Annotated in this window: 169 protein-coding genes, 2 tRNA genes, 1 other RNA gene and 2 riboswitches (1 of these 174 only partly in view); of the genes, 79 read left to right on the top strand and 93 right to left on the bottom strand. The window is 70.3% G+C overall.

All coding sequences use genetic code 11. The features are described from left to right. The 3 genes from ABD716_RS04660 to ABD716_RS04650 all read right to left on the bottom strand — a co-directional run. A partial coding sequence (locus tag ABD716_RS04660) for an ABC transporter permease (RefSeq protein ID WP_344774292.1) occupies nt 1-619 on the bottom strand: 619 nt, incomplete at its 3' end. Next, nucleotides 616-1,326 carry an ABC transporter ATP-binding protein gene (locus tag ABD716_RS04655; RefSeq protein WP_344774290.1) on the bottom strand — a complete coding sequence of 237 codons (711 nt, stop codon included), beginning with the start codon at nt 1,324-1,326 and terminating at the stop codon, nt 616-618. The genes ABD716_RS04660 and ABD716_RS04655, both read right to left, overlap by 4 nt. Before the next feature lies 1 nt (nt 1,327). Next, the gene (locus ABD716_RS04650) at nt 1,328-2,665 is read right to left on the bottom strand and encodes an efflux RND transporter periplasmic adaptor subunit (protein WP_344774288.1); all 1,338 of its coding nucleotides are present in this window, start codon (nt 2,663-2,665) and stop codon (nt 1,328-1,330) included. A 191-nt stretch (nt 2,666-2,856) separates the two neighbouring features. Here ABD716_RS04650 and ABD716_RS04645 point away from each other — a divergent pair, with 191 nt between their 5' ends. The 7 genes from ABD716_RS04645 to ABD716_RS04615 all read left to right on the top strand — a co-directional run bounded on the left by ABD716_RS04645 (nt 2,857) and on the right by ABD716_RS04615 (nt 8,507). Further along, nucleotides 2,857-3,528 (top strand): response regulator transcription factor, encoded by a 672-nt coding sequence (locus ABD716_RS04645; RefSeq protein WP_344774286.1) that lies wholly within the window; start codon nt 2,857-2,859, stop codon nt 3,526-3,528. Beyond that, complete coding sequence (locus ABD716_RS04640) at nt 3,525-4,832, top strand: sensor histidine kinase (protein ID WP_344774284.1); 1,308 nt, start codon at nt 3,525-3,527, stop codon at nt 4,830-4,832. Before ABD716_RS04645 ends, ABD716_RS04640 begins: the two co-directional genes overlap by 4 nt. 292 nt (nt 4,833-5,124) lie before the next feature. Beyond that, nucleotides 5,125-5,415, top strand: a complete 291-nt coding sequence (locus ABD716_RS04635; protein ID WP_344774282.1) for a hypothetical protein — start codon at nt 5,125-5,127, stop codon at nt 5,413-5,415. Next, entirely contained in the window at nt 5,412-6,362 is a 951-nt protein-coding gene (locus ABD716_RS04630) for an FAD:protein FMN transferase (RefSeq protein ID WP_344774281.1), read from the top strand. The genes ABD716_RS04635 and ABD716_RS04630 overlap by 4 nt, the downstream gene beginning before the upstream one ends. Then, nucleotides 6,352-6,957, top strand: a complete 606-nt coding sequence (locus tag ABD716_RS04625; RefSeq protein WP_344774279.1) for a ferric reductase-like transmembrane domain-containing protein — start codon at nt 6,352-6,354, stop codon at nt 6,955-6,957. The genes ABD716_RS04630 and ABD716_RS04625 overlap by 11 nt, the downstream gene beginning before the upstream one ends. Next, on the top strand, nt 6,954-8,207 hold the full coding sequence (locus ABD716_RS04620) for an NADH-ubiquinone oxidoreductase-F iron-sulfur binding region domain-containing protein (RefSeq protein ID WP_344774277.1): 1,254 nt from the start codon (nt 6,954-6,956) through the stop codon (nt 8,205-8,207). Before ABD716_RS04625 ends, ABD716_RS04620 begins: the two co-directional genes overlap by 4 nt. A 24-nt stretch (nt 8,208-8,231) precedes the next feature. Further along, nucleotides 8,232-8,507: a ferredoxin gene (locus ABD716_RS04615; protein ID WP_344774275.1), complete on the top strand. Its 276-nt coding sequence runs from the start codon at nt 8,232-8,234 to the stop codon at nt 8,505-8,507. A gap of 127 nt (nt 8,508-8,634) precedes the next feature. Here the strand turns inward: ABD716_RS04615 and ABD716_RS04610 are convergent, their stop codons facing one another. The 8 genes from ABD716_RS04610 to ABD716_RS04575 all read right to left on the bottom strand — a co-directional run bounded on the left by ABD716_RS04610 (nt 8,635) and on the right by ABD716_RS04575 (nt 18,828). Further along, nucleotides 8,635-9,744: an FUSC family protein gene (locus ABD716_RS04610; RefSeq protein ID WP_344774273.1), complete on the bottom strand. Its 1,110-nt coding sequence runs from the start codon at nt 9,742-9,744 to the stop codon at nt 8,635-8,637. 425 nt (nt 9,745-10,169) lie between these two features. Further along, the gene (locus ABD716_RS04605; RefSeq protein ID WP_344774271.1) at nt 10,170-10,739 is read right to left on the bottom strand and encodes a cysteine hydrolase family protein; all 570 of its coding nucleotides are present in this window, start codon (nt 10,737-10,739) and stop codon (nt 10,170-10,172) included. 24 nt (nt 10,740-10,763) lie between these two features. Then, nucleotides 10,764-11,189, bottom strand: a complete 426-nt coding sequence (locus ABD716_RS04600; protein WP_344774269.1) for a MarR family winged helix-turn-helix transcriptional regulator — start codon at nt 11,187-11,189, stop codon at nt 10,764-10,766. A 121-nt stretch (nt 11,190-11,310) separates the two neighbouring features. Further along, on the bottom strand, nt 11,311-12,588 hold the full coding sequence (locus ABD716_RS04595) for a Glu/Leu/Phe/Val family dehydrogenase (RefSeq protein ID WP_344774267.1): 1,278 nt from the start codon (nt 12,586-12,588) through the stop codon (nt 11,311-11,313). A 37-nt stretch (nt 12,589-12,625) separates the two neighbouring features. Beyond that, nucleotides 12,626-13,981 carry an MFS transporter gene (locus tag ABD716_RS04590; protein WP_344774265.1) on the bottom strand — a complete coding sequence of 452 codons (1,356 nt, stop codon included), beginning with the start codon at nt 13,979-13,981 and terminating at the stop codon, nt 12,626-12,628. A gap of 52 nt (nt 13,982-14,033) precedes the next feature. Further along, a complete protein-coding gene (locus ABD716_RS04585; protein WP_344774263.1) occupies nt 14,034-15,179 on the bottom strand; it encodes an aminotransferase class V-fold PLP-dependent enzyme in 1,146 nt (381 codons plus the stop codon). Next, nucleotides 15,176-16,798, bottom strand: coding sequence for a hydantoinase B/oxoprolinase family protein (locus ABD716_RS04580; RefSeq protein WP_344774261.1), 1,623 nt, complete (start codon nt 16,796-16,798; stop codon nt 15,176-15,178). The genes ABD716_RS04585 and ABD716_RS04580 overlap by 4 nt, the downstream gene beginning before the upstream one ends. Further along, nucleotides 16,795-18,828: a hydantoinase/oxoprolinase family protein gene (locus tag ABD716_RS04575; protein WP_344774259.1), complete on the bottom strand. Its 2,034-nt coding sequence runs from the start codon at nt 18,826-18,828 to the stop codon at nt 16,795-16,797. The genes ABD716_RS04580 and ABD716_RS04575 overlap by 4 nt, the downstream gene beginning before the upstream one ends. A 165-nt stretch (nt 18,829-18,993) precedes the next feature. On the opposite strand from ABD716_RS04575, the gene ABD716_RS04570 reads away from it, so the two are divergent. Continuing rightward, nucleotides 18,994-19,851, top strand: coding sequence for a MurR/RpiR family transcriptional regulator (locus ABD716_RS04570; RefSeq protein ID WP_344774257.1), 858 nt, complete (start codon nt 18,994-18,996; stop codon nt 19,849-19,851). 295 nt (nt 19,852-20,146) lie between these two features. On the opposite strand, the gene ABD716_RS04565 is transcribed toward ABD716_RS04570, so the two are convergent. The 4 genes from ABD716_RS04565 to ssrA all read right to left on the bottom strand — a co-directional run bounded on the left by ABD716_RS04565 (nt 20,147) and on the right by ssrA (nt 26,401). Then, nucleotides 20,147-22,435 (bottom strand): ArnT family glycosyltransferase, encoded by a 2,289-nt coding sequence (locus tag ABD716_RS04565; protein WP_344774255.1) that lies wholly within the window; start codon nt 22,433-22,435, stop codon nt 20,147-20,149. Nucleotides 22,436-22,461: 26 nt separating this feature from the next. Continuing rightward, nucleotides 22,462-24,480 (bottom strand): ArnT family glycosyltransferase, encoded by a 2,019-nt coding sequence (locus ABD716_RS04560; RefSeq protein WP_344774253.1) that lies wholly within the window; start codon nt 24,478-24,480, stop codon nt 22,462-22,464. Further along, nucleotides 24,477-25,802 (bottom strand): bifunctional glycosyltransferase family 2/GtrA family protein, encoded by a 1,326-nt coding sequence (locus ABD716_RS04555; RefSeq protein WP_344774251.1) that lies wholly within the window; start codon nt 25,800-25,802, stop codon nt 24,477-24,479. Before ABD716_RS04555 ends, ABD716_RS04560 begins: the two co-directional genes overlap by 4 nt. Nucleotides 25,803-25,999: 197 nt before the next feature. Continuing rightward, nucleotides 26,000-26,401: a transfer-messenger RNA gene (ssrA, locus tag ABD716_RS04550) on the bottom strand. A gap of 124 nt (nt 26,402-26,525) precedes the next feature. Here ssrA and clpS point away from each other — a divergent pair. Further along, nucleotides 26,526-26,831, top strand: coding sequence for an ATP-dependent Clp protease adapter ClpS (gene clpS / locus ABD716_RS04545; RefSeq protein WP_344774249.1), 306 nt, complete (start codon nt 26,526-26,528; stop codon nt 26,829-26,831). 14 nt (nt 26,832-26,845) lie between these two features. Further along, complete coding sequence (locus ABD716_RS04540; protein ID WP_344774247.1) at nt 26,846-27,340, top strand: DUF2017 family protein; 495 nt, start codon at nt 26,846-26,848, stop codon at nt 27,338-27,340. 13 nt (nt 27,341-27,353) lie between these two features. Here the strand turns inward: ABD716_RS04540 and smpB are convergent, their stop codons facing one another. The 11 genes from smpB to ABD716_RS04485 are packed head-to-tail and all read right to left on the bottom strand — an operon-like array spanning nt 27,354 to nt 35,488. Further along, nucleotides 27,354-27,830: an SsrA-binding protein SmpB gene (gene smpB, locus ABD716_RS04535; RefSeq protein ID WP_344774245.1), complete on the bottom strand. Its 477-nt coding sequence runs from the start codon at nt 27,828-27,830 to the stop codon at nt 27,354-27,356. A 31-nt stretch (nt 27,831-27,861) separates the two neighbouring features. Further along, nucleotides 27,862-28,776: a permease-like cell division protein FtsX gene (ftsX, locus tag ABD716_RS04530; protein ID WP_344774243.1), complete on the bottom strand. Its 915-nt coding sequence runs from the start codon at nt 28,774-28,776 to the stop codon at nt 27,862-27,864. Next, on the bottom strand, nt 28,776-29,753 hold the full coding sequence (gene ftsE / locus ABD716_RS04525) for a cell division ATP-binding protein FtsE (RefSeq protein ID WP_344774241.1): 978 nt from the start codon (nt 29,751-29,753) through the stop codon (nt 28,776-28,778). The genes ftsX and ftsE overlap by 1 nt, the downstream gene beginning before the upstream one ends. Before the next feature lie 51 nt (nt 29,754-29,804). Further along, entirely contained in the window at nt 29,805-30,914 is a 1,110-nt protein-coding gene (gene prfB / locus ABD716_RS04520; RefSeq protein WP_344774239.1) for a peptide chain release factor 2, read from the bottom strand. Between the two features lie 25 nt (nt 30,915-30,939). Further along, nucleotides 30,940-31,392, bottom strand: coding sequence for a pilus assembly protein TadG-related protein (locus tag ABD716_RS04515; protein WP_344774237.1), 453 nt, complete (start codon nt 31,390-31,392; stop codon nt 30,940-30,942). Beyond that, nucleotides 31,389-31,853: a TadE family protein gene (locus ABD716_RS04510; RefSeq protein ID WP_344774235.1), complete on the bottom strand. Its 465-nt coding sequence runs from the start codon at nt 31,851-31,853 to the stop codon at nt 31,389-31,391. The genes ABD716_RS04515 and ABD716_RS04510 overlap by 4 nt, the downstream gene beginning before the upstream one ends. Next, entirely contained in the window at nt 31,831-32,214 is a 384-nt protein-coding gene (locus tag ABD716_RS04505) for a TadE/TadG family type IV pilus assembly protein (protein ID WP_344774233.1), read from the bottom strand. Before ABD716_RS04505 ends, ABD716_RS04510 begins: the two co-directional genes overlap by 23 nt. After that, on the bottom strand, nt 32,211-32,381 hold the full coding sequence (locus tag ABD716_RS04500) for a hypothetical protein (RefSeq protein WP_344774231.1): 171 nt from the start codon (nt 32,379-32,381) through the stop codon (nt 32,211-32,213). The genes ABD716_RS04505 and ABD716_RS04500 overlap by 4 nt, the downstream gene beginning before the upstream one ends. Nucleotides 32,382-32,434: 53 nt before the next feature. Next, a complete protein-coding gene (locus ABD716_RS04495) occupies nt 32,435-33,370 on the bottom strand; it encodes a type II secretion system F family protein (protein ID WP_344774229.1) in 936 nt (311 codons plus the stop codon). Beyond that, a complete protein-coding gene (locus tag ABD716_RS04490) occupies nt 33,367-34,254 on the bottom strand; it encodes a type II secretion system F family protein (RefSeq protein ID WP_344774227.1) in 888 nt (295 codons plus the stop codon). The genes ABD716_RS04495 and ABD716_RS04490 overlap by 4 nt, the downstream gene beginning before the upstream one ends. A 7-nt stretch (nt 34,255-34,261) precedes the next feature. Then, on the bottom strand, nt 34,262-35,488 hold the full coding sequence (locus ABD716_RS04485) for a TadA family conjugal transfer-associated ATPase (protein ID WP_344774225.1): 1,227 nt from the start codon (nt 35,486-35,488) through the stop codon (nt 34,262-34,264). Between the two features lie 138 nt (nt 35,489-35,626). On the opposite strand from ABD716_RS04485, the gene ABD716_RS04480 reads away from it, so the two are divergent. Then, nucleotides 35,627-35,708, top strand: a tRNA-Leu gene (locus ABD716_RS04480). Between the two features lie 30 nt (nt 35,709-35,738). Next, nucleotides 35,739-36,410 carry a DedA family protein gene (locus ABD716_RS04475; protein ID WP_344774223.1) on the top strand — a complete coding sequence of 224 codons (672 nt, stop codon included), beginning with the start codon at nt 35,739-35,741 and terminating at the stop codon, nt 36,408-36,410. On the opposite strand, the gene rdgB is transcribed toward ABD716_RS04475, so the two are convergent. From rdgB to murI, 3 genes are read right to left on the bottom strand one after another with little or no spacing between them, the layout of a single operon-like run. Continuing rightward, on the bottom strand, nt 36,407-37,009 hold the full coding sequence (gene rdgB, locus ABD716_RS04470; RefSeq protein WP_344774221.1) for an RdgB/HAM1 family non-canonical purine NTP pyrophosphatase: 603 nt from the start codon (nt 37,007-37,009) through the stop codon (nt 36,407-36,409). The genes ABD716_RS04475 and rdgB overlap by 4 nt on opposite strands. Nucleotides 37,010-37,011: 2 nt before the next feature. Continuing rightward, on the bottom strand, nt 37,012-37,761 hold the full coding sequence (rph, locus tag ABD716_RS04465; RefSeq protein ID WP_344774219.1) for a ribonuclease PH: 750 nt from the start codon (nt 37,759-37,761) through the stop codon (nt 37,012-37,014). Between the two features lie 25 nt (nt 37,762-37,786). Continuing rightward, the gene (murI, locus tag ABD716_RS04460) at nt 37,787-38,614 is read right to left on the bottom strand and encodes a glutamate racemase (RefSeq protein ID WP_344774217.1); all 828 of its coding nucleotides are present in this window, start codon (nt 38,612-38,614) and stop codon (nt 37,787-37,789) included. Nucleotides 38,615-38,642: 28 nt separating this feature from the next. On the opposite strand from murI, the gene ABD716_RS04455 reads away from it, so the two are divergent. Continuing rightward, nucleotides 38,643-39,941 carry a nicotinate phosphoribosyltransferase gene (locus ABD716_RS04455; RefSeq protein ID WP_344774215.1) on the top strand — a complete coding sequence of 433 codons (1,299 nt, stop codon included), beginning with the start codon at nt 38,643-38,645 and terminating at the stop codon, nt 39,939-39,941. Between the two features lie 23 nt (nt 39,942-39,964). On the opposite strand, the gene ABD716_RS04450 is transcribed toward ABD716_RS04455, so the two are convergent. Genes ABD716_RS04450 through ABD716_RS04440 form a run of 3 tightly spaced genes read right to left on the bottom strand, consistent with a single transcriptional unit; the run spans nt 39,965 to nt 42,999 of the window. Then, nucleotides 39,965-40,237, bottom strand: a complete 273-nt coding sequence (locus tag ABD716_RS04450) for a DUF3039 domain-containing protein (protein ID WP_344774213.1) — start codon at nt 40,235-40,237, stop codon at nt 39,965-39,967. A 21-nt stretch (nt 40,238-40,258) separates the two neighbouring features. After that, on the bottom strand, nt 40,259-41,926 hold the full coding sequence (locus ABD716_RS04445) for a hypothetical protein (RefSeq protein WP_344774211.1): 1,668 nt from the start codon (nt 41,924-41,926) through the stop codon (nt 40,259-40,261). Beyond that, on the bottom strand, nt 41,923-42,999 hold the full coding sequence (locus ABD716_RS04440; protein ID WP_344774209.1) for an ABC transporter ATP-binding protein: 1,077 nt from the start codon (nt 42,997-42,999) through the stop codon (nt 41,923-41,925). The genes ABD716_RS04445 and ABD716_RS04440 overlap by 4 nt, the downstream gene beginning before the upstream one ends. A 140-nt stretch (nt 43,000-43,139) precedes the next feature. Between ABD716_RS04440 and ABD716_RS04435 the strand changes: the two genes are divergently transcribed. Next, nucleotides 43,140-43,844: a phosphocholine cytidylyltransferase family protein gene (locus ABD716_RS04435; protein WP_344774207.1), complete on the top strand. Its 705-nt coding sequence runs from the start codon at nt 43,140-43,142 to the stop codon at nt 43,842-43,844. Nucleotides 43,845-43,848: 4 nt separating this feature from the next. Here ABD716_RS04435 and ABD716_RS04430 read toward each other — a convergent pair whose 3' ends face one another. Genes ABD716_RS04430 through ABD716_RS04410 form a run of 5 tightly spaced genes read right to left on the bottom strand, consistent with a single transcriptional unit; the run spans nt 43,849 to nt 49,089 of the window. Next, nucleotides 43,849-44,943, bottom strand: coding sequence for an ABC transporter ATP-binding protein (locus ABD716_RS04430; RefSeq protein ID WP_344774205.1), 1,095 nt, complete (start codon nt 44,941-44,943; stop codon nt 43,849-43,851). Then, on the bottom strand, nt 44,943-45,779 hold the full coding sequence (locus ABD716_RS04425; RefSeq protein WP_344774203.1) for an ABC transporter permease: 837 nt from the start codon (nt 45,777-45,779) through the stop codon (nt 44,943-44,945). The genes ABD716_RS04430 and ABD716_RS04425 overlap by 1 nt, the downstream gene beginning before the upstream one ends. After that, nucleotides 45,776-46,702, bottom strand: coding sequence for an ABC transporter permease (locus tag ABD716_RS04420; RefSeq protein ID WP_344774201.1), 927 nt, complete (start codon nt 46,700-46,702; stop codon nt 45,776-45,778). The genes ABD716_RS04425 and ABD716_RS04420 overlap by 4 nt, the downstream gene beginning before the upstream one ends. Nucleotides 46,703-46,731: 29 nt before the next feature. Next, nucleotides 46,732-47,904: an ABC transporter substrate-binding protein gene (locus ABD716_RS04415; protein WP_344774199.1), complete on the bottom strand. Its 1,173-nt coding sequence runs from the start codon at nt 47,902-47,904 to the stop codon at nt 46,732-46,734. Nucleotides 47,905-47,934: 30 nt separating this feature from the next. After that, nucleotides 47,935-49,089 (bottom strand): TIGR03364 family FAD-dependent oxidoreductase, encoded by a 1,155-nt coding sequence (locus ABD716_RS04410; protein ID WP_344774197.1) that lies wholly within the window; start codon nt 49,087-49,089, stop codon nt 47,935-47,937. A 154-nt stretch (nt 49,090-49,243) separates the two neighbouring features. Here ABD716_RS04410 and ABD716_RS04405 point away from each other — a divergent pair, with 154 nt between their 5' ends. From ABD716_RS04405 to ABD716_RS04395, 3 genes are all read left to right on the top strand, one after another. Continuing rightward, the gene (locus ABD716_RS04405; RefSeq protein WP_344774195.1) at nt 49,244-50,011 is read left to right on the top strand and encodes a GntR family transcriptional regulator; all 768 of its coding nucleotides are present in this window, start codon (nt 49,244-49,246) and stop codon (nt 50,009-50,011) included. Continuing rightward, complete coding sequence (locus tag ABD716_RS04400) at nt 50,008-50,715, top strand: phosphonatase-like hydrolase (protein WP_344774193.1); 708 nt, start codon at nt 50,008-50,010, stop codon at nt 50,713-50,715. Before ABD716_RS04405 ends, ABD716_RS04400 begins: the two co-directional genes overlap by 4 nt. A 310-nt stretch (nt 50,716-51,025) precedes the next feature. Beyond that, nucleotides 51,026-52,015: a type IV toxin-antitoxin system AbiEi family antitoxin domain-containing protein gene (locus ABD716_RS04395; protein ID WP_344774191.1), complete on the top strand. Its 990-nt coding sequence runs from the start codon at nt 51,026-51,028 to the stop codon at nt 52,013-52,015. 3 nt (nt 52,016-52,018) lie between these two features. Here ABD716_RS04395 and ABD716_RS04390 read toward each other — a convergent pair whose 3' ends face one another. Then, on the bottom strand, nt 52,019-52,810 hold the full coding sequence (locus ABD716_RS04390; protein WP_344774189.1) for an LLM class F420-dependent oxidoreductase: 792 nt from the start codon (nt 52,808-52,810) through the stop codon (nt 52,019-52,021). Nucleotides 52,811-52,851: 41 nt separating this feature from the next. Here ABD716_RS04390 and ABD716_RS04385 point away from each other — a divergent pair, with 41 nt between their 5' ends. From ABD716_RS04385 to ABD716_RS04375, 3 genes are all read left to right on the top strand, one after another. After that, the gene (locus ABD716_RS04385; protein ID WP_344774187.1) at nt 52,852-53,673 is read left to right on the top strand and encodes an ABC transporter permease; all 822 of its coding nucleotides are present in this window, start codon (nt 52,852-52,854) and stop codon (nt 53,671-53,673) included. Next, on the top strand, nt 53,673-54,476 hold the full coding sequence (locus ABD716_RS04380) for an ABC transporter ATP-binding protein (RefSeq protein ID WP_344774185.1): 804 nt from the start codon (nt 53,673-53,675) through the stop codon (nt 54,474-54,476). The genes ABD716_RS04385 and ABD716_RS04380 overlap by 1 nt, the downstream gene beginning before the upstream one ends. A gap of 89 nt (nt 54,477-54,565) precedes the next feature. Further along, the gene (locus ABD716_RS04375; RefSeq protein WP_344774183.1) at nt 54,566-54,844 is read left to right on the top strand and encodes a hypothetical protein; all 279 of its coding nucleotides are present in this window, start codon (nt 54,566-54,568) and stop codon (nt 54,842-54,844) included. Here ABD716_RS04375 and ABD716_RS04370 read toward each other — a convergent pair. Further along, nucleotides 54,841-55,086, bottom strand: coding sequence for a helix-turn-helix domain-containing protein (locus ABD716_RS04370; protein ID WP_344774312.1), 246 nt, complete (start codon nt 55,084-55,086; stop codon nt 54,841-54,843). The two genes, ABD716_RS04375 and ABD716_RS04370, sit on opposite strands and share 4 nt — an antisense overlap. Nucleotides 55,087-55,239: 153 nt before the next feature. Here ABD716_RS04370 and ABD716_RS04365 point away from each other — a divergent pair, with 153 nt between their 5' ends. Continuing rightward, entirely contained in the window at nt 55,240-60,066 is a 4,827-nt protein-coding gene (locus ABD716_RS04365) for a DEAD/DEAH box helicase (protein ID WP_344774181.1), read from the top strand. A gap of 46 nt (nt 60,067-60,112) precedes the next feature. Further along, a complete protein-coding gene (locus ABD716_RS04360; RefSeq protein ID WP_344774179.1) occupies nt 60,113-60,841 on the top strand; it encodes a DUF1361 domain-containing protein in 729 nt (242 codons plus the stop codon). An 18-nt stretch (nt 60,842-60,859) separates the two neighbouring features. Here ABD716_RS04360 and ABD716_RS04355 read toward each other — a convergent pair whose 3' ends face one another. Then, nucleotides 60,860-61,441, bottom strand: a complete 582-nt coding sequence (locus ABD716_RS04355) for a hypothetical protein (RefSeq protein ID WP_344774177.1) — start codon at nt 61,439-61,441, stop codon at nt 60,860-60,862. Between the two features lie 30 nt (nt 61,442-61,471). On the opposite strand from ABD716_RS04355, the gene ABD716_RS04350 reads away from it, so the two are divergent. Further along, the gene (locus ABD716_RS04350; protein ID WP_344774175.1) at nt 61,472-62,251 is read left to right on the top strand and encodes a hypothetical protein; all 780 of its coding nucleotides are present in this window, start codon (nt 61,472-61,474) and stop codon (nt 62,249-62,251) included. Here ABD716_RS04350 and ABD716_RS04345 read toward each other — a convergent pair. Beyond that, on the bottom strand, nt 62,248-63,468 hold the full coding sequence (locus ABD716_RS04345) for a CDP-glycerol glycerophosphotransferase family protein (protein WP_344774173.1): 1,221 nt from the start codon (nt 63,466-63,468) through the stop codon (nt 62,248-62,250). The genes ABD716_RS04350 and ABD716_RS04345 overlap by 4 nt on opposite strands. Nucleotides 63,469-63,518: 50 nt before the next feature. On the opposite strand from ABD716_RS04345, the gene ABD716_RS04340 reads away from it, so the two are divergent. Continuing rightward, entirely contained in the window at nt 63,519-66,314 is a 2,796-nt protein-coding gene (locus ABD716_RS04340) for a CDP-glycerol glycerophosphotransferase family protein (protein ID WP_344774171.1), read from the top strand. 19 nt (nt 66,315-66,333) lie between these two features. On the opposite strand, the gene ABD716_RS04335 is transcribed toward ABD716_RS04340, so the two are convergent. The 4 genes from ABD716_RS04335 to ABD716_RS04320 form a co-directional block, all read right to left on the bottom strand. Further along, complete coding sequence (locus ABD716_RS04335) at nt 66,334-67,362, bottom strand: glycosyltransferase family 2 protein (RefSeq protein WP_344774169.1); 1,029 nt, start codon at nt 67,360-67,362, stop codon at nt 66,334-66,336. An 89-nt stretch (nt 67,363-67,451) separates the two neighbouring features. Continuing rightward, on the bottom strand, nt 67,452-69,155 hold the full coding sequence (locus ABD716_RS04330; RefSeq protein ID WP_344774167.1) for a S1C family serine protease: 1,704 nt from the start codon (nt 69,153-69,155) through the stop codon (nt 67,452-67,454). 118 nt (nt 69,156-69,273) lie between these two features. Beyond that, nucleotides 69,274-69,738, bottom strand: a complete 465-nt coding sequence (locus ABD716_RS04325) for a PKD domain-containing protein (RefSeq protein WP_344774165.1) — start codon at nt 69,736-69,738, stop codon at nt 69,274-69,276. A gap of 347 nt (nt 69,739-70,085) precedes the next feature. Continuing rightward, a complete protein-coding gene (locus tag ABD716_RS04320) occupies nt 70,086-70,655 on the bottom strand; it encodes a hypothetical protein (RefSeq protein ID WP_344774163.1) in 570 nt (189 codons plus the stop codon). A gap of 300 nt (nt 70,656-70,955) precedes the next feature. On the opposite strand from ABD716_RS04320, the gene ABD716_RS04315 reads away from it, so the two are divergent. Beyond that, nucleotides 70,956-72,152, top strand: a complete 1,197-nt coding sequence (locus tag ABD716_RS04315) for a pyridoxal phosphate-dependent aminotransferase (RefSeq protein WP_344774161.1) — start codon at nt 70,956-70,958, stop codon at nt 72,150-72,152. On the opposite strand, the gene ABD716_RS04310 is transcribed toward ABD716_RS04315, so the two are convergent. Next, a complete protein-coding gene (locus ABD716_RS04310) occupies nt 72,128-72,937 on the bottom strand; it encodes a carbon-nitrogen hydrolase family protein (protein ID WP_344774159.1) in 810 nt (269 codons plus the stop codon). The two genes, ABD716_RS04315 and ABD716_RS04310, sit on opposite strands and share 25 nt — an antisense overlap. A 13-nt stretch (nt 72,938-72,950) precedes the next feature. Beyond that, on the bottom strand, nt 72,951-74,006 hold the full coding sequence (locus ABD716_RS04305; RefSeq protein ID WP_344774157.1) for a glycoside hydrolase family 26 protein: 1,056 nt from the start codon (nt 74,004-74,006) through the stop codon (nt 72,951-72,953). 71 nt (nt 74,007-74,077) lie between these two features. On the opposite strand from ABD716_RS04305, the gene ABD716_RS04300 reads away from it, so the two are divergent. Then, nucleotides 74,078-74,154: transfer RNA gene (locus ABD716_RS04300), tRNA-Met, on the top strand. Between the two features lie 39 nt (nt 74,155-74,193). On the opposite strand, the gene ABD716_RS04295 is transcribed toward ABD716_RS04300, so the two are convergent. From ABD716_RS04295 to ABD716_RS04285, 3 genes are all read right to left on the bottom strand, one after another. Beyond that, the gene (locus ABD716_RS04295) at nt 74,194-75,318 is read right to left on the bottom strand and encodes an FAD-dependent oxidoreductase (protein ID WP_344774155.1); all 1,125 of its coding nucleotides are present in this window, start codon (nt 75,316-75,318) and stop codon (nt 74,194-74,196) included. Nucleotides 75,319-75,397: 79 nt separating this feature from the next. After that, entirely contained in the window at nt 75,398-76,564 is a 1,167-nt protein-coding gene (locus ABD716_RS04290; RefSeq protein WP_344774153.1) for an endo-1,4-beta-xylanase, read from the bottom strand. Between the two features lie 115 nt (nt 76,565-76,679). Beyond that, nucleotides 76,680-77,630 carry a BPSS1187 family protein gene (locus tag ABD716_RS04285; RefSeq protein WP_344774151.1) on the bottom strand — a complete coding sequence of 317 codons (951 nt, stop codon included), beginning with the start codon at nt 77,628-77,630 and terminating at the stop codon, nt 76,680-76,682. A 157-nt stretch (nt 77,631-77,787) separates the two neighbouring features. Here ABD716_RS04285 and ABD716_RS04280 point away from each other — a divergent pair, with 157 nt between their 5' ends. Then, the gene (locus ABD716_RS04280) at nt 77,788-78,759 is read left to right on the top strand and encodes a phosphodiesterase (protein ID WP_344774149.1); all 972 of its coding nucleotides are present in this window, start codon (nt 77,788-77,790) and stop codon (nt 78,757-78,759) included. Here the strand turns inward: ABD716_RS04280 and ABD716_RS04275 are convergent. Beyond that, a complete protein-coding gene (locus ABD716_RS04275; protein WP_344774147.1) occupies nt 78,704-80,332 on the bottom strand; it encodes a stealth family protein in 1,629 nt (542 codons plus the stop codon). The two genes, ABD716_RS04280 and ABD716_RS04275, sit on opposite strands and share 56 nt — an antisense overlap. A gap of 40 nt (nt 80,333-80,372) precedes the next feature. Here ABD716_RS04275 and ABD716_RS04270 point away from each other — a divergent pair, with 40 nt between their 5' ends. Then, entirely contained in the window at nt 80,373-80,693 is a 321-nt protein-coding gene (locus tag ABD716_RS04270) for a hypothetical protein (RefSeq protein ID WP_344774145.1), read from the top strand. A gap of 16 nt (nt 80,694-80,709) precedes the next feature. On the opposite strand, the gene ABD716_RS04265 is transcribed toward ABD716_RS04270, so the two are convergent. Next, complete coding sequence (locus ABD716_RS04265) at nt 80,710-82,020, bottom strand: HNH endonuclease signature motif containing protein (RefSeq protein ID WP_344774143.1); 1,311 nt, start codon at nt 82,018-82,020, stop codon at nt 80,710-80,712. 138 nt (nt 82,021-82,158) lie between these two features. On the opposite strand from ABD716_RS04265, the gene ABD716_RS04260 reads away from it, so the two are divergent. Both ABD716_RS04260 and ABD716_RS04255 read left to right on the top strand, forming a co-directional pair. Further along, entirely contained in the window at nt 82,159-83,094 is a 936-nt protein-coding gene (locus ABD716_RS04260; protein ID WP_344774141.1) for a nitrilase-related carbon-nitrogen hydrolase, read from the top strand. Further along, entirely contained in the window at nt 83,091-84,134 is a 1,044-nt protein-coding gene (locus tag ABD716_RS04255) for an agmatine deiminase family protein (protein WP_344774139.1), read from the top strand. Before ABD716_RS04260 ends, ABD716_RS04255 begins: the two co-directional genes overlap by 4 nt. Here the strand turns inward: ABD716_RS04255 and ABD716_RS04250 are convergent. The 3 genes from ABD716_RS04250 to ABD716_RS04240 form a co-directional block, all read right to left on the bottom strand. After that, on the bottom strand, nt 84,123-85,703 hold the full coding sequence (locus ABD716_RS04250) for a Mur ligase family protein (protein WP_344774137.1): 1,581 nt from the start codon (nt 85,701-85,703) through the stop codon (nt 84,123-84,125). The genes ABD716_RS04255 and ABD716_RS04250 overlap by 12 nt on opposite strands. A gap of 21 nt (nt 85,704-85,724) precedes the next feature. Beyond that, entirely contained in the window at nt 85,725-88,625 is a 2,901-nt protein-coding gene (locus tag ABD716_RS04245) for a UPF0182 family membrane protein (protein WP_344774135.1), read from the bottom strand. 84 nt (nt 88,626-88,709) lie between these two features. Beyond that, on the bottom strand, nt 88,710-89,840 hold the full coding sequence (locus ABD716_RS04240; protein ID WP_344774133.1) for a YlbL family protein: 1,131 nt from the start codon (nt 89,838-89,840) through the stop codon (nt 88,710-88,712). Between the two features lie 88 nt (nt 89,841-89,928). On the opposite strand from ABD716_RS04240, the gene ABD716_RS04235 reads away from it, so the two are divergent. Further along, on the top strand, nt 89,929-91,275 hold the full coding sequence (locus ABD716_RS04235) for a zinc-dependent metalloprotease (RefSeq protein WP_344774131.1): 1,347 nt from the start codon (nt 89,929-89,931) through the stop codon (nt 91,273-91,275). Nucleotides 91,276-92,092: 817 nt separating this feature from the next. Here ABD716_RS04235 and ABD716_RS04230 read toward each other — a convergent pair. Further along, entirely contained in the window at nt 92,093-93,790 is a 1,698-nt protein-coding gene (locus tag ABD716_RS04230) for an ATP-dependent helicase (protein ID WP_344774128.1), read from the bottom strand. Then, nucleotides 93,787-94,737: an NAD(+) diphosphatase gene (gene nudC, locus ABD716_RS04225; RefSeq protein WP_344774126.1), complete on the bottom strand. Its 951-nt coding sequence runs from the start codon at nt 94,735-94,737 to the stop codon at nt 93,787-93,789. Before nudC ends, ABD716_RS04230 begins: the two co-directional genes overlap by 4 nt. 38 nt (nt 94,738-94,775) lie before the next feature. Here nudC and ABD716_RS04220 point away from each other — a divergent pair, with 38 nt between their 5' ends. Continuing rightward, complete coding sequence (locus ABD716_RS04220) at nt 94,776-95,846, top strand: phosphotransferase (protein WP_344774124.1); 1,071 nt, start codon at nt 94,776-94,778, stop codon at nt 95,844-95,846. Here ABD716_RS04220 and ABD716_RS04215 read toward each other — a convergent pair. Both ABD716_RS04215 and ABD716_RS04210 read right to left on the bottom strand, forming a co-directional pair. After that, nucleotides 95,759-99,040 carry a UvrD/REP family DEAD/DEAH box helicase gene (locus tag ABD716_RS04215; protein ID WP_344774122.1) on the bottom strand — a complete coding sequence of 1,094 codons (3,282 nt, stop codon included), beginning with the start codon at nt 99,038-99,040 and terminating at the stop codon, nt 95,759-95,761. The two genes, ABD716_RS04220 and ABD716_RS04215, sit on opposite strands and share 88 nt — an antisense overlap. After that, nucleotides 99,037-102,087, bottom strand: coding sequence for an ATP-dependent helicase (locus ABD716_RS04210; RefSeq protein ID WP_344774120.1), 3,051 nt, complete (start codon nt 102,085-102,087; stop codon nt 99,037-99,039). The genes ABD716_RS04215 and ABD716_RS04210 overlap by 4 nt, the downstream gene beginning before the upstream one ends. A gap of 130 nt (nt 102,088-102,217) precedes the next feature. Here ABD716_RS04210 and ABD716_RS04205 point away from each other — a divergent pair, with 130 nt between their 5' ends. Then, nucleotides 102,218-102,442 (top strand): DUF3107 domain-containing protein, encoded by a 225-nt coding sequence (locus ABD716_RS04205; protein ID WP_344774118.1) that lies wholly within the window; start codon nt 102,218-102,220, stop codon nt 102,440-102,442. Nucleotides 102,443-102,451: 9 nt separating this feature from the next. Then, entirely contained in the window at nt 102,452-102,760 is a 309-nt protein-coding gene (locus tag ABD716_RS04200; RefSeq protein ID WP_344774116.1) for a hypothetical protein, read from the top strand. Here the strand turns inward: ABD716_RS04200 and ABD716_RS04195 are convergent. Next, on the bottom strand, nt 102,757-103,479 hold the full coding sequence (locus tag ABD716_RS04195; protein WP_344774114.1) for a ferritin-like fold-containing protein: 723 nt from the start codon (nt 103,477-103,479) through the stop codon (nt 102,757-102,759). The genes ABD716_RS04200 and ABD716_RS04195 overlap by 4 nt on opposite strands. 91 nt (nt 103,480-103,570) lie before the next feature. On the opposite strand from ABD716_RS04195, the gene ABD716_RS04190 reads away from it, so the two are divergent. Continuing rightward, a complete protein-coding gene (locus ABD716_RS04190; RefSeq protein ID WP_344774112.1) occupies nt 103,571-105,007 on the top strand; it encodes a DEAD/DEAH box helicase in 1,437 nt (478 codons plus the stop codon). Here the strand turns inward: ABD716_RS04190 and pflA are convergent. From pflA to ABD716_RS04175, 3 genes are all read right to left on the bottom strand, one after another. Next, nucleotides 105,001-105,840, bottom strand: coding sequence for a pyruvate formate-lyase-activating protein (gene pflA, locus ABD716_RS04185; protein WP_344774110.1), 840 nt, complete (start codon nt 105,838-105,840; stop codon nt 105,001-105,003). The genes ABD716_RS04190 and pflA overlap by 7 nt on opposite strands. Nucleotides 105,841-105,845: 5 nt before the next feature. Then, on the bottom strand, nt 105,846-108,119 hold the full coding sequence (gene pflB / locus ABD716_RS04180) for a formate C-acetyltransferase (protein ID WP_344774108.1): 2,274 nt from the start codon (nt 108,117-108,119) through the stop codon (nt 105,846-105,848). A 69-nt stretch (nt 108,120-108,188) separates the two neighbouring features. After that, nucleotides 108,189-109,037, bottom strand: a complete 849-nt coding sequence (locus ABD716_RS04175) for a PHP domain-containing protein (protein WP_344774106.1) — start codon at nt 109,035-109,037, stop codon at nt 108,189-108,191. A 24-nt stretch (nt 109,038-109,061) separates the two neighbouring features. On the opposite strand from ABD716_RS04175, the gene ABD716_RS04170 reads away from it, so the two are divergent. Then, complete coding sequence (locus tag ABD716_RS04170) at nt 109,062-110,531, top strand: aminopeptidase P family protein (protein WP_344774104.1); 1,470 nt, start codon at nt 109,062-109,064, stop codon at nt 110,529-110,531. Nucleotides 110,532-110,558: 27 nt separating this feature from the next. Here ABD716_RS04170 and ABD716_RS04165 read toward each other — a convergent pair whose 3' ends face one another. Then, complete coding sequence (locus tag ABD716_RS04165) at nt 110,559-110,876, bottom strand: TIGR02611 family protein (protein ID WP_344774102.1); 318 nt, start codon at nt 110,874-110,876, stop codon at nt 110,559-110,561. Between the two features lie 46 nt (nt 110,877-110,922). After that, nucleotides 110,923-111,435 (bottom strand): YflT domain-containing protein, encoded by a 513-nt coding sequence (locus ABD716_RS04160; RefSeq protein WP_344774100.1) that lies wholly within the window; start codon nt 111,433-111,435, stop codon nt 110,923-110,925. Nucleotides 111,436-111,488: 53 nt separating this feature from the next. Between ABD716_RS04160 and ABD716_RS04155 the strand changes: the two genes are divergently transcribed. The 3 genes from ABD716_RS04155 to ABD716_RS04145 are packed head-to-tail and all read left to right on the top strand — an operon-like array spanning nt 111,489 to nt 114,418. After that, on the top strand, nt 111,489-112,793 hold the full coding sequence (locus tag ABD716_RS04155; protein WP_344774098.1) for a magnesium transporter MgtE N-terminal domain-containing protein: 1,305 nt from the start codon (nt 111,489-111,491) through the stop codon (nt 112,791-112,793). Between the two features lie 3 nt (nt 112,794-112,796). Next, the gene (locus ABD716_RS04150; RefSeq protein ID WP_344774096.1) at nt 112,797-113,321 is read left to right on the top strand and encodes a DUF1003 domain-containing protein; all 525 of its coding nucleotides are present in this window, start codon (nt 112,797-112,799) and stop codon (nt 113,319-113,321) included. After that, entirely contained in the window at nt 113,318-114,418 is a 1,101-nt protein-coding gene (locus ABD716_RS04145) for an Mrp/NBP35 family ATP-binding protein (protein WP_344774094.1), read from the top strand. Before ABD716_RS04150 ends, ABD716_RS04145 begins: the two co-directional genes overlap by 4 nt. 31 nt (nt 114,419-114,449) lie before the next feature. On the opposite strand, the gene ABD716_RS04140 is transcribed toward ABD716_RS04145, so the two are convergent. Then, nucleotides 114,450-114,815, bottom strand: a complete 366-nt coding sequence (locus tag ABD716_RS04140) for a twin-arginine translocase TatA/TatE family subunit (RefSeq protein ID WP_344774092.1) — start codon at nt 114,813-114,815, stop codon at nt 114,450-114,452. Between the two features lie 87 nt (nt 114,816-114,902). Between ABD716_RS04140 and ABD716_RS04135 the strand changes: the two genes are divergently transcribed. After that, a complete protein-coding gene (locus ABD716_RS04135; protein WP_344774090.1) occupies nt 114,903-115,535 on the top strand; it encodes an O-methyltransferase in 633 nt (210 codons plus the stop codon). 69 nt (nt 115,536-115,604) lie between these two features. On the opposite strand, the gene ABD716_RS04130 is transcribed toward ABD716_RS04135, so the two are convergent. The 3 genes from ABD716_RS04130 to dapE form a co-directional block, all read right to left on the bottom strand. After that, nucleotides 115,605-115,778, bottom strand: a complete 174-nt coding sequence (locus tag ABD716_RS04130; protein WP_344774088.1) for a DUF3117 domain-containing protein — start codon at nt 115,776-115,778, stop codon at nt 115,605-115,607. A 71-nt stretch (nt 115,779-115,849) separates the two neighbouring features. Next, nucleotides 115,850-117,043: a hypothetical protein gene (locus ABD716_RS04125; protein ID WP_344774086.1), complete on the bottom strand. Its 1,194-nt coding sequence runs from the start codon at nt 117,041-117,043 to the stop codon at nt 115,850-115,852. A gap of 11 nt (nt 117,044-117,054) precedes the next feature. Then, nucleotides 117,055-118,125: a succinyl-diaminopimelate desuccinylase gene (gene dapE, locus ABD716_RS04120; RefSeq protein ID WP_344774084.1), complete on the bottom strand. Its 1,071-nt coding sequence runs from the start codon at nt 118,123-118,125 to the stop codon at nt 117,055-117,057. Nucleotides 118,126-118,143: 18 nt separating this feature from the next. On the opposite strand from dapE, the gene dapD reads away from it, so the two are divergent. After that, the gene (dapD, locus tag ABD716_RS04115; protein WP_344774082.1) at nt 118,144-119,091 is read left to right on the top strand and encodes a 2,3,4,5-tetrahydropyridine-2,6-dicarboxylate N-succinyltransferase; all 948 of its coding nucleotides are present in this window, start codon (nt 118,144-118,146) and stop codon (nt 119,089-119,091) included. A gap of 82 nt (nt 119,092-119,173) precedes the next feature. Here dapD and adhP read toward each other — a convergent pair whose 3' ends face one another. Further along, entirely contained in the window at nt 119,174-120,241 is a 1,068-nt protein-coding gene (gene adhP / locus ABD716_RS04110; protein ID WP_344774310.1) for an alcohol dehydrogenase AdhP, read from the bottom strand. 400 nt (nt 120,242-120,641) lie between these two features. Here adhP and ABD716_RS04105 point away from each other — a divergent pair, with 400 nt between their 5' ends. The 28 genes from ABD716_RS04105 (at nt 120,642) to csrA (ending at nt 142,854) form a co-directional block, all read left to right on the top strand. After that, nucleotides 120,642-121,418: a sigma-70 family RNA polymerase sigma factor gene (locus ABD716_RS04105; RefSeq protein ID WP_344774080.1), complete on the top strand. Its 777-nt coding sequence runs from the start codon at nt 120,642-120,644 to the stop codon at nt 121,416-121,418. Nucleotides 121,419-121,517: 99 nt separating this feature from the next. Continuing rightward, complete coding sequence (locus tag ABD716_RS04100; protein WP_344774078.1) at nt 121,518-122,366, top strand: flagellin N-terminal helical domain-containing protein; 849 nt, start codon at nt 121,518-121,520, stop codon at nt 122,364-122,366. Nucleotides 122,367-122,437: 71 nt separating this feature from the next. Further along, nucleotides 122,438-123,811, top strand: a complete 1,374-nt coding sequence (gene fliD, locus ABD716_RS04095; protein ID WP_344774076.1) for a flagellar filament capping protein FliD — start codon at nt 122,438-122,440, stop codon at nt 123,809-123,811. A 13-nt stretch (nt 123,812-123,824) separates the two neighbouring features. Further along, nucleotides 123,825-124,256, top strand: a complete 432-nt coding sequence (fliS, locus tag ABD716_RS04090; RefSeq protein ID WP_344774074.1) for a flagellar export chaperone FliS — start codon at nt 123,825-123,827, stop codon at nt 124,254-124,256. Further along, nucleotides 124,246-124,533, top strand: a complete 288-nt coding sequence (locus ABD716_RS04085) for a hypothetical protein (protein ID WP_344774072.1) — start codon at nt 124,246-124,248, stop codon at nt 124,531-124,533. The genes fliS and ABD716_RS04085 overlap by 11 nt, the downstream gene beginning before the upstream one ends. Nucleotides 124,534-124,699: 166 nt before the next feature. Then, nucleotides 124,700-125,041, top strand: a complete 342-nt coding sequence (gene flgB, locus ABD716_RS04080; protein ID WP_344774070.1) for a flagellar basal body rod protein FlgB — start codon at nt 124,700-124,702, stop codon at nt 125,039-125,041. A gap of 19 nt (nt 125,042-125,060) precedes the next feature. Continuing rightward, on the top strand, nt 125,061-125,450 hold the full coding sequence (locus tag ABD716_RS04075) for a flagellar basal body rod protein FlgC (protein ID WP_344774068.1): 390 nt from the start codon (nt 125,061-125,063) through the stop codon (nt 125,448-125,450). Continuing rightward, nucleotides 125,450-125,791: a flagellar hook-basal body complex protein FliE gene (gene fliE, locus ABD716_RS04070; RefSeq protein WP_344774066.1), complete on the top strand. Its 342-nt coding sequence runs from the start codon at nt 125,450-125,452 to the stop codon at nt 125,789-125,791. The genes ABD716_RS04075 and fliE overlap by 1 nt, the downstream gene beginning before the upstream one ends. Before the next feature lie 4 nt (nt 125,792-125,795). Continuing rightward, nucleotides 125,796-127,430: a flagellar basal-body MS-ring/collar protein FliF gene (fliF, locus tag ABD716_RS04065; RefSeq protein ID WP_344774064.1), complete on the top strand. Its 1,635-nt coding sequence runs from the start codon at nt 125,796-125,798 to the stop codon at nt 127,428-127,430. After that, on the top strand, nt 127,430-128,443 hold the full coding sequence (gene fliG, locus ABD716_RS04060; protein ID WP_344774062.1) for a flagellar motor switch protein FliG: 1,014 nt from the start codon (nt 127,430-127,432) through the stop codon (nt 128,441-128,443). The genes fliF and fliG overlap by 1 nt, the downstream gene beginning before the upstream one ends. Then, on the top strand, nt 128,433-129,083 hold the full coding sequence (locus ABD716_RS04055; protein ID WP_344774060.1) for a FliH/SctL family protein: 651 nt from the start codon (nt 128,433-128,435) through the stop codon (nt 129,081-129,083). The genes fliG and ABD716_RS04055 overlap by 11 nt, the downstream gene beginning before the upstream one ends. Before the next feature lie 2 nt (nt 129,084-129,085). Then, complete coding sequence (locus tag ABD716_RS04050) at nt 129,086-130,420, top strand: FliI/YscN family ATPase (protein WP_344774058.1); 1,335 nt, start codon at nt 129,086-129,088, stop codon at nt 130,418-130,420. Continuing rightward, complete coding sequence (locus ABD716_RS04045) at nt 130,417-130,836, top strand: flagellar FliJ family protein (RefSeq protein WP_344774056.1); 420 nt, start codon at nt 130,417-130,419, stop codon at nt 130,834-130,836. The genes ABD716_RS04050 and ABD716_RS04045 overlap by 4 nt, the downstream gene beginning before the upstream one ends. Continuing rightward, complete coding sequence (locus tag ABD716_RS04040) at nt 130,833-132,089, top strand: NlpC/P60 family protein (protein WP_344774054.1); 1,257 nt, start codon at nt 130,833-130,835, stop codon at nt 132,087-132,089. Before ABD716_RS04045 ends, ABD716_RS04040 begins: the two co-directional genes overlap by 4 nt. 25 nt (nt 132,090-132,114) lie before the next feature. Then, nucleotides 132,115-132,555: a flagellar hook capping FlgD N-terminal domain-containing protein gene (locus tag ABD716_RS04035; protein WP_344774052.1), complete on the top strand. Its 441-nt coding sequence runs from the start codon at nt 132,115-132,117 to the stop codon at nt 132,553-132,555. 19 nt (nt 132,556-132,574) lie between these two features. Beyond that, nucleotides 132,575-133,747, top strand: a complete 1,173-nt coding sequence (locus tag ABD716_RS04030) for a flagellar hook protein FlgE (RefSeq protein WP_344774050.1) — start codon at nt 132,575-132,577, stop codon at nt 133,745-133,747. A 7-nt stretch (nt 133,748-133,754) separates the two neighbouring features. Further along, on the top strand, nt 133,755-133,964 hold the full coding sequence (locus ABD716_RS04025) for a flagellar FlbD family protein (protein ID WP_344774048.1): 210 nt from the start codon (nt 133,755-133,757) through the stop codon (nt 133,962-133,964). A gap of 10 nt (nt 133,965-133,974) precedes the next feature. Further along, on the top strand, nt 133,975-134,796 hold the full coding sequence (locus ABD716_RS04020) for a motility protein A (RefSeq protein WP_344774046.1): 822 nt from the start codon (nt 133,975-133,977) through the stop codon (nt 134,794-134,796). A gap of 1 nt (nt 134,797) precedes the next feature. Next, on the top strand, nt 134,798-135,631 hold the full coding sequence (locus ABD716_RS04015) for an OmpA/MotB family protein (RefSeq protein WP_344774044.1): 834 nt from the start codon (nt 134,798-134,800) through the stop codon (nt 135,629-135,631). Next, a complete protein-coding gene (locus ABD716_RS04010) occupies nt 135,631-136,530 on the top strand; it encodes a flagellar motor switch protein FliM (protein WP_344774042.1) in 900 nt (299 codons plus the stop codon). Before ABD716_RS04015 ends, ABD716_RS04010 begins: the two co-directional genes overlap by 1 nt. Next, a complete protein-coding gene (fliN, locus tag ABD716_RS04005) occupies nt 136,527-137,243 on the top strand; it encodes a flagellar motor switch protein FliN (protein ID WP_344774040.1) in 717 nt (238 codons plus the stop codon). Before ABD716_RS04010 ends, fliN begins: the two co-directional genes overlap by 4 nt. Then, nucleotides 137,243-137,686 carry a FliO/MopB family protein gene (locus ABD716_RS04000; protein WP_344774308.1) on the top strand — a complete coding sequence of 148 codons (444 nt, stop codon included), beginning with the start codon at nt 137,243-137,245 and terminating at the stop codon, nt 137,684-137,686. The genes fliN and ABD716_RS04000 overlap by 1 nt, the downstream gene beginning before the upstream one ends. Further along, complete coding sequence (gene fliP / locus ABD716_RS03995; protein ID WP_344774038.1) at nt 137,605-138,360, top strand: flagellar type III secretion system pore protein FliP; 756 nt, start codon at nt 137,605-137,607, stop codon at nt 138,358-138,360. Before ABD716_RS04000 ends, fliP begins: the two co-directional genes overlap by 82 nt. Before the next feature lie 14 nt (nt 138,361-138,374). After that, the gene (fliQ, locus tag ABD716_RS03990) at nt 138,375-138,647 is read left to right on the top strand and encodes a flagellar biosynthesis protein FliQ (RefSeq protein ID WP_344774306.1); all 273 of its coding nucleotides are present in this window, start codon (nt 138,375-138,377) and stop codon (nt 138,645-138,647) included. Between the two features lies 1 nt (nt 138,648). Then, nucleotides 138,649-139,419, top strand: a complete 771-nt coding sequence (locus tag ABD716_RS03985; protein ID WP_344774036.1) for a flagellar biosynthetic protein FliR — start codon at nt 138,649-138,651, stop codon at nt 139,417-139,419. Between the two features lie 3 nt (nt 139,420-139,422). Further along, entirely contained in the window at nt 139,423-140,544 is a 1,122-nt protein-coding gene (locus ABD716_RS03980) for an EscU/YscU/HrcU family type III secretion system export apparatus switch protein (protein ID WP_344774034.1), read from the top strand. A 50-nt stretch (nt 140,545-140,594) separates the two neighbouring features. Continuing rightward, nucleotides 140,595-142,598, top strand: coding sequence for a flagellar biosynthesis protein FlhA (locus ABD716_RS03975; protein ID WP_344774304.1), 2,004 nt, complete (start codon nt 140,595-140,597; stop codon nt 142,596-142,598). 4 nt (nt 142,599-142,602) lie between these two features. Further along, the gene (csrA, locus tag ABD716_RS03970) at nt 142,603-142,854 is read left to right on the top strand and encodes a carbon storage regulator CsrA (protein ID WP_344774032.1); all 252 of its coding nucleotides are present in this window, start codon (nt 142,603-142,605) and stop codon (nt 142,852-142,854) included. Nucleotides 142,855-143,326: 472 nt separating this feature from the next. Here csrA and ABD716_RS03965 read toward each other — a convergent pair whose 3' ends face one another. The 8 genes from ABD716_RS03965 to ABD716_RS03930 form a co-directional block, all read right to left on the bottom strand. Further along, nucleotides 143,327-143,698, bottom strand: a complete 372-nt coding sequence (locus ABD716_RS03965; RefSeq protein ID WP_344774030.1) for a flagellar assembly protein FliW — start codon at nt 143,696-143,698, stop codon at nt 143,327-143,329. Continuing rightward, nucleotides 143,695-144,576: a flagellar hook-associated protein FlgL gene (gene flgL / locus ABD716_RS03960; RefSeq protein ID WP_344774028.1), complete on the bottom strand. Its 882-nt coding sequence runs from the start codon at nt 144,574-144,576 to the stop codon at nt 143,695-143,697. Before flgL ends, ABD716_RS03965 begins: the two co-directional genes overlap by 4 nt. A gap of 13 nt (nt 144,577-144,589) precedes the next feature. Then, complete coding sequence (flgK, locus tag ABD716_RS03955) at nt 144,590-146,020, bottom strand: flagellar hook-associated protein FlgK (protein WP_344774026.1); 1,431 nt, start codon at nt 146,018-146,020, stop codon at nt 144,590-144,592. After that, nucleotides 146,020-146,511 (bottom strand): flagellar export chaperone FlgN, encoded by a 492-nt coding sequence (gene flgN, locus ABD716_RS03950; RefSeq protein WP_344774024.1) that lies wholly within the window; start codon nt 146,509-146,511, stop codon nt 146,020-146,022. Before flgN ends, flgK begins: the two co-directional genes overlap by 1 nt. 63 nt (nt 146,512-146,574) lie before the next feature. After that, nucleotides 146,575-147,858 (bottom strand): citrate synthase, encoded by a 1,284-nt coding sequence (locus ABD716_RS03945; RefSeq protein ID WP_344774021.1) that lies wholly within the window; start codon nt 147,856-147,858, stop codon nt 146,575-146,577. Nucleotides 147,859-147,931: 73 nt separating this feature from the next. Further along, nucleotides 147,932-149,035 carry a succinyldiaminopimelate transaminase gene (gene dapC / locus ABD716_RS03940; RefSeq protein WP_344774019.1) on the bottom strand — a complete coding sequence of 368 codons (1,104 nt, stop codon included), beginning with the start codon at nt 149,033-149,035 and terminating at the stop codon, nt 147,932-147,934. A 10-nt stretch (nt 149,036-149,045) separates the two neighbouring features. Beyond that, on the bottom strand, nt 149,046-149,366 hold the full coding sequence (gene fdxA, locus ABD716_RS03935) for a ferredoxin (RefSeq protein ID WP_344774016.1): 321 nt from the start codon (nt 149,364-149,366) through the stop codon (nt 149,046-149,048). 9 nt (nt 149,367-149,375) lie between these two features. Then, a complete protein-coding gene (locus ABD716_RS03930) occupies nt 149,376-149,780 on the bottom strand; it encodes a hypothetical protein (protein ID WP_344774014.1) in 405 nt (134 codons plus the stop codon). Between the two features lie 149 nt (nt 149,781-149,929). Here ABD716_RS03930 and efeU point away from each other — a divergent pair, with 149 nt between their 5' ends. From efeU to ABD716_RS03910, 4 genes are read left to right on the top strand one after another with little or no spacing between them, the layout of a single operon-like run. Beyond that, nucleotides 149,930-151,537 carry an iron uptake transporter permease EfeU gene (efeU, locus tag ABD716_RS03925; protein WP_344774012.1) on the top strand — a complete coding sequence of 536 codons (1,608 nt, stop codon included), beginning with the start codon at nt 149,930-149,932 and terminating at the stop codon, nt 151,535-151,537. Continuing rightward, nucleotides 151,524-152,777 (top strand): iron uptake system protein EfeO, encoded by a 1,254-nt coding sequence (efeO, locus tag ABD716_RS03920; protein WP_344774009.1) that lies wholly within the window; start codon nt 151,524-151,526, stop codon nt 152,775-152,777. The genes efeU and efeO overlap by 14 nt, the downstream gene beginning before the upstream one ends. Beyond that, nucleotides 152,774-154,054 (top strand): iron uptake transporter deferrochelatase/peroxidase subunit, encoded by a 1,281-nt coding sequence (efeB, locus tag ABD716_RS03915; RefSeq protein ID WP_344774006.1) that lies wholly within the window; start codon nt 152,774-152,776, stop codon nt 154,052-154,054. Before efeO ends, efeB begins: the two co-directional genes overlap by 4 nt. 48 nt (nt 154,055-154,102) lie before the next feature. Beyond that, nucleotides 154,103-154,747 (top strand): hypothetical protein, encoded by a 645-nt coding sequence (locus ABD716_RS03910; RefSeq protein WP_344774004.1) that lies wholly within the window; start codon nt 154,103-154,105, stop codon nt 154,745-154,747. A gap of 359 nt (nt 154,748-155,106) precedes the next feature. Here ABD716_RS03910 and typA read toward each other — a convergent pair whose 3' ends face one another. The 10 genes from typA to ABD716_RS03860 all read right to left on the bottom strand — a co-directional run bounded on the left by typA (nt 155,107) and on the right by ABD716_RS03860 (nt 169,289). Beyond that, the gene (gene typA, locus ABD716_RS03905) at nt 155,107-157,026 is read right to left on the bottom strand and encodes a translational GTPase TypA (RefSeq protein WP_344774002.1); all 1,920 of its coding nucleotides are present in this window, start codon (nt 157,024-157,026) and stop codon (nt 155,107-155,109) included. 134 nt (nt 157,027-157,160) lie between these two features. Beyond that, nucleotides 157,161-158,864, bottom strand: a complete 1,704-nt coding sequence (locus ABD716_RS03900; RefSeq protein ID WP_344774000.1) for an ABC transporter family substrate-binding protein — start codon at nt 158,862-158,864, stop codon at nt 157,161-157,163. A 66-nt stretch (nt 158,865-158,930) separates the two neighbouring features. Next, nucleotides 158,931-161,015 carry an ABC transporter ATP-binding protein gene (locus ABD716_RS03895; protein WP_344773998.1) on the bottom strand — a complete coding sequence of 695 codons (2,085 nt, stop codon included), beginning with the start codon at nt 161,013-161,015 and terminating at the stop codon, nt 158,931-158,933. Beyond that, nucleotides 161,008-161,949, bottom strand: a complete 942-nt coding sequence (locus tag ABD716_RS03890; protein WP_344773996.1) for an ABC transporter permease — start codon at nt 161,947-161,949, stop codon at nt 161,008-161,010. The genes ABD716_RS03895 and ABD716_RS03890 overlap by 8 nt, the downstream gene beginning before the upstream one ends. A gap of 3 nt (nt 161,950-161,952) precedes the next feature. Then, nucleotides 161,953-162,933, bottom strand: a complete 981-nt coding sequence (locus ABD716_RS03885; RefSeq protein WP_344773994.1) for an ABC transporter permease — start codon at nt 162,931-162,933, stop codon at nt 161,953-161,955. A gap of 296 nt (nt 162,934-163,229) precedes the next feature. After that, nucleotides 163,230-163,835: a PH domain-containing protein gene (locus ABD716_RS03880; RefSeq protein WP_344773992.1), complete on the bottom strand. Its 606-nt coding sequence runs from the start codon at nt 163,833-163,835 to the stop codon at nt 163,230-163,232. Nucleotides 163,836-163,841: 6 nt separating this feature from the next. Continuing rightward, nucleotides 163,842-165,626: a dipeptide ABC transporter ATP-binding protein gene (locus tag ABD716_RS03875; protein WP_344773990.1), complete on the bottom strand. Its 1,785-nt coding sequence runs from the start codon at nt 165,624-165,626 to the stop codon at nt 163,842-163,844. Next, on the bottom strand, nt 165,623-166,570 hold the full coding sequence (locus ABD716_RS03870; protein WP_344773988.1) for an ABC transporter permease: 948 nt from the start codon (nt 166,568-166,570) through the stop codon (nt 165,623-165,625). The genes ABD716_RS03875 and ABD716_RS03870 overlap by 4 nt, the downstream gene beginning before the upstream one ends. Next, entirely contained in the window at nt 166,560-167,489 is a 930-nt protein-coding gene (locus tag ABD716_RS03865) for an ABC transporter permease (protein WP_344773986.1), read from the bottom strand. Before ABD716_RS03865 ends, ABD716_RS03870 begins: the two co-directional genes overlap by 11 nt. Before the next feature lie 171 nt (nt 167,490-167,660). Then, entirely contained in the window at nt 167,661-169,289 is a 1,629-nt protein-coding gene (locus ABD716_RS03860) for a peptide ABC transporter substrate-binding protein (protein ID WP_344773984.1), read from the bottom strand. Between the two features lie 198 nt (nt 169,290-169,487). Between ABD716_RS03860 and ABD716_RS03855 the strand changes: the two genes are divergently transcribed. Together ABD716_RS03855 and ABD716_RS03850 are read left to right on the top strand one after the other, a co-directional pair. Beyond that, nucleotides 169,488-170,210 carry a CPBP family intramembrane glutamic endopeptidase gene (locus ABD716_RS03855; protein ID WP_425553376.1) on the top strand — a complete coding sequence of 241 codons (723 nt, stop codon included), beginning with the start codon at nt 169,488-169,490 and terminating at the stop codon, nt 170,208-170,210. Between the two features lie 222 nt (nt 170,211-170,432). Then, a complete protein-coding gene (locus tag ABD716_RS03850; protein ID WP_344773980.1) occupies nt 170,433-171,425 on the top strand; it encodes a hypothetical protein in 993 nt (330 codons plus the stop codon). Between the two features lie 78 nt (nt 171,426-171,503). On the opposite strand, the gene gcvP is transcribed toward ABD716_RS03850, so the two are convergent. The 3 genes from gcvP to gcvT all read right to left on the bottom strand — a co-directional run bounded on the left by gcvP (nt 171,504) and on the right by gcvT (nt 175,914). Next, nucleotides 171,504-174,320: an aminomethyl-transferring glycine dehydrogenase gene (gene gcvP / locus ABD716_RS03845; protein WP_425553383.1), complete on the bottom strand. Its 2,817-nt coding sequence runs from the start codon at nt 174,318-174,320 to the stop codon at nt 171,504-171,506. A 74-nt stretch (nt 174,321-174,394) separates the two neighbouring features. Next, entirely contained in the window at nt 174,395-174,766 is a 372-nt protein-coding gene (gcvH, locus tag ABD716_RS03840; protein WP_344773976.1) for a glycine cleavage system protein GcvH, read from the bottom strand. 2 nt (nt 174,767-174,768) lie between these two features. Further along, the gene (gene gcvT, locus ABD716_RS03835; protein ID WP_344773974.1) at nt 174,769-175,914 is read right to left on the bottom strand and encodes a glycine cleavage system aminomethyltransferase GcvT; all 1,146 of its coding nucleotides are present in this window, start codon (nt 175,912-175,914) and stop codon (nt 174,769-174,771) included. A 22-nt stretch (nt 175,915-175,936) separates the two neighbouring features. Further along, a riboswitch (glycine riboswitch) is annotated at nt 175,937-176,031 on the bottom strand. A 47-nt stretch (nt 176,032-176,078) separates the two neighbouring features. Beyond that, a riboswitch (glycine riboswitch) is annotated at nt 176,079-176,166 on the bottom strand. 106 nt (nt 176,167-176,272) lie between these two features. Between gcvT and ABD716_RS03830 the strand changes: the two genes are divergently transcribed. Next, on the top strand, nt 176,273-177,724 hold the full coding sequence (locus ABD716_RS03830) for a DHA2 family efflux MFS transporter permease subunit (RefSeq protein ID WP_344773972.1): 1,452 nt from the start codon (nt 176,273-176,275) through the stop codon (nt 177,722-177,724). Here ABD716_RS03830 and ABD716_RS03825 read toward each other — a convergent pair. After that, nucleotides 177,721-178,311 carry a DinB family protein gene (locus ABD716_RS03825; protein ID WP_344773970.1) on the bottom strand — a complete coding sequence of 197 codons (591 nt, stop codon included), beginning with the start codon at nt 178,309-178,311 and terminating at the stop codon, nt 177,721-177,723. The two genes, ABD716_RS03830 and ABD716_RS03825, sit on opposite strands and share 4 nt — an antisense overlap. 9 nt (nt 178,312-178,320) lie before the next feature. After that, entirely contained in the window at nt 178,321-179,061 is a 741-nt protein-coding gene (locus tag ABD716_RS03820; protein WP_344773968.1) for a TetR/AcrR family transcriptional regulator, read from the bottom strand. Between the two features lie 89 nt (nt 179,062-179,150). Here ABD716_RS03820 and ABD716_RS03815 point away from each other — a divergent pair, with 89 nt between their 5' ends. From ABD716_RS03815 to mmsA, 3 genes are all read left to right on the top strand, one after another. Next, on the top strand, nt 179,151-180,086 hold the full coding sequence (locus ABD716_RS03815) for an SDR family oxidoreductase (protein ID WP_344773966.1): 936 nt from the start codon (nt 179,151-179,153) through the stop codon (nt 180,084-180,086). Nucleotides 180,087-180,139: 53 nt separating this feature from the next. Further along, nucleotides 180,140-181,168 carry a LacI family DNA-binding transcriptional regulator gene (locus ABD716_RS03810; protein ID WP_344773964.1) on the top strand — a complete coding sequence of 343 codons (1,029 nt, stop codon included), beginning with the start codon at nt 180,140-180,142 and terminating at the stop codon, nt 181,166-181,168. A gap of 174 nt (nt 181,169-181,342) precedes the next feature. Continuing rightward, on the top strand, nt 181,343-182,400 hold the 5' portion of the coding sequence (gene mmsA, locus ABD716_RS03805) for a multiple monosaccharide ABC transporter ATP-binding protein (protein WP_344773962.1). Its footprint extends 460 nt past the window's final position; the window shows 1,058 of its 1,518 coding nt (coding positions 1-1,058); it begins with the start codon at nt 181,343-181,345; its stop codon lies beyond the right edge, outside the window.

Below are 182,400 nucleotides of genomic sequence, written 5' to 3'. Positions count from 1 at the left end.
CGGTGTCGTCGAGGTTGCTGGTCGAGTTCGAACCGGACGAGGCGAGCACGCCGACGACCTCGAAGCTCTGCGAGTCGATGGTCACCGACTGACCGACGACACTGGTCGAGCCGAACAGCTCGTCGGCGGTCTCGCTGCCGAGCACGACGACGGCCGCGTTCGCATTCACCTGCGCCTGCGTGATGAACGAGCCGGATTCCAGGGTGCGGCTGCGCACCGACTTATACGACGGTGTGACGCCGTCTACCGTGGTCGTCCAGTTGGTCGATCCGGCGGTGAGCTCCTCGGAGCTCGACTTCTCGGCATCGACCGCCCTGATGTCGGGCGCGTTCGACTTCTCGGCCAGCGCGTTCGCGTCGGCGAGGGTGAGCGTCGAGCCGGTGCCGAAGCCGCCGCGCACACCGGTCGACGAGGTCGTCGACCCGGGCGAGACGATCAGCAGATTCGAGCCGAGCGAGGAGATCTGGCTGGACACGTCCTTCTGAGTGCCGAGGCCGAGCCCGACCGTCAGGATCACGGCGGCAATGCCGATCAGGATGCCGACGACGGTCAGGATGGAGCGCATTCGATGCGCGTTGATGGCGAACCAGCTGGTTCGCAGGGTCTCCTGCCAGTTCATGCCGCCGTCAGCTCCTCAGCCGTGATCAGGCCGTCGCGCACGTGCACGACCCGGCGGGCGCGCTGGGCGACCTCGTTCTCGTGGGTGATGAGGACGATGGTGCGGCCCGCCGCGTGCAGCTGGTCGAACAGCGCCAGCACGTCCGCAGTCGAGACCGAGTCGAGGTTTCCCGTCGGCTCGTCGGCGAGAATCATGGTCGGCTCTGTGACGAGGGCGCGCGCCACAGCGACGCGCTGCTGTTGCCCGCCGGAGAGCTGGCCCGGCTTGTTGTTGACGCGGTCGCCGAGGCCGACCCGCCCGAGGGCGGCGACGGCGCGCTGCCGGCGCTCCTCTCGCGGGACACCCGCGTAGATGAGCGGCAGCTCCACGTTGCGCCAGGCCGACAGGCTCGGCAGCAGGTGGAACTGCTGGAACACGAACCCGATGCGCTTGTTGCGGATGTCGGCGAGTTCCTCCTCGTCGAGTTGCTCGACGTCATCGCCGGCGAGCCGGTAGCTGCCACGGGTGAGGGTGTCGAGGCATCCGAGAACGTTCATGACAGTGGACTTGCCGGAGCCGCTCGGGCCCACGACGGCGACGTACTCGCCCTCGCGGATCGCGAGGTCGATGCCGCGCAGAGCCTCGAACTCGATCGTGCCGGTCTTGTAGGTCTTGCCGGCGCCCAGCAGCTCGATGACGGGGCCGCGGGAAGGAGTCGGGACGCCCATGTCAGTTGCCTCCCTGCTGGCCGGGGCCGCCCGCGGGGAATCCGCCCGTGCCGCCGCCCGTGCCGCTCGGGCCCGTGCCCTCAAGACCGCCGAGGCCGCCGCCGGAACCACTGCCGCCCGAGCTGCCCGAGCCGCTCCGGGAGCCGCCCGTACCCGGCGTCGCGATGCTCAGCTGGATGGTGTCGCCGGACGACAGGCCCTTCGTGATCTGCGTGTAGTTGTCCTCCGAGAGGCCCGTGGTCACGGTGGTCGTGACGGTCTTGCCGTCGACGACCTTCTGCACCGTGGACTTCCCGCCCTTCGTGGTGATCGCGAGCGACGGCACCGCGACGGCATCCGTGATCTGCTTGTAGATCACCTCGGCGGTGACGCTCACGCCGTCGTAGAGGTTGTCGGGGGTGCCGGTGACCTTGACCGAGACCGGGTAGGTCGCGGCGCCCGAGGTGGTCGACGGCAGCAGCCCGATCGCCGAGACGGTGCCGAAGAAGCTGGAGTTCTCGGTGGTGGAGAGCTGCACCTGGTCGCCGACCTTGATGTTCTTCACCGCGGTCGCGCTCACGGCGATCGACGTCGTCCAGGAATCCGTGCCCGTGATCTCGAACGCGGAGCTCGACGAACCGGACGATCCGGACGTTGACGACGACGAGGACGACGAGGACGAGGAAGACGCCGAGCCGGTCGACGTCGAGGCGCTCTGGCCTGACCCGCTGGACGAAGACGAGGGCGAGCTCGAGCCCGACGAGCCTCCGCTCGACGAGCTGCCGCTCACCTCGTCGCCAACCGCGACGCCGACGGCCGCGACCACTCCGGCGACCGGCGCCGTGAGCGTGGTTCCGTCGACTTCCGCCTGAGCGGAGGTGACGGATGCCTGCGCCACGGTCACCGCCGCCTCGTCGGAGGCGATGGTGGCGACATCCTCATCGGAGCCGGTCGACGCGCTCTGCGCCGCGGCGAGCTGGGCCTGCGCGGTCGCGAGCGCGGCTTTGGCGGAGGCGAGGTCGGCGTCGGCCTGCGTCGTCGTGATGGTCGCGAGCACCTGGCCCTTCGTGACCGTCTGGCCCTCCTTGACCTTCACGGCGGTGACCGTGCCGGATGCCGCGAAGCTGACCTCTTCGTCGACCGTCGGCGTGAGGGTGCCGGTGCCGCTGACGGTCTGCTGCAGGGTGCGGGTCGAGACCGTGAGGTTCTGAGTCGTGGCGGTCGCCGAGTCGGCATGGGCTTTCGAGGCGAATCCGAACCACCACACGCCCGATGCGGCCAGCACCACCGCGATGGCGGCGGCGCTGATCACGATCTTGCGGCTGGTGACGATCCGGCCGACCTGGTCGGGCAGTTTCATCGCGGTCCTTTCGAGGGGGAAGTCGAGCACTGTCCACCATCGACCGCGGTTCTTCCGGGATTCTTACTCCGGCTGGACGAACCGCCTCGACTTCCTATGCGTTCGATAGGGGTCTCACGTGCGAGGAAGAAGAGGTCTGCGAATGACTGCGGAACCCCGGAAGGCGTCACGCCGGTTCCTATACTTCGAGCGTGACTGATGAACCGGCACGGATCCTCGTCGCCGAGGACGATCGGCGACTCGCGGGCATGCTCGAGCAGTTGCTGGCCTCGGACGGCTACGAGGTCGTCGTCGCCCACGATGGGCAGCGCGCGCTGCACGAGGCGATGACCGGCCGCTTCGATGTTCTGCTGTTCGACCGCGGCCTGCCCGCGCGCGAGGGTCTCGACGTGATCGAAGGCCTGCGCGCGCAGGGCAACACGGTGCCCGCGCTGATCCTCTCCGCGCTGGGGAACCCGGCCGATCGCGTCGAGGGGCTGACCCGCGGTGCTGAGGACTACCTGCCGAAGCCCTTCGACGTCGACGAGCTGCTGGCCCGGCTGCGCGTGCTGCGGCGCAAGAGCGCGATGGCGACCACGGGTCTCGCCATCCCCGGCGGCATCCTGCATCCCCAACGCCACGAGGCCGTGCTCACCGCAGGGCAGGTCGTCGTGCTCTCCGAGCGCGAGAACGACCTACTTGCGACGCTCGCGCGCCGCCCGCGCCAGGTCTTCACGCGTGACGAGCTGCTCGAGTCTGTCTTCGCGGACGCCGACGACACCGGCGTCGTCGACGCCTACGTGCACCACCTGCGCAAGAAGCTGGGCCGCGGCTGCGTGCTCACCGTGCGCGGCGTCGGCTATGCGCTCGGGGCGCTGTCATGAAGACCGACCCCAGCGGCCTGCGGACGGTCTCGCTACGCCTCGCCCTCCGCTTCGCCGGGCTGATGGTCGCCCTCCTCCTCATCGTGGCGGGCGTCGTCATCACGCTGGTCGCCACCAGCGAGCACGAGGCGGTGAAGCAGTCACTGGCCAGCGCCGCGCGACTCGACTCGCCACGGGATGCCCCGGCGGGTGTGTATGTCGCGATTCTCGGCGGCCCCGGCCAGCCAGCGCCCCCGGCCGATCAGCAGCCGCAGGATCAAGACGAGCAGGGCGCGGATCAGGACCAGGTCGCCGTGTCGCCGAACGCGCCGACGGGGTTTCCGGACCTGACGGTCCTTGAGCGGGTCGCCCGCACGCACACGACCGTGCAGAAGAACCAGACCATCGACGGTGTCAGCTACGTGGTGCGCACCACCGCCTCCGCCGGGCGCACCGTTCAGGTCGCGGTGGACCTGAGCGAGAGCCAGGCCGAGGTGCGCCGGGTCATCATCGCCCTGGCGCTGGCCGGGGTCCCCGCGATCGCCGGCGCCGTGCTGGCCGCGTGGTGGATGTCGCGCCGGGCGATGCGGCCCCTCGCGGAGGCGCTCGCACTGCAGCGCCGCTTCGTCGCGGACGCCGGCCACGAGCTGCGGACCCCCCTGACGCTGCTCAGCACCCGCGCGCAGATCCTGCAGCGTTCCCTCGGCGCCGCGCCGCATGGCGAGCAGCCGGCGGGTTCGTCGGTGCGTGCGCCCGACACCGTGCGAGAAGGGCTCGACGAGATCGTCTCCGACGCGAAGTCGCTCACCGGCATCCTCGAGGACCTCCTGATCTCCGCCGATCCGCGCCAGGACGCCGAGCGCATCACGCTCGACCTCGCCCTCGTGGCGGACGAGGTGGCCGCGGGCGCCCGCGCCGAGGCCGGTGAGCGGGGCATCGTCATCGAGCGCACGGGGGATGTCGGGGTAACGGTCTCGGGCGTGCGGGTGTCGCTGGCGCGACTTACCCTGGCGCTCGTGAGCAACGCGCTCGACCACGCTCGCAGCAGCATCAAGATCGCCGTGTCGAACCACGGCAAGGAGGCCTGGCTGGAAGTCCGCGACGACGGGCCCGGCTTCCCCGCCGGGGCGGCAGAGCGCGTCTTCGAGCGCTTCGCGAGCGCGCGGCCGGCCGAGGCCGGCGGCAGCGGCGAGCGCCACTACGGGCTGGGGCTGGCGCTCGTCGCCGAAGTCGCACACCGCCACGACGGCAGCGTCGCCGTCGTCGACACCGCTGGAGACGGTGGGCTCGTCCGCGTCCGCCTGCCGCTCGCGTCTGAGTCGTAGCCTCCACGCCGAAGGCGACAGTCGATGCCATGTTGCCCTCTGACAGCGGCGCGAGGCGACAGTAGGCGACGTTATTCCTGCGGTATTCCGCCCTCAGTTGTCGCCGCGCACCATGCCGCTCCGGTCATATCGGCATCTCCTGTCGCCTGATGAAGAGCGATTGGCTCGCCATGCGCCGTCCGCAGAGACCTATGCGAGTCATAGGAATCGCGGGGTCCGCCCACAGTCGGAATAAGAAAGCCGGAAGAAGCCGCGCCGATTCTGGAGTCCTCACGAAGAAAGAGGGACTCCGATGGACATCCGTACACGAGGAAGGCGCGCGGCCGCAGCGATCGTCAGCGGAGTCGGCCTCGTCGCCTTCGGCACAACCGCCGCACTCGGCCTTGTCTTCTTCCACCTGGAGACGGGCACGTCCTCCACCTCGAGCGACACCAGCAGTACGAGCAGTACGAGCAGTACGAGCGGTACGAGCGACACGAGCACAGACACCTCGGACGGCCCCGCGACCTCCACCACGCAGGACTCCTCGGGCGTCAGCTCAGGCGCCGGCAGCACCTCGCACGGAAGCACGTCGGGCTCATGAGCACGCCGAGCGCACAGCGCATGGACTGGACCGTCTGGGGCACGGATGCCGTGCTGACGGTGACGGATTCCGCACAGCTCACCGCCGCCCGCGGCATCCTCGACTCCTCTCTTCTCGAGGTCGAGCGGGCGGCGAGCCGCTTCCGCCCCGACTCCGAGCTCAGCCTGCTGACCGGGCGGGCGAGCGGGGGTGTCGCCGTCTCGCCGCTGCTCGCGCGACTCGTCGACGCCGCGCTGCGGGTGGCGGAGCGCACCAGGGGAAGCGTCGACCCGACGCTCGGCAACCGGCTGGCGCAGCTCGGCTACGACCGCGACCTGGCCGAGGTCAGGGCGCGCGCGGACTTCTCCGTCTCCGCCCACCCGCTTCCGCCGCACGGCGAGCAGTGGCGACGCGTTCGCCTCGACGGCACGACGCTGACCGTGCCCGACGATCTTGCCCTCGACCTCGGCGCGACCGCGAAGGCGGTGGCGGCGGATCACGCCGCGGCGCTGATCAGCCGCGAGCTCGGCTGCGGCGTGCTGGTCGGGCTCGGCGGCGACATCGCCACCGCAGGACCGGGCCCCGACGGCCCCTGGCAGATCGACGTGTGCGACGTGCCGGGCGACCCCGCGCAGCAGGTCTCGCTCAGCCCCGGCTGGGCGATCGCCACCTCGAGCACGCAGCGGCGGCGCTGGACGGCGGCCGGACGGCCGATGCACCACATCCTCGATCCGCGCAGCGGGCTGCCCGCGCCGGAAACCTGGCGCAGCGTGACCGTGGTCGCCGACAGCTGCCTGAATGCGAACGCGGTCTCGACGGCCGCCATCGTGCGCGGGCCCCGCGCCATCGAGTGGATCAACAGCCTCGGCTATGCCGCGCGCCTCGTCAGCAGGGCCGGGCGCGTCCACGCCATCGGCGGGTGGCCGCGGGCCGCACGCACCGTTGAGGAGGCCGGTCATGTTCGATGACGTCATGTGGGCCTTCGGGCGCGGCAGCGGCATCGCCGACCTGGTGCTGCTGACCGTCTCGCTCGTCGCGGGGATCCTCACCCGCTCGGGGCGCGCCCTGCCCGGCATCCCCCGCTTCGCGCTCTCCCTCATCCACCGCAACGCCTCGCTGCTCGCCGTGGCCTTCCTGGCGCTGCACATCGGCACCCTGCTGCTCGATCCGTTCGCGAAGCTGACGCCGACGGATGTCGTCGTGCCGTTCCTCGGCACGGACAACCCGTTCTGGCTCGGCATGGGCACGCTCGCACTCGACCTGCTGATCGCGATCGTCGTGACCGCCCTGGCACGCCGGGTGATCGGGGTGCGGGCCTTCAAGGCCGTGCACTGGCTGGCTTATGCGATGTGGCCGGTAGCGATGCTGCACGGCGTCTTCGAGGGCACGAACGGGGCGGATGCCTGGTTCCTCGCCGGCGCGGCAGCCGCCACGCTCCTCGTCATCTGCGCGGTGCTGTGGCGCCTCTCCTCGCGCTTCCAGGAGGCGCCGCGGCGCTCTGCCCCTGCGGCTGCGATGCGACCGACCGCACTCGCCGAACCGCAGATCTGGAGGGCATCATGACCATCGAGACCACGGCCGCCCGCGAGCCGGAAACCCGCGTCATCGTCTCCCGGCTGCTCGCGGCGGGCCCCGACGCCGACTTCGCACGGCACCTCGCCCGTTTCGGGGCGTTCGATCCGGCGGCTGCCGCGCCACGACTGCTCGCCGAGCTGGAGGCCTCCGGGCTCACCGGCCGCGGTGGCGCTGGATTCGCCGCATGGCGCAAGTGCGCGGCAACGGCGGATGCGCGGGATTCCTCGCCGCGGGCACGCCGTGTCGTGATCGGCAATGGCGCGGAAGGCGAGCCCTTCAGCCGCAAGGACGAGACGCTGCTCAGGAACGCGCCCCACCTCGTCATCGACGGCCTGCTCGCCGCAGCCGCAGCGGTGGGGGCGAGCGAGCTCTATCTGTACGCGGGCGAGCCGGGGCTCTCGGCGATTCACGGCGCAGTGGCCGAGCGCGCGGATGGCGCGGGCATCCGTGTCACCGCCGCCGCCGACACCTTCCTCTCCGGTCAGGCGAGCGCCGTCGTGAACGCGATCGCGACGGGGCGGCCGCTGCCGCGCGACCCAGTCGGACGTCTCAGCGAGTCCGGGCTGCGCGGGCGTCCCACGCTGCTGCACAACGTCGAGACGCTCGCCCATATCGGGCTCATCGCCCGCTACGGAGCCGACTGGTTCCGCGCGGCGGGCACGGCGGCAGACCCAGGCACGCGCCTCGTCACCGTCGCCGGTGATGTGCCGCGCGCGCAGGTGCTCGAGGTGCACGGTGGCGCCCGCATCGACGCCGTTCTCGAGGCGGCGGGCGCAGACCCCAGCCGGATCTCGGCCGTGCTGGTCGGCGGGTACCACGGCGCATGGCTCACCGCTGATCAGCTGGGCACCGCGCTCTCGCCCGAGGCTCTCACCCCGTACGGCGCGCACCCCGGTGCCGGCATCCTGCTGGCGCTCGACCGGACCCGCTGTGCCGTGCAGACGACGGCCGAGATCATCGACTATCTCGCCGGGCAGTCCGCACGCCAGTGCGGACCGTGCCTCTTCGGCCTGCCCGCGCTCGCGGCGAGCTGGCGTGACCTCGCGGCGGGCGCCGTGCCGGGCGCGGCTCCGGGCGAGGCGCCCCACCGCGCCTGGACGCTGGCCGACGCCGTCGACGGGCGGGGAGCCTGCGCGCATCCCGACGGGACAGCGCGGCTCAGCCGCAGCGCCCTGCGCGTCTTCGCCGCCGACATCGAGCAGCACAGGAACGGCCGCTGTCTGCGCGCCGCGCACTGAATTGACTCAGAAGGACGCATTCCGATGAACCAGACGATTTCGAACGGCCGGCCGCCGCGGCCGGACCCGGCGCCGGCCGTCGCCCTGCACATCGATTGGACGCGCTGCGACGGCCGCGGCCTGTGCTCGGAACTCCTGCCGGAACTGCTCGGGCGCGACGAGTGGGGTTACCCCCTCGCCTCCGAGCGGCACCGCGGCCGCGACATCCCCGTCCCCGCCGAGTCGGAGGCGGCCGCGCGCGACGCCGCGGCCCTCTGCCCCGTGCTCGCGCTGAGACTCACCGACCCCCGTGCGCGCTGACAAGTGCGCCCCGACCGCGACGAGAGGAGTCGACGACAGGACCTTTTCCAGCCCATAACTGAATATCGAGTAAGCCATCATGAAGGACCCCCGCCAGGAGGCGGGGGTCCTTCGCCGTCTCGTCGAGCTAGACGCTACGGGGCGTCGCACGAGGGCCCTCGGCGTCTCCGGTGATGTCGATGAGGACGGCGCTGGTCTCAGCCAGGGAGCGCTCGATCTCGTTCTGCGGTCCGGAGACGGTCTTCGGCTCACCGGACTCGAGGTGGTCGGCGTGAGCGCTCAGGCGGTGCGCGATGACCCTCCTTCGTTTTTCATCGGCAGGGTCGCCGAGCGGTTCGAGTGCGCGTTCGCGCAGTTGGTCCGACATGTGGTGGATCCGGAGAAGCTCTCGGACGATGGCAGACCTGCCGGGGCGGTCCCCGAGGTGGCCGGCCAGGCTCTCGACGTGCCGTTGCGATGCCAGCGCCCGTTCGAGCGCGCCGCCGGTCGCTGCCGAAGGCGTACCGGGGCCGGCAGATGCGGCGAAGAGAGTCGCGTGGGCTCGGAGCACCTCGGTGAGCGCCCCGGTGATGCGGCTGTCTGCGCGGCTGGGCCAGATGAGGAAGATCGCGGCCAGCGCGAGTGCTGCGCCGAGGGCGTTGTTGACGACGCGGAGCGCGACGTCCGCGGGCCCCAGCGCCGTCCCCTGCTCGATCATGAGGAGGAGGACGGGTGAGGCGAAGATCGGCCAGTAGCCGTAGTTGAAGCCGCGCATGGGGCGGGCGAGCGCCCCGCAGACGACGATGATGGCGAAGACGACCGCTTCCGGGGCGCCCCGGGTTGCCAGCAGCAGTGCCCCAGCGAGGACGCAGCCGACGGCCATGCCAACGAGCCGCTTGACGATCCGGCTGACGGTGTCGCCCCATGCCGGCCGTAAGGTCGTGAGGATTCCGACGAGTGCCCAGGATGCGTGCGGAACGTTCAGCAGGTCCATCGCCGTGTAGGCGATCAGGAAGCAGACGCACAGGCGGACCGCGAAGCGCACTTTCGGCGTCGGGGGACGCAGCCAGGCGAGCGTCGGGCGGAAGCCGCGATCGCCGGCCTGAGCGGTGGTGGCCGCCTGGTAACGGCCGCCGAACACCGGCATGAGCATGACCAGGGCCGCCCAGACGCAGCCGATGGCGAACACCGTGAGGTGTTCGCCTGCCGATCCGGTGGCCGGCCCCGCGCTTCCCGCTCCGGGAACGGCGATGATCAAGCAGATCAGGGGCGTGGCGGCGAAGTTCCGGACAGGGATGCACAGAGCGAGCACGGCGGAGCTGAGAAGCACAGCCCAGAGATGCCCTCCGGTCGCGATTCCGATGGCGGTGCACCCCTCCAGAAGGACGACTCGGATGAGGTACTGCCGGAAGCGGGCTCCGAGGGCGGGCTGCGGGACCGCGATCGCCGTCAGCCATCCGGCCAGTGCGGCGTTCAGACCGTCGGCGGTCCTGCCCGTGAGAAGCCCGGCCGTCAGCGGTGCGGCCAGGACGAGGACGGTCGCCGCGGCGATGTTCCACTGGAACCTCGCATCGGGGTCCCGGCCGAGGTAGACCGATGTGCCACGCCGCACCCATCGGCGCAGCGTCCGGGATGGGGCGGCCGGCCTCGAAGGTCCAGCGGCGATCGCCAAGCGGACCGTCATCAGCTGCGAGCGTCGAGCGCGGCCAGGAGCTCGTCCGTCGCAGCGCTCTCGCTGAGCTTGGGAAAGATCCGCCGGAGACTGTTCTCATGCGCTTCGGCGTCCACGTCGGTGACGGCGTCGGTGGCGATGACCACGTGATAGCCGTGCTCGTGCGCCGAGCGCGCCGTCGACTCGACGCCCATGCTGGTCGCCAGCCCCGTGAGGACCACCTGGGTGACACCGCGGGCTTGAAGCTGCTCGTCCAGAGAGGTGTCGTGGAAGGCGCCCCACCTGCTCTTCGTGATGAGCAGGTCGTCCGGCTGCGCGTCGAGGTCCTCCACCAGATCCGCCCAGTCAGCCGGACGTGGTGCCGGCGCCGGGGCGTTGCGGCCGGCATCCGTACGGCCTGGCGCCGCCCCGGCCACGTTCACAAGGACAACCGGATGCCCATGGGCGCGGAAGGCACGCGCGAGCTGCCGCGAGCGTTCGATCACCTCAGAGACCGGGTGGATCGTCGGGTACGCGGTGGTGCCGTTCTGAAGATCGATCACGACGAGCGCGGGGCTCTGGTCGAGTGTCGTCAATGCCATGTCTGTCCAATCCGTGACGCGAAGTCACTGGTGGGTGGTGATGCGGTCCAGCAGTTCGCCCGCCTGCCGCAGGAGAGCCTGTTCGTCGTCGGTGAGCACCGCGTCGATGGTCCGGCGCAGCCATGCCTCGCCGCCGCGGCGATGCTGTCTCACCAACTCCTCGCCCGCCTCGGTGATCGAGACGAGAACACGTCGACCGTCATCCGGGTGCCGGTTCCGCTCCAGCAGTTGCTTGCTCTCCAGCAGCCGTAAGGAGGCGGCCACATTCGAGCTGCTCATGGCCAGGGCACCCGCGAGCTCGACGGGCGTGCTGACGCCGCCCGCGCGACTGATCGCCGCCAAAACCAGCGTGTCCGTCACGGACACGGGCCCGGTGCTCATCTCCGAGCGAATACGGCGCTGGAACGCAGCGACCTGACGGCGCAGCGCCGTCACCTCCGACTCATTCATATTGCTATTAATCATAGCAATATTAGCGGCGGTGCGTGCGTTGGTGAGGGGCTTTCTCACGGAAGCCGGACGCAACCCGCGAGCAGATGCCCCGTGATCTCCCTGCTCCCGAGCGCTGGGTCTAGGGATAAAGCCCGCGCAACCGGTGAGCGCGCGCGACGCGTTCGACCGCGACGGCGGTGGCGGTGCGTCGTAGTGAGCGGTGGTCGCGGCTGCTGCGTTGGCTGAGGTAATTCCATGCCGCAAGCATCTGGCTGCGCAGTCGCTGGGCGACGTCCTCTTCAGTCCACCAGTAGGCCTGGTTGCCCTGCACCCATTCGAAGTAGGAGACGAGGACGCCGCCGGCGTTTGCGAGGATGTCGGGCACGACGGTGGTACCGCGGGCTTCGAGGATCGCGTCGGCTTCTGGAGTGGTGGGGCCGTTGGCGCCTTCTACGATTAGCGGTGCGCGGACCCGGGGTGCGTTTTCGGCCGTGAGCACGCCTTCGACTGCGGCGGGAATAATCACGGTTACCTCGAGTTCGAGGAGCTGTTCGGCAGGAAGCGGGTCTGCTGCGGGAAATCCGGTGACACTGCCGGTGGCGTCGACGTGGGCGGCGAGGGCGGCGACGTCGATGCCGGCGTTGTTGTGGATGGCGCCGTACTGATCGCTGACCGCGACGATGTTCAGCCCGGCGTCGGCGAGGAAGAGGGCGGCGTCGCGGCCGACCTTCCCGAAGCCCTGAATCGCGGCGGTCGCGGTGGCGGTATCGAGCCGGAGGCTGCCGAGGGCGGCGAGGGTGATGTGGCCAAGGCCGTGGCTGGTCGCGGAGGCGCGACCGCGGGAGCCGCCGAGCTCGAGGGGCTTGCCGGTGACGACGCCGAGGACGGTGTGCCCGGCGGCGACCGAGAACGTGTCCAGCATCCAGGCCATGGTCTGTTCGTCCGTGCCGATGTCGGGAGCAGGGATGTCGCGGTCGGGGCCGATGAAGTGGGAGATCTCGCTGGTGTATCGCCGGGTGACGCGTTCGAGCTCGGCGGTGCTGTAGGCGCGAGGGTCGATGGTGACTCCACCCTTCGCGCCGCCATAGGGCACGTTGAGGAGGGCGCATTTCCAGGTCATCCACATGGCCAGGGCGCGGACTTCGTCGATGTTGACCATCGGGCTGTAGCGGATGCCGCCCTTGGCGGGTCCGCGGGAGAGGTTGTGTTGGACGCGGTAGCCGGTGAAGTTTTCCAGGCTTCCGTCGTCGCGGCGTAGCGGGATGGTCACGGTCAGCTCGCGCCGGGGCGTCGCGAGGGCGCGGGCCTCGGGCTCGGAAAGCCCCAGGTGCTCGGCAGCCTCCCGGAGCTGGTGACGGGCGGCGTCCAGGGGGCTGGTGGCGGCATGGTGTGTCTCACCGGCTGTGATCAAGCTCATGATGTCTCGGCTCTTTCAGCGGAGCGGGCGGTTGCGGTCAGTTGGGGGCGGCGGCCTCGGAGCCGGCGAGTTCGAGCGCGGTGGTCTCAGGCCCTTGCAGGCTGCGTCGGAAGGTCTCCGGCAGAGCCAGCAAGCATCCGAAGCTGAGCGCGGCGGCGACCAGGAGGTAGATCGTGACCCCGCCGGTTCCCAGCGAGGAGGCGACAAGGGCGGTGGCGATGAACGGGGCGAGGGCCCCGCCGAAGATGCCGGCGAGTTGGAAGCTGAAGGAGGCGCCGGTGTAGCGCTCCTGGGTGCGGAACAGCTCGGGATAGAGGGATCCCATGATCCCCCAGGTGCTGGCGTGTCCGAGTCCCAGCGCCACGGCGAAGGCGAGAATCACGAGCCCCTGGTTGCCGGTGTTCACGAGGGGGAAGAAGCAGAAGGACCAGACGGCGAAGACGACGAGCCCGGCGAGGAAGACTTTCTTGCGTCCGATGCGGTCGGACAGGGCACCCATGACGGGGATGATGACGACCTCGCAGGCGGCGCCGACGGCGAGGCCGATGAGCCCGACGTTGGTTTCCAAGTGCAGGTTCGCCGTGAGGTAGCTGAGGCTGTAGGTCGCGAAGGTGTAGTAGGCGACGTCGACGCCGATGCGGGAGCCTGTGGCCAGGAGCAGGTTCTTGGTGTCACGGCGGACGAGGGAGACGATCGGGAAGCGCGAGGTGTGGCCCTGCTCCTTGATCTTCGTGAAGGCGGCGCTGTCGGCGACGGTCAGCCGCATGATGAGGCCGACAATGAGCAGGATCACCCCGGCCAGGAACGGGATGCGCCATCCCCACTGAGTGAAGGCGTTGCCGCTGACTGCTGCGGCCAGGGCCATCATGCCGCTGGCGGCGAGGTTGGCGGCGGGGCTGCCGATCTGCGGCAGTGCGCCCCACAGCCCGCGTCGGCCGGAGCCGGCGTGCTCGGTAGTCATGAGGACTGCGCCGCCCCATTCGCCGCCGAGGGCGATGCCCTGGATGAGGCGGAAGAACACGAGCAGCAGCGGGGCTGCGTTCCCGATGGTGTTCGCGGAAGGGATCAGGCCGATGCAGACGGTAGCGATGCCCATCATGAGGATGGTCACGATGAGCGACGTCTTGCGCCCGTAGCGGTCACCGAAGTGGCCGAAGATCAGCGCCCCGACGGGGCGGAGGAGGAAAGAGGCGGCGAAGGTAGCGAAGGACTGCATGGCGCCGACGAACGGTGTGGAGTGGGGGAAGAACACCGCGGGGAAGGCGACGGCGGCACTCGTGGCGTAGATGTTGTAGTCGTACCACTCGATGACGGAGCCGATCGTGCTGGAAGCCAGGATTCGGGCGGCGCCGCGCCGCGGCGTTGCAGCGGAGGGTGCGGTGATGCTGGTCATGGTGCGATTTCCTTTCTGGATCACGCCATCGGAAGCACGTGGGCGGGTGGGTTCAGAGCAGGTCGATCAGCCGTTGGATGTCGGACTGGTCGTTGTAGAGGTGAAGGCTTGCCCGGACTCTGCCGCGGCGCAGCGAGACGCGGACGCCGTGGGAGTCGAGGCGTGCGATCATGGCCCCGGGGTCAGGGGCGGGGAAGGCGACGATGCCGGATTGGGCAGTGTCGACTGCGGGGTTCAGGCCGGCCTCGGTGAGGCCGATGATGAGCCGGTCGGCGAGGTCGAGGACGTGGCGTTCGATGCGGGCGATGCCGGCCTCCTCCAAGAGGGAAAGGGCGGCGTCGAGGGCGAAGAGCCCCGCGAAGTTGTGGTTACCGACTTCGAAGCGGGCCGCGGAGCCCAGTACGGAGGCGTTCTGGAAGTCGCCGAGGTCGGACTCGTGGAGACCCTCACGCTGGACGCCGGCAACCGACAGGAACGGTGGACGCAACCGATCGAACCAGTCGGCACGGCAGTAGAGGACGCCAAGCCCGTACATGCCCAGCAGTCCCTTCTGGGTCGCGGCGGCCAGCGCGTCGACGTCGTCTCGATGCACGTCGATGTCGACGACGCCGGCGGCCTGGGCCGCGTCGACGAGGAAGAACGCTCCGTGGGCATGGGCGACCTGGGCGATGGCGGCGAGATTGGGCCGTGCGCCGGTCCAGGCGGAGACCGCCGAGAGGGTGACGAGCCGGGTGCTGGCGTCGATGGCCGCCTCGATGTCCTGGGCGCGCACGACTCCGCCGGGGCCGACCGGGGCGGTGCGGATGTTCACGCCGCGGTCCCTCAAGTGAACCCATGGGTAGACGTTGTTGGCGTGCTCGAACTCGGGGCTGACCAGCACGCTGTCGCCGGGCTGCAGCTGAAGGGCCGCCCCGATGGTGTTCAGCCCGTCAGAGGTGTTCTTCATGAACGCGATCTCGTGGGCGTCGGCGCCGAGGAAGGCGGCGGTGCGGGCGCGGATACGCTCGACGCGGGCGAGCCACTCGTCCTTGTCGGCACCGCGGGCGCGGCACACCGTAAGGTATTCGAGCATCTCCCGGTGCACCCGATCGGCCATCGGGGCGCGGCCGGCGACATCCAGGTACGTCAAGTCGTCCAGCACCCGGAACTCCTGCCGGGCGACCTGGAACGCGGCGGTGTCGGTCGTGGTCGTGCTCATCGGCCTGCCTCTCCGTAACCGGCGCCACCGGGGGTCTCCACGCGCAGCACGTCCCCGGCACGCAGCAGCAGGTCGCGGGCTATGCGCGGCAGCTCGGTCTCGTCCTCGGTGCCGGGGTTGAGCAGGAAGCGGCCGGGGGCGCCGTCGCCGCCGCCGGCCACGCCGAGCGCCGGTTCGACGTGGCGTTCGCCGGTCAGGCTGATCTGCGCGCTCTCGGACAGGATGCGGTAGTCGCGCCGGATGCCGCGGCCCCCGCTGTGCGCGCCGACGCCGCCGGAGCCGTCGCGCAGCTCGTAGCGCTCGATACGCAGCGGGAATGCCCGCTCGAGGGCCTCCACGGGCAAGTTGGCGGCGCCGGAGGCGTAGATGCGGACAGCGTCCAACCCGTCGTAGGCGGCGGTGGCGCCTAGTGCCCCGGCGATGGTCTCGTAATTGACGAAGTAGCTGCCGCTGCGGTCGTCCAGCCCTGCGAGGACGACGAGCTGGTGCGGTCCGGAGCCGGCGACGATGCGGTCCGGGGCGGCCAGTGAGAGCACTCCGGCGATGGCGTCGGCGAGCACGCCGCAGCTCAGCGCGCGGGCGCCTACCGGCGCGGGCTCCACAGGATTCACGATCGTGCTTTCCGGGGCGTGGATCTCCACGCTCCGGTAGAAGCCGTCGTTGGTGGCGATCCCCGGGTCCAGCAATGTCTTCACCACGCAGAACGCGGTCGCGGCCGTGGCGGCAAGCGGCACATTGCGGGCATAGGGCATCTGGGGGCTGGAACCGGCGAAGTCGAAGATCAACCGTCCGTCTCGGACTTCGAGGCGGACGTGGATGCGCAGGGGGGTGCCGTCCGGCAGCGGATCCATGTACTCGTCGTGTTCGTACACGCCGGGAGCGATCTCGGCGTAGCGGGCACGGATGCGCTTCTCGGTGGCCTCCAGCAGCGCCTCAAGGTAGCCGCGGAGGTTCTCGCTGCCGTAGCGGTCGTCGAGTTCAATGAGCCGCTGCTCGGCGACCCGGTTGGCGGCGATCTGGGCGCGCAAGTCGCCGCCCCGATCTCCGGGCACCCGGGAGTTGAGGGCGACGATCGCGATGACGTCCTCGTTGACCCGCCCGGCCTCCACGAGTCTGACCGGCGGTAGCCGCAGGCCTTCCTGGAAGATCTCGCGGCAGTCGGCGGACTCGCTGCCGGCGGCGATTCCGCCCACGTCGGAGTGATGGGCGGTGCTGGCGGCGTAGCCGATGAGCCGGTCGTGGCTGAAGATCGGGGCGACCACGTTCACGTCGGGAAGGTGGGAGCCGCCCCCGTGGTAGGGGTCGTTGGCCACGAACATGTCCCCGGGGCGCAGCGTGTCGGCGGGGTGGGCGCGATGCACGGCCTGGACCGAGCCGAGCAGGGATCCCATGTGCAGCGGCAGGCGCTGCGACTGGGCCAGGACGCGGCCTTCCGCGTCGAAGAGGCCGGTGGAGCAGTCGCCCCTCTCGCGGATGTTGGGCGAGTAGGCGGTGCGCATGAGCGCCCCGCTCATCTCCTCGGTGATCGCGAACAGGGCGCTTCCGATCACCTCGGTCGTGATCGGGTCCAGGCGGCCCGGCGTGGCCATGGTCTCGATGGTGGTGGTGGCGGGGGTCACTGTGCCTCCTCGATGATCAGGTTGAAGAACTCGTCGATGCGGGCGGCCTGCCCCGGGAGGATGATCGTCGTCGCGTCCAGCTGCCCGACGACCGCGGGTCCCTGGCAGCTCCACCCCGACGGCAGCGCTTCGCGCCGGTAGATCTCGGCCTGCTGCCAGGAGCCGTCGACGAAGATGTCACGGATGGTGGGCGCGGGGTCGCCTTCCGGGATTCGCTCAGAGGACCAGGAGCGCTCGGCCGGGGCGGTCGCAGTCAGGCGCACCGCGACCACGCGTACCGGCTCTTCCGGCAGGGCATAGCCGTAGCGCTGCTCGTACAGTTTGTGGAAGTCGGCGACGGCCCGGCGCAGGGCATCCGAGTCGGGGTGCCCGTCCAGCGGTACTTGGAGCGCGTGGCTCTGGTTCGCGTAGTGCAGTTCGATGTGCCGCTCGAGCACGACAGCGTCGGTGACCGCCTCCACTTCCGCCCAGTGCGCGGCCCGCTCGTCCAGACGCTGGTAGGCGTGCGTGATGGCGGCGGCCCCGGCCTCGGTGGCCTCCGCGACGCAGGTGGCGCCGAAGTCGCCGCGCACATCGGCGCTGAGCGCTCCGTATGCGCACAGAATGCCGGGGGCCGGCGGGACGAGCACGCGACGGATGTCGAGTTCCCGCGCAAGCGCGGAGGCGTGCAGAGGGCCGGCGCCGCCATAAGGCACGAGAGTGAAGTCGCGGGGGTCGGTTCCGCGGGCGACAGAGACGGCCCGGACGGCGCCTACGAGGTCCGCTTGCAGTACCTTCAAGATTCCGTCTGCGGACTGCGTCGCGTCCAGGCCGAGCCCGTCACCGATCTGGGTCTCCAGCGCCCGTTCTGCCGCGGGAGTGTCCACGCGCAGTGTGCCGGCCAGCGGCGCATCTGAATGCAGGTACCCCAGAGCGCAGTCCGCGTCGGTCACGGTCGGGAAGATCCCGCCACGGCCGTACGCGACCGGGCCGGGCATGGCGCCGGCGCTCTTCGGGCCGACCTTCAGTAGCCCGCCGTCGTCAACCCAGGCGATGGAGCCGCCGCCGGAGCCGACGGAGACGACGTCCACCATCGCCCCCATGATCGGGCGCCCGTCCATCTCCCGCTCATGCACGATCGGGATCCGTCCGTCCCGGATGAGGCATACGTCGGTGCTGGTTCCGCCCATATCGAAGGTGATGATGTCGCGAATGCCCGCCTCGGAGGCCAACTGGACCGCACCGAGCACCCCGGCGCTCGGGCCGGAGAACAGGGTGGACACCGGTAGCTCGCCGGTAGTCGTTATGGAGGCCAGGCCGCCGTTGGATTGCACCACTCGCACCGGTGGGGTGATGCCGGCCGCGGCGACTCCGTCGGAGAGGTGGTCCAGATAGCGGCGCATCACCGGAACCAGCGACGCGTTCACCGCGGTCGTGCTGAACCGCTCGTACTCCCGATACTCGGGGTGCACCTCACTCGACACCGACACAGAAGCGCCGGGCAGCGCCTCGTGGAGACGCTGACGGATCTTGTTCTCCTGGGCGCTGTCCGCGTAGGAATGCAGCAGACATACCCCCACTGCCTCCACGGCGGCGGCCCGCAGTCGGTCTATCGCGGCTTGGAGCTCCTCCTCGTCGACCGGCTGCACCTCGCTGCCGTCGGCGGCCAGACGCCCGCCGACCTCGATCCGCAACTCACGAGGCACAACCGGCTCCGGCTTGCGCACAGCCATGTCATACAGATGCGGGCGCCGCTGGCGTCCGAGCTCTAGCACGTCCCGGAACCCCGAGGTCGTCAGCAGGCCGGCGCGGGCCGCGTTCCCTTCCAGCACCGCGTTGACCGCGACCGTCGTGCCGTGATTGAACCGGCTGATCTCCGCATGGGGCACATTGTGGTCGGCGAGCAGCCCAAGGACGCCGGAGAGGATGGCCTGGGACGGGTCCTCCTTGCTGGACGGAACCTTCCGAACAGCGATCAAGCCCCGTTCCTCATCGACCAGTGCGATGTCCGTGAACGTCCCCCCGGTGTCGACCCCGACTCTCCACGCCATGCGTGTTCCTCCTCCGTGACATTGAGTGACTCGGAGACTAGCCAGCAAACCGTCAGCTGTGCAAGCGATTTCGCGCAGGTAAACAGGTCTGCAATTTCCCTTGCAAACCTTGCAGTTCTGAAGCATTGTCGTAATGCGCGCATCGACCAGAACGAGAGGGAGAACATGGCAGAGCTGGACGATATTAGGGGGCGCCTGCTCGGGCTCGCACCCACACTCGGCAAGGCGCAGCGGCAGGCCGCGCGCGCGATGCTCGAAGACATCGAGGCCGTCGCCTATCTCACCGCGGCGGAGCTTGCCGAGCACGCTGGGGTGCACACCGCCACGGTCGTGAGACTCGCGCAGCATCTTGGATTCGACGGCTACCCCCACCTCCAGCGCTCGCTGCGTGCCACCCTGTCGCAGTACTCACGATTCCTGCAGGCGATGGAGGACGAAGTCGAGTCCGGGACCGCGGCCGCAACGGTATCGGCGGTCCTTGCACAAGCGCGACGGAACCTTGAGCACCTCTCCCGGCGCATCTCGCCGGATCTGCTGGCCAACGTCGCGGAGACCCTGTCCTCCGCGCAGACGGCCCTGGTCCTCGGCCTCGGCGCAGCCGCCCCTGTCGCAGCGCATCTAGCGTCGTCGCTGCGCCTTCTCGGGATCTCGGCTGATCAGCCGATAGACACGGTCTCCGCGGCTCAGTATCTGGGCCTGCTCGGTGAGACCGATGCGGTCGTGGCCATCGATTTTCATCGGTACTACCGCGTCACCGCAGACCTCGCCAGCGCCGCCGCGCGCTCAAACATCGCGGTGATCGCACTAACCGACAGCGAGATGTCACCCCTCGCGCCGATAGCCCGGCACACGATCGTCGTGCCGTCCGACAGCCCTACCCCGCGCACCTCTCTCGCGCCGGCGTTCGCCATCGTGGAAGCGATCATCGCTCTTACCGCCCGTGCCGACCGGTCGCGCGCTGAGGAGTCGATGCGGCGTATCGACGCTTCGCACTCCAATCTCAAAGTCTTCGTCGGGGACTAGTCCTACGTGCAGGGAATACCTGTGGCCGCCGAGAAGATGGACGCCGAGTCGGCGGGGAGTCGCATTGCTGGCCCTCTGGCCTCGCTCGCAGTCTTGAACACGGCTGCAGGTTCCTGATGCGAAGCAATCACGACACGGTGTCCACGGCACATTTTCATCGAAGCCGGTCGCCATGCAGGATTTGTGAATCTTCTGTCGGCGCTCGATCACCTCGGCGAGGGCCACCTGGACCAATCGCAAACGGCGTGTGGCCCCGCAGGAATCCTGCGGGGCCACGCGGACGGACGTCGTCGCCTCAGCTCTTCGCGCTGCTCAGGTCGTAGATGGTCTGGCCGCCGACGGTCTTCGCAGTGAAGTTCTTTGCGACCCACTGCTCGATCTGCGTCGCGTACGAGCTGCTGCCGCCCGGCATCCCGCCGCCCATGCCGCCCGAGGAGATGTAGTAGCCGATCTTGCCCTCGGCGACGTACTTCTTGAACTCGGCGAGGGTAGGGGCCGGGTCGCTGGACCAGCCGCCGATGGCCATGACGGCCGTGTCGGTGTCGAGCTCGAGCTGCGCGGCGGACTGCGAGCCGTTCACCGCGGCCGCCCACGTGGCATCCGCGGAGGTGAGCAGCTTCGTGAGCGCGCTCGAGGTGGTGCCGCCGCCCATGCCGCCGGCGCCCGCGCCGCCGCCTGAGGGCGCTCCGCCTTGGCCGCCATCGACCTGGCTCTGCGGGCCGCTTGTTCCGCCGCCGGGGAATCCCTGGCTGTCGGCATCCGGGTTGTCCGAATCCGTGCCAGAGCTCTGCGAGGACGAGCCGCCCTGCTGCGGCCCTTGGCCCGAGCTCGTACCCGGCGCGCCACCCGGAGCACCGCCCTGCCCGTCGCCCTGGCCGCCTCCCGGCATCCCGCCGCCTCCGAAGCCGCCCGACGACGAGCCGGCCGGCCCGACGCTCGGGATGGACCCGGTGTGTCCGACCGCGACGGTCGCGAGCGAGTAGGCGGTGGTCCCGGCGAGTCCGCTCACGATGCCGGCGAGCACGCCGACTGCGACCAGCTTGCGCATCGCGGGGACGCTGCCGACGAGGACCGCGGCGGCCGAGAGGATGCCGACCGCGAGGATCGTCCAGCGCAGCCAGGGCTGCCATGACGGGTTCTCGTTCAGCAGGCACCACGCCCAGCCCGCGCTCGCCGCGATCATCGCGGCGAGTCCGACCCGGCCGATCCACCGGCTGCGTGCCTTCCACAGCAGCGCGCCGCCGGTGCCGACGAGGCCGCCGATCGCGGGCACGAGCGCGACGGTGTAATAGGGGTGGATCGTGCCGGACATGTAGCTGAAGACGAGCCCGGTGACCACGAGCCAGCCGCCCCAGAGCAAGAGGCCGGCGCGTGCCGGGTCGGCGAGGCGGCGGCGACCGACGACGGCGAGACCGAGCACGAGCGCGATGAGCGCAGCCGGGATGAGCCAGGATGCCTCGAGCCCCATCTCGGAGGAGAAGAGGCGGCCCAGTCCGGTCGAGCCACCGAAGGACGAGCCGGCAGCCCCGCCCATGCCGCCCCCGCCGGGAGCGCCCCCGCCGTCGCCACCGCTGAAGTCCGGCATCCCGCTCTGCCCGCTCGTGCTGCCGCCCGGAGCGCCCCCGCCTCCGCCATTGCCGTCGCCGCCGAAGATGCGGCCGAGACCGTTGTAGCCGAAGACGAGCTCGAGCACCGTGTTGTTGGTGGAGCCGCCGATGTACGGCCGGGCGGACGCCGGCCACAGCGCCACGGCGAGCACCCACCAGCCCGCGCTCACGACGAGCGACCCCGCCGCGATGAGAAGCCCGACAATGCGGCGCCCCCAGCCGGTGCGCGCGGCGAGCAGGTAGACCACCGCGAACGCAGGCAGTACGAGCAGACCCTGCAGCATCTTCGTGAGGAAGGCGAAGCCGAGAGCGACGCCCGCGAGGGCGAGCCAGCGCCAACTGCCCCTCGGCAGCGCGCGGACGACGCAGTACGCCCCAGCCGTCATGAGCAGCACGAGCAGCGCGTCGGGGTTGTCGAAGCGGAACATCATCGCCGCGGCCGGCGTGAACGCCACGACGAAGCCGGCGACGAGCGCGCCCACATTCGCCGTCGTCGCACCGAGGCGCGTCAGCGTGCGGCGCACCGTGCCCCAGGTCAGGGCGACCGAGCCGACGGCCATGAGCGCCTGCGGGAAGAGCAGACTGAAGCTCGAGAAGCCGAACAGCCGCGCCGAGAGGCCCATCACCCACAGCGACGCCGGCGGCTTGTCGACCGTGATGAAGTTCGCCGAGTCCAGCGAGCCGAAGAACCACGCCTTCCAGCTCTTCGTTCCGGCCTGCACGGCGGCCGCGTAGAAGCTGTTGGCGTAGCCCGAGACCGTGAGGTCGGTGAGATAGACCACGGCCGTGACGGCGAGCAGCAGCCAGAACGCGGGCCGCAGCCAGCGCGGGTCCCCCGGTGAGCCGAGAAAGAGACGACGCAGTGCGTCGCCGCGGCGACGAGGGGCGGATGCCGCGCCGGGGTGTTCGGCGACGGCATCCGTGTTCTCGGTGAGCGGGTGGTCGGTGGTCGTGAGTTGCACGAGGGAGGTCTCCATGTCGGTGGATGTCTGATCAGTTGGCGTCAGCTAGCAGTGGCGGACGACGAGGCCTGGGTGCTCAGGTCGTAGACCGTGACCCCGCCGACCGTCCTCGCGGTGTAGGTGGCCTCGACCCAGCTGGCGATCTTGCTCGCCACGTCGCTGCCGCCGTTGGACTGGCCCACGGAACCGGCGATGTAGTAGTGGATCTTGCCCTCCGCGACGTACTTCTTGAACTGGGCGAGGGTCGGCGACGGATCGCTGCCGTTGAAGCCGCCGATCGGCATCACCGAGTCGCCCGTCGCGAGCTGGTAGCTCGCGGCCTCGTTCGAGCCGGTGGTCGCGGCGACCCAGGTGTAATCGGATGCGTCCTTCTCGAGCAGCGCGGTGAGCGCGCCGCTGACGGAGGTCCCGCCAAGCAGCCCGCCGCCGGCGCCGCCCGGACCGGGCAGTCCACCCTGGGGCGCTCCTCCACCACCGGACGCGCCCTGACCGCCGCCCTGGCGCGGACCGGGTCCGCCTTGCCTGCCGCCCATGCCGCCTGGGGCTCCCCCGCCCATCGAGCCAGCAACGGCCGGCCCCGCCGTGACGATCGACCCGGTGTGGGCCGTTGCGACGGTCTCGAGCGTGTAGGCGAGCGGCGAGACGAGCCCGACGACGATGAGCAGCACGAGCACGGCGGGCGCCACCCGCTTGCTGAGCCACGGCAGCGCGACGACGGCAGCCGCGGCGGCAATGCCGAGCACAAGCACCACGACTTTGAGCCAGGGCAGCCACTCGCTCGCCCGGGCGAGCAGCACCCACGCCCACAGCGCCGTGCCGATCGAGGTCGCAGCGAGCAGGATGCGGACCCAGAGCCGATCGCGTGCGGCCCAGACCACCGTGCCGGATGCCGCGAGCAGGCCCGCGAGCGGAGCGGCGAGCGCCACCGTGTAGTAGGCGTGGAAGATGCCTCCCATGAAGCTGAACGCGAGCAGGGTGACGAGCAGCCAGCCGCCGAAGGTGGCGATCATGACGCGCTTTGTGTCCGTGCGCGGGGCGCGCCCGATCAGCACGAGCGCGGCGACCATCAGGGCCAGCGCGGCCGGGATGAGCCACGAGATCTGACCCCCGATCTCGTTCTCGAACAGGCGGAACAGGCCCGTCGAGCCCCATGACCCTGCACCGCCCCCGGCCGCAGTCCCCATACCACCGGTCACGCTGCCGGTCTCGTTGCCGGTCAGCCGGCCGAAGCCGTTGTAGCCGAAGGTCAGCTCGAGGAAGCTGTTGCTCTGCGAGCCGCCGATATATGGCCGGTCGGCTGCGGGAACGAGCTCGACGACCGCAACCCACCACCCCGCGGAGACGATGACGGCGCCGAGCGCGGCGAGCAGGTGCACGACGCGCCTCAGGACGCCGGTGCGCGCGAACGCGAGGTATGCCCCCGCCAGCACAGGCAGGATGAGGAACGCCTGCAGCTGCTTCGTCAGGAATCCGAAGCCGACCGCGATCCCGGCGAGCGCCAGCCAGCGCAGCCGTTCGCGTTCGATCGCGCGGAGCGTGAAGACCACGGCGGTCGTCAGCAGGAGCAGCAGCAGGGCGTCCGGGTTGTTGAAGCGGAACATCAGTGCCGCGACCGGCGTGAGGGCGAGGGTACCGCCCGCGATGAGTCCCGCGACAGCCCCGAAGCGATGCCTTACGGCGAGATAGACGATCGCGACCGTCGCCACGCCCATGAGCGCCTCGGGAAGCAGGATGCTCCACGAGCTCAGTCCGAAGACGCGGGCGGAGAGCTCCATCAGCCAGAGGCTGGCGGGCGGCTTGTCGACGGTGATCGAGTTGCCGGCGTCGCTCGAGCCGTAGAAGAAGGCGACCCAGCTCTTCGTGCCGGCCTGCACTGCTGCCGAGTAAAACGTGTTCGCCCATCCGCTCGCGGCCAGGTTCCACACGTAGAGGACGCCGGTGACGAGAAGAAGGCCGGCGAAGGCGATCCATTCCCTGCGGAGCCCGACGCCGCGCGTGGATGCCGCGGCGCGGGGCCGGTCTTCTTCCCGGGCGACCTTGATCGCGGTGACGAGGCTCATCGCTTGCCTGCTTTCTGCTCGACGAAGTCGGATGAGGGGGAAACGACACCGATGGGCACAGTCAGCGGCTTGACGGCGGCCCGCGGCGGGGCTCCGGCAGCGCCGTCGCGCCTGCGGCGGAACACCCACCACCGCAGGAGCACGAAGCGCACCAGGGTCGCGACCACGTTCGCCGCGGTCAGCACGACGACTTCGACTCCATGGCCCGCGCCGGAGTACCAGGCGTGAAGTCCGAGCAGCGAGCCGCTCGTGATCAGCCAGGCGAGTCCGAAGACGACGAGTCCCTGGGCGTGGTGGGTCGCCGCGTGCGATCTGCCCCGCACGCCGAACGTGAAGCGGCGATTCGCCGCGGTGTTCGCGACCGCGGTGACGAGCAGTGCCACGAAGTTGGCGGCTTGAGCGGGGATCGCGTGCGCGAGCACGAGATAGAGCACCGCATAGGCGACCGTCGACAGCCCGCCGATCATCCCGAAGCTGAGCAGTTGCATCAGGAGACCGTTGCGATGCCCTGCCGGCGCGCTGAGCGGCTGGCGGCCGAAGCGAGCGTAGAGCTCGCCCACCGGAAGGCGCCCCTTCGCAAGGTCGCGTGAGACGCGCCACATGCCTTTGATGTCGGCGGCCGCGGTGGCGACGATGTCCACCGAGCTGTCGGGGTCGTCGACCCAGTCGACCGGCACTTCGTGGATGCGCAGCCCGGACCGCTCGGCGAGCACGAGCAGCTCCGTATCGAAGAACCAGCCCGTGTCCTGCACGTACGGAAGCAGTTCGCGCGCCACGTCGGAGCGAATCGCCTTGAAGCCGCACTGAGCGTCCGAGAACTTGGCGTCCATCATGGTGCGCAGCATGAGGTTGTAGCTGCGCGAGATGAACTCGCGCTTGCCGCCCCGGATGACCCGTGAGCTGCGCGCCAGGCGCGTGCCGATCGCGAGGTCGGAGTGGCCCGAGAGCAGCGGCGCCACGAGCGGCCGCAGGGCGCGCAGATCGGTGGAGAGGTCTTCGTCGAGATAGACCAGAACCGCGGCAGGGGAATCCGACCACACCGCCTTGAGCGCGCGGCCGCGGCCCTTCTGAGGCAGATGCACGGCGCGAACGCCCTCGAGTTCCTCGGCCAGCCGGTCCGCAATCGCCGGCGTGGCATCCGTGGAGGCGTTGTCTGCGATTGTGATGCGCCAGCTCTCGGGCACTGCAGCCGACAGGAAGTCCTGCAGCTTCGTGACGCTGCGCTCGAGGGTCGCCTGTTCGTTGTAGACCGGCATGACGATGTCGATGTCCAAGCCGGGCGGATCCGTTGGTTCGCCGTGGGGACGTGCTGTCTCGCTCATGCCTTCAAGGCTGGTTCGGCGTTCTTCCTGGTTTCTTATTCGCGCCGTGCGGAGGACGAGAGGAAGCTATGCATTTCCTAGCCCTTCCTCATCGAAGCGGGCCCGAGGCCGCCCGCCTGAACGCACGAAAGGCGACCCGATCGGGTCGCCTTTCGTGCTCAACACCGTGTGACAGCGCCTCGCGCCGACCAGCCGAATGGTGGAGATGGGGGGAATTGAACCCCCGTCCATCGCTGTGGTCGTCCGCATTCTCCGGGCGCAGCCGCGCTTATCGCTTTACTCGGTCCCGAGGCTAGGTGGCGGCCACCACCTCGACGGACCCAGCCCTAGTGCGAGTCCCCGACCGCCCTAAGGCGTAACGGTCGAGCAAGCCTTCTAGATGACGCCAGACCCGGGTGGAAGGCTAGTAACCGGGCTGACGGCCGATGTAAGTGTCCGCTTAGAGGAACTTAGGCCGCGAGAGCGACCTGAGCCTTGGCGGAGACGGCAGTGCTGTTGGAATTGGCACTTATGTTTTGCGAGGGGCGTTTACGAGATAACCCCGCATCCTCGGCCCGCTTCTCAGACTCGCTCAGGCGATGTCGAAACCGATCATCCCCATGAGGGGCGGTCGGGCGGGCGCTGTCACACGCTGTCGAGTTGTTGCAGTTGCACGCGCTCACAGAAGAGCGGCTCACCAATATACAACGGATACCTTGCGCCAGGATTCCCTAGCATGGAGTCATGGCGCAGATCAGCTCGCCCGATGTCGATCAGGAGCTGGAGCAGCTTCTGCAAGACCAGACGAGGCGCGGCACGCCGTGGCGCACCATCGTCTGGAACGACCCCGTCAACCTCATGTCATACGTGGTCTACGTCTTTCGCAGCTACTTCGGCTTCGAAGAAGACAAGGCCACGAGGCTCATGCTCGCGGTGCACCGGGAGGGCAAGGCGATCGTGGCGCAGGGCACCCGCGAAGAGATGGAGCGGCACGTGCAGGCGATGCACGAATACGGCCTGTGGGCCACGCTCGATCGGGCAGAGCTGTAAGGAGCACCCGCCGAGTGGCGCACATCAAGACGACATACGACGGCCGCGTGAGCGCCGAATTCGACCCCATCGAGCGCGACATGCTCGCGCAGCTCACGAATGAGCTCATCGATTTGCTGACGCAGGCGGATGCCGGCCCCGATGCGGCCGCCGACCCGAGCCTTCCCCGCGACCCCGCCCTCGAGCGGCTCCTCCCCGACGCCTACCGCGACGACGCCGAGTCCGCTGCCGAGTTCCGGCGCTTCACCGAGGACGACCTCGTCGCGCTGAAGACGGGGAACGCTCTCGCGCTGGCTCGTGCGGCGGCGGCATCCGGCCCCGTGATCCTCGACGAGCGCGAGGTGCTGCCCTGGCTGCGGGCCATCACCGATCTGCGTCTCGCGCTCGCGACGCGCCTCGGAATCGAGACCGACGAGGACGAGGGCTCGAACGACCCGGAACTCGCGCCCGCGAAGGCCGCCTACTGGTGGCTCGGCGAGCTGCAGGAGCGGCTGATCAGGGTGCTGTAGCAGCTTCCCGCAGCTACTCCCCCAGGTGGTTGCGCTGCCGCATCGCGCGTTCGGCCTCGCGCTTGTCCTGCCGCTCGCGCAGCGCCTGGCGCTTGTCGTAATCGCGCTTGCCCTTGGCGACCGCGATCTCGACCTTCGCGCGCCCGTCGCTGAAGTAGAGCTGCAGCGGGATGATCGTGTACCCGCCCTCTTTCACCTTGTTGGCGAGCTTGACGATCTGCTGCTTGTGCAGCAGCAGCTTCCGCTTGCGGCGCGGCGCGTGGTTGTTCCAGGTGCCGTCGAGGTACTCGGGGATGTACACCGCATCGAGCCACGCCTCGCCGGCGTCGACGAAGGCGTAGCCGTCGACGAGGGACGCGCGCCCCTCGCGCAGGCTCTTGACCTCGGTGCCGGTCAGCACGAGGCCCGCCTCATAGGTGTCTTCGATCAGGTAGTCGTGCCGGGCCTTGCGGTTGGTGGCGACGACCTTCTGACCACGTTCGCGTGGCATCCGCTCAGTTTATCGTGCGCGTCTGCGCGACTCAGACGCGCAGGTACCTGCTGATCGCGATGTTGCTCGCGATCGCGGCGACCACGATCGCGGCGATCACCAGGATCGGCGCAACCGTCAGCGCATTGCCCGTGCCGACGAAGTTCGTGAACGGGATCGACGCCTGCAGATACCCCTGCACGAAGAACTTGACGATGCCCCATGTCGCGATGCCCGCGAGCACCGAGCCGATGACGGCGGCGAAGACGCCCTCGAGGATGAACGGCGTCTGGATGAAGCGGTTGGATGCCCCGACGAGTCGCATGATCGCGAGCTCGCGCCTTCGTGAGAACGCCGAGAGCCGGATCGTCGTCGCGATCAGCAGCGCAGCCGCCACCAGCATGACGACCGCGATCGCGATCGCTGTGAAGCTCGCGACGTTGAGCATCGAGAAGATCTGGTCGAGGTACTGCCGCTGATCTGTGACCGACTGCACGCCCGGCAGGTTCGAGACGCTCTCGACGATCACCGCCGACTGGTTCGGGTCTTTCAGGTTGATCCAGAACGTCTGGTTCAGCAGGTCGGGGGTGACATAGTCGGCGACCGGGTTGTTCTTGAACTGCTTCTTGAACTCGGCGAAGACCTGGTCGTGGTTCTCGAACGTCGACTTCTTAATGAACTTCGCGAGGGCGGGTGACGCCAGCTCCTTCTTCACGGCGTCGATCTGCTGCTGGGTGGCGTCCCGGCCGGTGCAGGTGTCGGAGGAATCCGTCGCCGTGCACATGTAGACGGCGACCTGGGCCCGGTCGTACCAGTAGCCCTTCATCTGGCCGATCTGCATCTGCATGAGGATGGCGGCGCCGACGAAGGTCAGCGAGATGAATGTGACGAGGATAACCGAGACGACCATCGAGAGGTTGCGGCGCAGGCCGCTCGCGGCCTCCGTCCAGACGAGTGCGAATCGCATTACTTCACCGGCCCCACGTTCTGGTCGTACTCCTGCCCGTCCGTGCCGTTCGCGCGCAGCCCGAGGCGCTCGGCGAGCGAGATCTCGGCCTCTGCCGGGCGCTGCACGGGCGTCGCGCTCGTGATCGGGCGCACGTTGTTGCTCTGCTCGGCGGGCTCGTCGGCGGATGCGGCGGGCGCGGGCTCGCCCGCGGGCTTCGCCACGGGCGCGACGGGCACGACGACGCCCGTGGCGAGCTGCACGGTCTGCGGCTCGGCCGGGGCGGGTGCGGGCTTGGTCAGCGGAATGGCGGCCGTCACGCCGTAGCCGCCGTGGCGCTCGTCGCGCACGATCTGGCCCTGCGAGAGCTCGATGACGCGCTTCTTCATCTGGTCGACGAAGTGCGCCTCGTGGGTCGCCATGATGATGGTGGTGCCGCCCGCGTTGATGCGCTCGAGAACGCTCATGATGCCGGCGCTGGTGGCGGGGTCGAGGTTTCCGGTCGGCTCGTCGGCCAGCAGGATCTGCGGCTTGTTGACCACGGCACGGGCGATGGCGACGCGCTGCTGCTCGCCGCCGGAGAGCTCGTGGGGCATCCGCTGCGCCTTGCCGTCCAACCCGACCATCTTGAGAACGTCGGGCACGGCCTCCTGGATGAAGCCGCGCGACTTGCCGATCACCTGCAGCGTGAACGCGACGTTCTGGTACACCGTCTTGTTGGGCAGCAGGCGGAAGTCCTGGAACACGACGCCGAGGTTGCGGCGGAAGTACGGGACCTTGCGGCTCGAGATGGTGCCGAGATCCTGGCCGAGCACGTGGATCTTGCCCTTGGTCGGCTTCTCCTCTTTGAGGATCAGGCGCAGGCAACTGGACTTGCCGGAGCCCGACGCGCCGACGAGGAACACGAACTCGCCGCGTTGCGCTTCGAAGGACACGTCGCCCAGCGCGGGGCGATTCGTGCCGCGGTACTGCTTTGAGATGTGATCAAACCGGATCATGACCGGGCCAGGTTAGGCAGACCGGCGCGGGATTCCGGCTAGCGACTCGCCCTAATCGTCGCTCGGCTGCTTGCGCCAGCGGATGCCTGCGGCGATGAGCCCGTCGAGATTGCCGTCGAAGACCGTCTGCGGGTTGCCGACCTCGTAGCCGGTGCGCAGGTCCTTGACGAGCTGCTGGCCGTAGAGGAAGTAGGAGCGGATCTGATCGCCCCAGCTCGCGGTGATGTTCCCCGCGAGCTCCTTCTTCTTGGCGGCCTCCTCTTCGCGCTTGAGCAGCAACAGGCGGTTCTTGAGCAGCGCCATGGCGGCGGCGCGGTTCTGGATCTGCGACTTCTCGTCCTGCATGGAGATGACGATGCCGGTCGGGAAGTGGGTGATGCGCACGGCCGAGTCGGTCGTGTTGACGCTCTGGCCGCCGGGGCCCGACGAGCGGAACACGTCGACGCGGATGTCGGTCTCGGGGATCTCGATCTCGCCGGTCTCCTCGAGCAGCGGGATGACCTCGACGGCCGCGAAGCTCGTCTGGCGCTTGTCGGCGCCGCCGAACGGGCTGATGCGGGCGAGGCGGTGCGTGCCGGCCTCGACGCTCAGGATGCCAAAGGCGTAGGGCGCGTCGACCTGGAAGGTCACCGACTTGATGCCGGCCTCTTCCGCGTAGGAGGTGTCGAGCACCTTCGTCGGCCAGCCCTGGCGCTCGCAGTACCGCAGATACATGCGCAGCAGCATCTCGGCGAAGTCTGCGGCATCGACGCCGCCCGCACCCGAGCGGATCGTGACGACCGCGGGCAGTGCGTCATATTCGCCGTCGAGCAGCGTCTGCACCTCGAGGTCGGCGACGGTCTTCGTGAGCTCCTCGAGCTCGTTCCTCGCCTCTTCCGCGACCTCGTCGTCGCCCTCGTCGTTGGCGAGCTCGACGAGCACCTCGAGGTCGTCGAGCCGCTGCTCGATGCCCGTGACCTTGCTCAGCTCGGCCTGCGCGCGGCTCAGCGCGCTGGTCACCTTCTGCGCCTTCTCGGGGTCGTCCCACAAGTCGGGAGCGCCCGCCTGCTCGCTGAGCTCGGCGATCGTCGCCTTCAGCCTGTCGACGTCGACGACGGCACGGATGTCTGAGAAGGTCGAGCGCACCTCGGCGATCTGGGCGCTCAAATCGAGTTCGATCATTTGCAGCCCAGCCTACCGGCGCGGTTCACCAGAACACCGGCCGCGCGCTTCCCTCGACCTCGATGCGCACCCCGTGCGGCACGAACGCCGAGAGCAGCGGCGGCCGCCACTGCTCGGCGAGGCGCACACGGGCGCTCCGCCCGTCGGGCGAGCCCGCGCTGACCAGGGCGACCGGGGTGCGGCGCCCCTGCGTCGCCGCGCTCAGATAGTCGGATGCCGCATGCCGCACCCGAGCGCCATCGAGCCGCGGGCGCACCTCGCCGCCCGCACCGAGCACGGTGGTCTCGACCGTGAAGGAATCCGCGCCGGCGAGCGCTGCGCCGTCGGCCAGCGTGTAGAGGCGCGAGCGCTCGAGGTAGAGCGAGGTCGCGGCGGTCACCACGAGGACCAGCGCGAGGGCGATCGCGAAGAAGCCGAAGACGAGAGGCAGGATGCTGCCGTCGTCGCTTCTCAGCCCCGGCGCCCGCACGCCGGTCACGGCGCGCCCCCGAGGCGGAACACGGGCGCGGTGGCCGTCGCGGCGACCGGCACCCTGGCGACCTTCTGCAGACCGAACACCGGTGGCACGAAGGGCAGCTCGACCTCGGTGCGGATCGTGGCGGTGACCCGCGTGCCGGCGGCGAGGCAGTCGGCGGCAGCCGCGCCTTCGCAACTCAGAATGAGGTCGCCGTCTCGGCGGGCGAGTCGCCGGTCGGCGAGGGCCACCGTCACCGCCCGGTCGGCGGAGGCACGGCCTCCGGCATCCGTCGCCGCCGCGACATACACGCGCGCGGCCTCGCGCGCCGCGCCCTCGACGGCGAGCGAGCCGCCCTGGATCGACGCCAGCGCGATGCCGAGGTACACGAGCGGCACCAGCAGGATGACGCCCGTGACGAGGAACTCGATCGGGGCGTTGCCGTCGTCGCCCGCGAGCCGCCTAACCCGCATCGACAGCCGCATGGCCACTCACCTCCAGCGCCCGACGGAAGCCGATGAGACCGATCACCGGAAGCGTCGTCTCGACGCGCACCTCGACGACCCGGATGCCGTCGTCGAGCTCGTACGCGGCCGTCACGTCGCCCGCATAGCGGCCGCCGAGCGACGCGGTGACGAGCTGCCGCGTTCGCGCCTCGCCGTCGCCCAGCGTGCCGTCGGCGAAGGCGGCGACGCGGGCACCCTGCGCCGCGGCGTCCTGCACGGTGTTGCGCACGAGCAGCACGAGCGTGAACTGCACGACGGCGAGCAGCAGCACGACAAGCAGGCCGCCCACCATCGCGAATTCGGCCGGGGCCGAGCCGCGCTCGTCGCGCAGCCGCCTCACGGGCCCGTCATGACGGAATTCACCGCGTTGGTGAAGACCTGAGTGAGGGTGTTTCCGGCCAGCGCCCAGATCGCGATCACGAGCCCGGCGGTCATGGCGGTGATGAGGACCCAGCCGGGGACATCCCCCCGGTCCTCGTCGCGCACGCGGCTCAGCAGCCACTTCATCTCTTCTCCTCCGTATCGGACGTACGAACGTCGTGGGTCGACAACGCGCCGCTTCACATGCCGGCACGCAGAATGAACACCCCGGGGAACACCGCGATCAGCACGGTGAGCGGCAGGACCCCGAAGATCAGCGGCACGAGCATCAGCACCTCTTTGCGACCCGCCACCTCGAGCAGCTCGCGCTTGCGCTCGCTGCGCGCGTCGGCGGCCTGTGCGCGCAGCACCTCGGCCAGCGGCGCCCCGCGCTCGAGCGCGCCGATGACCGCGTCGGCGAAGAGGGACAGCCGTGGAATCCGCAACGCCCTCGCCATCGCCTGCAGCGCGTCGGCGAGAGGAACGCCGAGGCCGACCTCGGCGACGACGCGGCGCAGCTCGAGCCCGAGCTCGCCGCTGCTCGCGCGCGCGACCCGCCTGATCGCATCGTGACTCCCCTCTCCCGCGGACAGGCTGAGCGCCAGCAGCTCGGCCACCGTCGGGAACTCCTCGGTCAGGCGTGCGAGCCGCCGCCGGGCCGCGCGGCTCAGCAGCAGGTCGCACGCCGAGAACGCGGCGAGGGCGCCGACGACGGCGAGTGCCGCCCAGGCGAGCGGCGCGACGGGCCGCGCGACGGCGAGGGCGCCCGAGACGGCCAGACCGACCGCGGCGCCCAGCCCCGTGGCCGCGAGCTGCAGCGCACGGAACGCGTCGACGCTGCGCGCCGAACCCGCTAGCCGCAGCCGGAGCGCCACGGATTCCTCGCCGCCGATCCACCGCAGCAGCGACGACCGCGCAGAGGCCGCGGCCGGCCCGAAGAGCGCGGCGAGGGCCGAGCCGCCCGAGCGGGCGGACCGCTCGACCTCGTCACGCGCCGCCGCCGACACATCGAGCAGATACGGCGCGAGGCGCGCCTCGAGCCGCGGCCGCCGCAGGGCAGGAACGGCGACGAGCATGGACCAAAGCCCGAGCCCCAGCACGACCCCGTCGATGACCGCCCAGGCGAGAAGGCTCATCGGAACCACCGCCGTTCCTCGGGCAGGCGGCCGATGGCGATCATGACCCGGTAGGCGACGACGCTCACGACCGCGGCGACGACGATGACGGTGGTGCCGGCGGCCGTGCCGTAGGCCTCGCGACCCTCGGGCCGGGTCGCGAGCAGCGCGAGCACGAGCCACGGCGCGGCCACGCCGAGGCGCGCCGCGTTGACGACCCAGGTCTGACGGGCGTGCAGCTCGTTGCGGGTGGCGGCGTCTTCGCGCAGGGACGCGGCGAGAGCGCGCAGCACCGAGACGAGCTCGGTGCCGCCGACCTCGCGCGCCATCTTCAGCGTCTCGATGATGCGATCGGCGACGGGGTCTGCGAGCTCTTCTTTGAGCGCGTCCGCGCAGCGCGCAAACGCGCCGGTCGCGCGGAAGTCGCGACCGAAGCGTGAGAACTGCTCGCGCGTCGCCTCGGGCCCGAGCGTCGCGAGCGCGGCGACCGCCTCGGGCAGCGCGACGCCGCTGCGCACCGCGGCGACCAGGTGATCGACCACATCGGGCCACGCACCCCGGGTCGCACTGCGCCGCGCGGCGAGCCGCCAGTTCACGAGCGCCCATGGCAGCGCTGCCCCGGCGCACCCCGCCGCGAGCGCGAACCCCGGCACGGAGAGCAGCGCTTCCGCGAGCGCCGCCGCGATGACCGCGGCGAGCACGGACAGCACCACGAACCCGGCGGGAGACAGGCCGGGGATGCCCGCCCGCAGCAGCCGGAGCCGCAACCGCTCCCCGGCGCGCTGCCGTGACGACGCGCGCCGCTCCGCCACCCGCCCCGACCGGCGGGTGGCGGAGGCGATGAGAAGCACTCCGGCGGCGAGAACGCCGCCGAGAAGCGCCCCGAGCCAGGCATCCGTCACCATGCGAACATCACCATGTCTCTGCCCGCCCGAGCACGATCGCCGGGTCGAAGCCGGCCGCCCGGTACTTGGCGAGCTTGGCGGGATGCCCGCCCGTGGGCCGGAGCTCGCCGCCTGCGCGCTGGAAGACCGCGCTCGCCTCGATCACGCCCGCGTTCACCGCGCCGGAGAGCGCGAGGATCTCGCTCACGAACCGTGTGCCGCTGCGATCGAGCTCGCAGAAGACGACGAGGTCGATGCAGTTCGCGACCGTGGGCACGATGAACCCGGCGTCGATGTTGCGGCCGGCGAGCAGCGGCAGCGTGCAGAGCTTGGCGAGCGCATCTCGCGCGGAATTGGCGTGGATCGAGCACGCTCCGGGGACGCCGGCGTTGAGGGCGAGCAGCAGGTCGAGCGCCTCGGCCTCGCGCACCTCGCCCACGACGATGCGGTCGGGCCGCATGCGCAGCGCCTCTTTGATGAGGCGCCGCAGGGTGATCTCGCCCGACCCTTCGAGCGACGGCTGGCGGCATTGCATGGCGACCACGTCGCGCACGGCGAGATCGAGCTCGAAGGTCTCCTCGACGGTGACGACGCGGTCGGTTCGGCGCGCGGCCGACATGAGCGCCCCGAGCATGGTGGTCTTCCCGCTCTGCGTCGCGCCCGCGACGAGGATGTTGCACCCGGCCAGCACCGACATGCGCAGGAACTCGGCTGCCTGACGACTGAGCGAGCCGAGGGCGACGAGCTGCTGCAGCTCGCGGATGCGCGAGGAGAACTTGCGGATGTTGACCGACCATGCACGGCTCACGTCGGGGATGACGACGTGCAGGCGCGAACCGTCGGCGAGCGAGGCATCGACGAACGGCTGGCTGACGTCGACGCGGCGACCGGAGTCTGACAGCATCCGCTCGACGAGATCGCGAACCTCTCCCTCGGTCAGGACCACGGGGGTCAGCTCGGACTTCCCGCCGCGCGCGACGAAGACCCGGTGCGGCTGGTTGATCCAGATCTCTTCGACCTCGGGGTCGTCGAGGTACTGCTGCAGAGGGCCGAGCCCGCTCACGGCCGCGACGACCTCGGCCTCAGCCGCCCGCTCATCGGCGAGCAGCGGCACCGTGCCGCCGAGCGCGAGCTCGGAATAGCGGCGCACCTCGTCGCGGGCGAGCTCTGCGGCCACGGCCCGACCGGCGTCGCCGCCCTGCAGGCGTACGCGTTCGCGCACCCGGTCGGTAATCTGCCGCACGGCATCCGTCATGGAAGGCAGGATGCCGAACAACCGTCATCGCCCGCGCAAGTTATCCACAGTCGGTGCGCCCCCGATCCCTTGGTCGTTTCTCAGGGTTCACCCGGAAGACTCGCCACGAGCCCCTCGATAGACTTCAGGAACGCACCGGCGGGAATGGTGAAACTGGCAGACACGCAGGATTTAGGTTCCTGTGCCGCAAGGCGTGAGGGTTCAAGTCCCTTTTCCCGCACGCAGCCCCTTTCGACACAGCAGGAGAACCGTGGTCCACGCCTCTCTCGTCCCCTGGTTGGACCCGCAGACGATCATTCACAGCGCCGGCCCCTGGGCCCTGCTGGTCGTGTGCGCGATCATCTTCGCCGAGACCGGTCTTCTGATCGGTTTCGTCCTTCCCGGCGACACCCTGCTGCTCATCAGCGGCGTCGTCTCGGCCCCCGGTGTCATGCTCTTCCACTGGCACGTCTACTGGGTCGCGCTTTTCATCGCCATCGCGGCGTTCCTCGGCGGTGAGCTCGGCTACTACATCGGCCGCAAGGCGGGCCCGCCCATCTTCGAGCGGCGCGAGTCCGGCCTGTTCTCCAAAGAGAACGTCGATCGCACCAACGAGTTCTTCACCCGCTTCGGCCCCGCCGCCGTGATCGTCGCGCGCTTCGTCCCCGTCGTGCGCACCTTCGCGCCGATCGCGGCCGGCGTCGGCAAGATGCCGTACCGCCGCTATAGCCTCTACAACGCGATCGGGGCCGTGCTGTGGGCCGGCGGCATCGTGTATCTCGGCTACCTGCTGCACTTCATCCCCCCGGTGCAGCACTTCGTCACGGACTACATCGACGTCATCCTCATCGCCGCGGTCGTGGTCGCGGTCGTCCCGACCGGCCTCCACCTGCTGAACACGCAGCGCAAGGCGAAGCGCGCCGAGGCCGAGCGCCGCTCCTAAGAGCGGGGCAGGGCCGCGAGCAGGGGCGTGATGGCCTCGAAGGCACGCGCCCGATGGCTGACCGCGCTCTTGCGCTCGGGCGCGAGCTCCGCAGCGGATGCCCCGCCCTCGCCGTCCGGAAGGAAGATCGGGTCGTAGCCGAACCCGTTCGCGCCCCGCGCCTCGCGGGCGAGGCGCCCCGGCCACAGCCCTTCGACGGTCGCTTCGCGCGCATCGGTGCCGCTGCCCGACACCAGGGCGATCGTGCACGAGAAGTGTGCGCCGCGGTTCGCGTCGGGAACATCGGCGAGCTGGTCGAGCAGCAGCTGCAGGTTGGCGCGATCATCGCCGTGCCGGCCCGACCAGCGCGCTGAGAAGATACCGGGGGCGCCACCCATGATGTCGACGCAGATGCCCGAGTCATCCGCCAGCGCCGGCAGGCCCGTATGCGCGGCGGCGGCGCGCGCCTTTATCAGCGCGTTCTCGGCGAAGGTCGCGCCGTCTTCGACCGGTTCGGGGCCGTCGTAGGTCACGATCTCGAGCTCGCTCACTCCGAGCGCGAGGATGGTCTGGAACTCGCGCGCCTTGTGCGCGTTGTGGGTGGCGAGCACGACGCGCATGGCTACTCCCCCGCGAGATCCTGCGCGAGAGCCGCCTGCTGGAGGTTCGCCAGCTCGGCGTTCCCGATCAGCGCGAGATCGAGCAGCGTGTTGAGCTCGTCGCGATCGAACGGCGCGCCCTCGGCGGTGCCCTGCACCTCGATGAACTTGCCACCGCCCGTGACCACGACGTTCATGTCGGTTCCGGCGCGGGAATCCTCGACATATGCCAGATCGAGCATCGGCTCGCCGGCGACGATGCCGACGGAGATCGCCGACACCGAGTCGGTCAGCGGCTGTGCCTTCTTCCCGATGAATCCACGCTCCTTGCCCCAGGCCAGCGCGTCGGCCAGCGCGACGTACGCACCGGTGATCGACGCGGTGCGGGTGCCGCCGTCGGCCTGCAGCACGTCGCAGTCGAGCACGATCGTGTTCTCGCCGAGCGCCTTGAAGTCCACCACCGCGCGCAGCGATCGGCCGATCAGGCGGCTGATCTCGTGCGTGCGGCCGCCCACGCGGCCCTTCACGGCCTCGCGGTCGCTGCGCGAGTTCGTCGCACGCGGCAGCATCGAGTACTCGGCGGTGACCCAGCCCTTGCCCTGGCCCGTCATCCAGCGCGGCACACCGTTGGTGAACGACGCCGTGCACAGCACCTTGGTGTCGCCGAAGCTGATCAGGGCGCTGCCCTCGGCCTGCTTGCTCCAGCCGCGCTCGATGGTGACGGGGCGCAGCTGCCCGGGCGTGCGCCCGTCGGCGCGAAGGGTGTCGGTCACGTCGGTGCCTTTCGGTCGTTCGAGCTCAGCGCTCGATCAGGGGGAGGTCGATGACGCCGGTCTGCACGAGGTCGACGCGCGAGACGTCGAGCCCCAGCATGCGGTTCGCCAGTCGCTGGAAGGCGAGGGTGTCGGCGCCCGTCGCCTCGTAGTGGATCAGGGGCTCGGTCGACGCGCGGCGCTCGAGGCCGCCGCCGACGAGGATGCGGTACACGTCGTTCGCCGTCTCGACGTCGCTCGACACGAGGCTCACGCTCTCGCCCATGACATACGAGATGGCGCCCTTGAGGAACGGATAGTGCGTGCAGCCCAGCACGAGCGTGTCGACGCCCGCGTCTTTGAGGGGCCGAAGATAGTCGGATGCCTGAGCGAGCAGCTCGGGGCCGCTGGTGACCCCGGCCTCGACGAACTCGACGAAGCGGGGGCAGGCCGCGGTGAACAGCTCGAGGTCGGGCGCCGCGGCGAAGGCATCCTCATAGGCCCTCGAATTGACCGTGCCGAGCGTGCCGATCACGCCCACGCGCCGGTTGCGGGTCGTGGCGACCGCGCGGCGCACGGCGGGCTGGATGACCTCGACCACGGGAACGTCGTAGCGCTCGCGCGCATCGCGCAGCATCGCCGAGCTCGCCGTGTTGCAGGCGATGACGAGCATCTTGACACCCTGCTCGACCATCAAGTCGAGCACCTCGAGCGCATAGCGGCGCACGTCGGCGATGGGCTTCGGGCCGTAGGGCGAATGGGCGGTGTCGCCGATGTAGAGGATGCTCTCGTTCGGCAGCTGATCGCGCACCGCACGCGCGACCGTGAGCCCGCCGACGCCCGAATCGAAGATCCCGATCGGCGCATCGCTCATGCGAGTAAGTCTAAGTAGTGTGGCCGATATGACCGGTTCAACGGCTCTGCTGACCGACCGCTATGAGCTCACGATGCTGGACGCCGCACTGGCCGACGGCACCTATTCGCGCGAGTCGGTGTTCGAGGTCTTCGCCCGGCGGCTGCACGGCCGGCGCTACGGCGTGGTGGCGGGCACCGGCCGCCTCCTCGAGCTGATCTCGCGGTTCCGCTTCGGCGAGGCCGAGCTCGAGTGGCTGCGGGCGGAGCACGTGGTCTCGGACCGCACCCTCGACTGGCTCGCCGACTACCGCTTCACCGGCACGATCACGGGCTACCGCGAGGGCGAGGTGTACTTCCCGGGCTCGCCCCTGCTCACCGTCGAGGCACCGTTCGCCGACGGGGTCATCCTCGAGACCCTCGTGCTCTCGGTGCTCAACTACGACTCGGCGATCGCGACGGCTGCGAGCCGAATGGTGCACGCCGCCGCCGGCCGCCCCATCGCCGAGATGGGCTCGCGCCGCGCCAACGAGGACGCCGCGGTCGCCGCCACCCGCGCCGCCTACATCGCCGGCTTCGCGGCCTCGTCGAACCTCGAGGCCGGGCGGGTGTGGGGCCTGCCGACCATGGGCACCGCCGCCCACGCCTTCACGCTGCTGCACGATTCGGAAGAGGACGCATTCCGCTCGCAGGTCGCCGCGATGGGCGTCGGCACGACGCTGCTCGTCGACACCTACGACGTCGAGCAGGGCGTCGAGACGGCCGTTCGCGTCGCGGGGCCGGAGCTCGGTGGCATCCGCCTGGACTCCGGCGACCTGCCCAAGCTGGTCGGCAAAGTGCGTGCGCAGCTCGACGCGCTCGGAGCCACGAAGACCAAGATCACAGTGACCAACGACCTCGACGAGTACGCGATCGCCGCTCTCTCGGCGAGCCCCGTCGACAACTACGGCGTAGGAACCTCAGTGGTCACCGGGTCCGGCTCGCCGGCGGCCGGCATGGTCTACAAGCTGGTCGCGCACAAGACGGATGCAGGCGAGTGGATTCCCGTCGCGAAGAAGTCCGACGGGAAGGCATCCGTCGGCGGCCGCAAGATCCCGATCCGGCACCTCGACTCGTCGGGCACGGCGACCGCCGAGGTCGTGCACGTGCTCACCACGCGGCCCCCGCGCGCAGAGGGGCGCGAGCTGCTCGCGACGCTGATGAGCGATGGTGAGCCGGATGCCGCGTTCCTCGGCCCCGCCGGAGTGAGTGCCGCCCGGGCGCACAACGCCAAGGCGATCGACGAGCTGCCCGAGGAGGCCTTCCGGCTCGGCGCGGGCGACCCCGTGCTCAAGACGCTGTTCGTGTAGCGAGCGCGCTTCCCTGAGCGGAGTCAGTCGGTCAGCGCGTCGTAGATCTCTTTGCACTCGGGGCAGATCGGGAACTTCTCGGGATCGCGCCCGGGAACCCATACCTTGCCGCACAGTGCCTTCACCGGCTTGCCCGTCACGGCCGACTCGAGAATGGCTTCCTTCTTCACGTAATGCGAGAAGCGGTCATGGTCGCCTTCTTCGACGGATTCCTGCTCAAGCAGCTCTTCGAGCTCGCGATCGAGCGTCGCCGTGCTGCCGCCCTCCAGGGGTCCGCCGGGTTCCGAGATGCTCATGGTCTCAAGTGTATGAGCGGGTCACGCCGCTTTGACCGCGGCGTCGAGCATCTGCGGCCCACGCCGGTTGAAGATCGCGGCACCGCCCACGACTCCGCCGACCAGCGCCAGCGCCCCCACCACGAGCCCCGCCCACAGCGACGACACGAACCAGGCGGGGTCGACGAAGACGCCGAGCACGCCGAACACGATGGCGGGCGCAGACAGCACGATGATGACCACCAGGCTGAAACCCTGCACGACCGCAGCCGCAGCGCCCACGCTCTGCGGCTGCGCGAATGGGCTGTCGCCGGGCTTCGGCACCGGGTACGGCGTGAGCGTCGACGTCACGCTCGAGAGCCCGAGGCCGACGAACAGCTCGCACACGGTCACGCCGACGAGCGCCAGCGCGACGTGCGCGTCGCCGTAGAAGTACACAGACACGGCCGTGCCCACCACGATGAGCGGGATGCCGATGAACAGCAGCGGCACCAGGCGGCCGATGCGGTCGGCGAGCCCCGTGGTGCCCGCCACGACGTGCAGCCAGATGGCGGTTCCGTCGTAGGCGACGTCGTTGTGCGCCGCCCAGCCGAGGAACAGCACCATGATCGGCAGCGGCAGCAGCGCGGGGTACGTCCCCGGAATCGCGTGCACGACGGCGAACGCCGTGAGGATGATGATCGGGATGACCGGGATCATCACGAGGGAGACCCAGTAGCGGGCATCCCGCCCCCAATAGCTGAGGCTGCGCGCCGCGACCGCTCCCCACGGGGTCGCCGGCATCACGCTGAACCACCCGAGCCCCGCATACGTCTTCACCTCGCCCGAGCGCGAGGGCGTGACGAGCATGTGCGCGACGAGCGCACGCCACGCCAGCCAGAGCGCTGCGAGCATGGCGATCGCGATCAGCAGCTCGAGCGCCGCGGCGCCCCCGCGGCCGACGGCCGTGTCGGCGGGAACGGCCCAGGCCGCGCCCATCGGCGACCAGCGCAGGATGTCGGCGAGCACGGTCATGATCGAGAAGCCGCGCGCACCCCAGTCGACGTTCGACAGCGACAGCACGAGCGGCGAGATCAGGACGACCAGCAGCACGCCGACCACGCCGGTCAGCTCGCGCGCGCGACGTGTGTCGAGCAGGAATCCGGCGGCCGCCGTCGCGACCCGCGCGGCGAGCACGCTCGTCGCCGTCGCAAGCACCGCGCTGATCAGCGCCAGCACGGCGAGCCAGAAGCCATGCGACCAGGTCACGACCGTGGCGAGCGCGCACACCGCGAGCACGATCGCCGGCACCGAGAGGATCGACCCGGCCGCGAGGCCCACCGCGAGCCGATCGGTGGGGATGCCGAAGAGGGCGAACTTGCGCGGGTCGAGCGTGTCGTCGACGCCGAAGACGAGCGGCAGCAGCAGGAAGCCGGTCGTCACCGCCGCCCCGACCACGATCACGATGGAGCGAACGGATGTCACATCGGGCACGAACCGCGCCGCGACGAGCCCCCCGACCAGCAGCGCCATCATGCCGATGCCGTAGAGCGACGCGATGACGAGACCGACCACCTGCCACGGGCTGCGGCGGAAGGCCCCGCCGAGCAGGGCGAGCTTGAGGCGCAGGAAGCGGGGGACGTCGGCGAAGGCCTCCCTCATCGTCTTCGCGGCGGTCAGGCCGAGCGTGCGAGCGGAGGCGGCCGCCTGCCGGCCGTCGGGCGCCTTCACTCGGAGAAGCTGTGCAGCCACTCGAGGCCCTCCGCCGCCTTGCGCCCCCCAGCCAGCTCGACGAAGCGCTCTTCGAGCGTCTTCTGCCCGCGCACCTCGTCGGCGGTGCCCGAGTCGAGCACGACGCCCGCGACGATGATCGCGACGCGATCGCAGATGCGCTGGATGAGATCCATGCTGTGGCTGGACAGCACGACCGTGCCGCCTGCTGCCACGTACTTCTGGAGGATCTCGGTGATGTTCGCCGCAGAGACCGGGTCGACCGACTCGAACGGCTCGTCGAGCACGAGCACGCGCGGCGAGTGGATCAGCGCGGCGGCCAGGGCGATCTTCTTCGTCATTCCGGCGGAGTAGTCGGCGACGAGGCGCCCGACGGCCGCCTCGAGGCCGAACGCCGCGACGAGGTCGTTCACCCGCGCCTTCACGGTGCCCGCGTCGAGGCCGCGCAGCGTGCCGCAGTAAAAGAGGAACTGCGCCCCGGTGAGGCGGTCGAAGAGCCGCAGGCGGTCGGGCAGCACCCCGATCAGCCGCTTCGCGTGCTCGGGCTGCTTCCAGACGTCGACGTCGTGCACGACGACCTCGCCCGAGTCGGGGCGCAGCAGCCCACTCACGATCGACAGCATCGTCGTCTTGCCGGCGCCGTTGGGGCCGACTATTCCGTAGAAGGACCCCTCTGGCACGTCGATGCTCACGCCGTCGAGCGCGATCGTGCCGCCGAAGCGCTTGTAGAGCTGGCGGATGCCGAGGGCCGTCGGCTTGGGCTCGGGAACCGGCTCGGGCGGCGGCGTCGGCTTGGCCTTGGGGGCCGCTTTGGCGCGCGGCGCGCGCGGGGCCCGCGTGGTGCGCGGCTTGGCCGCCGTGGCGCCGCTGGAACTGCTGCGCGAGGAGGTGCCGCCGCTCTTCGATGCGGCGGTCGAACGGGGTGCTCGAGCCGTCGTCTGGCGCGGCTTCTGGGCACGTGGAGCAGCCGGCTTTTTCGCCGCTGACGCGGGCTTTTCCTCTGCCGGCTCGACCGGTGAGACGGGGTTCGCCTGGGGGCCGTCTTCTGGTGGCGTCTCCGGAAGCGAACTCATGTGGCCACCGTAGCAACAGCCTCCGGCATCCGTCGCCCCTTGCGTCGAACCGGTTACGAAAATCCCCCCAAGGAGGGGAAACGCGGGGCGACCGGGTAAACTCCCGGTGAACGCCTATTGTCTACCGTGGGGAGCAAGACGTGACCACCCAGATCGTGATTCTGGCCGCCGGCATGGGAACCCGCCTCGGCCGCTCACTGCCCAAGTGCCTCACCGAGCTGGTCGACGGCCGCACGATCATGGGCCAGCAGCTGGGCAACATCGACGCTGCATTCGGCACGGATGCCGAGGTCACCATCGTCGTCGGCTACCGCGCGGAAGAGATCGTGGAGCGCTACGGCGACCGCGCGAAGTTCGTCTACAACGAGCAGTACGACCAGACCAACACCAGCAAGAGCCTGCTGCGCGCGCTGCGCGCGTCGAACAAGGGCGGCGTGCTGTGGATGAACGGTGACGTCGTCTTCGACCCGGCCGCGCTCGTGCGCGCCAAGGAGCTCATCGACCGCGACCAGAGCTTCGTCACCGTGAACACCTCGAAGGTCTCCGACGAAGAGGTCAAGTACACGGTCGACGCCGAGGGCTTCATCGACAAGCTCTCGAAGAAGGTCGACCTGGGCAAGGCGCTCGGCGAGGCCGTCGGCATCAACTTCATCTCCGGGCGCGACAAGGCCGGTTTCATCCGCGCGCTCGACAAGGTCGACGCGCAGGACTACTTCGAGGGCGGCCTCGAGCTGTCCATCGCCCGCGACGGCATCCGGGTCGAGCCGATGGACATCTCCGACCTGTACGCGGTCGAGGTCGACTTCGCCGAGGACCTCGAGCGGGCGAACCACCTGTTCGCCTAAGCGCCTACGGGTTCGCCGCCACCGCGACGGGGCGGCCCATGAAGCGCAGCGCGACGCTGTCGCCCGGCTCTGGCCGCTCACGGACGTCGTGTTGCACGGCGACGACCGTCTCGTCGGGCAGGCGCACGAAGGTGCGCCGCAGCGAGCCGAGGAAGCTCGTCGAGACGACGGTGCCGCGCAGCGCGGCATCCCCGGCGGCTGCATCGACCAGCGCGATGTCCTCGGGGCGCACGAAGGCGGTCACCCTGCCCGTGGCGGGCACCTCGCCCATCACGTCGAGGCGCTGCCCGAACACCGTGACCGCTCCCCCGGCGAGCTCGCCGGGCAGCCTGTTCGAGAGCCCGACGAAGTCGGCGACGAACGAGGTGCGCGGGCTCAGGTACAGCTCTTCAGGGGTGCCGATCTGCTCGATGCCGCCCGCGTTCATCACAGCGACGCGGTCGGCGACGGCGAGCGCCTCCTCCTGGTCGTGAGTGACGAACAGCGTCGTGATGCCGAGATCCTTCTGAATGCGGCGGATCTCGTCGCGCAGGCTGACCCGCACCTTCGCATCCAGCGCAGACAGCGGCTCGTCGAGCAGCAGCACGCGCGGGCGCGTGACGAGTGCACGCGCCAGCGCGACGCGCTGCTGCTGGCCGCCCGAGAGCTGGTGCGCGTAGCGATCGGCGAGGTGAGCAAGGCCGACCAGCTCGAGGGCCTCGCCCGAGCGAGCGCGGCGCGAGGCGGCATCCACTTTGCGCATGCGCAGCCCGAACTCGACGTTCTGCAGCGCGGTCAGGTGCGGGAACAACGAGTACGACTGGAACACCATGCCGATGTCGCGCCTGTTCACCGCGACCTGGGCGACGTCTTTGCCGTCGATCAGGATGCGGCCGCCGTCGATCTGCTCGAGACCCGACAGAGCACGCAGGGCGGTCGTCTTGCCGCAGCCCGAGGGGCCGAGCAGCGCGATGAACTCCCCCGGCTCGATGCTGAGGTTCACGCCCGCGAGCGCCTGGTGGCCGGCGTACGTCTTGACGACGTCGACGAGTTCGACGGCGGTCCCGGCGACTTCGAGGGCGGCGGCGGCAGCGGGAACGGTGGTTTCGACGGCGGACATCAGGCGGCCTTTCGCTTGCGGGCACCGCTGACCGAGCCGACGGCTCCGATCAGCACGAGGATCAGGAAGATGAGCAGCAGCGCCGCGAGTGCGAACGTCGCCGCGACATACGGGTCGGCGTGCTGCAGCAGGGCGAGCGCGGTCTGGAAGGTGTTCTGGGTGAGGAACGACGCGATCGTGTACTCGCCGAGCACCACAGAGACCGTGATGAGGGCCGATGACAGGATGCCGCGCCGCAGGTTCGGCAGGATCACGGACCAGACCGTCGCGAACCACCCGGCGCCGAGCGAGCGCGACGCCTCCGAGAGGGTGACCATGTCGAGTCCGGACATGTTCGACTGAATCGGGCGGTAGGCGTAGGGCAGCACGATGATGCCGATCGCGAAGGCGAGCACCCAGGCGACCGATCCCGTGAGGTGCCAGATCTGCTGGTAGACCGGCACGAAGCCGACGGCGAGCACCACGGTCGGGATCGAGATCGGAAGCAGGCAGACGAATTCGATCACCTGCCGCACGCGCCGGTAGCGCAGCTCGGCCAGGATCATGGCCGGAAGCAGGAACACGATCATCAGCACGACGGTGACGACCGCGATGACGAGGGAGTTCTGGATGCCCTCGAACAGCTGCGCGTACATGTATGCCTGCCCAGGGTCGGCAAGGCGCTCGAGGTGCTGCAGCGTGAAGCCGTGAGTCTGCGCCGTCGGCCAGAAGGCGAAGCGGAACAGCGCGTACAGCGGGTAGAGGAATCCGAGCGCGGCCAGCACCAGGATCACCGTCGCCGTCGTGCGGCTGGGTGTCGCGCCGACACGGGGCGCCCGGGGCGTGCGCGCGCTCATCGCTGCCACCGCGAGGCCCGGCGCTGCAGCAGCGAGTAGAGCCACATGACGATGGCCATCACGACGATCATGCCGATCGCGAGCACCCCGGGAACGTGCGCGATTCCGGGCAGCGTCTCGCTGCTCAGGTCCTGCTGCATGATGATCGGGATGATGACGCCGGTGTTCGTCAGGGCGGACGCGGTCGCGTAGGACGAGAAGGCGCCCGCGAACACGAGGATCATCGAGCCGAAGAACGACGGGGCGAGCACGGGGAAGCCCACATGCAGCCAGTAGCTGAGCCGGCCGCCGCCGAGCGTCGCGACGGCCTCGCCCCACTGCGGCCGCAGGCCGACGAGCGCGGGCATGAACGCGATGACCATGAGCGGCACCGAGAAGTAGACGTAGACGAAGAACATTCCCGAGACCTGGTTGATCAGCGGGCCGGCAGTCTTGTCGAGGGCGAGCGCGTTGATGTCGAAGCCGAACGCCTGCTTGAGGAAGAGCGTCAGCAGACCGGTCGTGCCGATCGTCGCCACGAAGGCGAAGGCGAGCATGACGCCGCCGAACTGGGCGAAGACGGATGCCGCGGCATCCGCCACGACCCGGGTGAAGCCCACCGGATTCACCGCGAGCAGCGCCACGCAGATGACGGCGCCGATCACGGCGCTCGCGACGGCGGTGGCGAGCGACAGGAGAATCGAGTTCCCGAACGCCCGCAGGATGACGGGGTTCGCATACGCCCCGAAGTTGGCGAGCGTGAAGGCGCCCTTCTCGTCGGTGAGGCCGCTCCACACCGCGAGAACGGTCGGCACCGCGAGGAAGACGAGCGTGTAGACGGCGAACGGCGTGAAGCCGAGCCAGCCCGCCGCGCGGCGCCGGGGCCGTACAGCCCCGGCGCCTGCGGACCGGTCGACCGCCGCATCGGATGCGACCACGGTCATGGTGTTCCTCTGCTCTCGTCGAAGACGGCTCAGCCCATCGCTGCGGGCCAGAGCGACGCGATCTGCGTGCCCGCCTTGGTGGCTTGGTCGGCGGTCAGCAGCGTGACGTCGGAGGGCGCGTCGCCGACCTTCTGCAGCACGTCCTTGTCGACCGAGCCGTCCTTCTTCATGGCGTCGAGCATGGCCGGGTACGCGCCGGCGGCGAGGTAGAGGTTCTGCACCTCGGGCGTGTAGATGTACTCCTCCCACAGGCGGGCCGCTGCCGGGTCGGCTGCGCCCGAGGCCACGGCCTGGTTGTAGTAGGAGCCGACCGCGGCGCCCGGAAGGACGACCGACTTAAAGTTCGGGTTGCCGCCCTGCGAGGCGTCACCCCAGGCGACGTTGTTGAACGACCACTGCAGCACGACCGGCGTCTGGCCGTTGTTGACCGTGGCCTGCGAGGCCGTGGTCGGAACGAAGTTGCCCGCCGCCTTGAGCTTCTTGAAGAAGTCGACGCCCGTGCTGAGGTCGTCGGCCGAGCCGCCGTTCTGCACCGAGGCGAGCACGACATCCATCAGCGACTCGTTCGCCTTGACGGGCGAGTCCTTGATGGCGACCTTGTTCTTGTAGTCGGCCCCGAGCAGGTCGTCGAGCGAGGTCGGGGCCTTCGTGATCTTCGACGAGTCGTAGCCGACCGAGATGAGACCCGTGTAGTCGTAGTACCAGTTGCCGTCGGGGTCCTTGAAGTCGGCCGGGATCTTGTCCCAGTTCTGCACCTTGTAGGGCGTCACGACATCGGGGTTCGCGTTGAGCACGGTCGTTCCCATGTCGAACACGTCGGGCGCCGTCGACTGGCCCTTGTTGGCCTTCGCGGCGTCGACCTCGTCCTGGGATGAGCCGTCGGGGTTCTCTGAGTTGATCTTGATCTGCGGGTACTTCTTCTGGAAGCCGGCGATGATCTTGCCGTAGTTCGCCCACGACGGCGGAAGGGTGATCACGTTGAGGTGACCCTCCTTCTCTGCAGCGGCGACCAGGCAGTCGAAGCCGCCGAAGTCGGCCGCACTGGTGGCCTTGGCGGCCTGCGCGGTCGAGAGCGTCTTGCAGTCCTTGGCGTCGGCCGCGGCGCTCGATGCGCCGCTGTTGCTCGCGCAGCCGGTCAGCACGACGGCTGCGGCGGCGACCAGCGCGAGGCCGGAGGCCGCGCGGCGGAGCTTGCTGTTCATTGTTCTCCTCGTGGTTGCAGGGGATTCGGGTCAATCGAGAACGGATGCCGCGAGCCCGAGCGCCGTCGTCATGCCGATGCCGCTCGTGACAGAGACGGCGGTGACGCCGGGCGCGGGGCTCGCGACCAGGTAGGGCCCGTTGGGGCTCGAGGCGTAGACGCCGCGCCAGCGGCGGCGCACGACCAGCTCGCGCACGCCGAGCAGCTCGCGGAACCGGGCGAGCAGCAGCTCGTCGCTCGCCTCGTCGTCGAAGGGGGACTCGGTGAGGCCGTAGTGGTGCGTGTCGCCGAGCACGAGCCGGCCCGCCGCGTCGCTGTGGGGAAGCCGCTGCGTGAACATCAGGTTCACGCCGTGCTCGCCGAGCTCAGGCGCCTCTCGGTCGAGCGCGTCGCGCAGCGCCGCGGCCGCCGCTGTCCGGCTGAACGCGTCGTAGCGCAGCAGCGAGGTGCCGGTGAAGACACCGGGGTCGACGGTGACGCCGGCCGGGGCATCCGCCTCGATCATGCGCAGCCGGCAGCGCACGACGCCGTGCTCGTCGGCGATGCCCGGGAACAGGCGGTCGACGTCGTGGCCGACGGCGACGATCACGCGATCGGCCGTCACCTCGGCGCGCGCCGTGACGACACGGCCGGACTCCACGCCGAGCACGTTCGCCCGGTAGCGGAACTCGACGCCCAGGCGAGCGAGATGTGCGGCGAAGGCCGGCACGGCGCTCGGCGCGTCGACGCGCAGATCGAGGCGCAGCCAGGCACCGCCGAGCGCATCGACGGGAGCGAAGCCGAGCTTGTCGGCGAGCTGGGCGGCCGTCAGCAGCACGTTGTCGTCGCTGCGCTCGCCCACGAACTCCTCGAGCACGGCGAGCTCCTCGAGGCGACGCGCGACGGCGACCGTTCCGGCGGTCGAGACCGGAATGCCGGCATCCGCCCCCAGCGCCAGCCACTCGCCGCGCGCCCGCAGCGCGTAGTCATAGGCGGGCCCGGACTGCGCGCTCGTGCAGATGTGGCCGAAGTTCCGGATGCTGGCGCCTGCGGCGTATTCGTCGCGCTCGAGCACCACGACCTTCAGCCCGGCGCGCACAGCGCGCCAGGCATGCGCGAGCCCGACGATGCCGGCGCCCACGATGGCCACGTCGTAGCGGGCGGGGACGGCGCCGGAGGGCACGGCGGCGCCGGAAGCGGGGGTCACGAGTGCCACTGTGACGGGCGGAAGAGGGCGGATGCCAGCCGACCGCGGCACTTGTCATGAGAAGTTCAATCAGCCGCACCGCCGCGCAAACGGTCGGTGAACAGACCGCCGTCTACCGACCCCGGCACCCACTCGGGGCACTTGTATTGAGAGCGTGCGAGTGCCCCTACACGTCGTCGTCGCCGACGCGATCCGCGAGCGCATCCGCTCGGGGGATCTGCCGGTCGGCGCACCGCTTCCGTCCGAGTCCGAGCTGAGCGCGCAGTTCGGCGCGAGCCGCGGGCCCGTGCGCCAGGCGCTCGGCCAGCTGCGGAACGAGGGCCTGATCGAGACCAGCCAGGGCCGGGTGCCCACGGTGCTCGGGCGGCCGCTGGCGCACTCGATCGACGATTTCTTCTCGTTCAGCGCCTGGGTGCAGGCGACCGGGCGGCTGCCGGGTCAGCACACCCTCGAGCTCGCCTGGCGCGTGCCGCCGGCAGAGGTGGCGGCGAAGCTGCACCTCGCGGCATCCGATCGCGCCGTCGTCGTCGTGCGCCGCCGCTCGATCGACGGCCGGCCCACGATGCTCGAGCGCAGCTGGTACGTCTCGGAGGTGGGCCGGCGGCTCTTCGACTTCGACCCAGACGAGGGGTCGATCTTCGGCGCCCTGATCGAGCGCGGCGTGTCGCTCGAGAGCGGCACCCACACCATCGACGCGGTGGCGGCGAACGTGCTCGACGCCGAGCAGCTCGAGGTGCCCCTCGCCTCGCCGCTGCTGCGGGTCGAGCGCCTCACCTCGTCCGCCTCCGGCAGGGTCGTCGAGTACGCCGACGACCGCTACCGCACCGACCGCGCCAAGCTCGCGATCCGCAACTCCCGCTCGACGTCGGCCGTGTCGCGGCCGAGCATCGCGCGGCTAGCCCCGGAAGGACTTCCCGCATGACCATTCGCCTCGTCTCGCTCGACATGGCGGGCACCACGATCGCGGAAGCGGGCACGGTCTATGCCGTGCTGCGCTCGACCGTCGAGGAAGCGACCGGCACGACCATCAGCGACGAGCTGCTCTCCACCTGGGGCGGCACGAGCAAGCACGCGGCGATCGGCGGGCTGCTCGAGGCGCTCGGCGAGGACGCCTCGCGGCAGGACGCCCTGTTCGACGAGTTCCGCTCGACGCTGCGGGCGCAGTATCTGGCCGACAGGCCCGCCGTCATCCCGGGCGTGCGCGAGGCGGTCGCCGCCCTGCGCGCGGCCGGCGTCAAGGTGGCGCTGCAGACCGGCTACTCGCGCGACGTGGCCGAGCTGCTGCTCGAGATCGTCGGGTGGCAGCTCGGGTCCGGCGACGGCGAGACCGGGGATGTCGACGCTCTCGTCACCTCGGACGAGGTGACCGCCTCGCGCCCGGCCCCCTTCCTGATCTACCGCGGAATGGAGCTCACCGGGGTCGCTTCGGCCGCCGAGGTGCTCGTCGCCGGGGACACGGCGAACGACCTCGGCGCGGGTGTCGCGGCGGGCGCACGCTACGTCGTCGGGGTGCTCACCGGCGCCTACACCGCCGAGCAGCTCGGCCGTCACCGGCACACCCATCTGCTGCCGTCGGTCGCCGACATCCCCGGCCTGCTCGCCCGCGACGGCGAACTGCCTGCCTGACGGCTGCGGCCCCGGTCGCTCGCCGAATCCCGCGGCCTGACGCCGCCCCCGGTTCCGAAACGGTCATCTGCGGCTGCGGCCCCGGGCGCGAGTGTCTGTATCGGGCCACGGCCCCGGCCGCCCGTTCCGCCGCAGACAGTTCCGGCCGCGGGCGCGGGCGCGCGTGACCGTTTCGGGCCGGAGAGGTCGCGCGCGCGTCGACCGAACGGGTCGATCGACTTGCCATCCACAGCCGCATCTCGCGCCCCGTTGTCCACCGATAGGCGGATGCGGCGAACGGAGGTCACGCCCGATGCGCGTCAATAGCAGGGTGCTCACTCCCTCAGCGCCCCCGCTCGACCGCATCATCGACGGCCGCTCCAGCCTGAACGGCACCGCCGAGTCGCGTGCCCTCAGCCGCCGCGTGGCCAGAGGCGAGACCGAGCGGCTGCGCCATGGTCTGTTTCGCGACGCGCTTCCACCGGTGACCCAGCTGCCCTGGGAACACCGCCCGGCAGAACTCCGCCGACGCTATCTCGAGAAGGCGGCCGCCGTCGCCCTGACGAGGCGTTCGACCGTGGTCTTCTCACACCGCACGGCGCTGGCGATCCTGGGCCTTCCGTTTCTGCCGCCCTGGCCCGACGAGGTCGACATCCTCGAGGAGCGCGACTCTCCACGGCGCAGCAAGCGAGGCATCCGCGTGCACTTCGGCGATCTCGATGCGGACGACCTCATGCCGTGGGGCGAGTTCTGGGTGACGCGGCCCGAGCGGACGCTCGCAGACATCGCTCGATCGCTGATGCCCGTGTTCGCCGTTCCTGCGCTCGATGCCGGCCTGGTCGAGCTCTCCCGCGACGGCATTCGGGCGATCCTGGAACGCGAGCCGAATGTCAAGAACACGCAGCGCGCCCTCGCAGCTCTCGACTTCGCCGACCCGAGATCCGAGTCACCGGGCGAATCGGGCAGTCGTGTGCTGATGCACCTGTTCGGCGCTCCGCCGCCCGAGCTCCAGACCAGGCATCCGTCGCCTATCCGAGGGCGGCGCTACTTCCGCACCGACTTCGAATGGCCCGAGCTCAAGAAGATCGGTGAGTTCGACGGGCGAGAGAAGTTCCTCAAAGACGAACTTCTCGGCGGCAAGTCGCCGGGGCAGGCCGTCTACGAAGAGAAGCTTCGCGAGGACGCGCGCAGGCGCGAAGGGAACGACGTCGGCCGCTGGGGCATGCACGCAGTGCGCAGGCCGGCGGATCTGCGAACCGCCCTCGGTGCCCTCGGCATCCCGATGACACGAGGCAATCGAGCGCTCTCGGTGCTGTGGTGAGCCCTACAGCGAGTCGCGCCAGGCGAGGGCCGCCTTGATCTTGCCGAGGTCCTGCGTGTAGTCGGGGCCCGAGATGCCGATCGTGAAGAGGCGCACCCCCGCCTCGACGAGCGCGTCGCCGACCTCGGTCGGCGCCGCGTTGCCGAACGCCGACGACAGCGTGATCTCGGACACGTCCCGGCCGACGGCCTCGCAGTGCTCGGCCAGGATCCTCTTCTTGCGGTTCAGCGTCTCGAGGTCGCTGAAGCTGTGCCAGATGTCGGCGTGCTGGGCGACGATGCGCAGCGTCTTCTTCTCGCCGCCACCGCCGATGAGCACGGGGATGTCGCGGGTCGGCGCGGGGTTCAGCTTCGACCAGCGCGCCTCGATGCGCGGCATCGCCTCGGCGAGCGCGTCCAGACGGGTGCCCGGCGTGCCGAACTCGTAGCCGTACTCGTCGTAGTCGCGCTCGAACCAGCCCGAGCCGATGCCGAAGATCAGCCGGCCGGTGCCGTCATCGTGAGCCGAGATGTGGTCGACGGTGCGTGCCATGTCGGCCAGCAGGTCGGCGTTCCGGTACGAATTGCAGGTGACGAGGCATCCGAATTCGACGCGCGTGGTCTGCTCGGCCCACGCCGCGAGCATCGTCCAGCCCTCGAAATGCAGCCCGTCGGGCTCGCCCGACAGCGGGTAGAAGTGGTCCCAGTTGAAGAGGACATCGACGCCGAGCTGCTCGAGCTCGACGACCGTGTCGCGGATCTGCTGGTAAGAGGCATGCTGCGGGGCGATCTGAACGCCGATTCGTACCTGGGTCACGCTCCCTAACGTACCCAGCGATCACCCCTAGCATTGAGGCCGTGACCAGCTCGACCGTCGTGCGCCCCGCACAGCGCACACCCTTCGCCAGATACCGCCACTCGCTGTGGCTGCTGACGAAGCGCGATCTGTCGGTGCGCTACACGACGAACGCGCTGGGCTACGTGTGGTCGATCCTCGACCCGCTGCTCATGTCGCTCATCTACTTCTTCGTGTTCGTGGTGGTCATGAACCGCGGCGGCACGGCCGGCGAGCAGCCGTACATCGTCTATCTGATGGCGGGGCTGCTCGCGTGGACGTGGTTCAACAACACGATCACGGATGCCACGCGGGTCTTCAGCAAAGAGGCGAAGCTCGTGCGCTCGGTGAAGCTCCCCCAGTCTCTCTGGGTGGCGCGCATCGTGCTGTCCAAGGGCATCGAGTATGTGGCATCCCTCGCCGTTCTCGCGATCTTCGCCCTGATCTTCCACGCCCCCGTGACCTGGTCCGTGCTCTGGTTCCCCGTCGGGCTCGTCCTGCAGGCGATCCTGCTCTACGGGCTCGGCATGATCGTCGCGCCGCTGACGGTCTTCTACAAGGACCTCGAGCGCGCCATCCGCCTGCTGCTGCGGGTGCTGTTCTATGCATCGGCGGTGCTCTACTCGCCGGCCAAGTGGCCGGAGGCGGTGCACGGATTCCCGATCAGGCCGCTGCTCGAGCTGAATCCCCTCACCGGAATCCTGGGCCTGTATCGTGCCGCGTTCTGGCCGCAGGAGCTCAACCTGTTCCACGTGCTGATCTCGGCGATCGGCGCGCTCGTCCTCCTGGGCATCGGCACGCTCGTGTTCCGGCGCTCGGTGCCCGCCGTGCTGAAGGAGATGTGATGGTCGCGGTCGACTCCACCCCGGCCGTCGCCACCGGCGGCGACGGTGACGTCATCGAGGTGTCCGATCTGGGCATCCGGTTCAAGCGCAACAAGCGCGCCAAGCGGTCGTTCAAGGACCTGTTCGCCGGCCGCCGCCGGCGCTCGCGCCCCGACGAGTTCTGGGCGCTGCGCAATGTGACGTTCGGCATCCGCGCGGGCGAGGCGATCGGCGTCGTCGGCCGCAACGGGCAGGGGAAGTCGACGCTGCTGAAGCTGATCGCGGGGGTCCTGTTCCCCGACGAGGGCACGGTGCGGGTGCGTCAGGGCGTTGCGCCGCTGATCGAGATCACGGGCGGCTTCGTCGACGACCTGTCGGTGCGCGACAACGTCTATCTGACCGCCGGCCTGCACGGCATGACGAAGAAGCAGATCGACGCGAAGTTCGACGAGATCGTGTCGTTCGCCGAGATTCCGGGGTTCCTCGACACGCCGTACAAGCACCTGTCGTCGGGCATGAAGGTGCGCATCGCGTTCAGCGTGATCACGCAGCTCGACGAGCCGATCCTGATCGTCGACGAGGTGCTCGCGGTGGGCGACAAGGCGTTCCGAGAGAAGTGCTACGGCCGCATCGAAGAGCTGCTCGCCGCCGGCCGCACCCTGTTCTTCGTCTCGCACTCCGAGCGCGACCTGCGCCGCTTCTGCACGCGCGGGCTGTATCTGAAGAAGGGCGAGCTCGTGATGGACGGCCCCATCGACGATGTCATCGACCGCTACAACACCGACTACAACATGGGGTCGGTGCCGCCGGTCGTCGACGCGTAGCGCCCCTCTTCCCCAGCACCGCCTGCGAGGCATCCGGGTTCTTCACATTTGAAGCGGGGGTGTCGGATGCCCCACCTAGCGTGCCTCGCATGTCAGACGTGCCGCTTGCCTATCCCGTTCCGTGGCTCTTCATCCGCGACCACGCGCCGACCTACGGCCTGAAGAACGCCAGCCTCGAGACGCTGAAGCATGTGTCGTTCGCGCTGCTCGGGCCGGGGTCGCTGCCCGAGCACTTCCCGATGACGATCGGCGCGGGCGAGACCGCGTGGCTGCCGATCGCGGGCGACGACCTGGCGCGTGCGACGACGCTCGTGGTGCGCTGGCGTCGAGACAACGACGACGAGTACCTCTGGCGAGTGGTGTTCTAGCGCGTGCCACGTTGGCGTCTGCGAGCCTCGATGAAATCGGCGACGGTCAGTTCCGGGTCGTCGTCGGGAAGATCGGCACGACTGAGGCCCTCGATGAGAGAGCTGGCCGAGACCTGCAGTACCGCCGCGATTCGCAACAGCGTCTCGAAGGTCGGGTTCCCGAAGCCACGCTCGATGTCGCCGTAGTTCGTCTGGTCGATGCCCGCGAGCTGCGCCACCTTCTCCTGCGTGGCGCCATCGATGCCCTAACGTAGGCGCTTCACCCGCTCGCCAAGCGCGATCGACGCCTTCGTCTTCGCCTTGGTCTTCGGACTCACCTCTCTTGCCTATATGCCACTCGGAATGGGGACCAGCGGGCAAATCCATGTGGTTTTTAACCATCTAGGTTTTAACCCATGTTGCCGGATGCCACATCGCCGACCTCCATCTACGACCTCCTCGACGAATACGCCCGGCTCGCCCCTGACCAGCGCTCCAAGGGCAGTCAGTTCGAGCGGTTGATCAAGGCCTTCCTGCTCTCGGACCCGACCTATGCGGATCAGTACGCCGACGTCTGGCTGTGGTCGGAGTGGCCCGGGCGAGACGGCAAGCCAGACACCGGAATCGACCTCGTCGCCGAGCGGCGCGACGGTGGCTTCACCGCGATCCAGTGCAAGTTCTACGACCCGGCGCACACGCTGCAGAAGGCCGACATCGACTCGTTCTTCACAGCCTCGGGCAAGGCCGGGTTCAACGAGCGACTGATCTTCTCCACGACCGACAAGTGGTCGGCCAACGCTGAAGACGCACTCACCGGCCAGCAGATCCCGACCTATCGCATCGGCGTCGCCGACCTGGCCGAAAGCCGCATCGACTGGTCCGAGTACTCGTTCAGCCACCCGGACGAGGTGCAGCTCAAGCCTCAGAAGCGCCTGCGGCCGCATCAGCGCGAAGCACTCGAAGCAGTGCGCGAGGGCTTCGCAAATCGTGACCGCGGCAAGCTCGTCATGGCCTGTGGCACGGGCAAGACCTACACGAGCCTCAAGATCGCCGAGGACCAAGTGCCGCTAGGCGGCACCGTCCTCTTCCTCGTTCCCTCGATCGCGCTTCTGTCGCAGACGCTGCGCGAATGGACGGCCGAGCAGTCGGTGCCCATCCGTGCCTTCGCGGTCTGCTCGGACTCCAAGGTCGGCAAGAAGCTCGAGGACTTCTCGGTCTCGGACCTCTCCTTCCCTGCGACCACCGACACGGCCTCGCTCGTGAAGGCATACGCCAAGGGGGATCACCAGGACGAGCTCACCGTCGTGTTCTCGACCTATCAGTCGATCGGCGTCGTCGCAGACGCCCAGAAGGCGGGGCTTCCCGAGTTCGACCTCGTCATCTGCGACGAGGCACACCGCACCACGGGTGTGACGCTCGCGAAGGACGCCGGCAGCGAGTCCGCCTTCGTTCGGGTGCACGACGGCGACTTCATCAAGGCGAAGAAGCGCCTCTACATGACCGCGACGCCGAAGATCTTCGGCAACGCGGTCAAAACCAAGGCGGCCGAAAGCTCGGCGGTGCTGGCGTCGATGGACGACGAGAGCCTGTACGGCCCTGAGTTCCACCGACTCGGCTTCGGCGAGGCCGTCGAGCGCGGCCTGCTCACCGACTACCGCGTGCTGGTGCTCGCGATCGACGAGAACACCATCGGCGAGAACTTCCAGCAGGAGTTCGCGCACGACGGCGAGATCACCATCCCGGACGCGGCGCGCATCGTCGGCATCTACAACGGCCTCGCCAAGCGCGGCGTGGCCGGCCTCGGCGAAGACGAAGAGAACCTGCTCCCGTTGAAGCGCGCCGTCGCCTTCAGCCGCTCGATTGCCGATTCGAAGCGCGTCATGAGCATGCTCGACGGCTACGCGGGCGGCTCACGACTGACCTCGGCGCAACCGGCCTTCTCCACTGCGGCAGAGGTCGGGGAAGCATCCGTCGCCCTCGAAGGCGATGCGAGCCCGCTCACCCTGTACTCGGATCACGTCGACGGCTCGATGAACGTGCTCGAGCGCAACGCGAAGCTCGAGTGGCTGAAGGCCGAGACCGGCGACGACGCCGAGTGCCGCATCCTGACGAACGCGCGCTGCCTGAGCGAAGGCGTCGACGTGCCCGCACTCGACGCGGTCATCTTCCTCAACTCGCGCGACAGCCAGGTCGACGTCGTGCAGTCGGTCGGCCGAGTCATGCGCCGCGCGGAGGGCAAGGACTTCGGCTACATCATCTTGCCGATTGCGGTGCCCGCCGGCGTCAAGCCCGAGCAGGCGCTCAACGACAACGCGAAGTACAAGGTCGTCTGGGACGTGCTTCGCGCTCTGCGCGCGCACGACGAGCGATTCGAGGCGAAGATCGAGAGCCTCGACCTCGGTCGCAACCGCGACCCGCAGGTGCAGGTCATCGGCTACGGCGACTTCAAGCCGCAGACCGACGCGGGCGGCGACAGCGACGGCCCGCAGCCCACCCTCGACTTCGCGCAGCTCGGCGCCGAATGGCGCGACGCCATCTACGCGAAGATCGTCGAGAAAGTCGGCGAGCGCGACTACTGGATCCGGTGGACCAAGAACGTTGCCGAGATCGCGGCACGCCAGCAGGCGCGTATTCGGAACCTGCTCGACGCTGACGAGAACGTCCGGCTCGAGTTCGAGGCCTTCGTCAAGGGGCTGCAGGACAACCTCAACCCGTCGGTCACCGACAAGCAAGCGATCGAGATGCTGGCGCAGCACATCGTGACGCAGCCGATCTTCGACGCGCTCTTCGAGGGGCACGAGTTCTCGAAGCGCAACCCGGTCGCCAGGATCATGACGATGATGGTCGGCACGCTCGAAGAAGCGAACGTCGGCACCGAGACCAACGAGCTGGACCGGTTCTACGACTGGGTGCGCAACACGATCTCGGGCATCACGGACCCGGCCGGCAAGCAGACCATCATCAAGCGGCTGTATCAGGACTTCTTCACAGTCGCCTTCTCGTCGACGAGCGAGCGCGACGGCATCGTCTACACGCCGAATGAGATCGTCGACTTCATCCTGCACTCGGCCGACCAGGTGCTGCGCTCGGAGTTCGGGCAGTCCCTCGGCGACCCTGGCGTCGGCATCCTCGACCCGTTCACCGGGACCGGCACGTTCATCGTCAACCTGCTGCGCTCTGGCTTGATCGAACCGGATGCTTTGAAGCGGAAGTACGAGGGCCAGGAGATCTGGGCCAACGAGATCAACCTGCTCGCCTACTACGTCGCTGCGGCGAACATCGAGGAGACCTATCTTGATGTCGTCGGCGGTGAGTACACGCCCTTCCCCGGCATGGTACTGACCGACACCTTCCAGTCGTCGGAAGAGAACGACCAGATGGACACCCACGGGGTCTTCTCGCTCAACAACGAGCGCGTCGCGAAGCAGTGGGCGTCAGACTTGACGGTCATCGTCGGCAACCCGCCGTACTCATCGGGGCAAGGCTCCGGTAACGATGCGAACCAAAACCTCAAGTACCGGTCGTTGGACATCCGAATCGAGAACACGTTTGCGGAAGGAAGTTCGGCCACCAGCAAGCGGACCCTCTACGACTCATACTTGCGCGCGCTTCGGTGGGCGTCAGATCGAATTGAGGACCGCGGTGTCGTCGGCTTCGTGACGAACAACGGGTATCTCGACGATAACTCGGCCGAGGGCGTCCGACGGGCGTTGCAGGCTGAGTTCTCGAGTCTCAACATCATCAACTTGAGGGGAAGTTCACGGACCGCAGCCAAAGCAAAGGCCGATGGCGGCAACGTCTTCGGTATCAGGGCTGGCGTTGCGATTGCCATCCTCGTCAAGAATCCCCGACGGCAAGGCATTGGAGAAATCCGGTACTGGGCCCCGCAAGACTTCGCAACCGCTCAAGAAAAGCTTTCAACTCTTGATTCCGCTGCGGGGCTCTCGGCCCTAGACATGGCTCCGTTGGTTCCCAACGAGCACGGCGACTGGCTCGGCACCCGAAATGAAAACTTCGCGCTCTACACCCCGCTTGGAGACAAGACAGATCGCTCGGCATCCATTTTCAAGTCATACACCCTTGGTTTGGCTACCGGCCGGGACGCGTGGGCCTACAACTTTTCACGTCGGGCGAACCAAGCGAACATCGAGCGTTTCGTTGATGCCTTCAACGCAGAGGTCGGAGCATACGAGCAAGAGGGATCTAGCCTCAGTCTGAAAGAACTCGAGCAGTTTGTCGATACCGATCCGTCAAGAATCAGCTGGAACCGCAACGCTTTCCGCGACCTGGAGCGGAAACGGCGTTACGCCGTGACGGAATCCGCGTTCAGAAGTGCCAGCCACCGACCGTTCACCCGCATGAGTGCTTATTTCGACCGCGATGCGAACGCCATGACGTACCGACTGCCCAGCGTGTTTCCGACATCGGCGACGCACACGCCAGGCATCGTTGTTTCAACTCCTCGCCCGGGAACGGCGTTCGCTACGCTTGCGGTCGCTGATCTGCCTGATTTGAGCTACTTCACTTATACGGCGCAGTTCTTCCCGCGGTACACGTATCGCGCCGTTGAGAACTCGGGCCTCGACATCTTCGGGGAGCAGGACGACTCGGGCTACGAGCGCATCGACAACGTCACGGACGAGATCCTGGACGAGTATCGGAAGCTCTATGGGGCATCCGTCACCAAGGACTCCATCTTCGACTTCGTCTATGGCTTCCTGCACTCCCCCGACTATCGCGAGCGCTACGCAGCTGATCTCAAGAAGATGCTGCCGCGCATTCCGAAGTTGCAGAACGCGGAGGACTTCTGGACGTTCAGCCGCGCGGGTGCCGAGCTCGCGAAGCTGCACCTCGGCTACGAGAGCGTCGAGCCGTACCCGCTCACCGAGCACGTCAGCGGCGAGCGCGAGCTGCGCGTCGAGAAGATGAAGTACGCCGGCAAGCCCGGCAAGTGGGACAAGTCGACGGTCATCTACAACGAGCACATCACGCTGAGCGGCATTCCTCTGGAGGCGCAGGAGTACATGCTCGGCTCGCGCTCGGCTCTCGACTGGATCATCGAGCGCTACCGCGTGCGCGTTGACAAAGCGAGCGGCATCCGCAACGACCCGAACGACTGGGGTCTCGAGCACGGCGACCCGGAGTACATCCTCAACCTGGTCAAGCGCATCGTGACTGTGAGCCTTGAGACGGTGCGCATCGTGGCCTCGCTGCCGCCGCTCGCGATTCGCGAGGAGCAGTAGTCCTCTTCTCTCTCCCCCAGCGGGGGACGTGCGCTATGCATGACGCATGGGTGCGCTCGTCGACCTGATCGCGGTGGTACTGCTGAACGCTTACGCCGCCGTGCTGATCGTGCTGCGCTCGCGCGTCTACGGCGCTGCGCTGTACCGGCCGATGCTCGTCAACGTGGCGCTGTCCTTCGTCCCGGTCGTCGGCGCACTGGTCGCCGTCGCCGGTCTGCTGTTCCTCGCTCCGGTGCTCAGCGCCCTGGCCGGCCAGCTTCGCGGCGGCGTGCCGTTCATCCTGTGGGCCTACCTCGTCGTCGCGACCCTGCTGTGGCTGCTGTTCTTCCCGAACGCCATCTACCTGATCACAGAGCTGAACTTCAGCCATCGCGCCGCGAACGACGAAGTGCCGCTGTGGTTCGACATCATCCACACGCTCACTCTCACGCTCTCCGGCATCGCCAACGCCATCGCCAGCCTCCTGATCGTGCAGGCCGAGTTCATCGTCCTCATCGCAGACCCGAGCGGCGGCGCGGGGGCGCCCGCCTTCAGCTGGTTCTTCGCCGGAGCCGTCATCGTGCTCGGCGCGTTCGGCGTTTACCTCGGCCGTTACCTGCGCGTCAACAGCTGGGATGTGAAGCATCCGGCATCCCTCGCGCGCAAGCTCGTGAATCATCTGCGCGAGCCGGGCCGTGCGCTCGAAGTGGGCGGCCTCGTCCTGTCGCACGCCGTGCTCGTCGCGCTCGTCTACGTGCCGGTGTTCACGCTGTTCTACCGCGCGTCGTTTGCGTGACCGACCATCGCGGGTGCGTCACGGCGTGCTGAGCGCCTCGAACTCCTCGTCGAATCCGTCGAGCGGCTTCCCCTGGTCGCGGCGCACCCGGTGGCGGTCGCGCAGCAGGCGCTCGCGCCAGAACCGGCTCTCGACCACGTCGAGCCCGCGCAGCCCGATCGTGTACCAGCGCTCCGCAAGGCCCAGCTCGTCGGCGAGCTCGAACGCGTCGCCCATCATCTCGGCCACCGCCGGGTCGGATGCCGCGGCATGCCGCGCCTCGTCGGCCGCCGCTTTCGCTGCATCGACGGCCCCCAGGCCGAGGTGAGCCCTGACGACCGACACGACCCCGTCCCACGAGCCGGGCTCTGCGGCATCCGCCGCCTCGCGCGCAACCGCGAGCGCCCGCTCGCCGTCGCCTGCCGAGAGGAAGTCGTCGGCGGCGACCGACAGCACGTACGAGCGCGCCAGCCCGGGCGCCAGCTCATAGGCATCCGCGTCGCTCGCCCAGGAATACTCGGTCTCGGCCCGCTGCCGCAGCTGCGCCGCCGTTGCGCGACGCAGAACCAGACTCTCCTGAAGATTGTCAAGCATCTCGGCAGTAATGAGCGTCACAGCCATAGTCCGAACATAGCCGCCTAGACTCGCCGCATGGCTCGCAAGGGGAAAGCAGGCACGTCGAAAGAGATCGTCAAGCTCGACAGGCAGGGCCAGGTGAAGGGGCGCCTGCTGCCGAACACCATCGAGAAGTCGGTCGACAAGCTCATGGGGTTCCACCGCCCGGGCGTCGTCGCGCACATCAACTCCATCAGGCGCAAGCACCCCGACGCCACGGTCGAGCAGCTGCACTGGGTGCTCGAGCGCCGCTACCTCTCCGCCGTCACGACCACGGGCGCCGCGACCGGTGCGACGGCCGTCGTGCCCGCCATCGGCACCGTCACGGCGCTTGCCCTGTCGGCCGCCGAGACGGTCGCGTTCCTCGAGGCGACCGCCCTGTTCGCCCAGTCCGTCGCCGAACTGCACGGCATCACCGTCGACGAGCCCGAGCGCACCCGCAGCCTCGTGCTCGCCCTCATGCTCGGCAAAGAGGGCAGCGACATCATCAAGCAGTTCGGCTACGAGGTGCTCAACGAGGACGTCACGCGCGCCGGCTACTGGGGCACGATCGTCAACGACTCACTGCCGAGCGCCTTCGTCGCGCCACTGCTCAACCGCCTCAAGACCGCGTTCTTCAAGCGCGTCGCGGCGCACCAGGCCGGGTCGATCATCGGCCGTGCGCTGCCCTACGGCATCGGCGCCGTCGTCGGCGGCTTCGGCAACAACGTGCTCGGCCGCCGCGTGGTCAAGGCCGCGCGTGAGGCGTTCCCGCCCGCCGAGGTCATCGTGCTCGACGACGAGATCGCGAAGCGCGCCCTCAAAGCGCACCGCTAGCTCGCCGCGTACTTCTCCCACTGCCGCATGAGGAAGTCGATCGCCTCATGGAACCGCCTCGTCGCGGCGCCCTGCGTCGTGTCGCCGAAGTAGTGCTCGACCCACTTCCGCAGCCGCGCCGCCGCGGCCTCGTCGTGCGACATCGTGTCGATCAGAGCGGCGACGGATGCCGCGTCGGATGCCTCGAGCCAGTCCGCGTCCGACAGGTACCCGCCCTCATCGATCTCGGCGTCGGGGTTCACCGGCCGGGTCACGAGCAGCGGCTTGCCCGACGCCAGCCGGTCATAGACCATCGCCGAGATGTCGACGATCGCCATGTCGGCGATGGCGAGCTGCCAGCCGAGCTCGGGCCCGTCGTCGAAGACGTGGTGCGCGGTGGGGTCGGCGGCGTTCGCCGCTCGCAGCGCGGCGATGATGCGGTGGTTCGCCTCGCCGTACTCGCGTGAGACCGCGCCGCTGCGCGGGTGCGGCCGGTAGATCACGCGGTACCGCGCGTCGGCCAGCAGCGCCGACACCAGCGCCTCACCGTGGCTCACGATGGAGCCGTAGGCGGCCGCCGGCCGGTCGCCCTCCCACGTCGGCGCGTAGAGCACGACCCGCCGTTCGTCGAGCGTGAACGGCAGCTTCCCTGAATAGTGGTCGGCCTGCGGGCGACCGATCTTGATCGCACGCTTGTCGAGGTCGTAGTCCCAGAGCACCCTGCCGAGGCGGGCCAGCGCGGCATCCCCCGCAACCAGCGCGTAGTCGTACGCCTTGAACTGGTTGGTGGTCATGTACATCTTGTCGCTCTCGCCGTGATTGATGAACACGTGCCAGCGCTGGCCGTAGCGCATCATCTGGAAATTGCGCATGTTCTGGTTGACGTAGAGCACGATGCGGATGTCCTGCGAGGCGAGGAACTCCTCCATGTCGACGACCGTCTTCAGGTAGGCGACGGGCACCGGGGATTCCCGCAGCAGCGGCTCGGCGCCCGTGATCGAGCGCGACATGATCACGACGGGCCAGGTCTTCGCGAGCTCGGCGAGCGGCTTGTACCACTGGCGCACCTGGTAGAGGTTGACGTCGCCGTCGGCGTAGTACACCGCGATCTTGAACTCACCGGCCGGCAGCGGCGGCGCCTCGCGCAGCCGCGCGCGGTACCAGGCGCGGGCCCGGCGCTGGGCGAGCGCCTTGCGCACGAGTCGAACGGCGGAGCGCGCGTCTTTCACAAGTCCCACAGCGAGAGGCTACCGGCGCCGGGTATACGGGCGCTGATACCGTTTCAGGCATGGGTCGCTTCACCTTCGCAGCGGGCAATGTGCGCAAGATCGCGGCTCTTCCCCTTTACGGGTTCGGCCGGCTCGCGGCATCCCTCGTGCCCCGCACACCGGGCCTGTGGGCGTTCGGGTCCGGCATCGGCGTCGGCGAGGGCGCGCTCGCGGTGCTCGACCACGTGCGCGCGCACGAGGCGGGCGCCCGCGTCGTCTGGCTGGCGCGCAACTCACGTGATCTGGCGGATGCCCGCGCCCTCGGAATCCCTGCTGCGATGCGCTATTCGTGGCGCGGGTTCCGCCTGACCCTGCGCGCCCAGGTGCTGGTCGTCACCCACGGCTTCGGCGACGTGAACCGCTTCGCGACGCACGGCGCGTTCGTCGTCAATGTCTGGCACGGCATCCCGTTCAAGCGGCTGCGCATCGACTCGCCCGAGGCGATGCGCGTGCCCGTGGTCGGCAGGCTGCCGTTCGTCGCGCGGCTGGTGCGCCGCGCCTACAGCCGCTCGGGCCGGGGCATCTCGCTCTTCTCGACCGCGTCGCCGCTTGCCGCCGCGCGCATCCGCTCGGCGTTCGCCCTGACCGAGCGGCAGGCGGTCGTCACCGGCGACCCGCGCGATGACGTGCTGCTCGCCGGGAGCCGCGACGAACGCGAGAGGGCCGCCCGTGAGCGCATCGCCCTCGCGCTGAACGAGCCGCGCGCCCTGACGGCCCGGCTCGTGATGTATGCGCCGACCTGGCGCGACGGGCGAGCCCACCCCGCCGTTCCCTCCGCCGAGGAATGGGTCGAGCTCGACAGGCTGCTCGAGCGCGCCGATGCGCTGCTGCTCATCCGCTCGCACCCGCTCGGCCGCGGCGACTTCGCCCCGGGTGTCGCGGCCAGCGACCGCATCGCGCTGCTCGGCGCCGATCTGCAGCCCGACATCACCCCGGTTCTGCCCGCCGTCGACACGCTGATCACGGACTACTCGTCCATCGCGTTCGACTTCGCCCTCACGGGCGGCGCGATCCTGTTCCTCGCGCCCGACGTCGCCGACTACGTGGGGCGGCGCGGGGCCTATGAGCCGTACGCCGACTTCTCGGGCGGCCGCGAGGTCGCGAGCTGGGGCTCGCTGCTTCCTGTGCTCGCCGGCGTGCTGACGGCGGCCTCGGCCCGCGCTCCCTTCGTCGAGCACGCAGCGTGGCTCGCCGACCGCTATCACTCCTTCCACGACGGTCGCGCCACCGAGCGACTCGTCGAGCTGATCGGGCGGCGACTCGCCGGGGACGCCGCCGCGATGCCGCCCGCCGCACCGTCGCTCGCCGCCGCCGTGCCGCTGCGCGTCGACGCGGTGCGCGTCGAGGGCGCGGGCCCAGGCACCGGGTACGCGCTGATCGCCGAGGGCCCTGTCACCGGTGCCGCGCCCGAGACGGCGCTGCTGCGCGGCACGCGCGCCGTGCTTCCCGGCGAGGTCGTGGCAGAGGGCGGCCGCTGGCGCGCGCGCATCCCCCTCGAGGTCACGAACTGGGGAACGCCCACCGTGCCGCGCTCGGGGGAATATGCCCTCACGGTCATGGGCCCAGGGGGCCACCCTCTCGAACTCGAGACGGTCGCGACGCTTCCCCCGGCGCGCCGCCATGGCACCTCGTTCCGCCTTGAGGTGAGCGCCGCTCGCGGCGCGATCACCGTTGCACTCGGTGCGCCCCTCGCCGACGCCGAGGCCGGCGCGGCGAACCAGCGGCGGCTCCATGCGGAGTATCGCGCGAGCCGCGAGCCGCTCGAGAAGGCCGTATTCTTCGAGAGCTACTTCGGCAACAACGTCTCGTGCAACCCGCTCGGCATCGACCGCGCCCTCGCCGCCTCGCACCCCGAGGTGACGCGGTACTGGTCGGTCGCCGACGCCTCGGTGCAGGTGCCCGAGGGCGCCGTGCGCGTCATCGAGGGCAGCGCCGAGTGGTGGCACGCGCGCGCGACCGCGCGGCTGCTCGTCGTGAACGACTGGCTGCGGAAGCGCTGGCACAAGAGGCCGGGCCAGACCGTGCTGCAGACCTGGCACGGCACACCCCTCAAGAAGCTCGCGCTCGACAAGTCCGGCCTGCGACTGCGGTCGCGCGCGGCGGCTCTCGCCGAGAGCCGGCGGTGGGACATCCTGCTCGCACAGAACCCGTTCAGCGCCGAAGTATTCCGCTCGGCGTATGCCTTCCGCGGCCCGATCTGGAACGAGGGCTACCCGCGCAACGACATCGTCGCGCGGAACGAGGCGCGCGACGCCGTGCGCGCCCGCCTCGGCGTCGCGCCCGAGGCGACCGTTGTGCTCTACGCCCCGACGTGGCGCGACGATCGCCCCGGCGCGGTCGACCACTTGGACGTCGCCGCCTTCGCGCGGCGCGTGGGCCCCGGCTTCGTCACGCTGATCCGCGGTCACTCGCGCACGCTGCAGCCAGGGGCATCCGTCACCGCACCCGGGGTGATCGACGTGACGGGCTACCCCGAGATCAGCGAGCTCTACCTCGCCGCCGACGTGCTCATCACCGACTACTCCTCGGTCATGTTCGACTTCACCGTGACAGGCAAGCCGATCTTCTTCTACGTGCCCGACTTCGAGCACTACCGCGACCAGACGCGCGGGTTCACCTTCGACCTGTTCCCCGTCGCACCCGGGCCCGTGACGACGAGCATCACCGAGCTGGTGGACGCCGTGACGGATGCCCCTGCCGCAGCCGCGACGCATGCGACGCGCTACGCCGAGTGGCGCGCGCGCTTCAACCCGCAGGACGACGGCCAGGCGGGCGCGCGCGTCGTGGAGCGGATCTTCCGCGAGGGCCTGCTCTGACTTCGTGAGCCGCGGCCGGCTACCTGCCGGTGAACTCGGCGAGGTTTCGCGTCAGCTTGAGGAACCCGAGGATGAACCCCGTTCCCCAGGTGAAGTGGATCACCGGCAGCACGACCACGAACCAGGCCATCGCCCGCAGGCCGTGACGGCGCGCGATCACGCTCGACGCGAGCACGATCAGCAGATAGCCGGCGGGAACGATGAACCCGAGCAGCCACCACGGCGACAGCTCGGCGAGGCAGCCCGCCACGATGCCCAGCACGATCAGCACGACCGCGACCGGCGGCGCCCAGTAGCGCAGTCCGTTGTTCGCCGGGAAGCGCCGCGCGAGCTCGCCGCGCCACACGCCGGTCGAGAAGAACTGGCGGGCGAGGGAGAGCACACTCGCTCGTGGCCGGTAGCCGACCTTGAGCGCCGGGGTGAACCAGACGATGCCGCCGCGCGAGCGGATGCGGCGATTCAGCTCCCAGTCCTGGCCGCGCTTGAACCCCTCGTCGAAGAGCCCCGCGTCGAGCAGGCTCTGCCGGCGGAAGACGCCGAGATAGACGGTCTCGGCCGGCCCCTCACGGCCGCTCGTGTGGTGGCGCGTGCCGCCGAGCCCGATGCGGCTGCCGTAGGCGACGGCCACCGCCTGCTCGAAGGGGGTGACGCCCCGGGCATCCATCACCCCGCCGACGTTGTCGGCGCCGGTGCGCTGCATCACCTCGACCGCCGTGCGCGTGTAGTCGGCAGGCAGGATCGAGTGCGCGTCGACCCGGACGACCACGGGGTACGAGGATGCCTCGATCGCGCGGTTCAGCCCGGCGGGAGTCGAGCCGTCGGGGTTGCGCACGACCGTGAGCCGCGGTTCCCGCGCGAGCAGCGCCGCCACCGCCGCGTCTGTGCCATCGGTGCTCGGGCCGAGCGCGAGCACCACTTCGGACGGCCCCGCGTAGTCCTGCGCGAGCAGGCTCGCGACCGCCGCGGCCACGTGCTGCTCTTCGTTGAGAACGGGCATCACGTACGAAACGCCGGGCAGCTCGCCCAGATCGCGGTGGTCGTGCGGCATGGAATCCAGTCGTTCGGCGGAACTCCAGCCTACCAATCGGCAGGCTGGAGCTCCGCTTCACCCCGCGGCGCCGCCGCCCCGCAAGGTGGTTACGACTGGGGCGAGTACGTGCCGAGCGTGACGTCGGTCTGGTACGTCTTGCCGTCGCGCACGTAGGTGACCTTGATGGTCGACCCGGCGGCGGCAGAACGCACCTGCGCGGTGAGGTCGTCGGAACTCGTGATCGGCACGCCGCCCACGTTCGTGATCACGTCGCCGGCCTTGAGGCCCCCGCCGCTCGCGGCGCTGCCCGAATTGACCGACTCGATGCGGGCGCCGACGGTGGTGGCATCCGACTGCGCCGCGGCGTTGCTCACGGTGGCGCCGAGCAGGCCGTGCGTCGCCTTGCCGGTGTCCTTCAGCTCGTCTGCGATGCGGTGCGCGACGGTCGCGGGGATCGCGAAGCCGACGCCGATGTTGCCCGACTGGCTCGTGGAGTCGCTGCTCGAGCCGGTGCTCGCGATGGCGACGTTGATGCCGATCAGCTCGCCCTTGCTGTTGAGCAGGGCACCGCCCGAGTTGCCCGGGTTGATCGCCGCATCGGTCTGGATCGCCGGCACGAAGATGCTGTCATCGCTCGAGGACTGCTGGCCCTGGTCGAAGGGATTGCTGCCGCCGAAGTCCCACTGCCCGAACGGGTCGGACTCGCTGCCGCCGTCGCCGCTGCTCTGCTTCGGGGCGCTCGACGCGAGCGTCACGCTGCGGTTCAGGGCGCTGACGATGCCGTCGGTGACGGTGCCCTGCAGACCGAGCGGCGCGCCGATGGCGATGACCTGGTCGCCGACGTTGAGCTTCGACGAGTCGCCCCAGCTGATCGGCGTGAGGCCCTTCGCGTTGTTGAGCTTGATGACGGCGAGGTCGTCGGTGGGGTCGGTGCCGACCACCTTGGCCGTGTAGAGGGTGCCGTCGTTGGTCTGCACCTGGATCTGGCCGTCGGACTCATCGCCGTCGAGGGTCACGACGTGGGTGTTGGTGAGGATGTAGCCGTCGTCGGTGAGGATCACGCCCGAGCCGGTGCCGGACTCCTGCTGGCCCGTGACGTTGATCGTCACGACGCTGTTCGAGGCCTTCGCGGCGACCGCGGTGACCTGCGTGGCGTTCTTCGCGTCGTTGACGGTCACATTGGAGGCGCCGCTGCCGCCGCCGCTGATCGAGACCGGCGTGCCGCCGCTGTGGCTCGCGACCGCAGCGATGCCGCCACCGATTCCGCCACCGAGCAGGCCGCCGACGACCAGTGCCGCGGCGATGATCGCGATGGACTTTCCCGTGAGCGTGCGCTCACCTCGGGGCTTGTCGCCGCCGGGCTGGCCCGGCTGACCCGGCTGACCCGGCTGGCCGGGCTGGCCTGCGTGCGGGGGCACGTTGAGCGGCTGCTGAGAGTTGAACTGGGCGTAGTACGGATGCTGCTGCGGCGCGCCCACCGGCTGCGTCGGCTGCGTGTGCTGGTACCCCTGCGGGTAGCCGGCGGTCTGGCCGGTCGGGTACTGCTGAGTGGGCTGGGGCGAGGCCGGCTGCGCGGGTGCCGCGGGCTGCGCGGGCTGGCCCGGCTGCTGCGGCGCGTACTCGCCCGAGCGGGGCGCCTGGTTCTGCTGCGGCGGCTGCGGTGCGGCCGGCTGCTCAGGGGCGGGGGCCTGCTCAGGGGCGGGGGCCTGCCAGCTCGAGGCCTGAGCCTCGGACTGCTCCGTCGGCACGTTCTGGGGCTGCGCGCTCTCGGGCTGATCGGGGTTCACAGGCTCGTTCGCGTTGTCGCTCATGGGTTCGCTCCTTTTCCAAGCACCTCAAGCATCCGACGCGAAGCTGTGCGGACCTTATGACGACTCTTGGAGCCGTCTCGAATGTCGCCAAGTGTTGCGGGCAACTCGTTGCCCTAGGTCAACAACCTGGTCCTGACGGGTTTTCGTCGCAGGTCTTTCCGACCAGCACCGTCTTGACCCCTTTCACCGTCACGGTGATCGGCTCGGAAGTCAGGCCCAGCGTACCGGGGATGTCAGCCCATGCCTGCCCCGCGTACTGGTAGCGCGCGGAGTACTCGACCGTGACGGTCACGGTGTAGGTTCCGCGGCTCGCGTACGCATGGCTGGTCGCCGTCTTCGAGAAGTCAGGCAAGCCGGATGCCGCCCACGTCGCCCCCGGAGTCGTGGTGGTGCGCCCGCTGTTGTCGCCGTAGCGCCAGTCGTATGCCACCGGAGTGAAGTGCACGGTCACCGGTTGGCCCAGCAGCTCCCCCGCCCGCTCGCTCTCCCCCGCGTTCGCGATGAAGTTGGTCTCGGCGCCGGCGATCGTCCAGCCTGCTGGCTCGGATTTCGCAGTCGGATTCCCCACCAGGAAGTGCGCCACGTCGGTCAGCCCGGGAGTCGGCGGCGCGCCCGGTTCGGCCGGCGGGGGTGGGTCCGCCGCAGGGGCTGGTGAGGGTGGTGCCCCGACTTCCGCCGGCTCGCGCGCGGTGCACGCGCCCGAAGTGCACACGGTCCAGTGCGGGTTGGGCGGTGGTTTGGGCGATGGGCTCGCTTTCGTGATGTGACTCGCGCCGGCATCGGCAGTATGACCCCGGCCGTGGCCAGGGCTGTTCTCTGTCCCTTGCGTGGACGTCTTTACCTGCGCGCCGTTCCCCTCGAACGCGCCCTGCGTCGAATCGCCGAGGCCACCACTCGACCCGGCCAAGAGCACTGCGGCGGCTAGAACTGCTACAACTTGCAAATCCCACCGCCGGACCAATACTTGTTCGACTGGATTACGAGTGAATTCGCGCTGTCTCCCTTAAGCACCACCTCGTAGTCGTTGTAATCGCCCCGATCGGCACTGATCAACGACTTGCCATCTGGGCCAATCCGATCAACCGCCGAGATGTCCTCGCACACGTAAATTGTGACCGTGGCTACGCCGTTCCTTTCGACGCGCGACTGAAGAACCGAATTGTTGAGAACGGTGTCACCGGTACCGTGCGCACGTTCTTTCTTGAACTTCTCTGCCTCCGCAACCTCGAACCGGTAACCAGCGTCGCTGACGTACGGCTTCACCCGCTCGGCCCCCTCGCCACCGTCGTGGCCGATCGCATCCACGGCCGCCTCGAACTTCTTGTAGATCTTGGTTGCGGCGGCGAGGGCGTCTGCATCTGAAGTGAAGACGGGAGTCGGGGTCGGCTTGAGGGTTTTGGCGGGCTCCGTGATCGGGTGCGACGGGGTGCACCCCGCGAGGAAACCCGCCGCGAGCGCGACAGTGCAGGCCGTGAGGATCGTGCGACCGGGAATCCGCATGCGCCCCAAGGTAGGGCATCCGCCGAACTCGGCTCGGGCACTTTCCACAGGCCGCCGGCGAAGACACCCGCGAGACGATTCGAGATGCCGCAATACGCGCTGAGAACAGCATCGAGCGTCGTCTCGCGGTGCAGACGCCAGTCAAGACAGCACCAAACGTCGTCTCGCGGCGTGGGCGCCAGCCAAGACAGCACCAAGGGTCGTCTCGGCGCCGAGGCGTCCCCCAACTCGCATCGCCACATCGCCACGCCGCCCCCACAACCGACCACCCCACCGCGGCCGCCCAACTACCGTTGAGCCATGGACACCCCCGGACCCTGGCGACGCGCGGCAGCCGGCGCCGGACTGCTGGCCCCCGACGGCACCATCGCCGCGACGATCTTCGCCGAGATGAGCGCCCTCGCCGCCACGACCGGCGCGATCAACCTCGGCCAGGGCTTCCCCGACGAAGACGGCCCGCGCGAGGTCCTCGCCGCGGCGGCCGAAGCGATCAGGAGCGGCGCCAACCAGTACCCGCCGGGCACCGGCATCCCCCAGCTCCGGCGGGCCATCGCCGAGCACCAGCACCGCTTCTACGGCCTCGACTACGACCCCGACCGCGAAGTCCTCGTCACCGCGGGCGCGACCGAAGCCCTCGCCGCCACACTGCTCGCGCTCGTCGAACCCGGCGACGAGGTCGTCACCTTCGAGCCGTTCTACGACGCATACGGCGCCCTGATCGCGCTGGCCGGCGCGAGGCACGTCACGGTCGCGCTGCGCGCGCCCGACTTCGCGCCAGACCTCGACGAGCTCGCGAAGGCGGTGACCGACCGCACGAAGATCATCCTCGTCAACAACCCCCACAACCCGACCGGCGCGACCTTCGACGACGCGACGCTCAGGGCCGTCGTCGAGCTCGCGCACCGCCACAACGCCTACATCGTCACGGACGAGGTCTATGAGCACCTGCGGTTCGAGACGCCGCACACGCCGGTGGCGCGCCTCGAGGGGGCATCCGATCGCACCATCTCGATCTCGAGCGGCGGCAAGACCTTCTCGACGACGGGGTGGAAGATCGGCTGGATCACGGCGAAGCCCGCGCTGATCACCGCCATCCTTGCCGTGAAGCAGTTCCTCACGTACGTGAACGGCGCACCCTTCCAACCCGCGATCGCGGTGGGGCTCGGCCTGCCCGACAGCTTCTTCACGGGTGTCGCCGACACGCTGCGCAGCAAGCGCGACCTGCTCAGCAGCGGGCTGCGCAGCGCTGGATTCGACGTGTTCCCCTCGCACGGCTCGTATTTCGTGGTGGCGGATGCCGCGCCCCTCGGCTTCCCCGACGCGGTCGGCTTCTGCCGCACGCTGCCCGAGCGCGCGGGGGTCGTCGCGATTCCGCTGTCCGCCTTCTATACGAGCGCCCACCGGGGCGAGGCCCGGTCGCTCGTGCGCTTCGCCTTCTGCAAGAAGGAAGAGGTGCTCGAGCGCGCGGCCGCTCAGCTGGCCGGGATGACCCGGTAGCGGCGCAACTGCAGGGCGGGGTTCACCGCGCGCACCTCGCGCACGCGCTCGGCGGCGACCGGAGCGATCACGAAGTCGGTCTCGTCGTCGAGCTCGGCGAGCACGACGCCCATGGGGTCGACGATCATCGAGTTCCCGACCCCCACCGGTGGAATGTGATCGGACGCCGCGACGAAGACCGTGTTCTCGATCGCCCGCGCCGTGATCAGAGTGCGCCAGTGGTGCACCTTGAGGGTGCCGTGCACCCACTCGCTCGGCACCACGACGAGCTCCGCGCCCGCGTCGACGATGCGGCGCGTCACCTCGGGGAAGCGCAGGTCATAGCAGGTCTGCAGGCCGACGCGCACGCCCGCGACCGCGAACACCTGCGGCTCGGCGAGCTCGCCCGGCGCCACCCATTCCGACTCGCGCGCGCCGAACGCGTCGTAGAGGTGCTGCTTGCGATAGCTCGCGACGACCCCGGCGCCCGGCGCGACGGCGACGACCGTGTTCGTGAACCGCCCGGGGTCCGTCGGGCGCGACTCGGCCGTGCCGGCGACGATCGCCACCCCGCGCTCGTCGGCGAGTGCGGCGAGCGCCGTCGCGAACGGCCCGTCGAGCGGCTCGGCGGCCTCGAGGAAGGGCGCGCCCACGGGGTTCACGAAGAATGATGAGTACTCGGGGAAGACCACCAGCTGCGCGCCTCGCTCGGCCGCGGCATCCGTCAACTCGCGGATCGTCTCGAGGTTGGCATCCGCATCCGGTCCCGGGGCGAATTGCGCGACGGCGACCGCCAACTCGCTCATGCTCGCTGCTCGCTCACTCCTCGACCCTATAGAGGTCGTCGACGTCGCCGGCGAAGGCGATGAGCGGATGCCCCACGAGCCGCGCGAGGTCGGACGGCGCCGCCACCTCATCGCGCCAGGCCAGGTGCCAGAGATGTCGCCGGGTGAGCTCGCTGCGGTCGGCGGCGCGGGCGAGGAATCCCGTCCACGGGTCGGCGGCGTGGCCGGTGGGCTCGCTCGGGGTTCCGGTTTCGGTCTGTGCCACGAGCTTGCCGCGCGCCTCGCCGAGCCGGGCGACGGCCTCGAGCGTCGCGACGTAGTCGTCGAACAGCTCATCGGGCGTGCGGTCGTCGTCGGCGCGGCCTGCGTCCCAGTAGTTGTCGATGCCGAGCACGTCGACGAAGTCGTCGCCCGGGTAGCCGCGCAGATAGTCGTCCTCGAACGCGTCGACGCGCAGGCGGCTGCGGTCGGGCGAGATCGCCCAGAGCAGGTTGTGCAGGCCCGCCACATCGCGCAGGTACTCGACGGTGAAGCGCCATAGCGCGCCGAACTCGTCGGGGCTGTTCTGCGGGTTGTCGCCGCCGATCCCCCACCAGAACCAGTCGCCGGTGTGCTCGTGGAACGGACGGAAGACGATCGGGATCGGCCGGCCCGAGGCATCCGTCAGCTGCTCGACGAACATCGCGACGTGATCGAGCCAGCGCACGAACTTCTCGTGGCACTCGCCGCCGGGCAGCACGGACGCGATGGACATCGGCACCGTGTTCTGCCCGTAGCCGCCGTTGGTGATCGGATTCACCGAGTGCCAGCTCAGCGTCACGAGGGCTCCCCTGCCGTGAGCCTCGCGCACCTGACGGATCATCGCGGGGAACGGGACGCCGTCGAGATTGTGCCCGGCGAGCGCCTCGATGCCGCCGAGATCGAAGCCGACGATGCCGGGCATGCGCCCGACATGCGGTTCGATGCCGCCGTATGCGAGGTCGTCCTGATGGCCGAAGAAGCTGCGGATGCCGGTCAGCTCGTGCAGACGAGCGAGAAGCGCCCGCGTCTCGGCGGTCGCATGGGCATCGATCGGGGGCGTCGTTGCCATGCCCTCGAGCCTACGGAATCCGCTGTCGATTTCGCGCGCGGTTCACAAGCTGGTAATGTGTTCTCTTGTGACGCGGGGTGGAGCAGCTCGGTAGCTCGCTGGGCTCATAACCCAGAGGTCGTAGGTTCAAATCCTGCCCCCGCAACCAATGACCCCCGGTCAGAAGCACTTCTGACCGGGGGTTTTCTCATGCCTGGAACCGATCGAGCCTGAACGCCGCCGGCGCGGCATCCGCCTCGCCCGTCGCCACATCGGCGAGCAGGCGGCCGATCGCCGGCGTGAACTTGAAGCCGTGCCCGCTGAACCCGGCGGCGACCACGATGCGCGCCACGCGGTCGAGCACGAAGTCATGGTCGGGCGTCGTCGTGTACGTGCAGCTGATCGGCTCGAAGCGATCGGGGTCGGCACCGGGCAGCCACTCGGCGGCGTAGCGCCGCAGCGCCTCGAGCTGCGCGAGCTCGGGCTGGAAGGTGCGCGCGTCGGGGTCGGTGACGGGGCCCGAGCCGTGCCAGCCCGCCTTGACGCCGAAACCCGGCGTGTACATGCCGTAGATCGGGGTGAGCCACCACTCGTCACCGCTGGGGCGGGGCCGATGATTGAAGCCGGGCCAGGAGCGTGAGGCATCCGCCCCGTCGCTGCGCAGCGCGAAGTGCGCCGGCTGCTCCTGCGTGACGACGAGCGGCGGCAGCGGAACGAGGCCGGCGAGCAGCTTCGAGGTCCACGCGCCGAGCGCGACGATGGCGACGGATGCCTCGAGCGAGCCGCCCTCCGTCGCGATCAGCACCCGGTCGCCGCGCGGCTCGAGCGCCGTGACGCGCGACCGGTGCCGCACGACCGCTCCCCGGGCGGCCGCGGCCCGCTGCAGGGCGGCGACCGCGGCGTCGGCATTCAGGCGGCCGCCGGTCTCGTTCCACAGCACGGGTGTCTGGAAGCGCAGACCGGGGAACCGCTCGCCCGCCTCACCCGGGCTGAGAACACGACCGGGGATGCCGGCGGCGAGGCCCGCCGCGAGCTCGGGGTACTCCCCCGTGCCGCCGTGGGTGACCATGCCGACCCGGTCGAGCATGTGCGCGCCGGATTCCGCCTCGAGCTCTTCCCACAGCCGGGACGCCTCCGTGAGCAGGCCGAGGTACGGCTCGCAATCGTAGGCCACATTGAAGTTCCGACTCGGGCCGTGCGAGGCGCCGTTCGCGTGCCCCGGGTCGAAGCGCTCGAGCAGCGCGACCTCGCGGCCGCGTCGCGCCAGCTGCCACGCAGCGGCCGAGCCCATGGCCCCGCCGCCGATCACCGCGAAGTCGACGCGCTCGGTCATGCCCCGACGCTAGCGGCACGCGAACGGCCGGGCGATGCTCGCCCGGCCGTCGTGAACCCGCGTTACGCCGCCGCGCCCGTCAGGCGCGCGGCAACGGCGCGCGGCGCGGTGCGCCCTCCGCGGCCAGCTCGAGGTCCTTCTGCAGCGTGTAGTACGCCTGCTTCGGCTGCTGGTTCACGTCGTACAGGCACGCGTAGCCCTCGCCGCTGAAGGTGCCCGGCACCCACGAGAGCGAGTCGGTCCACCCCCACACGGTGAACGAGATCACCGCGGGCACCGAGATCGCGGCCTGCAGCATCGCCGAGTACTCGAAGGGCTGCGCGAACTGGGCGAGGCTGTCGGTCGGCACCTGGGTGGCGGCCGCGTCGACGAAGGTGCGCACGTCCGCCTCGGTCACCGCGACCTTGAAGCCGGCCTTTCCGAAGCGCTCGAGATCCTGCTGGAACCGCTGCGGGTCGAAGCCGTACTGGGTGTCGAGGTGCGCCTGCGTTCCGATGCCGTGGATCGGCACGCCGGCATCCCGCTGCTTCGTCGCCCACGCGTAGACGGCGTCGCTCTTCGCGTTCGTGCCGTCCTCACCGGTCACGTTGTAGTCGTTGTAGAACAGCAGGGCATGCGGGTCGGCCTGGTGCGCCCACTTGAACGCCTGCGGGATCACGGATTCCCCGAGCTGCTGGATCCACCAGTCGTTCGGGTTGATGCCCGACGGGTTCGCGTCGGTGAAGAACTCGTTCGCGACATCCCACTGCCAGATGCGGCCCTTGTAGCGGCCGACCTCGGTGAAGATGTGCTTCTCGAGCAGGGCCCACAGCTTCGACTTCGTGATCGTGCCGGCCGCCACGCCGTCGGTCAGCCACGTCGGCAGCTGGTTGTGCCAGAGCAGCGTGTGCCCGCGCACCAGCTGGTGGTTGGCCTTGGCGAACGCCATCAGCTGGTCGGCGTCCGTCCAGTCGTAGCTGCCCTGGGCCGGCTCGACCGTCTGCCACTTCATCGCGTTCGCGCCCATGACCACCGAGAACTGGCCGCCAGAGACGGCCGCGAAGTCGGTGATGTCCTGCGGGGTGAGCGCGCTGCCGATGGGCAGATCGATCGCGGCACCGAGCGCCCGGAGCGACTGAGGGTCGCCGCTTCCCACGGGCTTCGGGCCGCGCGCCGGACTCGCGAGGGCCGGCGCCGCCCCGATTCCGCCTGCCACCATCGCTGCTGCACCGAATGCGCCCATCGCGAGCACGCTGCGTCGTTCCATTTCCCTGCCTCCAAGTACGTCGTTGTCTTGGTGCCGACCGCGCCATTGCGGTCGGGCAACTCGGTCAGGCTACGTGCCCCTATTATGGGGGTCAAGCAACAAAACCGCGGATGCCTCACGCGGTCGTCGCTGCGACCCGCGCCAGCATCCAGCGCCAGACGGGCTCGAGCACGGGCCGGCGATCGGGTCCGAGCGGAGTCGCATCGCTGATCACCCGGTCGTGGGCCTGGCCCGGCGTTCCGAGAGGAAGCGTCGTGCGCAGGCCGTGCGCTCCGGTGGGCAGCCGCGCCGGAGCGGCGGGGCGGATGCCGAGCGCGCGCCAGCTGGGCAGAATCCGCGCCGCGTAGACGTCGTGCACGTCATCGAGCGCCCAGACGCGGCTCGCGGGCGTGGCCGACGGCCCCGACAGCCATCCGGCCGCCGCGCCGCCCATCGCCTCAGCCGGCGCCGAGAACATCAGCACCCCGCGCACGGCGTGGCGGTGCGCGATGTACTCGGCCTCGCCGCCGCCCTGGGAGTGCCCGGCCAGCACCAGGCGATTCCAGCGCACCTCGGACCCGCGCAGGTAGCGCTGCCACCGGCCGGCGGGGTCGTGCGCGCACAGGTAGGCGAGCGAGTCGTCGAGCCTGTCGACGATCGCGCCGCCAGGGGCCACGCGGCTGAAGCGCGTCGGGTGGCTGCCGTCGTAGCGGTTCGCGAGCATGTCGCCGTAGCAGGCCAGGTCTGCCTCGCAACTGTGCGCGAGCGACGGCCCGATGTTGTGGTAGTCGAGGCCGAGCACGCTGAAGCCCGCGCCGTGCGCCGTGTCGAGGAAGCGCGTATAGCTGCGCGGCACGGCACCGGTCGCGGGCAGGAACACCAGCAAGGGAGCGTTCCCGGGCGACGACTCCGCGAGGTTGAGCGCGTCGGGCCGCAGCGCGTGGTCGGCCGGCGACGAGAGCCGGAAGGCGATCGGCCCTGCCGCCTCGGCCACGTGCCCCGGCCAGGCGAGCATGCCGAGCGTCGCAGCGCAGACGGCTGCGGCGAGCGCGAGGACCAGCCAGACGCGGTGACGCGGGAGGGACACGAGCGGATGCTACGTGTCGCGATCTACGAGAAACGAATGAATCCGCCGACCGGAAGCCAACGGAACGGACACGATTCGATTACAGGTCTGCTCGGCTTTCAGCGCCTGCACGGGTGTCGTTCACCGGCGGTTCGCCCCGAAGTGGTCGGATAGAGGCGTGAACACCCGTACAGCGGAGTACCCGCGACCGGACCACTTCCTGCTGCACCTCTCCGACACCCACCTGCTGGGGCGCGACAACGGCGTCGCCGGAAAGCTCTACGACCGGGTCGACAGCGCCGCGCACCTGGCCGAGCTGTTCGCCGAGCTCGAGGCGAGCCGCGGCCGCCCAGAGGCGATCGTCTTCACGGGCGATCTCGCCGACAAGGGCGAGGCGGATGCCTACGAGCTGCTGCGTTCGATCGTCGAGCCGGCGGCCGCGCGCATCGGCGCCCAGGTCATCTGGGCGATGGGCAACCACGACGACCGCGGCGCATTCCGCGAGCACCTGCTCGGCGAGGTTCCCACGCCCCGGCCGGTCGACCGCGTCTACGACGTCAACGGGCTGCGCGTCATCACCCTCGACACGAGCGTTCCCGGCGAGCACTGGGGCGCGCTCACCTCGGCCCAGCTCGACTGGCTTGCAGAGGAGCTCTCGGAGCCCGCGCCGCACGGCACGATTCTCGCCATGCACCACCCGCCTGTCCCGGCCGTGCTCGACCTCGCCGTCACCGTCGAGCTGCGCGACCAGAGCGCTCTGGCCGAGGTCGTCGAGGGCACCGACATCCGCGCCATCCTCGCCGGCCACCTGCACTACTCGTCAAGCGCGACGTTCGCCGGGATCCCCGTCTCCGTGGCATCCGCCACCTGCTACACGCAGGATCTCAACGTGCCCGTGCAGGGCGAGACGCGCGGCACGAGCCCGCGCGACGGCGCCCAGGCGTTCAACCTCGTGCACGTCTACCCCGGAACGGTGCTGCACTCGGTCGTTCCCCTCGGGCAGTACGCGTCGCTCGACTACGTGAGCCCCGAGATCGCGGCCGCCCGGCTCGCCGACGCCGGTATCCGCATCGCCGACCGCGTCAACGCGTGGGTCACGCCCGAGGAGCCGATGCTGGCTCCGCAGGAGGAGCCGGCGCTCGAGAGCTAGCCACGGGCCGCTCCCACGGCGCGGGAATCGGGAAGTACCGCTCGAGGAACTCCGTCACCGCCTCGGTGCGCTCTTCGACGGAGAGCTCGGGGTTGCTGCCGTCGTTGAGGCAGAACATGTCCTGATCGCGGCGGCGCAGCAGCCGGTCGAGCTGGTTCAGCGAGCGCCGCAGCGTGGTCTCGACGTAGGTCACCTTGGCCTGTCGCTGCTCGACGGCTCGCCCCGTGATGAGCGCGTAGTAGTGGTACAGCGAGTTGGTGACGGAGATATCGCTCGCGCTGCGGAAGGGGCTCGCCGCCGTGCGGCGGAACTCCTCGGGGAACTCGGCCTCGAGCTCCTTGGCGATGCTGACCCGCAGCGGCGCGGCGCAGTGCTCGAGATGCCGCGTCGTCGTGCGCCCGAAGCGCTCGCGCAGCAGGCGCCGGTTCACCCGCGCCGCGTTCTCGTGCCCGCTGCGGGCGGGGTCGTTGTCGCCGAGGCCGATGCGGGTCGTCGCCTCGACGAACTTCGACACACCGCCCGGCGAGAAGAACATCGAGGGCTGCACGGGGCGCCCGAAGAACATGTCGTCGTTGGAGTAGAGGAAGTGCTCGGCGAGGCCGGGAATGCGGTGCAGCTGCGCCTCGACGGCGTGCGAGTTGTGGGTCGGGAGCACCGAAGGATCGGCGAAGAACTCCTCGCTGCGCACGATCGTGACCTTGGGGTGCTCGGCGAGCCACGCCGGCGCCGGCGAGTCGGTCGCGATGAAGATGCGGCGGATCCACGGCGCGAACAGGTGCACGCTGCGCAGGGCGTACTTCAGCTCGTCGATCTGCCGATAGCGCGCCTCGGAGTCGTCGCCCTCGCCGACGACGTAGCTCGCCATGCGCGCGGCGCGCGCCCGCTGGAACTCGGCGGACGAGCCGTCGACCCACGAGAAGACGAGGTCGATCGGGAAGTCGACATCACTGACCGTCGGCTCGAACATGCCCTGCAGGGTGGGCCAGGTCTGCCCGAACAGCTCGACCTCGTCTGCAACCGCCTCTGACCGCTTGATGCGCGTGCGGGTCAGCAGGTTGGGAACAGGGGCGATGATCTCTTCGTCACCGAACCGCCACAGCTCGAGCTGGAACGCGTCCTTGTGGCCGTAGCGCAGCCGCCCGACGGGCTCGATGCGCGGGCGGTAGAGCCGGAACACCTCGGCCTTGTGGCGTTCGGAGAGCACCCCGTCGGCCAGCAGCAGCGGCCGCCCGTCATCCTTGCGCACCGTCGCACCGTCGACGCGCATCGTCTTGGCATAGAACGGCTCGTCGCGGAACGCCTCGGCGAGCACTGTGACGAGCCTCTTGCGCGCGGCACGGTCGACGGCGATCACGAGGCGGCCGGCTTCGTCGCGCACGAGCAGATAGGCGATATCGGATGCCGCGAGCACGGCTCTGACGGCGAGCAGGTCGCTCACCATGGACTCGTACGGCGTCAGGTCGGTGTTCAGCAGGGAGTAGAGCCCGCCGCGCAGCACGATGTCGGCGCGGTCTTGCAGGCCCGCCCCCCGCGCCACCGGGGAATCGGGATCCCGTGGAATGGCGTGGAGCATGCAACCACTGTAAGTACTTCCGGGTTGGAAGACTGGGGGCATGGCCTCATCACGCGGAGTCGCGCACCTTTCGCGCGAACTGGTGAACAAACTCGTCGGCATCGTGACGGACCCCGCGCTGCCCGCCCAGCGGAAGCTCGACCAGGCCGCCGCCACCCTCGACCGCGTCGTCCGCGATGCGGAATCGCCTGCGGCATCCGCCCGTCACACGCTCGTGAGCGCGCTCGACGACGCGATCAGCACCGCGAGCGAGTTGGCGCGGGGCGGCGCCGGTCGGCCTGACGTCGAGGCGCGGGTGCGGGCGAAGCTCGTCGAGGCGCTGCGCGAGGTGCCCGGGGTCTCGGTCGAGCGGGGACGTTAGCGGTCGCGCCGAAGGACTAGAAGGGCGCTTCGTCGGGGATCGGTGGTCGCGGGCGTCTCGAACGCGGCGGTGGGTCGAGAGTGCGGTCCCAATAGCGCCTGCCACCCGGGGAGGACCACACTTCGGTGGTGCCGGCCGCGGTCTGGCGGGTCTCGACGGCCCAGCGGGTGGCGTGCTTCACGGTGTGGTCTTTCGGGCACCGCGGCGTCAGGTTGTCGGCGCTCGTCTCGCCGCCCAGGGAGAAGTCGATGCGGTGGTCGAGGTCGCAGTCCTCGCCACCGCGCGTGCAGCCGGGGGTTGCGCAGATCTCATCGCGGGCGAGCACGAAGCGCCTGAGGTCGGCGCTGGGCACGTACTTCTTCCGCCCGATGCCCAGCACCGCCCCATCAACCGGGTCGGTGAAGATGCGGGTGAGCGTCGGGGAGGCGCCGACGAGCTCGCGAGCGCGGGCGGCGGAGATCGGCACGACGCCGTTGATGGAGGCAGGCTTGACCTCTTCCGGGCAGTGCGCGAGGTTCGAGAGCGGCACGTAGACGTTCACGTGCGGCCGCGCCTCGTTCGGCTCGCCCTTGCCGATCAGGACGTCGGCCGTGACGTCGGCCCGCTTCTGGTCTGCGGTGCGCCGCTCGGCGTCGGGCAGATTCGCGTCATTGAGCGTTCTCGCCAGTGCGTCGACCCGGGCCTTCGCCAGCAGTGCCTGGTCGGCGTGCAGGTAGGCGGTGAAGTAGGCCATGCCGGTGCCCTCTTCGATGTCGACCCAGACGCGGCGCGCCGCGGCCGCCTCGGCATGGACCACATCGAGCGGCCTCTCGCCCAGCCGCTCGGCCAGGCGCGCGGCCTTCCGACCGAGCTGCTTGACGTTGACGACCCTGCCGGCCTCGGCCATCACCCGGTCGAAGTAGAGCTGCACCTCTTCGTCGATGGGCAGCTTTCGGAAGTGCTTCAGGATCACCCGCGTCTTCTGGTGCGTGATCTCGCCCGCACGGAACGCGGCCCAGGTCGCCGGCAGCAGATTCGCCAGCATGCGGCCCTCGTCGAGCAAGGTGCGCACCTGGTCTTCGCTCACCGCGAGCTCGAGCGACAGGCCCAGCACGGCCGAGCGGGCGGCATAGTCGGCGTCGGTCGGCCGGGGGTCACCGGAAACCAGCTCGATCTCGGGATGTGCGACCGCGTTGTCGACGGTGCGCACGACGGTCTCGATCAACCCCGCCTCGGCGCGCGCCTGCGCGGCCTGCAGCTCGTGCGCCTGGTCGAGCAGCCGCTCGCGCGCCAGTTCGGCTGCGCTCGCGCCGCCATCGGAGGCGCCGATCTCGGTGGGGTGGTTCATGCGTGCAGTCAACCAGGGACCACTGACATTGGAGGCCGACCATTCGCGACTGCGCATGAACGGGTGGATAACCTTCCGGCGCGCACGTCCTCAGGGCGTGAAACGCGCCCGTCACGCTCGCTCTGCCACAATCGGCGCATGCGCGTCATCACCGCCGAAACGCCCGAGCCGTATCTCAAGACCGACGAGCGCCCGCGACGCACCGTGCGCGTCGCGCTCGTGCAGCACCGCTGGCTCGAGGATGCCGACGAGCTGCGCGCCCAACTCGCGGAAGGGATCGCGGCGGCGGCCGCGGCCGGCACTCAGGCCGTGTTCCTGCCCGAGCTCACGCTCTCGAAGTACCCGGCGGATGTCCGCGCCACGGGAACCCCGAAGGAGACCGCCGAGTCGCTCACGACCGGCCCAACGTTCGCCTTCGCCGCCGAGCAGGCGAAGAAGCACGGCATCGTGGTGCACGCGAGCCTCTACGAACGCCCGGCCGACGACGACGAACCCGACGACCCCCGCGGCTACAACACGGCGATCCTGGTGAGCCCCGACGGCGAGCTCGTCGGCCGCACCCGCAAGACGCACATCCCGGTGACCGCGGGCTACTACGAGGACACCTACTTCCGCCCCGGCCCGGCAGAAGACGCCTACCCCGTCTACGGCGTGACGCAGCTCGGCGGCGCGAAGCTCGGCCTGCCCACCTGCTGGGACGAGTGGTTCCCCGAGGTCAGCCGCAGCTACGGCCTCGCCGGCGCCGACATCCTCGCGTACCCCACGGCGATCGGCTCGGAGCCCGACTTCCCCGACTTCGACACCGCTCCCCTGTGGCAGAAGGTGGTCGTCGCGAACGGCATCACGAGCGGGCTCTACATGATCGTGCCGAACCGCTGGGGCGACGAGGGCGCGCTGACGTTCTACGGCACGAGCTTCATCTCCGACCCGTTCGGCCGCGTGCTCGTCGAGGCGCCGCGCGACGAGTCGGTCGTGCTCGTCGCCGACCTCGATCTCACCAGCCGCGCCGAGTGGCTCGAGCTGTTCCCCTTCTTCACGACGCGGCGGCCCGACACCTACGCGGGGCTCGCATGACGGCGGCCCCGAGCCTCAGCTGGCCCGCCGAGACCGCACCGCACGATCGCCTCTGGCTCGCCTTCCCGACCGGCGGCTACACGCTGGGCGACACCGCGGCCGACGCGCACGAGGCTCGGCAGATGTGGGCGGATGTCGCGGCAGCCGCGGCCGACTTCGAACCGGTCACGGTCGTGGTCGACCCGAGCCAGGTCGAGGTGGCGGCCCGGTACCTGCGCGACGACATCGAGACGGTCGTCGCACCTCTCGATGACGCGTGGATGCGCGACATCGGCCCGACCTGGGTGCGCGACGGCAGCGGCGGCCTCACCGCCATCGACTGGGTCTTCAACGGCTGGGGCGCCCCGGCCTGGGCGACGTGGGGCAAGGACGCGCTCATCGCGCAGACGGTCGCGGCGACCGCGGGAACACCTGTCGTGAGCTCTCTTCTCGTCAACGAGGGCGGGGCGATCCACACCGACGGCGAGGGCACGGTGCTCGTGACCGAGACGGTCCAGCTCGATCAGGGCAGGAATCCACACGCCACCCGGGAACGCGTCGAAGCCGAGCTCGCGCGCACACTGGGCGCGCGCAAGGTGATCTGGCTGCCGCGCGGGCTCACGCGCGACTACGAGGAATTCGGCACGCGCGGCCACGTCGACATGGTCGCGACCCTGCCGAGCCCGGGCACGCTGCTGCTGCACGTGCAGCGGAACGACGCGCACCCCGATTTCGAGGTGACGCGCGAGCTGCGCGCGTTCTTCGAGGGGCAGACGGATGCCTCAGGCCGGCGCTTCGACATCGTCGAGCTGCCCGCGCCCGACGCCCTGACCGACGACGAGGGCCCCGTCGACTACAACTACGTCAATCACGTCGTGGTGAACGGCGGCGTGATCGCCTGCGCCTTCGGCGACAGGGTCGCCGACGAGCGCGCGGCGGGCATCCTCGCCGACGCGTACCCCGGCCGCCGCGTCGTGTCGCTCGACGCCAGGCCACTGTTCGCGCGCGGCGGGGGCATTCACTGCATCACGCAGCAGCAGCCGGCCGCGTCACCAGCCTGATTCGCGCAGTGCGCCCAGTGCCATGCCACGCGGGTCGTAGGGATACCGCACGCCCTGGATCTCGCGGTGCGTCTGATGGCCCGGGCCGAACCAGAGCAGCGCGTCGTCAGGCCCGAGCATCGCGACCGCGGCCTTGATGGCCTCTTCCGGCGGGAAGATCTCGCGGATGTCGCCGTCGGGCCGCGCCTCGCGCGCGCCCTTGAGCAGCCCCGCGCGGATCACCGCCGCATCCTCCCACCGGGGGTGGTGGTCGGTGACGATGGTCGCGTCGCTGTTGAGCGCGGCGGCGGCGCCCATCGCGGGGCGCTTCGTGGTGTCGCGCGAGCCGTCGGCGCCGATCATGGTGATCAGGCGGCCCTTGGTGACCTTGCGCACCTCTTGCGTGGTGCGCTCGAAGCCGTCGGGCGTGTGGCCGAAGTCGAGGTAGACGACCGGCCCGCGCCCGGTCGTGACGACCTCGGTGCGACCGGGAAGCACGGTCTGGATGCCGCCGTCGCGCTCGAGCACGGCGACGATATCGTCCCAGGCGTAGCCCGCCTCGAGCAGCATCACGATCGCGATGCCGGTGTTCGCGACCATGTGCGCGCCGATGACCGGCGTGACGCTGGTGAGCTCGCGCGTGCCGTCGGCCGAGCGCAGGGTGAACTTCGTGTGCACGTCGGCGGTGCTCTCGCCGGCCGTGACGATCCAGTCGGCGGTGGCCGCGAGGTCCTGGTCGAGGGCGATCTGAGGCGTCGCGATGGTGGTGACGGGCACGCCGTCGGCGCGTGCGGTGTCGACGACGGTCTTGCCTGCCGGGGTGTCGAGCGAGACGACCGCACGCTTCGCGCGGTCGGCGCGGAACATGGGGAGCTTGCCTTCCAGGTACTCGTCCATGTCCTTGAAGTCGTCCATGTGGTCGTACTGCAGGTTGGTGAAGCCGGCCACGTCGAACTTGAACCCGTCGACGCGGTGGCGCACGATGCCCTGCACGCTGACCTCGAGCGCGAAGGTCTCGACGCCGCGCTCGACCATGAGCGCGAGCAGCGCGTGCAGCTCGCTCGATTCGGGCGTGGTGAGGCGCGCGGTGATGGACTCCCCCGCGATGTGTCGCTGCGCCGACGACGACATGCCCGACACGACGCCGAGCTGGGTGAGCAGCGCGTCCTGCAGGTGCACGGTCGAGGTCTTCCCGTTGGTGCCCGTGACGCCGAGGATCTTGAGCGGCGAGTCGGCCGTGCCGTAGACCCACGCCGAGTAGTCGGCGAGGTGGCCGCGCGGGTCGTCGGTGACGAGCACCGGCACGGTGAGGCCCGCGTCGCGCACGAGCCCCAGCCCGTCGGCATCCGTCACGATCGCGACCGCGCCCTTCTCGACGGCCTCGGGCGCGAAGGACGCGCCGTGTGCGCGCACGCCGTGGATGCCGACGAAGATCTCGCCGCTGCGCAGATCGGCCGTGGCGAGCGTGATGCCCGTGGCCGACACGCCCTCGAGCGAGCCGTCGACCTCGAGGCCGAAGTGCCGGGCGAACTCCGCGAGCGGCCGGGGCGTCGGGTGCTCTGGGCGAAGGACGGGAGGAACGCTCTGCATCCTGTAACTCTATCGGCGCGGCTACTTGCCGCCCTCAGCATCGGCCGCACGCTGCAGGGCGTCCTGCAGGCGAGACTGCGCGTCGCCGTACGCCGTCCAGTCGCCGTTCTTCAGGGCGTCCTGCGCGTCGTCGTAGGCGCTCTGCGCGTCGGCGATCGCCTGCTTCAGCTCGGCGCTGTCACCGGCCGACTGGGTCGGCTTCGGGGTCGAGCTGGGCGTCGACGTGGGCGGGGTCGTGGGACTCGTGCCGTTGCCGGAGCCGTCGGACGACGCGGCAGGCGGGGTGGTCGGAGTCGTGTCCTTGTCGCCGGCCGGCGCGCCCGAGTTCCCGCCGAAGAGCTCGTCGAGCGCGGCATCCAGCGTCGGCTGCATGACGACCTTGGAGCCGAACGAGACGATGACCTCCTGAAGCAGCGGGTAGCTCGTCGAGCCGGTCGACTTCACGTAGACGGGCTCGACGTAGAGCATGCCGCCGCCCACCGGGATCGTGAGCAGGTTGCCGTAGTCGACCGTCGTCGCCGTCGTGCTGCGCAGCAGGCTCAGCTGCTTCGCGATATCGGGGTCGGACTCGGCCGTCGCGAACACCTGGCCGGGACCCCAGACGTTGTCGTTGGAGATCCTCAGCAGGGTGAGCTTGCCGTAGTCCTTCGACGGCTTCCCCTTCGCGCTGCCCGCGTCGGAGTCGACCGCGAGGTAGCCCTTGAGGATGTTCCTGCTGGTGCTCTGGCTCGAGGCCGGGATGTACGTCGAGTACAGCGTGTACGCGGCGGACTTCTCACCGGGAAGCTTCATCGTCAGGTAGTACGGCGGCTGGACCGTGCTGGTGTCCTTCGAGGGGTCTGACGGCGTCTTCCACACGTCCTCGTTGGAGAAGAACGCCCCCGCGTCGGTGACGTGGTACGAGGCGAGGATCTGGCGCTGCATCTTGAACAGGTCCTCGGGGTAGCGCACGTGGCTCATCAGCTGGGCGCTCATGTCGGAGACCGGCTTGACGTTGAGCGGCAGGATCTTCTGCCACGTCTTCAGCACCGGGTCGCTGGCATCCCACGCATACAGCGTGACCTTGCCCGTGTATGCGTCGACCGTCGCCTTCACCGAGTTGCGGATGTAGTTGACGTCGTCCATCGCGAACGGCTGGCGCTCGGTGTCGGAGTCGGCGATCGCGCCGGAGAGCGACTGCCGCATCGAGTACGGGTACTGATCGCTCGTCGTGTAGCCGTCGATGATCCACTCGATGTGCCCGTCGACGACCGAGGGGTACGGGTTCGAGTCGAGGGTCAGGAACGGCGCGACCTCTTTCACGCGCTTGGCCGGGTCGCGGTTGTAGAGGATCTGCGAGTCGGAGTTCACCTGGTCGGAGAGCACGATCTGCTCGTCCTGGAACTTGAGCGCGTAGAGCAGGCGCACGAAGACGTTCGACAGCTTCGGCCCGCCGTCGCCCGTGTAGGTGTTGTAGGTCGCCTGCTTCCCGTTCTTGCCGGCGGGGTAGTCGAGCTCGACCGGCTTGCCGCCCTTCGGCGCGCCGACGATCGAGTACGCCGGGGAGTCCTGGCCGAAGTAGATGCGCGGCTGGTAGTCGCCGAGCTTCGTCGAGGTCGGGATGCCGGATTCGATGAACTGCGGTGCCCCGTCGTCCTGCCGCTCGTTGCCGGCGGCCGCGACGAGCCCGTAACCGTGCGTGTACACGAAGGTGTCGTTGAACCAGTTCTGTGTCGACGAGCCGAGGCCCTTCTGGTCGAGCTCGCGCACCGAGACCACCGTGTCCTGCGACTTCCCGTCGATCGTGTAGCGGTCGACGTCGAGGTCGGGCTGGAACGAGTAGTACTGGCGGAACTGCTGCAGCTGGCTGAACGCCGGGCTCACGACCGTCGGGTCGAGCAGGCGGATGCTTGCCGTCGTGTCGGCGTCCTCGCGCAGCGCGCCAGCCGGCGTGTCGGAGGTCGCGTCATAGGACTGCACGTTGATGTCGGAGACCCCGTAGGCATCCCTCGTGGCATCGATCGCCTTCGAGACGTATGCCGTCTCCTTCGGCTTCTCGCTGGGGTCGACGGTGAACTTCTGAACGCCCCACGGGTACAGCGTGCCGATCACGATGGCGCTCACGATCAGCAGGCCGAGCCCGACCATCGGGTAGCGCCAGCGGCCCGTCACCGCGGTGAGCACGAACACGAGGCCGACGATCACGGCGATGCCGGCGAGGATCGTGCGAGCGGGGATCGTGGCGTGCACGTCGGTGTAGGCGGCGCCCGTGATCGAGTCCTTCACGTTCGAGTTCGTCAGCGTGTCGAAGCGGGCGAGCCAGATGCTCAGCGCCTGGACGCCCATGTAGACCGCGCCGATCACGGCGATCTGCACCCGGGCCGAGCGCGAGATGCGGACCTCGCGGCCGCTGACGCGGATCGAGCCGTAGAGGTAGGCGGTCGCGATCGTCGCGAGGAAGGCGATGATCAGCACCGCCAGCGAGAAGCTCACGACCGAGTGATAGAAGGGCAGCCGGAAGATGTAGAACGAGTCGTCGATGTGGAACTGCGGGTCACTCGACCCGAACGGCGTCGAGTGCAGCCACTGCGCCGCCACCTGCCAGCGGCTCGCGCTCGCGACGCCGGCGAACAGGCCGAAGACGATCGGCACGCCCCACATGGCGAGGCGGCGAAGGGGCTCGACGACCTGCTGATAGCGGTCGAGCTGGGTATTGAGCCGCGCGTAGACGGGCCGCAGCCGGTAGGCCAGCTGGATGGACAGCCACAGCGGGAAGCCCATGCCGAGGAACCCGACCGCGAACATGCCGAGCCCCCACCACCACTGCGTGGTCAGGACGCCGAGGTAGCCGAGCTGCTGGAACCACAGCACGTCGGTGAACAGGCTCGCGAAGATGAAGAACGCGATGACGAGCACGACGATGGCGCCGATGGTGATCCACACGGCGGCGCGCCTGCGACGGTCGACCGGTGGCCGAGAGGGACCAGCAGCGGGACCGGAGGCAGCGGCGGAGCTCACCCTTTAAGCCTAGCTGTGGCAGCTTGCGAGCTTGCTGGTGTCGCCGTGGTCAGAGACGGTTTTCAGCACGTTCAGGGAGTCCGACAAGGTCTTCACCGCATAGACGTGCAGTCCGTCGGGGACATGGCCGACCACCTCGTCGCAGTTCGACTGCGGCGCGAGGAACACCGTCGCCCCCGCCTCGCGCGCGCCGAACATCTTCTGGCGGATGCCCCCGATCGCCCCGACGTTGCCCGCCGCGTCGATCGTGCCGGTGCCCGCGACGCGCTTGCCGCCGTTCAGGTAGCCGGGCGTCAGCTTGTCGATGATCCCGAGCGCGAACATCTGCCCGGCGCTCGGGCCGCCGATGTCGGCGAGCTGGAAGTCGACCGTGACCGGCAGCGTGCCGTACTGCTGGCCGCCGACGACGCCGAGGATCCAGGCGCCGTTCGACTTCTTCGGCGTGATGTCGACGTCCTGCGTCGTGCCGTCGCGCTCGATCGTGACGCTGACGGCGCCGCCGTGGTCGGCCTGCACCGCATCCCGCAGGTCCTGCACTGTCTGGACCTTCGCGCCGTCGACGGCGGTGATGCGGTCATTCGCCTTGAGGTGCCCGTCGGCGGGCGAGTCCTTCTCGACGCTCACGACCACGACGTGCTGCTCGACGTCGTAGCCGAGGGCGACGAGGGCCGCCGCCGTGGCATCCTGCTGCGAGGTCGACATCAGCTGCGCGTTCTGCTTGTTGGCCTGGTCCGCCGTCTGGCCGCGGGGGAACTCGGCCTCGACCGGCACGACCGACTTCGAGCGCTGGAACCACGCGGTGACGACCTGGAACCAGTTCGGCAGCTGCTGCGGGTTGCCCACGACGTTGACGGTGAGCAGGTCGAGCGAGCCGCTCGTCGGGTAGGTCTTCCGGTCGCGGATCGACAGCACGGGCTTCGCATCGTCCCGCTTCGGCTGGCCGACCGCGGTGTCGACGCCGAGCGTGTTGAAGACGGGGCCCGGCTGCTCGATGACGTACGGGCTGGGCGCGAAGCCGAGGATCAGGATCGCGGCGACGGATGCCACGAGCAGCAGATAGCCGACGCGCTTCGCCCGGGGCATCCGCTCGCCCTCCCGTTCGCGCACAGCGTTCTCGGGCTCCTCGGAGTACAAGGTCATCGTGATTCTTTCCGGGCTAGCGTGGAATTCTGCTTGCGCAGGCCGTCTGATCGTACCTGCGCGCCCTATCAGTGGAGGATGCACCGACATGTCGGACGACGACGACAAGTCTCCCGAGGACGCCCTGCGCGACATGCTGCGCGACATGCTCGCGGGCAACGCCGAGCTCGACCCGCAGAAGCTCGCGGGCGCGGCGGGTCTGCCGAGCGACCCGGCGAGCATCCAGCAGCTCATCGTGCAGCTGCAGGGCGCTCTGCGGGGCAACCCCGACGGCTCGATCAACTGGGACCTCGCCCTGCAGCAGGGGCGGCAGCTGGCGCAGTCCGGCACCGTCGAGACGCCGCCCGGGCAGACCTCGGCGCTCGAGCAGGCCTTCCACGTCGCCGAGCTCTGGCTCGACGAGGCGACGAGCGTCGGCGCGCTCACCCAGACGCCCACCCTGCTGTCGCGCGGCGAATGGGTGAAGCGCACCATGCCGCTGTGGACGCAGCTCGCCGAGCCGGTCGCGAACTCCATCGCGGATTCGCTCACCAAGGTCATGCGCGAGCAGGCGCCCGAGGAGCTGCAGGGCATGCTGGCCAACGCCGGCCAGATGGTCCGCGCCGTGGGGGGCACGCTGTTCGCGATGCAGCTCGGCCAGGTGGTCGGGCAGCTCTCGACCGAGGTCGTCTCGGGCGGCGACATCGGCATCCCGCTGCTCGAGGACGGGCAGGCGGCCCTGCTGCCGCAGAACGTGCGCGCCTTCGGCGAGGGCCTCGACATCCCCGACGACCAGGTCTCCCTCTATCTCGCGGTGCGCGAGCTCGCCCACGCGCGGCTGTTCTGGCACGCGAAGTGGCTGCGGCTGCAGGTCATCACGGCGATCACCGAGTTCGCGCGCGGCATCCGCATCGACACCGAGCGCCTCGAAGACGTCGCGTCGTCCTTCGACCCCGCGAACCCCGAGGAGCTGCGCGACGTGCTCGCCTCCGGTGCGCTGATCCCGCCGAAGACCGACGCTCAGGAAGCCGCGCTCGCCCGCCTCGAGACGCAGCTCGCGCTCATCGAGGGCTGGGTCGACGTCGTCACGGCGTCGGCGACCTCGCGCCTGCCTCGGGCGGATGCCGTCGCCGAGACCGTGCGCCGGCGGCGCGCTGCGGGCGGCCCGGCCGAGTCGGCCTTCGCGACCCTCGTCGGCCTCGAGCTGCGGCCGCGGCGGCTGCGCGAGGCCGCCGCGATGTGGCAGCAGGTGACCGACGCCGTCGGGGCCGCCAAGCGCGACGAGCTGTGGTCGCACCCCGACCTGCAGCCCGGCGCCGACGACATCGACGACCCGCAGCGGCTCATCGCGAAGCTCGCGGGCGCGGCGCCGGCCGACCCCGAGATGGACGCGCTCGACCAGGCCATCGAGGACCTGCTGAACGACGACTCCGGGGAGCGCCCGACCGAGGACTGACCGGCCTGTGGACAAACCCGGCGCGGTGAGGCCGCCCTGGCGGATGCTGGCCGGGTGATCCTGCGACTCGACCCGACGGTTCCCGTGGTGTGGCGCTCGCCCACCGCCGTGCAGATCGGCGTCGACCCCGTGGTGTGCGTCTTCGACGGGGTGAGCTACGCCACCGAGCGCCTGCTCGCAGCCCTCGCGGTCGGCGTTCCCGAAGAGGGGCTCGCGGTCGTCGCCGAGGCGGCCGGTGTCGGCGAGGCGTACGCCGACGCGCTGCTGGCCGCCGTGCGGCCGGCGCTGCTCGCCGGTGACGCGCTGCGCCCCGCTCCCCCGCGCTCACCGGCCGAACTGCACGTGGCGGTCGACGGCGACGGGCCGGCCGCCCGCCAGCTGGCCGCGGTGCTGCGCGGCCTCGGTGTGCGGCTCGCCGAGACGCTGCCCGACCCCGCCGGGGCCGCCGCGCTGGACGCGGCCGTGGTGTTCGGCTCGTACGGCGTGCCGACCGGGCGGCATGGGGCCTGGCTGCGCCGCGACGTGCCGCACCTCGGCGTGGTCTTCGGCGAGCGCTCCGCGCGCATCGGGCCCTTCGTCGAGCCCGGCGTCGGCCCCTGCCTCGCCTGCCTCGACCTCAGCCGCGCCGACGCCGACCCCGCCTGGCCCGTGATCGCATCGCAGCTCGCGGGGAAGCGGTCACCCGTCGAGGGCGGCCGGCTCGAGGCATCCGTCACCCTGCGCGTCGTGCGCGAGCTGCTCGCGCACCTGCTCGACGGGTCGCGGGAACTCGTCGGCGCGAGCCTTGAGCTCGGGGTGGACGGGTCGCAGTCGCGTCTCACGCACGAGCCGCACGCTCGATGCGGCTGCCGAGCTCTGCCAGGAAGCGAGACGGCTGACGTGCCCCGGCTCGCCCGGTTCCGGTCTCGCTCCAGCTCAGCCGCAGCCGCCGCCTCGCGCGGGTGATGCCGACGTAGAGCAGACGGCGCTCTTCGTCGACCTGCTCGAAGGTCGTCGCGTACGAGATCGGAACGAGCCCCTCCGAGAGCCCGACGATGTGCACCTCGTCCCACTCGAGGCCTTTGGCGCTGTGCAGGGTCGCGAGAGTGACGGCGCGCACCGTCGGCTCATGCTGGCCGGCCTGGCGTTCGAGCAGCTCGTCGGTGAAGCGGCGGAACGTCGTTCCCGCGGGCGCCTGATCGGCGAGGGTCATGAGCGCGTTGAGGCTCTCCCACCGGTCGCGCACGGCGCCGGCTGCCTCGGGCGGGCTCTGGGTCCAGCCGAGCGAGCGCAACACGTCTGACACCGACTTGAACAGCGGCTCGCCGCTGACCGTGACGGACGCCGCGCGCAGAGCGAGCACCGCCTGCTTCACCTCGGGCTGATCGAAGAAGCGCTTCGCGCCGTGGATGCGATACGGCACGCCCGCCTGCGTCAGCGCCTGCTCGAGCGCGGCCGCCTGCACGTTCACGCGGTAGAGCACGGCGATCGACTCGGGCGCGCTGCCCGCGGCGATCGAGGCGGCGACGGACGCCGCGACCGCGGTCGCCTCGGCGGCGTCGCTCGGGTGCTGCACGACGCTCGGCGTGGGGGCCGGCTCGTCGGCGTGCGCCGCGTGGAGGACGAGGCTGCCCTGCCTGCCGCGCATCAGCTCGTTCGCAGCGGCGACCACGGGCGGCGCCGAGCGGTAGTTCTGCTCGAGCCGCACGACGATGGCGTCCTCCCAGCGGCGCTCGAAGCCGAGCAGGAATCCGCTCGACGCGCCCGCGAAGGAGTAGATGGTCTGGCTCGCGTCCCCGACGACGCAGACGTCGCGGCGGTCGCCGAGCCACAGCTCGAGCAGCTGCTGCTGCAGCGGCGAGACGTCCTGGTACTCGTCGACGACGAAGAAGCGGTACTGCTCGCGCACCTGCATCGCGACCTGCGGCTCGGACTCGATCATGCCGGCCGTCACGAGCAGCACGTCCTCGAAGTCGATGAGCCTCCGCTCGTCCTTCAGCGTCTCGTAGGCGGCCATCAGGTCGGCGAGCTGCTCAGCCGTGAGGTTCCCGGGGGTCGGGCGGCCGGCGCGCGCGTATGCGTCGATCGAGAGGCCGCTCACCTTGCGGAACTCGATCTCGGAGGCGGCGTCGCGCAGGGTCGCCGTGTCGAGCTTGAGCTTCAGCACCTGGGCGGCGTGGCCGAGGATGCGCGCCTTCCCCGGGGCCAGCTCGGGCATCCGCCCGCCCGCGACGAGCGGCCAGAAGTGGTTCAGCTGCGCGAGCGCCGCCGCGTGGAAGGTGCGCGCCTGCACGCCGCCCGCGCCGAGCGCGCGCAGCCGGCCGCGCAGCTCGGCCGCCGCGCGGTTCGTGAAGGTGAGCGCCATGACGCGGCTCGGCGCGTATGCCCCCGTCGCGACGCCGTAGGCGATGCGGTGCGTGATCGCGCGGGTCTTCCCGGTGCCCGCGCCGGCGAGGATGCACACCGGCCCGAGAAGCGCTTCCGCGGCGACCCGCTGCTCGGCGTCCAGGCCGTTCAGCAGCTCGTCGGGCGTCATGCTGCGCGGTGCCCCTCGGCGGGCGGCGGCTGGTCGAGCGGGCCGCCGTACCACTCGGTGATGATCGCGTGGGCGATCGACGAGCCGCCGGGAAGCTTCAGGTCGTCGCGCTCGGCCCACAGCTCGTCGCGGCTGAACCACCGCAGCGCGAGGATCTCGTGCCCGTCGGGTGTCGTCGGCACGTCGCCCTGGGCGACCGCGCGCGCCTCGAAGCCGATCATGACCGAGGCGGGGAACGGCCACGGCTGCGAGCCGAGATAGCGCGGCGCGGTGCACACGACGCCCGACTCCTCATGCACCTCGCGGATGACCGCGGCCTCGAACGACTCGCCCGGCTCGACGAAGCCCGCGAGGATCGACCAGCGGTTGTTCTCCCACATGGCGTTGCTGCCGAGCAGGATGCGGCCCGCATCGTCGAGCACGCGCACGATGATGGCCGGGTCCGTGCGCGGGAAGACCTCGTTGCCGTCCACGAAGCAGCGTCGCACCCAGCCGCCCTGCTCGACCACCGTCGGCGTTCCGCAGCGGGGGCAGTGCGTGTGCGACTCGTGCCAGTTGGTGATCGCGACCGCCTCGACGAAGAGGGCGTAATCGCGCTCGTCGAGCACCGCACCCGCCTCGCGCAGACCCGCCCAGCGGGACTCGTCGGGCTCGAGCTCGGCCGCCGCGGCATCCGTCAGCGTCACCGCGATCACGGGCGTTCCGGTCTCGACCACGCGGCCCAAGTACACGCGCACGAGCGCCGTCGTCTGGCGGTCGGGCTCGATGAGATCGAGGGATGCCGCGCCGTCGCCCGCCGTGACGAGCGACCGGCCCCGCCACAGCGGCAGGATGCGGGTCTGCGGCTCAGCGAGCAGCTCGTCGAACAGCTCGGGGCGGGCGCGGCGCTCGCCGTCGCGATCGACGACGAGCCCCGTGAGCGGCTCGAGCGCCGTGCGACGTGTCATCCGTGTCCCTTCGACCGCGCGGGCCTACCCTGAGGGGCATGGCCAGAACCCCATTCACTCTAGCCGCGCTCTCCACGGCGGCGGTTCCCGGCCTTGAGGTGGTCGCGACCCGCGAGCACACGACGGGGGAACACGGCGACTACGACACCGCGATCATGCGCACGGCAGAGGGGCGCGAGCTCATCGTCCGAGTGCCGCGCACGCAGGCCGCCGAGACCGAGCAGGCCGCCGATCTGATCGCGCTCGGGGCGCTCACGGGCGGCATCCGCTCGCGGCTGCCGTTCGAGGTGCCGACGGCGCTCGGCCAGTCCCCCTTCGACGGCTCGCGGGCCGTCGTCTACGACTTCCTTCCGGGGCGCCCTCTCGAGCTCTCGCGCGTGCACGGCGAGATCGCCGTCTCAGCGGGGCAGGCCATCGCCGCGATCCATTCCCTGCCGACCGGGTTCGTGCTCGAGGCCGGGCTGCCGCAGCAGTCGGCCGAAGACGCGCAGCGCGCCGTCATGACCGAGATCGACCGCGCCCAGCAGACGGGCTCGCTGCCCGCCGCCCTGCGCAGCCGCTGGTATCAGGCCGCGGCCGACCAGTCGCTGTGGCGCTTCCTGCCGACCGTGATCAACGGAGCCCTGTCGGCCGACTCGCTGCTCGTCGACGACACCGCGGTGCGGGCCGTGATCGGCTGGTCGGCGCTGTCGGTCGGCGACCCCGCGCGCGACCTCGCGTGGGTGATGGGGGCGCAGCCGGATGCCGCAGAGGCGGTCTTCTCGTGGTACGAGATGGGCCGGCAGGCATCCCCCGACCCGCGCCTGCAGCATCGCGCCCTGCTGCACGCGGAACTCGATCTCGCCCGCTGGCTGCTGCACGGCCATGAGCTGCACGACCAGGCGATCATCGCCGATGCCGAGTCGATGCTCGACACCCTCGTCGACCGGGTGCACCAGAACGGCGTCGACCCGCTCGAGCAGGCCACGGGCCCGGTGCTCGACGCCGCCGAGGTCGAGCAGCTGCTGTCGCAGCGACCGGGTCACTCCGACGGAATGGAGCCCGTCGAGGAGAGCGACGAGGCGGCGAACGTCGAGAGCCAGCGCTCTTCGAGCTCGGACGACGAGTAGATCCGCTCGGGGCGGATGACCCGGTCGTCTGCCACGAAGTAGAACACCGCGTCGATCGACTCGGGGTCGACGCCCGTCCACGTCGCGTAGGCATGCCGGTAGAGCGCGAGCTGGAACTGCTTCCGCTCGAGATCGTCGTCGTCGGCCGGCGCCTTCCCGGTCTTCCAGTCGACGATCTGGGTGCGGCCGCCCGGCAGCCGGTAGACAGCGTCGAGCTTGCAGACGAACACGTGCCCGGCGAGCGGGGCGTGGATCTCGATCTCGACCTCGGTCGGCGCGAGGTTCGCCCACTCGCTGCGCTCGAAGGTCGCCTTGAGCTCGGCGAGGCGGTCGGCATCTGCCTCGTTCTCGGGGGTCAGGTCATCGCGCTCGAACTCGGCGGCGTCGATCACCTCGGTCTGGCCGAACACGCCGGCGCGCCGTTCGACCCAGGCGTGGAAGAGCGTGCCGATGCGGGTGGCCTTGTAGGGACGCTCGGGCATCGGCCTCGTGAGGCTCTGCAGCGTCGCCTCGGGGGCGCTCACGAAGTCCTTGTAGCGCGACGCGGGAATGCGCACCGGCGGCCGCTCGAGGCGGCCTGCGCCCGTGGTGCGGAGCTCGCGCAGCAGCAGCTCGAGGTCGTCGCGCCACGGCCCGACGTCGCGGGCGGGGTCGGCCGGGCCGAGCTCGAGGCGGCGCCGCACGGCGTCTGCGGCGGCGCGCACGGCGACCTCGCGCCCGCGCAGCGGATTCTTCGGCCACCGCACGGGGTCGGCGAGCTCGGCGTCGATGGGGTTCTCGTCTGAGGCAAGCTCGGGCACGGCACCCGCGGGTATCAGCCCCGCGTCGCGCAGCTCGGTGAGATACGCACTCGGCCGCCGCGGCTTGCTCTGGCCGCCCCAGTAGGCGCCCGAGAGCAGCAGGCGGTCGCGCGCACGCGTGACGGCGACGTAGGCGAGGCGCCGCTCCTCGTCGAGGTGGCGCTCGCGCAGCTCCTGCTTGAACGCGTCGAGGCTCGCGAGGAACTGCTTCTGGGTCTCGGCCGTGCGCCAGGCGAGCACGGGCAGGGCGTTGCGGTCGCCGCGGAACTCGAAGGGCAGCTTCCCGAAGCGCACCCAGCCGGCGCCGTCGCGATACGCGTTCGGGAGCTCGTCGTCGACGAGGCGGGGCACGGCGACGAGGTCCCACTCGAGGCCCTTTGAGCCGTGGATCGTCAGCACCTGCACCGACCCCGGCTCGGGCGGGTCGGTGCGCGGGCTGAAGCGCTCGCGCCCTTCCGCCTCGTAGAGCCAGTCGAGGAAGGCGCGCACCCCGGCGCCGGTGTCGTCGCTCGACGCGAAGCCGCGGGCGAGGCCGAGGAAGGCGTCGAGGCCGGCTTGGCCGCCGGCTGCCGACTCGTTGGCGCGCACCTCGATGTCGAGGTTCAGCTCGTGGATCACGAGCGTCACGAGGTCGAGCAGGTCGAGGCCGAGCCGGCCGCGCAGCTCGTCGAACTGCTTCGCGGCGGCGCGCAGGCGCTCGAGGCCGGCCTGTGAGAAGTCGGCGAGGGCGCCGTGGTCGGGGCGGGCGCTGCCGATGAAGTCGAGGGCCTCGATGATCGACGCCCCCTCGTCGTCGGCGACGGAGCCGCGCAGCTGCTGGCGCACCTCGCCGTCGAGCAGCTGCTGCCGGAAGTCGCGCTTCTCGAGCCAGCCCGCGAGCGCGCGCAGCGCCTGCAGGTCGCGTACGCCGATGCGCCACCTGGCGCCCGCGAGCAGGCGCAGCAGCTCGCTGCCCGCGTCGGGGTCGACGAGTACCTTGAGCGCACACACGAGGTCGACGACGGCGGCCTGCTCGAGCAGACCGCCGAGACCGAGCACGTGATAGCGGATGCCGGCCGCCCGCAGCGCCCGCGTGAAGACATCCGTGCGGCCCCATGAGCGCATCAGCAGGGCGGCCGTCGGCTTCTCGGCGCCTGCGGCGTCGAAGCGGGTCTTGAACCAGTCGGCGACGGCCGCCGCCTCGTCGAGGATCGTCTGCTCGAACCGCACCTCGATCTGGCCCGCGGGCGCATCGGCGCGGGCGTCGAGCTGCTCGACGTCGACGCGCGCCTTGGCGTTGAGCGGCGCCGCGATCGCGTTCGCCGCGGCGAGCACCGTGACCGGATTCCGCCAGCTCGTCGTGAGCGGAAAGGTCGGGGCGACGCCCGGCTCGCCGGCGAAGGCGCGCGAGAAGTCGTCGAGGTTGTCGGCGCTCGCGCCGCGCCAGCCGTAGATGGACTGGTTGGGGTCGCCGACCGCCATGACGGGATGCCCCGCGAAGAGCCCCGCGAGCAGGTCGGTCTGAATGAACGAGGTGTCCTGGTATTCGTCGAGCAGCACCACCTTGAACCGCCGCTGGTACTCCGTGGCGATGTCGGCGCCGCGGCGCTTCACGGCCTGCAGCGCGAAGGCGACCTGATCGCTGTATTCGATGAGCCCCCTGCGGCGCTTCTCTGCGGCGTACTCGACGGCGAGGTCGACGAGCAGCGGCAGCTGATCGATGAGCTGCGCCGCCTTGACCGCTTCGGCCATGGAGGCGTTCCTGCCGCCGGACGGCAGCGCGAGCAGGTCCTGGAACTCGCCGGCCAGGCGCAGCACGGCGTCGGGGTCGCTCACGTCGTTGTCGCTCAGCGCGTGGGCGAGGTCGAGAACGGCGGTCGTGAGCTTGTCGAGCGAATGCTCGGTCTCGAGCAGGCGCGGGTCGGTGCTGCGGCCGACCACGGTGCGGGCGAGGCGCCACGCCGCCGCCTCGCCGAGCAGCACGCCGTCGGCCTCGCGCCCGATCGCGAGGGCGTTCTCGCGGAACAGCGCGTTGGCAAACGAGTTGTAGGTCGAGACCGTCGGCGCGTCGAGCGGATCGTGGGCGCCCGGCAGCGCACCGGAGGCGCGCAGCTTCTCGAGGTGCCCGCGGATGCGCGCGGCCAGCTCGCCCGCGGCCTTGCGAGTGAAGGTGAGGCCGAGCACCTCACCCGGCGCGACGAGCCCGTTGGCGATCAGCCAGACCACCCGGGCCGCCATCGTCTCGGTCTTGCCGCTGCCCGCGCCGGCGACGACGAGGGCCGGCTCGGCGCCGGCCTCGATGACGCGCTTCTGCTGCGGCGTCGGCGAGTACGACTGCCCGAGCAGACGCGCGACCTCGTCTGCGCCGTAGCCGGCCGTGCCGACGTCGAACACGGGGTCGGTTCGCGCGCTCATTCGGCCGCCTCCGACACCTCGGGCACGAGGTGGATGCGGTAGTCGTAGCTGTCGCGCCCGTTGTCGGAGCGCACGCCGATGAACTCGGCGCCCGCCATGCCGCGGCCGACCTCCTGCACGCGCATGCGGAACTCCTCGAACTCTTCCTCGGTCTTGGCCTGCTGCGGCACCTCGCGGTACCTCTTCCTCGTCGTGGCGGTCTCGGGCGCGATGAACACGAGCTTCGCGCCGCCGAGCGGCCCCCGATCGGGCAGCGCCCCGTCGTGGTAGGCGAGCTGGTAGGCGCTCAGCTGGGGGTGCTCCGGCACCTCGGGCCCGCTCGGGTACTGCCGCCCCGTCTTGAGATCGACGATGACGACGGTGCCGTCGGCGCGCCGCTCGATGCGGTCGATCGCGCCGTTGATGACCGTCTGCCCCAGCCGCAGCGTGAAGGCGCCCTCTGCCTCGAGCAGCGCCGCCCCCGAGCGCTCGAACTCGGCGAGGTAGTCGTGCAGCCCCTCGGCCATCTTCTGAACGCGCCGCTTCTCGCGCTGCTCGACCCAGCCCGGCTCGAGATTCAGCTCGCCCCAGCGTCGCTCGACATCGCCCCAGATCCGCTCGACGCTGATGTCGCCCTCCGGCTCGCCCGCCGCGATCTCCATGATGGAGTGCATGATCGTGCCCACCCCGGTCGCGAGGCCGCCCGAGGTGCCGGACATGACGTCGACGAACCACCCGAGCGGCGACTTCTCGAACGAGGCGACGCGCGACGGCGAGACCGCGACGGTCGCCTCCGGATCGCGCTCGAGGTCGACCAGGGGGCCCTCGACCGACGGCTCGAGCACCCCGTACCACTCGGCGGGGTCCGCCCCTGCGACGCCCGCCTCGGCGAGCATGGCGAGGGATGCCGCCGCCGCGGCATCCGCCGGCGCGCTCGTCAGTCGGCGGCGCAGCTGGCCGACGAGCCCGCGCAGCGTGAACGGATGCCCCGCCACCGGCACCTGCTCACCCTCGGCGAGCCGCAGGAACGGGGATGACTGCTGATCTTCGCCCTCGCTCGCGGCGACGATCAGCAGCCTGCTCGCGCGCGAGACGGCCAGAGCGAACATGCGCAGCTCGTCGTGCAGCACCGCGGCCCGCTCGTCGACGACCCCGGCCTCGCCGGCGAGCGACTGGGGGTGCAGCAGCGAGCCGCGCAGCCGCACGTTCGGCCAGGTGCCCTCTTGCACGGCGGCCACCGCCACCACGTCGAACTCGAGCCCGACTGCCGCGGCGGGCGTGCACACGAGCACCGCGTCGGCGAGCGAGCGCGGCGCGAGCGTGTCCTCGGGCACGGCTGCCTCGAGCAGCTCGGTCACGAAGTCGCCGGGCGGCCGCCCCGGCGAGCGCTCGACGAAGCGCTTGGCGGCCGCGAACAGCGCGACGACGCCGTCGAGATCGCGGTTCGCCTCGTCGCCGAGCACGCCGCCGCGCGCGGCCTGCTTCGACCAGGTCGCGGCGAGACCGCTGCGATCCCACAGGGTCCACAGCAGCTCTTCGATCGTCGCCCCCCGGCCGGCCTGGCCGCGCGCCGCCTGCAGCGTCGTCGCGAGCCGGCGCGCGGCGCGGCCCGGGGCCATGTCTTCCACGGTGACCAGGGCGTTGGGGTCGGCGAGCGCCTCGGCGAGCAGGACGTCGCCCGGGCGGCTGCCCTCGCCCGCGAGCTCTTCGTGCCGCAGCGCGAGTCGCAGCTTGCGCAGCTGCACGACGTCGAGGCCGCCGAGCGGCCCGAGCAGCAGCTCGGTCGCCACCGCGCCGTCGAGCGGGGTGATGCCGAGCACGACGCCGACCGCGGTGAGCAGCTGCTTGGCCGCGTAGTCGTCGCGCAGCGCCCCGGCCGACGCGGTCGTGCGGGTCGGCACCTCGGCGACCGCGAGGGCGCGGGCGATCTCGGGCACCTGCCGGCCGGAGCGGACGATGATCGCCATGCGACTCCACGGCACGGTGGGCTCGAGCAGATGCAGCTCGCGCAGTCGCCGCGCCAGGGTCGCGTACTGCTCGGGGTCGCTCGGCGCCACGATGTTCTGCACGAGCCCGCCCTCACCGGCCGGCTCCGCGCGCCGCTGGGCGCCCGCGAGCGCCGTTCCGATGCGATCGGTGATGGCTCGGGTGACCGCCCGCAGGGCCGCGGGCTGCCGATGCGCGGTGGTCAGCGTCAGCCGCTCGACGTCGAGGCCGACCCGGGCGCCGAAGCCCGCCACCGCGGCGGGGTCGGCGCCGCGGAAGGTCGTCGTCGCGACGTCGGGGTCGCCGAAGGCGATGACGGGCACTCCGCGCCGGGCGATCGCGGCCAGAAGGTCGAGGCCGGCGCGCGTGAACTCCTGCAGATCGTCGACCACGAGCAGGCGGATGCCCGGCGAGACCTCGCCGGAGGAGATCAGCCGCGCGGCGTCGGCCAGCAGCTCGGCCGCCGTCACGAAGCCCGGTCGCAGGGTGTCGAGCGTGTCCTGGTAGCGCGCGATGAACTCCCCCGCCGCGACCCACTCGGGCAGCCCCTGTGCCCGCCCGAGCTCGGCGAGCCGCCGGGCCGGGACGCGGTTCTCGACCATGCGCTCCATCAGCTCGCGCAGCTCGGCACGGAAGCCGGCCAGCCGCCGCACGTCGACGGGAAGGTGCTCGGGCCAGACAACTCCCCCGCGACCGGCCTCTGCGTCGTCGGCGTCGCCGGCGAGCTGTTCTGCGAGCAACTGGTCTTGCTCGGCGCCGGTCAGCAGGCGCGGCTCGGGCGCACCGGCCGCCGCCGCGTGCTCGCCGACGACGCTGAACGCGAGCGAGTTCGCGGTGCGGGCACGCGGCCCCTGGGTCGCCACGCCGAGGCGCAGCGAGAGCCGGTCGCGCAGCGCCGTCGCCGCTGCCCGGCTGGCGCACAGTGCGAGCACCTCGTCTGGCCCGACCTCGCCCGCGGCGACGCGTGCGGCGATCAGCTCGACCAGTGTCGACGTCTTCCCCGTGCCCGGCGCGCCCAGCACGACCGCGGACCGCCCGAAGGGAAGGTCGAGGACGGCTTGCTGAGACACGTCGAGTTGCACGCTCGAAAACGTACCGGCATCCCCCGACATCGACGCGCCGACCGCCCCGCTTCCCCCTGAGCGAACACGCGATCGGCGCCGCGCGCGCACTCGATAGGCTCGTCAGCAGTCAACGACGAAAGGCACCACGGTGGAGATCCGCATCGGCATTCTGAACGCCCCCCGCGAGCTCAGCTTCGAGACCGACGAGTCGGCCTCCGACGTGAGCGGCAAGGTCAGCGCGGCCATCTCGGGCGGCACGCCGGTGCTCGAGCTCACCGACAACAAGGGCGCCCAGTTCGTCGTGCCCGTCGCCGGTATCGCCTACGTGCAGATCGGCGCGGAAGAGACCCGCCGCGTCGGCTTCGTCGCCTAAGTCGCCGCCATGGAACTGATGTTCATCGCCCTCGCGGGGCTGATCATCGGCGCCGCCGGGCGCTATGCGCTGCCCTGGCGGCACACGCACGGCGTGGCGCTCATGCCGGCCGTCGGCGGCGTCGCCGCGATGGTGCTCTGGGTCGCGCTGACCTGGGCCGGCCTCGCCTGGGACGGCGGCGTGATCTGGTGGATCGCGCTGTTCGGCACCGGCGCCGTCGTCGCGGCCGTCGACCTGCTGGTCGGCCGGCTGCGCACGCGGGCGGATGCCGCGCTGCTCGAGTCCGTGACCAAGCACGGCGTTCCCGCCGCGGCCTAGGCGGTCAGCCCCAGCGCATCCATGCGCCGGGTGTGCGTGGCGATGACGTCGGCGAAGAGCGGCTCGGTGTGCGCGTCATCGGATTCGGCATCCCCCGTCAGCCTCAGGGCCGATCGCGCGATGAGCAGGGTGTCGCCGACGAGCCGGCGCCCCCACATCGCGAGCCGCGCCGCGAGCTGTGCGTCGCCGGCGAGGCGCTCGCGCAGCAGCGCCTCGAGCGCGCGCCCCTCGTCGGGGTCCACGGCGAACAGCGCGGGCAGGTCCTTGATGCCGTCGGCGTCGACGCCGCGCGACAGCGCCGAGAAGAAGTCGTTGAGCAGACCGCCGCAGATGTGCGCGCCGAGCAGCCGCTCGGCCCAGTCGTGCCCGCGGGTGACCGCGGCGAACTCCTCGACGGCGGCGACATACGGCGTCATCTCGCGCTCGGGGTCAGAGCCCATCCGCCGCAGCTCGGCGGTGAAGCGCTGATGCCGTGCGAAGGCGCGCGCGGCCGAGCGGCCGATCGCCTCTTTCGCGCCGAAGCCCGGGACATCCGCCACGAGCCCCGACAGCCGCTCGAACGCGCCGAGCTGGATGCAGGCCGCCTGACCGAGGAACTGCCGCAGCTCTGGGGCGATCTCGGCGAGGTCGGCGGCGACCGTGGAACGCCGCTCGCGACGGGGTCGCAGACGGGGTGCGTCGAGGCTGAGGCGACGGCGGCGGAACCACGAGAACGGCACGGCCAGAAGTCTAGGAGCTTCCCCCCGGTAGACTGGCAGGAGGCTTGAGGATTCTCCCTCGCCGGACCGACACCGAACAGGTATCCACTTCGTGACTTTCGCAGATCTCAACATCGACAACGACATCGTCGAGGCGCTTGCGGCCAAGGGCATCACCGAGCCCTTCCCCATCCAGGTGCAGACCATCCCCCTCGCCCTTGCCGGGCAGGACATCATCGGCCAGGCCAAGACCGGCACGGGCAAGACCTTCGGCTTCGGGCTGCCGGTCATCCAGCGCCTCGGGGCCGACCCCGCACCGGGCGTGAAGGCGCTCATCGTCGCGCCGACGCGCGAGCTCGCCGTGCAGGTGAGCGAGGACATGGAGCTCGGGGCGTCCAACCGCCCGACCAAGGTCGTGGCCATCTACGGCGGCAAGGCCTACGAGGGCCAGGTCGCCGCCATCAAGGACGGCGCGCAGATCGCCGTCGGCACCCCCGGCCGCCTGCTCGACCTCGCAGGCCAGCGCCTGCTCGATCTCTCGCAGGTGACCGAGGTCGTTCTCGACGAGGCCGACAAGATGCTCGACCTCGGCTTCCTGCCCGACATCGAGAAGATCTTCCAGCAGCTGCCGGCCGTGCGGCACACCATGCTGTTCTCGGCCACGATGCCCGGCCCGATCGTCGCCCTCGCGCGCCGGTTCATGAGCAAGCCGATCCACATCCGCGCGAACGACCCCGACGAGGGCCTCACGCAGGCGAACATCAAGCACGTCATCTACCGCGCGCACGCCCTCGACAAGGACGAGGTCATCGCCCGCATCCTGCAGGCGGAAGGGCGCGGCAAGACCGTCATCTTCACGCGCACCAAGCGCGCCGCCGCCAAGCTGCAGGACGAGCTGGCAGATCGCGGCTTCCCCGCCGTGAGCGTGCACGGCGACCTCAATCAGGAGCAGCGCGAGCGCAACATGGCCGCGTTCAAGTCCGGCAAGAAGGAGATCCTGATCGCAACGGATGTCGCAGCCCGCGGCATCGACGTCGACGACGTCACCCACGTGATCAACCACACGATCCCCGACGACGAGAAGACCTATCTGCACCGCGCCGGCCGCACCGGCCGCGCAGGCAAGACCGGCATCGCCGTCACCTTCGTCGACTGGGAGGACCTGCACAAGTGGGCTCTCATCAACCGCGCTCTCGAGTTCGGCCAGCCCGAGCCGGTCGAGACCTACTCGTCGTCACCGCACCTCTACACCGACCTGAACATCCCCGAGGGCACCAAGGGACGCCTGAAGACGACGCCAAAGCCGAAGGCCGAGTCCGAGGTCGCGAAGCAGGGTGCGGGCGAGGGCGGCTCGCGCTCGCGGCGCAGCCGCACGCGGACGCGCACGGCGACAACGGATGCCCCGGCCGCCGCGTCAGCTGACGAGAAGCCCGTCGCCGCCGGCACGCACGACGGCCAGGGCGCCGAGCACCGCGACGGCAACGCAGCCCCGCGCCGGCGCCGCCGTCGCCGCGGCGGCTCGCGCCCCGAGAGCCGCGGGCCTCAGTAGGTCACGAGCCCGCGCTCGTGGAACTGACCGCGGACGCGTCGGACGAGCTCGGGCGACGGGGGCACCGTCTCCTCGAGCGCGTACGGGCGGCGCAACGCGTGCCACTTCTCGCGGCCGAGCTGGTGGAAGGGCAGCACCTCGACTCGCGTGACCGTGCCGGAGCGCACGCCGTTCAGTGAGGCCGTGTAGTCGGCGACCCGCTCGACGTTGTCCCACGCATCCGTGAGCCCCGGCACGAGCACGAAGCGCACCCACACCTCGACCCGGCCCTCGCGCGCGAGCCGCCGCCCGAACCGCAGGGTCGGCTCGAGCGCCTCGCCGGTCACGCGCCGGTAGGTCTCGGGGTCGCCCGACTTGACGTCGAGCAGCACGAGATCGGTGTCGGCGAGCGCCTCGTCCGTCAGCGCGCGGCCGAGGAATCCGCTCGTGTCGAGGCACGTGTGCACGCCCAGCTCCTTCGCTCCGCGCAGCACGCGGGCCGCGAACGCCGGCTGCATGAGGATCTCGCCGCCCGAGAGCGTGAGCCCGCCGCCCGTCGCCTCGAAGACCGGCAGATAGCGCGCGATGCGCGAGATGAGCTCGGATGCCTCGACCTCTGTGCCGTCGCGCATGAACCAGGTCTCGGGGTTCTGGCAGTACAGGCACCGCAGCGGGCACCCGTTCATGAACACCGTGAGCCGCGTGCCCGGCCCGTCGACGGCGGTGACGAGCTCCCACGAGTTGACGCACCCGAGCTCGCCGGAATGCAGGCGCGCCACGCGGTCGTGATGCGAGACGACGTCGGCCGCCGCGACATCCCCGAGCGCGCTCACCGCGCCGTTCGTGACCGCCATGCCGGTCACACGCTCTCGTGGAAGGTGCGCGAGAGCACGTCGAGCTGCTGCTCGCGCGTGAGCCGCACGAAGTTCACCGCGTAGCCGGAGACCCGGATCGTCAGCTGCGGGTAGTTCTCGGGGTGCTCCATGGCGTCCTCGAGCGTCTCGCGGTTCAGCACGTTGACGTTCATGTGGTAGCCGTCCGTTCCGACCGAGGCGTCCAGCAGGCCGGCCAGGTTCGCGACGCGCTCCTCGCGGGTGCGCCCCAGGCCGCTCGGCAGCACGGTGTTCGTGAGCGAGATGCCGTCTTGCGCCTCGGCGTAGGGGATCTTCGCGACCGACAGCGCGCTCGCGAGCATGCCGTGGCTGTCGCGGCCGTTCATCGGGTTCGCCCCCGGCGCGAACGGCTGCCCCGCACGGCGCCCGTCCGGCGTGTTCCCCGTGTTCTTGCCGTAGACGACGTTCGAGGTGATGGTCAGCACCGACTGCGTCGGCACGGCGCCCCGATAGCAGGGGTAGTGGCGCAGCTTCTCCATGAACGACTCGACCAGCTCGACGGCGATCGCGTCGGCGCGCTCGTCGTCGTTGCCGTAGCTCGGGAACTCGCCGTCGGTCTCGTAGTCGACCACGATGCCGCGCTCGTCGAAGAGCGGGGTGACCCGCGCGTACTTGATGGCCGAGAGCGAGTCGGCCGCGACCGAGAGCCCCGCGATGCCGCAGGCCATCGTGCGCAGCACGTCCTTGTCGTGCAGAGCCATCTCGAGCCGCTCGTAGTCGTACTTGTCGTGCATGTAGTGGATGACGTTCAGCGCCTCGACGTAGGTGGCCGCCAGCCACTCCATGGTGTCGTCGAGGCGGGCGCGCACGTCCGCGTAGTCGAGGGGTGCGCCCGCCTCGACCGCGGGGCGCGCCGGCGCCACCTGCGCGCCCGTGATCTCGTCACGGCCGCCGTTGATGGCGTAGAGCAGCGCCTTCGCGAGGTTGGCGCGGGCGCCGAAGAACTGCATCTGCTTGCCGACCGCCATGGGCGAGACGCAGCATGCGATCGCGGCGTCGTCGCCCCACGCCTCGCGGATGTAGCGGTCGGATTCGTACTGCACGGCCGAGGTGTCGATCGACACCTGCGCGCAGTACTCCTTGAAGCCCCGCGGCAGCCGCCGCGACCACAGCACGGTGAGGTTCGGCTCGGGAGCCGGCCCCAGGTTGTAGAGCGTCTGCAGGAAGCGGAACGAGCTCTTGGTGACGAGCGTGCGCCCGTCCTCGCCCATGCCGCCGATCGTCTCGGTGACCCAGGTCGGGTCGCCGGAGAACAGCGCGTCGTACTCGGGCGTGCGCAGGAAGCGCACGATGCGCAGCTTGATCACGAAGTCGTCGATCAGCTCCTGGGCGGATGCCTCGTCGAGTGCGCCGCTCGCAAGATCGCGCTCGAGGTAGATGTCGAGGAAGGTCGAGGTGCGCCCGAGCGACATCGCCGCGCCGTTCTGCTCTTTCACGGCGGCGAGGTAGCCGAAGTAGAGCCACTGGATCGCCTCGCGCGCGGTCGTCGCCGGGCCGGAGATGTCGTAGCCGTAGCTCGCGGCCATCGCCTTCAGCTCGGCGAGCGCCCGCAGCTGCTCGGCGTGCTCCTCGCGCTCGCGCACGACGGACTCGGTGAACGGCCGCGTGTCCCAGTCGAGCTTGTCGAGCTTCTTCGCGGCGATGAGCGCGTCGACGCCGTAGAGGGCGACGCGGCGGTAGTCGCCGATGATCCGCCCGCGGCCGTAGGCGTCGGGCAGGCCCGTGAGCACGTGCGAGCTGCGCGCCGCGCGCACCGCAGGCGGGTACGCGTCGAAGACGCCGGCGTTGTGCGTCTTGCGGTGCTGGGTGAAGGTCTTCCTGAGGTTCTCGTCGACCGCATAGCCGTAGCTGCCGAGGCTGTTCTCGACCATGCGCCAGCCACCCAGCGGCATGATGGCGCGCTTGAGCGGGGCATCCGTCTGCAGCCCGACGATCAGCTCGTCGTCGCGGCAGATGTAGCCGGGGCCGAACGCGGTGATGCCCGCGGGAGTGTGCGTGTCGATGTCGTAGACGCCGCGCTCACGCTCTGCGGGCATGAGCTCGGCGATGCGCCCCCAGACGCGCCTCGTGCGGTCGGTCGCGCCCGCGAGGAATCCGGCGTCGCCCTCATAGGGCGTGTAGTTGCGCTGGATGAAGTCGCGCACATCGATCGCGTCCTGCCAGGCGCCCGCCTGGAAGCCCCGCCATGCCGGCACCGTCTCGAGGTCCGCTCCGGCCGTGCCCACGCTGATGATCGTCATGGTTCAAGTTATACAGGCACGACTTGTATCCAAGCTGGGTCTTCAGTCCCAGCCTGCGACGTCGAAGCGCTAAGCGGACGCCGTCGAGGAGGCCCGGAAGATGCGCTCGAGCGCCGCCGGCGAGGTCGTGTTCTCGCCGAGCCGGTTCGGCTTGCCCGCGCCGTGGTAGTCGCTCGACCCCGTGACGACGAGGTCGTGCGCACGGGCGAACTCGAGCAGGTAAGCCTTGCCGTCGTCGGTGTTCTCGCGGTGGTCGACCTCGAGGCCGACGAGCCCCGCATCGACGAGCGAGGTGAGGTAGCGGGCGTCGAGCACATTGTCGCGGCCGTGCGTGGCCGGGTGCGCGAGCACCGGCACTCCCCCGGCGCCGCGGATCAGCTTCACGCCGTCGAGCGGGCTCGGCGCATAGAGGGGCTCGAAGTAGCCGCCCCGCGGGTGCAGCAGGGTCTCGAACGCCTCGCTGCGGTTCAGCACGTGGCCGCGGGTGACGAGCGCGTCGGCGATGTGCGGTCGGCCCACGGATGCCCCCGGCGCGGTGTGCGCGAGCACGTCCTCCCACGTCAGCTCGTAGTCCTCGGCGATGCGCGCCACCATCGACTCGGCGCGCGTGCGGCGCCCGTCCCGGATCCGCTCGCACTCGGCGACGAGCGCCGCGTCCTCCGGGTCGAAGAAGTAGGCGAGCATGTGCACGCTCTTCCAGCCGAAGCGGGTCGAGAGCTCCATGCCCGGGACGAAGTCGATGCCCTGCGCGGATGCCTCGGCCGAGGCATCCGCCCACCCGGCCGTCGAATCGTGGTCGGTGAGCGCGACGGTGCCGAGCCCGGCCGCCGCGGCCGCGCGCACGAGCTCTGCGGGTGTCTGCGTGCCGTCGGACACGCTCGAATGCGTGTGCAGATCGATCGGCTCACGGTACGGCACGTCACAATGCTAGACAATTGGTGCATGGACACGAGCGACGCGCTGACCACGACCAAGGCCCCCCGAGCCACCTCGAACCGCTCGACCCTGCCGCCGGCTGCGGCGTTCAAGGACTACATCGGCTCGCACTGGGCCGAGCGCACCGACGTCGTGCCGCCCGCCCGCGAGCAGGCCGCCTTCGCCGCGGCGCGCCGCGCCCGGCTGTCGGCCCTCTACCCGGGCAAGCGCCTCATCGTGCCCGCCGGCGGCGCCAAGGTGCGCAGCAACGACACCGACTACCCGTTCCGCGCCCACTCGGCGTTCTCGTGGCTCACCGGCTGGGGCGCCGACGCCGAGCCCGACTCGGTGCTGGTCATCCAGGGCGACGAGGCGACCCTGTACTTCCGGGAGCGCGCCGGCCGCGACTCCGACGAGTTCTACTCGAACCCCCAGATCGGCGAGTTCTGGATCGGCGCGCGCCCCTCGCTCGCTCAGGTGGCCGGCGATCTGGCGATCGCGACCGCCGGCATCGCCGACGCCGCCGCCGTCGTGTCGGCGTCCGACGCCGACACGATCGTGCTGCGCGAGGCGGACCCCGAGATCACCGCCGCGGTCGACGCGGCGCGAGGCGAGGCATCCGATCTTGAGCTGGACGCCCAGCTCGCACGCGATCTGTCCGAGCTGCGCCTCGTGAAGGACGAGTTCGAGCTCCGCGAGCTGCGCGCCGCGGTCGAGTCGACGAAGCGCGGTTTCGAGGACGTGATCCGCGCCCTGCCGCAGATCACCGCGCACGAGCGCGGCGAGCGCATCGTCGAGGGCGTCTTCTACACGCGCGCGCGCGGTGAGGGCAACGCCGTGGGCTACGACACGATCGCGGCGGCCGGCCCCCACGCGTGCATCCTGCACTGGACCCGCAACGACGGCCCCGTCGTGCCGGGCGACCTGATCCTGATCGACGCGGGCGTCGAGGGCGAGAGCCTGTACACCGCCGACATCACCCGCACGCTTCCCGTGAACGGCACGTTCACCGACGCGCAGCGACTCGTCTACGAGACCGTGCGCGAAGCGGCGGATGCCGCGTTCGCGGTGGCCCGCCCCGGCATCCGCTTCCGCGAGGTGCACGCCGCCGCGATGGAGGTCATCGCCAAGCGCACCGCCGATTGGGGGCTGCTGCCCGTCACGGCGGAAGAGGCGCTCGGGGCCGACGGCCAGCAGCACCGCCGCTACATGGTGCACGGCACGAGCCACCACCTCGGCCTCGACGTGCACGACTGCGCGGCGGCGCGGCGCGAGATGTACCAGGACGGCGTGCTCGAACCGGGCATGGTGTTCACGATCGAGCCCGGCCTCTACTTCCAGCCCGACGACCTCACGGTGCCAGAGCACCTGCGCGGCATCGGCGTGCGCATCGAGGACGACGTCGTGGTGACCGCGTCGGGCGTCGAGAGCCTCTCGGCGGGCATCCCCCGCACGGCCGACGAGGTCGAGGCGTGGATCGCCGGACTGCGGGGCTAGGGCGCCGCGGGCGGCCGACGGCGTGCCTTACGCGCGGCGCCTACGCGCGGCTTCCCGGCGGGCACGCCACCAGGCCCAGAAGCGCTGCAGCTGGGCGCGCGCCCAGCGCCCGAGGCGCCGGGCCCAGCGGAACTCGGTGCCGAGCACGGCGACGCCGATGAACACGATGAGCCACCCGGGCCCCGGCAGCGGCACGAGGATCAGGCCGCCGATGACGATCGCGCCGCCGATCACCGCGATCAGCAGGCGGTAGCTGAGATAGAGCCCCGGCCGGCGGCGCAGCCACCGTCGGCCGCGCGCGAGCGCTCGAGACCGGCTGGGGTGTGCTGCGGGCGACGTCGTCACCTCGCGAGCATCCCACGCCGAGTCTGTAAGCCGGCTCAGACTGCGATCAGAGAACGGTGCCCGTTCCCCGACCCGCGTTCGCGAGCACGTTGCGCGCGCGATTCGCGCTGTCGGGGTCGACCACGACGGCGTACGAGGTGGCGAGCACGGCGGTCTGCGAGGTGTAGTCGCGGCGACCGCGGGTGAGGGCGTACGACACCAGGCTGAACAGCATGCCGAAGCCGGCGCCGAGCAGCACGGCGGCGATCTCGAGGCTGAGATCGGCGCGGCCCGTATTGAAGATGAAGAGCACGATCGCGAGGAAGATGCCGAACCAGGCGCCGCTCGCGGCGCCGGCGAGCGCCACGCGGCCCCAGCTGAGCCGCCCCGTGATGTGCTCGACCGACTTGAGGTCGTTGCCCACGATCGAGACGCCGCCCACCGGGAAGTCCGCACGGGCCAGCACGTCGACGGTCTGCTGCGCGTCGAGATAGCTCTCGTACGTGGCGATCACCTCGCCCTTCGGAACGCTGGGAAGCTGGATTCCACGACGCCCACCGAGGGGGCCTGCGTTGCTCATAGCCCCATAGTGGCACGGGGCCTGCGGAATGGCGCCCGGACTAGGCTGTTTCCGTGAGTGCACAGCGGGTTTTCGTGGCGCGCCTGGCCGGCTGCCTCGTCTTCGACCCCGTCGGCGACCGGGTCGGCAAGGTGCGCGACGTCGTGGTCGTCTACCGCGGCGAGTCGGCCCCGCGCGTCGTCGGCCTCGTCGTCGAGATCCCGGGGAAGCGCCGCGTCTTCGTGTCGATCACCCGCGTGACATCCATCGGCGCCGGCCAGGTGATCACGACCGGCCTCATCAACGTGCGCCGCTTCGAGCCGCGCGCCGGTGAGCTGCGCGTGATCGCCGAGATCCTCGGCCGCCAGCTCGCCTTCCGCGACGGCAGCGGCACCGCGACGATCGAAGACGTCGCGATCACGCAGACCCCGAGCGGCCAGTGGGACGTGACGCAGCTCTTCGTGCGCCGCCCCAAGACCTCGTCCTCGCCCTTCGCGAAGGGCGCGACCCAGTTCGTCGCGTGGAGCGACATGCGCGAGACGGATGCCTCGGCCGCGGCCCCCCAGTCGGCGGAGCAGCTCATCGCGACCTACACCGATCTGAAGCCCGCAGACCTCGCGACCAGCCTGCTCGAGCTGCCCGCCGAGCGCCGCGTCGAGGTGGCGGCCGAGCTGCCCGACGAACGGCTCGCCGACGCGCTGGAAGAGATGCAGGAGCAGGACCAGGTCGAACTGCTGCGCGCCCTCGACGACGAGCGCGTCGCCGCGGTGCTCGACCAGATGCAGCCCGACGATGCGGCCGACCTGTTCGCCCAGCTGACGTCGGCCGAGCGCGAGCACCTGCTCGAGCTGATGGAGCCGGAAGAGGCCGAGGACGTGCGCCGGCTGCTCAACTACGCCCCCAACTCGGCCGGCGGCCTGATGACGACCGAGCCGGTCATCATGTCGGCCGACGCGACCGTGGCCGAGGCGCTCGCGCTCATCCGCCGCGAGGAGCTGCCGCCCGCCCTCGCGGCCTCGGTGTTCCTCACGCTGCCGCCGTACGAGCCGCCGACCGGGCGCTTCCTCGGCACCGTGCACTATCAGCGCATGCTGCGGCACCCGCCGCACGAGCGCCTCGGGGGCCTCGTCGACCAGGGCCTCGAGCCCGTGCTCGTCGACGCGACGATCGCCGAGGTGTCGCGCACCCTGGCGAGCTACAACCTCGTCGCCGTGCCGGTCGTCGACGAGAAGGGCCGCCTCGTCGGCGTCGTCACGATCGACGACATCCTCGACCACCTGCTGCCCGACGACTGGCGCCGCCGCGACGGCGAGGACGCCGCGCTGAAACGCACGGCCGCGGCACGGACGGGAAACATCGGCATCATCGGAAGGAGGTGACCCATGGCACGGGTCGACAACAAGTCCCTCGGGCTCGACGCTCCGAAGGGCCTCGCGGGCAGGGGGCGCCCCCGCCGCGACTCCGACCGCTTCGGCCGCTTCACCGAGTGGCTCGCCCGCGCGATGGGCACCCCGTGGTTCATCGCCGCGCTGACGGTGTTCTGTCTGCTGTGGCTCGCGTGGAACACGTACCTGCCCGACTCGTGGCACTTCGACTCGCAGCGCAACGGCTTCACGGTGCTCACCCTCGTGCTGTCGCTGCAGGCCTCCTACGCCGCGCCCCTGATCCTGCTCGCGCAGAACCGGCAGGACGACCGCGACCGCGTTCAGATCGAGCAGGACAGGCAGCGCGCCGAGCGGAACCTCGCCGACACCGAGTACCTCGCCCGTGAGGTCGTGGCGCTGCGCCTCGCGCTGCGCGACGTGCCGACGAAGGACTTTATCCGCCAGGAGCTGCGCGCGCTGCTCGACGAGCTCGACAGCGCCCGTGACGGCGGCGCGGAGCCCGCCGTGGACTCGGCGCCGTGAGCCTCGCCGATCGGGTCGGCGCCGCACTGGCATCCGTCATCGACCCCGAGATCAGGCGGCCGATCACCGAGCTCGACATGGTCGAGTCCGTTGCGGTCAGCGATGCCGGGCAGGCATCCGTCGCGATCAGGCTGACGATCGTGGGATGCCCCGCGGCCGACCGCATCGAGCGTGATGTGCGCACCGCCGTCGCCGCCGTGCCGGGCGTGACCGGTGTCGAGCTCGCCGTGGGCGTGATGAGCCCCGAGCAGCGGCAGGCGCTCACCGAGCGGCTGCGCGGCGGCCGTGCGCGCACGATGCCCTTCGGGCCCGACTCGCTGACCCGCGTCTACGCGGTCACCTCGGGCAAGGGCGGCGTGGGCAAGTCGACGCTCACGGCCAATCTCGCGGTGGCGCTCGCCGCGCGCGGGCTGCGCGTGGGGCTCGTCGACGCCGATGTGCACGGGTTCTCCATTCCCGGCATCCTCGGCCTGTCGGGGGCACGCCCCACGCGGGTGGGCGAGATGATCCTGCCGCCGGTCGCCTTCGACGTGAAGGTCGTCTCGATCGGCATGTTCCTCGACCCTGAGCGCGGCCAGGGGCCGTCGTCGGCGGTGGCCTGGCGCGGGCCGATGCTGCACCGCACCATCCAGCAGTTCCTCACCGACGTGTACTTCGGCGACCTCGACGTGCTGCTGCTCGACCTGCCGCCGGGCACGGGCGACATCGCGATCTCGGTCGGGCAGCTGCTGCCGAACGCCGAAGTCATCGTGGTGACCACGCCGCAGCTCGCGGCCGCCGAGGTGGCCGTGCGATCGGGGGCGCTCGCCGGCCAGACCGGCCAGAGCGTCTACGGCGTGATCGAGAACATGTCGGGCGAGCTGTTCGGCTCGGGCGGCGGGCAGCGCGTGGCCGATGAGCTCGGAGCGCCCCTGCTCGGCGCCGTGCCCCTGTCGGTCCCGCTGCGGGTCGGCGGCGACGAGGGCTCGCCCATCGTGGTCTCGGCGCCGGGCGACCCGGCGGCAGCGGTCATCGGGAAGATCGCCGACGGCATGGCGCACCGCCCGAGGAACCTGGCCGGGCGCTCCCTCGGAATCGCACCGCGCCCCAGCCGCTGAGGCCGCCGATTTCTTCCGGCGCGGCCTCTTCCTAGGTGGCCTCGGCGTCGAAGGGGGGCAGGGCGCCCGCCACCCGGGGCGGCGCGGGCTTCGTCGCGACCGCCGCGATGCCGACCACCTTCTCGGGCTCGTCGGCGGGGTCGTCTGACAGCAGCGCATCGGCGATGATGCGGCGCGGGTCGTACTGGCGGGGGTCGAGCTTCTTCCAGTCGATCTCGTCGAAGACCTCGGAGCCGACCTCTTCGCGCACCTTCTCGCGCGCGTCGTCGGCGTAGCGGCGCAGGTTGCGCACGAACTGGCCGAGCTTCTCGGCGTAGCCCGGCAGTCGCGTGGGACCGATCAGAATGACCGCGATGCCGGCCATGACCAGCAGCTTGTCGAACGAGATCCCAAACACCCGCTCATCGTAATCGCTCGCAGCCGTGCGTCTGACCAGCCCTCAGCTTCCCCGGCGGATATTCTGAGGACGGAAGTACGGAGGCCCATGTCGGACAACGACATCAACTGGAAGTTCGCGAACGATGTGGTCGTCGAGAGCGAGGTCATCGCTCGCGCGCGGCAGCATTCGCTCGAGCTCGGGGTCACCCCCGTCGCCCCCGCAGTGGGCGCGCAGGCATCCGTCATCGTCGCCGCAACGGGCGCGAGCAAGCTGATCGAGATCGGCACGGGTCTCGGCGTCTCGGGTCTGTGGCTGCTGCGCGGCGCGCGGGATGCCGAGCTGACCAGCATCGACACAGAGGTCGACCACCAGCAGCACGCCCGGCAGTTCTTCCTCGAGTCCGGTGCGCTGCCCGCGCGGCTGCGCCTCATCGCGGGCCGCGCGCTCGACGTGCTGCCGCGCATGAACGAGAACGCCTACGACGTGGTGCTCGTCGACGCCGACCCCGGCAACGTCATCGAATACGTCGAGCACGGCCTGCGCCTCGCGCGCCCCGGCGGCACCGTGCTCGTGCCGCACGCCCTCTGGCAGGGCAAGGTCGGCAACCCGGCGAACCGCGACGACGTCGCGACGGCGTTCCGCACGCTCATCGGCGAGATCTCGCAATCGGGCGCCGTCGTGAGCGCCCTCTCGACCGTGGGCGACGGGTTGCTGCAGATCACCAAGACAGCGCTCTAGAACGACACGGGCCCGAGCCGCTTAACCAAGAAGGCCGCCCTGACGGGCGGCCCTCATGAGACGTACTGGCTAGTTGGCACCGATGGCAGAAGCCAGCGCGTCGTGAAGCTCCTTGGCCTCGTCGTCGTTGACGGAAACGACCAGTCGGCCGCCGCCTTCCAGAGGCACGCGAACGATGATGAGACGCCCCTCCTTCACAGCCTCCATGGGTCCGTCTCCGGTTCTCGGCTTCATGGCCGCCATGTAGCTCCCCTTTCGTGGTTTCTACTCATTATCCCGCACGGGCTGAGGCGCCGGGGACCACCCACTCAGGGTCACGGCGGCGACCAGTCGTAGTCGCCGATGGTCCAGGCCAGCAGCAGCCAGCAGATCTGCGCCGCGAGGAACACGGCGACCATGCCCGCGCGGTACCACCGGGAACGCGGCGCGGCCACGACCCCGAGTGCGGGGAACAGCGGCAGCAGAATGCGGAACGTGCTCGACTGCGGGAAGAACACCGCGAGCACGTACAGCCCGTAGGAGAGCAGCCAGAGCCGCAGCTCGACGCCGAGTCGGCGCGCGGGCGGAACCAGCAGGAACAGCACGCCGAGGCCGACCAGCGCACCGAGCGCCACGTAGCCGACCCAGGCCGGGGTGTGCAGCCACAGCGTGAACCACCACTTCGCCCCCTGGATCCACGGCGTGAACGGGACGAGCGGCTCCCACCCCGTGTACGACACGCGCCACGACAGCTCGGTCTCGGTGTACGCGTTCGGGTAGCCCGTCACGCGGGCGGCGATCAGCGGCCAGGCGAGTCCGGAGACGAGGGCGACGATCGTCGCGCTGGCGGATGCCACGAGCTCGGGCATCCGCATCGGCTCGGTGCCTCGCCAGGCCCGCCACAGCCGCCACACGACCCACAGGCCGAGCGCGAGGGCCAGCGCGACTTCGCCCGGGCGCGTGAAGGCGGCGATGACGATCAGGGGCAGCATCCACCAGAAGCGGCGCTTCACCCAGAGGTAGAGGATCGCCGTGAGCAGCAGGGTGAACATCGCCTCGGCGTAGGCGACCTGGAAGAGCGCGGCGACCGGCGCGAGCTGGAACAGCACCGTCGCATACATGGCCGTCGAGGGGCGCAGGCGTGCGCGCATGAGCTTGTAGAAGAGGAGCGTCGCGCCCCACCCGCACAGCACGGTGACAAGAACGGCGGATGCCTCCCACGACATCCCCGTGAGCGCCATGACCCCCTTCACCACGTAGGGATAGACCGGCAGGAACGCCCATTGGTTCTGGGTGACGTGGCCCGTCGCGTCGAACTGCAGCACGCGCGGGTAGCCGACCTGGGCGATGATCTGATACCAGCGGCCGTCCCAGATGTTCGCGAACTGCAGGTAGCGGGGGTGCGCCCCCGTCCACGCGTTGGGGCCCTCGATGGCGGCCTGCCAGAGCAGCAGCAGCGTGTCGACGGCCCGGCCGAGCAGGAACACGACCGTGACGCGGGCCCACCACGGCAGGGCCCGCCATCTCATCGCGACGGCTCTCACTGCAGCCAGGCGCGCAGCGCGTCCTCGCAGGCGGTGATCTGCCGCGTCTCGACGCGCTCGTCGTCGGCGTGCGCGAGGCTCGGGTCGCCCGGCCCGAAGTTGACGGCAGGAATGCCGAGGGCGCTGAAGCGGGCGACGTCGGTCCAGCCGTACTTGGGCTTCGCCTCGAGCCCGACCGCATCGAGGAACTCGCGGGCGAGCGGGTCGTCGAGGCCGGGGCGGGCGCCCGGGGACAGGTCCTTCAGCTCGAACTCGCCGAGCGGCTCGAACAGGGCGCGCATGGCGGCTTCCGCCTCGTCGGTCGAGCGCGACGGCGCGAAGCGGTAGTTCACGTGGATGCGGCACTCGTCGGGGATGACGTTGCCCGCCACGCCCCCGCTCACGAGCACGGCGTTGAGCTGCTCGCGGTAGGCGAGGCCGTCGACCTCGATGGTCTCAGGCACGAAGTCGCTGAGCAGCTGCAAGACGGGCGCGGCCTTGTGGATCGCGTTCTCGCCCATCCAGCCGCGTGCGCTGTGGGCGCGTCTGCCACGGGTCACCACGTCGAAGCGCATCGTGCCGTTGCAGCCGCCCTCGACGGCGCCATTGCTCGGCTCGCCGAGGATCGCGAAGTCGCCGGCCAGCAGCTCGGGGCGGGTGCGGGCGAGGCGCGCGAGCCCGTTGAGGTCGCTCGTGACCTCTTCGTGGTCGTAGAACAGCCAGGTCACGTCGACGCTCGGCTCGGCGAGCTCGGCCGCGAGCTTCAGCGCGACGGCGACGCCGGGCTTCATGTCGACGGTGCCGCGACCCCAGAGGTACTCCACGCCGTCTTCCGTCGTCAGGCGCGTCGGCAGGTTGTGGTTCACGGGCACGGTGTCGATGTGACCGGCGATGACCACCCGGCGCGCACGACCGAGGCGAGTGCGGGCGACGACGAGATCCCCGTCGCGCAGGACCTCGAGGTGGGGCATCCGCTTCAGCGCCTGCTCGATCTCGTCGGCGAGCTCCTTCTCGTTGCCGCTGACCGACTCGATGTCGCAGATCTGGCGGGTCAGCTCGATCGAGGTCGCGGTGAGGTCGAGGGGCATGGCATCTAGATTAGGGGCGTGACTGATGACGCCCGCCTTGCCTGGGGCTACGGCCTCGCCACCGTTGCCGCCGACGACACCGTGCTCGACACCTGGTACCCCGAGCCGCAGCTCGGGCCGTTGCCCGAGACGTACGAGATCCCGGCGGAGCTCGCCGAGCTCGCGGGCCCCGACGACCGCCGCAACGTGCGCCTCGAGGCGGTCGTCGTCGCCATCGATCTGGATGCCCCCGTCGGCAGCACCTCTGACGCGTATCTGCGCCTGCACCTGCTCTCGCACCTGCTCGCGGCGCCGAACTCGCTGAATCTCGACGGCATCTTCGCGCACCTGCCGAACGTGGTCTTCACGTCGGCGGGTCCGGTTGCGGCATCCGACTACCCCGCTCTGCTGCCGACGCTGAAGCGCGCCGGCATCCAGGCGTACGCGGTCGACAAGTTCCCGCGCCTGCTCGACTACGTCGTACCCGATCGCGTGCGCATCGCGGATGCCTCGCGCGTGCGCCTCGGCGCGCACCTCTCCCCCGGAACCGTGGTCATGCACGAGGGCTTCGTGAACTTCAACGCGGGAACGCTCGGCACGTCGATGGTCGAGGGCCGCATCTCGCAGGGGGTCGTCGTCGGCGACGGCGCCGACATCGGCGGCGGGTCGTCGATCATGGGAACGCTCTCGGGCGGCGGCACGCAGCGCGTGGTGATCGGCTCGGGGGCGCTGCTCGGCGCGAACGCCGGCGTGGGCATCTCGCTCGGCGACGACTCGGTCGTCGAGGCCGGGCTGTACGTGACCGCCGGGTCGAAGGTGCAGCTCGTCGGCGAGCGCGACGAGAACGGGCAGCCGGTCTCGGTCAAGGCGGTGGAGCTGTCCGGCGTTCCGAACCTGCTATTCCGCCGCAACTCGCTGACGGGTGCCGTCGAGGCCGTGCAGCGCCAGGGCAAGGGGATCGAGCTGAACTCGGCCCTGCACGCGTAGCTCCGCGTACGACGCACGGCTGCACGCACGAAACGCCTCCGCGCGTACGCGGAACCGTGTTACGCGACGCGCGCACGCGCGCTCACACGGTGGATGCCTGCCGCGTGGGGTACCCGGCGTCCTCGCGGGCGAGGGTGCCGGCCACCTCGAGCACCACCCGGCCGAGGATGCGGCCCGCACGCATGTCGTCGAGCACCTCGTTGACGTCGGCGAACGGGTGCGTCGTGACGGTGGCGTGCACCTTGTCGCGGGCGGCGAAGTCGAGGGCCTCGGCGAGATCCGCGCGGGTGCCGACGATCGATCCGCGGATCGTCAGCCCGTTCAGCACCGTGTCGAACACGCTCACCGGGAAGGTTCCGGAGGGCAGCCCGACGAGCGAGATCGTCGCGCCGCGGCGTGCCATGCCGAGCGCCTGCGCCACCGCCTGCCCGCTCGGCGCCGTGACGAGCACACCGTGGGCGCCGCCGATCGCGCGCTGCACCTCGGCCGGGGCATCCGTCTTCGCGGCGTTGACCGTCATGGACGCGCCCAGCTCACGCGCGAGCGCGAGCTTCGCGTCGTCGATGTCCACGGCCGCGACGCTCAGGCCCATCGCGACGGCGTACTCGACGGCGAGGTGCCCGAGGCCGCCGATACCCGAGATCGCCACCCACTGCCCGGGCCGCACCTCGGTCGTCTTCAGCCCCTTGTAGACCGTGACGCCCGCGCAGAGGATCGGGGCCACCTGAGCCGGCTCGAGCGCCTCAGGCACCTTCGCCGCGTAGCGGGAGTCGACGATCATGTACTCCTGGAAGCTGCCGTCGACCGAATAGCCCGCGTTGCGCTGCCTGAGGCACAGGGTCTCGCGGCCGCTCGCGCAGTACTCGCACTCGCCGCATGCGGACCACAGCCAGGCGTTCCCGACGCGGTCGCCGACCGAGAGCGACGTGACCAGATGGCCGACGGCGACGACGCGGCCGACCCCCTCGTGACCCGGCACGAAGGGCAGCGCCGGCTTCACGGGCCAGTCGCCCTCGACCGCGTGTAGGTCCGTGTGGCACACGCCCGTGTACTCGACGCGGACGAGCGCCTCGAAGCCGTGCGGCAGGGGAACCACCCGCTCGTCGAACCCGAGCGGAGCGCCGAACTCTCGCGCCACTGCGGCGCGCATGCAATCGTGAGACATGCGGCAAGGATGCCCCCGCCCGCACCCCGCCGACAGGGACCGAAGACCCGTCGGCCGCCGCCCGAACAGCATCGGAAACTGCGGAAAAACTGCGATAGTCCGGCGGCAAGGGTGCGAAAGACCCGGCGGCAAATCGGCGCTAAAACGCGGGGGGCACCACAAATGGGGCATCCGCTCGAACCCTGCGCACGCGGCGTCTTCGCGCCCCGCGCGTCGACCGGGCCGGCCCCCGTCTTCCCTTGTCCCGACTGGGAAGAAGGGGGATCGGAAAAAGTGACGATTCCTCCCGTCAGGTCTTGACGGGTACCGATCGTTCTATCCCCCGCGCCGACTCGGCCGAACGGGGCTCTTGGCCCAGCGCGAACGGCTCGATTAGTTTCGCGCCGTGGGGACCGCAGGAGAGCAGAACGAGAAGCTGATCGTCGATCATCTGCCGCTGGTGGGCTACGTCGTCTCAGAGGTCGCGGGGCGGGCGGACCACCTCAGCCGCGATGACCTGGCCGCAGCGGGCGCCGTCGCGCTCGTCGAGGCGGCCCGTGCCTTCGACGCCGGTCGCGGCGTCCCCTTCGGCGCCTACGCGCGCGAGCGCATCGCCGGCGCCGTCCGCGACGAGATGCGGCGGGCCGACTGGGCCGGCCGCGCCGCGCGCCGCCAGATCACCGAGACCCTGCGCGCCGAGGAGCAGCTCACCGCCTCGCTCGGGCGCACCCCGACGACCGCTGAGCTCGCCGACACGCTCGGCGTCGACCGCGCCACGGCTGCCCAGGGCCTCGGCTTCGCCCACCGCACCGTCTCGAGCCTCGAAGACACCATGATCGAGGTCGTGAGCCCGCAGCTCTCGCCCGCCGACGTCGCGATCATGCGCGAGCGCCTCGGGCTGCTGCGGCAGGCGATCGACGCGCTTCCCGAGCGGCTGCGCACCATCATCGACGAGGTCTACCTCAAGGACCGGCCCGTCACCGAGGTCGCCGCCGAGCTCGGCGTCACGCACGGCGCCGTCTCGCAGCAGCGCGCGCAGGCCATCGCCCTGCTGCGCGGCGCGCTCGACAGCGTCTACGAGGACCAGCCGCAGAGCGCTCCCCGCTCGCCGCGCGCCGTTGCCTACCTCGACGCGTTCCGCCTCAGCGTGGGGCGCACCCCCAAAACGGGGAACATCGCCTGAGCTGATGTAACGGATGCCGCAGCCCGGCCGATAGGGCTCGGCGTAACGCCCCGCACCCACGGACGGGTGCGGTGAACCCACATCAAGGAAGAGACGATCATGGGATTCTCCGTCAACACCAACGTGTCGGCACTCCAGGCCTACAACAGCCTGAACAACACGCAGAACAAGCTGCAGAACTCGCTCCAGCGCCTCTCGAGCGGCTACCGCATCAACAACGCCGGCGACGACGCCGCCGGCCTGTCGATCTCGGAGGGCCTGCAGTCGCAGATCTCGGGCACCTCGGTCGCGAGCCGCAACGCCCAGGACGGCATCTCGCTGCTGCAGACGACCGACGGCGCGCTCACGCAGGTGCAGTCGATCCTGCACCGCATGCGCGACCTCGCCGTGCAGGGCGCGAACGACACCAACAACGCGGACTCGCGGGAGGCGATCCAGAACGAGGCCGACGAGCTCAGCAAGGAGCTCTACCGGATGTCGCAGAACACGACGTTCAACGGCATCAACCTGCTCCAGGGCGGAAACGCGCTGAACTTCCAGGTCGGCGCGGGCAGCGACGCGAGCAACACCATCTCGTTCGGCACGGTGGACCTGGCGACCTCGGTCGGCAGCCTCGCCTCGGCGGATGGCACGGCGGCGGGCACCGGCTTCGACGTCACGGACAACGGCACGGCCAACACCACGATCGCCGCGATCGACGCCGCGATCACCGCCGTCTCGAAGGACCAGTCGCGCATCGGCGCGACCGAGAACCGCTTCGCCGACGCCGTGCAGACCCTGGCCATCACGGGCCAGAACCTGTCGGCCGCGAACAGCCGCATCCAGGACACCGACATGGCGTCCGAGATGGTCGAGTACTCGCAGAAGTCGGTCCTGCAGCAGGCGGGCGTCTCGATGCTGGCCCAGGCGAACGCCTCGAGCCAGGGCATCCTGAAGCTCCTCGGCTAGAACCCAATGGGCGGGGGCGCCCCGGCGCCCCCGCTCCCCCACTCCGCACCAGGAAAGGACAGTCAGGCGACATGACCACCCCGCTCACCGGCCTGTCCTCGGGCCTGGACACCACGAGCCTCATCCAGACGCTGATGGCCGCGGCCTCTCAGCCGAAGACGCTTCTCGACAAGCAGATCACCACCCAGCAGTCCACCGTCGCCGGCCTGCAGAAGCTGAACGCCGCGTTCGCGAGCCTCGCGCAGCTGACCGACCCGTTCACCGGCACGAAGCTGACCTCGTTCTCGGTGACCTCGAGCCAGGCATCCGCCGCCGCGGGCACGGCGGACGCGACGGCGGCGCCCGGCCAGCTGAGCTTCACCGTGGACCAGCTCGCGAGCCGCCAGGTGGAGGTCACCGGCCCGCTCTCGGCCTGGCCGACGAACCCCCCGGCGCTCACCATCGTCGCGGCGGACGGCACGCAGACCTCCGTCACCCCCAGCTCGAGCAGTCTCGACAGCGTCGTCCAGGCGATCAATGCGGCGGGCGCGGGGGTGACCGCTCTCAAGGTGCAGGCGGGCACCGACGCCTCGGGCAACGCCCTCTTCCGCCTGCAGCTCTCGAGCAGCCAGACGGGCGCGAACGCCGCCTTCACCGTGCTCGACGGCAACGGCGTCGACATCATGGCGCAGTCCGGCGGCACCGTCGTGAGCACCGCGCAGGACGCGCAGCTGACCCTGTGGCCGGGAACCGGGGCGGCGCAGGCCGTGACGAGCTCGACGAACGAGTTCGACGACCTGATGCCGGGCGTCGACGTGACGGTCTCGCAGCCGAGCAGCACCCCCGTCACGCTCTCGATCGACCAGGACGTGGACACCGAGGCCACGACCCTCTCGACGCTGATCTCGTCGGTCGAGAGCATCCTGTCGGGCATCGCGCAGGGCGCGGCCACCACGACGACGACCGACTCGAGCGGCAACACGAGCGTCGTGTTCGGCTCGTTCACCGCCGACAGCACCGTGCGCGGCGCAGCGAGCGCCCTCACCGACGCGATGACGCTCGACGTCGACGGCGTCTCACCGTCGTCCATCGGCATCGAGCTCGACAAGGACGGCACCATCAGCTTCGACCAGGACGCATTCGAGGCGGCGATGCGGAGCGACCCGAAGGGCACCACCGACCTCTACAACGCCATCGCGGCCCGCGTGAACGCCGCCGCGACGCAGGCCTCGGACCCCTTTGACGGCACGCTCACGAGCGAGATCGCGAGCGACAACTCCTCGATCACGGCGATGCAGAAGAAGTCGGACGACATGCAGGCGCTGCTCGATCAGCAGCAGGCCACCCTGCAGCAGCAGTTCGCCTACATGGAGACCATGATGAGCCAGATCCAGTCGCAGGGCTCCTACGTGCAGTCGTACATCGACGCGCTGACGGGCTCGTCGTCATCGTCGAGCTCGAAGTGAAGGGGAGGCAGAAATGACCACCACCGCATTCCAGGCGCGCACCGCGTATGCCCGCGACGCGATCCTCTCGGCCACGCCCGCGCAGCTCGTCGTCATGCTCTACGACCGGCTCGAGCTCGACCTGCAGCGCGCCGAGCTCGCGCAGGCCGAGGAGCGGTGGGCGGATGCCTCGCAGCCGCTGCGCCACGCGCAGGACATCATCACCGAGCTGCAGCTCTCGCTGCGCCTCGACGTGTGGGACGACGCCGAGAAGCTCTTCGCGATCTACACCTACGTGCGCAACGCGCTCGTGGCCGCGAACGTCAGCCACGACATCGAGCGCACGCGCGAGGCGGCCCGCCTGATCGCCCCGCTCGCGTCGGCGTGGCGCACGGCGGCCGAAGAGGTCGGCCAGCTCTCGGCGCAGCAGCGGCTCGAGCAGCAGGGCGGCCTCGGTGTCGCCTGAGGACGCCTGGTGCGAGCTGCTCGGCCGGCTCGAGTCCGAGGTGCGCCGCGCCCGGGCCGGTGAGCCCCTCGAACCATGGCAGCCGCCGGCCGACATGCCGCCGCTGCCCGCCGCGCTCGTGACCCGCGCGCTCGCGCTGCGCGCGGCGCAGGCGGAGCTCGCGGCATCCGCCGCCGCTCGTCGCGAGCAGATCCTGCGCGCACTCGCGCGCGGGCGCCGCGCGTCGGCCAGCGCGACCGCGGAGCGCGCGCCGGTCTACCTCGACGCCGTCGGCTGACCCCGCCGGCGGACCCCGTCAGAGCACACGGACCCCCACAACGGGGCAATCCGCTAACCGGGCACGCGCCCAGCCCCGATAGGCACAGGCGGAGAGCACGGATTCGCTCCCGACGAGCGGCCACGGATCGGCCGGACATCGACCAGTCATCCTGTTGGGGCTCAGCATGATCGAATCCGTGACCCAGGCCGCGCTCACGAGCGCGCTCACCGGCCTCTCCACGCGCCAGCGCGTGATCGCCGACAACATCGCGAACATCAACACGCCGAACTACCAAGCCAAGCGCGTCACCTTCGAAGACGCCCTCGCCCAGTCGGTGGCGCAGGGCAGCGGCGCCGTCACCCCCGACGTGCTGCCGTCGCTCGAGCCGACGCAGACCAACGGCAACAACGTCAACCTCGACGAGGAGACGCTGAACAACATCGAGACCGGGCTGCGCTACCAGTTCGCGACCCAGGCCATGAACCAGCAGTTCCAGTCGCTGACCGCCGCCCTCAAGACGGCCTGAGCCGGAGGACGGGACGAACATGGCTGACGCGATCGGCATCGCCGGCACCGGGCTGACGGTGCACCGCAAATGGCTCGACGCCATCTCCGACAACATCGCCAACATCAACACCGCAGAGCCCATGAGCGGCAGTGCATTCCAGGCGCGCTACGTCGCCGTGCAGGCCGGCGCCGGCACCTCGGGCGTGTACGTCACGGGGGCGGCCTACGGCTCGGCGGAGGGCCGGGTCACCTACGACCCCGAGAACCCCGTCGCCGACGCCGAGGGCTATGTGCGGATGCCCGACATCGACCTCGGCTCGCAGATGGGCGCGCTCATCATGGCCCAGCGCGGCTACCAGGCGAACGCGGCGGTCGTCGACCGCGCGCAGGACGCCTACGAGGCCGCCCTCAAGATCGGGGCCAGCTGATGAGCGGCATCGACGCGATCTCCGGCCTGTCGGGCGTGCCGTCCTCCGCGCTCGCGGCGCTGCAGGCGGCGCAGTCCGGGCAGGGCGCCGCCGGCGCGGCATTCGCCGCCCCCACGACCGGCGGCAGCTTCGCGACCGCGCTCACGAGCGCGGTCGACGCCGTGCAGGGCACGCAGGAGACGGCGAACACGCTCGCCGTGCAGGCCGTGACCGGCAACCTCGACGACATCGCCGACGCGACGATCGCCGCCACCCGCGCGCAGGTGACCATGGAGCTTGCGAGCACGGTGCGCAACAAGGCGGTCGACGCGTTCAACCAGATCATGAACATGCAGGCCTGACACGATGCCCGCTCCCCTCGCCGCCTTCTTCCGCCGCCTCGGCGACTACGTGCGCGGCTTCAGCGCCGCGCAGCGCACCGTCGCGATCATCGGCATCGCAGCTGTCGTGCTCGGCGGCATCGCCCTCGCCAGCTGGCTCAGCAAGCCGTCGTACGCCCCGCTGTTCACGGGGCTGCAGGCCTCGGACGCCTCGGCGCTCGTCGACCAGCTGACGAGCGACGGCGTGCCCTACCAGCTGGAGGACGGCGGCTCGAGCGTGCTCGTGCCGCAGGACAAGGTGTACGCAGAGCGCCTCAAGGCCGCGTCGAACAACCTGCCCTCGAACACGACGAGCGGCTACGCCCTGCTCGACAACATGGGGGTGACGACGAGCCAGTTCCAGCAGGACGTCACCTACAAGCAGGCGATGGAGGACGAGCTCGCGTCGACCATCGAGGCGATGGACGGCGTGAAGACGGCCTCGGTCAAGCTCGCGATCCCCGAGCAGACCGTCTTCACGGACGAGAAGAGCGACCCCACGGCATCCGTGTTCGTCGCGACGACCGGCAAGCAGGACCTCAGCGACGACCAGGTGGATGCGATCGTGCACCTCACGAGCGCCTCGATTCCCGACATGAAGCCGGCGGATGTCAGCGTGGTCGACGCCCAGGGCAAGGTGCTCTCGGCGATCGGCGGCACGACGACCGACGCCGCGGGCAAGAGCCAGACCGCCTACGAGGCGAAGACCCAGCAGTCGCTGCAGGCCATGCTCGACACGATCGTCGGGCCCGGCAACTCGACGGTCGCCGTCTCGACCGACGTGAACTCGAGCACGGCGCAGCAGACCTCGACCGAGTTCTCGGTGCCGACCGGTTCCCCCGCCGCGACCGAGAGCGCGCAGAGCGAGCAGTACAGCGGCTCGGGCGCGGCCGGGTCGACCGGCGTGCTGGGCCCCGACAACATCGCGGGGCCGACGGATGCCGCAGGCGACGGCTCCTATACGAACAGCGGCACCACCAAGACCAACGCGCTCAACCAGACCACGACGAAGACCACGACGCCGCCCGGCGCCGTCACCCGCCAGACCGTCTCGGTCGCCGTGAGCCAGAAGGCCGCGAAGGGCGTCGACCTGAACGGGCTCACGCAGCTCGTCGAGTCGGCGGCGGGCTACGACGCCAAGCGCGGGGACATCGTCACGGTGCAGGCGGTGCCGTTCAGCACCTCCGCCGCCGCGGCGGCGCAGAACGCGCTCGACGACAGCGCCGCGCAGCAGCAGGCCGAGGCGAAGCAGAAGCTGCTCATGAACCTCGGGCTCATCGGCGGCATCGTCGCCGTGCTGATCGCGGCGATCGTCGCACTGCTCGTGACGCGCCGCCGCGGCGGCCGCCGCGAGGGCGTACTCGTCGACGAGGTCCTCGATTCCGACGAGATGGCCGAGCTGCTGCCCGGCTTCGGCGCGGCGCCCGCCCCTGCACCGCAGCCCGAGCCGCTTCCCGGGCCCGTGGCCGGCACGCTGCCCGAGACGCTGCCGCTCCCCGCCGCCGAGAGCGCCGCGACGCTCGAGGCGCGCAAGCGCGAGGTCACGGCGCTCGCCGGCAGCGACCCGGCACACACCGCCGCCGTGCTGCGCGCGCTGATGGATCAGGAGGCGCAGCTCTGATGCCCGCCCCTCTCTCCGGAACGCAGAAGGCCGCCGTCGTGCTGATGAACCTGCCAGAGCATGCCGCCGCGTCGGTGCTGAAGCAGCTGACCCAGCCCGAGGCCGAGGACATCGCGGCTGAGATCGTGCGGCTGCGCCGCGTCGATGCGGACACCGTCGCGCGCACCTTCGAGGAGTTCCGCCGGATCTCGGCCAGCGGGCCGCTCGCGGTGCGCGGCGGCCGCGATGTCGCGACCGGCATGCTCACGGCCGCCTTCGGCGACGACGGCGCCGCGGGGCTCATGGGGCGGGTGACCTCACAGGTCGCGGGCAAGGCGTTCGAGTTCCTCGACGACGTCGAGCCGACGCAGATCGTCACCCTGCTCGACGGCGAGCTGCCGCAGACCGTCGCGCTCGTGCTCGCGCACCTCGCGCCGGCGCCCGCCGCGCGGGTGCTGGCTCTGTTCGACGACGAGGCCCGCGTCGAGATCGCGCGGCGCATCGCCACGATGTCGCCGGCGCTGCCCGAGGCGGTGGCGATCGTCGCGGCCTCGCTCAAGGCCCGCTCGGCCGCCGTCGTCGCGCCGCGCGCCCCCGGTGACGCGATCGGCGGCGTGCAGCCGCTCGTCGAGATCATCAACCGCTCCGACGCGAAAACCGAGCGGGCCATGCTCGCCGCGCTCGACGAGCGCGACCCCGAGCTCGCCGAAGAGGTGCGCTCGCGCATGCTCACCTTCTCCGACCTGGTCCGCTTCGACCCTCGCGACGTGCAGCAGGTGCTGCGCGGCACCGACCCCGCCGTTCTCGCCGTCGCGCTCAAGGGCGCGAGCGAGGCCGTCACGCAGACCGTGCGCAACAACCTCTCCGAGCACAACCGCTCGCTGCTCGACGAAGAGGTCCGGCTGCTCGCCCCGGTGCGGGCCTCGCAGGTCGACGAGGCCCGCGCGACCGTCGTGCGCGCGATCCGCGAGCTCGAGGCATCCGGCGGCATCACGCTGCGCCGCGCCGCCGAGGAGGACGTCTATGTCGACTGAGCACGTCGAGGACCAGTCGTTCGCCTCCGTCGCCTTCGCCGACCTGATCGGCGGCGCGGGTACCGGCGCGGCCGCCGCGGCGCGCCGCGACGCCGAGCTGCGCGGGTACGCGGCGGGCTACGCCGCGGGAGCGCGCAGGGCCGAGCGGATGCTGGAGGAGCGGCGCACCGCGCTCGAAGCCGTCACCCGCCGGCACCGCGAGGCGGCCGCCGCGGCCGAAGCCGCCCGCGAGGCCCGGCTCGAGCAGGTTCTCGCGGCGCTCGACGCGCGGCTCGAGCCGACGCTCGACGCGGCGCGGGGGGCTCTGCTCGGTGCCGCCGTCGAGCTCGCCGAGGCGCTCCTCGGGCGCGAGCTGGACGACGACGAGCTGTCGGCGCGGGCCATCGCCGCGCGCGTGATCGCGCACGACGAGGAGCGCGCCGTGACTCGCGTGCGGGTGCACCCGGCGGAGGCATCCGATGTCGCCCTCATGCTCACCGGGCGGTCCGTCGACGTCGTCGGCGACGCCTCGCTCGCACGCGGCGACGCGATCGCCGAGCTGCCAGACGGCTTCCTCGACGCCCGCATCACGACGGCGCTCGCGCGCGTGCGCCGGGCGCTGGCCGACGAGGGGCTCGCCGCAGGGGGCGGTGCGCGGTGATCATGCCCGAGCAGCTTCTCGCCGCGGCCGCACCCGAGCAGGTCGGGCGGGTGGCCGCCGTGCGCGGCCTCGGCCTCGACGTCGTCGGCCTGCGCGCTGCGGTCGGCGATGTCGTCGAGGTCGGCGGGCCGCTCGGCCCGGTGCCCGCCGAGGTCGTCGCGCTCGATGAGGGGCGTCTCGCGCTCATGCCGCTCGCCCGCCTCGCCGGGGTCCGCGCCGGGGCGACCGCGACGCGTGCGCTGCGGCCGAGCGCCGTGCCCGTGGGGCCGGGGCTGCGCGGTCGCGTGCTCGACGGGCTCGGCCGCCCCGTGGACGGGAAGGGCCCGCTCGCGGCATCCGCCCGCGTGCCCCTCGGGCACCCGAGCCCCGCTGCCCTGCTGCGCGCCCGCGTCACCGAGCCCCTGCAGACCGGCGTGCGCGTGCTCGACACGCTGACGACGCTGGCCCGCGGTCAGCGCATGGGACTCTTCGCCGGGTCGGGCGTCGGCAAGTCGAGCCTGCTGTCGATGGTCGCCCACGGCACCGACGCCGACGTCACGGTCATCGCCCTCGTCGGCGAGCGCGGCCGCGAGGTGCGCGAGTTCCTCGAGGACGACCTCGGCGCGGCCGGGCTCGCCCGCTCGATCGTCGTCGTCGCGACGGCCGACGAGCCGGCGCTGATGCGCCGCCGCGCGGCGTTCCTCGCGACCCGCATCGCCGAGGCGGAGCGCGAGGCCGGGCGCCACGTCGTGCTCATGATGGACTCGCTGACCCGCGTCGCCATGGCGCAGCGCGAGATCGGCCTGTCGGCCGGCGAGCCGCCCGCGACCCGCGGCTACCCGCCGTCGACCTTCGCGGTGCTCGCCGAGCTGCTCGAGCGCGCGGGCGCCGACGACGCGGGCACGATCACGGGCATCTACACGGTGCTCGTCGACGGCGACGACCACAACGAGCCCATCGCGGATTCCGCGCGCTCGCTGCTCGACGGCCACGTGGTGCTGCGGCGCGAGCTCGCGATCGCGGGCCGCTACCCGGCCGTCGACCCGCTCGCGTCGATCAGCCGCCTCGCGGGGAAGGTCACCGACACGCGCGACGGCGCCGCGGCGGCATCCCTGAGGGCCGTGCTCAGCGCGCGCGAGCAGGCCCGCGACCTCGTCGACGTGGGGGCGTACCGCCCGGGCGCGAACGAGCTCGTCGATCGCGCGCTCGCGAACGAGACCGCCATCGCCGCATTCCTCGGCCAGCCGCTGGCCGAGACCGTGGCCGCCGACGCGTCGTGGCGGCAGCTGCACGAGCTCGTCGCCGCGCTCGAGGGCACCCCGCTGCCCGCACCCGCCACCGGAAAGGAGAGCGCATGAGCCCCCGCGCACGCCTCGCGACCCTGCTCACCCTCCGCCGCACCGAGCACGACCTGGCCGCGGCAGAGCTCGCCTCGGCAAGCAGGCGCCAGCGCGACAGAGAGGCCGTCACGGCCCGCACCCGCGCGGCGCTCGAGCGTCTCGCCCCGGCCGCCGCCGATGTGCACCAGCTGCGCGCGATCGCCGCGGCGCGCCTCGCCGCCGCCAACATGCTCGACGAGCTGGGCCGCGACGAGGCTGCGTCTCGTGCAGCGCTCGCCGAGGCATCCGCCGCGTACACCAGCGCCAGCGTGCGCCTGCGCGCCGTCGAGAAGCTGCACGAGCGCGCGCAGGCCGAGGAGCGCGAGGCCGAGCTCGCCCGCGAGCAGGCCGTGCTCGATGAGATCGCCCAGAACCGGAAGGACCGAGCGCTATGACCGTCGTCGACGCCGTCGCGCGCGTCGCCCAGCTCCAGACCGAGCTGGCGGGGCTGCGCACCCAGCACGCACAGGGAAGCACGCAGAGCGCGGGCGCCGGCGCGTTCGCGGCGCTACTCGGAGAGGTGGCAGATGCCGGGTCCGCGGCGACCACGACGGGGCAGGGGGCCGCCGGGGCGCACGGTCAGGTGACCGGCCAGCAGATCGTGCAGGACGCCGAGAAGTACCTCGGTGTGCCGTACGTCTTCGGCGGCGAGTCGACCAGCGGCATGGACTGCTCGGGCCTCGTGCAGACGGTGCTCGGCGACCTCGGCATCTCGGCCCCGCGCGTCGTGCCCGACCAGGCGAAGATCGGCGCCCCCGTCGCGTCGCTCGCCGATGCGCAGCCCGGCGACCTGATCGTCGAGAAGGGCAACGGGCACATCCAGATCTACGCCGGCGACGGCATGATCATCGAGGCGCCCAAGCCCGGCGAGAGCGTCGTCAAGCGCAAGGAGTGGCTCTCGGCCGACCAGATCGGCACGATCCGCCGCGTCGCCACGGCGGCCCCGGCCGCGGACTCCGTTGCGGCGACCCCCGCCACGGCCGACGCGAGCGCCCAGCTCGCCGCGCTGATCGTGCCCGTCGTGGTGCAGCACTCCGACGGGCAGGGCGCCGCTCAGGCATCCGCCACCGCATCGAGCTCGGTCGCCGTGTCGCAGCTCGCGTCGCTCACGGCCGCCCTGCTGCCGGGCATGCCGGGCGGCACGGATGCCTCTGCGTCGCTCGCAGCCACGGCCGCGTCCGTCACGACCGCGGCGCCGGCGCCCGTGCCCGCCGACTTCTCGGCGCAGCTCGCCGGCCCGATCACGCAGCTCGTGACGCAGCCCGACGGCAGCCACACGGTCGTCGTCCGCGTCGTTCCCGAGCAGCTCGGCCCCGTCACGGTCGACGCGCACCTCACCGAGCACGGCCTGCGCATCGAGCTCTCTGCGCCGAACGACGCAGGTCGCGACGCCCTCACGGGGGTGCTCGGCGAGCTGCGGCGCGACCTCGCCGCGGGCGGCATCACCGCGAGCGTCTCACTCGGCCAGGCGGCGACGGGCTCGTCGGCCGGCGACGGCCAGGCGCAGACCGGCGCGCAGCAGGCCCTCTTCGAGCTGCTCGACGAGAACCGGTCCCTGCGTTCGGCCTCCGCGGCGGCGGCACCCGCCGTGACCGTCGCGGCGAGCGCGCTCCTCTCCCCCGACTCCCTCCTCGACGTTCTCGCCTAGGCCGCAGAAAGGCAGCACGACCACCATGACCGATCCCGTCTCCGCCACGAGCGGCGCCGCGCAGTCCGCCGCGGCCACCAGCATCTACTCGCCGCCGGCGACGAGCACCCCCAGCCAGACCATGGACAGCTCCATGTTCCTGCAGCTGCTCGTCACCCAGCTGCAGAACCAGGACCCGTCGAGCCCCATGGACACCGACCAGATGCTCTCCCAGACCACGCAGCTCGCCATGATGGAGCAGCTCACGACGCTCTCGTCGACGCAGACCGAGGGCTTCGCGCTGCAGATGCGGGCCGCGGCCTCCGAGCTGATCGGCAAGCAGGTCTCGTACACGAACTCCGACGGTGACGCCGTCTCGGGGACCGTCAGCTCCGTGAGCTTCTCGGGCCAGGTGCCCACCCTCACGGTCGGCACCGACCAGATCGCCCTCGACGACCTCACCGGCGTCGCCGCGCCCACCGCGTAACAACCGAAAGGACAGAACCGTGCTCCGTTCGCTCTACTCCGGAATCTCGGGCCTGCAGGCCCACCAGACCATGCTCGACGTCACCGGCAACAACATCGCCAACGTCAACACGGTCGGCTTCAAGTCCTCCGCCGTCGAATTCGAGGACACCCTCTCGCAGCTGTTCAGCGGCGCGACCGCGCCGAACGGCGGCGCGGGCGGCACGAACCCGGCCCAGATCGGCCTCGGCGTGAAGGTCGCCGGCATCTCGACCAACTTCACGGAGGGCTCGGCGGAGTCGACCGGCAAGCCCACCGACCAGATGATCAACGGCGACGGATTCTTCGTCGTGAAGGTCGGGGGCACGAACGCCTACACCCGCGCGGGCGACTTCGACTTCGACTCGGCCGGTCAGCTCGTCTCGCTCTCGGGCGGCGGCCTGGTGCAGGGCTGGACGGCCGACGCAGCGGGCAACATCAACACGGGCGGCCCCATCGGCAGCATCGTGCTGCCGACCACGTCGGTCGCACCGGCGGCCACGACGACCAAGGCGGTGTTCTCGGGCAACCTGCCGTCGAACGCCGCGGCGGGCACGGTCGTCAGCCGCGACCTCGACGTCTACGACGCGGGCGGGAAGAAGTCGACCGTGAGCCTCACGTTCACGAGCGACGGCGCCGGCAACTGGGCCGTCGCGAACGGCGCCAACGCCCTCGGCACCCTCACCTTCGCGAACGGCGTGCTGCAGAGCGGCGCGACGCTCACGACGGGCGGCGTCACGCTCGACCTCTCGAAGCTGACCGGCTACAGCGACCTCTCGACGCTCGCGCTCGACAGCCAGAACGGCCACGGCGCCGGCACGCTCACGGGGTACTCGATCGGCGCCGACGGGACCATCACCGGCTCCTACAGCAACGGCGTCATGCAGGCCATCGCCCGCATCGCCATCGCGAACTTCACGAACCCCGGCGGTCTCGAGAAGGCAGGTGGCTCGCTGTACACGCAGTCGCCGAACTCGGGCGCGATGACCCTCGGCAGCGCCGGCGACCCCGGGCTCGGCTCGCTGAGCGGCGGCTACCTCGAGGCATCCAACGTCGACCTCAGCCAGGAGTTCACGAACCTGATCGTCGCCCAGCGCGGCTTCCAGGCGAACGCGCGCATCATCACGACGAGCGACTCCGTGCTGCAGGAGCTCGTCGATCTGAAGCGCCAGTAGGCCGACCGTGATCGTCGTCACCCGCCTGAATCGCGAGAAGCTCGCGCTCAATCCCGACCTGATCGAGCGCATCTCGGAGAACCCGGACACGACCGTCTACCTCGTCGACGGCTCGAGCCACCTTGTGCGCGAGCCCATGAGCGAGGTCATCGACCGCATCCACGACGCCCGCGCCGCGGTTCTCGCGCGCGCGGCCGCCGCGGCTGAGAAGGAGTGAGCACCCGCTCATGGACATCGCACTGATCCTCGGCATCGTCGGCGCCTTCGGCGCCCTCATCGCGATGCTGACCCTGGAAGGCCAGAACGTCACCGCGATCCTGCTGCCCGCGCCCATGATCATGGTGCTCGGCGCGACGATCGCGGTGTCGTTCGGCAGCAGCACCGTCGCCGACGCGCTGCGGGCCTTCCGCACCATCCCGTCCGCCGTGCGCGGCAAGACGGTGAAGCCCGAGCAGTCGATCGAGGCGCTCGTCGGCATCGCCGAGAAGGCGCGACGCGACGGGCTGCTCTCGCTCGAGTCGGATGCTGCCGAGGCATCCGACCCCTTCCTGCGCGTCGCCCTGCAGAACGTGGCGGACGGCGCCGACGAGGAGGAGCTGCGCACGGTGCTCGAGGATCAGATCGCGCTGCACGAGCGAGCCGGTAAGTCCTCCGCGAAGTGGTTCAAGACCGCGGGAGGCTACGCCCCCACCATCGGCATCATCGGCACCGTCGTCTCGCTCACCCACGTGCTCTCGAACCTGTCGAGCCCCGACAAGCTGGGCCCGCTCATCGCGAGCGCCTTCATCGCCACCCTGTGGGGCCTCGTCTCGGCGAACTTCATCTGGCTGCCGATCGGCGACCGCATCGACCGGCTCACCGACCTCGAGTCCCAGCGCATGCAGCTCGTGCTCGAGGCCGTGCTCGCGATCCAGGCCGGGGCCGGGCCGCACCTGCTCGCCGAGCGGCTGCGCGCCATGACACCGCAGAGGCCGCAGCGCGAGCCGCGCGGCAAGCAGGCCGACGAGAAGCAGGCGAGCGACGACCTCGACCTCCAGGACGCCGCCTGAGATGGCCGCCCGCCGGAAGCGCAGCACCACCTCGTCGGAGCACCACGTCGACGAGCGGTGGATGGCGTCGTACATGGACATGGTGACCGTGCTGATGTGCATGTTCATCGTGCTGTTCGCCATGTCGACGGTCGATGCCAACAAGTTCCAGGAGCTCAAGCACTCGCTCGCCACCGGCTTCGGCGTCGTGAAGACGCAGAAGGTCGACACGGCCAAGGGCGTCGTGGTGCCGCCCGACTATGTGGGCAAGGACGGCGAGATGACGGATGCCTCGCAGAAGGCCGCCCTCGAGCTCGCCGAGCTCGAGAAGCTCGAGCGGCAGATGAATGCGGCCCTCGCGGCGCAGGGCCTGCAGAACACGGTCGGCTACGACATCGACGAGCGGGGGCTGACGGTGCACCTCGTCGGCGCGAATACCTTCTTCGCGACGAACTCCACGCAGCTCACGCCGGTCGCGCAGCGCGTCCTCGCCGCGATCTCCGGCCCCCTCAACACGGTGGGCAACCAGCTCGCGATCGAGGGGCACGCCGACGCGCGACCGCCCCAGCCGCCGTTCGCGACGAACTGGGAGCTCTCGACAGGGCGCGCGGTCGCCGTGCTGCGCGACCTCGTCGAGCACGGCCACGTCGCCGGCACCCGGGTCGGCGCGACGGGCTACGGCGACGAGCGGCCGACCGCCACGGGAACGAGCGCCGCCGCCCTGGCGCAGAACCGCCGCGTCGACATCGTCGTCGTGAGCGCGCAGCCCGACGACGTGCGCGCCCTCATCCCCGGACTCGTCGCCGCGCAGAAGCACGCGCAGGCGAGCGCGGGCGGAACGGGCCAGGTGGGCTGATGGCCGTCCTCTCCCCCGAGACCCCCCACGTCCACTACGACTTCCGGCGGCCGACCACCCTCGCCCGCGAGCAGTCGCGGGCGCTCGAGCTCGCCTTCGAGACCTTCGGCCGCCAGTGGGGCACCCAGCTGACGTCGAAGACCCGCGTGCGGGCCCAGGTTTCCTTCGAGTCGGTCGCGATCAACACCTACGACGACTACACACGCATCCTGCCGCCCACGACCGTCATGCTGCTCATCGGCCTCGAGGCGTCCGCGTCGGAGGCTCGGGGCGTGCTGCAGTTCCCCGCGCCCGCCGGCCTCGCGTGGATCAGCCGGATGCTGGGCGGCGCAGAGCAGTCGGGCGACGGCGCCCCGGCGCCGCTGCCCGAGCGGGGCTACACCCCCGTCGAGCAGGCGATCGTGCGCCGGCTGCTCGAGGACACCGTCGACGACCTGCGCTACTCGTTCGGCGCGCAGCTGCCGGGGAAGGTCGCGTTCGACAGCATCCAGCACAACTCGCAGTTCGCGCAGGCCGCGGCGCCGGCCGACCTCATGATCGTCGCGACCTTCCGCGTCACGGTCGGCGAGCGCTGCGACACCGCGACGGTGGCGCTGCCCGCCGACGCGATCCTGCCCGGGCTCGTGGCGCCGCCCGCCGAGCAGAGCACCGACGACACGGGTCTCCGCGCGCAGCTTCCCGCCGTGCCCGTTCAGCTGGCCGTCCAGCTCGCCCCGCTGCCGGTGACCGCCGGCCGCGTCATCTCCCTCGCGGTGGGCGACGTGATCCGCCTGCCGCACCCGAGCCACAGACCCTTGGACGTCGTCGTCGACGGCGTGCCGATCGCCCGCGCGAGCGCAGGCGCCTCCGGCAGCCGTCGCGCCTGCGTCGTCATCGACACCGAGGAGAACGCACGATGACCGACACCTTCGCCACCGCCGCCGACCAGGCCGTGCTCTCTGAGCAGGTGCGGGCGGCTGCCGCGCTGCTCGTTCAGCAGCTGCCCACCGTCGCCCGGCTGACGCCCTCGCCGCTCGAGGGCGCCACCGCACCCGTCGACGAGTGGAGCGCGGAGCACGCCGTCGTCGGGACCTTCGTCGGCCAGGGCTCCTACCGCGTCGCCCTCGCACTCGCGCCCGAGCTGCTGCCCACCGCCGGCGAGGGCGCCGCCGTCACCGTCGACTACGTGCGCGGGGCCCTCGAGCAGGCCATGGCGCCGTTCGGCGCGGGCGTCCTGACGGGCCTCGGAGTCGACGACGGGCGCGAGCTGTTCGCCGCGCCCGACGCCGCCGTCGTGCGCCTCGACGACGGCGCGACGCCCGCCGGCGCCTTCGGCGTGCTGCAGACCTCGGGTCGCGCGGGGGCGGGCGGCGGCGACGTGCTCGAGCGGCTCGGCCGCCTCGCCGGCGTCGAGATGGACCTCACCGTGCAGATCGGCCGCACGCGGCTGCTCGTGCGCGACGTGCTCGACCTCGAGGCCGGCTCGATCATCGAGCTCGACCGGTCAGCGGGCGCTCCCGCCGACATCCTGCTGAACGGCCGCCTGATCGCCCGCGGGGAGGTCGTCGTCGTCGACCAGGACTACGCGGTGCGCGTGACGAGCATCGTCGAGGCCGCAAGCAGGGCGCTGTGATGGACGGCGCCCTTCAGATCCTGCGCGTGCTGGTCTCGCTGGCCGTCGTCTTCGGCCTGCTGTGGTTCCTCGCGCGCCGCATGCGCCGCGGCGGCGCGGGCGCGACCCGCCGCGCCGCGCAGGTGCGCGTGCTCGGCAAGGCGGGCGTCGGCGGCAAGGCGCAGGTCGTCGTGGTCGAGGCAGAGGGCCGCCGCATGGTGCTCGGCGTCACCGAGCACGGCGTCTCGGTGCTGCACGACGCCGACGCGCCGGCGCTCGAGGCGGTCGACCCTGTGCAGGCGGCTCGGCCCGCGGCATCCCCCGCCCCGCTCGCGCCCGTCGTGCACCTGCCCTCCTTCGAGTCCCTGCTGTCGCGCACGCAGTGGGCGGCCCCCGGCGCCGCCTCCCGTGCCACGCCCGGCACCGCGCCCACGCGGCGCGGCCGCAGAGTCGCGGGGCGCTGACCCGCGCCATGAACATCGACATCAACGGCATCGACGGGCAGCCGACCACCGCGGTCGTCACCCTGATCGGCATCACCCTGCTGTCGGTCGCGCCTGCGCTGCTGTTGATGATGACGTCGTTCACGAAGGTGTTCGTCGTGCTCGCGATGACCCGCAACGCCCTCGGCCTCAACACGCTGCCGCCGAACCAGGTGATCGCGGGGCTGTCGCTGTTCCTGACCCTGTTCATCATGTGGCCCGTGCTCACCGACATCAACCACGTCGCGGTGCAGCCCTATCTCGACGGCCACCTCGACTTCACCCACGCCGTCGACGCCGGGCTCGGGCCGCTGCGCACGTGGATGCTGAAGTTCACGCGCCAGGACGACATCGCGCTCATGACGCGCGTCGCCGGGCGCGCCAACCCGGCCAACGCGCAGGCGGTGCCGACGGCGACCCTGATCCCCTCGTTCCTCATCAGCGAGCTGCGCAGCGCGTTCGTGATCGGGTTCGTGATCTTCATCCCGTTCCTGGTCATCGACCTCGTCGTGGCGGCGGCCCTGCAGTCGCTCGGCATGATGATGCTGCCGCCCGTGCTCGTCTCGCTGCCGTTCAAGATCCTGCTGTTCATCCTGGTCGACGGCTGGGGCCTCGTGATCACCGCGCTCGTCAAGAGCTACTCGGGGGTGACGTGATGGGCGGCGGCGGAATGGACTCGGCGATGGTGCTCGACCTCGGCGTGAAGACGCTGCTGGTCGCGGCGAAGCTGTCGGCGCCGATCCTCATCACGGCGCTCGCGGTCGGCTTCGCGATCGCGCTGCTGCAGTCGATGACGCAGATCCAAGAGGTCACGCTCTCGTTCGTGCCCAAGCTGCTCGGCATCGCGATCGTGCTGGTCGTCTGCGGCAACTGGATGATCCAGACCCTCGTGCAGTTCACCCAGCAGCTCTTCGACGAGCTGCCGAAGCTGCTGGGCGGCTGAGATGGCCCCCGCCCTCGACATCCTCATCGACCTGCACTGGCTCGAGACGACCGTGCTCGCCTCGGTGCGCATGGCCGCCTTCATCGTGATCGCCCCGCCGTTCTCCGACCGGGCGTTCCCCGGCATGGTCAAGGCCGCCCTGTCGCTCGGCCTCGGGCTCGCCGTCTCGCCGCAGCTCGTGACCGCCACTCCGGCGCTGAGCGACACGCAGTTCCTGATCGATCTGTTCCTCGAGGCGCTCGTCGGAGCCGCCTTCGGCTTCCTCGTCTACCTCGTGTTCGCGGCGGTGCAGGGCGCGGGCAGCCTGATCGACCTGACCAGCGGCTTCCAGCTCGCGGCCGCATACGACCCGCAGCTCGCGATCAACGGCGCGCAGTTCACCCGGCTGTTCCAGATGGGCGCCCTCGCCCTGCTGTTCTCCTCCGGCGCCTACCAGCTGATCCTCGGCGGGCTCGCGGGCACCTTCCGCGCGCTGCCGATCGGGCACGGCCTCCCCGCCGGCATCACCGCGCAGCTCGTCGCGCAGCACATGACCGCGATGTTCGCCGCCGTCGCCCAGATCGCGGGGCCGCTCATCATCGTGCTGTTCCTCGCCGACCTCGGCCTCGGCCTGCTCACCAAGGTGGCGCCGGCGCTCAACGCGTTCTCGCTCAGCTACCCGGTCAAGATCCTGCTCACGCTCGCCCTCGGCGGCGGCGTGTTCATCGCCCTGCCCGCGGCGGTGCAGTCGCTCACGGGCGGCGCGGTGAACGTGCTGATGGGGCGGGGGTGACGGATGTCGGACGCACAGGAGCGGACAGAGAAGGCCACCGAGCGGCACCTCAAGGAGGTGCGGCGGAAGGGCCGGCTCTCGCGCTCGCACGACCTGCCGTCGTGGATCGGGCTCGGCGCCACGGCGCTCACCCTGCCCCTCGTGGTGGGCCACGCCGCGCAGGCATCCGTCGCGCAGCTGCTCACCGTCACCGGCGTGATCGCCGACCCCGACCCGGCCCGCGCACTCGCCGCGCTCGGCGCGGGGCTCGGCAGCGTCCTGCCCACCCTCGGCGTGCTGCTCGGCGTCGCGGTGCTCGCGGTCATCGCGTCGTCGCTGATCCAGGGCGGGTTCCGCTTCCGCGCACTCACGCTCAAGGCCGAGAACCTCGACCTGGCCAAGGGCGTCACCCGGCTGTTCGGCGGCCAGGCGCTGTGGCAGGGCGCCAAGTCGGTGCTGAAGGCCGGCGCGGTCGGCCTCGCCCTCTGGCTCGTCGTGCGCGCGCTCGAGCCCGAGCTGCTCGCCTCGGGGGCGAGGCCGGTCCCCGCACTGGTGGCCGTTGCCGAGAAATCCATCACCTGGCTGCTCGTCGCCGCGATCGCCGCGGGCCTCGCGATCGCCGCGTTCGATGTGCTCGTCGTCATGCGCCGCAACCGCAAGCAGACGATGATGACCAAGCGCGAGGTGCGCGACGAGATGAAGAACACCGAGGGCGACCCGCTCGTCCGCCAGCAGCGCCGCGCCCGCCACCTCGCCGCGACCCGCGGCAGCATGGTGCAGGCCGTCGAGTCCGCGTCCGTCGTGCTGGTGAACCCGACGAGCTACGCCGTCGCGCTCCTCTACGAGCCCGGGTCGTCCGCACCGCGCGTGGTCGCGAAGGGGAAGGGCGAGCTCGCCGCCCGCATCCGCCAGACCGCCGCGCGGCATCGTGTGCCGCTCGTGCGCGACGTGCCGCTCACCCGCGCACTGCACGCCCAGGTGGCCGTCGGGCGCGAGATCCCGCCCGAGTTCTACACGCAGATCGCCCAGGTGCTCGCGTTCGTCGCCATGCTGAAGGCCCGCGGCGCCGCCTCCGGCGTGCGCGACAACCCCCATGCCTCCTCCGCCACCCGCGCATCCGCGCCTGAATCAGGAGCCGCCTCGTGAACCGCAACTTCTCCCACTTCGCCGTGCCGGTCGGCGTCGTCGCGATCGTCATGCTGCTCGTGCTGCCGATTCCGAGCTGGCTGCTCGACGTGCTGATCGCGATCAACCTGCTGTTCGCGCTGCTCATCCTGCTGACGACGATGTTCGTGCGCCGGCCGCTCGACTTCTCGGTGTTCCCCTCGCTGCTGCTCGTCGCGACCCTGCTGCGCCTCGGCCTCAACGTCGCCTCGACCCGACTCGTGCTCATGGACGGCTTCGCCGGCGACGTCATCCAGAGCTTCGGGCATGTGGCGGTCGGGGGCTCGGTCGTGATCGGCGCCGTGGTGTTCGTCATCCTCATCGTGATCCAGTTCGTCGTCGTCACGAAGGGCGCCGAGCGGGTCGCCGAGGTCGGCGCGCGGTTCACCCTCGACGCGATGCCCGGCAAGCAGATGGCGATCGATGCGGACCTCGCCGCCGGCCTCATCTCCGACTCCCGGGCGCGCGAGCGACGGGCAGAGGTCGCGAGCGAGGCCGACTTCTACGGCGCGATGGACGGCGCGTCGAAGTTCGTCAAGGGCGACGCGATCGCCGGAATCGTCATCATCTGCGTGAACATCCTCGGCGGGCTCGCCGTGGGCGTGCTGCAGAACGGGCTCGACATCGCGACCGCGGTGCAGAAGTACACGCTGCTCACGATCGGCGACGGGCTCGTCTCGCAGATCCCGGCGCTGCTGATGGCGGTCGCGACCGGCATGATCGTCACCCGCGGCGGGTCCGACGACCAGCTCGGCGCGTCCGCTGCCGCACAGCTCACCCAGTCGCAGATCGCCCTGTTCATCGCGGGCGCCGCCGCCGTGCTGCTCGGCTTCGTGCCCGGAATGCCGTGGCCGGCGTTCATGATCGTGGGCGCGGGGCTCGCGTTCGCCGGGTGGCGGATGAAGCGCAAGACGGATGCCTCTGCGCGGGCCGCCGAGGCGGCGCAGTCGGTGCCGCGCCCCGGCGGCGACGCACCGGAGGACCTGCTCGACCAGATGCGCGTGCACGCGCTCGAGGTGCTGCTCTCGCCCGACCTCATCGACCTGGTCGGCGGCGGCGCCAACGACCTGCTCGGCCGGGTCAAGTCCCTGCGCCGCAAGATCGCCCTCGAGCTCGGCTTCATCGTGCCGCCCGTGCGCACGCGCGACGCGGTCGATCTGCCCCCTGGCAGCTACGCGATCCGGGTCGCGGGGGTCGAGGCGGGGCGGGGGCAGGCGCCGTCCGGGCGCCTGCTCGCGCTCGGCGACCGGCTCGAGCTGCTGCCGGGCGCGGCCACCGTCGAGCCGGTGTTCGGGCTGCCCGGCAAGTGGATCCCCGCCGAGCAGCGGCACGCCGCCGAGCTCGCCGGCGCCACGGTCGTCGATCGCGTGTCGGTCGTCGTGACGCACCTGTCGTCGGTGATCACGGCCAACGCGGCCCGGCTGCTCACGCGCGAGGACGTGCGGGTGCTGACGGATGCCGTGCGCGCCGCCTCGCCGTCCGCGGTCGACGAGCTGATCCCGTCGCCGCTGTCGCTCGCCGAGGTCCAGCGCGTGCTGCAGGGACTGCTCGCCGAGCAGGTCGCCATCAACGACCTGACCCGCATCTACGAGTCGCTCGCGCTCAAGGCGCGCTCGACGACCGAGCCGGAGGCGCTCATCGAGGCCGCCCGCGAGGGCCTCGGCGCGGCGATCGCGGCGCGCTACGTCGACGGCGGGCGGCTGCGGGTGCTGATGATCGAGCCGGGCACAGAGCAGTCTCTGCTCGAGGCGCTGCGCCCCTCGCCGCTCGGCTCGCAGATCATGCTCGACCCCGTGGTGCACGAGCGGTTCACGACCGCCCTCGCCCGCGAGGTCGAGCAGGCCGCGGCGAACGGGTTCTCCCCCGTTCTCGTGTGCGCGCCGCAGCTGCGGCCCGCGGTGCGCCGCCTGGTCTCCGCGACGGCCGCGGCAGAGCTGCCCGTGCTGTCGTACAGCGAGGCGACGGCCGGCGAGAGCACCACCATCGAGACCGTCGGGGTCGTGCGGCTCGCACCGCAGCCCGCCTCGATAGGCTGAACCCATGCTGGTGCTCACGCGGAAGGTCGGCGAGTCGATCGTCATCGGCGAGGGCATCACGGTGACGATCGTCGACATCAAGGGCGACACGGTGCGCGTCGGCGTCGACGCCCCGCGCGAGGTGAAGGTGCAGCGCTCAGAGGTCCTCGAGCAGATCGCGCGCGAGACGGCGGCCGCCGCAGCCGCAGCGGCAGAGGGCGCCCCAGAGGCCGATCAGGCCTCGGTCCTCGCGCTGCTGCGCCGCCCCCGCGACTGACGCCCGCCCCAGGGCACGCCGCCCTGTGGCCCCCGCGCTACCCTTCGTGCGGCCCCCGTCAGCACACGCCACCTCGCGGCGTCGCTCCGACATGCCCTCGCGCGCACTTGCACGAGAGAACCATTCCTTGCGCCCATGCCCCGAAGGTTCTCCCCCGGCACCAACGGTTCCCCACTGGCACCAAGGGTTCCCGGGCGGCACCAATGGTTCTATCGGAACGAAGAATGGTTCCCTCGTGCAAGTGCGCGCGAGGGGACATGCTGTGCCTCACTCACTGATCTGCATGGCGCATTCGGCACCGCAGGATTCACGGGACTCGCGGCACACGCGGCACACGAACCACATCCGGACACAGGCTGCGCAACCCGCAGCTCGCGAGTGCAGCCACCGTTCAGCCTCGCGGGAGGCGCGATCAGTCACGCAGGCGGCAGGCGCGATCACTCGCTCAGCCGTGGCAGGCACGATCAGCCGCTCAGCCCGCCAGCAGCTCGTCGAGGGAGGCGCGCAGGGGCCACCGCGCCGCGTCGAGCACGAGCTGGGCACCGCGGCGCGAATGTCGGTTCACGACGATCGGCGCGAGCAGGTTGAGCGTCGGCGCCCCGTCGGCGGGGTTCACGACGACGTAGAGCTCGGCGTCGGACGGCTCGCGCAGACCGAGCGCCTCGATCTGCGCGTCGTCGAGCTCGGGCTGATACGTCGGAAGCGACGCGCCCTCGACAACGAACAGGCGCAGCGGCTCGCTCGCCGAGCGGAGCGTGAACAGCCCGGCATCCACCTCGTCGATGACATACGACGTGCCGGGGATGCCGGCGAGCGGCGCGATCAGCTCGAGGGTGGCGCTCATCGCAGGAAGTCCGTGAGGTTCGTCTGCATCGTGTTGGTGACGACGAGCAGGGCGGCTTGGTACACGTTGTCCCGATTCGTGAGGTCGATGGCGGCCTGGGCGGTGTCGACGTTCTCGACGTCGCTGCGCCGCTGGGTGAGCTGCACCGCGGCCGTCGCCTGCGCGGCCTTCGCCGCCGCCAGCTGGTTCTCGGCCGAGCCCACGGCGGCCTGCGCCGAGCCGACCGCCTGCTGCGCGGCATCCAGCTGCCCGATGGCGTAGCCGACCGGGTTGCCGGCGCGCAGGTCTGAGATCACGCCGTCGAGCTGCGCGAACAGCGAGGTCGCGCCCTGCCCGTAGACCGCCGAGCCGTCGACGTCGACGCGCACGCTCTGCCCGTCGCCGATGCGCCGGGTGACGCTCGAGCCGGCGATGCCGCTGAACGTGTAGGACGCGTCGAACGCCGCCCCCGCGTCCGAGGTGCCGGCGAACACCGAGCGGCCGCCGACGGTCGTGTTCGCCTGCGCGAGCAGCCCGTCGCGAATGCCGGAGAGCTTGTCGGCGAGGGCGTCGAGGGCGCTCTGGTTGAGGGATCCGTTGCCGGCCTGCACGACGGCGTCGCGCGCCTGCCTGATCAGCGTCGAGGTCTGGCTCAGCGCGGCGTCCGCGGCAGAGGTCCACGCGGTGCCGTCGGTGATGTTGCGCACGTACTGGTCGTTCTGAGCCTGCTCGCCCCGCAGCTGCAGCGAGGTCACGGCCCCCGCCGGGTCGTCGGAGGGCCGCTGCAGCTTGAGGCCGGTCGTCGCGCGCTGCTGAGCCGCGGCGAGCGCCGCCAGCGAGCTCTGCAGGTTCCGGGCCTGGCTGCCGTAGACCATCTGGTCGGTGATGCGCATGGTCATGCGTGCGTCCTGCCTAGGATATGCCGACGATGCCGGTGTGGTTGATGAGGGTGTCGAGCAGCTGGTCGACCGAGGTCAGCACGCGCGCGGCCGACTGGTAGGCCGACTGCTCGGTGATCAGGTCGAGGTTCTCCTGATCGGTGTCGACGGACGAGATCGACTGCTGCGCCTTCGTCGCGCTCGTGAGCGAGGCCTGCGCGACGGCTTCCTGCTGCTGGGCGGACTGCGAGGCGCTGCCGACGCGGCCGACGAGCCCCGCCCAGAGCGCGTCGGGCGAGCCCGCGGCGGCGCCGAGCTGCGAGATCCGGTCGGCGATCGATCCGTCGAGACTTCCGGCGCCCGGGGCGGCGGCCGCGATGTCGGCGGGCGTCGCGGCGACCACGGTGAGCCCCAGCGCGGCCGGGCCACCTGCGGCGACGGCGAAGAAGTCGAGGCCGGTGCGGCCGTCGGCGGTGACGGCCCCCTCGTGCACGGCGTTCACCTGCGTGGCGAGCGCCGTCGCCACCTGGTTGTAGGCCTCTGCGGTCTGCGCGAGCGCGCCGCCCGAGCCGTCCGCCGCGACCGGCGCGAGCAGCGAGATCCCGGCGGCGAGCTGCCCGCCGTCGACAGCGATCGCCTGACCGGGGTGCGCCTGCCACTCGAGCCGCACGGGGTCGGCCGCGGCGCCCTCGAGCCCGGTCGCGCCGGCGAGCTGCACGTGATTCGCGGTCTGGCCGCTCACGAGCAGGTTCCCCGCGACGAAGACGGCCACGGTGCCGTCGGCCTGCGTCGTCGCAGTGCCGCCGACCAGTTGCGCCACCGTCGCCGCGAGCTGGTCGCGCTGATCGATCAGCTCGTTGGCGGACGCCCCGGCCGCGGTCGCCTGCTGGATCCGCCCGTTGAGGGCGGCGATGCCGTCGGCCGCCTGGTTCACCTGGTCGGCGAGGCTCGAGAGCTGGGTGCGCAGCCCCGACCACTGGGTGGCCACCTGCCGGTACCCGCTGGCGAGCTGCGAGACCACCGACTGCGCGTCTGACAGCACGGCGGCGCCGGCCGAGGGCTCGCCGGGGTTGTTCGCGAGGTCCTGCCAGCTCGACCAGAAGTCCTGCAGCTGGGCGGCGAGGCCCGTGTCGCTCGGCTCGTTCAGCCCGTCTTCGAGGGTCTGCAGACCGTCGGCGCGCATGCCGGTGAATCCCTGCTGTCCCTGGGCCGTGCGCAGCCGCGCGTTGGTGAGCTCGTCGGTGAGTCGCTGGATGCCGCTGACGACGACGCCCTGCCCGGGCTGCGCGAGAGGCGAGGCGAAGTGCGTCTCGGTCGCGGGAATGGCGGCGCTCTGCTGAAGACGCTGGCGGGTGTAGCCGGGGGTTCCGGCGTTCGTGATGTTCTGCCCGGTGACGTTCATCGCGTCACGGGCGGCCGTGAGGCCCGAGTAGGCGGTCTCGATGCCGCTGAACGTGCTGGCCATCAGGCGTCGTCCTCGAAGAGAATGGCCGCCCGCGCTCCGGTGTCGGTCGTGCCGGCGGCGGTGTAGGTGCCGGCGCGGTCCCCGCTGCCGGCAAGGGTCTCCTGCGTGTGGCGGATCGCCTCGCGCAGCATCCGCCCGTTCTGCGCGCGCGAAGCGCCGATGCGCTCGATGGATGCCAGCATGGCGCGCAGATGGCCCGAGAAGATCTCGAGCCACGGCCCGTCGGGCGGCGCCGCGGCGATCAGCTCGCGCAGCGACGGGTTCACGACGTTGAACTTCCAGTCGTCGGCGACGGCCTGCACCTCGACGTCGCGGGCGATGTTGAGCTTCCGCAGCTGCGCCGTCGCCGCCTCGATGTCATCGGCGGCGCGCTGCGCCCACCGCGACTCGCCGACGGTCAGCAGCGCCCGCTGCACCTCGAGTCGGTACTCGAGCAGGTCGAGCAGCTCGCGCTCCTGCCACAGCAGCGCAGACAACTCGCTGGCGCCCATGATCGCCTCCCGTCAGATCCACGGTGCTCTATCGTCACCGATGATCATTCCGTTAGCGCGGGCTCAGCGCTGCGGCAGGTCTCTCTTGGCGGCGCCGACGTAGAGCTGCTGCGGGCGGCCGATCTTGCTGGCCGGGTCGGTGTTCACCTCGCGCCACTGGGCGATCCAGCCGGGCAGGCGCCCGATCGCGAACAGCACCGTGAACATGCGGGGCGGGAAGCCCATCGCCTTGTAGATGACGCCCGTGTAGAAGTCGACGTTCGGGTAGAGCTTGCGCGAGACGAAGTAGTCGTCCTCGAGGGCCGTCTGCTCGAGCTCCTTGGCGATGTCGAGCAGCGGGTCGTGCACGCCGAGCTCGTCGAGCACGGCGTCGGCGCTCTCCTTCACGAGCTTCGCGCGCGGGTCGTAGTTCTTGTAGACGCGGTGGCCGAAGCCCATGAGCTTGACCCCGTCCTCCTTGTTCTTCACCCGCTCGACGAACTTCTTGACGCCCTCGCCGGATTCCTGGATGCCGGCGAGCATCTCGAGCACGGCCTCGTTCGCGCCGCCATGCAGCGGCCCGTAGAGGGCCGAGATCCCGGCGGAGATCGACGAGAAGATGTTGGCCTTGGTCGACCCGACGAGCCGCACGGTCGACGTCGACGCGTTCTGCTCGTGGTCGGCGTGCAGGATCAGCAGGCGGTCGAGGGCGCGCGCCACGACCGGGTTCACCTCGTAGGGCTCTGCCATGGTGCCGAAGTTCAGGCGCAGGAAGTTCTCGACGTACGACAGCGAGTTGTCGGGGTACAGGAACGCCTGCCCGAGGCTCTTCTTGTGCGCATACGACGCGATCGTCGGCATCTTCGCCAGCAGGCGGATCGTCGCGAGCTCGACGGACTGCGGGTCGTCGACGTCGGCCTCGTAGTAGGTGCCGAGAGCCCCGACCGCACTCGAGAGCATCGACATGGGGTGCGCGTGGTACGGCAGCGCACTGAACAGCTGCTTCAGGTCCTCGTGCACGAGGGTGTGCCGGCGGATCCGCTCGGTGAAGTCGGCCAGTTCGTCGGCGCTCGGCAGCTCGCCGTAGATCAGCAGCCACGCAACCTCGAGGAAGCTCGAGCCCGCGGCGAGCTGCTCGATCGGGTAGCCGCGGTAGCGCAGGATGCCCGCGTCGCCGTCGATGTAGGTGATGGCGGATGCCGTCGAGGCGGTGTTCACGAAGCCGTAGTCGAGCGTCGTCAGCCCCGTCTGCTTCGTCAGCGACGAGATGTCGATGCTCGAATGCCCGTCGACCGCCGCGCGGATCGGGAACCGCGCCTGCCCGCCCGGGTAGGAGAGCGTCGCGAACTGGTCGTCAGAATCGGGCACGAGAACTCCTTCGTCTGCTGCGCGAGCCGTGACGCTCGCTGGTCAACCCTATATGCGCAGTGTTGCGCGATGCCTATCGAGAAAGCCTCAGCGCCGCCTCGCGGATGCGCTCGTCGGTGGCGGTGAGCGAGAAGCGCACGTGGTCGGCGAAGAACTCGCCGTAGAACTCCCCGGGGCCGGCAAGGATGCCGAGGCCCGCGAGCCGGTCGATGCTCTGCCAGGCATCCACGCCCTCGCTCGCCCAGAGATAGAGGCCCGCCTCACTGTGGTCGATCGTGAAGCCGCACCGCTCGAGCGCGGGCTTGAGCACCTCGCGCCGCGCGCGGTAGCGCTCCTTCTGCGCGGCGACGTGCGCGTCGTCGCCCAGTGCCACCACCATCGCGGCCTGCAGCGGAGCGGGCAGCATGAGGCCCGCATGCTTGCGGCGCGTGAGCAGCTCGTCGATCACCGCGGCATCGCCCGCGACGAACGCGGCCCGGTAGCCCGCGAGGTTCGACTGCTTCGACAGCGAGTAGACCGACAGCACGCCCGCGAGGTCGCCGCCGGTGACCCGCGGGTCGAGGATGCTGGGCACCGGCTCGTCGGCCCAGCGCCCCTCCCAGCCGAGCTCGGCGTAGCACTCGTCGTTGACGACGAGCGCGCCGAGCTCGCGGCCGCGGGCGACGGCGGCGTGCAGGAAGTCGGTGTCGAGCACGCGCCCGTCGGGGTTGCCCGGCGAGTTCAGCCAGACGAGCTTCGTGCCCTCTGGCCATTCGGCGGGGTCGTCCGACGCGACGGCCGTCGCGTCCGCGATCGCGGCGCCGACCGCGTAGGTCGGGTAGGCCGCGCGCGGGTGCACGACGATGTCGCCGGGGCGGATGCCGGCGAGCAGCGGCAGCAGCGCGACGAGCTCCTTCGAGCCAATCGACGGCAGCACGTTGGCGGGCTGGAGGCCGGGAACGCCACGGCGGCGGGCGTACCAGGCGGCGATCGCCTCGCGCAGCGCCGGGGTGCCGGCCGTCGTTGGGTATGCGTGGGCGTCGGTCGCCTCGGCGAGCGCGGTGCGGATCAGCTCTGGCGTCGGGTCGACGGGCGAGCCGACCGACAGGTCGACGATGCCCTGGGGGTGCTGCCGCGCACGCTCGGCGTACGGGGCCATCCGGTCCCAGGGGTAGTCGGGAAGCTCGGTGATCGCCACGGCAGCGCGCTCAGCGGCTCTGGGGCGGCAGCGCGGCGATGAGCGGGTGGTCCTTCGCGATCACGCCGACCTTGGCGGCGCCGCCCGGTGAGCCGATCTCGTCGAAGAACTCGACGTTGGCCTTGTAGTAGTCGGCCCACTCGCCGGGCAGGTCGTCTTCGTAGTAGATCGCCTCGACGGGGCAGACCGGCTCGCACGCACCGCAGTCGACGCACTCGTCGGGGTGGATGTACAGCGATCGCTCGCCCTCGTAGATGCAGTCGACCGGGCACTCGTCGACGCAGGCACGGTCCTTGACGTCGACGCACGGAAGGGCGATCACGTAGGTCATGAGACCAGTTTATGGAGTCGGCGGCGCCGCGAATTCCGCACCGGGGTCGCGCGGCTCGCGCGGCGGCAGCTGCGGCCAGGCGAGCACTCCGACGGCGATGAGCGCGGGCACCCAGTCCCAGACCCGCCCCAGGGTGTCCTGCACGATGACCACCGAGCCGCCGGGGCCCTGGAACGAGAACACGAAGATGGGCACGAGCAGGCCGAGCGTGCCGCAGACCGTCACGAGCCGGCTGCCTGAGTACAGGCGCACCCCGACGAGGAAGCACGCGGCGCCGAGCACCGAGACGACGATGCCCCACGGCAGGTCGACGGCCCCGATGCCGAGCACGCCGCGGTGGTTGAAGGTGCCGACGACGCCGAGGATCAGCCCGACGACGAAGGCGAGAAGCGACGCACCGAGGCGATTCTGCATGTGCCCATGCTACGGATGCCCCGCACCGCAGGACCCCGCCCAGAGATTTGCCACCGCTTCCAAGCGCACCTTAGGCTGACCTTCGTAAGGTAAGCCTTACTCGGCGGCTGCTCGGCCGCTCTCCCCACCCGTCGAAGCGAAAGCGCCCTGTGCTCCCCACTCTTGTCATCGGCCTGCGCGAAGGCCTCGAGGCCGCACTGATCGTCGGGATCATCGCGGCCTTCCTGCGCAAGAACGGCAAGAGCCTGACCCCGATGTGGATCGGCGTGGCCGTCGCGGTGGCCCTCAGCATCGCCGTCGGCGTCGTGCTGCGCGTCATCGAGCGTGCACTCCCCCAGGCCGCGCAGGAGGGCATGGAGTCGGTCATCGGCGCCGTCGCCGTCGTGTTCGTCACCGGGATGATCGTGTGGATGAACACCCACTCGCGCGGGCTGAAGCGCGAGCTCGAGGCCGAGGCGAGCGAGGCGATCAACGACGGCCACGCCTACGCGCTGGCCGGAATGGCCTTCCTCGCGGTTCTCAAAGAGGGCTTCGAGACGAGCGTGTTCCTGCTCGCCACATTCAGCGCCTCGACCAGCATGACCCTGGCCGCCACGGGCGCGGTGATCGGCGTCCTCGCCGCCGTGCTGATCGGCATCGGCATCTACGCGGGCAGCGTCAAGCTCAACCTCTCCACGTTCTTCCGCTGGACGGGCGGGTTCCTCATCCTGGTCGCGGCCGGCCTCGTGCTCACCGCGCTGCGCACCGCCCACGAGGCCGGCTGGCTCAACGCCGGGCAGCAGGCCGTGCTGAACCTCAGCGCCGTCGTGCGGCCGGGCACGGTGCAGTCCTCGCTGCTGACCGGCGTGCTCGGCATCCCGGCCGACCCGCGCCTCATCGAGGTCATCGGCTGGCTCGCCTACCTCGTTCCGGTCGCCCTCTTCGTGTACTGGCCGCGCGCACGCCGCGCCCAGGGCATGCAGATCGCGCGGGTGCAGTTCGGCATCGCGGGCGCGCTCGCGGTCGTCGCGCTCGGTCTGGTCGCATTCTTCCCGCGCGTCGGCACGCCCTCGCTTCCGGCGGCGCACATCTCGTCCACGGCGGGCGTCGCTGGCTCCGGCACCGCCCAGCTGACGCGCGACGCCCTCTACGTGACCCTCGACGGGCACAGCACACGCGTCGCCCTCGACCCCGCGAAGGCATCCGCCACCGAGTTGAACGGCATCCCCGCGCAGCGCTGGAAGCTGCCCGCGCAGCACGGCGACACCGCGGCGCCCACGACGCTGACCCTCACACAGCTCGTCGAGCTGAACGGCGGGCGCCTTCCCGTCGGCGTGAACCCGCAGACGAACCCGGGCCCCTTCGACGCGCGCTGGGCCGCGGGCGGCTCGCTCGAGGTGTGGTCGGCGCACGGTGTGCTGCTCGACGCCGCGCAGACCGCGCGCACCGTGCTCACCCTCTCCGGCGGCGGCCTGACCGGCCCGCGCTCGATCAGTGTCGAGGCCCCGCAGTACGCCGCGGCGAGCTGGTCGCTCACCTCGGCCTCCGCTCAGAAGGCGGCCGACGCCGTCACCGCCGCCGACGCCGCACACGCCGAGCGCACGCTCTGGGCCGTGCAGCTCCCCGTCGCCTTAGGGCTCGCCGCCCTCGTGACCGCCGCCTTCGGGCTGCGCTCGCGCCGCCGCGCCCTCACCAGCCAGAAAAACCCTGTCGGCCCCACCGCGTCGCCTGCGATCCCGGCGACGCCCCAGAGGAGCAATAGCTATGCAGCTCAGTAGTTCCCCCCGCCGCCTGATCGCGGCGGCCGGCCTCGTCGCCGCCACCGCACTCGCCCTGACCGCCTGCGCGAGCGGCGGCTCGGGCGACGACTCCGGCGCGGCGCAGAAGCCCGCGGCATCCGTCGCCCCGGTGAAGAGCGGCGCGAGCCAGGTCAAGATCACCCTCACCGGCGGCAGCGGCGACAGCTGCGACGTCGACCACACGAGCGCCAAGGCGGGCCCCGTCACCTTCACCATCGCCAACACCAGCTCGACGGCCATCACCGAGGTCGAGCTGCTGCAGGGCCAGCGCATCGTCGGCGAGAAGGAGAACCTCGCCCCCGGCCTCGAGCCGGTGAAGCTCACGCTCACGCTCGGCGGCGGCAGCTACACCGTGTACTGCCCGGGCGCCGACACCGAGCAGCAGAAGTTCACGGTCACCGGCAAGGCGGCCGCCCAGCCCACCGGCAGCGTGCAGACCGTGCTCGCCGACGGCACCGAGGGCTACGGAAAGTACGTCGCCGGCGTGCTCGCCGACATGGTGACCGCTGTCGGCACGCTGAACTCCGCCGTGCAGGCGGGCGACGTGGCCGAGGCGAAGAAGGACTACGCGCTCGCGCGGCCCTTCTACGAGAAGGTCGAGTCCGACGTCGACGGATTCCTGCTGCCCGGCGCCGACGCGACGAGCAACAAGGGCAACCTCGACTATCTCATCGACATGCGCGCGAGCAACCTCGACCCGGCCGTCGGCTGGTCCGGCTTCCACGCGGTCGAGCGCGACCTGTGGCAGAACGGCGCCATCACCGCCCAGACGAAGAAGTACGCGAGCGACCTCGACGCCAACGTCAGGACGCTCGCCAAGCTCGCTTCGGGTCTGAGCTACAAGCCCGAAGATCTCGCGAACGGCGCCGCCGGCCTGCTCGAAGAGGTCCAGACGAACAAGATCTCCGGTGAAGAGGAGTCCTACAGCCACATCGACCTCGTCGACTTCGCCGCGAACGTCGAGGGCGCCGAGCAGGCGTTCGCCTACCTCGAGCCCGGCATGAAGCAGATCGACCCCGACCTGACCAAGACGGTGCAGACCCAGTTCGCGAACGTCACCTCGATGCTCGACGCCTACCGCGACCCGAGCGTGCCCGGCGGCTACAAGGACTACACGCCGCAGCTGAAGCAGACGGATGCCTCGAAGCTGAGCCACGCCATCCAGGCGCTTCAGGAGCCGCTGTCGAAGATCGCCGAGAAGGTGGCGACCGCCGCTTGAGCGATCCGGACACGTCCCCCGACGACCAGGGCGTCTCACGCCGCGGCCTGCTGTTCGGTAGCGCCGCGGCCGCGGGCGGCCTGGTCGTCGGCGCCGCAGGCGGCTACGCCGCGGGCCGCCTCGCGCATGCGGATGCCGCGGCAGCGGACAGCGACGGCGAGGTCGTCGACCTCTCGGTCGAGCACGCCTTCTACGGCGACGCCGAGCAGTCGGGCATCCGCACGGCGCCCCAGCGCTATTGCGTCTACATGACCTTCGACGTGTCGTCGACGCTCGCGAGCGACCTGCAGGTGCTGCTCGCCCGTTGGTCGGGCGCCATCGCCCAGCTCATGAAGGGCCGTACGATCGGGCAGGTCGAGCCGAACCGCGTCGACGGCATCGGCGTCGACACCGGCGAGGCCCTCGACCTGGCTCCCGCCGGGCTCACGGTCACGGTCGGGCTCGGGCCGCGCATCTTCACCGACGAGTTCGGACTCGCCGCGAAGAAGCCGGCACTCATGCGCGAGCTCAAGGCGCTGCCGTCCGATGCGATGAAGGCCGAGCTCTCGGGCGGCGACCTGTCGCTGCAGGCCTGCGCCGACGACCCGCAGGTGGCCTATCACGCGATCCGCGACCTCGCCCGCATGGCGAAGGGCACCGCGGCGACGCGCTGGACGGTGATGGGCTTCGGCCGCGCCTCCGCCGGCAAGGGCCAGGCCACGCCCCGCAACCTGATGGGCTACAAGGACGGCACGCGGAATCTGAAGGAGGAGCCCGACTTCGAGAAGTTCGTCTGGGTGAAGGACTCGGGGCCCGCGTGGACGCAGGGCGGCACCTACCAGGTGGTGCGCAAGATCCAGATGAACATCGAGAACTGGGATGCCGACCGCGTCAGCGACCAGAACACGGTGTTCGGGCGCGACAAGCGCGAGGGCGCTCCCCTGTCGGGCGGGCACGAGTTCACGACGCCGGACTTCCACGCGAAGGGCGCCGACGGCACCGAGAAGATCTCGCCCACCTCGCACATCGCGCTGGCGGCCCACGAGAACAACGGCGGCCTCAAGATTCTGCGCCGCAGCTACAACTACACCGACGGACTGAACCAGTACGGGCTCTTGGACGCCGGCCTGCTGTTCATCTCGTACCAGAACGACCCCGCGTCGTTCGAGACGCTGCAGGCCAAGCTCGGCTCCTCCGACCGCCTCAACGAGTACATCTCGCACATCGGATCCGGCATCTTCTTCGTCCCCCCGGCCGCCAAGCAGGGCCACTACCTCGCCGAGGGCCTGTTCGCCTAGCTGTGGAGGACGCCCCCGCCCGTTCGATGAGAACGGCAGAGTGGGCGGATGCCTGCCCTGCCGCCGCTCCCGCCGCTCTGCTCCTTCGGCCACATCGCGAGCTACCCCGAGCTGATTGAGATCTGGGGTCACCGGTCTGCGGTGACGCCGTTCGGCACGGACTACGGCCTTAGCCGCCGCCTGCGCCCGAACGTCTACGTCTGCGCGCACCTCAGCGACGACGAGCTCCTCGCCGCGCGCTGCGGCGGCCGCCTCGACTGCGTGAGCGCGCTCGCGGCACTCGGCGTGCTCGTCGCTGCCACGGCTGACGACGGCGCGCTGCACCTCAGGCTTGCCCCGAACGACGGCCGTTCGTCCGCGCGTCGCTTCGGGGCGGCGCGGCTCATCCGCGCGCACTGGAGTGTCCCCCGCTTTCCCCTGCCGACCATCGACGAGACCCGACGAGCAGCACACGCGGGTGCACCGATCTCACGCGTGACCATGCCCGCGAGTGATGCGCTCCGACAGGCGCTGCGCACCTGCCTCGCGCCCGCGGAGGGCGCCGCCGTGATCGCGGATCTGCTGGACAAGGGGCTTCTCAGCGCCGACCAGCTCGCCCGCGTCATCGCATCGACGTCGCACCCCGTGCGCTCACGCACACGCGAGGCGGGATTGCCCGTCGAGGTGGACGACGCCCTCGCGCGACGCGCCTGAGCTCGCGCGGCTTGCCTGACACGAACACGAGCAGACGCCGCCCCATGCCTTCCCCTCGCGCGACTTGCATGAGGGAACAGTTTCGCGAGCGAGCTCAGGGCGCGCCTAGAACTGTTCCCTCATGCAAGTGCGAACAAGGGATGGGGCCGGTGCCCGAGCGGAGCGCGGCTGGGCAGGCGGGCGCAGTCAGCTACGCGTCCTGCGCTCTGCCGAGCACGCACGCGGCGCAGTCAGCTACGCGTCCTGCGCTCTGCCGAGCACGCACGCGGCGCGGTCCGCTACGCGTCCTGCGCTCTGCCGAGCACGCACGCGGCGCAGTCAGCTACGCGTCCTGCGCTCTGCCCATCGGACGCAGTCCGCTACGCGTCCTGCTTCTTGAGCCGGGCGGCGGCGCGGCCGCGCGCCGTGGCGTCGAGCTCGACCTTGCGGATGCGGACCTTCTCTGGCGTGACCTCGACGCACTCGTCCTCGCGGGCGAACTCGAGGCATTCCTCGAGCGTCAGCTGACGCGACGGCGTCATCGCCTCGAAGTTGTCGGCCGTCGACGTGCGCATGTTGGTGAGCTTCTTCTCACGCGTGATGTTCACGTCCATGTCGTCGGAACGCGAGTTCTCGCCGACGACCATGCCCTCGTAGACCTCGTCGCCGGGGTTCACGAAGAAGCTCATGCGCTCCTGCAGGCCGATGATCGCGTACGCGGTCACCACGCCCTGCCGGTCCGCGACGATCGAGCCGTTGTTGCGGGTCACGATCGGGCCGGCCCACTCGTCGTAGCCGTGCGAGATGGCGTTCGAGATGCCCGTGCCGCGAGTGGTGGTGAGGAACTCGGTCCGGAATCCGATCAGGCCGCGTGACGGCACGACGAACTCCATGCGCACCCAGCCCGTGCCGTGGTTCGACATGCCCTCCATGCGCCCCTTGCGGGCGGCGAGCAGCTGGGTGATCGCGCCGAGGTACTCCTCGGGGATGTCGATCGTGACGTGCTCGTAGGGCTCGTGCACCTTGCCGTCGACCTTCTTCGTGACGACCTGGGGCTTGCCGACCGTGAGCTCGAAGCCCTCGCGACGCATCTGCTCGACGAGGATCGCGAGCGCGAGCTCGCCGCGGCCCTGCACCTCCCAGGCATCCGGCTTGCCGATGTCGAGAACGCGCAGCGAGACGTTGCCGACCAGCTCGCGGTCGAGGCGGTCCTTCACCATGCGCGCGGTGAGCTTGTGGCCCTTCACCTTCCCCATGAGCGGCGAGGTGTTGATACCGATCGTCATCGAGATGGCGGGCTCGTCGACGTGGATCGCGGGCAGCGGGCGAACGTCGTCGGGGTCGGCGAGGGTCTCGCCGATCATGATGTCCTCGATGCCGGCGACGGCGACGATGTCGCCTGCGGACGCGGACTCGGCCGGGAAGCGCTCGAGCGCCTTCGTCAGAAGAAGCTCGGTGATGCGGGCGTTCGACGTGGTGCCGTCGTGGTGCACGCGAGTGACCGTCTGGCCCTTCTTGATCGTGCCCGAGAAGACGCGGAGCAGCGCGAGGCGGCCGAGGAACGGCGACGCGTCGAGGTTGGTGACCCAGGCCTGCAGCGGCGCCTCGTCGTCGTACGACGGGGCCGGGATGTGCTCGAGGATCGCGCCGAACAGCGGCTCGAGGTTCTCACTGTCGGGCAGTGCGCCGTCTGCGGGCTGGTTGCGCGAGGCGCGGCCCGCCTTGCCGCTGGCGTAGACGACCGGCACGTCGAGCAGCGCGTCGACATCGAGGTCGGGCACGTCGTCGGACAGGTCGGATGCCAGGCCGAGCAGCAGGTCCTGCGCCTCGGCGACGACCTCGTCGATGCGGGCGTCGGGGCGGTCGGTCTTGTTCACCGCGAGGATGACGGGCAGCTTCGCCTCGAGCGCTTTGCGCAGCACGAAGCGCGTCTGGGGCAGCGGCCCCTCTGAGGCATCCACCAGCAGCACGACGCCGTCGACCATCGACAGGCCGCGCTCGACCTCGCCGCCGAAGTCGGCGTGACCGGGGGTGTCGATGACGTTGATCGTGATGGGGCCGCCCGGGTTGTGCGTGGCGGCGTGCTCGCCGTTGTACGAGATCGCCGTGTTCTTGGCGAGGATCGTGATGCCCTTCTCGCGCTCGAGCTCGTTCGAGTCCATGGCGCGCTCTTCGACGTGCGCGTGCTCGCCGAAGGAGTTCGTCTGCTTGAGCATCGCGTCGACGAGGGTGGTCTTGCCGTGGTCGACGTGGGCGACGATCGCGACGTTGCGCAGGTCGGTGCGGAGGGCGATAGCCATAAGGCATCCGTTTCGTGAGTGAAGAAAGAGGGGCGGCGCTGAGGCGCGCACAGAAAGGGCGCCCGGCGCCCACCCGACCATTCTAGTCGGGGGACGCCGAGCGCCCGTTCAGCTTGCTCGTGAGAGCGAGGTGACTACTTCTTGAAGCCGACCGTGGTCCAGTCGGCGGCGCCCATCGCGAGGCCACCCGCCTGGAACTCGGTCGCGCCGAAGTTGACCAGGCCCTTGGTGACCGCCACCACGTTGGGCAGCGGCGCGAGCGGGATGATCGGGACGGTCTTGAAGAGCGACTCGTCGATCTTCTTCGCCGCGGCGTAGCGGGTGTCCTCGTCGAGCGAGTTCGCCTGCTTGTAGAGCTCGTCGAGGCCCGGAGCCGGGACCTTGCCGAAGTTCTGCTCGCCCTTCGTCACGTAGATCGACTGACCCGACGAGATCGGGAACGGCGTGCCGACCCACGAGAAGCCGGTCATCTCGAAGTTGCCGCCGAGCACATAGTCGTCGCTGAAGAACTTGTCGGTGGGAACCTCATTGAACTCGACCGGGATGCCGATCGCCTTGAGGTCGGACTGCACCTGCAGCGCGCGCTGCTTGTTGGTGGCCGAGCCCTGCGGGATGACCATGGTGAGCTTCAGCTGCTCGCCGTCCTTGCTCCACGAGCCGTTCGACTCGGTGTAGCCGGCCTCCTTGAGGAGCGACTTCGCCTTCTTGGGGTTGTAGGCGATGTACTTGTCGGCGTAGTCCTCGTAGCCCTTCTGGCCGGGCATGAAGATGAAGCTGCCCTGCGTCTCGGCCGGGGCGCCCACGGGGGCGTTCGCCGACTGAGCGATGAGCTTGCGGTTGATCGCGTGCGCGATGGCCTGGCGGACCTTGACGTCCTTGGTCGGGCCCTGCGTGCCCGAGAGGGTCACGTGGGTCCAGGTGAGGCCGCCCGAGATCTGCAGCTCGGCGTCGCTGCGGCTCTTGGCCGTCTTGTAGGAGTCGGCCGCGCTCGCGATGTCGAGGGCGTCGAGCTCCTTGTTGGCGAACGCGGTGGCGGTGGCGGAGGTGTCGTCGATCACCTTGAAGATGATCTTGTCGAGCTTGGGCTTGTCACCCCACCACTTCGGGTTCGGCACCTCTTCGTAGACGCCGCCCGTGTTGTCGACCTTCGAGTACATGAACGGGCCGTCAGAGGGCAGCGGCTTGGTGGCATACGCGTCGTTGAACTGCTTCGGGTCGCTCGCGATCGAGGCCGGCAGCGGGGCACCGAACAGGCTCTGCCAGTCGGCGAAGTCCGTGCCGAAGGTGACCGTGAACTCGGTGTCGCTCTTGATGTCGAACGAGGACACCTGGCTGTAGCCGTTCGAGCTCGCGATGCTGAACTTGGTGTCCTTGCCGCTCATGGCGGCGAAGGTCGCCTGGTAGTCCTTCGAGGTGATCGGCGTGCCGTCCTGCCAGACCGCCTTCGGGTTCAGCTTGACGGTGACGACCTCGGGGCTCTTGCTGGTGAGCTCGACCGACTCGGCGTAGTCCTTGTCGACGGTGGGCGTGCCGTCTTCCTTGAAGACGATCGGGCCGCCGCTGGTCGGCGAGTTCTGCAGCGTGGTGTCGGCCTCGTTGCCGTCGACGGTGAGCCCGTTGAAGTTCACGGGGACACTGGCGACGGGCAGGGTGATGGTGCCGCCCTGCTTGACGTCGGAGGCGGGGGCCGATGTCCAGCCCGTGGCGGGCAGCTCGGACGACGACTTGGCCGCGGACGGGTTCGACGTGGGCTTGTTGCCCTGGGCGCAGCCGGTCAGCAGCAGCGCTGTCGCGCCCAGCGCTGCCGTGGCAGCGAGGACACTCTTTCTGCGATTCATGGTGCGATTCCTCTTCCTCTTGGGGATGTTCCTCTTGGGGATGGCCCGCGTTGCAGTCGCGGGGGTCTAGGCGGCGAGCGTGTTCCGCTCGACGTGGTGGCAGGCGACCTCGACACGCGCCGGGGCGCCGTCGTGCCTCGCGAGCTCGGGGTCCTCGCTCTGGCAGAGCGCCTGGGCGTCCGGGGGCAGCAGCCGGTACAGCGGGCAACGGCTGCGGAACCGGCACCCGGCGAACTCGCTCGTCGGGCTGGGCAGGTCGCCCTGCAGCAGCACGCGCTCGCGCGCACGCTCGATCGCCGGGTCCGGAATCGGCGCGGCCGAGATCAGGGCCTGGGTGTACGGATGCCGGGGCTCCCGGAACACGTCGGAGATCGGCCCCTGCTCGACGATGCGGCCGAGGTACATCACGGCGACCTCGTCGGCGATCTGCCGCACCACGGCCAGGTCGTGCGCGACGAAGAGCAGCGACAGCCCGAGCCGGACCTTGAGGTCCTCGAGCAGGTTGATGACGCCCGCCTGGATCGACACGTCGAGCGCCGAGACCGGCTCGTCGAGCACGAGGATGCGTGGGTCGGTGGCGAGCGCGCGGGCGATGCCGATGCGCTGCCGCTGGCCGCCCGAGAACTCGTGCGGGAACCGGTCGGCCATGGACGGGTCGAGTCCGACGAGCTCGAGCAGCTCGGCCACCTTCGCGTCGCGCTCGGCCTTCGGGACCTTGTGCACCAGCAGCGGCTCGGCGATCACCTCGCTGACCGGCAGGCGCGGGTCGACCGCGGCCATCGGGTCCTGGAAGACGATCTGGATGTCCTTCCGGAGCGCGAGGCGCTCGGCGCGCGACAGCTTGGAGACGTCGCGGCCGTCGACCGTGATCGACCCCTCCTGCGGGGCGACGAGCTCCATGATCTCGAGGATCGTCGTCGACTTTCCGCAGCCGGACTCCCCCACCAGCGCCAGCGTGCTGCCCGGGCGCAGGTCGAAGCTGATGCCGTCGACGGCGCGCACCGTGCCGACGCGGCGGCGGAACACTGCGCCGCGCATCAGCGGGAAGTGGCGCTTGAGCTCCTTCACCTCGAGCACCTTCTCGGTGCTCTCGGCGATCTCGTCGTCGACGAGTGCCTCGGGGCGCGGGAAGATCTCGGAGCGCACGAGCTCGCCGTTCGTGATCTCGGCACCCCGGTGGCAGGCGGCGGTGTGCGTGGCATCCGCCGGGTCGTACGAGATCAAGGCGGGCTCGATCTCGCGGCATTCGTCGATCGCGATGGGGCAGCGCGCCGCGAACGGGCAGCCGGCGGGCAGCGCCGCGAGCGACGGCGGGCGGCCTTCGAGCGGCACCAGCCGCTCGGTGCCCGCGGTCAGGATGTTCGGCACACTGCGCAGCAGGCCGATCGTGTAGGGCATGGTCGGCTCGGTGAACACCTGCTCGGTCGAGCCGAGCTCGACCAGCTTGCCTGCGTACATCACGGCGACGCGGTCGGCGTGGCCGGCGACGACGCCGAGGTCGTGCGTGATGAGCGAAACCGCAGCCCCCGTGATCCGCTTGGCCTCTTCGAGCACCTCGAGGATCTGCGCCTGGATCGTCACGTCGAGAGCCGTCGTGGGCTCGTCGGCGATGATCAGGCGCGGGTTGTTCGCGATCGCCATCGCGATCATGGCGCGCTGGCGCATGCCGCCCGAGAACTCGTGCGGGAACGCCTTGACGCGCCGCTTCGGGTCGGGAATGCCGACGATGCCGAGCAGCTCGACCGCGCGCGCCTCGGCGGCCTGCTTGGTCAGGGCCCTGTCGTGCAGACGCAGCGCCTCGGCGATCTGATCGCCCACGGTGTACACCGGGGTGAGCGCCGACAGGGGGTCTTGGAAGATGATCGAGATCTCCTTGCCGCGCACGCGGGAGAGCTCGCGGTCGTTGAGCTGCAGCAGCGGGCGGCCGTCGAACCAGATCTCGCCGGTGACCTGGGCGGTCGTGGGCAGCAGACCCATCACCGCGAGCGACGAGACGGACTTGCCGCTGCCGGATTCGCCGACGATGCCGAGGAACTCGCCCTCGTTGATCTGGTAGCTGATGCCACGCACGGCACGCACGTCGCCCGAGCCCTGCGGGAAGGTGACGGAGAGGTCCTTGACCTCGAGAAGGGGACGGGTCGGCTCAGCCACGGTTAGCTCCGCTCGTGGGGTCGACGGCGTCGCGGAACGCGTCGCCGATGAGGCTGATCGCGAACAGCAGGACGATCAGGACGGCGGCCGGGAACACGAACAGCCAGGGTCGGGTCAGCGCAGCGCCTGTCCCGTCGGAAAGAAGGGTGCCGAGCGACACGGCGGGCGGCTTCACGCCGAAGCCGAAGAAGCTCAGGCTCGTCTCGGAGAGGATCATCGCGGCGACGCCCAGGGTGGCGTCGATGATCAGCAGCGAGGCGATGTTGGGGATGATGTGCTTCGCGATGATCTGCGGCGTCGACATCCCCATGAAGCGCGCGGCCTTCACGAACTCGCGGTTCTTCAGCGAGCGGGTCTGACTGCGCACGACCTGGGCCATGATCATCCAGCTGAAGATCGACAGGAACAGCGTGAGGAACACCCACGACAGCTGCGTGAAGATCGGGCTGAGCAGCACGAGCAGGAAGAAGCTCGGCAGCACCAGCAGCAGGTCGATGACCCAGGCGATCGACTTGTCGACGATGCCGCCGAGGTAGCCGGCCACCGACCCGACGATCGCGGCGATGAGCGTCGACAGCGGGCCGGCGACGAGGCCGATGACGAGAGACTTCTGCAGACCCGAGATCGTCTGGGCGTAGATGTCCATGCCGATCGAGTCGGTGCCGAACCAGTGCATCATCGTCGGGCCCATGCCCATGTTGTAGATGTCGCGGTCGTCGGGGCCGTAGGGGTAGACCAGCGGGCCCAGATAGGCCCACGCCACCAGGAAGGCGAACAGGCCGACTCCCACCCAGAAGCGGGGCGTCGAGCGCAGTCGGCGCCAGATCAGGCCGCCGCGCGAGAGCGGCTTGCGCCGCCCCTGCTCGGCGGGCGTGAGCTCGGGCTCGAGAGCCGCATCGGGCTCTTCGGCGAGAAGGGTTTCGGAAAGCGACATCGCTCAGCTCCTCACCCTCGGGTCGAGTGCGGCATACAGCACCTCGGAAAGCGTCGACGAGCACAGGATCAGCACCGCGGTGAACAGGGTCGACCCCGCCACGGCGTTGATGTCGCTCGTATTGATGGATGTCAGCAGCAGCTCGCCCATGCCGTGCCACGAGAACACGATCTCGAGCATCGACGCGCCGGCCACGAGGGTGCCGAAGCTGTACGCGAAGAACGTCGACATGGGGATGAGCGCGACGCGCACGCCGTGGCGGATCAGGGCGGCGCCGCGCGTGCGGCCCTTCGCCCGAGCCGTACGGATGTAGTCCGCGCCGAGAACGTCGAGCATGACGTTGCGCTGGTAGCGGGAGTAGGAGGCCGCACTCGTGAGCACCAGCACGATCGTCGGAAGCAGCAGGTGCGCCGCCCGATCACCGAACTGGGTGAAGAACCCGCCGGAGATGCCCGCCGAGTACTGCCCGGTGAAGGTGATCAGCTGGTGGCCGATCGCACGGTTCAGCGCGGTCGCGGCGATCATCAGGAAGATCGCGATGACGAACGTCGGGGTCGAGAAGACGATGTACGACAGGTAGGTCACGATCGAGTCGGACGCCTTGTATTGCCGCACGGCGCCCCAGACGCCGAGCACGACGCCGAGCACGGCGCCGATGATCGAGCCGATGAGCAGCAGCTGAAGGCTGATGCCGGCGCGCTCCCAGATCACCCTGCTGATCGGCTCGCTGTTGATGGCGAGGCCGAAGTCGCCGTGCAGGACACCGGAGAACCAGTGCCAGAGGCGCTCGATGAGCGGCACGTCCGGGTTCACCCCGAACTTGTTCAGGATGTTCTGCAGCGAGTGCGGGTCGACCGGTGGGTTGCGACCGAGGTACTTCGCGGTCGGGTTCAGCGAGAGGCTCGCGAGGACATAGGCGAGGCAGCTGGCGATGACCGTCAGGATGATGTAGTTGACGATCCGCCGAACGAGATAGACGAACACCGGACGTTACCGCGCCCCGTGGCCCGCCTTCCCTGAGGTGACCCGACACCACTCCGCGCGGTCGGAAGCGGCCTGCGCAAGAAGTGAAAATGCCATGTGAGTGTTCCTTGATGTGTTGCGGGGAGGAACTCTGGTGTGTGCGAATCCAGGAGTTGCTTCACACTACACACGGCTGACAGGCGGTCAACAACTTATCCGCCGCATCGTTTCACGATGTTTACACGGGTAGCGGGGCGTTAACAATCGCGCGGATGCCTCGCCACGACGGATTCCGTTGCGGGTGCCGTCCGCTCCGCTCAGAAGGCGAGGGCCTCGATCACCACGGCGACGACGAGAACGGCCCCGATCACAAGCGGAATCGTGTCCCAGCGGCGGCTCACCGGCGCGTTCAGCACCGCGGCCCGCACGGGGTCGGCCGCGGCGGCCAGCGCCTCGTCGTGCACCGCCTGCACCGCTCGCAGGGCGGCTTCACCCGCGTCGAGCGACGGGGTGTCGGGCTCCCCGCCGCGGCGGGCCAGCACGGAGCGCCGCGCGACCCCCGGGCGCGCCGCGAACGGCCCGCCCCAGCAGTTCACATGGCCGCCGCCGACGAGGTCGACGACGAGTCCGAAGCGCAGCCTGGCATCCTCGACCTGCCCCCATGGCATCTCGACGACGCGGCCGATATTGCGGGCCGTGATGGAATCGGGCGTCAGCACGACGCAGGGGCGCAGGAACAGCACCCAGGCGCCCCAGACCGCCAGCAGGCACGGGGCGACGGAGATGCCGAACACGGCCCCGTCGCGCCGCAGCGCGGCATCCCCCAGCAGGAACACCACGCACACGACGACGAGCCAGAACGTGACGAGGGGCGAACCCGCGCGGATGACGCGCCGATTCGCCCCCTTGTCGTCTCGGATCACCGGCGCTCAGGCCCCGAACTCGAAGCCGGCGCCGGGAATCGCGTCGAGCAGGCGACGCGTGTAGTCCTCGCGCGGCGCGTCGAAGATCTCGTCGGTCGTTCCGGTCTCGACGAGCCGCCCCTTCTCCATGACGCACACGTTGTCGGCGACGAGGCGCACGACGGCGAGGTCATGGGTGACGAAGAGGTAGGTCAGCCCGAGCTCGGCCTGCAGATCGGTGAGCAGGTTCAGGATCTGGCCCTGCACCAGCACGTCGAGGGCCGAGACGGCCTCGTCGAGCACGATGATGTCGGGCTTGAGCGCGAGCGCCCGGGCGACGGCGATGCGCTGGCGCTGACCGCCCGAGAGCTCGTTCGGGTAGCGGCCTGCCGTCGACTGCGGCAGAGCGACCTGCTCGAGCAGCTCGCGCACCGCGCGGGCGCGCTCACGGCTGTTACCGATGCCGTGGGTGAGCAGCGGCTCGGCGATGATGCTCTCGATGTTGTGCATCGGGTTCAGCGAGCCGTACGGGTCCTGGAAGACCGGCTGCACGCGGCGGCGGAAGCGCAACAGCTCCTTGCCGCGCAGTTTCGAGACATCCTGCCCGTCGACCGTGATCGTGCCGCTCGTGACGGGCTCGAGGTTCAGCAGCAGCTTCGACGCCGTCGACTTGCCCGAGCCGGACTCGCCCACGAGCGCCGTGGTGGTGCCCTTCGGAATGCTGAACGAGATGTCGTCGACCGCCTTGAGGTCGATGCTCGTGAAGCCGCCCTGGCGGATCTTGTAGACCTTCGTCACGTTCTCGAACGTGATCAGCGGCTTCGCATCGGCTGCCTGCGCCTCGCGGCGCTCGGCGGCGAGCTCGATCTGGTCGATGGCGGCGGTCTGCGCGCCCTCTGCCACGCGCACGCTCGTGTCGACGTGCGACGGCGACTTCTGCGACTGGATGCGGCGGGAGGCGAGGCTCGGCGCCGCGGCGACCAGGCGCTGCGTGTACGGGTGGCGCGGGTCGGCCAGGATCTCCTTCGACGGGCCCGCCTCGACGACCTGGCCGCGGTACATCACGACGAGCTTCTCGGCGCGCTCTGCGGCGAGGCCGAGATCGTGCGTGATGAGCAGCACCGACGTGCCGTAGTCGCGGGTGAGCGTCTGCAGGTGGTCGAGGATGACCCGCTGCACCGTCACGTCGAGGGCCGACGTCGGCTCGTCGGCGACCAGCAGGCGCGGGCGCGACGAGAGGCCGATGCCGATCAGCACGCGCTGGCGCATGCCGCCCGAGAACTGGTGCGGGTACTGCTTCATGCGCTTGTCGGCGTCGCCGAGGCCGGCCTCCTTCAGCACCTCGATCGCGCGCTTCTTGACGTCGCCGCGCGAGAGCTTCGGGTTGTTCGCCTTGATGGCCTCTTCGACCTGGAATCCCACGCTCCACACGGGGTTCAGGTTCGACATCGGGTCCTGCGGGACATAGCCGATGACGCGCCCGCGCACGGACTGCATCTGCTTGTCGCTGAGCTTGGTCAGGTCGACGCCGAGCATCTTGGCCGAGCCGCCGGTGACCTTGCCGTTGCCGGCGAGCAGGTCGATGACGGCGGTCGCCGTGGTCGACTTGCCCGAGCCCGACTCGCCGACGATCGCGACGGTCTCACCCTGGTTCACGGTGAAGCTGACGCCGCGCACGGCCTCGAAGTCACCGCCGCTCTGGGTGCGGAACGAGACCCGCAGGTCGTCGATCTCGAGCAGCGGCTCACCCGGGGCGAGCGCGGCGCCCTCGAAGAGCAGGCCGTCTTGCGTGGGGGCGGTGGTGGTGCTCATCGGTTGGCCCTCGCCTTCGGGTCGAGCGCGTCGCGGACCACGTCGCCCAGCATGAGGAATGCGAGGACGGTGATCGACAGGGCGACGGCCGGGTAGAACAGGGACATCGGCGCCGTGCGGATCGACGCCTGCGCCTGGCTGATGTCGTTACCCCACGACATCACGCTCGGCGGCAGGCCGATGCCGAGGAAGGACAGCGTCGCCTCGGCCACGATGAACGAGCCGAGCGACACGGTCGCCAGCACGATCAGCGGGGCGATCGAGTTCGGCACGACGTGCCGCAGCAGGATCTTGAAGCGCGAGACGCCGAGCGCCTTCGCGCTGAGCACGTAGTCGGAGTTCTTCGCGAGCACGACGGCGCCGCGCACGATTCGGGCGGCCTGCGGCCACGTGAACACGGCGAGCACCAGCGCCACCGTCGTCGCGTTGCGGAACGGCAGCACCGACATGAGCACGATCGCGCCGAGCACCGAGGGAACGGAGAAGAAGATGTCGCCGAGGCGCGAGACCACGGCGTCGAGCCAGCCGCCGTAGTAGCCGGCGACCGCGCCGATGATCAGGCCCACCAGGGCGAAGATCACGGTCGCGAGGATGCCGACGGTGAGCGACGCGCGGGTTCCGTAGATGACGCGCGCGTACACGTCGCAGCCCTGGCGGGTGAAGCCGAGCGGATGCCCGGCCCGCGGCGACGCGTTGCTGAAGTCGAGGTCGCAGCCGAGCGTCGGCGAGGTGTGCGTGAACAGCTGCGGCACGATCGCCACGAGCAGGATCAGCACGATCAGCACTGCGGAGATCCAGAACATCGGGCTCGTGCGCAGGGAATCCCATGCATCGGTCCAGGCACTGCGGGTCTTGGCGCTCTCGTCGACCCGGTCGACCGCGACGAGCGGCGTCTCATCGAGCGGGGCGACGTAGTGGGTCGCCGTCATGTCGTTACTTGGCATAGCGGATCCTCGGATCGAGCACGGCGTACAGGAGGTCGACGAGCAGGTTCGCGGCCATGAAGATCAGGACCATCACCGCGACGAACGACACGACGGTCGGCCCCTCGCCTCGCGTGACGGCCTGATAGACGGTGCCGCCGACGCCGTGGATGTTGAAGATTCCCTCTGTCACGATCGCGCCGACCATGAGGTTTCCGATGTCGACACCGAGGTAGGTGATCACCGGGATGAGGGAGTTGCGCAGGATGTGCACGGTGACGACACGGGTGCGGGTGAGCCCCTTCGCCGTGGCCGTGCGCACGAAGTCGGCGCTCATGTTCTCGGAGACGCTGGCGCGGGTCAGTCGCACGATGTAGGCGAACGAGACCGTCGCAAGCACGATCGCGGGCAGGATGAGCTGCTGCGTCGGCGCCCCGGGGCTCACCGACGGGTTGATGACGTGCCACTTCACACCGAGCAGGAACTGCAGCACGAAGCCCGTGACCAGCACCGGCACCGAGATCAGGATCAGGCTCACGACGAGCGCGACGCCGTCGAAGATCTTGCCCTTGCGCAGCCCGGAGATCAGGCCGACGACGATGCCGGCGACGGCCTCGAAGAGGAGCGCGAGGACCGCGAGGCGGGCCGTGATCGGGAAGGCCTGCTTCATCACGTCGATGACGCGCTGGCCGGAGTAGGTGGTGCCGAAGTCCCCGCGCAGCAGGCCGGTGATGTAGTACCAGTACTGCACGATGAACGGCTGGTCGAGGTGGTACCGGTGCCGCAGCGTATCGATGACGGACTGGGCCGGCGGGTGGTCTCCGAAGAGAGCACGGATCGGGTCACCGGGCAGCGCGAACACCATGAAGTAGATCAGAAGGGTCGCCCCGAAGAACACGGGGATCATCTGCAGGACCCGTCGAAGGAAATACCACCACATCAGGCGAGCACCGGCTTTCGTGAAGCGGGCTTCGAAGTCATGAGTCTCATCGTTCGTCAAGGATGTGGCGCCCGAGGGATTCCCCCGAGCGCCACATCGTTTACGGATTTACCTGTCTACAGGCTAGCCGCTGTTTTCATTTGAAGGGCCTGAGTGCCCTGGTTCAGCTGGTCAGCTGGTCTTCTTGATGGCGTAGTAGAGCGGCACCGAGTCCCAGCCGAACTGCACGTCGGAGACGTTGCTCGACCAGACGCCGACCTCGTTGGAGTACCACAGCGGGATCGCGGGGAGGTCCTTGAACAGGATCTCCTGCGCCTGCTGGTAGAGCTTGTTCGCGTCCGCCTCGCTCGAGGCCTGAGCGGCCTGCTTGAACAGGTCGTCGACCTGCTTGCTGGAGTAGCGGCCGTAGTTCGAGCCGGCACCGGTCTGGTACAGCGGGGTCAGGAAGTCGTCGAGACCCGGGTAGTCCGCCTGCCAGCCGGAGCGGAAGGCACCGGTCATCTTGTTGGCGTCCTCGTCCTTCAGCAGCGAGGCGAAGTCGGGGTACGACTTGCCCTCTGCGTCGATGCCGAGGGTGTTCTTGAGGCTGTTCGCGACCGCGTCGACCCAGGCCTGGTGGCCGCCGTCGGCGTTGTACGAGATGGTGAAGGTGCCGGTGAACTTGGAGATCGCGTCGGCCTCCTTCCACAGCTTCTTGGCGTCGTCAGCGTTGTACTTCAGAACGTCGGAGCCCTCGATGCTCTTCGACCAGCCGTCGATGACGGGGCTGGTGAAGTCGGAGGCCGGGGTGCGCGTGCCGTTGAAGATGACCTTCGTGATCTGCGGGCGGTTGATCGCCTCGGAGATCGCGGCGCGGCGCAGCTGGCCTTCCTTGTCCTCACCGAAGTGCTTCAGGTAGCCCGGGATGGTGATCGACTGGAAGATCGCAGCCGGCTGGTTCACCTCGCGGCCCTTGAAGTCGGACTCGAAGGTCTGGAACGCGCTGTCCGGAACGGCGTCGAGCACGTCGAGGTCGTTGGACTGGGCGTCGGCGTAGGCCGTGTCCTGCGAGGTGTAGAACTTGATCGTCAGACCGCCGTTCACCGGCTTGCGGTGACCCTTGTAGTCCTTGTTGGTGACGAGCTCGATCTGCTGGTTGTGGGTCCAGCTCTTCACCTTGTACGGGCCGTCGCCGATCGGGTTCTCACCGTAGGCCTTGAGGTCCGAGAAGGCGGCCTTCGGCATCGGGTAGAACGCCGAGTAGCCGAGACGCAGCGGCCACGCGGCCAGCGGCGAGCTCAGGGTGACGGTGAACTCGGTGTCGGAGACCTTCTTCAGGCCCGGCAGAGCGGTGACGGGCTTGTCGTACGAGAAGCCCTCGATGTTGTCGAGGAAGTAGCTGCCGCCGTAGGCGTTGGCCGAGTTGGCGGTCAGGTTCCACGCGTCGATGAACGAGTCCGAGGTGACTGGCTCGCCGTTGGTGAACTTCCACCCGTCGTTGAGCTTGATGTCCCAGACCTTGTTGTCGCTCGACGTGATCGACTTCGCGACCTCGTTCTGGGTGCTGCCGTCGGCCTTGTAGCTCACGAGACCCTCGAAGATCGAGGTGACGATCTTGCCGCCGCCGACCTCGGTGGTGTTGCCGGGGATCAGCGGGTTCTGCGGCTCATTGCCGTTGGTGGTGATGATTGCCGACGGGTCGGCCTTCGCACTGCTGCTGTTGTCGCTTCCGCCGGAACCCGAGCCGGAGCAACCGGTCAGCGTCAGAGCGGTCGCTGCGGCAACGGCGGCGAGCCCCACTCCGATTCGCTTGATCTTCAATTTTCCTCCTGTAGGAATGGTGCAGGCGCGTGCAAGGGCGTTTGTGGACCCCGGCAGCACTCTTAACAGAAAGCAAGATATGCATCCTTTGCGCCTGCGGCCAAACCAGGGCAAGAACCGTTACACGCGCGTAACGCCCACCACGAAAGCGCGAGCAGCGTGAGCATCTCTCGGTCAAAACAGCGGCTCGGGTTCGAGTTGGCCATTGTCCTCGGGCTGTCGCTCGGGGCATCCGCTGTGTATTCGATTGTCGCCCTGCCAGCTGACCTTTCGTCGGGAAAGCCCCTCGCCGAGCAGTCGACGGCGCTCAACGCGGCGCAATCCTCGGTGCCGTGGCTCGACCTCACGTACCAACTTCTGGGGGTCTTCTTCGACCTCTTCCCCGTTGCGCTCGCCCTGTATCTGCTGTGGGAGCCCGGGCGCAGTGCTTTCGAGCGCATCGGTCTCACCCGGCAGCAGCCAGGGCGCGATCTCGGCGGCGGGCTGCTGCTCGCCGCCTGCATCGGGCTGCCCGGGCTCGGCTTCTACGCACTCGGCCGGCTGGCCGGCATCACGGTCGAGGTGCAGGCGTCGCCGCTCGACACGCACTGGTGGACGATCCCCGTTTTGGTGCTGTCCGCCGTGCGCGCCGCATTGCAGGAGGAGGTGATCGTGGTGGGCTACCTCTTCACTCGGCTGCGCGAGCTCGAGTGGGGGGCGTGGCCGACGATCATCGCCTCGGCGGTGCTGCGCGGCTCGTACCACCTCTACCAGGGCATCGGGCCGTTCTTCGGCAACGCGGTCATGGGCGTCGTCTTCGGCTGGGCGTACTCGCGCTGGGGGCGCACGGCGCCGCTGGTGGTGGCCCACGCGATCCTCGACATCGTGTCTTTCGTGGGCTACCCCCTGGCCGTCGCGTGGTGGCCCGGCGTCTTCAGCTGACCCGCCCGGGCGCCACGCTGCCCCCGCGCCCCGGCGCCGCGCCGCCCCGCAACTCGTTCCCGTTCCGGACGGTTGCGCCCGCGGCCGCGGCAACCCGTGTCCGGAATGGGAACGAGTTCAGAACCCGGCCGTTTTCCACAGCAGGCGGCGAGCGCGCAGTTGTCCACGATTACGAGGGGATGCCCCCACGGGCGCGCCCCGCGGGGCGCTAGGAAGTCTCGCGTGAACAGCTCACAGCAGTCCCGTCTCCTCCTCACGTCGCGCGCGACCTGGGCCGACGCAGAAGCCCGCGCCCTGCGGCGCAAGGTCGAAACCGGCGAGGTCTCCCGGCTCCGCCGAGGCGTCATGCAGCCGAAGGTCGAGCCGCTGGGCTCGCTCCCGTGGGATCAGCGACCGCACGAGGCTCGACAGCGCTACCTCGACCGTGCGGTGGCCGTGGGCGAGACGCGTCGGCGGGACGTGGTGTTCTCGCATGTCACGGCTCTGGCGATCCTCGGGCTTCCCATCCTCGACCTGTGGCCCAGTGCGATCGACATCCTCGAGCCGGTAACGAGCGCGCGACGCAGCAAGCGCGGCGTCGTCGTTCACCGCTCGGAATTCGACGCAGACGACCTCCTCGAGTGGGAGGGGTTCTACGTCACGAATGTGGCGCGGACGATTGCCGATCTCGCGCGCGACGGGGACGCGATGTCGACGGTCGTCGCGCTCGACCACGCGCTCGGGCCGCGGGCCGTTCCGGCCCAGGCTGTGACGAAAGACGAGGTGCGAGCACTGGTCGACGCGCAGGGCCGGTGGGGTCGGGCGCGGGCGTTCGAACTGATCGACTTCGCCGATGCGCGGTCGGGCTCCCCCGGTGAGTCCGGCAGCAGAGTCCTGTTCAGCGAGCTCGGGTTCGAGGTGCCCGAGCTCCAGGTCCGCCATCACCTGCCTGACGGCCGCTTCTACGACAGCGACTTCAAATGGAAGCGCAGCCGCAGTGGCAGACCGCTCATCGGCGAGTTCGACGGCCTCGGGAAATACCTCAAAGAGGAGTACCTGAGTGGGATGAGTTCGGGGCAGGCCGTCGTCAAAGAGAAGCGACGGGAGGATGCGCTCCGGGCCCTCGACGGCTCCGACTTCATGCGCTGGGGTATGCCCGAGCTGCGCCGGCCCGTGCTGCTGCGCGCTCTGGCGAACCAGCACGGGGTGCCGCGGGCACCGCGACGCCCCAAGTAGTTCCCGTTCCGGACGTGCGCGCCCGCGGCAGCGGGCGCAGCCGTCCGGAACGGGAACGAGTTCGTGCGGTGACCGCGCCTACGCGAACGCCTCCACCGGCGGGCAGGCGCAGAACAGGTTCCTGTCGCCCCATGCCTGGTCGATGCGGCCGACCGGCGGCCAGTACTTCGTGCGCGCTTGGGCGGGCCCCGCCGGGTAGACCGCGAGCTCGCGCGAGTACGGGTGCGTCCACTCCCCCGTGATGACGGATTCCGCCGTGTGCGGCGCCCCGCGCAGGGGGTTGTCGTCGGCGGGCCACGCCTCATCGGCGAGTTGCCGCGCCTCGTGCTCGATGGCGATCATCGCCGCGCAGAACCGGTCGAGCTCGGCGAGGTCCTCCGACTCGGTCGGCTCGACCATCAGCGTGCCGGCGACCGGGAACGACATGGTCGGGGCGTGGAATCCGTAGTCGACGAGCCGCTTGGCCACGTCGTCGACGGTCACGCCGGTCTCGGCCGAGAGCGTGCGCACATCGAGGATGCACTCGTGCGCGACGAGCCCGCCCTCGCCGGCATACAGCACCGGGTAGTGCTCGCGCAGCCGCGCCGCGATGTAGTTCGCCGCGAGCACGGCCGCCCCCGTCGCCCGCGTGAGGCCGTCAAGGCCCATCATGCGCACGTACGCCCACGAGATCGACAGGATGCTGGGCGAGCCGAACGGCGCCGCCGACACCGGCGCCCCGCCGTGTTCGAGCCCGACGTGCTCATTCGTCTGCGCGAGCGGATGCCCAGGGAGGAACGGCGCGAGGTGGGCCTTCGCCGCGACCGGGCCGACGCCCGGACCGCCGCCGCCGTGCGGGATGCAGAACGTCTTGTGCAGGTTGAGGTGCGAGACGTCGCCGCCGAAGCGCCCGAACTGCGCGTAGCCGAGCAGGGCGTTGAGGTTCGCGCCGTCGACGTACACCTGGCCGCCGGCCTCGTGCACGGCATCCGTGATCGCGACGACGTCGTGCTCGTACACGCCGTGGGTCGACGGGTAGGTGATCATCAGCGCCGCGAGCTCGTCGCGGTTGGCCTCGATCTTCGCCCGCAGGTCGGCGAGGTCGACGTTGCCGTTCGCGTCGGTCGCCACGACGACGACGCGCAGGCCGGCGAGCACGGCAGAGGCGGCGTTCGTGCCGTGTGCCGACTGCGGGATGAGGCAGACCGTGCGCTGGTCGTCGCCGCGCGAGCGGTGGTAGCCGCGGATCGCGAGCAGACCCGCAAGCTCGCCCTGGCTGCCCGCGTTCGGCTGCAGCGAGACGGTGTCGTAACCCGTGAGCTCGGCGAGCCACCCCTCGAGGTCGCCGATCAGCTCGAGGTAGCCCGCGACATCGGATGTCGGCGCGAACGGGTGCAGGTTCGCGAACTCGGGCCAGGTCACGGCTGCCATCTCGGTCGCCGCGTTGAGCTTCATCGTGCACGAGCCGAGCGGGATCATGCCGCGGTCGAGCGCGTAATCGCGGTCGGCGAGCTGCTTGAGGTAGCGCATCATCGCGGTCTCGGAGTGGTACGAGTTGAAGACCGGATGCGTGAGGTACGCGGATTCGCGCGCGAGGTCGTCGGGGATCGCCGGACCTGCCATCCCGAAGTCCGTGCGCCGACTGTCTCCCGGTGCCAGCACCTCGCGCAGCACCGCGAGCACGGGCTCGGGGTCCTCGGCGACGGCCTCGTCGACGCTGAATGACACGGTCGCCTCATCGACCTTCCACAGCAGCACGCCGCGGTCGTGCGCCGCCTCGACCGTGGCGTCGGCATCCTCGACGGCGACCTGGACGGTGTCGAAGAACTGCGCCGACGTGACATCCGCACCGTGCGACCACAGCTCCTCCGCGAACGACCTGGCCGTCTCGTGCACCTGGGTCGCGATCGCGCGGATGCCGCGCGGCCCGTGGTACACGGCGTACATCGACGCCATCACGGCCAGCAGCACCTGCGCGGTGCAGATGTTCGACGTCGCCTTCTCGCGACGGATGTGCTGCTCGCGCGTCTGCAGCGTGAGGCGGTAGGCGGGCTTCCCGAAGGAGTCCTGGCTGACGCCGACGAGGCGCCCCGGCAGCTGGCGCTCGAGGCCGGTGCGCACCGCCATGTAGCCCGCGTGCGGGCCTCCGAAGCCCATCGGCACGCCGAAGCGCTGCGATGAGCCGACCGCGATGTCCGCGCCGAGCTCGCCCGGCGGGGTGATGATGGCGACGGCGAGCAGGTCGGCCGCGGCGATCGCGAGCGCGCCCTGCTCGTGCGCGGCCGCGAAGACGGATGCCGGGTTCCACACCGTCCCCGAGGCGCCCGGGTACTGCACGAAGACCCCGAAGAACTCGCCGAGCTCGTCGGCATCGGCCTCGGAGAGGGGCAGCACGTCGAGCTCGATGCCGACGGCCGCCGCACGGCCCTCGAGCAGCGCATGCGTCTGCGGGAATGCGTCGGCGTCGACGAGGAAGCGCGACGACTTCGACTTCGAGGCCCGGCGCGCGAGCAGCATCGCCTCGACCACGGCGGTCGACTCGTCGAGCATCGACGCGTTGGCGATATCGAGGCCCGTCAGATCGCAGACCGCCTGCTGGAAGTTGAGCAGGGCCTCGAGGCGCCCCTGCGAGATCTCGGGCTGGTACGGCGTGTAGGCCGTGTACCAGCTGGGGTTCTCGAGCACGTTGCGCTGGATCACGGCCGGGGTCAGCGTGCCGTAGTACCCCTGGCCGATCAGCGAGCGGTTCACGGTGTTGCGGGCGGCGAGGCGACGCAGCTCGGCGAGCGCCGCGCGCTCGGATGCCGCTTCGGGAATGCTCGACCGCTGAGCGGCCTCGGCCGGCAGCTGGATCGACCCCGGCACGGCCGCGCGCACGAGCGCGTCGACGCTCTCGTAGCCGACGGCCGCGAGCATCGCCTCGGTCTGCCCGGCGTCGGCGCCGATGTGTCGGTCGGCGAACACGGACCGGTTCGCGGGCGTGGCGCTGCTCACTTGCTGGTCAGCTCGTCGTACGCGGCGGCGTCGAGCAGCGCGGGCAGCTCGGTGAAGCGCACCTTGATCAGCCAGCCGGCGCCGTACGGGTCGGAGTTGACCAGGTCGGGGCTGTCGACGACGGCCTGGTTGGCCTCGACGACCTCGCCGTCGATCGGGGCGAACAGCTCGCCCACCGACTTCGTCGACTCGATCTCGCCGACGACCGATGCCGCCGCGACCGCGGTGCCCTCGGCGGGAAGGTCGACGAAGACGACGTCACCGAGCGCCGCCTGCGCGTAGTCGGTGATGCCGACGGTCGCGACGTCGCCGTCGACGAGCACCCATTCGTGCTCTTCCGTGTACTTGAGGTTCTCGGGTGCAGCCATGGTCAGCTCTTCTTTCGCTTGTAAAAGGGCACGTCGGTGACGGTGTAGGGAAGCTTGGTGCCGCGCACATCGATGGTGAGCCGGGTGCCCGGCTCGCGATATGCGGGGTCGATATAGGCGAGGGCGATGGGATGCCCGAGCGTGGGCGACAGCGCGCCGGAGGTCACGACGCCGATCTCGGTGTCGCCGTCGGCGGTGAAGACCGCGTAGTCGGCGCGCGCGGCGCGGCGGCCGTCCCCGGCGAGGCCGACGAGCACGCGGGCATCCGCCCCCGGGCCCTGCTCGCTCGCCGCACGTCCGACGAAGTCGCTCTCTTTGCCGAGGTCGACGACCCGGCCGAGGCCGGCCTGCGCAGGCAGGGTGCCGGCACCGAGCTCGTGCCCGTAGAGCGGCATGCCGGCCTCGAGTCGCAGGGTGTCGCGCGCGGCGAGGCCCGCAGGCAGCAGGCCGAACGGCGTTCCCGCCTCGACGAGCGCCTCCCACAGCTCGCGTGCGAAGTCGGGCGCGCAGAACAGCTCGAAGCCGTCTTCGCCGGTGTAGCCGGTGCGCGCGAACAGCAGCGGCCGCTCGCGGAACATTCCGGCGAGAGCGCGGTAGTAGCGCAGCCCGCCGAGGGCCGCGGGAACGTCCTCGCCGTCGGGGTGCCCGCCCTCGATGGCGAAGCCTTCTGTGGCCAGCACGATCTCGAGCGCGCGCGGGCCCTGCACCGCGATCAGCGCGACGTCGGCGCTCTCGTCGAACACCTGCGTGGCGAAACCGGAGGCGCGCTCGCGCAGCGTGTCGGCGACGACGTCGGCGTTGGCCGCGTTGGCGACCACCAGGAAGCGGTCGTCGCCTGTGCGATAGACGATCAGGTCGTCGATGACGCCGCCGTCGGCGTTCAGCAGCAGCGTGTATTTCGCCTGCCCGGGCTGCAGGGCGGACATCCGCCCCGACACCGCGTAGTCGAGCGCCGCGCCGGCCTCGTCGCCGACGAGGACGATCTCGCCCATGTGGGAGAGATCGAAGATGCCGGCGGCTTCGCGCACCGCCTTGTGCTCGGCGAGGTCGCTCGAGTAGCGCACGGGCATCTGCCAGCCGGCGAAGTCGGTGAACTGGGCACCGGCCGCCGCATGCACCTCGGCCAGCGGTGAGACACGATCAGACAAGAGTTCTCCTAGGAAAGGAACGAACTCCCCCTCTGTCTCTGTGCCTGAGAGATTCGCACCACGCGGCGCTTTCACCATCGGCGGGAATCAGCGGCCCGGGTCTCGATACGCGCGTCGCGCTACTCGACCCGGAATTGCTCCGCAATTCCACTCTTCAGAGTGGCCAGCCTGCCGCGGTACGTGTACCTGAGAGATTGTCGGGGAGGATTGCTCCTTCGGTGCTGCGCCGGGCAGCTCTCCCGCGGCGGCCTGTCGGCCCGATATTCGGTTGGTGGTGCTGCGCCCCAGCGTACCGGAACGGCGGGGCCTTCCCCACTGCACCGCCCCCGATGTCGCCGGTCGTCTCTACCCTGGGGGAATGACGCTCACCGACCAGGCTCCGGCGACCCTCGACGCGCGCGCGAGCCGAGTCATCTGGCTGCTGCTCGGCGCGACCTTCGTCGTGATCCTCAACGAGACGATCATGGGCGTCGCGATCCCGCATCTCGTCGTCGATCTGCGCATCTCCGTCGAGCTCGCGCAGTGGCTCACGACGGTGTTCATGCTGACGATGGCGGTCGTGATCCCCGTCACGGGCTGGCTGCTGCAGCGGCTCGAAACGCGCCCGGCGTTCATCCTCGCCATGAGCTTCTTCTCGGCCGGCACGCTGCTCGCAGCCGTCGCCCCCGGGTTCACGATCCTGCTCGTGGCGCGAGTGATACAGGCGTGCGGCACGGCGATCATGATGCCGCTGCTCATGACGACCATCATGGAGCTCGTGCCGCCCCACGAGCGCGGGCGTCTGATGGGCCGGGTGTCGACCGTGATCTCGGTGGCGCCCGCGATCGGGCCGACGATCTCGGGGCTGGTGCTCAACTCGCTGTCCTGGCGGTGGATGTTCATCATCGTGCTTCCCATCGCCGTCGCCATGCTCGTGATCGGAATCCTGAGCGTCGAGAACGTGAGCCCGCCCACGCGGGCGCCGCTCGACGCGCTCTCGATCCCGCTCGCCGCGCTCGGCTTCGGCGGCCTGGTCTTCGGCCTCGCGCAGATCGGCGGGGCGACGGATGCCTCGGGCGGCGGCCGGGCGATGTGGGTCATGGTCGCCGCGCTCGCCGTCGGTGCGATCGCGCTCACGCTCTTCGTCCTCAGGCAGCGCCGGCTCGCCCGACGCGAGCGCGCACTGCTCGATCTGCGGCCGTTCCTCGTGCGGAACTTCACGATCTCGGTCGTCGTGATGGTGATCATGATGGTCGCGCTCTTCGGCACGATCATCGTGCTGCCGATCTACATGCAGACGGTGCTCGGCATCAGCTCGCTGCTCGCAGGGCTGCTGCTGCTTCCCGGCGGTCTCGTGATGGGGCTGTTCGCCCCGGCCGTCGGCCGGGTCTACGACCGACGGGGTCCGACGGTGCTGCTCGTGCCTGGCGCCGTGATCGTCTCGGCCGACCTGTGGTTCCTCGCCCTGTTCTCGAGCGATCACGCGTCGATCTGGGTCGTCCTCGCGGCGCACATCGTGCTGAGCTTCGGGCTCGCGCTCATGTTCACGCCGCTGTTCACTGCGGCGCTCGGCTCGGTGACCAAGCAGTTCTACTCGCATGCGAGCGCCATCGTGGGCACCGTGCAGCAGGTGGCGGGCGCCGTCGGCACCGCGGTGTTCGTGACGATCCTCGCGGCAGTGACGCTGGCTGCGACGACACGCGGCGTGGCCGAGCTGCCGGCACAGGCGTCGGGCGTGCGTGCGGCATTCCTCATCGGCGCGATCGTGTCGCTCGGCGCGATCGTCGGCGCGTTCTTCGTGCGGCGGCCGCCCGAGACCGCGGAGCCCTAGGCGGGGAACCGCTCGGCGATGCGCTGCAGCTTGGCCCGGTAGTCGCCCCACCAGGCCTCGTCGCGCTCGGGAAGGTTGGGGAACTCGGGGTTCATGCCTGCCGCGCCGTCGAGCAGCTCGCGCACGATGTCGGCATGCCCTGCGTGCCGGGCCGACTCGTGGCCCTGGTGAACGAGGACCGTGTGCAGCGTCGGGTGCCTGCGTTCTTCCGGCCACCACGGAACCGTGCCGCGCGCGTCGAGCGGCAGGGCGTCGATCGTGGCGTCGGCGTGTGCCCAGGCGCGCCGGTAGAACGCGATCACCTCGCCCATGGGCTCGTCGGCTCGCGCCCACAGATCGTCGTTGTCGTCGGCAGCGTCGAGGTCGAGCAGCAGCGGGTCGCTCGCAGGCCGATCGAAGACCTCGCCGAAGTAGCCGTAGTCCATGTGGGCGACATGCTTCACGAGGCCGAGCAGATTGGTGCCCGTCGGCGTGACAGGCCACCTGGCCTGCCGCTCGCTCAGCCCGTCGAGCTTCCACAGCAGCGCGTCGCGCTGACGCTGCAGATAGCGCTTGAGCACGGTCTTCTCGTCGTCGGGAACCGTCATGGCTCGACGCTACGGCCTGCCTCCGACATCCACCACCGAGAGCAGCTGCTCGGATGCCGGCCGCGAGAGCAGCCCGGCCAGCGTCGTCGCGACGAGCTCATGCAGGCTCTGCCGGTAGTCGAGGCGCATCGCGGCGAGCTCGGGGTGCTGCTCGTAGGCACGTGCCATGCCCGGCGAGGGGCGGCACATGCCCCACGCCCCGCCGATGACCAGGTTGACGGATGCCGCGAGCACGAGTCGGCTCGCGTCCGGAAGCTCCCCGAGCTGTCGCTCGACGATCTGCACGAGTCGCATGGCCTGCGCGAACGCGCGGCGCTTGTAGTCGGCTGCGATCTGCGCCGAGACATTGTGCTCGAGGACCGTCGTCGAATTCGCCACCAGCTCTGCGAGGACGGGGCGCTCGGCCACCGTGCGCGCGATCGCATCGGCGATGCGCTCGACCACGGCCGGCGCCGCCGAGGGGGGCCGGCCGGAGCCGCCCGCAGACCCGCCGGCCCCCAGCTCGCCTTCGAGCGCATCGAGCCACTCGCCGTAGACCTCGTCGAGCAAGCTGAGCAGCACCGCCTCGCGCGTCTCGAAGTAGCGCAGCACGTTGGACTTGGCGAGGCCGACGCGCCGCGCGAGCTCGTTGAGGCTGAGGTCGGCGACGCGAGTTCCGCCGCCGAGCTCCTGGGCGGCGGTGTGCAGGATCGCGCTGCGACGGGCCGCGCGCTGCTCCGCGCTCCGGGCGCGGGCGAACTCGGTCGTCATTCATCCTCCTCTGGCTTAACAGACCATCGGTCTGTTACTCTCAAGACCAACAGACCACCAGTTCTATTATCTCTCCCGAGGAGCATCCCATGTACTACGACCTGCCCCCACAGCACGGGCGGCGTTTCATCGTCACCGGTTCGAACAGCGGCACCGGGCGCGAGGCCGCCAGGCGACTGGCCCTCGCGGGCGCCGACGTCGTGATGGCCGTGCGCACACCGGAGAAGGGCGAGCAGGCCAGGTCCGCGATCCTGGCCGAGGCGCCCGCTGCGCGCATCGAGGTGCGACGTCTCGACCTCGCGGACCTCGGCTCGGTGCGCGAATTCGCGTCATCCGTCGTCGACGACCGCGAGCCACTGCACGCCCTCGTCAACAACGCCGGTGTGATGGTGCCCCCGCACCGGATCGAGACCGTGGACGGCTTCGAGCTCCAGTTCGGAACCAACTTCCTCGGGCCCTTCGCCCTGACGAACCTGCTTCTGCCGACACTCCTGCGCACGCCGGGCGCGCGCGTTGCGACGATGTCCAGCGGCACCGCGAACTTCGGGCGCATCCGGTTCGACGATCTGAACTGGACCCGACGGCGCTTCTCACCGCAGCGCGCCTACGCCCAGTCCAAGCTCGCCGACCTGCTGCTCGCCCGCCAGCTGGCGGTGATCGCCGAGCAACGCGGCTGGGACCTGCTCAGCACCGCCGCCCACCCCGGGTACACGCGCACGAACCTGCAGACGGCCGGGCGCAACCTGGGGCGCGCCGACAGCGAGCAGCTTCCGCCGATCCGCCGCACCCTGCTTCCCTCCCAGGGCGTTGAACCGGGCGCCGAGCCGCTGCTCTTCGCCGCGACGTCGCCCGATGCCGAGCAAGGCGCCTACTACGGCCCCGGCGGGCGCCTCGGCCTCGTGGGCCCGACCCATCGCGCCGGCATCCCGCGCAGCGCTCGCTCACTCGAGGTCGCGCAGCGCCTGTGGCGAGCCGCAGAAGAGCTCACCGGGACGACCCTCACTCGGGAGGCATCGCCGGCTTAGGCATAATGTCTCCGCGGTGATGTGAACGAACACATCCCCAATGAGAGGCACAGATGAGCTCCCCCGACTCCGCGCGCACGGACTCCCCGCGCACGCGGGCCCCCAACATGCGGGACGTGGCGCGGCTGGCGGGGGTCTCGTATCAGACGGTGTCGCGGGTGCTGAACAACTCCGAGGCCCTTCGGCCCGAGACGCGCGATCGCGTTCTCGCCGCGATGGAGGAGCTGCACTACCGCCCGAACCGGGCCGCCCGTGCCCTCAAGACGAGCCGCTCCCGCACCATCGGGGTGCTCGCCTCCATCCGCGCCACCTACGGCCCGGCGCTCACCGTGCAGGCGATCGAGGCGGCGGCCGCCGCCGAGGGTTTCTACGTGAACACCGCGCACCTCACCCGCATCGACGAGGAGGCGATCGTCGCGGCCGTCGATCGCATGATCGAGCAGGATGTCGAGGGGCTCGTGGTCATCGCCCCGCAGCAGCGCGTCTTCGAGACACTCGCGACGCTCGCCGATCTGCCGCCGATGGTCACGCTGCGCTCGGGCCTCGACGGCGACCCGCGGGCGCTCTGGGTCGACCAGGCCGCCGGGGCTCGCGCCGCGACGGCGCACCTCGCGGAGCTGGGTCACCAGTACATCCGCCACCTCGCGGGCCCGCAGGACTGGATCGAGGCGGATGCCCGCATGCAGGGCTACCTCCTCGAGCTCTCCGACCGCGAGCTGCCGACCCTGCCGCCGATCCGCGGCGACTGGACGGCTGAGTTCGGCTACTTCGCCGGGCGGCAGCTCATCATGGCGAACGACGCCACGGCGTTCTTCTGCTCGAACGACGAGATGGCGCTCGGGGTGCTGCACGCGGCGCATTCGCTCGGGGTGCGGGTTCCCGAGGACATCAGCGTGATCGGCTTCGACGACATCCCCTCGGCCGAGCACTTCTGGCCGCCCCTCACGACGGTTCACCAGGACTTCGCCGAGCTCGGCAGGCGCTGCGTGCAGATGCTGCTGCAGGGGCGCGACGACGACACGGTCGACGTGCAGCCGCATCTCGTCGTGCGCCGGTCGAGCGGGCCGGCGCGTCGCGCCTAGAACGCACCCCGGTTTGACAACTCCCAGCGAGGTCGGCTTATGATCTGCTTCGGCCTCAGATGTGATCGTTCACATGAGGCCGTCATTCCCTGACGACGGAGTCTCAGTGCTCCCCGTCGCGGATGCACCGACGAGGAGTGAAGAGAACAGGTGAGCAATCACACCATCTTGGAGATGCGCTCCATCACCAAGGAATTCCCGGGCGTCAAGGCGCTCTCCGAGGTCAGCATGACCGTCAAGGCCGGCGAGATCCACGCGATCTGCGGCGAGAACGGCGCCGGCAAGTCGACGCTGATGAAAGTGCTGTCGGGCGTGTACCCGTATGGCACCTACAGCGGCGACATCGTCTATCAGGGCGAGGTCGTGCAGTTCTCGAACATCAAGCAGTCCGAAGAAGCCGGCATCGTCATCATCCACCAGGAGCTGGCGCTCATCCCCGAGCTCTCGATCACCGAGAACCTGTTCCTCGGCAGCGAGATCGGCAAGCGCGGCGTCATCGACTGGACCGAGGCGCAGATCCGCGCACGCGAGCTGCTCGCCCGCGTCGGCCTCGACGAAGATCCCGACACGCAGATCAAGAACCTCGGCGTCGGCAAGCAGCAGCTCGTCGAGATCGCGAAGGCGCTGCACAAGAACGTCAAGCTGCTGATCCTCGACGAGCCCACCGCGGCGCTCAACGAGACCGACTCGCAGCACCTGCTGAGCCTCATCGTGGGCCTCAAGGCCCGCGGCGTCACCTCGATCATGATCAGCCACAAGCTGAACGAGATCGAGCAGGTCGCCGACGACATCACCATCATCCGCGACGGCCGCACGATCGAGACCCTCGACGTGCACACGGGCGTCGACGAGGACCGCATCATCCGCGGCATGGTCGGCCGCTCCCTCGAGAGCCGCTTCCCCGACCGCACGCCCCACATCGGCGACGTGTTCTTCGAGGTGAAGAACTGGACGGTGCAGCATCCGCTCGACTCGTCGCGCCTCGTCTGCAAGAACGAGAGCTTCACGGTGCGCCGCGGCGAGATCGTCGGCTTCGCGGGCCTCATGGGCGCCGGCCGCACCGAGCTCGCCATGAGCCTCTTCGGCCGCAGCTACGGCACCTGGCTCAGCGGCCAGGTCTTCAAGGACGGCCGCGAGATCAAGGTCAACACGGTCCGCCAGGCGATCGAGGCCGGCATCGGCTACGTCAGCGAGGACCGCAAGGCCCTCGGGCTCAACCTGCTCGACTCGGT

Origin of the sequence: Gryllotalpicola kribbensis, assembly GCF_039538245.1 — a bacterium.
Classification (GTDB): Bacteria; Actinomycetota; Actinomycetes; order Actinomycetales; family Microbacteriaceae; genus Gryllotalpicola; species Gryllotalpicola kribbensis.
Note: the sequence above shows the minus strand (reverse complement) of the source record. Positions and strands in the feature narration are given on the sequence as shown.

Coding starts and splice junctions, on each gene's coding strand:
- ABD716_RS04655 (WP_344774290.1), bottom strand. CDS start 1,326: ATGGGCGTCCCGACTCCTTCCCGCGGCCCCGTCATCGAGCTGCTGGGC.
- ABD716_RS04650 (WP_344774288.1), bottom strand. CDS start 2,665: ATGAAACTGCCCGACCAGGTCGGCCGGATCGTCACCAGCCGCAAGATC.
- ABD716_RS04640 (WP_344774284.1), top strand. CDS start 3,525: ATGAAGACCGACCCCAGCGGCCTGCGGACGGTCTCGCTACGCCTCGCC.
- ABD716_RS04635 (WP_344774282.1), top strand. CDS start 5,125: ATGGACATCCGTACACGAGGAAGGCGCGCGGCCGCAGCGATCGTCAGC.
- ABD716_RS04630 (WP_344774281.1), top strand. CDS start 5,412: ATGAGCACGCCGAGCGCACAGCGCATGGACTGGACCGTCTGGGGCACG.
- ABD716_RS04625 (WP_344774279.1), top strand. CDS start 6,352: ATGTTCGATGACGTCATGTGGGCCTTCGGGCGCGGCAGCGGCATCGCC.
- ABD716_RS04620 (WP_344774277.1), top strand. CDS start 6,954: ATGACCATCGAGACCACGGCCGCCCGCGAGCCGGAAACCCGCGTCATC.
- ABD716_RS04615 (WP_344774275.1), top strand. CDS start 8,232: ATGAACCAGACGATTTCGAACGGCCGGCCGCCGCGGCCGGACCCGGCG.
- ABD716_RS04605 (WP_344774271.1), bottom strand. CDS start 10,739: ATGGCATTGACGACACTCGACCAGAGCCCCGCGCTCGTCGTGATCGAT.
- ABD716_RS04600 (WP_344774269.1), bottom strand. CDS start 11,189: ATGAATGAGTCGGAGGTGACGGCGCTGCGCCGTCAGGTCGCTGCGTTC.
- ABD716_RS04595 (WP_344774267.1), bottom strand. CDS start 12,588: ATGAGCTTGATCACAGCCGGTGAGACACACCATGCCGCCACCAGCCCC.
- ABD716_RS04590 (WP_344774265.1), bottom strand. CDS start 13,981: ATGACCAGCATCACCGCACCCTCCGCTGCAACGCCGCGGCGCGGCGCC.
- ABD716_RS04585 (WP_344774263.1), bottom strand. CDS start 15,179: ATGAGCACGACCACGACCGACACCGCCGCGTTCCAGGTCGCCCGGCAG.
- ABD716_RS04575 (WP_344774259.1), bottom strand. CDS start 18,828: ATGGCGTGGAGAGTCGGGGTCGACACCGGGGGGACGTTCACGGACATC.
- ABD716_RS04570 (WP_344774257.1), top strand. CDS start 18,994: ATGGCAGAGCTGGACGATATTAGGGGGCGCCTGCTCGGGCTCGCACCC.
- ABD716_RS04565 (WP_344774255.1), bottom strand. CDS start 22,435: ATGGAGACCTCCCTCGTGCAACTCACGACCACCGACCACCCGCTCACC.
- ABD716_RS04560 (WP_344774253.1), bottom strand. CDS start 24,480: ATGAGCCTCGTCACCGCGATCAAGGTCGCCCGGGAAGAAGACCGGCCC.
- ABD716_RS04555 (WP_344774251.1), bottom strand. CDS start 25,802: ATGAGCGAGACAGCACGTCCCCACGGCGAACCAACGGATCCGCCCGGC.
- clpS (WP_344774249.1), top strand. CDS start 26,526: ATGGCGCAGATCAGCTCGCCCGATGTCGATCAGGAGCTGGAGCAGCTT.
- smpB (WP_344774245.1), bottom strand. CDS start 27,830: ATGCCACGCGAACGTGGTCAGAAGGTCGTCGCCACCAACCGCAAGGCC.
- ftsX (WP_344774243.1), bottom strand. CDS start 28,776: ATGCGATTCGCACTCGTCTGGACGGAGGCCGCGAGCGGCCTGCGCCGC.
- ftsE (WP_344774241.1), bottom strand. CDS start 29,753: ATGATCCGGTTTGATCACATCTCAAAGCAGTACCGCGGCACGAATCGC.
- prfB (WP_344774239.1), bottom strand. CDS start 30,914: ATGATCGAACTCGATTTGAGCGCCCAGATCGCCGAGGTGCGCTCGACC.
- ABD716_RS04510 (WP_344774235.1), bottom strand. CDS start 31,853: ATGCGGCTGTCGATGCGGGTTAGGCGGCTCGCGGGCGACGACGGCAAC.
- ABD716_RS04500 (WP_344774231.1), bottom strand. CDS start 32,381: ATGAAGTGGCTGCTGAGCCGCGTGCGCGACGAGGACCGGGGGGATGTC.
- ABD716_RS04495 (WP_344774229.1), bottom strand. CDS start 33,370: ATGAGCCTTCTCGCCTGGGCGGTCATCGACGGGGTCGTGCTGGGGCTC.
- ABD716_RS04490 (WP_344774227.1), bottom strand. CDS start 34,254: ATGGTGACGGATGCCTGGCTCGGGGCGCTTCTCGGCGGCGTTCTCGCC.
- ABD716_RS04485 (WP_344774225.1), bottom strand. CDS start 35,488: ATGACGGATGCCGTGCGGCAGATTACCGACCGGGTGCGCGAACGCGTA.
- rdgB (WP_344774221.1), bottom strand. CDS start 37,009: ATGCGCGTCGTGCTCGCCACCCACAACGCGCACAAGGCGCGCGAGTTC.
- murI (WP_344774217.1), bottom strand. CDS start 38,614: ATGAGCGATGCGCCGATCGGGATCTTCGATTCGGGCGTCGGCGGGCTC.
- ABD716_RS04455 (WP_344774215.1), top strand. CDS start 38,643: ATGACCGGTTCAACGGCTCTGCTGACCGACCGCTATGAGCTCACGATG.
- ABD716_RS04450 (WP_344774213.1), bottom strand. CDS start 40,237: ATGAGCATCTCGGAACCCGGCGGACCCCTGGAGGGCGGCAGCACGGCG.
- ABD716_RS04440 (WP_344774209.1), bottom strand. CDS start 42,999: ATGAGTTCGCTTCCGGAGACGCCACCAGAAGACGGCCCCCAGGCGAAC.
- ABD716_RS04430 (WP_344774205.1), bottom strand. CDS start 44,943: ATGTCCGCCGTCGAAACCACCGTTCCCGCTGCCGCCGCCGCCCTCGAA.
- ABD716_RS04425 (WP_344774203.1), bottom strand. CDS start 45,779: ATGAGCGCGCGCACGCCCCGGGCGCCCCGTGTCGGCGCGACACCCAGC.
- ABD716_RS04420 (WP_344774201.1), bottom strand. CDS start 46,702: ATGACCGTGGTCGCATCCGATGCGGCGGTCGACCGGTCCGCAGGCGCC.
- ABD716_RS04415 (WP_344774199.1), bottom strand. CDS start 47,904: ATGAACAGCAAGCTCCGCCGCGCGGCCTCCGGCCTCGCGCTGGTCGCC.
- ABD716_RS04400 (WP_344774193.1), top strand. CDS start 50,008: ATGACCATTCGCCTCGTCTCGCTCGACATGGCGGGCACCACGATCGCG.
- ABD716_RS04380 (WP_344774185.1), top strand. CDS start 53,673: ATGGTCGCGGTCGACTCCACCCCGGCCGTCGCCACCGGCGGCGACGGT.
- ABD716_RS04375 (WP_344774183.1), top strand. CDS start 54,566: ATGTCAGACGTGCCGCTTGCCTATCCCGTTCCGTGGCTCTTCATCCGC.
- ABD716_RS04365 (WP_344774181.1), top strand. CDS start 55,240: ATGTTGCCGGATGCCACATCGCCGACCTCCATCTACGACCTCCTCGAC.
- ABD716_RS04360 (WP_344774179.1), top strand. CDS start 60,113: ATGGGTGCGCTCGTCGACCTGATCGCGGTGGTACTGCTGAACGCTTAC.
- ABD716_RS04355 (WP_344774177.1), bottom strand. CDS start 61,441: ATGGCTGTGACGCTCATTACTGCCGAGATGCTTGACAATCTTCAGGAG.
- ABD716_RS04350 (WP_344774175.1), top strand. CDS start 61,472: ATGGCTCGCAAGGGGAAAGCAGGCACGTCGAAAGAGATCGTCAAGCTC.
- ABD716_RS04340 (WP_344774171.1), top strand. CDS start 63,519: ATGGGTCGCTTCACCTTCGCAGCGGGCAATGTGCGCAAGATCGCGGCT.
- ABD716_RS04335 (WP_344774169.1), bottom strand. CDS start 67,362: ATGCCGCACGACCACCGCGATCTGGGCGAGCTGCCCGGCGTTTCGTAC.
- ABD716_RS04330 (WP_344774167.1), bottom strand. CDS start 69,155: ATGAGCGACAACGCGAACGAGCCTGTGAACCCCGATCAGCCCGAGAGC.
- ABD716_RS04320 (WP_344774163.1), bottom strand. CDS start 70,655: ATGCGGATTCCCGGTCGCACGATCCTCACGGCCTGCACTGTCGCGCTC.
- ABD716_RS04315 (WP_344774161.1), top strand. CDS start 70,956: ATGGACACCCCCGGACCCTGGCGACGCGCGGCAGCCGGCGCCGGACTG.
- ABD716_RS04310 (WP_344774159.1), bottom strand. CDS start 72,937: ATGAGCGAGTTGGCGGTCGCCGTCGCGCAATTCGCCCCGGGACCGGAT.
- ABD716_RS04305 (WP_344774157.1), bottom strand. CDS start 74,006: ATGGCAACGACGCCCCCGATCGATGCCCATGCGACCGCCGAGACGCGG.
- ABD716_RS04295 (WP_344774155.1), bottom strand. CDS start 75,318: ATGACCGAGCGCGTCGACTTCGCGGTGATCGGCGGCGGGGCCATGGGC.
- ABD716_RS04290 (WP_344774153.1), bottom strand. CDS start 76,564: ATGGAACGACGCAGCGTGCTCGCGATGGGCGCATTCGGTGCAGCAGCG.
- ABD716_RS04275 (WP_344774147.1), bottom strand. CDS start 80,332: ATGCTCCACGCCATTCCACGGGATCCCGATTCCCCGGTGGCGCGGGGG.
- ABD716_RS04270 (WP_344774145.1), top strand. CDS start 80,373: ATGGCCTCATCACGCGGAGTCGCGCACCTTTCGCGCGAACTGGTGAAC.
- ABD716_RS04265 (WP_344774143.1), bottom strand. CDS start 82,020: ATGAACCACCCCACCGAGATCGGCGCCTCCGATGGCGGCGCGAGCGCA.
- ABD716_RS04260 (WP_344774141.1), top strand. CDS start 82,159: ATGCGCGTCATCACCGCCGAAACGCCCGAGCCGTATCTCAAGACCGAC.
- ABD716_RS04255 (WP_344774139.1), top strand. CDS start 83,091: ATGACGGCGGCCCCGAGCCTCAGCTGGCCCGCCGAGACCGCACCGCAC.
- ABD716_RS04250 (WP_344774137.1), bottom strand. CDS start 85,703: ATGCAGAGCGTTCCTCCCGTCCTTCGCCCAGAGCACCCGACGCCCCGG.
- ABD716_RS04240 (WP_344774133.1), bottom strand. CDS start 89,840: ATGACCTTGTACTCCGAGGAGCCCGAGAACGCTGTGCGCGAACGGGAG.
- ABD716_RS04235 (WP_344774131.1), top strand. CDS start 89,929: ATGTCGGACGACGACGACAAGTCTCCCGAGGACGCCCTGCGCGACATG.
- ABD716_RS04230 (WP_344774128.1), bottom strand. CDS start 93,790: ATGACGCCCGACGAGCTGCTGAACGGCCTGGACGCCGAGCAGCGGGTC.
- nudC (WP_344774126.1), bottom strand. CDS start 94,737: ATGACACGTCGCACGGCGCTCGAGCCGCTCACGGGGCTCGTCGTCGAT.
- ABD716_RS04220 (WP_344774124.1), top strand. CDS start 94,776: ATGGCCAGAACCCCATTCACTCTAGCCGCGCTCTCCACGGCGGCGGTT.
- ABD716_RS04215 (WP_344774122.1), bottom strand. CDS start 99,040: ATGAGCGCGCGAACCGACCCCGTGTTCGACGTCGGCACGGCCGGCTAC.
- ABD716_RS04200 (WP_344774116.1), top strand. CDS start 102,452: ATGGAACTGATGTTCATCGCCCTCGCGGGGCTGATCATCGGCGCCGCC.
- pflA (WP_344774110.1), bottom strand. CDS start 105,840: ATGGCGGTCACGAACGGCGCGGTGAGCGCGCTCGGGGATGTCGCGGCG.
- pflB (WP_344774108.1), bottom strand. CDS start 108,119: ATGACGATCATCAGCGTGGGCACGGCCGGAGCGGACCTCGAGACGGTG.
- ABD716_RS04170 (WP_344774104.1), top strand. CDS start 109,062: ATGGACACGAGCGACGCGCTGACCACGACCAAGGCCCCCCGAGCCACC.
- ABD716_RS04160 (WP_344774100.1), bottom strand. CDS start 111,435: ATGAGCAACGCAGGCCCCCTCGGTGGGCGTCGTGGAATCCAGCTTCCC.
- ABD716_RS04150 (WP_344774096.1), top strand. CDS start 112,797: ATGGCACGGGTCGACAACAAGTCCCTCGGGCTCGACGCTCCGAAGGGC.
- ABD716_RS04135 (WP_344774090.1), top strand. CDS start 114,903: ATGTCGGACAACGACATCAACTGGAAGTTCGCGAACGATGTGGTCGTC.
- ABD716_RS04130 (WP_344774088.1), bottom strand. CDS start 115,778: ATGGCGGCCATGAAGCCGAGAACCGGAGACGGACCCATGGAGGCTGTG.
- ABD716_RS04125 (WP_344774086.1), bottom strand. CDS start 117,043: ATGAGATGGCGGGCCCTGCCGTGGTGGGCCCGCGTCACGGTCGTGTTC.
- dapE (WP_344774084.1), bottom strand. CDS start 118,125: ATGCCCCTCGACCTCACCGCGACCTCGATCGAGCTGACCCGCCAGATC.
- adhP (WP_344774310.1), bottom strand. CDS start 120,241: ATGCGCGCCGCAGTGGCGCGAGAGTTCGGCGCTCCGCTCGGGTTCGAC.
- ABD716_RS04100 (WP_344774078.1), top strand. CDS start 121,518: ATGGGATTCTCCGTCAACACCAACGTGTCGGCACTCCAGGCCTACAAC.
- fliD (WP_344774076.1), top strand. CDS start 122,438: ATGACCACCCCGCTCACCGGCCTGTCCTCGGGCCTGGACACCACGAGC.
- fliS (WP_344774074.1), top strand. CDS start 123,825: ATGACCACCACCGCATTCCAGGCGCGCACCGCGTATGCCCGCGACGCG.
- flgB (WP_344774070.1), top strand. CDS start 124,700: ATGATCGAATCCGTGACCCAGGCCGCGCTCACGAGCGCGCTCACCGGC.
- ABD716_RS04075 (WP_344774068.1), top strand. CDS start 125,061: ATGGCTGACGCGATCGGCATCGCCGGCACCGGGCTGACGGTGCACCGC.
- fliE (WP_344774066.1), top strand. CDS start 125,450: ATGAGCGGCATCGACGCGATCTCCGGCCTGTCGGGCGTGCCGTCCTCC.
- fliF (WP_344774064.1), top strand. CDS start 125,796: ATGCCCGCTCCCCTCGCCGCCTTCTTCCGCCGCCTCGGCGACTACGTG.
- fliG (WP_344774062.1), top strand. CDS start 127,430: ATGCCCGCCCCTCTCTCCGGAACGCAGAAGGCCGCCGTCGTGCTGATG.
- ABD716_RS04055 (WP_344774060.1), top strand. CDS start 128,433: ATGTCGACTGAGCACGTCGAGGACCAGTCGTTCGCCTCCGTCGCCTTC.
- ABD716_RS04050 (WP_344774058.1), top strand. CDS start 129,086: ATGCCCGAGCAGCTTCTCGCCGCGGCCGCACCCGAGCAGGTCGGGCGG.
- ABD716_RS04045 (WP_344774056.1), top strand. CDS start 130,417: ATGAGCCCCCGCGCACGCCTCGCGACCCTGCTCACCCTCCGCCGCACC.
- ABD716_RS04040 (WP_344774054.1), top strand. CDS start 130,833: ATGACCGTCGTCGACGCCGTCGCGCGCGTCGCCCAGCTCCAGACCGAG.
- ABD716_RS04035 (WP_344774052.1), top strand. CDS start 132,115: ATGACCGATCCCGTCTCCGCCACGAGCGGCGCCGCGCAGTCCGCCGCG.
- ABD716_RS04020 (WP_344774046.1), top strand. CDS start 133,975: ATGGACATCGCACTGATCCTCGGCATCGTCGGCGCCTTCGGCGCCCTC.
- ABD716_RS04015 (WP_344774044.1), top strand. CDS start 134,798: ATGGCCGCCCGCCGGAAGCGCAGCACCACCTCGTCGGAGCACCACGTC.
- ABD716_RS04010 (WP_344774042.1), top strand. CDS start 135,631: ATGGCCGTCCTCTCCCCCGAGACCCCCCACGTCCACTACGACTTCCGG.
- fliN (WP_344774040.1), top strand. CDS start 136,527: ATGACCGACACCTTCGCCACCGCCGCCGACCAGGCCGTGCTCTCTGAG.
- ABD716_RS04000 (WP_344774308.1), top strand. CDS start 137,243: ATGGACGGCGCCCTTCAGATCCTGCGCGTGCTGGTCTCGCTGGCCGTC.
- fliQ (WP_344774306.1), top strand. CDS start 138,375: ATGGACTCGGCGATGGTGCTCGACCTCGGCGTGAAGACGCTGCTGGTC.
- ABD716_RS03985 (WP_344774036.1), top strand. CDS start 138,649: ATGGCCCCCGCCCTCGACATCCTCATCGACCTGCACTGGCTCGAGACG.
- ABD716_RS03980 (WP_344774034.1), top strand. CDS start 139,423: ATGTCGGACGCACAGGAGCGGACAGAGAAGGCCACCGAGCGGCACCTC.
- ABD716_RS03975 (WP_344774304.1), top strand. CDS start 140,595: ATGCTGCTCGTGCTGCCGATTCCGAGCTGGCTGCTCGACGTGCTGATC.
- csrA (WP_344774032.1), top strand. CDS start 142,603: ATGCTGGTGCTCACGCGGAAGGTCGGCGAGTCGATCGTCATCGGCGAG.
- ABD716_RS03965 (WP_344774030.1), bottom strand. CDS start 143,698: ATGAGCGCCACCCTCGAGCTGATCGCGCCGCTCGCCGGCATCCCCGGC.
- flgL (WP_344774028.1), bottom strand. CDS start 144,576: ATGACCATGCGCATCACCGACCAGATGGTCTACGGCAGCCAGGCCCGG.
- flgK (WP_344774026.1), bottom strand. CDS start 146,020: ATGGCCAGCACGTTCAGCGGCATCGAGACCGCCTACTCGGGCCTCACG.
- flgN (WP_344774024.1), bottom strand. CDS start 146,511: ATGGGCGCCAGCGAGTTGTCTGCGCTGCTGTGGCAGGAGCGCGAGCTG.
- fdxA (WP_344774016.1), bottom strand. CDS start 149,366: ATGACCTACGTGATCGCCCTTCCGTGCGTCGACGTCAAGGACCGTGCC.
- ABD716_RS03930 (WP_344774014.1), bottom strand. CDS start 149,780: ATGCAGAATCGCCTCGGTGCGTCGCTTCTCGCCTTCGTCGTCGGGCTG.
- efeO (WP_344774009.1), top strand. CDS start 151,524: ATGCAGCTCAGTAGTTCCCCCCGCCGCCTGATCGCGGCGGCCGGCCTC.
- ABD716_RS03910 (WP_344774004.1), top strand. CDS start 154,103: ATGCCTGCCCTGCCGCCGCTCCCGCCGCTCTGCTCCTTCGGCCACATC.
- typA (WP_344774002.1), bottom strand. CDS start 157,026: ATGGCTATCGCCCTCCGCACCGACCTGCGCAACGTCGCGATCGTCGCC.
- ABD716_RS03900 (WP_344774000.1), bottom strand. CDS start 158,864: ATGAATCGCAGAAAGAGTGTCCTCGCTGCCACGGCAGCGCTGGGCGCG.
- ABD716_RS03890 (WP_344773996.1), bottom strand. CDS start 161,949: ATGTCGCTTTCCGAAACCCTTCTCGCCGAAGAGCCCGATGCGGCTCTC.
- ABD716_RS03875 (WP_344773990.1), bottom strand. CDS start 165,626: ATGAGCACCACCACCGCCCCCACGCAAGACGGCCTGCTCTTCGAGGGC.
- ABD716_RS03870 (WP_344773988.1), bottom strand. CDS start 166,570: ATGCCAAGTAACGACATGACGGCGACCCACTACGTCGCCCCGCTCGAT.
- ABD716_RS03865 (WP_344773986.1), bottom strand. CDS start 167,489: ATGTGGTGGTATTTCCTTCGACGGGTCCTGCAGATGATCCCCGTGTTC.
- gcvP (WP_425553383.1), bottom strand. CDS start 174,320: ATGCTCGCGGCCGTCGGCTACGAGAGCGTCGACGCGCTCGTGCGCGCG.
- gcvH (WP_344773976.1), bottom strand. CDS start 174,766: ATGGCTGCACCCGAGAACCTCAAGTACACGGAAGAGCACGAATGGGTG.
- ABD716_RS03830 (WP_344773972.1), top strand. CDS start 176,273: ATGACGCTCACCGACCAGGCTCCGGCGACCCTCGACGCGCGCGCGAGC.
- ABD716_RS03825 (WP_344773970.1), bottom strand. CDS start 178,311: ATGACGGTTCCCGACGACGAGAAGACCGTGCTCAAGCGCTATCTGCAG.
- ABD716_RS03820 (WP_344773968.1), bottom strand. CDS start 179,061: ATGACGACCGAGTTCGCCCGCGCCCGGAGCGCGGAGCAGCGCGCGGCC.
- ABD716_RS03815 (WP_344773966.1), top strand. CDS start 179,151: ATGTACTACGACCTGCCCCCACAGCACGGGCGGCGTTTCATCGTCACC.
- ABD716_RS03810 (WP_344773964.1), top strand. CDS start 180,140: ATGAGCTCCCCCGACTCCGCGCGCACGGACTCCCCGCGCACGCGGGCC.